Below are 230686 nucleotides of genomic sequence, written 5' to 3' on the forward strand. Positions count from 1 at the left end.
GCAAGGTCTTGGCCGATGCGCTCATCAAGACGGTCCATGATTTTATCAATCACGCGCCCCCGAAACCCGCGCGCCGACATCACCAACACCGGCCTGTTATCGCGCAGCTTGGCCAGCAGCCGCGGTTCATCCACGCGGCCATTTTGATCATTGTCCAGCCATTGCGCCGCAACCTGCGCAGCATGCGAAAGCTTGTCATCGGGCACGGATTTTGTGCCGCAAATTGTCAGCGCATCAAACACCACGGCAGATTTGACAAAAAAATCTGCCGGGCATTCAGGGCGTGGATTTTGTGCGGGCGAAAACTCTCCGGCCAGTGCTGGCAGGGCGAAAATGGCTCCGATGCAATAAAGCCGCAATACCGACGCAATACCGACATGTGATTTTCGCATTTTTTGACCTCGCAGCGGGGGGTGCAGCCGCGTGTTTGCGCTGCATTTTTGCTGTGCTATTTTGGGCAGCCCCTGATCAATTTATGCATAAAACAAGCCCGCTGTCACATAAAAACATGACATCCAGAAAAGGTTGAAACAGTCCAAAGTTTAGGGTGTTGCAGTGGATTTTTCCCAGTCCGGCTCAAAGCCCAAGACGATTGTTTCAGCCGAAAGGCCCCTATTAAACAATCGGTTATGGGCCATCGTGGCCTGATGTAGAGCGTTTTGCTGGGCCATCGGCATAACCGCGCATTCAAGATCAAACCGCTGCGCGTAGGCTTCAAACACCAACCGGCAGCTGCCCGCAGTTTGCAGCTGAGCAGCCCCGCCGGACCCGGGGGGAAATGTCGCCGTTAAAACATCCGAGAACTGACGGAACTTTTGGTAGTAGGTGGCGGAAAAAAACTGAATAGCCTGACTACGCGCCTGCGCCGGATCATTGGTTTTGCGCGCCATATGCAACATTTCTGGTGTTAGCGAATACGTCGGCAGTTTGTTCAAAATGGTAATCAAAGCCCCTAGAGAGGCATCCTGCCCTGCGAGGTGGACCTCAGGCATAATCGCTGCATCAGGTCGGCCCTGATTGTCCCGCATCATCATCTGCCTTGTATGACATTGCCATTTGATAAATTTGTCCTTCACTGGGTGATTTACATAGGTTTGGCCAAAAATTGATGCGACTGAACTCATGCTATACCCCGTTCTTTTACACTGGTAATCTTATAATTCCGATCATGGCTAAGGCTTGGAATTCGTCCGCGCGCCTCGGCCACTTCATCTAGATCTATGGTGGCAAAGACAACACCAGGTGTATCCCCGCCATCTGCAATGATCTCTCCCCATGGATTAATCACCAAGCTATGGCCATAGCTGGCGCCTCCACCGGCGATCTCACCGATTGCGCAGGCCGATATCATAAAGCATCCATTTTCAATCGCCCGTGCGCGGTTTAAAATATGCCAATGGGCTTCGCCCGTTTTCTTTGTAAAGGCTGCCGGTGTGCATAAAACTTCCGCACCAGCCTGCGCTAAATCTCTGTAAAGTTTAGGAAACCTTAGATCATAACAAATTGTATGACCAAGCTGGGCATAAGGGGTTTGAACCAAGCTCATCGCATTTCCAGCTGTCACGCGGGTGCTTTCGCGGTACACTTCGGTTGGCGAAATCTGCACATCAAAAAGGTGGATTTTATCATAGTGGCTGTGAATATTACCCTGCTGATCCAAGATATAGCCGCGGTTTAGGATTTTCCCATCATGGCCAGAAACCGCAATAGATCCGATCATAATCCAGACATTGTGTTGCGCAGCAAAATCTCGAAGCGCCGCTAGAAAGGGATGGTCTGCCTCTGTCGCATGTGGCGGGGTAAGTGCAGAGCCCTCACTTTTCAAACCGCCGCAATATTCCGGCAGAAATAAAAACTCCGCGCCCGCTCTAACCGCCTGCTCGGCAAGCGGCGTCGCTTCATCTATGGCCTGACCGATGGAGGGCATCGGCCGGGTTTGCAGGCAAGCGATTGAAAGCGGGCGCGGCATTTGCTTTAAAACTTCATATAAGCTTTTCTCAGATCCGATAATGGATGACGATCAGACATTTGAAATTTAATCAAAAGCTCACGCGCAATCATATCACGATCTTGTTGGTTATCAGGCAGTTCGATTGAATCGGGGATGCGAACCCAGCCATTGTTGTTGCGGTCAAAAACCGCTGGCGCGCCCTCTTCATAGCCCATGTGGACATCTTCGAGCCAGTTTAAATCATCCCATCCCATAACTTCCATGTATTTCGAAAGAAACGGCGTGACACGACCATAGTCAGGCACCAAGTTCACATCGTAACGATATCCGATATGTTGTCCAATTTCTTTCTCCCGCTCTGAGACAAGACCATCTGCGTCATTCAAAAACTGATTAACGTCGACGATCTCAGAGCCGCGGTACTGTGTTCCAGCCATAATTCAAGCCCTCCTTACAGGTGATGATAATCTTCGACGCCAACCGTATGGTTGGTACCGGCCAATGGAACACCAGCCATGGCCGAAGCTTCCATAGTGAGCGCTGCAAGATCTTCTGGCTCAAGGCTGTGAAGATGGGTCTTGCCACATGCCCGCGCAAAAAGCTGCGCTTCAATGGTTAATGTATGCAAGAAGTTATAGACACGCTCGGCAGCTTCATCCGGGTCTAGACGCGCGCGAAGAACTGGGTCTTGTGTTGCAACGCCCACCGGGCAGCGCCCTGTGTGACAGTTGTAGCAATACCCGGGCTCTGCGCCGACCTCTTCTGGATAGTTCGCTTCAGGAATATCCTTGTTGCAGTTCAACGCCATCATGGCCGAATGTCCGATCGCAATGGCGTCTGCGCCAAGCGCAATGGCTTTTGCCACATCCGCGCCGTTGCGAATACCGCCCGCATAGATCAATGTGATCTGACCCCTTTTGCCAAGATCATCAATCGCTTTGCGTGCTTGACGGATCGCCGCGATGCCCGGAATGCCGGTATCTTCTGTTGCAAGGTGGGGGCCGGCTCCTGTGCCGCCTTCCATACCGTCGATATAGATCGAGTCTGGATCACATTTCACCGCCATCCGCACATCGTCATAAACCCGCGCCGCGCCCAGCTTAAGCTGAATTGGAATTTGCCAGTCGGTCGCTTCCCGAATTTCCTGAATTTTAAGCGCCAGATCATCTGGACCCAGCCAATCAGGGTGACGGGCCGGTGAACGTTGGTCGATACCAGCGGGAAGTGAGCGCATTTCAGCAACCTGATCAGTTACTTTTTGGCCCATAAGGTGGCCGCCAAGACCAACTTTACAGCCCTGACCGATAAAGAACTCAACACCATCCGCCAAGACCAAGTGGTTTGGGTTAAACCCATAGCGTGATTGGATACACTGATAGAACCATTTCGAGCTATAGCGGCGCTCATCCGGGATCATACCACCTTCACCTGAACAGGTTGCTGTTCCAGCCATGGTTGCGCCCCGTGCGAGTGCTGTTTTGGCCTCGTAACTCAGAGCGCCAAAGCTCATGCCGGTGATATAAACCGGAATGTCCAGTTCAATCGGGCGTTTGGCACGCGGGCCGATGACCGTACGGGTTTCGCATTTTTCGCGATAGCCTTCGATCACAAAACGCGTCAGCGTTCCGGGCATAAATGTAAGATCATCCCAATGGGGGATTTTCTTAAACAATGAAAATCCACGCATCCGGTAGCGGCCAAGCTCGGATTTGATATGGATGTCATCCATAACGCGTGGTGGGAAGATAAAGCTGTCACCGATGCGGTTTACATCGCGATCAAGCTGTTTTTTGGTGGGCATGTCGCCGTCAGCCATGGGTCAGTTCCTTTCCGGTGACTTAAAGAATGAGTTTCTTTTCAGAGGGTTCAAGATTGTCGTAGTTCCACAGCTGTTTTCCAGCGACAACCTTTGTGAAGTGGTCAACACCGTTGTCTGGCATTAAACCGTATTGCTTTAACTTGCGGGTAAGCCAGGCTTTGTCCATATCTGTCAATTCGGCCTCAACCGCATCAACACCGCAGGACTTAATGTCGCCGCCCACATAGATGGTTCCATCATACATAGAGTCGCCAAGGTTTTTGCCTGCGTTACCACAGACAACCATGCGTCCCCGCTGCATCATGAACCCAGACAGCGCGCCAGTGTCACCACCAACAATAATTGTGCCACCTTTCATGTCGATGCCCGTACGCGAACCGACAGAGCCGCGACACACAAGATCGCCGCCACGAATAGCCGCGCCAAAGGTTGACCCTGCGTTCTTTTCTATCATCACGGTTCCGGACATCATGTTTTCACCACATGACCAGCCAACGCGGCCATTGATGCGAACATTGGGGCCATCGATTAGGCCCACACCAAAGTAGCCGGTAGAGCCTTCAATGATCAGGTTGAGTTTACTGAGTATTCCAACCCCAAGCGAGTGCTTGCCGCGGGGGTTTTGCAGCACAATGGTTCCGTATCCTTCCGCCATCAGCTCGCGGATACGTCCGTTGACTTCGGTCGTGGTCATATCCACAGTGTCAATTTCAGTGCGTTTGTTGAAATCCACTTCGGGCGCCCACGGGTATGTGAACCGCTCTTCTGCTTCGGGATCAAATTCGATATGCAGCGTCTTTCCTGTCAGCTGCTCGGTGCGCATTCCAAGCGCGGTAACGCGCTCTTCCTGGCTCATTTGCTTTAGCTCAGCATCGCTTAGGCTTGCCATACTCGAACCTCCTCATCATACGGGTCATAAGTGTCTATTTCTTGTGGAAGTATCGCGCGGATCGCCACCTCTTCTGAGGCCATCGCGATCAGATCGTCGCTTTCATACAGCACAAGCGGCTTGGCAGCCATTGTGTCTTTTGCCATTCCAAGTTGGTCTTTGGTGGCCACAAGATAGGTGAACACTCCGTCGATTTCTTCGATGGAATTGCGCAGCGACTGTTCTAATGTGATGCCATTGGCCAGGTTGTGCGCTGTATAAACCGCCAGCAACTCACTGTCGCAATTTGACATAAAGCGGTGGCCCTTGCGTTCCATTTCGCGGCGCATAATCCAGTAGTTTGTGATCTGGCCATTGTGAACAACACTCACATCATTATACGGAAACGCCCAATAAGGGTGCGCAGAGCGGATATCCACATCGGATTCTGTTGCCATGCGGGTGTGGCCGATGCTGTGCGTACCCTCAAAGTTTTCCAAACCGTAGAGTCCGGCTACGTCAGCGGCATCACCCAAGTCTTTAATCAACTCAAGCCCGTTGCCCATAGACAGAATTTCAACACCATCAGTTTCCTCGATGTGTTCTGCCATTGCCGCGGTATCACCTTCATGGCTGAGCACAAAGCGCAGCGCATATTCAGTGACACTTTCTTTGCTTTTCACAGCCGCGCCATGCTCTGCCAAAATCTCTTCCACAGCAGCAATGCGATCTACGATCACCTGATGGATGCCGCGGCCTTTGTGCATATCTTCAGCTTCGGCCACTTTGAGGCGCATAATATAATCGCCTTCGGTTGGCTTTCCATAGACCGCGTAGCCAGTCGAATCCGGGCCCCGGTGCTTTAGGGCCTGTAACATCGCGGTCATTTCCCCCCCGACGTTAGAGCTTTTGCCCTTGTGTATCAGTCCTGCGATTCCACACATTTTTAGAAACGCCTCCTTTTTATTGCGTGTTAATGGCGGCGGGCAAACCCGCCCGCCAGATGTGTTTTCAGGCGTGCTTTACGGTAAGCATTCCATGTAGGTATCGTTATCCCAGTCCGTGACTGTAGACATAAAGCGTGCGTATTCATCGTATTTATACTCGTGGAACAAGCGATACATTTCACCCGGCATACCGCGCTTTACAACTTCGCTATTTTCAAGATGCACAAGCGCTTCACCCAGCGACATAGGCAGCTTTTTAACTTGCTTGCCCTCTTTGATCGCCTCATAGATGTTGCGCTCTTCTGGTGCGCCCGGATCAAGCTTGTTGGTGATCCCATCATCCATTGCAGCCAAGAGGGTTGAGCCCATCAAATAAGGGTTCACCATCGAATCCACAGAGCGGTACTCAAACCGTCCGGGTGCAGAAACGCGCAGACCTGTTGTGCGGTTTTGGAAACCCCAATCCGCAAACACAGGGGCCCAAAAGCCGGTGTCCCAAAGCCGGCGATACGAGTTTACGGTCGAGCATCCGATAGCCGTCAGAGCCTGCAAGTGATGTACCACGCCGCCAATGGCTTCAAGACCCTCTTGTCCGGGCATCTGCGGATCATCATCATCCGGCATAAATGTGTTTTCACCGCCGCGGACGTACATATAGTTATCCGACATTCCTGGCAGCTCATCAGGGTTATTTCCAGTTCTAACAAACTCATCTTCGCCGCCGCGCCACAAGGACATATTGTGGTGACACCCAGAGGCCGACACCCCCATAAACGGTTTGGTCATAAAGCAGGCAAAGATGCCGTTTTCACGGGCCACCTGCGCACAAATTTGCCGATATGTTGTTAGACGGTCGGCATTGCGCAGCACGTCATCAAACATCCAGTTCAATTCCAATTGACCCGGCGCATCCTCGTGATCGCCCTGGATCATATCAAGGCCCATTTTGCGGGCGTAGCGGATCACCTGCATGGACACAGGCCGTAGGCTTTCGAACTGGTCAATGTGATAGCAGTAAGGCTTGGAGTAGCCATCTTTTGGCTTGCCGTTTTCATCAAACTTAAGCCACATCATTTCCGGCTCGGTGCCGATCCGCAAGCTCCGGCCATGCTTGGCTTTGAACTCTTCATGCATGCGGCGCAAATTTCCACGGCAATCTGATGTCAAAAACCCGCCCGGATTTTCCTTTTCCTCACGGTTGCGAAACAAGGTACAGTAAAACCGGCCAATTTGCGGTGCCCATGGCAATTGCATAAAAGTTTCTGGCTCAGGGATACCGACAAGTTCGGCGGCCTCAGGGCCATATCCAAGGTAATTTCCAGCACGGTCAGTAAACAGGTTTACCGTCGCACCATATACCAGCTGAAACCCTTTTTTGGCGACCGATTCCCAATGATCCGCGGGAATGCCCTTCCCCATAATCTTACCGGTTACCGAGACGAATTGAAGATAGAGATACTCAATCCCCATCCGATCAATCATTTCCCTGACTTGTTTGATTTTTTCATCACGCCCTGGCGCTTCGACAAACTTCTCAAGATCCGTTTCAGCCAATTTTCTTCTCCCTAGGTTATTGTTAATTTCCTTGGTTTCAACCAATTATTTATGGCGTTTTCTGCATCCTTTTAACTCCATGGATATGGACTGTTAGAAACCGGATGAAGGTTTCCTTTTTCAAAGCGGTCGAACCGGAAGGGTTCAAGCAAATCCTGCGCTTCACCCAACACTTCATCGGCAATCAGGTGGCCGACACCCAACATTTTCCAGCCGTGGTTGCTGTCGGCAATAAGCGTTGCATTATCGTGGAAATGATCAAACACCGGAAAACTATCGGCGGTAAAACACCCGATCCCGCCCGAAGCTTCGCGGTGATATTTGCCCATCATGCCCTCAAAGCGCTTGTGGCAATGCGCCAACGCCGACACCCACATATGGGCAAAGGTATCTGACGCGACAAATTCGGGCGATGATGGCCCGTAGGGATCAATTTTCACCTGATCAACGGCTGTTTCGACTTTATATGGCGAGGCGCCGCCCTGAATGCCGCCAAAATGCCAATCAGGTTTATAATAAATGCCCCACATTTCTTCGGTGATCAAAGAGCCATCCACACAAGACTTCAAAGGTGCATCGGTATCCACATGGATCACGGGCGGCACTTTACCGTCATTGGTTTGAAGCATTTCTGGCTCAACCTGAAGAACGCCCTCTTCCAGCTGCCAAAAACGCCACATGTCGATGCCCTTATGCACATTGCCTTGCAAGTCTTTAAGGGTGATCTGCTTGGGCATGCCCAGCATATCCCAAAAGTCCCGCGCCCAAGGGCCCGGTGCAATAATGACGCGTTCACAGGTGACAGTGCCCCGATTGGTTTCAATCGCTTGAATGCTTGATGAACCGCTTTCGCTGATCATGCCTTTCACTTCGACCCCAGTGATTATCCGCACGCCGCGATCTTCGACCTTTTTGGCAATCCCGTACATGGATTTAGTATTGTTGGAATAACCGCCGCGCTTTTCGTGTAGAACCGAGGTAATCCCCTGTGCCTGCCAGTCGCTGAACATATCTTTCATATAGGCATCTGACGCAGCCGCACCTTCGATGAACACGCTTTCATAGCCGATCTCTTGCTGCTGCTCGTAGATTGAGCGCACGTCATCGCGCATGGACTCGCTAGAGATTTGCAAATATCCGACCGGATGGTAGCTTAGCCCTTCGGGGTCGCTTTCCCAAACGCCAACAGAATGCGCCATCAACCGGCGCATCGCAGGTTGAAAATAATTGTTCCGCACGACACCGCAGGCAATGCCGGACGCACCTGCCGCAATACCTGATTTATCAAGGACAACTATTCTGCCTTCGACCTCTTCTCCACGCGCGCTCAAACGCTCCGCCAAACGCCATGCTGTCGATAGACCATGAACGCCAGCGCCGATAATCACAAAATCTGCGTGATTAGGAAATGCCATCTTTTGTAAACTCCCACTTGACCCAGCTTAAACCAGATATGGTCCGCTCGTTATTGTTGCGACCGAGTTTTCGCTTAGTTAAGCCAAAAGTCAACCTATTTTGATCCAATGCTTGCGCATTTATCCATTATATGCTTAAATTGGTATAGTATTGGATTGCCTTTGAAAGTGTCTACGGAATGAAACAAGGAAAACGAAAGCTTGGAGCAAGCGATATCGCTGGAATGATACGCCGCGAAATATCGAACGGAAACTTACAGTTACATGATCGCCTGCCCCCCGAGCGGCAATTGGCCGACGCCTATAGCGTCGCACGCGGCACTATCCGCGAAGCTTTGACGCAGTTGATGGACAGTGGATGGGTGAAAATCCGCGCAGGTAGTGGTACCTATGTGACCTATCAAGAGGATTTTTCAGAGGCGACGCCAATTCAATCTGCCAATCCGCTTGAACTCATGGATGCGCGATTCGCTCTTGAGCCACATATTTGTAGACTTGCCGTCTTGCACGGACGGCGGGCCGATTTCGATCTTTTGGACGGCTTGTGCAGCAAAATGGAGCAAAGCCTAAATGATCCTGTCAGTTTTGCAGATGCAGATACTGAATTTCATCGCGCCCTTGCAAATTGCACCCGCAACACATTGCTGATCTGGATTATTGGCCAAATTACATCAGTTCGCAGTCAGGATGACTGGACGCGGATGCGGCAAATTACTTTGAATCAGTCGATCATAACCCAATACAATGGCCAGCACCGGCAAATCCTAAACGCTTTGCGCACCCGCGAACCCGAACGGGCGGCAAAAATCATGAAAGAGCATCTGGAAACCGCGCGCCTGTCGCTCACGCGTGCGGTCGAAACCTAGACAATCAATAGCTCTAAGCTTTTGCAGATGTCTGAAGCCAATTCATATAAAGACGCTCGGCAAGCTGGTTAAATTCGCCCATGTGGCGGTCACAATCAGCCGCCAATCGATCGACCGCTCCTGGCCCCATCGCTTTTTCCAAGGCCTCGTTATAGGCTGGTATTTTGGCCCAGTTCGCAACTGTATCCGGTTCGATCTCGACGTGAAACTGAACAGAGTAGGCGCGCGGGCCCCAAGCCATGGCTTGGACTGCACAATCGGGTGATGTGGCCAAGACCTCAGCGCCTTGTGGAAGTTTTGTCACTTCCGCGCTGTGCCACTGCAAACAGGGAAACAGATCAGGCAAGTCATCCATAAAAATACCCGTTGCGCCCATTTCGGTCATTTGAACATCCATCACACCAATTTCTGGTGTGGCGGCCGGACCAACACTGCCGCCCAGCGCCTCAGCCAGTAATTGATGCCCAAGGCACAGCCCCAAGTAGGACATTCCCCGTTGCTCGACAGCTTCCTGAATAAAGGCCTTTTCCTCTATTAACCAAGGGTGTTCACCTTCTTGCCAAACATCCATTGGTCCGCCCAACACCCAGAGCGCATCATATCCATCAAGTGAGGGCAGCTGATCGCCTTCATCAAGTTCAACCGTATCCCAGCTGTGCCCGTCTTCTTCTAGAAAACGGCGGAAAATTCCTGGGTGTTCTACAGGTGCGTGTTGCAAGACAAGTATGTGCATTTGGGCCTCCTAATTTGCCTGAAACATAGGCAGCGTTCTCGGATTGTTGCAAGTATTCAGCGAAAACTAGAAGGGGTGCGGCCAAAATATTCTGAGAACAATCTTGAAAAATGTGACGAATTAGCAAACCCGGTCGCCAACGCCACTTCTGTCAAAGGCAAAGGTGAGTTTCTAAGCAAACTCAATGCCTTATCTAATCTCATATCACGATAATATCCCATTGTTGAACGCCCCAATCGTTGCTTGAAAAGACGATTTAACTGGCGCGGCGAAATGCCCACCATCGCCGAGAGCTGCGCCAAGGATATTGGGTCGGCCACATGGCTTTCCATTGCTTTTACGGCGTCTAGAATCAGCGCGTTATTTGATCCAACCCGGGCTGCAATCCCGCCTCTTTGCGGTCCGACTGACGGGCGAATTTCTGTATGCATAAACCAGTCACTGACAAGACTGGCAAAAAGGCTACCGTGGTGCTGGGTGATCAGGGCGAGCATTAAGTCCAAGGCAGCTGTGCCGCCGGCGCAGGTCAGACGGTCGCGGTCCATCACATAGAGCGTGCGCTCCAGCAAAAGATGGGGCGAAATTTCAGCCAAAGCTTCGGCATGTTCCCAATGGACAGTCATCCGCCGATCAGCCATAAGCCCGGCGCTGGCCAAAATCACTGGCCCGCCCGAAACACCCCCCAAGCGCGCCCCAAATCTAGACATCCGACCGAGCCAGTTGAAAACAGCCTTGTCGTCAAACTGCGCTGGGTTGCCGCCGGCCACCACGAACAGGTAATCGAGGTTTATCTGATCTTGAATGGACTGTTTGGGTGTGACGCTTGCAGCCCCAGAGCTTTGCACCGCATTGCCATCGAAACTGATGTTAATCACTTCGTACAAATTGCGCCGACTAAGGGTATTGGCCGCACGGAACGGCTCAACGGTTGACGCATAGGACATCAGCGCAAAGCCTTCGATTGGCAAAACACCAATACGGTAGGTTTCTAAAGATGAACCAAAACTTTCCATAACGGAACTATAAATGACTGTTTTAGAAAAGTATAGTTGTCCGAATCCAGAAACTTTAAAAGGGCAATGTTTAAAGGGCGCAGGTATGCGATATTCCGCATTTGAAATTCTTAAGCAAGGTTTAAGCGGCAATAAAGGCTGGAAACCGGTATGGCGGGAACCAGAGCCAAAAGCCGAATATGACGTTATTATTGTCGGCGCCGGCGGTCATGGCCTTTCTACCGCCTATTATCTTTCCAAGGTTTTTGGCATGACCAATATCGCGGTTTTGGAAAAAGGATGGCTTGGGTCTGGCAATATCGGCCGCAACACCACGATCATCCGATCAAACTATATGATGCCCGGCAACCAGCCTTTTTACGAGTTCTCACTGAAACTCTGGGAAGGGCTTGAGCAGGATTTTAACTACAATGCGATGGTCAGTCAAAGATCAATCCTGAACCTGTTTCATTCCGACCCACAGCGCGACGCTTTCGTGCGCCGCGCCAATGCGATGATTTTATCGGGCGCTGACGCCGAGCTTGCGGATGAGGCCCAACTGCGGCGCGAATTGCCATTTCTGGATTTCGACAATGCGCGCTTTCCAATCAAGGGCGGGCTCTACCAACGACGTGGAGGAACAGTCCGCCATGATGCGGTGGCTTGGGGCTATGCGCGCGGCGCAGACAGCCGAGGCGTCGACATTATTCAAAATTGCGAAGTGACCGGATTTGATATTGAAAACGGTGTCTGCACGGGCGTTCAATCTTCAAAAGGCAGCATTCGCGCGAAAAAGGTCGCGGTCTGCGTTGCCGGTTCTTCTAGCCGCGTGATGTCACTCGCCGGTATGCGCCTGCCTATTGAAAGCCATGTTCTGCAGGCTTTCGTCACCGAAGGCCTTAAACCAACACTTCCCGGCGTGATCACCTTCGGGGCGGGCCATTTTTATGTCAGCCAGTCTGACAAAGGCGGTTTGGTGTTCGGCGGTGATATCGACGGCTACAACACCTATGCCCAGCGCGGCAATCTGCCCGTGGTCGAAGATGTCGCCGAAGGCGGCATGGCAATCATGCCGATGATCGGCCGTGCGCGGCTGCTGCGCAGCTGGGGCGGCATCATGGATATGTCGATGGATGGATCACCCTTTATCGATAGAACCCATATTGACGGGCTCTATTTCAATGGCGGCTGGTGCTATGGCGGGTTCAAAGCAACCCCTGCCAGCGGCTATTGCTATGCCCATTTGCTTGCCAATGACACCCCGCACCCGGTGGCTACAGAAATGCGGCTTGATCGGTTTAAACGCGGTCACATTATTGACGAAAAAGGACAGGGCAATCAGCCCAACTTGCACTGACATGATGAGATATCAGCCCATAAACCCTAGCGATGAACCCGCCATCCAGCAGAATTTGGCCCGGCGGCTGCATCTGCTGCAGAGGATAGCCTGATGATTATAAATCACCCTCTTCTAGGCCCCAGAGATGCCGCTGAATTTGTGTATCTAGGCGACGCGGCTTTAATGGACCGACCTGATCCCGAGGCAGAAGACGCCGCAGAGCAGTTTTATGAATACGGCTATCTGCGCGACAATCCCGCAGGTGAGCACCAAGAGCTTTGGTATCACGAACAAGGCGATCGGTCTTGGCTCGTGGTCACCAGAGACACTCTTACCCATGAAATTACCAGTGTTAAACTGGCCCGCGATGAGGCCAAAAAGCGGGGACGCGACAAATGAGCCAGCAAACCCATCGGATCAGCGGCGGGCTGATCGACAGATCAAGCACAATCGGCTTTACTTTTAACGGCAAACCAATGCAGGGCCATCCCGGGGACACATTGGCATCGGCGCTGCTTGCCAATGGTCAACGCCTCGTCGGCCGCGGCTTTAAATACCACAGACCCCGGGGCATCTTTACCGCCGGATCAGAAGAGCCGAACGCCTTGGTTCAATTGCGCTCGGGCCCCCACCAAGAACCCAACACGCGGGCCACTGTGACCGAATTGTTTGACGGGCTCACAGCCACCAGTCAAAACCACCGCGGGCCGCTTGAATTTGATTTTATGGCCGTCACAGACCTGCTGTCCCCTTTCTTAAGTGCCGGTTTTTATTATAAAACCTTCATGTGGCCCAAGGCCTTTTGGGAAAAAATCTACGAACCTATTATTCGCAGTTCAGCCGGGCTAGGCAGTCTTTCCATGCAAGAAGATCCGGATACCTATGACAAGGGTTTCTTGCACTGTGATCTTTTGGTGATCGGTGCGGGGCCTGCTGGTCTTGCCGCAGCGCTGACCGCGGCCCGCAGCGGTGCGCAGGTCATTCTGGCTGATGAAGATTATCGCGCAGGCGGCCGCCTAAACGCCGAGACCTATGACATAGACGGCATTTCTGGCAGCGATTGGGCGGCGCAAACGCTGGCCGAATTAAGCGCGATGGATAATGTGCGTGTGATGGTCCGTACGACGGTTTACGGCGCCTATGATCATGGTGTCTATGGCGCGCTTGAGCGCTGCACCGATCATTTGGCAAGCTCGGATGGCAAGCCGCGGCAAATTTTGTGGCGGATTTACTCGAAACGCGCCCTGCTGACCGCGGGCGCAACCGAGCGGCCGATTGCCTTTGGCAATAATGACCGGCCGGGCATTATGCTGGCGGGCGCTGTGCGCACCTATGTCAACCGCTATGGGGTAACCCCCGGCAAACAGGTTGCAATCTTTACCAATAATGACGACGGATGGCGCACCGCGACAGATTTGGCAGCCAAGGGGGTTGATATCAGCGCAGTGATAGATGCGCGCGATATCGAGCCGCCTGCCTCAGTTGCCGGTGCGGCAGTCTATATGGGCAGCAGCGTTGTCGACACCGCAGGCCGCAAAGGGCTCAACTCAATCACTTTGGCCTCTGGCGAAAGGATTGAAAGCGATTGTCTGGCTGTATCGGGGGGCTGGAATCCAAATGTACATCTGACCTGTCACCAGCGCGGCAAACCGCAATGGCGCGATGAAATTAACGCCTTTGTTCCCGGCGGCACATTGCCAGCAGGTATGCGTGTGGCAGGCGCCGCCAATGGCGCCCTGTCCTTGGGCGCGGCACTGCGGGACGGCACCGATTGCGCCTTAAGCCTTCTGGCTGATGTGGGCATCAAAAGCAAAGCCTCCAAAGCGCCCACTGCCAGCGATGAAGCCCACCGCAGCAGCGCCTATTGGCATGTGCCCGAAAGCCGCGCGCGCGCGTGGCTGGATATGCAAAATGATGTCACCGTCAAGGATATCAAGCAGTCCTATAAAGAGGGTTTTCGCTCGGTTGAACATCTTAAGCGTTACACCACCTTGGGCATGGCCACAGATCAGGGCAAAACATCCAATATTCCAGCCCTGGCCATTATGGCCGAATGCACCGGCAAAACCATTCCCGAAACCGGAACGACAATCTTTCGCCCCCCCTATACGCCCATTCCAATGGGGGCTTTGGCAGGCCGCGCGCGCGGCATAGATTTTCGCCCTTACCGTCTAACCCCAAGCCATAAATGGGCAGAAAACAATGGGGCGACCTTTGTGGAAACCGGCAATTGGCTGCGTGCGCAATGGTTTGCGCGACCTGGCGAAAAAGGCTGGCGTGACAGCGTAGACCGTGAGGTCGAAATGACCCGCGCCTCGGTTGGCATTTGCGATGTGACCACGCTTGGAAAAATTGACATTCAGGGCAAGGACGCGGCTGAGTTTCTTAATCATGTCTATACCAACGCGTTTTTGAAATTGCCGGTTGGCAAAGTGCGCTATGGGTTGATGCTGCGTGAAGACGGCATTGCCTATGATGATGGGACCACCGCGCGGCTTGGTGAAAACCATTTTGTGATGACCACCACCACTGCGAATGCGGTGCTTGTGTTCCGCCGGCTTGAATTTGCCCGCCAATGCCTATGGCCGGGACTTGATGTGCATCTAATATCAACCACGGATGGATGGGCGCAGTTTGCCGTGGCCGGGCCCAATTCACGCAATCTTTTAAGCAAGGTTGTGGATGCGCCTTTTGACCTTTCTAGTGAAGCCTTTCCCTTTATGGCCTGTAGCGAGCTGACCATTTGCGGCGGCACCCCTGCGCGGCTCTTTCGGATATCGTTCTCAGGCGAGATGGCTTATGAGATTGCCGTGCCCGCGCGGTTTGGCAATGCCATGATGGGCGTTCTGATGGAGGCCGGCAAAGAATACAATGCCGTCCCCTATGGCACCGAGGCCTTGGGTGTAATGCGTATTGAAAAAGGGCATGCTGCCGGCAATGAGCTCAATGGCCAAACCACCGCCCTGAACTTGGGGCTTGGCGGGTTTGTCAGCAAGAAAAAGGACTGTATCGGCAAAACCCTGTCACAGCGCCCCGAGCTAAATCGCGATGACGCCATACGTCTTGTGGGCTTTAAGCCGGTGGATCGTAGCCAGCCTCTGCTTGCAGGATCACATTTCATCACCAAAGGCGAGACCGCAAATATGGCGAACGATCAAGGCTGGATGACATCGGTCGCCTATTCCCCCACATTCGGGCATTCCATCGGGCTTGGATTTATCAAGCGCGGCCATGAGCGCAAGGGCGAAATCATAAGAGTGGTCAATCCGGCACGCAGTATCGAGGTGGAAGCCGAAATTGTATCACCGCACTTCTATGATCCCGAAGGAGGGCTGCAACGTGGGTGACTATGTTTTAACAGCAGAGCCGTTCCTTGGGCGCTATGAGCGCAGCTATGAGGCCGTCAAACTGCGTGAAATTTATGATGTTGCTGTGGTTTCTGCGGCCATTCCATTGGGCAAAGAAACAGCATCCCAAAAATCTATCAAAACAGCCTTTGGGGTAACCATGCCCAAAGTAGGTAGGTCAGCACTTTCTAAAGATGAGAACATGCGACTGGTTCGGCTGGGCATTGATCAGCTATTCATCATGTTCCCACGCGCCCAGAAAGACGCAGGCGCTGAGCCCCATACCGCTAAGATTTTGGGCGGAGGTTTTTACACAACAGACCAAAGTGACGTCTGGGTGACGCTTGAGCTATCCGGGGCGGGTGCAAGACGCGCGCTGGAACGCATTTGTCCGCTTGATTTAATGCCCGAATCCTTTGGCATTGGCGCAGCGGCACGCACCACGATGGAGCATCTCGGCACAATCATAATTCGAAACGACGCAGACAGCTTTTTGCTTATGTCAGCCAGTTCCTCAGCACAGTCATTTTTACACGCGCTTGAAACGTCGATCATAAATACGGCCTGAGCCGGGCGCTTGGCTTTGGTTTTGCCATAAAGCGCCCCTAATTTGGAGAATGCAAAATGTATTTGGAAACGCTTGATCGCAGCTCTGATCTTGGCAATGAGCCTTTGAACGCAACCCGCAGTTTGACCACAGATTTTGTTTTTCTGACCCAAGCGGTTTCGAGCAGTTTCGTCACTGAAAACTGTATCGACGTGTTGCGAACAGCTAATCAGCTCATTGGCAAGGATAAATATAGCTGGTCCCATCACGTCGGAGTTCCATCAAAAGACACCAACTCACTTTGTGGTCCGCATCAGACATTTATACTTGTTGGCGGCACCCATGAACCCTGGCTTATGACACCCGACCAACTGAGCCGCATCAAACCCGCCATTCGGAGTGCGGCCCGTGTTGGCATTATAGGCGCTGGAGTGTTTGTATTGCTTTCAGCTGGCGTCTTGAAAACGCAGCGGGCGGCAATACACCCGCAATTTAAATTTAGTGCGCGCGAAAGTGGCTATCTGGCTGATTTTCATTCCGGAACAACCTGTCACCATAAAACGTTAAGCAGCGCGATTAGTTCAGTTGCCGCGATAAATATGCTTGTTGAGCTCATTGGAGCGCATGAGGGTGGATATACCGAAAATGCCCTACGTGAACACTTAGGGCTTACGGCGCCAGCGGAAAAAACCCAATCTAAGCAGCATTGGCGCTATAAGCGGCTTGCCGAAGGGAACAGGGCGGTCTGCGAAGCCTTAGATATCATGCTGGACCATCTAGAAGACACACTGACCGTCGGCCAAGTGGCCCATATCATGGGCGTATCCGCACGGCGGCTAGAGCGCAGTTTTGGTGATAAGCTGGGCCGCTCGCCACTCTATGTCTATCGTGATCTACGGCTTGAACGGGCCCATGCGTTGCTTGAACAAACAGCTCTGCCAATTTCGGAAATTTCGCTTGCCTGCGGCTTTTCCACCACCGCGCTTTTAGCAAAATGGTATCGCCAAAAATTTGGTGCGCTTCCAGCCGATACGCGTAAGGCTGCCTTTATTGGAAAATACGCAGCCTAGGATGATTTGGGCAGGGTTGCATCCCCCCTGCCCCTATCCAAGCTCTGGGCCTAATTCTGCAAATATACTTCTAAGGTATCATCCAATGCATCTTTCCACGGGGTATGATGTATCGGGGCCATTGTGCCAGTAATGACCGACTTATAGGCATTGTCTCGGAACGACATGATATTGACCGACTTGTGGTTTTTCCATTGATAGAAAGCCTCACAAGCGCCATCCACATCGAAATTAGGATAATCTGTTTCTGCGACCAACTCTTTGACGTAATCCCCCTGATACTTAATCGCGTATTTTGTATCGTCACTGGCTTCTTCACGGGTTTCACGCTCGGCCACATCAGCCATAAGCGCCGCCTTATCTGATGGAATTTCGATTTTGCCCATCATCACATCTCGCGCCCACCACGCTTGGGCATCAAACATATTAAAGGTAAACCATTGATCCTGCATGCCTAGGTAAAAGAGGTTAGGATTATGCACCCAAGCCATGCCCTTATAAAGATCTGCTGCTGCAAGACGGTTGACGGTTTTGAGACGAAGATCGTCAGGCAAAAACGGGAAATGATGCTTATATCCGGTGCATAGGATAATTGCATCGACCTCTTTTTGGGAACCGTCTTTGAAATGGGCCGTTTTTCCATCGACTTTCAGTAGCGCCGGTACTTCTTGCCAGTTGTCTGGCCAATCAAACCCCATCGGGGCAGTGCGATGCGCAACAGTGACCGACTTGCAACCGTATTTCCAGCACTGCGACCCGATATCCTCAGCTGAATAGCTGGTGCCAAGGATCAAGATATCTTTCTCAGCAAATTCGCGTGCATCCCGAAAATCATGGGCGTGCAATATGCGTCCGTTAAAGCTTTCAAAGCCCTCATAATGCGGCACATTCGGGGTGGAGAAGTGCCCGCTTGCCACCACTACGTGATCAAATTCTTCGCTGTAACAGCTGTCCGAGTTGTGATCATGTACCGTAACAGTAAATTGCGCAGTGTCAGGGTCGTAACTGACCCAGCGCACCACAGTTGAAAACCGGATCCATTTACGTACATCGGCTTTTGCAACGCGGCCTTCTATATAATCGAACAAAACTGCGCGCGGCGGATAGGAAGCGATCTGACGCCCGAAGTGTTCTTCAAAGGAATAATCGGCAAACTCAAGCCCCTCTTTGGGACCGTTTGACCAAAGGTACCGGTACATCGAGCCATGGCAGGGTTCGCCGTTTTCATCCACCCCAGTGCGCCAGTCATAATTCCACAAACCGCCCCAATCGGACTGTTTTTCAAAACAAACAATGTCCGGAATGTCTGCGCCTTTTGAGGCAGCAGATTGAAACGCTCTAAGCTGCGCCAGTCCTGACGGACCAGCACCAATAACAGCCACTCTTTTATCCATGAATTTCTCCCATTAAGCGGACATTTTGTTGTCCTTTTTCTTGTACTATTTGGAAGTGCTTTGTGAATTCAGTCAATCATTTAATACGCAAACTAAGCATTCTCGAAACCATAAAAACTTAAAGATTAATCTATGTGACCCAATTTTGTACCAATATATCCTTTAGGTGGTGTTATTTTTCTACAATATTCTTTTTGGAATATTTATCCCAATCTACAATTGGTTAGCATCAATTTCTTTACTAATTTAAACAAATTTGTTAAATTCAAAATTATTTTTATATACCAATTTAGATCCAATTATTCCTTTTTCTACATTTTCCTTTGCATGAAAAAATAAAACATGCTCTGCTGAGATCAGCACTAAATTGTGCCAACAACAAAAAATCAACTTGGAGGACTCACATAGTGGAAGAACAAATCGCAGAGCTGGCCGCTCAGGTGGCAGCGCTAGAGGCGAGCGCGGGTGTGACCAACACCATGTTTGCCGAAACCTATTATTACTTGACCATACCCCTGATGATCATCATACACGCCGGGTTTCTGGCCTATGAAATGGGCGCATCGCGGATGAAGAATGTATTGTCATCCGGCGTCAAAAATATTCTGGCTTTTGCCTTTATGATCCCAACCTTCTACTTCTTTGGCTGGTGGATCTATTGGGCCTTTCCCACAGGCATAACACTTTCGGCCGGTGCAGCTGGCATATCCGGCGCCGAATATGCATCAGCGATTGCATTTGGTTGGGGTGAAAGCGCTCAGTATATGGGGCCAAATATTGCAGATCAGGCTTCCGGTGTCTTCTTTGGCGCATTTGCCCTTTTCGCCTGTACAACGGCCTCGATTATGTCCGGTGCGGTCATTGAACGTATTCAAACTGTTGGTTTCACTATTTTGGCCATCGTTCTTGGCTCGTTCGCATGGGTTGTTGCAGCGGCCTGGGGCTGGCACGCAGATGGCTGGATGGTCACCATGTTTGGTCTTCACGATTTCGGAGCAGCAGGACTTGTCCACGCGGTCGCCGGCTTCTTTGCCCTTGGTATATTGGTCAATCTTGGACCACGGATCGGCAAATTCAATGCTGACGGTACTGCCAATCATATCGGCGGACATAATATGCCCCTGACCGTTACCGGTTTGATGCTGATTATCGTTGGCTTCTGGGGTTTCTTGATGGCTTGTGTGATTGTACCCGGCGAAGGCTTTTCATGGTATGAAGCCGCACCAGCAACGATTTACGGCACGCCGATCACCCTATCAGCGCTTGCCTTTAACATCTTGATGGGTATTTCAGGCGGTATCATTGGCGCTTGGATATACACAAAAGATCCGTTCTGGATGATGTCAGGTGCGCTTGCAGGGATCATCTCTGTGGCATCAGGTTTGGATATCTACTTCCCAGGCTTGGCCTTTATCATTGCCTTTGGTGCAGGTGTAATCCTTCAACCCTGTGCAGTCTGGCTTGAAAAACGCGGCATTGATGATGCGGTTGGCGCAGTAACAGTGCACGGCACTATCGGTCTTTATGGATTGATCGCGCTGGGCATTTTTGCATCGGGCTACCCTGCTCTTCAAGGCGAGGGCGCTCCGACCATCAGTCTGGTTGGCCAGATTGTTGGCGCGGTTGTCTTCTTCCTGCTCGGCTTTGTACCCGGCTATGTCGTGTCGTTCATCTTGAACATGTTGGGCATGCTGCGCACACCTGAAGCGGCTGAAAAAGCGGGGCTTGATCCAACCAAAGTACCTGCACAGGCCTATCCAGAGGGCATTTCAGCCTCACCTGCGGCAAGCAGTTAATCTAACCAAATAAAGGAGAACTGATATGGGATTTCCATATGATACCGCAGATTGGGCCGTTGTAGATGGCGCTATGTTCATGGGTTGGGGCGGCTCTGCCCCCGGCATTTACACCCTGATCGCAGCGATTATCTGCGTGGCAGTGCTTTGGGTGGGCAACAGCTCTGAAAAAGCAAAATATAAGGATGCTGAAAAGTAATCCATTTGCAAGGGGGGCTGGGCCAGATATGGCCCCGCCCCTGTCTCTTGCCCGGCCGAGACCCTTCTAAACAGAACGGGTCTTTTTTTTGCCCTCTGCCTTGGTTTAAATACGTTGACCGAACCATATAGATGGGCGGTTGGCGCGAAGACAATCGCGCCTTTACATCATAAGGCCCATGATTGGCCTAAGGATGGACATCAAAAATTCACTCTTGATACATAGTAGTATTTTTAATCTAAGGAAACTTTGTTTCGTATTAGTTGAATACCTGAAACGTTAGTGCTAGCCTTCGAATCGTTATAAATGCGAAAGGACGGGGCTTATGTGCGGTATTGTTGGGCTGTTTCTCAAAAACCCATCACTTGAACCCGAACTGGGCAGTATGCTCACCGAAATGCTGGTCACCATGAGCGACCGCGGCCCCGACAGCGCCGGCATCGCCATTTATGGTCAAGAGGCGCAAAACCGTGCCAAACTGACCCTGCAGTCAGAACAGCCCGCGCGGGACTTTGCGACTTTGGCCAAAGAGCTTGGCGCTGCGCTTGGTGGGGATGTCTCCCTAGTGGTCAATGACACCCATGCAGTTTTAGAGTTGGATGAAACATCTCTCGCAAAAGCTCGGGCAAAGCTGCCGCAGCTGCGCCCAGATGTGCGGATCATGAGCGCTGGCGACACGATAGAAATTTACAAAGAAGTTGGCCTTCCTGCAGAGGTCGCAGACCGTTTTGGGCTGCAAAATATGTCAGGTACACATGGCATTGGGCACACACGTATGGCCACGGAAAGCGCAGTGACCACCATGGGGGCGCACCCCTTCAATACCGGTCCAGACCAATGCCTTGTCCACAACGGCTCACTGTCCAATCACAATTCCCTGCGCCGCAAATTGCGCCGCGAAGGCATGGCGTTCGAAACTGACAATGATACCGAGGTTGGCGCCGCCTATCTCACTTGGAAAATGCAAACTGGCAGCACCTTGGGTGAAGCCCTGCAAAGCGGGCTTGACGATCTTGACGGGTTCTACACCTTTGTGGTGGGCACCAAAGACGGCTTTGGCGTGCTGCGCGATCCAATTGCCTGCAAACCGGCAGTGCTGGCCGAAACCGATGATTATGTGGCCTTTGGATCGGAATACCGCGCCTTGGTCAACCTGCCCAACATCGAAGCGGCCCAGGTCTGGGAACCCGAGCCTGCAACCGTTTATTTTTGGAACCACTGACGATGCAAACATTTGACTTAGAAGCTGATGGGCTACGCGCTTTGAACGCTGCGCTGCAAGCCCAAACCCAAGAAACCAATCAAACCTCTTGGCAGGTGCTGAACCCAAAGGGTGCTCATGCGGTTGCGGTGGGCCTTGATGCGCCAATTGACGTGCAGGTCAAAGGCTCAACCGGCTATTACTGCGGCGGCATGAATAAACAGGCCAGCATCCGCGTCAGCGGATCGGTCGGGCCCGGCGCTGCAGAAAACATGATGTCAGGCCGCATCATCGTCGAAGGCGATGCCAGCCAATATGCCGGCGCGACAGGACATGGCGGCCTGTTGGTTATCAAGGGCAATGCTGCATCGCGCTGCGGCATTTCCATGAAAGGCATTGATATCGTGGTGCATGGCAATATTGGCCATATGTCGGCCTTTATGGCGCAATCCGGCACACTGGTGGTCTGCGGTGATGCAGGCGATGCACTGGGCGATAGCCTCTATGAGGCACGGCTTTTCGTGCGAGGATCTGTCCAGTCACTTGGCGCTGACTGCGTGGAAAAAGAAATGCGGACGGAGCATATTGAACTGCTGCGCGAACTTTTAGAGGCTGGCGAGTGTGACGCCAAACCCGAAGAGTTCAAGCGCTACGGATCCGCGCGCAAGCTGTATAATTTTGATATCGACAACGCCGGCGATTATTAAGGAACCGCGACATGAGCAACGATAAATCACCAAACATTCCGCGCACCGAACCCATTATGTCCGCCACGTTCACTCCGGCAGTGAACGCTGAAATCCGCCGCGCTGCGGCCACCGGCATTTATGATATCCGTGGAGGCGGCGCGAAACGGCGGGTGCCGCATTTCGACGATCTTTTGTTTTTGGGCGCGTCAATGTCGCGCTATCCCTTAGAAGGCTACCGCGAGCGCTGCAATACCAGCGTGAGCCTTGGCACGCGCTATGCGCAAAATCCAATTGAGCTTGATATCCCGATCACAATTGCCGGCATGAGCTTTGGCGCATTGTCTGGCCCCGCCAAAGAGGCGCTTGGACGCGGCGCATCGGCTGCCGGCACCTCAACCACCACAGGTGATGGCGGTATGACGCCTGAAGAACGCGGCCAATCCAGCAAGCTGGTCTATCAATATCTGCCCTCACGCTATGGCATGAACCCCGATGATCTGCGCAAAGCCGACGCCATTGAAATGGTGGTGGGACAAGGCGCGAAACCCGGCGGCGGCGGGATGCTTTTGGGACAGAAAATCAGCGACCGCGTGGCCGAAATGCGCACTTTGCCCAAAGGTATTGATCAACGCTCGGCCTGCCGCCATCCGGACTGGACCGGCCCTGATGATCTTGAAATTAAAATCCTCGAGCTGCGTGAAATCACCGGCTGGAAAGTGCCGATTTATGTAAAAGTGGGCGCAACACGGCCCTATTTTGACACCACATTGGCGGTTAAAGCCGGCGCTGATGTGGTGGTGATCGACGGCATGCAGGGCGGCACAGCCGCCACGCAGGATGTCTTTATCGAACATGTAGGCTTGCCAACACTGGCCTGCATTCGCCCCGCGGTCAAAGCCCTGCAAGATTTGGGGATGCACCGCGAGGTACAACTGGTTGTGTCCGGCGGCATTCGCAACGGCGCTGATGTGGCCAAAGCCATGGCTTTGGGCGCGGATGCGGTGGCCATCGGCACCGCTGCGCTCATCGCTTTGGGTGATAACGACCCCAAATGGGAAGCAGACTATCAAAAGCTGGGCACCACGGCGGGGGCCTATGACGACTGGCACGAAGGCCAAGACCCGGCAGGGATTACCACCCAAGACCCCGATCTGATGGCCCGCTTTGATCCGGTTGAAGGTGGGCGAAGACTGCGCAATTATCTAAAGGTTATCACGCTTGAGGCACAAACCATTGCTCGTGCCTGCGGTAAAAATGACCTGCGCAACCTTGAGCCTGAGGATTTATGCGCATTAACCATTGAAGCGGCCGCCATGGCCGGAGTACCTTTGGCTGGAACAGCCTGGGTGCCCGGCGCTGCAGGAGAGATTACATAAGGCAAGAAACGCATTGCGACTTTGCCACATGACTGAACAGGGAAAGGAAACCGTCCATGACACAAGATTTAGCCGCCTTTGCCGCGGAAAACGGCGTTAAATACTTTATGATTTCATTCACCGACCTGTTTGGAGGGCAGCGCGCAAAACTAGTCCCAGCGCAAGCGATTGCCGACATGCAAGAGGACGGCGCTGGCTTTGCTGGTTTTGCCACATGGCTGGATATGACCCCGGCGCATCCTGATATGCTGGCGGTGCCGGACCCCTCATCCGTAATCCAACTGCCGTGGAAGCCCGAGGTCGCCTGGGTGGCGGCCAATTGCGTCATGGAAGGCGAAGATGTGGCGCAAGCCCCGCGCAATGTGCTGCGCCGCCTGATTGACGAAGCAGCCAGCGAAGGGCTGCACGTCAAAACCGGGGTTGAGGCAGAGTTTTTCCTCATGACCCCCGAGGGTAATAAAATCAGCGATGCCTATGATACGGCTGAAAAGCCCTGCTATGATCAACAGGCAGTGATGCGGCGCTATGATGTGATCCGCGAGATTTGCGATTATATGCTCGATCTGGGGTGGGGCCCTTACCAAAACGACCACGAAGACGCCAATGGCCAGTTTGAAATGAACTGGGAATTTGCCGATGTTCTGGTCACCGCAGACCGCCATAGCTTTTTCAAATTCATGACCAAATCAGTGGCCGAAAAGCACGGGCTGCGCGCCACCTTTATGCCCAAGCCGGTCGAAGGGCTAACCGGCAATGGCTGCCATGCGCATATCTCGGTTTGGGACGCCGCAGGTGAGGCCGCCTCAACCAATATCTTTGCCACCAGCAAAAGCGATGGCCCAACAGGAGAGCTTGGCCTCTCTGAGCAAGGAAAATACTTTCTGGGCGGCATTATGAAACACGCAAGTGCTTTGGCAGCCATCACCAACCCGACCGTCAACAGCTATAAGCGGATCAATGCACCGCGCACCATGTCGGGGGCCACATGGGCGCCAAATACAGTGACATGGACCGGTAATAACCGCACCCATATGGTGCGCGTTCCCGGCCCCGGGCGGTTTGAATTGCGCCTGCCAGATGGGGCGGCCAACCCCTATTTGCTGCAGGCGGTCATCATCGCTGCGGGACTGGACGGTATTAGAACCGAGGCTGATCCCGGAAAGCGCCATGACATAGATATGTATGCCGAAGGTCACAAAGTGCGCGGCGCACCGAAACTGCCATTGAATATGCTAGATGCGCTGCGCGCCTATAACCGTGATAAAGAGCTGAAAGCGATGATGGGCGATGAATTTTCCGAAGCTTTCTTGAAGCTAAAGCATCAAGAGTGGAATGCCTTCGTGTCGCATTTCTCCACATGGGAGCGGGAAAACACGCTGGATATCTAGGCGGTTACTCGTGCTATGCGCTAACAGATCGCAGCATTAGATTTGCGGCCATAAACCGGCAGCGAAGATAAGGCTTTGCTATTAATCTAGCGATTGCGGCCTGCTGAAAATCTGGGGCAGAGCGGATTGCCTTAACCAATAAACCGTCATGTAGTGCATTGCAAAGCTTGGCCTTACAGATGGGCATTAAAAGGCGGCGGCAGATCCAAAGCCCTAAGCTCAATGGCAAAACGGCGGTTTAAAAGGCCCCAATCCACATCGCAACGCTTAGCAAGATGCCAAGATAATATTCAGCAAGGGTTTCTATCACCGAGCCACAGTAATGCCAAACAAGCCAGCCAAACCCACCTAATACCAGAAATGGAATAAGCCAAATTGTTCCAACGGCTAATGGCGCTAATACGTGCGCTTGGGGGGAATGCGCGCTGCGATCAACAAGGTTTGCAGCAATGCGGCGCACAGGTAACGGCACCAAGGCTTGGGCCGCCAGCAAAGTTAAAACCCCGTGCAATGTCGTCGGCAGAGCCGTTGAAAAAACCATGGCATACAGCCACCAATAGGCATGCGGATCAGTGTAAATAACGCCAAACAGCGCCCCAAGATCCACAAACACCCCCCCGGAAATCTGGTTCAATCCGGCGATAACAACCGTCAGCGTCACACCGAGGCCCAGAAAAAGAACAAGCGCCACAATAATGTCACAGGCGCCATAGAGCATGGGTTGTTTTGCGCTTAAACCAAGGCGCATTAATGTAAGGGTGGCGGCGTAAGACAGAAAATCAAAGATTGCATTTAAAAGCGGCAGAACACCTAAAAACAAAAACAGGCCTCGGTTTTGTTGTGATATATCAGCAACCGGCACAAGGGTGAAAACTACAACCCACACCATGGGCAGCAGCAAAGTTAAAACAAGCCTGGCCAGACCTTGTCGTGATTTTTCGTCAAGCCTCTCAATTGCGACTGCGACTGCGAATGCGAATGCGACTGCGGCTAAGCCTGCGAATGCGGCTGCGCCTGCGAATGCGAATGCGAATGCGACTGCGAATGCGACTGCGGCTGCGCCTGCGAATGCGACTGCGGCTGCGAATGCGAATGCGACTGCGGCTGCGCCTCCGAATGCGACTGCGGCTGCGACTGCGGGTGCGGCTGCGGCTGCGGCTGCGCCTGCGACTGTGAATGCGAATGCGAATAATGGCAGCCAGCCCGAAACACTTCGCATGAACCGTTTCGGGCTGGCTGCTGCCCATTTCGACAAAGGCCATGATGCGAAAACAAATGCAATTGCAAATAGTGTCGCGGCACGGTCTGGCCAAAATGGGGCTGCGGGTAAAATAACCGACGTTCCCAGCCGGCCATCCTGTCCAAAGCCAACCCAGACAATCAGCAAGCACAGAATTGGGTATACCGTAGCAAGCAGCAAAGCCCGATCATACAGCTTCCAGCTTAGCGCCGCCCAAGCGGTTTCAAGGGTATTAGAGCGCTCTTTTAAAGGATCACAAAGGCGGGACCATAAATAATCAACAACCCTTTCAGTTGGATAGCTATAGATCTGAGTAAAAGCTTTTTCGCGCAGGGCGCCTTCAATATAGTCGCGTGGTTTTTGCTCTAAAGTTTTCACAAGCGCAATCAGCATTAGAACAACCCATAACGCTGCTATTGCAGTAATCCACCAGTGATCAAAAAGTCTCGCAACCGCCAACACCACAGCCGTGATTGCGCCTAAAATTGCTAAAGGTAACCCCCAATCTAACGTTTTGGATTTCAAATCACCCATAGAAATTCAAATCACACCTAAAAATAGATTGCCGTTTTCAAATACTCGCAAAGGTCATAATGCGTGAAGCAAAGTCTAATGTCTATGCTCGGCGCGCCTTTCTATCTGAAAGTCACCGGCGGCTTTCAACAGATGCGCTGCCTCTAGGTTTTTAGAACCTGCTGTGATCGGATTTTGATGCGCGCGCGCCTTGCCCTAAATTAAGTTCAGATGGTTTTACATCGTCAATTTTAGCGCTGTATTGCCATGCTGGATCGAAACGACATATTTTTTGAACATTGGCAAATCAAGCGCAGCCCTGATGAGGCAGCGGCTTTGGCCGATATTCAATTTGGCCACGTACTTTACCGGTATTACACCATCCCAATCGCGCGGCGCCCCCTGCCCGCAGTTGCGCAATATTATAGCCGGCTCGCGCGGCGCCCTGCCTATAAAGCCCATGTCATGGTGTCGTTTGACAAGCTGCAAGCCTAACTCTTTTGGCCCCTAAAGGAATGCGTAAAACTGGGCGCAAAGCCGCCAAATATCCCCAAATTCCAGCCATTTTCCACACCTGCGCAAAACTGCCGTAATACCGACGCGATACAGATGCCGCTTTGGCCGCCTTTAGCGGCCTTTCCACACCGGATCACGCTTTTCGGCAAAGGCGCGGGCGCCTTCGAGTTGATCCTCAGAATGATAAAGCACATCGATGGTTTCGAACTGCGATTGGGTGATTTTATTAAGGCAGTCCTGAAACTTCATATCCTCGGCCTCGCGCACCACTTCTTTGATCGCCGCATAGACAAGAGGGGGGCCAGAGGCCAGCAATTCTGCCATTTTTCGCGCCTCGGGCATGAGATCAGCAGAGGAATGTACCCTGTTAATCATCCCCCAGCGCGCGGCTTCTTCGGCATCCAGCCAGCGACCCGTTAGCAGCATTTCCATTGCAATATGATAAGGAATGCGCTTGGGCAGCTTGATGCTTGCCGCATCGGCAATGGTGCCACTGCGAATTTCGGGCAGCGCAAAACTGGCATGATCAGCCGCCAGAATAATGTCGCAGGACAGCGCAATTTCAAGTCCGCCACCACAGCAAATACCATTCACAGCGCAAATCACAGGTTTGTTTAAGCCGCGCAGTTCCTGCAATCCGCCAAAACCGCCAACTCCATAGTCGCCATCGACCGCATCACCATCAGCCGCCGCTTTCAAATCCCATCCCGGACAGAAGAATTTTTCATTCGTTGCGGTCAATATGGCCACCCTTAGCTCAGGATCATCGCGAAAATCGCGAAACACCTCGCCCATGATCCGGCTGGTGGTCAGATCAATTGCATTGGCCTTGGGACGGTCAATGGTCACCTCAAGAATATGGCCGCGCCGCTCGGTTTTAATCGGATCATCTGTCATCGCGCTCTCCTATTTTGATCAATGCATCCGCCGCCACTGCGCCCTTTTCAGTAACAATCAACGGGTTAATTTCAACTTCCTCTACTTGGTCACAATGCGCAATCACATAGTCTTGCACTGCCAGTATTGCATCAACAATTGCATCTCGGTTGGCCGCTGGCTTACCGCGATATCCAGCCAAGACGCGGGCGATTTTGAGCTGATCTAGGGCGCTGTGCAACGCGCCCTTTTCCACCGGCAAAATCAACGATACACGATCTTGCAAAACTTCGGTCAGAACCCCGCCCGCAGCAAGGGTCAGAACAAAGCCATGGGCGGGATCGCGCAGCACACCGACGAGCAATTCGGCAATCGCTCCTGTCACCATTTCTTCGATAAGCCATGTCTGGGCTTGCATATCTTGCACGGAAGCCGCGAGAGCGGCGGCATCTTCAATCCCGACTTTCACCGCGCCAGCTTCGGATTTATGCGCAAATCCCATGGCTTTTAAAACTACAGGATACCCGATTTTATCCACAGCAATCAGTATGTTATCAAGGCTGCTCACTTGCTGTCCGTTTGGCACCTTTAGACCAAAAGCGGACAGGTCTGATTTCGCCCTATGTTCGCTGAGCAATGCGCTTGTAACGGGTTGCTGCCCTTGTAAAATCGGTGGGCTCTGTGCGCCAATTTTACTGCCAATAAAGGCCGCGGCCTCAATGGCGCCGAGCGCCTCGGGCAGACCGCACAGCGGTAAAATCCCGTGCTCAAGCATCCTTAGGGCAATATCTTCCGGAATATTCTCTGGCACAGAGGCCACCAAAGCCAAGGGCTTGCCGCTAGAACGGGTCGCAAGAACGGCAGCCTCAAGCACACAATCCCAAGCGGCCTGCGAGCAGCGATCTGCACGGGGGAAATCCACGATGATACAGCCGATCGCAATATCGCCCTGCATCATAGCCGAAAACGCCGCCCCCATGCCGGGGCCATCGCCCCAAATATAGGTGTGATAATCAAGCGGGTTGGCCAAAGCCACCATTGGACCAAGCGCCGCGCGCAATCCCGCCTTTTGCGCGGGATTAAGCTCTGGAAAGACAATATCACGGGTCATGCCAGTATCGGCCATCAAGCTTGCCTCGCCGCCGGAACAGGACATAGACGCCACTTTATTGCTGCTCAGCGGACCGGTGAAATGCAGCAACTTTAAGGTTTCCAACAGCTCAGTTAAGCTTTCAAGCCGCGCAATACCTAGCCGGCGCAGCACCGCCTCGGCGCCCGCGTCACTGCCAGCGAGTGACGCAGTATGCGATAGGGTTGCGGTTTGGGCTTGGCTAGAGCGGCCCACCTTGATCGCGGCTATGCCTTTGCCTTGCGCCTTGGCTTCCGCGGCCAGCGCCTCAAAGGCAGCAATATCGCCGATCCCTTCAATGTGCAGGCCAAGCGCGGTAATGCGCGGATCACGCAGCAACGCAGCGCCAATCTCTGCAAGACCAATTTGCGCCTGATTTCCAGCCGTTACCATAAAAGCAATGGGCAGGCCGCGCTGCTGCATGCTGATGTTGATCGCCATGTTCGAGCTTTGGGTGATAATGGCAACGCCGCTTTCAACCACCTGCCCGCCGTGCTGATCGGGCCAGAGCGGTGAGCCATCCAGATAATTCACAAAGCCATAGCAATTGGGGCCTATGATCGGCATCGGCCCTGCTGCTTCAAGCAGCGCGTTTTGCAGGGATGCACCGTCATCTGCCTCGGCGTGCGCTTCTAAAAACCCCGAGGCAAAGCACACGGCCCCGCCGGCGCCCATGGCCGATAGGTTCGCGATCACATCGACGGTGGCATGCCGGTTGACCCCGACAAAACAGGCATCCGGCGGCTGCGGTAAATCCAGAACCGAAGCCGCGGCTTTAATGCCCGCCACATAGTCGGCCTTGGGATGCACTGCGTAAAGCGCGCCTTGGTAGTTCATTTTTTTGCACTGCTCAAGAACCGAGCGGCACCACACACCGCCGCCTACAACAGCGATGGATTTGGGTTTGAACAGCCTTGCAAGATCAAAGCGCATCTTCGGCTCCTTAGACCGTTACGCCCCCAGCGGGCGCAACAGATCGCGGCTAATGATATGGCGTTGGATTTCCGAGGTGCCGTCCCAAATGCGCTCCACCCGTGCATCGCGCCAGAACCGCTCGATCGGGAAGTCATCCATCAACCCCATGCCGCCGAAAATCTGCAAGGTCGTGTCAGTGACCCGCGCTAGCATTTCACTGGCATAAAGCTTAGCACTGGCAATTTCACGGTTGGCTGGCAGCCCTTGGTCAAGCCGCCAGGCCGAGGCAAGGGTAAGCCAATCGGCAGCATCAATTTCTGTAATCATATCAGCGATTTGAAAACTTACGCCTTGGTATTTTCCGATCTTTTGCCCAAATTGTTCGCGCTCTGATGCATAGTTCAGCGCATAGTCAAAGCAGCGCCGCGCGCGCCCGACCGACATGGTGGCTACCGTGATGCGGGTGGCATAAAGCCATTCATTCATCACAGCAAAACCGCCGTCAACGGCGCCAAGCACCTGATCATCGGACAGGCGGCAGTCATCAAATTCCAAGATCATATTTTTATAGCCCCGGTGGCTGACCGACTTATAGCCATCGCGGATGGTAAACCCTGGCGTGCCGCGATCCACCAGGAAAGTGGTGATGCGTTTCTTTGGCCCGCGCGGGGTGTCATCAACGCCGGTGGCCACAAAGACGATCACAAAATCTGCATGATCGGCGCCAGAAATAAAATGCTTGGTGCCATTGAGCACCCAGTCACCGCCCTTACGCTCGGCCGCGCAGGACATGCCGCGCACATCCGAGCCCGCACCCGGTTCGGTCATCGCCAAAGCGTCCATTTTTTCACCGCGCACAGCGGGCAGCAGATAGCGTTCTTTCTGATCGCCCTCGCAGGCCATGAGGATATTCTGCGGCCGCCCAAAGAAATGATTAAGCGCCATGCAGCCGCGGCCCAGTTCGCGCTCGACCAATGCAAATTCAAGATGGCTGAGCCCCGCACCGCCCACCTCTTGGGGAAAGTTACAGGCGTAAAACCCAAGATCGAGGGTTTTTTGTTTGATCTGCTCGGCAATATCGGGCGGCACAGTACCACTGCGCTCAACCGCATCTTCATGCGGGTAGATTTCGTTTTCCACAAAACTGCGGACCGTATCGACGATCATTTGTTGTTCATCGGTTAGGCCAAAATTCATGTGATGTCCTCCTTATGGGCAGCGGCAAGCGCGGTGATCTTGGCTTCTACGCCGGCGAGCGGTGGGCAGGATTTTCGGGTTGTAAGGCTTACGTGCAGCATGAACTGCTCACAGCTGGCCAAAAGCTGACCAGACGCGTCAAGCATCTGATGCGATAGTTTTACCTTCTTGCCATCGGCAAGAACCACGCGGCTATCAACGGTGATCTTTTGCCCTGCGTGGGTTTCTCTAAGGTATTTCACCGTTGTTTCGGCGGTAAAGAAACTATGTCCGGCAGCAATATAGTCGGCATCTGCCCCCACTGCGATCATGAAAGCATCTGCAGCATCGGAAAACACCTGACCATAACGGCTTTCATTCATATGGCCGTTATAGTCGGTCCAGTCTATGGGTACGGTGCGCTCCACGGTGCGCTCCACGGTGCGCATCGGGGCGGATGTATCTGGCGCTTGGCGCAGAGCGGCTTCATGATCGTTGATCAAACGGCCCGCAGCGCTGCCCTGCTGTTTCAGCGCCCGCATCATCGCAATCAGGTTGTTATCCCGCAACCGCTCTAATTCGCGAATGGATTTATGCCCGGACTGCGCATCAGATTGATCGGCGATTTTCTGGGTCAGTTCATCGGTCAGCTCGGGCACATCCATCAGCTTGGTCCATGGCCAGGCAAGGCAAGGGCCGAACTGGGCAATGAAATGCGCCATACCGGCTTCGCCGCCGGCGATGCGGTAGGTTTCGAAAAGCCCCATTTGTGCCCAGCGCAGGCCAAAGCCATAGCGGATGGCATTATCAATTTCTTCCGTAGTGGCGATACCGTCCTTGATGAGCCAAAGCCCTTCGCGCCATACCGCTTCTAAAAACCGATCCGCAATATGCGCATCTATTTCCTTGCGCACATGCAGCGGGTATAGCCCCACAGAGGTTAGAATTTCTTTCGCCTTTTCAACATGCTGCGCGCCTGTCTGATCACTTGGAACGACCTCGATCAGAGGCAGCAAATAAACCGGATTAAACGGGTGGGTGACCATTATTTGCTCTGGGCGCTGCGCATTTTGCTGCAGCTCCGATGGTTTAAAGCCAGAGGTTGAAGACCCGATGATCGCATCAGGGCGGCAATAGGTTTGAATTTCAGCAAAGACCTTATGCTTGATGTCGAGCCGCTCGGGTACGCTTTCCTGGATCCAGTCGGCATCGGCGACGGCCTCTTGGACGGTTTTACAAACCGTAAGCCGGCCTTCCTTTGGCAGCGCGGTTTCATAAAGCATCGGCAGCGCATGGCGTGCATTTTTCAAAACATCGCCGATCTTGCGTTCGGCTTCAGGATCGGGATCAAACAGCTTGATGTCCCAGCCGTTCAACAAAAACCGCGCCAGCCAGCCACCACCAATGACCCCGCCGCCAATAATGGCTGCTGTCTTATTCATTTTTCGTCCCTTCCAACATCATAAAGCTCACACCATCCGCTCGGTATGCCCGTCCACAGCCATGGCCTGACCGGTGATTTGCCGCGCCGCATCCGACGCCAGAAAAACCGCCATATCCGCAATATCTTCGGGGCTTACAAAACGGCGCAAAGACACACCTTGGCTGTATTGCGCTTCAATTTGCGCAGCCGGACGGCCGGTAAAGTCACTTTCCATGGCCAGCACCTGATCCATCCGCGCGCCCTCGACGGCGCCGGGGCAGATCGCATTGACCCGCACCCCTGCGGGGCCCAATTCCATGGCAAGGGTTTTGGCCAATCCCACCAATCCCCATTTCGCCGCCACATAGGGCGCACGGTTGGGAACGCCGTATAACCCCGAGGTTGAAGACATAAGCAAAATAAGACCGCTTTTCTGGGCGCGCATCAGCTCGGCGGCCCACCTACAGGCCAAAAATGCCCCATCAAGATTGACGCTAAGGCACCGGCGCCAATCCTCTAGCTTTAAAGTTTCAATGCTGCCAGCTGGCCCGCCAATACCCGCGTTTGAAACCAGCACATCAAGCCCGCCATAGGCGGCTTTCACCTGATTAAAAAAAGCCTGCATTTGACGTTCATCGGTCACATCGGCTTGTACACTCAGCGCCTCGGGCATCTGGGCTTGCACTGCCGCAATATGGCCTGCTGACGCGTCACAAATGGCCACCCGATCGCCCAGTGCTGCAAAGCGTTCTGCTATCGTCCGGCCAATGCCAGAAGCGCCGCCTGTGATGACAACTCGCCGCGCCATGGCTAGCCGCGCGGCATGCGTTTGGTCAGCCCCAGCTTATCGCGCACCGCTTGCGGGCCGATCACTTTGGCCCCCATGGCTTCGATAATCCCGCGGGCCTTTTCCACCAGCTGATAGTTTTCAGCCAAAACGCCCCGTTCCAGCATCAGATTGTCCTCAAGCCCCACGCGCACGTTGCCACCAGCCAAAACCGATGCCGCAACATAGGCCATCTGGTTTCGGCCCAAAGAAAACGCACTAAATGTCCAGTTATCAGGCACGTTATTGACCATCGCCATATAGGTATTGAGGTCATCCGGCGCGCCCCAAGGAACCCCCATGCAAAGCTGTACAAGTGCATTAGGCTCAAGAACGCCATCTTGGACCAGCTTTTTGGCAAACCAGAGGTGGCCGGTATCAAAGGCTTCTATTTCCGCTTTGACGCCCAAGTCGGTCATCATCTTGCCCATGGTTTCAAGCATATTGGGCGTATTGGTCATAACATAATCTGCTTCGGCAAAATTCATTGTACCGCAATCAAGCGTACATATTTCAGGCAGGCATTCCGCCACATGCGCCACCCGCTCGGTTGCGCCGGCCATATCGGTGCCTTCGGTAAGCGGCAGTGGCTGCTCGCTACCGCCGAAAACCATATCGCCGCCCATACCTGCGGTGAGGTTTAGAACAACATCCACATCCGAGGCCCTGATCAGATCGGTGAGTTCGCGAAAATACCCCAGATCCCGACTGGGCGCGCCGGTTTCGGGGTCCCTTACATGGCAATGCACAACCGCCGCACCGGCTTTGGCCGCTGCAATAGCACTGTCTGCGATTTGCTGAGGGCTGCGGGGAACATGGGGACTTTTGTCTTGGGTGCTTCCTGATCCAGTGACGGCGCAGGTGATAAATACCTCGCGGTTCATAGCAAGTGGCATCGTGACCTCCTGTCAAAATCGATTATTTGACCCAAGCATAAATCTGGCACTTCAGAGTTTAATGCAGTAAAAGACAATAATGATGCAAAAATGGACAATCCCTGCGGAAAGCTCAGTCAGCATATGTTTTTTGCTGTTCGACCGGTTTTCCAACATCTGTCTTGCCAATTGTCTTGAGCCGTTGCGCGCCGCAAATACGCTTGCCGGCAGGCAGGTTTATAACTGGCAGTTTCTGACACCAGATGGCCTAAGCGCAGCTTCTTCAAGCCGGCTACAAATTTTGCCAGATGCGGCGCTAAAAGATATGGCCCAATGTGATTATTTATGTGTCGTCGCAAGCTATGATTATCTAAAACATGACACCGCCACCCTACGGCAAGCTTTACGGCAGGCCGCGCGAAAATGTAGAACCCTGGTGGGATTGGACAGTGGTCCATGGCTTATGGCGTCAGCCGGCTTGCTGGACGGCAAACGCGCCACTGTGCATTGGGAAATGCTGGATCTTTTTTCCGAGCGGTTCCTGACCACCGACGCCACGCGCCAACGTGTGGTTTATGATGGAAACCGTGTCACCTGCGCCGGGGCAATGGCGGCATTTGATTTGACCCGACAAATGATCCAAAGCCATTTGGGCAATGCAATCGCTTTGGATGTGGATGCAATGTTGATGCACGACGAGGGGCTGGGCATGAAAGATGCACGCCGGCCAAACTCGGGCCATAATCCTGTACAGCGGGCGATTGCGGAAATGCACAAAAACATTGAACGCCCGCTGCCACTTTCAGACATTGCGCAGCTTGCCGCCTGCCCGCTTAAAACCCTGTCGCGGCGGTTTCAGGCCAGCCTCGGGACCAGCCCGGGGCAGGTCTATCGCCATATCCGTCTGACCGAAGCCCGTCAGTTGATCGAAAGCACCAGCTTAAGCATTTCTGAAATTGCACTGCGCTGCGGTTATGAAAGCCCCGCAGCGCTCAGCCGCGCCTTTCGGCTGCGCTTTGGGGTGGCACCCACAGCGCTTGGCCTGCATCAAGGCGCGCCGCGGTAGCCCATTGCGACAACAAATTTTTCCGAACTGTCCGCGCGGCTTGCAGGAGGCTTTACATTTGCCACTTTGGTAAATCTCTGTTTGAGAAGTTTCTGCAAATCGCCTTCTGCTCCGCCAGCCAGTACTTTGGCAACAAAGCTGCCGCCAATATCGAGCACATCAAAGGCAAAATAGGCCGCTGCCTCGCAAAGCGCGATGATCCGTAGATGATCTGTCTGCTTATGGCCAGAACTGGCCGCCGCCATATCGGACAGAACCACATCTGCAGGGCTGCCCAGCCAGCTGTGCACTTGGCTATCCGCACCCTCACTTAAAAAATCAAGTTGATACAATTCAGCGCCAGCAACAGGTTCGACCACTTGCAAATCCACCCCCAGAACTTTGCCAACGGCCTTGCCCTTTTTCTCACCAAGCGCATTCACCCGAGCCACCGCCACCTGACACCACCCACCAGGCGCTGACCCTAGGTCGACGACCCGTGCTCCGGGCTTTAAAAAGTGATATTTATCGTCAAGCTCGACCAATTTAAACGCCGCACGCCCGCGAAACCCTTCGTTTTTGGCCCGTTTAACATAGGGGTCATTGAGTTGGCGTTCCAGCCAACGGACTTGCGCTACGGACTTACCGCGCGCTTTCTTGACCCTGACTTTTAAGTCGCGTTGTCCTCGACCAGACGTATTTTTGCTATTTTCAGGCATTAAAAAGGCGCATCCTCTAATACTCCATCGGCGCTCATCTGAGCATAAAGAAGCCCCTCGCGCAAACCGCGATCCGCAACGGAAAGTCTATCTGTTGGCCAACTCCGCAATAGAGCCTGCAAAATTGCAGAGCCTGACATAATAAGTGCTTGTCGATCTTGACCTATTCTTGGATCCATTCTTCGGCCGGAGGGTCCCATTTCCAAATAAGAATTTATCACCCTATCTATTTGGTCAGAAGTCATCCTAAGCCCATCAACTTTTGTACGGTCATATCTTTTTAACCCTAGATGACTTGCCGCCACGGTGGTGACTGTTCCCGAAGTGCCTATAATTTGAAATCCTTCACGCGGCGGCTGGTCTTTATATGGCGCAAACTCAGCAAGGTTTTCCTCAAAATACCAACTCATTAGGGCATAACGGGCGGCATCATCCTCAACATCGCCAAAGTGATCCCTAAGGGTTGCCACACCAAGGGGAACACTGATCCAGTCAACAACTTTAGCCGCTGCAAAAGGGCTATCCACTGCATGAAAACCTGCATGTAATCGCATAATAGCACGAGGTCGCTCACGACTGGGCACCGATGACAATTCAATCCAAACCAATTCCGTTGATCCGCCGCCTATGTCAACCACTAGCAGTTGTTCAGATTTGGTGCTGACCAGCGGCGCGCAGGATATGACCGCCAAGCGCGCCTCTTCCTCAGGTTGGATAATTTCCAGATTTAAACCTGTTTCACGTTTGACCTGACGAATAAATTCATCGGCATTATTTGCGCGGCGACACGCTTCGGTGGCTACAAGACGCATCTGCCTTACTTTGTATCGCTTTAACTTTTGCTGACACACGCGCAGAGCTTGAAGTGTTCTTTGCATGGACTTGGCACTTAGTTTTCCGGTGCGTTCAAGACCAGCGCCCAATTGCACAGATTTTGAAAAACTATCAACGACATGAAATTGACTGCCTTTTGGTTGGGCAATCAACATTCTGCAACTGTTGGTCCCCAAGTCCAAAGCAGCATAGAGCTCCGTTGGACTAGGCGGTTTTGGCGCGGGGCTCTCAACCGGTTTTGGGAATGCGCCCGCACCTTTAGGACGCTTGGGCGCCATGATATTACGCCCTCCAATATTTCAAGTTGTTCCCACGATACGGCGCATACAGTTTTCCTGCAAGATCACATTTTGCTCTTTTGCACAAAGATTTGAGCGAACGTGCCATTACAAAGCACATCTACGTTACCTGCTCATAGTTATTATTCACATTTCGATACAAGCTCGGCCTATTGATTTTGGCAGTTTTGGTTTATTGTGAAATACGTCGCGGACAGCGCGACATCTGTCGAAATTCGACGCAGGGCATGCTGAAGACTATTCTAAAAGCAGTCCAGTGAAGACGAGGAATCATCTATGCCCGAGGTAACTATAGTTTATTGGCGCGATATACCCGCTCAGGTCATTGTTGGCAGAGGCCGCAAAGGCGCAAAGAGGCAATTGGCGGAACGTTTTGAACAAGCGATTGACCGTGCTGCAATGAAGAGCGGGCTGGCGGGAACTGACGATTATCTATCAGAATGGCGAAAAGTTCAAACGGCTACCATTGAAGGCGACCCGAATGCGATTGCAGATGCAGAAGCAGAACGCCTGGAAGCCGAATACGATCACAAACTGGTTAAAACACTGATTGCGAATAACGGGCGGGCGTAGTCCCGCAATGACATTTTTGGAGGTCATAGTGGCTTTATTCAAACTCAAAAACAACTCGGGTAACGCAAACTTTGTCGATCCTGAAATTGAAGGTTTTTTAGCGGATTACTCGATTGAAGTCATGCCTAGAACCGCAGAAAAAGTAGATGACTTTCGCGAATTATTACCGCAGGGAACACGGGTATATATCGCGCATATCGAAGGCACGCCAATCGAAGAAATGATCGCAACAGCCAAACGGGTTGCACGCGAAGGCTACCAAGTCATGCCCCATTTCCCAGCGAGAATTATTCGAGATTCTGCAACATTGTATGATTGGATTGCCCGCTATCAAGGCGAAGCCGGGGTTGATCAAGCGCTGCTTTTGGCCGGAGGCGTTACAACCCCACACGGCGATTTTGACAGCTCAATGCAATTGATGGAAACTGGTCTTTTTGACAAGGCAGGATTCAGCCGGTTGCACATTGCTGGCCATCCCGAAGGCAACAAAGATATTGACCCAGATGGCTCAACCCAAAATGTCGATGCGGCGCTGCAGTGGAAGCAAAAATTTTCTGAGCGTACCGACGCCAAATTGGCCATTGCTACACAGTTTGCTTTTGAAGCAAAACCAATCATTGAGTGGGCCAATTCGATCAAGGCGGCGGGCATTGATATCCCAATTCATATTGGCATCGCCGGACCTGCAAAACTTCAAACTTTGATTAAATTCGCCATCGCTTGCGGTGTTGGTCCCTCCCTTAAAGTTCTTCAAAAACGCGCGATGGACGTCACCAAATTGCTTTTGCCTTATGAGCCAAAAAATGTCTTGAGCGAGTTGGCAAAACACAAAGCCGCCACACCCGACTTCAACATCACAAATGTGCATTTCTTTCCACTTGGAGGGATCAAGACCAATGCAACATGGGCAATCAACCACGGTGGTCGATCTGCTGTTCCCTCCAATGCTTCATAAGGACTTACTATGACCCGCACGATTGTCGAATCGAAAACCAAGACTGCGATACTAGGCTTTGACGAACCGTTTTGCGTGATCGGCGAGCGTATTAATCCAACCGGCAGGAAAAAATTAGCGGCTCAATTAGAAGCAGGCGACTTTTCAACCGTTGAAAAGGATGCGATTGCCCAAGTGGCTGCTGGCGCCAATATCCTCGATATTAACGCGGGTGTGGTGTACAATTCAAACCCAAATCCGAACGAAACCGAACCTCCCTTGATGAAAAAAATCATTGAGCTGGTACAGGGTTTAACAGACATCCCACTTTGCATTGATAGTTCTGTTCCAGAAGCTTTGGAAACAGGATTGCAAATCGCAGAAGGCCGGCCCCTTCTTAACTCCGTTACTGGTGAAGAAGAGCGTTTAGAATTTGTCCTTCCACTGGTAAAAAAATACAATGTTCCCGTTGTCGCAATTTCAAACGATGACACAGGCATTTCAGAAGATCCCGACGTTCGGTTTGCTGTAGCGAAAAAAATCGTTGAGCGCGCAGCAGATTTTGGAATACCTGCGCATGATATTGTGGTCGATCCTCTTGTTATGCCAATCGGCGCGATGGCAACCGCCGGCAAACAAGTCTTTACCTTGGTTAGAAAACTGCGTGAAGAATTGGGAGTGAACACTACCTGCGGTGCTTCTAATGTTTCATTTGGTTTGCCAAACCGCCACGGGATTAACAATGCATTTTTGCCGATGGCAATGGGGGCTGGAATGACGTCGGCAATCATGAACCCCGTTGCCTTACCTGTGACACAAAAGAAAATTGCAGAAAAAAAGGCTGAAATAGAAGCCGCGGGCATTATCCTGCCCGCTGGAATGGAGGATGAAGCCTTTGTTTCGCTTTTCGGTCTTGGATCAACTCTTCCAAAACCGGGAAAAGAAATGGAGGCTATCCGAGCGGCTAACCTTTTGACAGACAACGACCCGCATGGTGGGGCTTGGATACATTTCAACAAACCAGCGGGATCAGGTGGAGAGGCTGGTGGCCGTGGAGGACGCCGCGGCGGGCGCAGGCGCACCGGTTGAATTTAAAAAGCAGGCAATATTAAGCTTGGCATATTAAAATGGAATAATGGCCTAAACCAACCCATCAAAAGGTTGGTACAGATAAGCCCTTATTTGACAGTTATACGCTAAATGTGGACCGCCCGATCGAACGCGTCCAACACGCTTTCATGCATCATTTCAGATAATGTTGGATGTGGAAACACCGTTTCCATTAAATCCTGCTCGGTAGTTTCAAGTTTCCGGCCTACAATATAGCCCTGAATAAGCTCAGTTACTTCTGCGCCCACCATATGAGCACCCAGCAATTCGCCGCTTTTTGCATCAAATATGGTTTTGACCATGCCCTCAGGTTCGCCCAATGCGATTGCTTTCCCATTTCCAATAAAGGGAAACCGTCCCACTTTAATGTCAAGACCGGCGTCTTTTGCCTGAGCTTCGGTCATGCCAACACTGGCAATTTGGGGATGGCAATAGGTGCATCCGGCAATGCTATTAGGATCGACTGCATGCGGGTTCTGCCCAGCAATCAGTTCTGCCACCATAGTGCCCTCATGGCTGGCTTTATGCGCCAACCAAGGCGCCCCTGCCAAGTCGCCAATGGCAAAAACGCCTTTGGCCGATGTTCGGCAGTATTCATCGGTCACAACATGGGTGCGGTCAACTTTCACACCTAAATTTTCCAAGCCTAAGTTTTCTACATTCCCAACAATCCCAACTGCGGAAATAACAGTGTCAAATTCGTGCTTTTCCACTTTCTTATCTTGTTCAATATGCGCAATAACTTTGCCAGACTTGCGCTCAAGTTTTTTCACCATGGCCTTTTCTCGGACAACCATGCCTTGCTTAAGGAATTGTTTTTTGGCGAAATCTGCTATTTCAGCATCTTCCACCGGCAAAATCCGATCTAGCACTTCTACAACCGTGGTTTCCGCCCCTAACGTGTTGTAAAAGCTTGCAAATTCAATTCCAATTGCACCAGATCCTACAACCAAGAGCTTTTTCGGCATTCTAGACGGGGTCAAAGCATGCTTGTAGGTCCACACCAGATCGCCGTCGGCCTCAAGCCCTGGTAATTCTCTTGCGCGTGCGCCAGTTGCTAAAACCACATTTTTTGCGGTTAACTTTCGGGTTTCATTGTCCGTTTTTACCGACACGGTTTTGGGATCGGTCAAAGTCGCGGTTCCCATGAAAACTTGCACCTTATTTTTCTTCATAAGGTAGCCTACGCCTTGGTTTAACTGTTTTGCGATACCACGCGAACGCGATACAACAGCGTTTAAATCAAAGCTAATTTTATCAGCTCCAAGCCCGAATTCTTTGGCACGATGCATCAAATGAAAAACTTCAGATGAGCGCAACATGGCCTTCGTCGGAATACATCCCCAATTCAGACAGATGCCGCCCATATGTTCACGCTCAACGATAGCGGTTTTCAGTCCGAGCTGTGCCGCCCGAATAGCAGCCACATACCCGCCTGGCCCGGCCCCAACGACGACGACATCAAAAGAATTAGATGACATAAAAGACTCCGCAATAAAAATTCAGTTTAACGTTAAACTATTTTTTAATTTGCTTCAATGCCTCTCTGAAATTCAGCTGGCCTGCGCCAATTCCGTTAGCGTTGCCCCATATCCCCCTTGATCAATAAATTCCTGCTCAGGATGGGTAAACCGGCGCTGAAGTGCCTCATTGCGATAGGGGAATCGCCCAAATGCCCTAATAATCTCTCGATGTGCTTGGGCATGCAAAAGATTGGAAGCCCCAGTTTTTTTCATACGCTCAGACATTAGTCTAACACAGCGATCCTGGTCACATAGATTTTCAGAATGCATCAAAGGCAAATAGAAAAACTGCCTGGCTGGTTCATCGATTCGCATATCCCAACATTGCTTGATGGAAGATTTTGCGGCAGAGACTGCGATTTTATCTGTTGCAAATGCCAACCCGGTTCCACGAAACATATTGCGTGGAAATTGATCCGCTAAAATAATGTAGGCTAATGCCCCTGTTGGGTAAGTCAGCCAAAGACTAAATGCACCAAGCTTTAACCGCTGCCAAGCGGGTTCAAATAAATTACGTACTTCCGCGTCTAACGTTTCAGAAGTGTCATACCAACCTTTAGGCCCAACTTCATCTACCCAAAACCGCAAAACGTGATCTGGATCCATGACGACGACTCCCTTATGCACAATCAACCTACAAGAATGTTACATTTCATTTTCAACCAAAAGAAAACACTTTTTTACTATATATGGCATAAAACTGACAAATTAGTCTGCATTTTGTATATTTTCATCTTCCTGAGCTGCTTCAATTGCAAATTCTTGCGCCAACTCAAGCGCAACGGGCGACGCTGTTGGCAACACAGGCGTATAAGAGTTGGCATCTTCTACCGAAGGCGCGGCACGACGTGTTGTCCTATATGCGGCATAAAGTGCTAGGGCTCCCAGCAAAAGGGCAATAATCAAGAAATATCCAAAAGGCCCATAGGACTGCATCACCCAACCCACAATAAGAGGCCCAGAAATCGCACCAACGCCATTAATGAACAGCAGCCCGCCTGAGGCGGCGGCCATATCATCAAACTCCAAATAATCGTTGGTATGCGCAATCAGAAGTGAATACAGCGGATTGGACATGCCACCAATAAGGAAAGCCGATATTAATAGCGCGATAAAGTTACTACCTGCAATGATCGCAAGTATCGCCCCTCCAGTGCCCATGACCGAGAGCCCCATAATCAATTGGCGACGATCCATGCGATCAGACATCCAACCGACCGGATATTGCACCAACATAGCTCCTATATAAAATGCTGCTGCAAAAGCAGATATCTCTGCAAGAGTTAATGATATTTCTGCACCAAAAACAGATGCCATGCCGAATTGCACTGAAAAAACTCCGCCAAGCAGAAACATTCCAACACATCCAAGTGGTGAGGTTACAATCAGTTGTTTTAGTTGCATCGGGTTGGTTGTTTCAAAAGCGGGGGTGGGTGTAATAGACAATAAAATTGGAGCAAACGACAGCGAAACTAGAATAGATATTACAATAAACAAAACAAAACCGCCTGGATCTGCTAGCATCAAGAGCCCTTGCCCGACCACCAAACCTAACATTTGGATAATCATATAGAGAGAAAGTGATTGTCCACGGTTTTCATTTGTGGCGGCATTATTGAGCCAACTTTCGGCAGTCACATAGACCCCACAAAAACAAAATCCTATAATGACCCGCCCTAAAGCCCAAACCCATGGATTAGCGATCAAAGGGAACAGAACCAGCACGGCTGAGATAAATGAGGCCAGGGCAGCAAAAACCCGAACGTGCCCAACGCGGCGGATCATGTCTGGCGCCATTCGGCTCGCCCCTAAAAATCCAACGAAATAAGCAGACATCACGATGGACATTTGAAAGGTCGAAAATTGTTCAATTTCTCCACGAACGCCTAAAAGCGTACCGTGAAGGCCATTGCCAATCATCAAAAGCATCATTCCAAAAAGCAAGGCCCAGGAATTGGTGAAAACAGAAAACAAAATTCCACTCCTATGCAATGAATATAAATTGCAAATGCGAATCTATGCTTTACCTAAAGAGGAATGAAATTTTTAATCTACTTTATTCGCCTCACTAGGGATCAAAAGCGACGCATCACCATAAGAAAAAAACCGATAATTTTTAGTGATAGCATGATCGTAAATTTCTTTTACCCTAATTTGCCCCATAAGAGCAGAAACCAGCATGAGCAGGGTGGATTTTGGCAAATGGAAATTGGTCATCAACCCACTTGCAATTTTGAACTTATAGCCGGGATAAATAAATATATCAGTTGCCCCAGACCAAGGCGCAATAACACCTTTTTTTTTCGCAGCCGTTTCAATTAATCGTAGTGCTGTCGTGCCAACGGGAATGACGCGCCGACCACTTTCCAAGGTTTGATTAATTTCTGCAGCTGCCTTGGGCGAAACATAGCCCGTTTCAGAGTGCATCTTATGATCTTTAATCAGGTCCGCTTTAACCGGCAAGAATGTGCCGGCACCAACGTGAAGAGTGACATATGTAAGCTCAATGCCTTTTTCAGCCAAAGCTGAAAGTATCTCAGCGTCAAAATGCAGCGAGGCCGTTGGCGCGGCAACTGAGCCTTGGGTGTGCGCAAAAACGGTTTGGTAATCCAATTTATCCTGATCATCAGCGGGTCTTTTGGCCGCGATATACGGCGGTAATGGCATTTTTCCTATCTTGGCCAATGCTGTATCAAAATCCTCACCCACAAGATTGAATGACAACACCGCTTGGCCGTCAAACTTGTCCACCAATATCGCAATTAATCCACTCCCAAATTCAATTCGTTCCCCAATTGAAACTTTTCGAAGTGGCCGCACCAAAGCGTTCCACTGCGCTTGAGGGGTAAAAGATAACAAGGTGACCTCAATTGCGGCTTTACCGCTTCCCCCAACAGCTTCAGGGCGGTGACGCGTGCCAAAAAGTCTAGCCGGTATGACTTTCGTTTCGTTCAGCACAAGGCGATCACCCGGACGCAAGATATCCACAAGATCAGAAACCTGTCGGTCAAATGTGTTTTCACCTTCACACCAAAGCAATCGTGCCGCGCTGCGCGGTGCTACCGGGCGCGTAGCAATCAAATTTTCAGGCAGATCAAAGTCAAAATCACTTAGGTGCATGTGTTCACTTTACTCTAACTTAGGAGGCGGTCTTCGGAAAAGATCACGAAGAATAGTTGGGGTAATCGCAGAAAGAGGATTGATAATGAACCTCGGTCTATCTGTGGTCCCCTCAAGATTGAAGCCAAAACCAAAAAAACCTTCGCCTTTTCGAGATAGAATAGACCCTATTCCATTCACTAGATACAAAGGAGAGAAAAACCCCTGCATGTCAAAGGTTTTGCTCTCGAGGTTGTAATATCCATCTAGGGTAATTCCCATCGACGGTCCTAAAGCAGATGCACTTTGAACAATGATTTGATCATCGGTTATACGAAAGACTGCATCAATTTCATTCATTATCACGCCAGGGCCAGTTAATTGATCCAAAAGACCAACAATACTCATCGCATTTAGCAGTTCTGCAAGCAGTGGCATTTTTTGCAGTTTTATATCTGTTACTCTCAAAACCCCATCCATTTCACCAGCAGTATCTCTTTGATCCAATGTCAAAAGTAACCGACCACCCTGCGCCCGCTCAAGAACGTCAAGCGCTATTAAAAATTGACCAGCGTCATTTGATCCGGCCTTAATTCTAATATTCCCATTATTCGGTCTTACTTCACCACCAAATGGCGCGCGCTCGTTAAGATTTGCCCTAAACTCTCCTGCTAATGTCGTGCCATTGGTGAACTTGCCTGTGAATTGATGCAATGCGTTATTTTTGCTTATTTTGATTGTATCTAGAGTAACTTCTAAGTCGAACTCAGTCTTGGGGTTGTTCAAGGTTTCAGATTCAGAGTCCAAAAACTCTGGCAAATTCAAAGTGCCACCTGAAATTTTGATATCCCCGTTTGCGTCCAGCATTCCAGAGACATTTAACTGATCCGAGATTGCAAATTTAGAGAAGGTTAAGGCCTTAAATTGATTTTGACCATCTATTTCAACTACTGCATCCATCACTAAACCAGCACCCCTCAAAGCAAAACGGTCTACCTTGATATTCTTGCTTAGGGTTCCTGTGAGTTCAAACTGCGCTTGGCTCTTTTTAGGCTTGCGCCAATTCAGCCTGTCAATTGAGAGGGTTGAACCGAACAAATCACTGGACACAAAAAATTCAGGATCAGCGTCTTTATTGAATTCAACCGTTAAATCCGCTGGGCTTGAGCCGCTCAAAAGACCTTTAGGCAGAGGAATAGAAAACGCTTCGATCAAATCCATTGAAAGTAAAATTTTCGAGTTCAAAATAGCTGGGATTTTTGCTGCATTTTCGCCCATTCCCATTCGAAATGCAGTATCAAATGAAATTCCACGTATTTCTGCCAGAGCGTCTATTTGCAAGGCGTCATTGTCTACCTGAACATTAACAACTTTTGCGGAAAGAGTTTGATTGGGAACAATTTGGTTGCTTATTGCATTATTTATGACGGCTGAAGCGGTGTACCGAATTTGCTCTGGCGGCGCACCGCGCATCACAGGAAATTCAATTCTTGCCTTGATCTCAGCTTGCCCACCGACAGAATCTGTTGCGAAATCTAGTCTATCTAGCGCTTTCATGGGAGGATAGTTCAATGTGGTTAAAGCAGAGGTCAACGACCCCTTAGCTCTGATCTCTGCCACCGCCGGAGCCGGTTTTATCCGCACATCTGGAATGACAAGATGTGAGCCGGATAGATCAACTGGCTCTCCGTTTTGAGGAACAAAAGTCGCAGTTGTAAGTTTTGTCACCAATCGGTTATTGGCCAACGAAAATTGTCCTGAGCCACTTTTAATGGATGGCAGTGTTTTCAGAATCCGAATTTCCGCATCGTGATAGCTATATCCCAAGTCGGTTCTGGGTGGTTCACCCTCTTTCAAACGCATTGAATATCGAATATCTTTTAAAACAGCAGTTTTGATATTTTGCTTCACCCAGTTTCGCGATTTTGGTTTAAAATTAGGCGGCCAATAGGCCAAAACATCATGAGACATTGCCCGCGGGGCTTCTGCATCGACCTTAGCGCTCCAGCCTTGCTCATCCGCGCGTAATGTCGCAGCGCCACGAACGGCGACATCGCGACCAGTATCTTCAGCAAAAAATTGTTTCACTTGCAATTCAAAAGGCTCTAGCAATAAGCGAAAATCCATAATGCCATGATCCAACGTCACGGGTGCGGCTAATTGCCCGTCTGGATTAACGCGAATGTCGGAAAATTCAAACTGACCAAATAAGCCGGTAGGCCAGTCATCGTTCGGCTCAAGAATGGCGTATCCCTGTGCTGACAGGCTTAGATCGCGACTTGAGATCACAACATCATCAAAGTTCAGCAGAGCCTTATCAGTATCATAGGTAAAATAGGCACTAGCGGCATCAAATAGAATTGCGCGCGATTCAGAACTTGGCTGAAGGGCTCCATTTGAAATTTGCACATTGGCATTTATCCGCCCTAAAGAGCCCGAGTTATTAAAGCCGCCGCGCAAAGCCCCCGAAATGGGTGCACGTAGGGCACCCAACCATGCTAAAGCCGGCAGTTGGCTTGAGATGGTTTCGGCCGGCATATCAATAAAACTCAGCTCAAAAAGACTTTCATTTTCGCCAATCACATGCTCAAAGCTTGTCTCCAAAGTGGCCACATCAGCGCCCCCAGTGAGCAATGCCATATCCGCGCGAGCGACTAATTTATCATCTGTTTTCTTAATGTTAAATCGAGCTCCATCCACAGCCCAACGGCGATTTGAGCGGCGATCAATATATTCAAGTGTTATGCCCCTCGCATCTAAAGAGTGAAAACTGGATAAAGCTTGTTGCAATAGGAAAGTATCAACCGTTGAGATAAGATCGGATGCAGTAGGAGTTTTTTCAAATTGTGAATCAAAATCGCCAAACTGCGCTGTAACCGCTCCAGACTGGTCACGAAAAAGCGTAACAAATACCCCATCGACCTGTACCGTTCTAATTCTAAAACTTCCTTCCAGAGCCCGCGCCAAAGATAGATTTATTGCCATTCGGTTCAGTAAAATTGGACCCGGCGCTTTACTGGAAGTGACTTTAATGTCTTTTAACCCCAAGCTGGGCTGCCAACTCTCATCCAAGGTTATAAATGCTCTTTCAAAACTCACACTTAAGTCAGAAAGCGACGCATCAATTTGGTTGCTAACAAATGTTTCCGCCCAAGCTGGAAGCTCAACCTCACGGTTGTGAAGTAAAATGATAAAAAGCACAGCAGTAAAAAAGCCCGATGTGAGTACTGCAACAAATATTGTGAGTATTCGTCGCAAAAACGGTGGAAGCACCGCAAGCCCCCTCCATAATCTGCTTGAATTTTTCACCATTTCGTTGGCCTTGGCACTTTTTTCAATTTACGGCGCTCTATCATACTGCGATAGTGCGTTACCGAGAGGAGAGCTCTATGTCAAACTTGCCCTACCCTGCCCCAGATGTACAGTTGCCACGCGATGGGGGAGCGACCATAAATTTGGCCGATTTTCAGCCATCAGCAGTGGTATTGTTTTTCTACCCGCGTGACAACACGAGTGGGTGCACAAAAGAAGCCCAAGCTTTTTCTGCCCTGAAAGCTGATTTTGAAAAAATTGGAGTACATGTGGTTGGCATATCCAAAGACAGCGTTAAAAGTCATGATAAGTTTGTTGAAAAACAGAATCTTACAATTCCCTTACTGTCAGATGAAAATGACAATGTGTCTGAGACATTTGGAGTCTGGAAAGAAAAATCAATGTATGGGAAAACCTATTTTGGTATTGAACGGTCAACGTTTTTGATCAATGGGCAAGGCAAGATTGTGCAAGAGTGGCGAAAAGTAAAGGTCACCGGTCATGCCGAGAACGTTTTAGAAGCAGCAAAATCACTTTAAACCTTCAGGGATAAAAATGAACACGAGCGACCTGTCTTTGGCTGAGATGGCCGTAGAGGTTTTGACCACGGCCGACGGCAAAGCCAAAACAGACCTTTCATTACGTCATGCTGAAACATGGCGGCAGGCTCGAGACGGCAAAAATTCGATTGCTATCGGAACCGCAGCCCCGCCGCTGCACCCGGCAAGGCCAGAGCACCCCCAACTTCTGTCTCCAAGGGATGTACCAAAACGCAAACCTGGATCTGTTGAGGGGCGCACAGCACTTCTTCATGCTGTTGCGCACATAGAGTTAAACGCCGTGGACCTCCATTGGGATATAATCGCGCGTTTCAGTCACGTGCCATTGCCACTTGGATTTTTTGACGACTGGGTAAAGGCGGCAGCAGAAGAAAGCAAACACTTCAAACTGGTCAGTTCCTGCCTTGAGGAAATGGACAGTTATTATGGCGCCTTGCCAGCACATGCAGGCATGTGGCGCGCAGCCGAAGATACAAAATCCGACCTTCTCGGGCGCTTGGCCGTGGTACCAATGGTATTAGAAGCCCGAGGGCTAGATGTGACGCCAAATATGATTGAAGTTTTCCGCAGAGCAAAAGCGGATAAGGCTGTCACTGCACTTGAGGTTATTTATAGCGAAGAGGTATCTCATGTCGCTTATGGCTCAAAGTGGTTTAATTTCATGTGTGGGCGCGATAACTTGGACCCAAAAGAAGTTTTCCACAATTTGGTCAGAAAATACTTCAAGGGTAACCTCAAGCCTCCTTTCAACGAAGAAAAGCGGGCTGATGCTGGCTTGCCGCCAGACTTTTATTGGCCTCTGGCCGAAGACTTAAAACCGGCTCATTTTTCATAATAATTTATGTAGTCGTTGCATGAGAACAATTTTGCCAACTTAGAGCCCACCCCAGAAAAGCGCTTGCACCCAAGATCAGTGATTGTTAGCTATTTTGTCTAAAGAAATCCAATGGGATGTATTGGGGAACAGGTCGTTGAACGTTCGGCTGTCAGAAAAATTAGACACCTTCTGGGAGCGCTTTTTCCCCGAGCGTAAAGTGTATCTGCGTTCAAGAAACAATACGCTCTTTTTCAGGTTGCGATCGACCACGCAAGCGATTTTATTTTTCTGCTTGGCCCTTATTTTAGCATGGACAATACTGGCAACTTCTATTTTTTTGATGGACTCGCTGGGCGCAGGAAGTTTTAGAGAACAGGCCATTCTAGATCAGCATAGCTATCAAAACCGGCTCAAAACAATTTCAAACGAAAGAGATTTGCGATCAGATGAAACCAAAACTGCCCATCGCAAATTTGATCTTGCCTTGCGCGAGGTTGCTGGGATGCAGTCTCAATTACTTGCATTGGAAGTGCGCCGGCGTGAATTAGCGGTCAGCATGGAAACAGTCCGAGGAAAACTGCAAAAATCGCTTAAAGCCCGCCGAACTGCCGAAGCTGAAATTCGCCGTCTCTCTGAAACCGGCGATGTCTCAAACACAACCGATGATATTTATCAAGACGACAATGTTGGCTCACAAACAATTGATTTTCTCAATACGGCATTGAAGGAAACCACCGCAGAGCGGGACTTGATGACGATGCAGGCAGATTTAGCCCAACAGCAAGTCGAAGAAATCGATCTTGAAATGCGATTAATGGAAGAGAGGAACGACCAAATTTTCCGTCAAATTGAAGAAGCAATGATTATTTCAGTGCAACCTTTGGAAAAAATGTTCCGATCAGCGGGGATGAACCCAAAAGCGATTTTAGAAGCCGTCCGGCGTGGCTACTCTGGGTACGGCGGCCCGTTTATGCAACCAAGCGAAAAAAATGCGCAGATGAGTTTTGAAGAGCAACGAGCTAGTAAAATTCTATCTGACTTGGGGACACTAAATATATATCGGATTGCTATTGAAAAAGTACCACTTGCACACCCTATTAAGGACAAACATAGATTCACGTCCGGGTTTGGGCCCCGGTGGGGCCGCATGCACAATGGATTAGATTTTGCCGCGCCGCACGGCACCCCCATTTATGCTTCTGCCGATGGCGTAGTGATTTTTGCAGGTCGGCAATCTGCCTATGGACGTTTGATAAAAATCAAGCATGACTTTGGCTACGAAACCCGCTATGCTCACCTTTCAAAAATCCGCGTGAAAAATGGCCAAAGGGTCTCGCGCGGCGAGAGGATTGGTGATATGGGAAATACTGGACGCTCAACAGGAACCCATTTACACTATGAAATCCGGTCAAATGGAAAAGCTGTTAACCCGATGAACTATATCAAGGCTGCAAAAGATGTTTTCTAAAAGTAAAATAAACGACCCCGCACAAACAGATACGGATGCTGCTACACCGGCATCTTCGCCCGAGACATCAAAGTCGTCAGATAGCGGCGAGTACAAAGCCAAGTCTCCAAAGGCTAAACCGCCGGCGTCAATTCTTTCTTCAGATTTGCACATCACAGGAAACTTGAAAACCACCGGTGATATTCAAGTTGAAGGTACTGTAGAAGGTGACATCCGAGCCCACCTTTTGACAATTGGTGAAAGTGCTACGATCAAAGGCGAAGTTATCGCGGATGATGTGGTTATAAACGGACGCATTGTTGGTCGCGTACGAGGATTGAAAGTGCGCTTAACGGCAACAGCGCGGGTTGAAGGCGATATCATTCATAAAACTATCGCAATTGAGTCTGGTGCTCATTTTGAGGGCTCAGTGCAACGGCAAGATGACCCGCTTACCAAAGGCGCACGCAGCAAGCCAGTGCCCGGGTCTGCGGCTGCGCCGAAAGCCTAATCAACCAACTCTTCGGGGTGTCTTTGACATTGGCATCAAGGCTTCGCTTTTTGCGGGATGGCATAAGTCATCGTGGCGCGCGCGACAGGCTCTGACGTACCTTCTGAATGAATTAAGACATCCCCGACAGCCAAACTTCGACCAAGCTTTAACAATGTGCAGCTAGCAATAATATCCCGACCGCCGACTGGCTTTCGCATGAAATCGAGCGAACACCCAGTTGTGACCGCTAGGGGTTCCGGACCAATCATTGCCATAATGGCCATGTAGACCGATACATCAGCAAGGCTGAACATGCTGGGGCCAGAAACTGTGCCCCCGGGGCGTAAATGTTTATCTTGAATATTGAGTTTTACCTTTAGGTGGCGCTCAGCCAACTCAAGAATAGTAAACTCACCTTTAATTTGGGGAAATACCTGCTCTAAGTACTCAATCAGAGTAGTTGACGTAAAATGTAACATCATCCTTTTCCTTATATTTTATTTACTCTAAGGTTTCACCTAAACAGGGTGGAGAGCAAGATGACTTTGTTGGAACGTCACGACACAAATGCAATAGCGCATCTAAAAATGAATGCGCCAGAAAAGTTGAACGCTTTGTCAGAGGAGATGCTCAGCGCGCTTCAAAGTCAATTCGATAGTTTGCAAAATGATCGCCATGTTCGGGCTGTAATCCTGTCAGGAGCCGGGAAAGCATTTTGCGCCGGTCATGATCTTAAAGAAATGACTGCGGGTCGGCAGGCAGAAGACGGCGGCAAAGCCTACTTCATAGAGCTCTTCCAAAAATGCGCCCGAATGATGACTTCAATCCAAAAGCTTCCTCAACCTGTGATCGCCCAAGTGCACGGCATTGCCACCGCTGCCGGATGCCAAATGGTGGCCAGTTGCGATATGGCTGTGGCGGCAGATAACACTCGCTTTGGTGTAAATGGCGTTAATATCGGTCTGTTCTGTTCCACACCTATGGTTGCACTTTCTCGTAATATTCCTCGAAAGCAAGCCTTTGAAATGCTGACCACAGGCCAATTTATTAATGCCGAACGTGCTCGCGAGTTGGGTTTGGTCAATCGCATTGCAAGTGAAGATGACCTGCAAGCTGCCACAGCTGAACTTGCAGAAACAGTGGCTAGCAAACTGGCCGTGGCCGTGAAAATCGGCAAAGAAGCCTTTTATAACCAGTTGCAGATGCCCATATCAGACGCCTATGACTACACTGGCAGCGTGATGGCTGAAAATATGCTGTTTCGTGATACTGAAGAGGGCATCAGCGCCTTTATTGAAAAGCGGGATCCAAACTGGGAGCAGTAAAAATATTGTTTGAGAAGTACTCTTAAGCTTTTAAGATCGCACCGGTTAAGAAGGCCACTTCAGCCCTATTCTGGGAGCCCTGCAAGTTTAATACCCTCAATTAAGTTTTCTTTTAGGAACTCATTCATTTCAGGCACGACTTTCCGGTAATCTTCTAGCGTTTTAATCTCTGGTCTCGCTTTTTGGTACTTGGCCAACCAGATCTTGCTTTCTTCGATTTGCCCATCCGAAGCCAAGACAGCAGCCTTGAACCCAAAAAGCCTATCAAGCGGTGCAGTTTCAATACATCTGTCAATGGATATAATGGCACTGGCCCAATCTTTTTTTCCGATATGGCAGAATACCAGCCAACTTTCTAATTCACCTCTTGAAACTGGATCAATTTCCATTGCTCTTTTGATAACTTCTATCGCTTGATCAAAGTCACCTTCACGCTGAAGCTGTATAGAATACATTTCAAGCGAACGCGGGTGGTTGGGGTTTGATTCAAGCGCTTTTTTGATGAATTCAACCATTCTTTCAGGGTCTTGTTTGAGATAAAAAGAAATTCCCTTCAAGCTGATGGCATCAGGATTATTTGGATCTAAGCTATAGCCTCTTTCACAATGTTCAAAGAATCTTTTCTCATTCTCAGAGCGCTCAGATGCCAATTGGGGAATGAAAATAAAATCAATCATACAGGATGCAATGACCAAATGTGGTTCGCTGAAACTTGCGTCTATTTCGATTGCCTTTTCACAATGAGAAACTGCCTTTCTCTTAAAATCAAATTGGCTTTCAAGCTCTTTAACTTCTTTGGATTTATTTAAAAATGCCAAACCTTGTAAGTATTGGTCCCAGGAGCTGAGATTGATATTTTTCCTATTATTAAGGCGTTTAAGCTCATTCGCTTTAAGTGCGGGGGAAATAAAAACAGCGACCTTTTGGGATACTTCGTCTTGTATTTCAAAAATATCTTCTAAAGACCTATCCCAATTTTGTGACCATATCTGGGTATCGTCTTCCACGTTGATTAACTTTGCATTTATCCGAACTTTATTGCCGCCTTTTCTGACGCTACCTACGACAAGATAACGGGCACCCAATTCATCGGCAATTTGCTTGGTCGGATCTTTTGATCCTTTATAAGCAGAAGTTGAATTACTTGAAATTACAGGAAATGTTTTCCACTGGGACAAATGAGAAATTATATCTTCTGTAATACCGTCTGCGAAATATTCCTGTTCTGGGTCATTGCTTAAATTGCTAAATGGAAGAACCGCGATCGTCGGCGGTTGATTGAGTTGCTCACTCGAGCGTTCAGCAACATCAAGCTGTCTTTCTTCAAGACCCAAATCTGCCATATCAAAGGCATGAAGAACGGTGTTTTTGACCTTTTGTTCGCCAAGATCGTTGAAGACCAGATCAACTTTTGTATTTACAAAATCAATGATGCTTTTTGAAAGGCAAACACCGCCAGGTTGACTTAAGGCTTCTAAACGGGCGGCTAAATTAACCCCTTCCCCATATAGATTATCACCCTCTACGATTACATCGCCCATGTTGATACCGATACGGAAAGTCATCTGTGCCTCAGGCAAAACATTTTGATTTCTTTCTTTGACCAGTTTTTGAAATTCCTTAGCGCAGATCACAGCAGACACCGCACTTTGGAACTCCGCCAGCACTGAATCGCCTGCAGTATTGAAAATACGTCCACCGTGCTCTTCAAATAGATTATTTAAAATTTCACGGCACGACCGAAAACTGCGCAGAGTTTCATCTTCGTTTTTTTCCATCAATTTACTAAAACTGACAGCGTCTGTCACAAATATGACGGCTATTTTTCGTTCGATATCATTCTGCATTTTCTTGCAACAACTTTTCTATAGTGAGTGCTCAAAAGTTAAAAAACGTTACTTTTTATATGGAAAGATATCAATCTGATTTATTTACGTTTCGTAAAAGTAGTGGGTGCAGGTTTCTATGATGCAATTTTGCGTCAAAGCATCTGCAAATTTTCGCATAAGGATCATAAAAAATTGGTGAAAATTTTAAAACTATGGAGCCTGAGTTCTGGCGCCCAAATTTGTTATTGCCGACTGTGTAATTTTCTAATCCTTGAAAACGCCCGGTTATAGCGTCACACTTAACCAATGAATTGTCGATATGGTGGTGGTTCCAAATGCAGCATAAAGTAAATTGACAGCCCTTGTCTGCTTGGTATCCGTGTTGGCAATGCTCAGCTTTGCGCTTTGGCCAGTTTTTTTGACAGAACTTGGCGTCATTTGGAAGCTAAATAATACTGAAATGGGGATAATCGGCGGTGCCTATTTTTTTGGCTATGTTATCGCGACTCCGTTTTTGGTTAGTTCGACAGACTTTTGGGATGCAAAAAAAGTATTTATCACGGGCAGCTTAATCAGTTTTGTGGGATGCTGTGCATTTTCCACTTTTGCAAACGGATTTTGGAGCGCCTTGATTATCTGGGGCATTATTGGGGCCGGGCTTGCTGGGACCTACATGCCAGGCCTGCAGATATTAAATGCGCGGCTTGAAAGCGACATGAGAGTTAAGGTGGTCCCTTGGTACACTTCGTGCTTTGGCATAGGCACGGGGCTGTCCTATTACTTCATGAGCTATAATTTGACGAATTTCGATGCGCAAACAGCCGCAGCATTGGCCGCATTAGGACCCTTATCAGCGGCCCTGCTTACTTTATTTTTTATTCCTTCGAAAAACATCGATACTGACCATTGCCCAAAGCGAAAATTGATCAACTTCCGGCCCGCTTTATCCAAACACAAAACGGTTGCCTATATTTTCTGTTACGGAGCACATAATTTTGAACTTTTTGCATTTCGATCATGGATCTTTGCATTATTGATTTTTCTACAATCGCAGAATAGCGGTCTTTTTTCGGTCAACAGCGCCGGGGCGCTGGTCACGATCATGACCCTTATTGGGGTTATCGTGTCCATCCTCGGTGCCAAGCTTTGCCTTCACTTTGACCGCAATCAAGTGATTGGAGTGATCGGTTTAGGTGCAACTTTTTTGGCCATTTTCTCTGCTCTGATCCTAAAAGGTCCGCTCTGGCCTGCGATCTTGCTGCTCTTGCTATACTACGTAGCGATTATGATGGATTCAGGTGCCCTTACAGCAGGCGTAGTCAAAGAAAGTGATGACCAAAACCGTGGATCTATTCTGGCAGCCTATTCCATGTTCGGTTTTGTCGGCTCGATCATTGGGCCACCGATGGTTGGATTTGTTTTGGATTGGAGTGGCGGTCTGGAAAGCTATACGGCTTGGAAGTGGGGTCTTGTTGCAATGGCGGCTGGATCTTTTGCCGTGTTCATTGTTCAAAACACGCTCTCCAAAACTAACCGTTAGCCTTTTTACAAGGCGCAATCTTAGCTTAGATTAAGAGGCAGCATCGTCGTTGATTTGATCTCTTCCATGCTGAGCAGAGCTGTCACATTATGCACTCTTACTTCTGAGATCAGCGCTTGATAAAATGTATCATAGGCGCGGGCGTTTCTGACGCGAACTTTCAAAATATAGTCAATATCACCGGCCAACCGATGGGCCTCTTGAACTTCGGGACGGTCCCGAAGTGCTTTCAGAAATTGCGACTGCCATGCAGCATCATGTTCGCTGGTACGAATTAAAACAAAAAAGCAGGCTTCGAACCCAAGCGTTTCGGCATCCAAAACAACAGTGCTTTGTCCAATAACGCCTGCTTCGCGAAGTTTACGAATCCTGTTCCAAACAGGGGTCTTGGACGAACTGACTTTCTTGGCAATTTCGTCCAATGATTGACTGGCATCACTTTGCAACTCGATGAGAATTTTCCGATCCGTTTCATCTATTCGAACTGACATTTCCAATTCCCCTTCGTGCTTGGAACAAATCTGCTTATTTCCACCTATTTTAGAATTTAATTCCTTATTTGGCGGTCATACTGGCTATTACAAGGGAATATTTCCTATATTAGAGGAAGAGTCAACTTGAACTGCGGGATGCCAATATGGACCATTTTCCGATCTTTCTTTCGCTAAAGCAAAACCGTGTTGTGCTTTCGGGGGGCGGCGAAGCCGCAAAAGCAAAATTGCGCCTATTGTTAAAGACTTCAGCAAATATTGAGGTCTTTGCAAAACAGCCAGACCCAGAGATCATAAAGTGGGCGCGCGCCAAACGGCTGCACTTAGTTGAAACACCACTTGCAGCAGAACTTATTGAAGGCGCAGCATTGTTTTATGCTGCTAATGAAGACGCCAGTAAAGATCATAAGGTCGCCGCTTTGGCCCGCTCAGTCGGGGTATTGGTCAATATCGTAGATAATCTTCAAGATAGCCAATTCATTACACCGGCCATCGTAGACCGCGACCCGGTCACGGTGGCAATTGGCACAGAAGGAACTGCGCCTGTTCTCGCCCGCGCGATCAAAGCCGATATTGAAACTCGCCTTCCCAGCACGGTTGGAATCCTGGCGCGTTTGGCAAATTCTTTTCGCTCAAAAGTAGAGATACTGCCGTTTGGGCGGAAAAGGCGTGAATTCTGGAGTGAATTTTTCTTTTCTGTCGGGCCGCGCGCGCTTGCAGACGGCGGCGAGGAACGGGTGAAAAGTGGTCTTGTTGATCTATTGGACAGCCATCAAAATAGTCGTAAGGCATCCGGTCATGTGGCCTTTGTTGGTTCTGGTCCGGGCGATCCAGAATTGCTGACACTCAAGGCGCGCAAGGCGCTGGATACCGCAGATGTTGTTATTTACGACCGTTTGGTGGGTGCCCCGATCTTAGAGCTGGCGCGCCGCGAAGCTATTTTAATTAACGCGGGCAAAGAAGGCTTTGGCGTTTCAACCTGTCAAAATGACATTAACACTAAGATTGTTGAACATGCCGCATCAGGGGCGCAGGTTCTACGCTTAAAGGGCGGGGACGCAACAGTATTTGGGCGCCTTGATGAAGAAATAGAAGCTTGCGAGGCGGCAGGTATCAGCTGGCATATCGTGCCGGGCATCACAGCGGCATCGGCTTCTGTTGCAGCCATTGGTCAATCCATGACCCGGCGAGGGCGAAATACATCAGTGCGGTATTTGACCGGCCATGATATGCGCGGCTTTGCAGATCACGACTGGGCCGCCCTAGCCAAAGAAGACACCGTTGCCGCGATTTATATGGGGAAAAAACCTGCGCGTTTTATCCAAGGACGCTTGCTCATGCACGGGGCAGAGCGCAGCACGCCCGTCACCATTGTAGAAAATGCATCAAGACCGGACCAACGCATTTTGGCAGCTACGTTAGATACGCTTCCACATATTTTGGAAACATCCAATGTTTCTGGCCCTGCTCTTACGCTTTATGGGCTTGCCCCACGCGCAACTGAGGCCGATCTAATCGCGACAACTTTGCAGGAGTTTGCTTAATGGCCCGCAGTTTTTCACCGAAAATCGTCACCGCAAACGCCCTAATCGAAGGGGATGTGATCTACCTTTGTGCCGATGATACGTGGACCCGCGATTTACAATCTGCAGATGTTATCACAGATGAAACGGACGCAGATGTTCGCTTGATCAGTGCAGCATCGCAAACTTCTGTCGCGGTCGGCGTTTATCTCGCAGATATTGAACTTCATCCTGATGGTTTGAAAACCAAACATTTTCGCGAAGAGTTTCGCAAATTGGGCCCCTCTAACTATTTCCACGGCAAACAGGCAGGCTAATCCATGTATAAATATAATGATTTTGATGCTGGCTTTGTGGCTGAACGCAACAAACAGTTCCGCGCTCAGGTCCAGCGCCGGATCAGCGGCGCGCTGAGCGAAGATGAATTTAAACCGCTGCGCTTGATGAACGGGCTTTATCTTCAGCTTCATGCCTATATGCTGCGCGTGGCGGTTCCCTACGGGACATTAAACAGCGGCCAGATGCACCAGTTGGCAAACATCGCCCAGCGCTGGGATAAAGGCTATGGGCATTTCACCACACGGCAAAATATCCAATTCAACTGGCCAAAGCTGCCAGATGTGCCTGATATTCTTGATGCGCTGGCCGAGCTTGAAATGCATGCCATTCAAACCAGCGGCAACACTGTGCGCAACGTCACGGCGGATCACCTATCAGGCGCAGCGGCGGATGAATTAGAAGACCCGCGCCCCTATGCCGAACTGATTAGGCAATGGTCTACAGATCACCCCGAATTTCAATTTCTACCGCGCAAATTCAAAATTGCTGTCAGCGGAAGCGCACAAGACAGGGCCGTGACCCGCGCCCATGATATCGGTTTGCGGTTGGTTGAAAAAAACGGTGAAACCGGATTTGAAGTTATTGTGGGCGGCGGTCTTGGGCGCACTCCGATGATTGGTAAAATACTGCGGGCTTTTTTACCCAAAGCAGATCTGCTGCCCTACATTGAGGCTACGATCAGTGTCTGGAACCTGTTGGGCCGGCGGGACAATAAATACAAGTCTCGGATCAAGATCACGGTTCACGAACATGGCATTGATGAAATTAGCAAACTTGTAGAAGCCCGCTTTAAAGAACTGCGGCCTAGTTTTAATGGCGCAGACCAGTCCTTATTCGATCACATCAAACCAGCATTTGCAGCCCCTGCTTATAAGCAGCATAGCACAGAGCTGTTCGAACAAAATTACTCCAACGACCCGGTTTTCCGCGCGTGGGTTGATACAAATGTGATGGCTCACCAAAATGTTGATTATGGAATTGCCACGATTAGCCTAAAGGCGCATGGACAAACGCCGGGGGATGCCTCGGCTGAGCAAATGCACCTAATCGCCGATCTAGCAGAACGCTATGGCCATGATGAAATCAGGATCAGCCATGAGCAGAATATTGTTTTGCCACATGTGCATAAATCCGACCTTCCAGCGGTCCATGCCAGCCTAAAGACTGCGCAACTGGCCACTGCAAATATTGGGTTGATCTCGGATATCATTGCCTGCCCGGGCATGGATTACTGTGCTTTGGCCACGGCGCGTTCGATACCCATCGCACAGCAAATCGCAACCCGTTTTGATGAGTTAAAACTAGAGCATGATATTGGCGAACTGAAACTTAAAATCTCAGGCTGCATCAATGCCTGTGGTCACCATCATGTGGGCCATATTGGCATTTTGGGCCTTGATCGGGCGGGGGTTGAAAACTACCAAATCACCCTTGGCGGAGATGCCACAGAAACCGCGGCCATTGGCCAGCGAACTGGTCCAGGTTTTTCAGCGGATGACCTACTGCCTGCGCTTGAACGCCTGATTACCGCCTATCTGGATCTCCGCAGCGAGCCAAAAGAGACGTTTTTGCAAACCTATCGCCGAGTTGGAGCCACCCCATTCAAAGCCGCGCTTTACCCCGAGCGCGCGGTGCGGGCCAATGCCGCATAAATCAATCGCAGCCGAGGTCGCTGCCCTGAATAAGAAATATCGCCACCACAGCGCGACTGAGGTCTTGCAGCTTGCTTTAAAAGAATTGGCGCCGCGCAAAATTGCGATGGTATCAAGCTTTGGGGCTGAGAGCGTCGCTCTGCTGCACCTTTTGGCCATCAGTGATAATACGGTCCCCGTCCTGTTTATCGACACAAGACTGCTGTTTGCCGAAACTTTGGTATACCAAGCAGATGTCAGCGAAAAGCTGGGCCTCAAAGATATTAGAATTTTGCAACCTTCACGGCAAAGTATCACGCGCGAAGATCCCTATGGTGCTTTACGATTTACAAACCCCGACCGGTGCTGTGATCTGCGCAAAACTCAGGTTTTGCAAGAAGCTCTGGATGGGTTTAGCGCTTGGATAACCGGCCGCAAAAGATTTCAAGGTGGACCCCGCAAAACGCTAGATTTTTTTGAATACGATGCGGATGAAAACAAAATAAAAATCAATCCACTGGCACATTGGTCTGCGGAAGATATCACCACCTATATGGAAGAAAATCGCTTGCCGCGCCATCCTTTGATTGATCGTGGCTATCCATCCATAGGATGTGCTCCTTGCACCAGCAAAGTTCAACCGGGCGAAGATCAGCGCGCTGGTCGCTGGCGCAATCACCCAAAAACGGAATGTGGTCTGCATGTAAAAAACCCAGTGCAGTCACCGGTAGGAGAAAGAGCATGACCGTAATTGTGACCGACGATGGGTTTGGCCCCAATAATTGGATCGAAAATGAGGTTATTGATCTCGGCCCTGAAACCGATCTCGAGACTTTGGAAATTGATGCAGCGATCGAAAAAATTCGGATCGATTTTCCCAATTTCGCAGATGGGCGCGGTTTTACTTTGGCGCGTCTGCTGCGTTTACGCGGCTATAGCGGAGAGCTTCGCGCCAAAGGACATGTAATTTGTGAACAATACGCGATGGCACGGCGGTCTGGATTTGATTCGGTGGAAATTGACCAAGCTTTGGCGGATCGGCAACCCGAAGCATTATGGCTTAGCCGGGCGAACTGGCAAAAACATGACTATCAAGAGCGTTTGCGCGCATCGCGCTAGTAACTCCTTTTGAAACCGTTTAAACCCCTGCAGAGAAAAAAACAAAATGACAGAGCAACTTCCAGTGTCCAAATCAACAGCAACAAAGGCCCCCACATTGCCCGACGCCCAAACCGTCACAGAGGTAAAACACTGGACGGATCGCTTGTTCTCATTTCGGGTCTCGCGGCCACAATCGCTGCGGTTCAGGTCAGGGGAATTTGTTATGATTGGCCTACTTAAAGACGACGGCAGACCGTTGCTTCGGGCTTATTCAATTGCCTCACCCGCATGGGATGAAGAGCTAGAATTTTATTCGATCAAAGTGCAGGATGGCCCGCTGACCAGCAGATTGCAGCATATCAAGCCCGGCGATCAGATTATTATGCGCCCAAAACCTGTGGGAACATTGGTCCATGATGCTTTGCTGCCCGGCAAGCGGCTTTGGTTTTTCTCTACCGGGACGGGTATAGCACCTTTTGCGTCTTTGATCCGCGAGCCGCAAACCTACGAAGACTATGAACAGATTATTCTCACACATACCTGCCGCGATGTGGCGGATTTGGAATATGGGCGTTTGTTAGTGCAAAGCCTAAAAGATGACCCGCTAATCGGTGAACTGGTCGGTGATAAGCTGACCTATTACCCAACAACTACCCGTGAACCCAGCGCGAAAACAGGCCGGATTACGGATCTTTTGACATCCAAAGACGTTTTCAACGATCTGGGAATTCAAGCCATGCATCCAGACAAGGATCGTGCAATGGTTTGTGGATCTTTGGGTCTTAATACCGACATGAAAGCAATCTTGGAAAGTTATGGCCTGCGTGAGGGCGCAAATTCTGATCCGGCGGAATATGTGGTTGAAAAAGCGTTTGTCGGTTAATCTAAATTTTGCGCACTTTTAAAAAACATGCAAATTTTTGGGGCATAAAACCCAAAGCGTTGTCTTTGTGGCAACATCCGCTGTCAAACTCACGACCGTTAGTGGGATTAGCACTTGAACAGCTTATGATAGACCGCTAGACCTCTTTGGTAATTTTACAACTACAAAAGGAAGACCATCATAGCCCGCAGACCTCACAACGCGCCCCCATCGCGCGAAACCGGCCCCCGCGTAAACGACCGGATCCGGTGTCCAGAAGTCCGTCTTATTGGTGCAGAAGGCGAAAATGTTGGTGTCGTCAGCCCAGAGCGCGCGATAGAATTGGCCGAAAACGCCGGTTTGGATTTGGTTGAAATTTCCCCAAATGCAGAACCGCCCGTGTGTAAAATCATGGATTTCGGAAAATATAAGTACGAACAGCAAAAACGCGAATCCGAAGCACGTAAAAAGCAGAAAATCATAGAGATTAAAGAAATCAAGTTTCGTCCAGGAACGGACACGCACGACTATGATGTGAAAATGCGTAATGTTTTCAAGTTTCTTGAAAATGGCGATAAGGTCAAAATTACCCTTCGCTTTAGGGGTCGTGAAATGGCACACCTCAACCTTGGCCGCGAGTTGCTAGAGCGGGTTGCCGAAGATGTCCAAGAAATGGGTAAAGTTGAAAATATGCCCAAGATGGAAGGTCGGCAAATGACCATGATGATTGGTCCTCTTACAAAGTAATTTTACCACCACCGCGCTCGGCATAAAAAAAGAGTGCGATATGGAAAAGCACAAGGCGCCGAATAGGCGCCTTTTTGCATTTTATACTCGGCCGACTGAATTGACCTGAATTACTTGGCAGAAATAGATTCCAATTGTCGCATGGCGTTTTACGGCTTCCAACAGCAAACTTCGCGCATGAATGACAAGCCAAAATCAGTAAGTTTGACCGAAGATCAGCGATCTGCACTTCAGACTATTTGCCGACAGCGTAAAGTCCCAGTTCTTGTCTGGAAGCGCGCCCGTGCATTCATTCTTTTGGATTCTGGCGTTGATGCGAAGACGATTTGCTTCATTCTTGATATTGGCCCTACGGTTCTCACCGAATGGAAATTCGCCTTTGCTTGTACTGGCTTGTCATTTTTCGGGTTGAAAGACTACAGCCAACGTCAGGGTCACCTGTCTGTTGCGCAAGAGAAGGCGCTAAAAGCGTATTTCAGTGACAATCCTGCTAGCAGCGCGGATGAGGTCTGCGCTTATATTCTGACGGAGTACGGGCAGAGCTATTGCACATCGGGAGCCGCAAAGTTGATGCAGCGCTTGGGCTTCGTGTATAAAAAGCCCCAGTCCCTGCCATCTCAGGCCGATGAGGCAAAGCAAGAAGCCTTTATTGCTCAATATGAGGCCCTTATGACGGGACTGGGGGTCGACGAGATGGTTGTATTCTCGGACGCAGTACATCTGACCCATCAAAGCCGCCCCGCACACGGCTGGTTCCCCAAAGACCAGAAGACCGCTCTTAAAACCAGCTCGAGGCGTGGTCGCCTCAATATCCAAGGCGCGATTGATCTTGAAACATTCCAGTTCACCTTTGTCGAAGCCGAAAAGATCAATGCACACACGACAAGGCAGATGTTGGAAAAGCTGGAACAGAACAATCGTACGATGGCAACGATTCATGTCTATCTGGACAACGCGCGCTATCATCACGCCAAGACACTTCAACCTTGGTTGAACAGCCCAGATCGCAAGGTTAAGCTGCACTTCTTGCCGTCATACGCCCCGCATCTGAACCCGATTGAACGCCTTTGGGGCGTTATGCACAAATGGGTGACGCACAATCGGCACTACGACACTTTCAACCAGTTCACAGAGGCCATACTGAGATTCTTCCGAAAGACGCTGCCCGATAATTGGAAAGCGTTTCGCGACACCGTCAGTGACAATTTTCGCTTGGTGTCCCTCAAGAAATACAGAGTTATTTAGCATAAGGCAGCCGACCCACTCAAGGTCAGCACTGCGGACTTTTCTGCCGCTCGCACGTTCGACGTCATCAAAGATGTTTGTCAAAGGATATGTATAAGACGCCGAGGATCGCGATGAGAAACGATGCTCCGGATGCGACCGTGCGCACTTGGTTCCAGAATTGCCATGTAGGTGAGTAGTCCTGCCATATCTGTCGAGCACTGGACAGGTCATCGGAAACGGTCACTGTTGCTAATGCTTCATTCATTGGAACATTTACAACCATAGTTAGGACAAGCCCACCGCAGAGGTAGACGAGTGCGCTGCCCACAAACAACGTCGCGCTTTTGCGAATGCCCTGTCGCCACAACACGATGCCCGTGACAGCCAATACAAGGGGGGTGCCAAAGAATGCTGGCGCAAAAACGCCGTTTCGAACCGAGGCATTCATTGCTTGCATGGCTTTAATTGCGATGCGCGGATCAGCTTTATCCAATCCCCACATTGTTGAGCACACCCAAGCATAAAAGAAGCCAAATATTGCCGCACTTAGCAACATTGAGGATAAGACCAGTATCACAGTGCTTGAGCGCATTGTTTTCTCCTTATAAGCGTACACATCATTGCGTATTTATTAATCCGTAATGATGTGTACGATAAATGGCAAGAACATTCAGGAGGTTGATATGCGTGATGAGAAGAAACAAATACGACACGAAGTAATCACAAATGCTGCCTATAACATGCTCGCAGCGAAGGGATACGATGGCGCTTCAATGTTGAGCATTGCCAAGGCCGCAAAAGCATCCAATGAGACGCTGTATCGCTGGTACGGTGACAAACGGGGGCTCTTTGAAGCGATGGTTTGTGACAACGCTGAGGACATTAAAATTATACTGGAAAAAGCTGTCGTGAGGGAAGACGAACCTTCGGAAACACTGAGGCATGTTGCGCCGCTCCTGTTGACAATGCTCTTGGGAGAACGTGCGATATTGCTCAACAGAGCGGCAGCGGCAGATCCATCGGGGGAATTGGGTGCGGCAATTGCTGCGGGAGGTCGTGATGTAATCCAGCCGCTCATTGCGAAACTGATCCGTACCGTGTGCGGGGATAATGGTGCTGATGTACGTGAACTAGCAGATCGGTTTCTGGGATTATTGATTGGAGACCTTCAGATCAGGCGCGTCATTGGCGTGCTAAATGCACCCACGAAAGCCGAAATCGAAGTGCGAAGCAAAAATGCACTTGATGTGTTTTTCAAGCTTATCCAACATCAGTGAATACCGTCGAATTGGGCTCACCGCTACCATTCGCCGCCTTGTAGCATCTCCGCAACCCGCGCAAAACTTAGGTCAATTCGGTCGTAGGAGTATGCATCCTTATTATCCCACCGCATTATCGCACCGCGAAATTTAAAACTGACGTGATACTGCCGATAAATGCGCTTGTTATTTTTTGGGGCGTCTGGGCTGGGGACGCGTGGGGATTTCTTTTAAAAGGCCGCCGATGGCCATCTGGGCAAAGCTGTTGTCATCCAGCGAAATCCCACAGGCCACTTGCGAAAGCACCCAATCCGCCCCGTTCAAGGCAGGAGACCGCACACAGCCGGGAAAACCGATCACCGGCCTGGATTGAATGTTCCCCAAAAACAGCAGGTTCCCGGGATCAACCGGAATGCCAAACCGCAGAACTTGGCCGCCAGCAGCGCGAACAGCGGCAGGCGCCGTATCATTAGGGTCGGATGTTGCAGAACTGGTCAAGATGAGCAAAAGCTCGCTGTTCAAAGAGCCAATGGCCTTTGCCATAGGATCTATTTCATGCTCCGTAGTGACGACTTTCTCAAGTGTGATGCCCAATGCATCAAGCCGTGTTTTTATCGCAGAAATACCTTTATCGTCATTGCGGTTTGCATTTTGACTTACCACCAGGCTGGCTGTTTTCAATTGCGGCGGCAATATTCTGATCGCGGCAGCGCCCAAGGCGCAAGCGGATCGTAACTTTTCGCCATCCACTGCATAGCTGATGATTTTCACTGTTCCAACAAGCCCGCCCTTTTGCATTTGCTGATAGTTTGGAACCGTTGCAAAGCTGATCATAGGATCGACCGAATTGAGCGCAATCAACCGGTCGGCCTGAAGATCCACAATACCTGGTCCAGTAGCCACCAGATTAACCCGCCCGGTAAAGGCAGCTGTGCACTCTAAACCTGCAGCCCTGACATCTGGCACCAAAGCTTTCGCCAATTCAGCAGCCGCTTGGTTTTCGTGCACATCATTTTCTTGCAACTGTGCGACGGTCACTTCGGTAATACCTGATACAGAGAGCTGCTCAATGTGAGCATCTTCTAACATCACCCCCTTTCGCAAACGGCGGCCAGAGCAGACAATCGAATGTGCCAAAATGCTGCCTTTGGCCTGCAGTGTTGGAACCGGGCCGAACTTCATCCGTCGCTTCGCAAAAAATGGATCATTTCAGCCATGATTGAGGTTGCGATTTCCGCCGGGGTCGCTGCACCAATATTCAATCCAACAGGCCCGTTTATGCGGTCGATCTGACCCTTGGAAAAACCCTTTTCCTGCAGCCTCACACAGCGCTTTTCATGCGTGCGTTTAGATCCCAACGCACCGATATAAAAAGCCTCGGACCGCAATGCCAATTCAAGAGCGGGATCATCCAGCTTTGGATCATGGGTGAGCAAAACCACTGCGGTTCTTGCATCAAGCCCATGGCTGCGTAAAGCCTCGTCTGGCCAATCATTTAATATGTCCACATCTGGGAATCGCTCTGGTGAGGCAAAGCTTTCGCGTGGATCAACCACCACCGGATCAAATCCGATAATCTTGGCCATGGGCAGCAAAGCCTGTGCAATGTGAACAGCGCCAACAACCACAAGCCGTAGCGGCGGCATGTGGATAGCCACAAAAGTTTGCCCATCTTCCTCAAATCCCGACCGGTCCATTTGCATCCGCTTGGAATGGCCCGAATACTCAAGCGTTCGGGTTTCTTTTTCAACATTGACGACATAGGCAACTGCACGTCGCTGTGCGCGGGCCTCAACCAATTCTTGCAGCATTGGCTCAGGCAATACGGAGCCAATCGGTTCTAGCAAAATACGAATTGTCCCACCGCAGGCCAAGCCCACGGCAAAGGCGTCCCCGTCACTAATCCCAAATTCTAAAACCTTACTGTTGCCATCCAAAAGGGCTTGCTGAGCCTCAAGCACTACAGCGCCCTCGACACAGCCGCCAGACACCGAGCCTTGCATACTGCCGTCTCCGCTGACCACAAGTTGAGCGCCAATACGGCGCGGCGCTGACCCCCAAGTCTGCACCACAGTTGCCAGAACCGCGCCACGACCCTTTTGATGCCAGTCAAGCGCCAGTTCCGGAATAGTATCAAAAGTGATGGCTTCAGGTAATTTCATACTAGGCAACGTCCTTTAAGGATTTGGTAGAATTACAATAATCGGCGTTTTTCACCGTAATCCTCTGGCTCTGAGATTACATTAGCAAGCTCTTGCAACGACGCAATAGAATGTGCAGACCGAAAGCTGTCTACATGCGGCAACATCGCCTTTATTCCACCTGCTTTGACCTCAAACTTTTCCCATCGAAGCAGCGGGTTCAACCAGATTAGGCGCCGAGCACTTAGCCTCAGCCGCTGCATTTCACGCGATAAATCCGAGCCCTGATCTGTTTCCAAACCATCCGTGATGAGTAAAACCAAAGCCCCCTGCCCCAGCACGCGCCGTGACCAGTCGCGATTAAATAAATGCAAACAGGCCGCAATCCGCGTGCCGCCATCCCAATCTTTCGCCTCGCTCCCGGCAGCCGCCAGCGCGGCATCAACATCTTTGGTCTGCAATTGGCGCGAGATATTTGTAAGACGAGTGCCAAAAGTAAAGCTGTGAACCTTTGCCCATCCTGCGCCTTTTTGATTGGCTACAGCATGCGCAAAATGTAGAACCATCCGGCTATATTGGCGCATTGAGCCGGAAATATCACATAAAATCACCAGGTCCGGCCAGCGAATACAGCTTTTGCGCATGTGTAAGTTTTTCAAATCTCCGCCATGGCGGATGGCCGAACGCAACGTGGCCGGCCGATCTACCCAGCGCCCAAGTGAAGCGGCAACGGTTCGCCGGCTGATCAGCGGTTTGACAGGCAATTTTAACTTTTTAAGCATGGACTTCGCTTGTACCATTTCCGCAGTGCTCATCTGTTCGAAATCCAACTGCCGCAAACGTTCGTTCGGCGACATGGTTTGAAACGCGTTGACCTCAATTTCAGTTTCATTTTCAGATTTTAAGGCTGCCGGCAGTGTGGGGGCTTGGTTATCAAGCAAGGCTTGCGCCGCCCGCTTTTCACCAGCTTGCGGCTGTCGATCTTCTTGCACCCCGTGCACTGCAGGCAACAAAAGACCCATCATATGCTCTAAAAACCTCGGATCGCGCCAGTAAAGGCGAAAAACCTGAGCAAAAATCGCACGGTGCTCAGGGCGGGTAACAAAACAGGCTTGAAGTGTCCAAAAAAAATCTTTTTTTTCAGTAAAGCCCGCAGCCTCTACCGCGCGCAGCGCATCACCAACGCGCCCTGGTCCGATCGGCAAACCGGCGCGCCGCAACGCGCGGGCAAAATGAGTGATGTTGTCAGAAAGCCGAGGCGTGTCAGGCAAGTCGAGCGGCGCAAATTCAACCATGCTTTGCCTCCAAAGTCGCCTCCGCGGCGCATTCATGAGTATTTAAGCAAAGAAAAAGTATCACGTCGGTTCCAATGCTGCACGCGCATCTTCTAGCAGGCGGCGTGCCTCTGAGTTTTGCAGCTTTGCAATATCATCTTGGTATTTCAGAATAGCACCCAATGTGTCGCAGATCACTTCAGGGCTTAACTCGATCATATCAAGCGCCAACAGGCACTTGGCCCAGTCAATTGTTTCGGCAACACCGGGTTTTTTAAACAGGTCCTCTTGCCGTAGGCGCTGCACGAAGGCGACCACCTCTTTACTAAGGTTTTGCGCAACATCTGGAAGCCGGGCATTTAAAATATCCATTTCACGGTTAAAATCAGGATAATCCAGCCAATGGTATAAACAACGGCGCTTGAGCGCATCGTGAACTTCTCGGGTCCGGTTCGATGTCACAATAACGATTGGCGGATGCGGAGCAGCGATGGTGCCCAGTTCGGGAATGGTGACTTGAAAATCGGACAGTGCTTCGAGCAAAAATGCCTCAAATGGGGCGTCAGTGCGGTCCAACTCGTCGATGAGTAAAATGGGTGGGCCCTTTTCATCAGGTTGCATGGCCTGCAGCAAAGGGCGTTTAATCAGGTAGTGATCGCTAAAAAGCTCAGCCTGCAACGCGTCGCGATCCGCGCCTCCTGCGGCTTCCGCAGTGCGAATTGCTACCATTTGCGCCGGAAAATTCCAATCGTAAACAGCCGTCGATGCATCCAGCCCTTCATAGCACTGCAGACGGATTAATGACCGGTCTAATGCCAAAGCCAAGGCTTTGGCTATTTCAGTTTTGCCAACGCCTGCCTCACCTTCCAAAAACAACGGTCGATTGAGCCGCAGAGATAAGAAAACCACCGTTGCCAAAGATCTATCAACAACATAATTTTGTGCAGCCAGCATATTTTGCAGAGCATCAATTGATTGAATTTGTGTCATTCTTTCACCTCTATGAGCTATAGCTGCATCTTGTGCTCTGCGGGTCAACCCCATGCAGTGCGCCAAATGTTGATTTTGATAGCACGGATACGCGAAAGTCGACCAAAACACAGACTGAGGCAGATCGGTTATGACGGCTTTTTGGCAGAGGGCAGCGCACCGCTAAATTGGAACATGGCACAAACCTCCCGTTAGGTTTTTGACACTGTTGTTCAAAACTCACCCAACACGAGCTTGCACATGGCCGCTTTACAATTTTATCTTTGGGCTATGTTCAAAGAAATTATGCGCAGAGGTTTCAAAAATCATGTGCTTTTGTGAGCTCTGCACTGGTACAACCGATCAGCTTTGTGTAATGCCTGCCGCATGAGTGATCTGCTAAAATTGACCCGCCCCGATGATTTGCACCTACACCTGCGGGATGGCGCTATGCTCAGGGCAGTGCTGCCTGCGAGCGCAGCGCATTTTGCCCGTGCTCTTATCATGCCAAATTTGGTGCCGCCCGTAGTCACCGCAGCGCAAGCGAGCGCCTATCGAGACGAGATCTTGAGCGCATTGCCAGATGATCTGCCTTTTGAGCCTTTGATGACACTTTATCTGACCGAGGACACTGACCCAAACGATTTAAGTGCAGCTTATCAAAGCGGTTTGATCCGTGCGGTAAAATTGTATCCTGCAGGCGCCACGACCAATTCAGCCTCAGGCGTGAGTAACTTTGAACGGATTCGGCCAGTGCTTGAGCGGATGGCCGATATCGGCTGCCCGCTTTGTGTGCACGGCGAAGTCACCGACGATGCAGTTGATATTTTTGATCGTGAAGCGGTTTTTATTGACCGCGTGCTTGATCCGCTACGCCGCGCCACACCGGAACTTCGGGTCGTGATGGAACACATCACGACCGCGCAAGGCGTTGATTATGTGCAGGCGAATGACGATGGTTTAGGAGCAACGATCACCACCCACCATCTGTTTTTAAACCGCAATCATATATTGGTTGGGGGTATAAAACCACATTACTACTGTTTGCCGGTGGCCAAACGCGAAGAACACCGGCTTGCCCTGCGCAAAGCCGCCACCAGCGGCGATGATCGGTTTTTCCTCGGCACAGACAGCGCGCCGCACCTTGATCATGACAAAGAAAGCCCCTGTGGCTGTGCCGGTTGCTTTACAGCGCTGAACACAATGCCGCTTTTGGCACATGTTTTTGAAGAAGAAGGCGCACTGGATAAGCTTGAAGCTTTCACCAGCCATAGCGGAGCGCAGTTCTACGGCCTGCCTCTAAGCCAAGGCTTTTTGACACTTAGAAAATCAGAGCAGCCTATGCAATTTGCTAAATCAGTGTCCTCTGATGAAGGGGATGTAACGGTTTTTGATCCAGGTGTTGAGATTTTTTGGCAGGTTGAAAATATATCACTATGACCGGAAATGACCGAGGCGGTATGAACCAAACATGACAAAAACAAACCGTAAAAGGAAAACGAGAAAATGATACCCAGCAGCTATCCTGAGCAATCCGAAATCGCCCGGTTAACCGCACGCATGCTGCTGGAAATTCAAGCGGTGGACTTTAACAGCAGCGACCCTTTTACGCTTGCGTCCGGTCTGCAGAGCCCAACCTATGTTGATTGCCGTAAGCTGATCAGCTATCCGCGCATTCGCAGCACTTTGATGGATTTCATGACCGTCACGGTCATGCGAACTGCAGGCTTTGAGGCATTTGACAATATTGCAGGTGGGGAAACTGCAGGCATACCCTTTGCGGCGCTTGTGGCCGAGCGGATGGGACTGCCAATGAGCTATGTCCGTAAAAAGCCCAAAGGCTATGGCCGCAATGCCCGTATCGAAGGCACGATGCAAGACGGCCAGCGCGTGCTTTTGGTTGAGGACTTGACCACTGACGGTGGCAGTAAACTTAGTTTTGTGGATGCCATTCGCGAAACCGGTGCGAGTTGCAACCATACTGCGGTCATTTTTTATTATGATATTTTTCCGCAAACTAAGAAAACTCTTGGCGACCACGGCGTCACTCTACATCATTTGTGCACTTGGTGGGATGTGCTTAAAGAGGCAAAAGCGCAACAGGCTTTTGATTCTGAAACCCTGTCAGAAGTTGAGAGCTTTCTGAACGCTCCAGTTGCGTGGCAGCAAGCACGCGAGAAGTAGGATCGGGTTAAAAGTCAATTATTTTGAGCCAGTTAGGGATCTAATCGGAAAATTTGCGCTATATTTTGTGGATTTGTGTACTTAAGCCACGAAATATGCTATTCCACAAGTTATCCACAGAAACATACAATTTGCCCCAAGATAGGCTTTGGCTTTATCACCTAGCGAAGATGATAACAGGACACCAATGAACAAGATCGCGGATATCAACACCCCGGCAGCCGACATACAATCACCCGACGTGATGCCGCATTCGATCGAAGCTGAACAACAGCTTTTAGGGGCTATCCTGACCAATAATGATATCTATGACCGGGTCGCAAGTATTATCAAACCTGAGCATTTTTTTGATCCCGTTCATGCGCGGATTTTTGAAGTTGCTGCGGCGCGGATCGCCAAGAACAATCTTGCCTCTCCTGTGACTCTAAACACATTTTTGCAAGATGACGAAGGACTGAGCGAATTGGGCGGAGCGGCCTATCTTGCGCGGCTTGCGGCCTCGGCCATCGCTGGTTTTGCGGTGCGTGACTACGCGCAGATGATTTATGATCTGGCGATCCGCCGTGAATTGATCCAACTGGGTCAGGATATCAGCAGCCGTGCGACAAAAGCAGATGTCGAACAAGAGCCAAAAGATCAGATTATCGAAGCCGAACAGGCGCTTTATAAGCTAGGTGAGGATGGTCAAAGCGACAGTGGCTTTCAGTCCTTTTTGCGTGCGGTCACTTCGGCGGTGGATGTGGCCAATAACGCCTATAAACGCGAGGGTGGTCTGGCCGGAGTGGCCACAAACTTGATCGATATGGATAAAAAGCTTGGCGGTTTGCATAAATCTGACTTGCTGATTTTAGCTGGCAGACCATCTATGGGCAAAACATCATTGGCCACAAATATCGCCTATAATATAGCCAAATCCTACAAGCGCGGAACATTATCTGACGGCACCGAAGGCACGGTTGATGGTGGCGTTGTCGGCTTTTACTCGCTGGAAATGAGCGCCGAGCAACTGGCTGCGCGCATCCTTTCAGAAGCCGCCGAAGTGCCCTCTGACCAAATTCGGCGCGGTGACATGACCGAAACCGAGTTTCGCCGTTTTGTCGAGGCGGCAAAATCACTGGAAAGCTGCCCACTTTTCATTGACGACACTGCCGCCCTGCCCATTTCGCAATTATCTGCCCGCGCGCGGCGCCTAAAGCGTACCCACGGACTTGATCTGTTGATTGTGGATTATTTGCAGCTGGTGCGTCCGGCATCGGCAAAAGACAGCCGAGTCAACGAGGTCTCTGAGATTACCCAAGGCCTAAAAGCCATTGCCAAAGAATTAAACATTCCAGTGATTGCTTTATCACAGCTCTCTCGCCAAGTGGAAAACCGTGATGACAAGCGCCCACAACTGTCAGATTTGCGCGAATCAGGATCGATTGAGCAGGACGCGGATGTGGTGATGTTCGTGTACCGTGAGGAATATTACAAAGAACGCGAAAAGCCCGGCGATCATGATCTTGAAAAAATGGCGCAATGGCAGGATGAAATGGAGCGCCTGCACGGCCGCGCCGAAGTGATCATCGGCAAACAGAGGCATGGGCCAATTGGCACTGTTGAGCTTAGCTTCGAGGGCCGCTTTACCCGCTTTGGCAATCTTGTCAAACCGTGGCAACAAGGCAGCGATACGCTTTAGTTTCTATTTTTGGTTGTAATTTGAAAAACTCAGTATATTCTGAGGATGTGCAACAGATCGCCCTTACATACTGGCTTTATTTTAGCAGCTAACTTGGCTGCCGTTGCATTACTTTCATGACCCGATGCTTTGTGCAGACCTTATTTTGGGTCATATTAGGATTTTCAGATGACGACAGATTTACATATTCGCAATGCTGTCCCCGCAGATATTGAGCTTATCGAGGATATGATTGCCGCGCTCTGCGTTTTTCACAATGACACTTATCAACGCAATCCCAATGCGATCATCCGCGATGTCTTTGGTCCGCAAGCCGGCGCCCGCGTGTTTTTTGGTGAACGGCAGGGCTCCGCCGTGGTTTTTGCACTCTGCTACAATGAATTTGGTCTGCATATTGGCCAAAGGCGTTTGCGCGTGCACCTGTTTTATGTGGATGAAGCGCACCGTAAAACCGGTGCAGGTCACCAAATGATGCAGCATCTTGAAAAGATTGCCGCCTCGGAGGGCGCCGCTGCATTGGTGCTTGGTGCAGATTTGCAAAATGAAGCCGCGCAGCAAGCCTATTTATCAATGGGCTTCAAGAGGCGAGAATACGGCGGAGCACATTTTATCAAAGTGCTTGAAACTGAGTAACCGTGTGGGCCGCCTATCGCTTTTGCACCCAAAGTCTAGGGGTTAGCGCCTCACTTTCAGCCGCAGCAAGTAGATACTCATGCTAAGATTTTATGTCTTTCTACTTGACCTTGACGTCTTGCCAGTCAAAAAAAGCTTATGAGCACAGCCACTTTGACAATAGATTTAATGTCGATCCGCGCCAACTGGCGGGCCCTAAGCGCGCTCAGCGCCGGTGTGACCGGCGCTGTGGTCAAGGCCAATGGCTATGGGCTTGATGCGGCAAGGGTTTCGCGCGCATTGGCGCAAGAAGGTGCGCGGCATTTTTTCGTTGCGGTGGCAGAAGAAGGCGCCGTGGTGCGCCGCGCTCTAGGCCCCGGACCCAAGATATATGTGTTTTCGGGGCATATGGAAAACGACACTTCATTGATCCGTGACCACCAGCTGACCCCGATGATCAACTCGGTGGATCAGCTTCTGCGCCATGTGGACGCGATGCCAGATGTTGAATTTGGCGTGCAGCTTGATAGCGGCATGAACCGGCTAGGTTTAGAACCTGCGGAATGGCAGGCTGTGCGCGATTTGGTTCTGCGCCTAAGACCAGAAATTTTAATGTCCCATCTGGCCTGTGCAGATGATCCGCAGCACACCATGAACAGTCAGCAATTGCGTGAATTTCGTGATATGACCGACGGGCTTAATGTGCCGCGTTCGCTGGCGGCAACAGGTGGAATATTGCTCGGAAATAGTTATCATTTTGAATTAACGCGCCCCGGCGTGGGGCTTTATGGCGGCGCCCCCTTTGAGACAGCGCAAGCCGTGGTCACTCTGGATGTTCCCGTGATCCAAGTGCGCGATGTTGATACCGGCGAAACGGTGGGCTATTCCAACACATGGACAGCCCCGACCCCGAGAAAGATTGCCACTGTTTCGGCCGGATATGCGGATGGGATAATGCGCAATCTTGGTCCGAACCTAAGTTTATATTCCGATCGCGTTGCCTGCCCTGTGGTGGGCCGTATTTCTATGGATCTTATCGGTGTTGATATTACTTTGCTGGCCGATACCCCAAGCAGCTTGCAACTTTTAAACAGCTTGCAAAGTATCGATGATTTGGCAACCGCTGCTGACACCATTGGTTATGAGGTCTTAACCTCGCTTGGTTCTCGCTATCAAAGACGCTATAAAGAGATATGATCCTTACTGCACCTCTGGAATTTATTGGCCGTAATACCCTAAGCTTTTTAGCTGCGATCGGGCGGGTTACTTTGTTCGCTCTTGATACACTGCGCCAATTGTTTTTGCCGCCCTTTTACATTCGTGAATTTGGCTTGTCGCTGTTGCAGATCGGCTGGCTATCGCTGCCGGTTGTCGGGCTAACAGCATTTTTTACCGGTGGGGCACTTGCTTTGCAGATTTACTCGGGCGGAGCCCGCTTTAACGCTGAAGCCGTGGTTCCTTCAATCGTTGCTATTGGCATGACACGTGAGTTGGGACCTGTGCTAGGAGGCTTGATGGTCGCCGCAAGGGTTGCAAGTTCCATCGCTGCGGAAATTGGTACAATGAAAGTAACCGAGCAAATTGATGCGCTGGTGACGCTGTCTACCAACCCTATGCGTTATTTGACGGTGCCGCGGGTTCTTGCGGCGACACTGGCAGTGCCTGTACTGGTTGCGGTTGGTGATGCAATTGGCATTATGGGCGGGTATTTCGTCGGAATTAATCGACTGGATTTCAACTCGGCCGCCTACCTTAAAAATACCGTCGATTTCCTCCAGTTCTGGGATATCGCCAGCGGCTTGGTCAAAGGCGCTGTGTTTGGGTTTATCGTTGCGCTCATGGGCTGTTATTATGGAATGCGCTCTGGGCGCGGAGCCCAAGGTGTTGGGCGCGCAACGAAATCGGCAGTGGTTGCATCAAGCGTTCTTATTCTAGCGTCTAACTATGTGTTAACAGAGGTTTTTTTTAACGCATGATTTGCTTGGAAAATATTCATAAATCATTTGAAAACAATGCTGTACTCAAAGGTGTGGACATAAAAGTTGCGGCCGGAAAGTCTATGGTTATCATCGGCGGCTCCGGCACTGGAAAATCGGTCATGCTTAAGTGCATACTCGGGCTTATCGCACCTGATCAAGGGCGTATATTAGTCGACGGCCAAGATGCTGCACGCGCCGAACGCGATGCTTTTCTTGCGCGATTTGGCATGTTGTTTCAAGGCGGTGCACTGTTTGATAGCCTGACTGTTTGGCAAAATGTGGCTTTTCGTCTGTTACGCGGCGCTCTAAAACGACCGACTGAAGAGGCCCGGGAAATAGCGATTGATAAGCTTAGGCGGGTGGGACTTGGCGCCGATGTGGCCGATAAATTCCCCGCCGAACTGTCGGGCGGCATGCAAAAGCGGGTTGGTCTGGCGCGCGCCATAGCTGCCGAGCCCGAGATCATCTTTTTTGACGAACCTACCACCGGTCTTGATCCAATTATGGCCGGTGTAATCAATGATTTGATCCGTGAGATTGTGGTTGAAATGGGCGCCACTGCCATGACCATTACCCATGATATGTCTTCGGTACGGGCAATTTCAGACGAGGTGGCAATGCTGCACGATGGGGTTATTAAATGGACCGGGCCAATTGCAGATATTGACCAATCTGGCGATCCCTATCTTGATCAATTTATCCATGGCCGAGCGGAAGGCCCCATTGAGGCCATTCGCTAATGGAGGCCTTCTTTAAACCACCACCGGAAGTGCTGGCGTTTATAGCATTCAAAAAATACATCTATCTTCAAACATTACTTTTACTGTCGGCATTTCGCTGTCTAATTGACTCCAGAAGCGAAGCACAGCTGGCTTTGGCATCGCTATTGCTCACTGCAATGGGTCTTTTTGCCCTCTTTGGGCTCGGCTTTTTTGAAATTTACAGCGGACCGCTTCGCCAGTTTTCTCTTTGGTGGAGCCGCTTTGCGGATGGGGCCGGCATGATGCTGGCTGCCTCATTACCTCTGGCACTATCAGCGATCCGTCTGCATCGGAGATATCGCTGGGTGGATGGGCTGCATGCAGTTTTGCTGATCATATTGATCGCACTTTGGGCAATGATTATGTAAAACGAATAGACTACTAAAGGCCTATCCGCCCATGCTGCGCTATCTCAATCTTGGTTTGTTGGTTCTATTCCCACTGTCTTGGTTTGCACCGCTGATGCACGCCGGACTTTTGCCTTTGTTTGGCCTGTCACAGATCAGTATAATCACCGGGGTCCAGAGCCTGTGGCAAACAGATATCATATTGGCCTGCCTGGTGATGTTTTTTGCTTTGATCGCCCCAATGCTTAAGACCGGCATACTTGCACTGATGCATTTTGGCGTTGTGCCGCCAAGCGGGTTTTCACTTTTGGCACTGCTGGGAAAACTGGCCATGGCGGATGTATTTTTAATCGCGCTTTATATTGTGATCTTTAAAGGCGTTGGTTTGGGCCATGTTGAAACCGCTTGGGGGCTATACTTTTTTAGCTTTTGCATTCTGGCGTCTGTGGCAGTGCAGGCGCTGAGCCAAAGAGAATTTCGCCAATCAACCTTGCCATAGGGTAAAAGACTTGGCACAAGCGCAGCATGGCTAAAACAAAGTCCTTTTCCTGCGCCAGCTGCGGAGCGGTCACCAGCAAATGGTCGGGCCGGTGCGAAGTATGCGGCGAATGGAATACAATTTCAGAAGACGCAGGCCTTTCTTCGGGACCTGCGAAAGCATCAATGGGCACCAAGCGTGGGGCGGCTGTGAAGCTCAGTGGGTTGAAAAGCACCGAGGCGCCGCCTGAACGCACCAAAAGCGGGATTGTCGAACTTGATCGGGCTTTGGGTGGGGGGCTCGTCCCGGCCTCAGCGCTTTTGGTTGGCGGTGATCCGGGAATTGGTAAATCAACACTGCTGCTGCAGGCCGCTGCACGATTTGCTCAAGCTGGCCTAAAAACTATTTATATTTCTGGCGAAGAAGCCAGCGAACAAGTGCGCATGCGCGCTGCGCGCCTTGGGCTGAGCGATACATCCGTGCAATTGGGCGCTGAAACCAACTTACGCAATATTCTGACCACGCTCGAAGAAGAAAAACCTCAGCTGGTCATAATTGACTCGATCCAAACCATGTGGGCCGATACCGTCGAAAGCGCTCCGGGCAGCGTTAGTCAGGTACGCACCACCGCGCATGAGCTGACGCGGTTTGCCAAGCGCCGCGGCCTGTCGGTGATTTTGGTTGGCCATGTCACCAAAGACGGCCAGATTGCCGGCCCGCGCGTGGTCGAACACATGGTTGACACAGTGCTTTATTTTGAAGGCGAACGCGGGCATCAGTTCCGTATCTTGCGCGCTGTGAAAAACCGCTTTGGCGCAGCTGATGAAATTGGTGTGTTTGAAATGACTGGTCAGGGCTTGTCCGAGGTGAGCAACCCCTCTGCTTTGTTTTTGGCCGACCGCGGCACACCAACCCCCGGATCAGTGGTCTTTGCCGGGGTCGAAGGAACACGGCCGGTTTTGGTGGAATTTCAGGCCTTGGTCGCCCCGACCCCACACAGCCAACCAAGACGATCGGTTGTTGGCTGGGACAGTGCGCGACTTGCGATGATACTTGCAGTTCTTGAAGCCCGATGCGGCATTCCTTTCAGCGGGCTTGATGTTTATCTAAATGTTGCCGGGGGTTTGAAAATTAGCGAACCGGCTGCCGACCTAGCGGTTGCATCAGCACTTCTTTCTGCACGCGAAGACATAAGTTTACCGGCCGATACAGTTGTTTATGGGGAAATAAGTCTCTCAGGAGCCCTTAGACCGGTGCCGCACGCAGAAAATAGGTTGAAAGAGGCGCAAAAACTTGGTTTCACAAAGGCACTAGCGCCGACCAACACAAAACAATCGGCTGTCACAGACATACAAGTGACCCAAATTGCGGATTTGGTGTCCTTTGTAGAGGAACAATTTTGTGCGGAAAAGCGGCTGCATGTAAGGGATGCATGATTGATGGAAAATCTTAACTTAATTGACGGCCTTGTGGTTTTGTTGGTGCTGATCTCAGCGCTGCTGGCTTACTCACGCGGATTGGTGCGTGAAATTATGGCCATCGCTGGGTGGGTGGCAGCAGCAGTTTTGGCATTTATTTTTGCACCACAATTGATGCCTTTGGTCAAAGAAATTCCGATGGTTGGTCCGATCCTTGCGGACAGTTGCGAGTTGGCAATCATAGCGTCATTTGCTACGGTGTTTGCGGTGGCTTTGGTCATATTATCCTTTTTCACACCACTCCTATCTGCCTTGATCGACAAAACCGCCGCCAGCCGTTTGGATCGCGGTTTTGGATTGCTTTTTGGAATATTACGCGGTCTGGCTTTGGTGGCAATTGCGTTTTTTGCCTATCAATCAGTTCTAAGCACCGAAACCTTTGCAGTGGTTGACCAAAGTCAATCGGCGCGGATTTTTAGCGATATTGCGCAAAACATAGAAGACCGAAGACCCGAACGCGCGCTTGGCTGGATCACAACCCAATATGAGCAATTAGTGGCAGTATGCGAAGCATAGGCGCGCATTTGTGCACAGAGACCTTTTTACACCAAAATCAACGATAAGATTATGGATAGGTTCGTGACACTTGGCGGCAAACAGACTAAGACGGTGATCACAAGCTGTGCTAGATTCGGAGTTGCCTGACGTGTCGCGCCAACAGATGCCCCCGGCCCACCCTTTTGATGATGATAAACTACGTGAAGAATGTGGTGTTTTCGGAGTTATTGGAACAGCTGAGGCAGCAAATTTTGTTGCTCTGGGGCTACATGCGCTTCAACACCGCGGGCAAGAGGCTGGCGGCATTGTTGCCCATGATCCGGAGGCCGGTTTTAATTCAGTCCGGCGATTTGGATATGTGCGGGATAATTTTACATCACAAAGCCTGATGCAAACTTTACCGGGGCCATTATCCATTGGCCATGTGCGCTACTCTACAGCGGGCACCAAAGGCTCAGTGATCCGTGACGTACAGCCCTTTTTCGGTGAGTTTGCCATGGGCGGCGCCGCAATTGCGCATAATGGTAATATTACCAACGCCAATGCGCTAAGGCGCGAATTGATCGAACGCGGTTCAATTTTTCAAAGCTCTTCAGACAGCGAATGCATCATTCATTTAATGGCCCGTTCACTGCAGCGTAATATCCCTGAAAGAATGGAAGATGCACTGCGCCGGGTAGAAGGCGCCTTTTCCATTGTTGCCATGACCCGCACGAAATTAATTGGCGTTCGCGACCCTTTAGGTGTTCGCCCGCTGGTGCTTGGCCGCGTTGGCGAGGGCTGGGCGCTGAGTTCTGAAACCTGCGCTTTGGATATTATCGGCGCTGATTTCGTGCGCGAAATAGAACCGGGTGAGATGGTCGTCATCACTTCAAAAGGGATCGAAAGCCATTTTCCATTTCGTCCGCGCAATTCACGCTTTTGCATTTTTGAGCATGTTTATTTCTCACGCCCTGATAGCATTATCGGTGGCAAGTCAGTGTATGAAACGCGCCGGCAGATTGGTGTTGAATTGGCCAAAGAAAGCCCGGTTGACGCCGATTTGGTCTGCCCAGTTCCCGACAGCGGAACCCCTGCAGCAATCGGGTATTCGCAGCAAGCGAACATTCCCTATGCGATGGGCATTATTCGCAACCAATACATGGGACGCACCTTTATTGAACCCACTGAGCAAATTCGCAATATGGGCGTGCGTCTCAAGCTAAATGTCAACCGTGCGCTCATAAAGGGCAAGCGGGTTATTTTAGTCGACGATTCCGTTGTGCGCGGCACCACATCGCGCAAGATCAAGGAAATGATTTTGGATGCCGGTGCGGCAGAAGTTCATTTCCGAATTGCAAGCCCCCCCACTGCTTGGCCCTGTTTTTATGGCGTGGACACCCCACAGCGGGAAAAACTGCTGGCTGCCACCATGACCGAAGAGGAAATGCGCAGCCATCTTGCCGTCGATAGTTTGAAATTTATTTCCTTGGATGGTCTTTATCGCGCAGTGGGCGAAACCAAAGGCCGTTCAGCAAAATGCCCTCAATACTGTGACGCCTGTTTTTCAGGCGAATATCCTGTAGCGCCGTCGGATATGATTACCAAAGGGTTTGAGCTTAAGGCTGCAGAATAAAAAAACGCGGGATCTATGCCCCAATTGAAAGCGGCAAATTTCCCTTGTTTGACGACCACGTCTTGACGGACCCGCGTAAATTGATCATCAGGCTGTATGAGCAAGAAAATAGCACTGATCACAGGGGCCTCACGTGGGCTGGGCGCAGCCCTAGCGTTGCATCTTGGCAAAAGCCATCATTTGGTTTTGGTCGCACGCACCACAGGGTCTTTGGAAGAGCTGGATGACCGTATTCAAGCCAGCGGCGGACAAGCGACTCTTGCCCCGATGGATATTACCAACCCGGATGCAATGGCACAGTTGTGCCGGTCTATTTATGATCGCTGGGGTCAGATTGACCTTTGGGCTCATACGGCCATTCACGCTGCACCACTGGCGCCAACAAGTACCTTGGATAGCAAAGATTGGGGAAAATCAGTTGCTGTGAATGTCACGGCCACCGGCGTTTTGATCCCTTATATAGCCCCACTTCTGGGGGCGGCGGGCAAAGCTGTCTTTTTCGATGATCCGCGGGCTGGTGCGAAATTCTTTGGTGCCTATGGAGCCAGTAAAACAGCCCAGATTTCTTTGGCGAAAAGCTGGGCTGCTGAAAGCCAAAAGACCGGCCCCAACGTGCATATTTTGGAACCTGAACCAATGCCAACGGCCACACGGGCGCGGTTCTTTCCAGGCGAAGATCGCGATCAACTTACCCACCCCGAAGCCGAAGCGCAGCGACTGATGGCCGAACTTGGCCTTTAACCAAACCTATGAGGGCTCTGATCTCTTGCCCAAAGCCTTTGTCTGAACTATGCAGGGGTCGAAAATACGGCAATACTGGGCGATATAATGCGCATTTTGGTTACCAATGACGATGGGATAAACGCCCCCGGGCTGGCTGTTTTGCAAGCAATTGCTCAGGAAGTTGCCGGTTCAGATGGTGAGGTTTGGACGGTTGCGCCGGCCCACGAGCAATCCGGTACAGCGCATTGCATCAGTTATACCAATCCAGCCATGATCGTTCAGCATAGTGAAAGGTGTTTTTCGGTCGAAGGCTATCCAGCCGATTGCGTTTTGGCAGGGATCCATCATGTCCTTAAAAGCGCACCGCCTGATTTGGTTCTATCAGGGGTTAATCGCGGTAATAACTCAGCTGAGAATGCGCTTTATTCCGGCACTCTTGGGGCGGCGCTAGAAGGCGCGCTACAAGGCGTGCGCTCGGTTGCCTTGTCGCAATACCTTGGCCCCAAAAATCGCGATTTGGAAAATCCCTTTGAGGCCAGCGCCGCGCATGGGGCAGACCTGATCGTAAAGCTTTGTCAGCAAACGGTTCCTTCTGGTGAAGATTATCCTCTTTTTTACAATGTGAATTTCCCACCACTTCCCGCTTTGGATGTGCGAGGGGTCAAAGTGACCCCGCAAGGCCGACGCCAGAACAGTAAATTTAGCGTATCCTCCTATACTTCAGCTTCAAAACGTCAATTTCTATTTGCACAGATCGGCGATCAGCAGGTGCCCACAGCCCCGGGCGCCGACGCGGCCGAAAATTTAGAAGGCTATATCACCGTGACACCGATGCGTGCAGATTTGACTGACTATAGTGCGCTTGATGCCTTAAGGATCATCGAATGAGTTCAGAAGCTGAACGCAAAATGCAGTTTCTGTTTGCGCTGCGTTCAAAAGGTGTGACCGATACCCGCGTATTATCCGCCATGGAAAAAATCGACCGTGGGCTTTTTGTACGCGGACTTTTTGCCGAGCGAGCCTACGAAGATATGCCCCTACCCATCGCCTGCGGTCAAACCATATCGCAACCCTCTGTGGTTGGCTTGATGACTCAAGCGCTTGATTTGAGTCCTCGCCATAAAGTTCTTGAAGTGGGCACAGGGTCTGGGTATCAGGCCGCCGTCCTTAGTCACCTGGCGCGGCGCGTCTATACTGTCGAGCGGCATAAAACACTTGTTAGTGAAGCGAAATCCCTCTTTGAGGCATTGGACTATAGCAATATTATTCCAATTTTATCCGATGGCAGCCGAGGCTTGCCAGACCAAGCGCCCTTTGACCGGATCATAGTAACTGCCGCAGCAGAAGATCCGCCAAGCCCGCTACTGGCACAATTAAAAGAGGGCGGGATAATGGTGGTTCCCGTGGGTCAATCAGATACTGTTCAAAACCTTATTCGTGTGACCCGCACCGAAGATGGATATCATTATGATGATTTAAGAGCGGTGCGTTTTGTACCGCTTGTTGAAGGTTTAGGTAAAGATAGTTAAGTTTTGTAAAAATGCTCGCACGATTGGGGCAAAAGCGATATAAAACTATATGCTTACTAAAGGAGTGTGAATATGTCCGTTGGTTATTTTAGGCGCACAGGTCTTATTCTAACCTCGGGCTGTTTTCTGGCGGCCTGCGATCCATCGCAACTTGATCTTGATCTTCGAAATAACGAATATAACACCTCTTCTGCGGCGCAAGAAATTGCAGCCAAGAGGCCAAAACCGGATAACAGAGGGATAATAACCTATCCAAACTATCAAGTGGCCATTGCCCGCTTTGGTGATACCATGACAAGCTTGGCAGAGCGGATCGGATTTGATCCCAAGGCTCTCGCACGGTTTAACGGCTTTAGAACTGGCGACCGCCTGCGCGCAGGTGAAGTGATTGCGTTGCCCACACCCGTGGCCAGCAGTGAACCATCCACAAGCGCTGATGGAAGTGAAATCGATGTTGCAGAGCTTGCCCAAAGCGCCCTTAATCAAGCAGATCAAGGCATAAAGCCTGTGACTAAGCCACGTGCCAAACCGCTGGCGGAACCAATCCGGCATAAAGTGCGCCGCGGCGAAACCGCTTTTACCATTTCACGGCTCTATAATGTATCGGTGCGATCCCTTGCAGATTGGAATGCGCTGGACAGTAATTTCACCATCCGTGAAGGCCAATATCTTTTGGTTCCAGCCACTTTGAACAATGTCGGTGCGCGGCCGGATCCGGTATCAGAACCCGGAGCTGTTAGCGCAACTCCTTCGCCGCCCAGCGCTGCAGAGCCAATGCCGGAAACAGAGGTAGAACCCCCAGAAACAACCCAAACCGAGCCGACGCAGACCGCAAGTGGCGGCCGCCTTGCCTATCCTGTCAAAGGCAAAATTATTCGCGAATATGTAAAGGGTAAAACCGATGGCATTGATTTAAGCGCCCCGGTTGGCAGCACCGTTGTAGCCGCTGAAAGTGGCACTGTTGCTGCCATTACAGCGGACGCCGATCAGGTGCCTATTTTAGTGCTGAAACATGCGGATAATCTGCTGACGGTTTACGCCAATATTGGCAATATATCGGTCGAAAAAGGCCAAGGGGTTGCGCGGGGTCAAGGCATTGGCAAAATTCGCAAAGGCAATCCCAGTTATCTACATTTCGAAGTGCGCAAAGGCTTTGAAAGTGTCGATCCGATGGATTATTTGAATTAGAGACTGCCCAAATTGCACCACTGCATTACAGCCGCGATACCGCCGTAATACCGACACCCGTTTTGTTGTAAGCTGGTTTAATTCACCTGCACGCCCGAGCGTCCGGCAAGATCAATGAAAAACTGCCATGCCACCCGGCCTGAGCGCGCACCGCGTGTTGCTTGCCATTCTATCGCTTCCGCCCGCATTTTCTCTGGCTCTGGGGTTAGCCCGTAAGCCGCGCAATAGCCGTTTATCATCTCTAGATATTCATCTTGGGAACAGGGATGAAACCCAAGCCACAATCCAAACCGATCCGACAGAGAAACCTTTTCCTCGACCGCTTCAGAGGGGTTGATGGCACTGGAGCGTTCATTTTCAATCATATCGCGCGGCATCAGGTGACGGCGATTTGACGTCGCATAAAATAAAACATTTTCCGGACGCCCTTCGATACCGCCATCCAGCACTGCCTTTAAGGATTTGTAATGCTGGTCATCATGGCTAAAACTAAGATCATCACAAAATAACAAAAACCGGTGTGGTGACGGGCGCAGGATATTCAGCAAGCGGCCAACACTGGGTAGGTCTTCGCGCTGCAGCTCAACTATTTTTAACGCCAGCCCCTTATTTAGAACAGCAGCATGAACCGCTTTGACCAATGACGATTTACCCATGCCCCTTGCGCCCCAGAGCAGTGCATTATTGGCGGCAAATCCTTGGGCGAATTGGAGCGTGTTTTGCAGCAGCGTATCGCGCGCGCGCTCAATGCCAACCAAGAGCGATAAGTCCACGCGAGAGACGTCAGAAACGGGATGCAGCGCGTCGGGCGCAACATGCCATACGTAGGCCGCAGAGGCTTCAAAATCCGGCGCTTGCAGCGGCGCAGGAGCGATACGCTCAAGTGCGTCGGCAATCCGCTCCATCGGATCAGCCATTTTTTTCATCTATTTGGCTGTCTAAATCGGCCTCATCCGCTGCGGCCTCGTCATCCTCGTCATCGTAATACCCTTCGGCGCGCAATTTTGCTTCACGCTTTTTTTCCACCCGGGACACTAGAAAGATGGAAACTTCGTAAAGGCCATAAACCACCACAAAAAGAATAACTTGTGTGATAACATCCGGAGGTGTCACCAGAGCAGCAAGAACCAGTATCGCCACAACTGCATATTTACGAACATTGCCCAGGCCTTCCGCGCTGACCAAACCGGCTTTGCCCATAAGGGTCAGCAGGACCGGCAATTGGAAACACATGCCAAAGGCAACAATGAATTTAATTGTAAGGCTTAGATATTCCTGCGCCGAGCCCTGAAATGCGATGCCCGCGGTCGCATTTTCGGACATCTCTTCGCTCAGGATACTTCCAGACTGTTGAAATCCTAGGAAAAAATCAAATGCCAACGGGGTGACCACGTAAAACGCAAAGGTGGCCCCAAGGAAAAACATAAAAGGCGACGCTAGCAAAAATGGCAAAAACGCCCCTTTTTCAGATCTATAAAGCCCGGGGGCAATAAAGCGCCACATCTGATAGCTGATCACAGGAAAGGACAGCATCAGCCCCCCCATAAGCGAAATTGAAATGGCAACAAAAAACCCTTCTTGCAGCTTGATCAGGATTAATCCGCAATCTTCATGCCCGCGGACAGCCATCGCGGAACAAAGCGGTTGGGTCAGAAAATCAAAAATCGGGTTCCACACGGTGAAACAAATGATCATGCCAACAATGAAGGCTAGAACAGAGTTGATCAACCGTTGTCGTAATTCCGCCAGATGCTCAATCAAAGGGGCTGAGCTATCCTCAATATCGTTATCTTCACTCATGCCTTATCCTTGGACGTGGGTTTTGAAGCCGATTTCTTACTGGCAGATTTTGTGTTAGATTTTTGAGCAGGCGCTTTAACCGTTGCTGGTTTGGCCGCAGCTTTTTTTGCAGCAGGTTTTTTGGCTGCTGTTTTCTTTGCCACTGCTTTTGGCTTTTTCTCGGTGGATTTTTGCTCTTTTGCCTTTGCCGCTTCTTGGCGTTCTTCTTGTTTTTTAGCAGCGGTCTTTTTGGCGACTTCAACTTTTTTCTGACGGTCAGCTGCTAATTTTCCGGTTTCACTTTCCGGGTCGTACTTTGTCAGATCGCTGGCGGCTTTTCGCACGCTGTCCAGTCCGGTTTGAACCGGTTGACTGGCCGCTTTAAGTGTCTTGCTTAGATCTTTTACACCTGTGCCGTCTGCGGCATCATTCATAGCACGCGTGAACTCTCTTGCCATGCCGCGTGCTTTGCCAACGAATTGCCCCACTTTTCGAAATAGCATCGGCAATTCTTTCGGACCAACCACAATAAGGGCCACTATCCCGATCAGAAGTAGCTCGGTCAAGCCAAGGTCAAACATCTATCAGACCTTGTCTTTGTCGGTTTCCGGTGTGACGTCCTTTGGCTCTGCCGCCATTTCATTTTCAAGTTCTTTAGAGCTGTCATCGACGCCTTTCTTAAATGCCGTGATGCCCTTGCCAACCTCGCCCATCAAAGAACTGATTTTGCCGCGACCGAACAAAACCAATACCACAACGGCGATCAATAAAAGACCCGGAAGGCCTATGTTATTTAGCATTCTCTTCTCCTGACACTAAAAGCTTTCGCTCAATTTTTGTGTTTATATAATCTATGTATGGCTTTCAGGCCCATGATTAAAGCATCAAATCGATTTCACCATCAAATTTTACCAGTTTTCGGGGCGAATGCTTGAAAGCTTGGAGCCTTTTGAAGTTCTTAAATTAAACAAACTTGCTTATAGCCCAGTACTTTTAATATTTATTGATCACAAAAGCAGACGAATTTTTCAAAACTGCGCAATGTCTTTTAAGAGGGAAAAACAAAACATCTATCGCGCGGAATTGTCAGCCAAAGCGGTTGCCCCGATTTGGGCAAAAATACATTGGGAACCGTTGCTTTTATCAACGAGCCGTCAAATTCCATACGAAACTCTACCAAGCTTTCATTGCCTAGAAACCGAGCTCTTTCAACAATCCCGAGTGCAGCAACCCCTTGGGAAGGTGTTGGATTAGGGCCTTTGCCTTTGCGGTCAAAATCAATCCGAACATGCTGCGGCCGAAAGACAATATCCACCCAAGTTCCATCCCCCAACCCGGGGGCCAAGAACTGCCCAAAAGGGGTATTGGCCAAAGCGCCGCTGACCTGACTTTTAATAATGTTGGCATCGGAAAAAAAGGCAAGAGCGGCTTGGTCGGATGGGGCGTTATAGATGTTGTAGGGTGCGCCACTTTGAACAATGCGTCCATCGCGCATTAATGCAATTTCATCCGCCATCCGCATGGCTTCCTCGGGCTCATGAGTCACCAGTAAAACTGCGGTTTGATCAGCTTTTAAAATCGCCAAGGTTTCATCTCGGATACCATCGCGTAGCCGGTTATCGAGCCCCGAGAATGGCTCATCCATTAACATTATTCTTGGCTTTGGCGCCATCGCGCGCGCCAGTGCAACCCGCTGCTGTTCGCCGCCAGAGAGCGCATGAGGGTATTGGTCGATGAAGCGGCTCAATCCCACCCGAACGAGCAATTCTTCCACCGCCACGCGCTTTTCGAGACGCGAACCAGTGAGAGCAAAGCCAACATTATCTGCCACGCTTAAGTGCGGAAAAAGGGCAAAATCTTGGAACATTAGCCCAACAGAGCGCTGCTCAGGAGGCAAATCAATATTGCTCCCACTGATCAATTTTCCATCTATATAAATTTCACCAGCATCTTGCCGGTCAACACCCGCAATCATCCGAAGGGTGGTTGATTTTCCACACCCGGAAGGCCCAAGCAAACAGGTTACCTGTCCAGGAACAATACGCAAAGAAACGTCATCAACAACCGTCTGTGGCCCGAAATGGCGACAGAGGTTCTTAATCTCAAGCCGTGCAACAGGATCAGATTCCAACAGTTACAGCTCCTTTGTCATGCTCGCGTATAGCTATAATCGACAATACCAGTCAGGTATCAGCCCATTGTCAAAGGCGCAACCATCGAAAACCAGACTTCAAAAGCCCGTAGCCGGTTATGTTTATACCGCCAAATCTCTCCTTTGCAGATACAGAATGACGTAGAAATCCGGCTATATGGTTGAGTTAAACGCACCGCCATCAAGCGAAATATTCTGCCCAATGATAAAGCAGGCTTGCTGTGAACATAAAAATGCACAGGCGGCCCCAAAATCGCTAGCCTCTCCATATATTCCGACAGGGATGGATGCGGCGCGCTCAGCAGCGGCCTCTTCAATGGTGATGTTTTTTGCGTCTGCCACAGCTTTATTTAATGCGGTAATCCGGTCAGTGGCGTGAATGCCCGGTAATAGGTTATTGATCGTCACGCCATTTCCAGCAACCTGACGGGCAGTTCCAGCTACATATCCTGTCAAACCAGCCCTTGCCGTATTGGAAAGGCCTAAAACAGCTATTGGCGATTTTACCGACTGTGAGGTGATATTTACTATGCGGCCCCAACCTCGATCTATCATTGAAGGCAACAATGTTTTCATTAGGGCGATTGGGGTCAGCATATTGGCATCAATCGCAGCAATGAAATCATCACGGTCCCAGTCAGACCATATACCCGGGGGCGGCCCACCTGCATTGTTAACCAAAATATCCGGCGTGCCGGCCACTGCCAAAACCTTTTCGCGGCCTTCTTCTATGGTGATATCACATGCAACTGTTTCGACATTTACATTATACCGGTTGCGAATATCTTCTGCTGTTTGTTCCAAAACATCTGCACCGCGCGCATTTAGAACCAAATCAACACCAGCCTCTGCCAAGGCGACAGCACAGCCGCGCCCCAAGCCTTTACTGGACGCACAGACCAAAGCTTTTTTTCCGGAAATTCCCAGATCCATTTCTATCTCCTGTTATGTTTCGGCTGACTATGGCAAATGAACCACAAAATTCAACAACAAATGAACTGTTTTAAGTAAGCCCGAAAAACGCCAATCCTTTGCTATGATTTTGCCACAGATTTTTGAAACTTACGTCGCAGTCAAAGTAAACGTGTTCGTAACACTAACTTATCTATGCTACACAGAAAGCTAATCAAGGCCATGATTTGTACCTAACCACATTTCCTCAACCAGAGCAAAATTCAAAAATGCAATTCCTTTCGGTCTATAATGCAGCTGATATTCACATTGTCGATGGCGTCAATCTTGGGGATACCTTGTCATTTGCGGACGATCTAATTTTGGATGATGCCTATATGTTGTCCCCACATGCTGCTCTGCATCAACTTTCCATCATATTGTCCGATGGTGGGTTGCAAATAAGCGAGCACGGCGAAACAGGGGTTGCCGCCAACCAGTTATTTGTAGACTGCTGTTTAACCCTCATGTCACAAACGGGCCAGACTGTTGAAGCAATAGTCTTGGTTGAGGTCAATTCTGAAGATTTGGCAGTTTCAATTTATCTGCTGCCGCTTGCTTCATTCCAACACAAGACCAAATATTCTCTTATAAAGATTGATCCTGAAACTGCTGAGATGAAACTAGCTCATTTGGCTTATGTTTCCTTTGCCAAAGGCACGCGGCTTACCTTGCCCACAGGTGAGATGAAACCCATCGAAAACCTAAAGGTGGGGGATCAATTGCTCACACGAGATGCAGGCATTCAAAAAATACGGTGGATCGGCCATAGCACAGTGCGCGCGACAGGCGCACAAGCCCCTATCCTAATCAAAGCTGGTGTGTTGCAAAACGAAAATGATTTGGTGCTTAGTTCAGATCATAGGCTTTATGTTTATCAACAGGATGATCTATTAAGCAATGAGCGAGCAGAGGCATTGGTGCGGGTGCGGCATTTGCTTGACGGAAAAAACGTCGTTTGGCTTGATATTGGGTATATTGATTACTACCAAATTTTGTTTGATGAGCACCAAATAATTTATGCCGAGGGCATTGCTGCCGAAAGCCTGTTATTTGATCGCCGCACGCAGCCATCGTTGCAAGTTGATGCCGTTGAAGGGTTAAGCTTGCAAAAGACAATCTACGGCACCGATATGGAAATTCCCGAACCAACCCAAGATGGTAATGGTGTTCTTAGCTCGCTACAAAAAGCGCTGCGCCGCAAATAGATCATTTTGTTCCACCCAAAATTTAATATTGAATTTTGCGCGGCCACCGTACTCCTGACGATGTCTTGCCAAGCCCGATCCCTCGCCCTATACGAGCAAATATGTTAGACAATTCTTCAAATCGCCCCGCACTGCCGCCTGAAATTGCCCGCCGCAGGACCTTTGCGATCATCTCGCATCCAGATGCGGGCAAAACGACTTTGACCGAAAAATTTCTTTTATTTGGCGGCGCAATTCAGATGGCTGGCCAAGTGCGCGCCAAAGGCGAATCCCGGCGCACCCGTTCAGATTTTATGCAAATGGAAAAAGACCGTGGGATTTCTGTTTCCGCATCGGCCATGTCCTTTGATTTCAAAGCCTACAGATTTAACCTGGTTGATACCCCTGGCCACAGTGATTTTTCCGAAGATACCTATCGCACACTGACCGCAGTGGATGCCGCCGTTATGGTGATAGACGGGGCCAAGGGTGTTGAAAGCCAAACCCAGAAACTATTTGAAGTTTGCCGTCTGCGTGATTTGCCAATCCTTACATTCTGTAACAAAATGGACCGCGAGAGCCGCGAAATTTTTGATATAATTGATGAAATCCAAGAAAACCTGGCCATTGACGTCACCCCAGCCAGTTGGCCAATCGGTGTTGGGCACGATTTCATGGGGTGTTATGACATGCTCAATGACCGGCTTGAGTTGATGGACCGCGCTGACCGGAACAAGGTTGCGGACAGCATTGAAATAAACGGGCTTGATGATCCCAAGCTTGCCGAACACATCCCTGCGCATCTTTTGGAAAAACTGATTGAAGAGGTGGAAATGGCCCGGGCATTGCTGCCCGAGCTTAATCCCCAAGCGCTTTTAGAGGGCACAATGACCCCGATCTGGTTTGGCTCTGCAATCAACTCTTTTGGCGTCAAAGAACTGATGGAAGGCATCGCAAGCTTTGGGCCGCAACCGCAAGTTCAAACCGCCAGCCCACGCGAAATACTGCCCGAAGAAACCAAAGTGTCCGGATTTGTTTTTAAAGTGCAGGCCAATATGGACCCCAAGCACCGCGACCGGGTGGCCTTTGTCCGGATGGCATCAGGACATTTTAAACGCGGCATGAAGCTAACCCATGTGCGTACAAAAAAACCAATGGCCATTTCCAACCCTGTGCTGTTTCTTGCCTCGGACCGCGAATTGGCGGAAGAGGCTTGGGCCGGCGATATCATCGGCATTCCCAACCATGGGCAATTGCGCATCGGCGATACCCTGACCGAAGGCGAAGCCCTGCGGGTTTCGGGCATCCCCTCTTTTGCACCTGAATTGCTTCAAAGCTGCCGTGCAGGGGATCCGATGAAAGCAAAGCATCTGGAAAAAGCCTTGATGCAATTTGCCGAGGAAGGTGCGGCAAAAGTTTTTAAGCCCAGCTTCGGCTCCGGATTTATTGTTGGGGTTGTGGGCGCACTGCAATTCGAAGTTTTGGCCAGCCGCATTGAGTTAGAATATGGTCTGCCAGTACGTTTTGAAACCAGCCAGTTTACCTCTGCTCGCTGGGTGAACGGTGAAAAACTTGCTGTTGATAAATTTTCCACGGCAAATAAGCAACATATCGCAACAGACCATGATGGCGATCCGGTTTACCTTACGCGCTTGCAGTGGGATATTGACCGCATAGAGCGTGATTTTCCGGATATTGAGCTCTCCGCAACCAAAGAGATGATGGTTTAAAGGCCCTTTATATCAACGGATCACCTCAGCTCTTCCGCTTTGGAACCTATTAGCAGGCTTTTCGGTTCCGCTTTTTACTTCAGAAAACAGCAAAATGGTGCAGGCAGGCGCATTCTTGGCTACTTTTTTGAAAATATACCTTTTGAAGCAGCCTGCAAACACCCCAGTTTGACCACTGGCATTGACCTGAAGCACTCTTTTCGAGTAGGAAGAGCGCGTTGTCTCTATCAGCAATCAATTGCGGGGCCATACGGGCCTGAGGCAACTAGGATGGAACGGGCCCGATGCGTCCGTTAGACACGGATACAGATGGCTAAATTTTCAGACCTGAACTTGAATGCAAAGATTCTAAAAGCAATTGACGAGGCCGGATATGAAACGCCGACCCCGATCCAAGATGGCGCAATACCAGCGGCGCTAGAAGGCAAAGACGTACTGGGCATTGCGCAGACCGGCACCGGAAAAACCGCAAGCTTTACGCTGCCGATGATCCATCTTTTGGCCCGAGGCCGCGCGCGAGCACGGATGCCACGCTCTTTGGTTTTATGCCCCACCCGCGAACTGGCCGCACAAGTGGCCGAGAATTTTGACACCTACAGCAAACACCTAAAGCTGACCAAAGCTTTGCTCATCGGCGGGGTTAGCTTTAAAGAGCAAGACATTCTCATCGACAAAGGTGTAGATGTTCTGATTGCAACGCCCGGACGGTTACTGGACCACTTTGAACGTGGAAAATTGCTGCTAACGGGCGTTCAGGTCATGGTGGTAGATGAAGCAGACCGGATGCTTGATATGGGTTTCATCCCAGATATCGAGCGTATTTTCGGACTGACCCCGTTTACCCGCCAAACGCTTTTCTTTAGCGCCACAATGGCGCCTGAAATCGAGCGTATCACAAATACCTTTCTGTCTGCGCCAACGCGGGTAGAAGTGGCGCGGCAAGCCACCGCCTCAGAAACCATCGAACAAGCGGTGGTGATGTTTAAAGCTTCGCGCCGCGAGCGTGAAGGCAGCGAAAAAAGGGCTGTTTTACGGGCCCTGATTGAGAGTGAAGGCCCCAAATGCACCAACGCGATTGTATTTTGCAATCGCAAAACAGATGTGGATATCTGCGCCAAATCGCTTAAAAAATACGGCTATGATGCAGAGCCAATCCATGGTGATCTTGATCAGAGCCAGCGCACTAGAACACTTGACGGCTTTCGCGAAGGCAATATACGAATTCTGGTTGCTTCAGATGTGGCTGCACGCGGTCTTGATGTGCCATCGGTGAGCCATGTGTTTAATTTTGATGTACCCAGTCACGCCGAGGACTATGTCCATAGGATCGGCCGAACGGGCCGGGCGGGGCGTGATGGTAAAGCCATGATGATCTGCGCGAAGCGCGACGAGAAAAACTTTGATGCTATCGAGAAGCTCATTCAAAAAGAAATACCGCGGATAGAAAACCCTAATGCTCAGCCTGATGGGGCGCAAACGCATTCCAAACCCCGCCGGTCTAAGGCAGACTCTGAGGCTGAAAAGCCAAAAAGAACGTCCGAAAAAGCAGTTCCGCAAAATGAGACCACCGAAAAGGCTCCAGTGGAGACAAAAGACCGCAACCGCAGCCGTAGAAACCAGTCCCATTCAGCCCTAGGAATGGGCGATCACATGCCAAGCTTTATCGCATTGAGCTTTGAAGAGCGGCGGACAAATTAATTTTATGCCACCGGCGCATTCCTTTAGGCCTAGTACATCAATAGCGTGTTCGCTTACATCAATCGACTGACGATCACTGTTACTTCGGGTTTTTTACCAATTTCCGCAAAACATGTTTGCCGCGCTATGCGCTTCATTTCTTTTTCCAACGCCTCATCATCTGCTTTGGTTTTTCTACCCGCACGGCCAAGATACTGACTAATGTCTTCTTCCAGTGCATCAACCAAAGGCGCTGCAGATACCCCTATTTCCGCCAGCCCACTGATCTCTGCCCATGGCTCTCCTAGCATTTCATAGTCTTCATCCAAGATAACATTGACCACAACATGACCGTTTAATGCCATTCGAATGCGATTTCGCACCACACCGTCAAGCGCGCCAACCTGAACCGAACCGTCCAAATAGGATCGTCCAGTTTCAATATACTCGGCAACCTTTGGGGCGTTGCCCGATAAATCAAGCATCATTCCATTGACGCAGATAACCGAACTGATGCCACTTTGCTTTGCGAGTTTACTGTGCTCGCGCAAATGGCGATGCTCTCCATGCATTGGAATAATCATCTGCGGCTGCACAAGAGAATGGATTTTCTGCAAATCTGGCCGGTTGGCATGACCTGAGACATGATAAAGACCGGAATCATCATCAACCACATCAACGCCCATTTCAGAAAACTGGTTGATTATCCGGATAACGCCGCGCTCGTTGCCGGGAATTGTTTTGGACGAAAAAAGGAAAAGATCGCCTTCTTTAAGCTTGATGCCCTGAAATTTTCCATTGGCAAGCTGGGCACTAGCCGCACGGCGTTCGCCCTGACTGCCGGTGACCAAAAGCATTAGGTCCTGGCGGGGGATCTGCTGTGCATCTTCACTGCTGACAACCGTTGGAAAATCCGTAAGAACCCCGGTTTCAAGGGCCGCTTCTATCATACGGCGCATGGCCCGCCCCATTAGGCAGATCGAGCGGCCAGCGCGCACGCCCGCGTCGGCAAGGGTTTTAACCCGCGCAACATTGCTGGCAAAGGTTGTCGCAACCACCATGTTTGGCGCGTTTGAGATCAGCTCTTCGATGTCTTGGGCCAGACTGGCCTCGGATCGGCCTTCATGGGTTGAGAATACATTTGTACTATCGCAAATAAGCGCTTTCACACCGCTCTTTGCAACCTCGCCCCACAGCTCTGCATCAAATGGCTCGCCCACCACAGGTGTTTCATCAAGCTTAAAATCCCCGCTGTGGATCAACCTGCCTTCGGGCGTGTCAATCACCAAAGCACTGCTTTCGGGGATCGAATGGGATATGGGCAAAAATCCCACCTCAAACGGTCCCGCTTGAATGGTGTCAGGCCATTTTGTTGCGGTCGTAATGGCTTTTTCGGAATGTCCAAACTCGTCCATTTTCCGCCGCGCTATATTGGCGGTAAACGCACGCGCATAGACCGGCGCACCCAGATCGTTCCAAAGATGACCGAGCGCCCCAACATGGTCTTCATGGGCATGGGTGATAAATATCGCTTCAATCTGGTTGCGGCGTTCTTTTAACCACGTAATATCGGGTAAAATCAAATCAACACCGGGGGTGCCATCCATATCTGGAAAGGTCACTCCGAGGTCAACGACAATAAGCCGCTCTTGGCCAGCAGGCCCATATCCGTAAACATAGGCATTCATGCCAATTTCGCCGGCTCCGCCAAGCGGCAGATAAATCAGACGATCACTGCTCATATATATATTTATCCTTTGTTATATTTGTGGATCACTGTCAGCCCATAGCTGGTCAGGTCATCCTCAATGAAATCAAACAAACCACTAACCTGTGCAAAAAGCGGTGCCAGCCCGCCCGTTCCAATCACAACCAATGGTTTTCCATATTCATCTCTGATACGGTTAACCAACCCTTGGATTAGGCCGGTGTAGCCCCAGAAAACACCCGACTGGATACAGGCGATGGTATTGGTACCGATCACTTTTTCAGGCTGGGTAATATCCACATGCGGCAAAGCAGCTGTGCCAAGATGCAATGCCTCAAGACTTAAGTTCACACCGGGGGCAATAATACCGCCTATATAAGCGCCATCTTCCGCCACCATATCAAAATTGGTCGCGGTGCCAAAATCGACAACCACACAATTTCCACCGTGGCGATCAAAGGCGCCAGCAACATTGGCCAAGCGATCCGGACCTATTTTTGTGCCCGGATCAACGCGCGGTGCCACTGGCAATTTGCACTCTGGCTTGCCCACCACCAAAGGTCTGCAATTAAAATAACGGTCGCATAGAACCCTTAGATTAAAAACGACTTTGGGAACCGATGAGGCCACAACCACTTCGGATATATCTGCGTCTAGGTTTTGAGCCTTCATCAACGTTGTTAGCCAGACAAAATATTGATCTGCAGTACGCTGATGCTCTGTGACAGTGCGCCAAGTGGCAATAAACTTATCCCCATCCCAGATTGAAAAAATGGTATTGGTGTTGCCGCAATCAATGGTCAGTAACATCTTTTTTCCCTTAAAAGAACACATCGGCTGCCGCAATGGCCTGTTTGCCCTCAGCGGTGTTTAGGATCAAATGCCCTGTATCGTCGATGGTGTCAAATATTCCGCTGACTTCGGCCTGACCGCTGCGGGCTGTAATCACCTCGCCCAAACGGGCAGCGCGGGCAAGCCATGCGCGGCGAATAGAATCAAAACCAAAGGTGGAAAACTGCTCTTCGCAGGCAGCGTATGACGCAGCTAGAAACTCTAAAAATTCTTCTGCTGTCACAGTGGTGCCTGTCGCGCCCTGCAGCGAGACGGGCGGCACAGAACCCGTGGCAAGCTCGGATAGAGGCGGCGCCTCGACAAGGTTGACCCCTATCCCGATCGCCAAGGCCGAACGGCCCGCGGAAAGTGGTACAGTTTCAAGCAATATACCGGCCAGCTTGGCGCCATTGAGCAGCACATCATTGGGCCACTTTAGTGAAAAGGCCTCGGCCCGGCCTGTGAGTGTGACCAAAGCGTCAAATAATGCGACAGCCGCTACAAATGAGCGTAAAACACGGGTTTGGAGCGGATCAGTTGGAAATAAAACAAGCGTCGCCGCAAAATTGCCCTGTGGGTCAGCCCATTGGCGGCCACCGCGGCCGCGGCCAGCGGTCTGTTTCAGTCCCAAAATCCACGTTGGTGATGATAAAGAGCCCGCAATGCGCGCAGCCTCTGCATTGGTGCTGTCTACCGTTTCCAGCACATGTTTGTTATATCCGTTTGGAAAACTAGCGGACAAGTGTTGCGGCTGCGGCTTCTGCAGCCCCTTCGATGCCAAACAAGTTTGCAATGCCGACCACCATGATCAAGGCAGATACAAATAAAACCGTTTGCAAAACCGGCGCTCTTGTCCGATCCAAATTATCATCCTGATCATCGCCAAAATACATATAAAAGACTATTCTAAGATAATAAAACGCCCCTATAACCGAGGCTATAACTCCGGCCAGCGCCAACCATGCAAGACCAGCATCATAAGCTGCTCTTAAAACATATAGCTTGCCGAAAAAGCCAACCATGGGTGGAACCCCGGCAAGGCTAAAGAGCAATACCAACATTGCAATGGCCCGCCCCGGATGTGCGCGTGACAACATATGCAGAGCGGAAATATTTGTCACCGGTTGGCCATCTTTTTCCATCAGCAAGATAAACGCAAAGGTTCCAATGCTCATGGTTACATAAATAGCCATATAAATAAGCAAGGCTTGAATGCCAAAAGCTGTACCTGCCGCCAGCCCCATCAAAGCATAGCCCATATGGGCAATGGATGAATAGGCCATCAGCCGCTTGATATTGGTTTGGCCAATCGCGGCGATAGAGCCCAGAAACATGGATAGCAAGGACAGCAACGCGATGATTTGTTGCCAATCAGCCGTGATGCCGCCAAAAGCATCATGCATAACCCGAGCGAAAAGCCCGACGGCCGCCACTTTTGGCGCTGTTGCAAAGAATGCGGTGATCGGCGTCGGCGCGCCCTCATAGACGTCCGGAGTCCACATGTGGAAAGGCACAGCCGACACTTTAAAGGCAAGCCCTGCACTAATCATAACCAAGCCGAGCAATAGACCAAGCGACGCATGATGATCCCCGGCCGCAGTAATAATACCAGAAAACAGGGTCGTGCCGGAATACCCATAGCACAGCGACGCACCATAAAGCAGCAACCCCGAAGACAGAGCCCCAAGAACAAAGTACTTAAGTCCGGCTTCAGTTGATTTCACGCTGTCACGGCGCAAGGATGCAATCACATAAAGCGATAGAGACTGCAGTTCTAGCCCCATATAAAGCGACATTAAATCACCCGCCGACACCATCATCATCATACCGACCACGGCAAGAGCGATCAGCAATGGGTATTCAAAGCGTAGCAGGTTACGTCGAAGCATATAATCTTGGCTCATGACCAAGACGACGGCTGCGGAAATCAGGATTATAATTTTGGAAAACCGTGCAAACCCGTCATCAACAAACATCCCACCAAAGGCGGTTTGGCTTGGCCCGGTTGAGCCTGCAATCCAAAAAGCCAAGAGCGCGAATAATCCGGCCGTCAGCCAGACGAGTAAGGGGGCAAGTTTGTCTTTTCCAGAATAAACCGCAGCAACCAGAGCCAGCATCGCATAGAGCGAAAGGATAACCTCTGGCAGGATGATATTCAGATCAGCTTGGATCATTTGCCTTGTTCTCCTAATTAATGCGAGGCGGCAATTTGGGTGCCGCGACCGGCATCCAGTAATGCGGTTTGATAGTTCGAGACCAGCGCTTCTACCGAAGGCCCGATCAGGTCTAAGACCAGAGCAGGGTAAACCCCAAGCAGTATCGTCATGACCACAAGCGGAGCAAAGACGACCCGTTCGCGGAAACTCATATCCGTGATACTGCGCAAGCTCTCTTTAATCAGATCACCCATCACAACGCGGCGATATAGCCACAGCGCATAGGCTGCTGATAAGATGACGCCGGATGTTGCAAAGAGGGCGACCCAGGTGTTGACCTTGAAAATCCCGACCAGCGTTAAAAACTCGCCGACAAAACCAGAGGTGCCAGGCAGTCCCACATTGGCCATGGTGAACAGCATAAAGATCGCTGCATAGGCGGGCATCCGATTGACAAGACCACCATAGGCATCAATTTCGCGCGTATGCATCCGGTCATAAATCACACCGACACATAAGAACAGCGCGCCCGAGATAAACCCGTGGCTCAGCATTTGGAAAATAGCGCCGTCAATGCCCTGTTGATTGGCGGCAAAAATACCCATTGTGACATATCCCATGTGCGCAACCGAGGAATAGGCGATGAGCTTTTTCATATCTTCCTGCACCAATGCCACCAAAGAGGTATAGACAATAGCAATAGCCGAAAGCACAAAAACAAAGTTTGTCATCACCTCAGAGCCCACAGGAAACATCGGCAAACTAAAGCGCAAAAACCCATATCCGCCCATTTTCAACAGGATCGCAGCCAGCACAACAGAGCCAGCGGTGGGCGCCTGAACGTGTGCATCAGGCAGCCATGTGTGCACCGGCCACATGGGCATTTTTACCGCAAAGCTGGCAAAAAATGCCAGGAACATCAGGGTTTGCATTCCGCCCACAACATGAATGCCGAGCACATTCATATCTGCAAAATCAAATTGATGGATCATTAAGGATGGAATGTCCGTCGTTCCAGCTTGGGCAAACATTGCGATCATCGCAATCAACATCAAAACTGATCCCAAGAAAGTATAAAGGAAAAACTTGAACGACGCATAAACACGCTCAGAACCACCCCAGATACCGATAATAAGAAACATCGGAATGAGGCCAGCTTCGAAGAATAGATAAAACAGCACCAAATCCAAGGCCATAAAGACGCCAAGCATCAGCGTTTCGAGCAGCAAGAAGGCGATCATGTATTCCTTGACGCGGGTTTTAACACCCCAAGACGCCGCAATTACCAACGGCATCATAAACGTGGTCAGCATGACGAATAAAATGCTAATCCCGTCCACACCCATTTTGTATTGCAGACCAAGCAGCCATTCGGCCTCTTCCACCATCTGAAAGCCGGGATCAGCGGGGTTAAACTGGGCCAAAATGAGCAATGAGATCAAAAAGGTTGCACCGGTGGCAAAAAGCGCAAAGCGTTTTGCAACAAGCGCGGCTGCTTCGTCTTCACCACGGGCAAAAATAAGCAATATTACAGCGGAAAGAGCGGGAGCAAATGTAACGATTGAGAGCAGTAGAGTATCCATATCAGCTCCCGCCTCCGATAAAGCTCATCCAGGTAACAAGTACAACAATGCCGATGACCATCGCAAAAGCGTAAGTAAAGATATATCCGGACTGTGCCCGCCCTGCGAGACGGGTGAAAAACGGCACGATGCCCAGTGCAATCCCGTTGATTGTACCGTCAATGACACCGCCATCACCCCGACGCCATAGAAACCGCCCCAAGGCTTTTGCAGGGCGTATAAAGATCGCATCATAAATTTCGTCAAAGTACCATTTGTTCAGCAAAAACAGATAGAGCGGTCGATTATTCTCTGCCAAACGTGCCGGCATTTTGGGATCCCAGATATAAAACCAGAACGCGGTTATAAATCCAATCAGCATGGCGACAAAGGGGCTGACCTTGACCCACGTGGGTGCATGGTGTGCTTCGTCCATGACATGGTTACCTGGGCCCATAAAGATCGCACCTTCGGGCGCTGCTGCATGCAAGCCATCTGCCTCATGCTCTTTGCCGTGATGTCCGTCATCTGCATGGGTGTCGGTATCATGTGCCTTATCCACATGGGCCGTGCCATGATCTTCGGATGATTTTCCGTGATCCGCACCATGGCCGTCGTCATGGCCAGCTTCCGCGTGATGATCCGGAATTCCAAAGAACTTATTGACTTGTGAATGATCGCCGAAAAAACTTCCGTACCAGATCATACCGGAAAAGATAGCGCCAAGCGCCAACACACCAAGCGGGATCAACATAACCTTTGGGCTTTCATGCGCATGATCATGGGTATGCGCGTCACCGCGCGGCGTTCCGTAAAATGTCATAAACATCAGCCGCCAGCTGTAAAATGATGTAAACAGCGCCGCGATCACCAAAAGCCAGAAGGCACCGCCACCAGCCGTACCAGCCCATGCACTTTCAATCACTGCATCTTTGGACAAAAAGCCTGCAAAACCGATATGGGTTAGTGGAATGCCCACACCGGTGATGGCCAAAGTTCCGATCATCATGGCGGCAAACGTATACGGGATTTTTTTGCGCAGCCCACCATAGTTACGCATGTCTTGTTCATGGTGCATGGCGTGAATGACCGATCCTGCGCCCAAAAAAAGCATGGCCTTGAAGAAGGCATGCGTGAAAAGATGGAACATAGCGACCGAATAAACCCCAACACCCGCCGCCACAAACATATAGCCAAGCTGAGAGCAGGTTGAATAGGCAATCACTCGTTTGATGTCGTTTTGAACAAGCCCCACGGTGGCGGCAAAAAATGCGGTAAAGGCACCGACGATTGTCACGAAGCCAAGCGCTGCAGGCGCGTATTCCATCAAAGGAGACATGCGGCAGACCAAAAAGACCCCTGCAGTCACCATGGTTGCCGCGTGGATCAAAGCCGAAACCGGCGTTGGACCCTCCATCGCATCGGGCAGCCATGTGTGCAAAAACAGCTGTGCTGATTTCCCCATAGCGCCGATAAACAAAAGAAAAGCTAAAAGATTAGCTGCGTTCCAGTCTGTCCAAAGAAAATGGATCTGAGTTTTTGCCAACTGCGGCGCAGCTGCAAAAACATCATCCAGCTTGATGCTGTCAGTCAGATAAAAGAGCCCGAAAATACCAAGCGCGAACCCAAAGTCACCCACACGGTTAACCACAAACGCTTTGATCGCTGCAGCGTTGGCGCTGGGTTTGCGGTAGTAGAAACCAATCAGCAGGTATGAGGCTACGCCCACGCCCTCCCAACCAAAAAACATCTGCAACAGATTGTCAGAGGTTACCAGCATCAACATTGCAAAGGTGAAAAACGAAAGGTACGCAAAGAACCTTGGCTTATAGCTTTCACCGTCTTTCCACTGGGGATCATGATCCATGTAGCCAAAGCTATAAAGATGCACGAGCGCGGACACTGTTGTAACCACAATCAACATAATGGCTGTCATGCGGTCTAAACGGATCGACCAATCGGTACTTAACGCACCACTTTCGATCCAACGCAAAATTTCAATATGCTGTGTACCGGCTTCCAAAGTTAGAAAAACAATCCAGCTTAAAAAACAGGATAGAAAAAGCAGCCCTGTGGTCACCACCTGCGCGCCGGTTTCGCCAATAAACCGCCATCCAAAGCCGCCAATAAGCGCCCCGATGAGCGGAGCAAAGAGAATAATCTGTTCCATCTTTGCTACCCTTTCATCACATTGACGTCTTCAACCGCAATGGTGCCGCGGTTGCGGAAAAAGCTCACCAGAATAGCTAGGCCAATGGCCGCCTCTGCTGCTGCCACAGTCAAAACAAAAAGCGTAAAGACCTGTCCGACCAAATCACCAAGAAAACTGGAAAAGGCGACCAGATTGATGTTCACAGCCAGCAGCATAAGCTCAATGGACATCAACAGGATGATGACATTCTTCCGATTGAGGAAGATCCCAAAGATACCAATGACAAATAGCGTAGCCGCCACTGTCAGGTAATGTTCTAAACCAATCATAATTCCCTCGGTCTTCCTTGTCCTATGCGGTGCAGGCCTAGAGCCCCTGCCCCGGTTTGACGTCTTTTAGTTCCATTGCTGTCGCCGGATCGCGATACATTTGGGCCAGCACATCTTGGCGTTTGACATGCTTGCGGTGCCGAAGCGTCAACACAATTGCACCTACCATCGCCACCAAAAGGATCAGGCCAGCGAGTTGAAACAGCAAAAAGTAGCGATCATAGATTAATAGCCCCAAAGCGGCGGTATTGTGGGTATCCGCAGGCGCTATGGCCGCGCGGGCTGCTTCGGCGCCCTCAAATGCGGTCCAGTTTCCAAATGCCATTCCCAGTTGCATCAGCAAAACCACACCAATCAAAAGCCCAAGCGGCAGATAGCGCGCCATTTCCGCTTTGAGCTGGGCGAAATCCACGTCCAACATCATCACAACAAACAAAAATAGCACCGCAACGGCGCCCACATAGACAATCACCAGAAGCATCGCGACAAACTCTGCGCCCAGCAGCACAAAAAGACCTGCTGACGATAGAAATGACAGGATCAACCAAAGCACCGAGTGTACCGGATTGCGGCTGATAACGGTAAAAAGGCCGCCAACAATGACGCAAATAGCAAACAGATAGAAGGTAAAGCTCAAAACGCTCATGATTGATTGTCCTCTTTGTTTCCGCTCGCCGGAAATGATCGCGCAAAAGACCAAGCGGCACTGGCAGGGTCTTTTGAGCGATTAAAGCCTGATGCATTGCGCCGGCTTTTACCATTAGGGCAGGAAATATCTATCATCGGTAGGGCGCATCCATTTCAAGATTGCGGGCGATTTCGGATTCCCAGCGGTCGCCATTTTCCAAAAGCTTTTCTTTGTTATAAAAAAGCTCTTCACGGGTTTCGGTGGAAAACTCGAAGTTCGGGCCTTCGACAATGGCATCTACCGGACAGGCTTCCTGACAAAATCCGCAGTAAATGCACTTTGTCATGTCGATGTCATAGCGGGTCGTGCGCCGGCTGCCGTCATCGCGCGGCTCGGCATCAATAGTAATCGCCTGCGCCGGGCACACCGCTTCACACAGTTTGCACGCAATGCAGCGCTCTTCGCCGTTTGGATAGCGCCGCAACGCATGTTCGCCGCGAAATCGGGGGCTGAGAGGGCCTTTTTCATGCGGGTAGTTCAATGTGGCTTTGGGAGCAAAGAAATATTTCATTCCCAAGGCAAACCCTTTGATAAAGTCAGCCAACAGAAAATACTTGGCCGCACGCGTGTAATCAATCTGGCTCATATTATCCTCCTATCGCCCAACGGGCATAGGCACCGCCAAAGGCTTCGAATTTTGCTAAAAAGGCAACGATCACAACCCATGCGAGAGACATTGGCAAGAACACCTTCCACCCAAGGCGCATCAGTTGGTCGTACCGATAGCGCGGGGTGATTGCTTTGACCATGGCAAAGATAAAGAAGAAAAATGCCATCTTGCCAATCATCCACACCGGACCATCCGGCAGACCCGGGATTGGGGAAAGCCAACCGCCGAAAAAGAGCAATGCCGTCAAGGCACACATCAGCCACACGGCAATCAATTCGCCTGCCATAAAGAGCAAAAACGGGGTTGAGCTGTATTCAACCTGAAATCCGGCAACCAGCTCAGACTCGGCTTCTGGCAAGTCAAACGGAGGCCGGTTGGTTTCAGCCAATGCCGAAATGAAGAACAAAAATACCATTGGGAAATGCGGCAACCAATACCAGCTAAAGATCCCGTAATCGCCATCCTGGGCGCGCACAATATCACCAAAGTTCATTGATCCGGTCGATAGGATCACACCAATGATAATCAAGCCAATCGATACTTCGTATGAGATCATCTGTGCCGCCGAGCGCAAAGACCCCAAGAAAGGATACTTTGAGTTCGAGGCCCATCCCCCCATGATAACGCCGTAAACTTCCAGTGAAGAGACCGCAAAAACGTATAAAATAGCCACATTGATATTCGACAGCGCCCAGCCTTCGTTCAAGGGGACCACCGCCCAAGCAGCGATTGCCAAAAAGAAAGAGGCTAATGGCGCAAGGAAAAATACCGCTTTGTCAGACCCGGCAGGAACAATAATTTCCTTGAAAACAAGTTTGAGCATATCTGCGCCGCTTTGCAAAATACCCCATGCCCCGACGACATTTGGTCCACGCCGCATTTGCACGGCTGCCCAGACCTTTCGATCTGCGTAGATCAGGAAATAGGCTGAAAGCAGCAAGAATATCGCCATCAAAAGGCCTTGCGCCACGATGATTAAGCCAATTCCGGCCGGTGTTGTTAAAAACTCTGCCATCGGTCCTCACACCATAGGTATATTGTTTTCCACGCAGTCGGCCGCTGCGGCCTTTGCGTCGATGGTTTTAAATCCTCTCGGCATATCGTCCGAGATTGTATAGACTGCGTCCGCCGTCCATGTATCTGCGCTGCGATCAACGGTTGTCCTAACATGGCGGGCAAACCCAAAGCCTCGAATGAGCGTATATTGCGCCGCGGCGCATTTTGCATAGTCCTGCACCGCTTTAGGGTCTGCGCTATTTGCCAGTTGCACCTTGAACTGGACAAGGTCTGTTTGCAAAAGACGCGTCACAATCCCTTTGTATACTGGCGCGCCTGTGGGCGTATCAGAGCTGGCCAAAGTAGACGCTTGGCAAGCGGCGAGAAGTGCCGTCAATGCCAAGGCCACAAAGGCCGGGGATATCGCTGCAAGCTGCTGCATCACTCAGCCGCAACCTTTGTTGTCTGACGGGCTTTTTCGTTTGCCGCCAGCTCTGCCATGATGCTAGAGGCGCGCGCAATCGGATTGCTAAGGTAAAAGCTGCCGGTCACATTTGAAAACTCCGCTGTGCCCAGCTTGCCAGCTGTCACGGCTTTCCATGGGTTATCGGCAACCTGATCCACCTCTGCCAAATGCGGCACCTCAGCAATGAGTGCCTGCCGCAGCTGCGCAAGGCTGTCATATCCCAATGTTGCGCCCAACTCAGCCGATAAGGCACGTAGGATTGCCCAGTTTTCCTTCGCCTCGCCTGGTGCAAAACCGGCCCGAAGGGCGAGTTGTGGGCGGCCTTCTGTATTGACGAAAAGACCGGCTTCTTCTGTATAGGCTGCCGCAGGCAAGATAATGTCTGCCCGATGCGCGCCGCGGTCACCGTGGCTACCTTGGTAAATCACAAAAGGTCCATCTTTGATCTCAATTTCATCTGCCCCGAGATTGAATATAACCTCTGCAGTCTTCAGGGTTTTGGTAATGCCACCTTCTGACACAGCACCGATATCCATCGCACCAACCCGCGCAGCAGCGGTTTGCAGCACCATGAATTTGCTGTTAGAATTTTCCGCCAGCTTCATTGCGTGGCCAAGCACGGCCTTGCCATCCGCACCGGTTAAGGCAGATGCGCCGATAATTACTAGTGTATTTTTACCCTTGGCGGCCCCAATTGATTTTGAAGACAGGCTTTCCAGTGCCGCACGCCCGGTTCCAACATGTGCATAGTCATAGGTAAGATCGACAGGCTCACCAACCAACCCAACCATCGCCCCATTAATCCAGGCTTTGCGAATACGCGCATTTAGCACAGGCGCATCCACACGCGGGTTACAGCCAACCAATTGGATCATATCGGCGGTGTCGATATCTTCTATGGTTGCGGTGCCAACATAGGCAGACCGATTACCAGCTGGAAGCTTTGCTCCATCCGTGCGGCATTCTACTTCGCCGCCCAAACCGGTGATCAGCTGCTTCATCGCAAAGGCGGCCTCAACCGGCACCAGATCGCCAACAAGACCAGCAACTTTTCTGTCTTTCATCGCAGCAGCCGCAGCACGAAGCGCTTCATCCCAGTTTGCGGGTCGCAATTTGCCATTTTCGCGAATATAGGGACGATCAAGCCGTTGCCGGCGCAGGCCATCCCATACAAATCGGGTTTTATCCGAAATCCACTCTTCGTTTACGCCATCATGGTTGCGCGGCATAATCCGCATCACTTCTCGGCCTTTGGCATCCACTCGGATGTTTGAGCCCAGAGCGTCCATCACATCTATCGTTTCTGTTTTAGTCAGTTCCCAAGGCCGCGCGGTAAAGGCATAGGGTTTTGAGGTCAGCGCGCCAACTGGGCACAGGTCAATGATGTTACCCTGCAAGTTGCTGTCCAAGGTTTCCCCTAGATAGCTGGTGATCTCAGCATCTTCGCCGCGGCCAGTTTGGCCCATTTGCGTGATCCCGGCAACTTCGGTTGTGAACCGCACACAGCGCGTGCAGCTAATGCAGCGGGTCATATGGGTTTCCACCAGCGGTCCTAGATCAAGGTCGGTACTGGCGCGCTTCACTTCGCGGTAGCGTGAAAAATCAACGCCATAGGCCATGGCCTGATCCTGCAGGTCACATTCGCCGCCCTGATCGCAAATAGGGCAATCCAGCGGATGGTTGATAAGTAAAAATTCCATCACCCCTTCGCGGGCCTTTTTGACCATCGGAGAGTTGGTTTTAACCACTGGCGGCTGGCCTTCGGGTCCCGGGCGCAAATCGCGCACCTGCATGGCGCAGGAGGCCGCAGGTTTTGGCGGGCCGCCGACCACTTCAACCAGACACATCCGGCAGTTACCGGCAATTGACAGGCGCTCATGGTAACAGAACCGTGGCACTTCCACATTGGCCAACTCACAGGCCTGAATAAGGGTCATGGCCCCGTCAACTTCGATTTCTTTATCGTCGATGATGATTTTTTTCAGATCTGTCATCGTTCTCACTTTGCTTTGGCGTCAGCACCCAAGGGGCGCCTTTTTGTTATATCCATGGATGCACTGCTTTTTTGCAAGCAGGCAGCCAAGACAGTCTCGGCAGATATGATTTGGGGCTTTGTCATGGGTTTACTCAGCCGCAACTGCACTGACGCGGCCGGTGCGTTTGTGTTTGATCCGATCTTCTATTTCATCGCGGAAATTTCTAATCAGACCTTGGATCGGCCAAGCAGCTGCATCGCCCAGCGCACAGATTGTGTGGCCTTCGACCTGTTTCGTGACATCAAGCAGCATATCAATTTCTTCGACCTCGGCCTCGCCGGTCACCAGACGGTCCATCACCCGCATCATCCAGCCCGTGCCCTCGCGGCACGGCGTGCACTGGCCGCAGCTTTCGTGTTTGTAGAACTTGGCAAGCCGCCAGATGGCCTTGATAATATCGGTTGACTGATCCATCACAATAACGGCTGCGGTGCCAAGACCCGAGCGCTGCTCGCGCAGATAATCAAAATCCATGATCGCTTCGCGCATGTGCTCGCCGCGAATACACGGCACCGAAGAACCGCCCGGAATCACCGCTTTGAGGTTATCCCAGCCACCGCGGATACCGCCGCAGTGACGGTCGATTAGTTCTTCAAAGGTAATGGACATCGCCTCTTCGACAACGCAGGGCGCATTCACGTGACCCGATATAGCAAAGATTTTTGTTCCGGCATTATTTTGCCGCCCAAAGCTAGAAAACCATTCTGGACCACGGCGAAGGATGGTTGGCACCACGGCAATGGACTCAACATTATTTACTGTTGTCGGACAGCCATAAAGTCCAGCGCCAGCAGGAAACGGAGGTTTCATGCGCGGCATACCTTTGCGCCCTTCAAGGCTTTCAAGTAAGGCCGTTTCTTCACCGCAAATATAGGCGCCCGCGCCATGGTGTAAGTAAAGATCGAAGTCCCAGCCAGACTTGGCCGCATTTTTACCAAGCAAGCCAGCATCATAGGCTTCGTCAATAGCAGCCTGCAGGGCTTCGCGTTCGCGGATGTATTCGCCGCGAATGTAAATATAGCAAGCATGAGCATTCATCGCGAAACTGGCAATCAGACAGCCTTCGATTAATGTATGCGGATCGTGGCGCATAATTTCGCGGTCTTTACAGGTGCCTGGCTCGGATTCATCTGCATTAACAACAAGATATGCCGGACGGCCGTCACTTTCCTTGGGCATGAAAGACCATTTCAAACCGGTGGGAAACCCAGCGCCGCCACGACCCCGAAGGCCCGATGCCTTCATCTGGTCAATAATCCAGTCTCGGCCCTTTTTGAGTATGGCTGCCGTACCATCCCAATGGCCACGCTGCTGCGCGCCTTTCAGGCTGCGGTCATGCATGCCGTAAAGATTGGTAAATATCCGATCTTCATCTTTAAGCATTCGCACTCATCCTTTGTCCTTCTGGCGTATGCGCCAGAGCCGTAAGCCGTTATAGAGCGCCATGACAAACGTTGCCATAACCACAAGATCTATCAATACGGCATATTCACCCGCCAGACCAATCCTTGGCCCTATCCATTGAGCAGCAAGCCAGAACAGCATTGTTCCGGCAATCACAATTGCCAGAAGACGCCCGCGTTGGGCTATCTTTTGGTCTGTGCTCTGCTCCATTCTTTACTCCTTAAACACCGCTTTCCATCGGTATTCGCTTTTTTCTTCATCCCTCGCCAATCAAGGCTTTGGCTTGATCAATCCATTTATCGCGGCTTGCGCGGCCGCTATAGCCTTTGAGGTTTTGATCAACCCACGCACATTCCTGATCGTTCCACTTGGCGATCTGGTCAAAGTGGTAAAATCCTGTTTCATTCAACAAAATTTCCAGTTTTGGACCAATGCCAGTGATTTTCTTTAAATCATCTGCACCGGATTTGCGTGCCGTCTTTAGCGTGCGCGGTTTTTTAACGCCGTCAGCCTTGGGTGCGGCCTGCTTGCGCTTAGCCTTAGAAGGTTTGCCTTGCCACGGGGTGATGAGCGGCACTTCGCTGCCATCAATCCGCTTGACCGTATCGCCAATTGACCGCGCTAATTCAACACTCGCGTTGGTTTCAACGCGGCCTTTGTTGTGGGATGTTAGGCTGGTAAGGCCTGTGCCCGGTTCACAAGCGTACCGGCCATTTTGCGGGCCAGCATTGGGCACTTCGCCGCGCTCCAATTGGTCGATCATTTCGCCAAATCGCTCGGCAGTAAGGTCTTCAAAATAGTCTTTGCCAATTTGGGCCATTGGCGCATTTGAACACGCGCCAAGGCATTCAACTTCTTCCCAGCTAAATTTTCCGTCTGCAGACAGCTCATGTGGCTTGGGTGCAATTTTCTCACGGCATACAGAAATCAAGTCTTCTGCACCGCAAATCATGCAAGACGTGGTTCCGCACACCTGAATATGCGCTATGCTGCCAACCGGCCGCAATTGGAACATGAAGTAAAATGAAGCAACTTCTAACGCTCTGATGTAGGCCATCCCCAACATTTCAGCGATAGTTTCAATCGCAGGACGGGTGAGCCAGCCTTCTTGCTCTTGCGCCCGCCAAAGCAGCGGAATAATCGCTGAGGCCTGACGGCCTTCTGGATATTTGGTGATCTGCGCTTCAGCCCAGGCAAGATTGGCAGGGGTAAAGGCAAAACTTTCGGGTTGATCGGGATAAAGGCGGCGAAGCATTAGCGGTCTATCTCCCCAAAGACGACGTCCATTGTGCCGATAATGGCGGCCACATCGGCCAATTGGTGCCCCGTGGCGATATAGTCCATTGCTTGCAAATGAAGATAGCCAGGCGCACGCAGTTTCGCGCGGTAGGGCTTATTGCTGCCATCGGCCACAAGATAAACGCCAAACTCGCCTTTCGGCGCTTCCACCGCTGCATAAACTTCACCCTCTGGCACGTGAAAGCCTTCGGTATAAAGTTTGAAATGGTGGATCAGCGCCTCCATTGAGGTTTTCATATCCGAGCGTGTGGGCGGGGCCAGCTTGCCGCGGGCAAGCACTTCACCTTTTTCGACGCGCAGCTTTGCAACAGCCTGACGGATGATGCTTAAAGACTGGCGCATTTCCTCCATCCGCACGAGGTAACGGTCAAAGCAATCGCCATTCTTACCCACCGGGATTTGAAAATCAAACTCGTCATAACATTCATAAGGTTGCGCACGGCGCAAATCCCAAGACAGGCCAGAGCCGCGCACCATGACGCCGGAAAATCCGTAGTTCAGTATATCTTCCTCGCTAACCACTCCAATGTCGACATTGCGCTGTTTGAAAATCCGGTTTTCGGTTAGCAAACCGTCAATATCAGCCATCACTTTGGGAAACTCTTGCGCCCATGTGTCAATGTCTTCGATCAACTGATCTGGCAAATCCTGATGCACACCTCCGGGGCGGAAATAGGCGGCGTGCAGCCGCGCGCCGCAGGCACGTTCATAGAATACCATTAGCTTTTCACGCTCTTCAAATCCCCAAAGCGGTGGGGTCAATGCCCCAACATCCAAGGCCTGTGTTGTGACATTCAGCAAATGGTTGAGGATACGCCCAATCTCAGAATACAGCACGCGGATCAGAGACGCACGACGCGGCACTTCCGTATTTGTCAATTTTTCAATAGCCAAACACCAAGCGTGTTCTTGGTTCATTGGCGCCACATAATCCAGCCGGTCAAAATATGGCAGGTTTTGCAGATAGGTACGGCTTTCCATCAATTTTTCCGTACCGCGATGCAGCAAGCCGATATGCGGATCACAGCGCTCGACAATTTCACCGTCAAGCTCAAGCACCAAGCGCAAAACACCGTGCGCAGCCGGGTGTTGCGGGCCGAAATTGATGTTGAAATTGCGAATTTTCTGTTCGCCAGTCAGGGCATCTTCAAACCCTTTGGAGCCATCCATCATTTACCGGCCTCCTTTTCGTCGCCAGGCAGAATGTAATCTGCACCTTCCCATGGGGACATAAAGTCAAACTGGCGGTACTCTTGCACCAAATTCACTGGCTCATAAACCACCCGCTTCTGGACTTCATCATAGCGCACCTCTGTATACCCTGTGGTCGGAAAATCCTTTCGCAGCGGATAGCCGCGGAACCCATAATCGGTCAGAATACGCCGTAAATCTGGATGACCCGTAAACAATATGCCAAACATATCAAAAACTTCACGCTCGAACCAATTGGCAGAGGGATGAATATCGGTCAGCGATGGCACCATCTCATCATCGCGAATTGATATCCGCAAGCGAACACGCTGGTTTTGATACATGCTCAGCAGATGGTAGACCACATCGAAACGCTTCGGGCGATTAGGATAGTCCACGGCCGTAATATCCACCAAGGTTGAAAACCGGCAGGTGGGATCCGTCTTTAGAAACTCAATGAAACCGATAATATTCGCCGGTGCGACATCAATGTTAAGCTCGTTAAAGCTCAGATCCCAAGCCAACACACAATCCGCGCGCTTGGCTTCTATATGGGCTCCAAGTTCCTTTAGTGCATCGCTCATCGTGTAATTGTCCCCGTACGGCGAATTTTGCGCTGAAGTGCCATAATGCCATAAAGCAGCGCTTCGGCAGTTGGCGGGCAACCCGGGACATAAACATCCACAGGAACAATCCGGTCACAGCCACGCACCACTGAGTAACTATAATGATAGTACCCGCCGCCATTGGCACAGGATCCCATCGAGATCACATAGCGTGGCTCGGGCATTTGGTCATAGACCTTGCGCAGCGCCGGCGCCATTTTATTGGTCAAGGTGCCGGCGACAATCATCAGGTCAGATTGCCGAGGCGAGGCCCGCGGCGCGGCGCCAAACCGTTCAAGGTCATAGCGCGGCATTGAGGTGTGGATCATTTCAACCGCGCAGCATGCCAGTCCAAACGTCATCCAGTGCAAACTTCCCGTCCGCGCCCAATTGATAATATCTTCGGTCGAGGTTAGCAAAAACCCTTTGTCTTGCAACTCTCGGTTCAGATCTGCAGTAGCGACATCTTTATCTGCTGCCGCCGTGTTGGCTCCGGCCATCACTCCCATTCTAGCGCCCCCTTTTTCCATTCATAGGCAAACCCGATGGTCAGGACTGCCAGAAAGACCATCATCGACCAGAATCCAAGGGTGCTCACGTCCTTAAACGCAACCGCCCATGGAAACAAAAAGGCGATTTCCAGATCAAAAATGATGAACAGGATCGATACTAGGTAGAACCGGACATCAAATTTCATCCTAGCATCATCAAACGCGTTGAACCCACATTCGTAGGCCGATACTTTTTCGGGATCAGGATTGCGCACCGCGATCACTGCGGCGGCCAATATCAACACAAGGCCCAGCCCAATGGCAATGGCCAGAAACACTAAAATCGGGAGGTATTCCCTTAGCATCTCACCCACAAGTGGCTCCTTTCTGCAAGCAGCTCAAAATGACTACTCTTCGATTTGGCTTGATGGGTGGTTTACTCTTGCCTTGATGCGGGGTCAACAAGGGTTCGCAACATTCCTGATGTAAAGTCAAATTTTGTAAAAACCTTAAAACTTTATTGTTCAAGCGTGGGTTTTAAGTGGACTTTTATCAGGTCTGTTCTAATTACAAAGCGCTTAAATAGTTTAAACGGCTCTTCTTCATGATATTTAACGCCGGCGAATTTTAACAGCGGCGACTCGCAAGCCCCTTAAGCGGACGATTAAACGGTTTTATCACTCACCATCGGCATCATCTGCGAGCCCAATCAACGGATCATCTGCCGCAACTTGAGCGCCACTTTTGACCAGAACATCTTTAATATGGCAATCGCGCGGCGCCACCAAAACATGCTCCATTTTCATCGCTTCAAGTACCAGCAAACGCGTGCCCTGGGCTACCTGCTGTCCAGGTTGAACCAGTATGTCCCGCACCAAGCCCGGCATCGGCGCATTGATCTGAACGGCCTGATCGAGAGTATTGGATGTCCGGTTGAGCGGGTCGAGCACGTCAAAGAGCAATCCGCCATTTACAAAGACCGTGATCTCAGGACCGTTTTGATAAAGCGGCGGCAAATGTTGATCTGTAAGTTGCCATTTTTGGCCATCATAATGAGCCTCAACCTTGTTGCAATCATAGTCTAGGAGACAGCGGTCCCCAAGAACTGTCGCCGTGACTTCATAAAGGTTGTCTTTGTGGCTGAGCCCCAATCGGCTTTGAAGGGGTGACCAAAGTGTAAATCCTGCCAGTGGATTGGGTTGAAATTGTAAATCAATAACGGCCAGCGCTGCAGCAATGATCGCATTCTGCGGAGCAGATTTTGGCGCAACCAATGCCTCAAAATCGCGTGCGATTAGATCGGTATCCACATCGCCGCTTCGAAAGGCTGAATTTTGGCTGAGAGCCGTTAAAAAGCCAAGGTTCGTCACAGCGCCCGCCACATGGGTGCATTGTAAAGCATGGGTCAGCTTGTCCATCGCCTTATCGCGGCTTTGCGCATGCACAATAAGCTTGGCAATCATTGGATCGTAGAACGGCGATATGTCATCACCAGAGCGAACCGCGCTGTCGGCTCTGCACCCTTCGGCAAAAGCAATATGCTCAAGGCGGCCAGCGGCCGGCAGAAAGCCTTTTTCGGCATCTTCGGCATAGAGCCTTGCCTCAATCGCATGGCCGTTTAGGTGCAGATCATTTTGCGCCTTTGGCAGCGGCTCGCCTGCTGCCACACGCAATTGCCATTCTACCAGATCAATGCCAGTCACCGCCTCGGTAACCGGGTGCTCGACCTGCAGGCGTGTGTTCATTTCCATAAACCAGAAACGATCGGGTCGCAGACCGTCACTTGCATCGGTGATAAATTCGATGGTGCCTGCGCCTTTATAATGGATGGCCTGCGCTGCGCGAACAGCTGCGTCGCCCATGGCGCTGCGCATATCTTCGCACATTCCGGGCGCGGGCGCTTCTTCGATGACTTTCTGATGGCGCCGCTGCAATGAGCAATCGCGCTCAAAAAGATGGATCACGTCGTGGCCATCGCCAAAAACCTGCACCTCGATATGGCGCGGACAGCTGATATATTTTTCGATAAGAACCGCGTCATTGCCAAAGGCGGTCTGGGCCTCCGCGCGGGCCGATTGCAGAGCGTTGGTGAACTCCTCTGCACTTTCCACCAAACGCATGCCTTTGCCGCCGCCGCCAGCGACCGCTTTGATCAGAACAGGATAGCCGATCTGCTCTGCTTGTTCGGCTAGATACGCATCGCTTTGATCAGCCCCGTGATAGCCAGGCACCACCGGCACGCCGGCCTTTTGCATCAACGCTTTGGCTGCATCTTTAAGTCCCATGGCACGGATGGACGAAGCCGATGGCCCGATAAACGTCAATCCAGCGGCTTCCACCGCTTCAACGAACTCAGGGTTTTCGGATAAAAATCCATACCCGGGGTGTATCGCTTGAGCGCCGCTATCAAGCGCAGCCTTAATGATGCGTGCGCTGTTTAGGTAGCTTTGCGCAGGCGATGCGGCGCCAATATGCACAGCTTCGTCCGCGCTGGCGACATGCAAGCTGTCCCGGTCCACATCAGAATAGACCGCCACCGTGGCAATGCCCATTTTTTGCGCTGTTCGCGCCACCCGAGCCGCAATTTCACCGCGGTTGGCAATCAGAATTTTTTCAAACATCTTAGGTCTCACTATTAGAAGCCTTTTGTTAGATCGGGCGTCACTTACATCCGGAAAACGCCAAATTGTGTGTCTTCTATTGGGGCATTAAGAGCCGCACGCAGCGACAGGAAAAGCACCTCGCGGGATTTCCGGGGATCAATAATGCCGTCATCCCAAAGCCGTGCGCTGGCATAGAGCGGATGGGATTGGCGTTCAAACATGTCAATGGTCGGGGCTTTGAAAGCCTCTTCTTCTTCGTTGCTCCAAGAGCCCCCCTTACGCTCAATGGCATCGCGCTTGACCGTTGCCAAAACGCCTGCGGCTTGCGCGCCGCCCATGACAGAGATGCGGCTCGCTGGCCAGCTCCACATGAAGCGCGGCTGATAAGCACGCCCGGACATGCCATAATTTCCGGCCCCAAAGCTGCCGCCGACCACCATGGTGACTTTCGGAACGGCAGTGGTCGCCACCGCAGTCACCATTTTGGCACCATGGCGCGCTATACCCTGGTTTTCGTATTTTTGCCCCACCATAAACCCAGTGATATTTTGCAAAAACACCAAAGGTATTTTGCGCTGGCTGCACAGTTCAACAAAATGCGCGCCTTTCTGCGCAGACTCGCTAAATAAAACACCATTATTGGCAATGATCCCCACAGGGCATCCCATAAGATGGGCAAAACCTGTCACCAAAGTTTCCCCAAAACGCGGTTTAAACTCATCAAAGCGCGATCCATCAATCACGCGCATCAAAAGCTCGCGGATATCATAGGGTTTGCGCAAGTCGGGCGGCACTATGCCAAGGATTTCCTCGGGATCATAGGCGGGATCTTCGGGGGACTGCAAAACGACCCCTGTCGGCTTTTGGCGGTTTAAATTGCCAACCGCGCGGCGCGCCAAGGCCAAAGCATGCGCATCATCTTCGGCAAGGTAATCGGCCACACCCGACATCCGGGTATGCACATCGCCGCCGCCGAGCGCTTCGGCGCTGACAACTTCGCCAGTTGCCGCCTTTACTAAAGGCGGTCCGGCCAAAAAGATCGTGCCTTGGTCTTTGACGATAATGGTCACATCAGACATTGCCGGCACATAGGCGCCGCCCGCCGTGCAAGACCCCATCACCACGGCGATTTGGGCAATGCCTTTGGCCGACATGCGGGCCTGATTGTAAAAAATTCGGCCGAAATGATCTCGGTCGGGAAAGACCTCATCCTGATTGGGCAAATTCGCCCCACCGCTATCAACCAGATAGATACAGGGCAGATGACATTCTTCGGCAATTTCTTGAGCTCTGAGGTGTTTTTTCACGCTCATAGGGAAATATGTGCCGCCTTTGACCGTTGCATCATTGCACACCACCATGCAGTCGATGCCATTCACCTGACCGACCCCTGCAATCACACCGGCAGATGGCGCTGCGCCCTCGTACATCCCATGCGCGGCGGTCACTCCGATTTCTAAAAACGGACTGCCCGGATCCAACAGGTTTGATACCCGATCCCGCGGCAACAGCTTGCCGCGCGACAGATGCCGTTCCCGCGCCGCCTCACCGCCGCCCAGCTCTGCCATTTGCACCGCTTCTTGCACCGCAGAAAGGGCGGCAAGCTGGGACTGCCGATTTGCGTTGAAGTCTTCGGAATTTGTGATCACTTTTGACTTAAGTTTCATGGCATCCTCTTTACACTAAGCTCTTGGAACAAGGTCGTTGGCAAGACTTCTTTTAAAGTGCAACAATTGCCCCCAATAGCCGGCAACATACCTGTAGGGTGCAGCATTTGCCGGCTGGCAAACGACCTCAATCCGCTCCCAAAAAGCGCGACCTGCGAGAGCATAACAATCTGTCAGTTGCGCAGACCGTCCCTCGGCACTTTCATTTTCAAGGTAAAGCGCGCTGTAGTGATCAATGATGTCAGTCTCGCTTAAGGTAGTGGTTTGCACCCCAAGGCGCAGCGCGATAAGTCCGACAACCGCTATAAACAGCGCCATAGCAATCCAAGCAAAAGAGAACGTTCCAATTTGCATCACGGTTGCCGCAGTGACCAAAGGAGCAATGCAGGATCCGCAGTCATTTTCAAATCACAGTTTGCACCGGCGTTCACATGCGGCTGGTTGGAGGTCTTTTCCCCGGTTTCTAAAAGTTTCAAAATATCCGCCAAAGCCCCCTGCCCCATAAGCCAGATTATCGCAATTGTGATCGCGAAAACCTGTTTCATCGCATGGCCGACATCAATTCGCGCCCTACGAGCATGCGCCTAATTTCCGAGGTCCCCGCCCCAATTTCCATCAGCTTTGCATCGCGGAAAATGCGCGCCACCGGTGCATCTGCCAAAAAGCCCGCACCGCCCAGCGCCTGTACTGCCTGATGCGCAACCTGCATCGCCTGTTCTGAGGCATAAAGCACGCAGGCCGCAGCATCTTGGCGGGTCACTGCGCCGCGATCACAGGCTTTGGCCACTTCATATACATAGGCCCGCGCTGAATTCATTGCGGTGTACATATCGGCTATTTTGCCCTGCATCAGTTGGAAATCGCCAATGCTTTGGCCGAATTGCTTGCGCTCGACCATGTAAGGCATCACCTCATCCAGACAGGCGGCCATAATCCCGCAGCCAATCCCCGAAAGCACAACCCGCTCATAATCCAGACCGGACATCAGCACCTGCACACCCTTACCCTCTTCGCCGAGCATATTTTCAAACGGCACTTCGACATCGTCAAAGATGAGTTCGGCGGTGTTCGAGCCCCGCATCCCCAATTTGTCAAAATGCGGCGAGGTGGAAAATCCGGTCATTTCCTTTTCGATCAAAAAAGCCGTGATGCCCTTTGAGCCGCCGCTCGGATCGGTTTTCGCATAAACCACAAGCGTATCTGCATCCGGCCCATTGGTGATCCAGTATTTATTGCCGTTGAGCCGATAATAGCCGTTTAGCTTTTCTGCCTTTAGCTTCATCGACACCACATCAGAGCCGGCGCTAGGCTCAGACATCGCCAAGGCACCCACATGCGCGCCCGAAATCAGCCGTGGAAGGTATTTTTCCTTTTGCGCCTGGGTGCCGTTGAGCTTGATCTGGTTAACACAGAGGTTGGAGTGCGCCCCATAGGACAAGCTGACAGAGGCGCTCGCGCGCGCAACCTCTTCCACTGCTACCGTATGGGCCAGATAGCTCATACCAGCGCCGCCAAATTCTTCATCAACCGTCAGCCCTAGAAGGCCTAAATCCCCCATTTCACGCCAAAGATGCGCGGGAAACTGATTGCTTTGATCAATCTCGGCGGCCAAGGGCGCAACCCGTTCTTGCGCCCAGCGGTGCACCTGCTCACGCAGAGCAGTCACATCTTCACCCAGATCAAATTCCATCGCAGCGTTAAACATCCGCAACCTCATTTATTGAACAACTGTTCATATTTAGCCGTGTGGGAGCTAATAGGTCAAGCAATATTCGCAGGTTTCACGCTTTTTATAGGATCATACTGGCAAATAAAGAGCGTGCCACTGGCCCCAATCAAGCCAGCAGAGCGCTTTGGCTGGGCCTTAGGCGGCTTGATAGACCGCGCTGACCTCTGCCCGGATTATTCTAGCAATAAGCGCGCAGTCTTCGAGCGAAAAGGTGAGCGGAATGCGCATATCAATCAAGCCAGCAAGAATGCGGTCACTTTTCGGCATCGGGGCGCTTTCAGCATATCGCCAGCTGTCATAGCGCGATGTAAAACCGCTTGGCTCGGCGCCGCCAAACCATTTTAGCTCAACGCCGCGACCTGCACAGCGCGTAAGCACATCCTGCACCGCATCTGGCGGCCAGTCGAGCAGCAAGAACTGAATAGAAGATCCGACATATTTTTCCGCAGCAGGTCGCGGCACCAAAGACAGCCCCGGCGTTTCCTGCAAGCCGGCCTCAACTGTTTGATAACGGCTATTCCAAGCCTCGCATTGGGCTTCAAGCCGCCGCAGTTGCGGACGCAAAATAGCCGCACGCAGATGATCCATGCGGCCCGAAATATTCGGCGTTTCATAGCGCAATGTCTCAAAAGCCGCTGGTGGCGGCGCGGCAAGATGCTTTTCATACAGCATATAGGATCCTGATAGCATAATCGCCCGCGCCATAACCTGTGCATCATCGGTGATTAGAAATCCGCCCTCACCCGAATTCATATGTTTATAAGTCTGGGTGGAATAGCAGCCCACGCGGCCAAAGCGACCAGACCATTGATCATCCCACTGTGCCCCCATCGTGTGCGCACAGTCTTCAATAACGGTAATTCCGGCCGCATCGCAAATCTCCATCAGGCGCTGCATATCACATATATGCCCGCGCATATGGCTTAGCATTAAAACCTTGGCCTGATCCGCCTTGGCTTCCAAATCCGCCAGATCGATCACCAGATCTTCGGTCACGCCAACAAACACCGGCCGCGCGCCCACCGCAGCGATAGAGCCGGGCACCGGTGCCAAAGTAAAGGCATTGGTTAGCACCGCATCGCCCGGCCCGACCTGCAAAGCCCGCAAAGCTGTGGCCAAAGCGTACCCGCCCGAGGCCACCGCCAAACAGTAGCGCGCTCCAACCGAGGCGGCAAACTCCTGCTCCAAAAGCGCCACTTCACCCAGCTCGCCCTCAGCCACGTTATAGCGGTGCAAACGACCAGTTTTTAGCACCGCAACAGCGGCGTCCACCGCATCCTCAGGGATCGGTTCTTGCTGTGTAAATTGACCAGAAAATCGTTCAATCATGCAGCATTGATGCGCTAGAGAAAGCGCGAGGTCAATGGCATTTGAGCGACATATGCACTGCAATCATGTCGCAAAGGCCGCAGAAAGCCATCGGCGTCAGGCAAACAATACCTTTAGCCCCGAAAGGAATGTTTTATGACGCCGCTCAAATTCATTCATGCTTTTGATATGCACGCCGCACCACCTGATTTGCGCGCGCGCATCAAACTCAATCTTCTCGATTTAATCGGCATTGCCGCCGCGGGCCGCCAAACCCGTCTAGCGCAGATTATAAACGATCACGCCACCGAGAACTTTGGCGGCACCCTGCCAATGCTGTTTGACGGCCGCCATGCCAGCGCCCAAGGCGCGGCGCTCGCAGCAGGTATGACCATAGACAGCCTTGATGGCCACGACGGGTTCAACCCGGCCAAGGGCCATATTGGATGCCCGATGATGCCCGCTGCACTGATGTTTGGCCATGAGGCCAACATCAGTGGACAAGATTTTTTAAACAGCCTGATTATGGGTTATGAGTTTGGCGCGCGGGCGGCGATGGCGCAGCATGGCACCGTGCCCGACTATCATACCTCGGGCAGTTGGGGTGCCACCGCTGCGACTGCCGCTGGCGCGCGCATTGCAAACCTGACCTCTGACCAAACACGACACGCGCTCGGGATTGCAGAATACCACGGCCCGCGCAGCCAGATGATGCGCTGCATTGACCACCCCACAATGCTCAAAGACGGTGCAGGCTGGGGCGCCATGACCGGGGTTGCGGCGGTAAAACTGGCGCTTAGCGGCTTTACCGGCGCCCCGGCGCTGACCATCGAGCAAGCGCCGGAATACTGGCAGGATCTTGGCGCAGATTGGTACCTGCGCAAGCAATATTTCAAACCCTATCCGGTGTGCCGCTGGGCCCAGCCACCGATTGAGGCAGCACTCAAGCTGCGCCAAGCCCATCACATCCAACCCGCGCAGATTGATAAGATCGAAATCATCACCTTCCATCAGTCTGTACGCCTGGCCACCTCAACGCCGCGCACCACGGAAGAGGCGCAATACTCAACCTCATTTCCGGTCGCCATAGCGCTGGCGCGCGGCACTGTTACACCTGCAGATATCGCAGACGACAATCTGACCGACCCAGAAATCCTGCGTCTGTCGCATGCTATAACCCTGCGCGAAGATGACACCGCCAATGCCGCCTTTCCGGCGCGGCGCCTGGCGCGGGTCGCCATCACGCTTTTGGATGGGCGCCACTATGAAAGCGACTGGAGCGAAGCGCGCTGGGATGCTGCCGCGCCGCCATCCGAGAAAGAGCTACGCGAAAAATATCACGCGCTTGCCGATCCGGTTTTGGGGCCGCACCGCGCCGGCGACATTGAAAGTGCCGTAGAGACCTTGGACAAAACTGCCCTCAGCACCCTATCCCAACACATCCTGTGCCCACTTTAAATCAGGTCAGATTAAATCAGTTCATATTTTTTCTTTGCATAAATACTCACTTAAGAACGGTAACAGCCCTCCAAAACGCTTGCTTTAAGGCCGCTGATGGAGCGTAGCAATTACCGCGCCTTGCCCCTAAGGGTTCCACCAAGTCTCTAAGACTTCTCTTGATACATAATATCTATTTTTAGGTTACTGGGGTCTAAAACAAAGGCAGCATAATACCGTGACCCGTGGTATTCAGGGTAATTCTTAGGGGCATTTATGATGTGATTTTTCCCAAATAGTCTCACAATAGATTTGTAGATGGCATCTACTTGTTCAGCGCTTGAAGCCTTTAGAGCTATATGATGGAAACCGGGTTGGTATATTTGATGCGCGTCACCTGAGCGTTTAGGATCAGATTTATAAAGCAGAAACTCACACTCATTATCTTTATCATAAACCAAAATAGCCTCATTTTGCTCAACAAGCTCGTAGCCCAAAGGCATTAAAACCGCATCGTAGAATTTTTGACTTTCTTCCAAACAAACAACTGAAAGTGCAAGGTGATGTAATATCATGGCAGTATCCTTAGTATAATTACCAGTGATACCTTTACTGCCATCCAATAGATACTGGCGCGCTAGAGTCCGCCGATAGGTTGCCCCAAAACCCGCTCCAAACAATCCTCAAAATCGTCATACGACTTTAGGATCGCATCGGGCTTTAGCAACGCCAGATCGCCTTCTCCAAACCCAAAATCGACAAGAATGGATGGCACTCCGGCCGCGCGGGCCGTTTTGTGATCAGTGACCGTATCGCCCACCATAACGGCTTCTTCAACCTGCCCCCCAAGCTGCCGCACCGTTTCAAAAAACGCCTCTGGATCAGGTTTTCGCACCGCAAGGCTACCGGCACCGACAAGGGCGGCAAAGGCCTCACGTACGCCAAGCCGGTCAAGCAGTAACTCGGCAAGCGCAACGGGTTTATTGGTGCAAATACCCACTTTGACACCGTTCGCGCGTAGCCGCCCAACCGCCTCCATTGCCCCGGGGAACAGCTTTGTGTGCACATCAATCTTATCTCGGTAAGCCTCTAGCAAAATTGGGTAATAGGCATCCACCACTGCCTCATCCATCTTTCCCAAACGCTCTAACCCGCAGGTGAGCATCGCCCGCCCCCGCGCATGCCTGTGGCCGCATCTGCTTTGGGGTGCAAAAGATCGTCATGCCCCATCTGCGCAAAACATTGATTTGCAGCAGCGATCAAATCGCCACTGGTGTCGGCCAATGTGCCATCAAGATCAAAGATTACCGTTGTCATAAATTCACCTGTGATTTGAGCCATCAATATAGTCGGTCGGCGAAACCCTGCCATGCTGTGTTACAATCTGCAATGCAAGTTGACGATCTCTATCTTGCACCAAAGCCAAAGACATATGATAAGGTGCTGGCAAAACATAAGGGATTTTATATATGCAAACCGCCGTTGTGATCTTGGCTGCCGGACAGGGCACAAGGATGAACTCTGATCTTCCCAAAGTGCTTCACCCTGTGGCCGGTGCAGCCCTTTTGCAACATGCTATGGCGTCGGCAGCGCCTTTAGAGCCAGAGCGCACGGTTATTGTCGCTGGTCATGGCGCGGATCAGGTTAGGACCTGCGCCCAAGACCATACACCAGAGGCAAAAATTGTCTTGCAACAGGAACAACTGGGCACAGCCCATGCGGTGTTGCAAGCCCGTCCTGAGCTGCAAAATTTTGATGGGAATCTGCTAGTACTCTATGGCGATACGCCCTTTATTGGCCCAGAAACTCTGGCGAAGATGACCGCCGCACGGGCAACGGCTGATCTGGTGGTATTGGGCTTTAACGCGGCTGATCCCGGGCGCTATGGCCGGTTGATCACCCAAGGTGATAGCCTTAAGCGGATAGTCGAGTTTAAAGATGCAAGCGCCGAAGAGCGCGCCATAACACTGTGCAACAGCGGCGTCATGCTGGCCAAAGCCAGCGGGCTTTTTGCCCTTCTGGATCAGGTCAGCAACGACAATGCTGCGGGTGAATACTACCTTACAGATTGTGTTGCTTTGGCGCAGCAGTCAGGCCAGAGCGCACAGGTGGTGATTTGCAACGAAGCCGAAACTCTGGGCGTCAATTCGCGCATTGATCTTGCCGCAGCCGAAGCAGCCTTTCAGGACCGCGCGCGCAATGACCTACTGGAAAACGGTGTCACTATGGCAGCGCCAGAAAGCGTTTATCTTAGCTACGATACGGTGATCGGACGCGATGCCACAATCGAACAGAACGTTGTTTTTGGCCCCGGAGTGACGATTGAAAGCGGCGCGCTGATCCGTGCATTTTCGCATTTAGAGGGGTGCCATGTGGCCAAAGGCGCCGTGGTTGGGCCCTATGCGCGGCTACGCCCGGGAACAGAGTTGGCCGAAGCAGCAAAGGTTGGTAATTTTGTCGAGATCAAAAACGCCGAAGTGGGCGAAGGTGCTAAAATCAACCACCTGAGCTATGTCGGTGATGCCACGGTTGGCGCCAAGGCAAATCTGGGCGCTGGCACCATCACCTGCAATTACGATGGGGTGATGAAACATCGCACAGATATTGGCGCTGGTGCGTTTATCGGATCAAACACTATGCTGGTGGCGCCAGTGCGCATTGGAGCGCAAGCCATGACTGGCAGCGGATCGGTCATCACCGATGATGTTGCAGAGGGTGATCTGGCACTGGCGCGGGCCAAACAGGTCAATAAAACCGGTCTGGCGATCAAATTATTTGATTTATTTAAAAAACGAAAAGCCAAAAGTGATTTGGAGAACAAGTAATGTGTGGAATTATTGGTGTTTTGGGCAACCACGAAGTGGCGCCTATTTTGGTCGATGCACTCAAACGGCTTGAATATCGCGGCTACGACAGTGCCGGCATTGCAACGGTTAATGGCGGCCGTCTCGCGCGGCGCCGTGCAGTTGGCAAGCTTGCCGAGCTGAGCGATCTTTTGGTGCATGAACCGCTGGTCGGCAAGTCTGGCATTGGCCATACCCGTTGGGCCACCCATGGGGCACCGAATGTGGAAAATGCCCACCCGCATCGCACCGGCGGGGTCTGCGTTGTGCACAACGGCATTATTGAAAATTTTCAAGAGCTACGTGAAGCGCTTGCCAGTGACGGGATTACCCCCACGACCGATACCGACACAGAAACCATCGCCATGCTGGCGCAGAGCTATCTTTTAAAAGGTCACAGCCCACAGGTCGCCGTGGAAAATACGCTCGCACGCCTGAAAGGCGCCTTTGCTTTGTGCTTTTTATTCGAAGGCGAAGAAGACCTGATGATTGCGGCGCGGCATGGATCACCACTTGCCATCGGTTATGGCGACGGAGAAATGTTTATTGGATCGGACGCCATCGCATTGGCCCCGATGACCAACCGCATCTGTTATCTTGAAGAGGGCGACTATGCCGTCATCACCCGCTCCGGCGCCGAGATATTTGGCAGCGATGGTGCTTTGGTCAACCGTGAAATTCGCGTTATTCGCGGCGATCAAAACCGGATCGACAAAGATGGGTATACCCACTTTATGGAAAAGGAAATCTATCAGCAGCCCAGCGTGCTTGGCGCGGCGCTAAGCCACTATATTCCCGATGGCGCCACAATTCACCTTGCTGGCGCCGAGATCGACTTTACCAAGATTGACCGGTTGACTTTGGTGGCCTGCGGCACCGCCTATTTTGCCTGTCTGACCGCCAAATACTGGTTTGAAAAGCTGGCCCGTATACCAGTTGAGATTGATGTCGCCTCTGAGTTCCGCTACCGCGAGCCGCCAGTGCCGCCGCGCACCATGGCGCTTTTCGTCAGCCAGTCCGGCGAAACCGCCGACACTTTGGCCGCGCTGCGGTATTGCCGCCATAAGGCCGATCATATCTGGTCAGTGACCAATGTGGCCGAAAGCTCGATCGCGCGGGAAAGCGATGTGTCGCTGCCAATCCATGCAGGGGTGGAAATAGGCGTTGCCTCGACCAAGGCCTTTACCTGCCAGTTGACAGTTTTGCTTATGATGGCGCTCAAAGCCGCAGAAGATCGCGGAGAGCTGGGCGCTGATCAACGGGCCGAATTGATTAGCCAAATCCGAAACCTTCCATCCTTGATCAATCTGGCGCTAGATCAATCGGACAGCTTTCGCAATGTGGCAGGCGGATTGGCCAAGGCCCGCGATATCCTGTTTTTAGGACGCGGCATCATGTATCCGCTAGCGCATGAAGGCGCTCTAAAGCTTAAAGAAATCAGCTATATCCATGCGGAAGCCTATGCTGCTGGCGAGCTAAAGCATGGCCCGATTGCACTTGTGGACGACAAGGTGCCCGTGGTGGTGATGGCCCCGCGCGATGCACTGTTTGATAAAACCATCTCGAACGTCCAAGAGGTTATGGCGCGCAAGGGCCGAGTCATCCTTTTATCTGACCAAGAAGGTGTGTCGCAGGCAGGAGAGGGCATATGGCAAGGCGTCAAAATGCCCGAATGCCATGATATCATTGCCCCAATAGTCTATGCCGTTCCGGCGCAAATGCTCGCATATTTCACCGCTGTCGCCAAAGGCACAGACGTGGATCAACCGCGAAACCTCGCGAAATCTGTGACAGTCGAGTAGGTTTGAGTGGTGAAAACTCAGAACCAAAATATGCAAATTTTCTTTGCTTTGTAGTCTCTGTTCAGACTAATAAACTGATTAGTCAAAGAGGTGGAATTGGTTATTCCAAGTCTCAAAAAGAAATCCATGACCTTATCAAATCACTTCATGAGAGCGGTCTTGGATATCGAAGAATTGCGCAACATCTCAACTCAAAGAACATCACCACTCTGACTGGGAAGGAGTGGAAGGGCAATCATGTCTTTGCAGTCCTGAAGCGATACAGACAAAGAGAAGAGAGATTATCTAGAAAAGAGGAAGTGTTTGAACCAGAGATTTCAAAGTTTGAGGTGAGGTGGGAAAAACTCTAACGATGTGATATGGATCAAGTAAAGGTTTGTGAGATACATCTCTAAATACTGAGGCAAAAGTATGAGACATTTTTTTTTAAGTGTTGTTTTTTATATTGGTTTTGTCTCGTCGGCGCTTGCTCTCGAATGCAAGCAAGATACGTTAACCGAAAATAGCGATGGTGAAATGCTTCAAACGCTCTCTGGGGACATTTTTGAATCGCTTGGAGGCGACAGCATAACTGCACTCCTCTGGTTGCCGATGAGTGATTTGTTGGTTTGTGGACCTAACCTTTTTGATTATACGGGCACAACTTATAAAATATATGAGATTACCAATATTGATGATGGCGAAAAAATTAGCGCTTTAGCGATTAAATCTTCTTCAATGCCAACTCAAACCTCAGGTGGTTGCTATAAGTCATCAATAGTGAAACCTACGCCATTTATGGGCAATAACGATGAAATTTTTGTGTTGTCAGACGGAAGCGTTTGGCAAATAAAATATGAGTACGAATACATGTATGAGTATTACCCAACCATTGTTGCTTGTCCCGATGCTGGTTACGTCATTGTCGACGGTAAAAAATTAAATGCCATTGTCTTAAAGTGATCAACCCTGCAGTCCCGCAACGATTTAACTATTGATATTTAATAATAAAAATAAAAACTAGGATTTATTAAAATGAAACTTCCCAGTTATCAAGATTATTACCCATATATTCTGATGTTTGCAGATAAACCGCAAACATCAGATGAGTATTTAACTCTTATATGTGAAGAAATGAATATTTCCGATGATGCCCAAAAAGTAAAAAATCCTTCTGGCGAACCAACGGTAAGGAACAGATTACGGTGGGGTATTCACTATCTTAGACACGCAAAGTTGATGGATAAACCAGCACGCGGTAAATACGTGATAACTGAGAGAGGAAAACAAATTAGAGGCGAGTTCGGGAAAAATATAACAAACAAGACTTTGGAAAAATTTGAAGAATATAGAGCATTCAAAGGAGCAAAATCTGAAAAAATACCAGTTTCTGAAGAACAGCAAGCAGATATGCTTACCCCAACTGAACAGATTGATGGCATTTTTGAAAATATAACAAATGAATTAAAGCAAGAGTTGCTGAATCAAGTTTATGATTCATCTCCATATTTCTTTGAACGCATTGTTGTAGATTTGCTTAAAAAGATGGGATACGGAAACTTTGATGGAACTACCGTTACAAGCAAAGGTGGGGATGGTGGGATTGACGGACTAGTTTATCAAGATGTTTTAGGGTTGGAGATAGTTTATGTGCAAGCGAAACGATATAAGGAGGGCAATAATGTTGGTCGTCCAGATTTACAAAAATTTGTTGGTTCATTAAGCGGTAGAAAAGCAACAAAGGGTGTATTTTTTACAACATCTGATTTTACCACAGATGCTCTCAGTTATCTTGAGACAGTTCGTGAGAAAATCGTCTGCGTAAATCGCGAGAGATTACTCAGTCTTCTTATTGAAAATAAAGTTGGTGTGGAGTTGCGTTCAACGCACCATACCTACAAAATAGACGAAGATTATTTTTCAGAATGAAATTACAGATATTCAGCGATCATCCAAGAAATCTAGCAAAAGCATTAACTGTGGAATAGTTTGGAGCAGTTTTTCATTTTTGCAAATGTTGATGCCTCTATTAATAGATTGAATTCGCATTATCTGTAAAATTTAAAGGAGAGGAGAGCGGGCATTATATTTACAAGAAAACATAAGATAAAATGAAAAATTTCCTTTCTAAAAATCAATAAGATATAGGATATTATTAAAACTACTATTTCGAGATTATTTAAATAATTAAAATAATTTTCAAATACTTCCCATCAATATTATATCAGAGTGATGGTTATTTACTTTCCAGCACCTACTTTACATTTATAACTCGATCTAGCGCCGACATAATGGATCGTCATCTCATTTTAAGGTTTCAAACTATGCACTATTTACTGTCTTTTTTCTCTATTTTCACCCTTTTAATTAATACCAACCTTGCTGCCGCTGGCACTATTCAAATTAATTTTACAGAGTATGACTCATACAGCATTGAAGTTGCACATATCGACATAGGAGACACTATAGAATGGTTGCCAAAAAGTAAGGGGCATAATGTAGAGTTTCTCGCAGGTCCAAAAATGGACGCGCTTCCAGCAAAGTCAGAAATAGACGCGTTTCACTCTGTTGTTTTTGAAGTTCCTGGAATTTATTTATATCAGTGTACCCCACATGGTAACATGGGAATGTTAGGGTTAGTGGTCGTAGGCAATGATTTTCACAATTTGGAAGATATTAAGAAAACCCAATTGTCTCGCGTAGCAACCTCAGTGATGAATAGATTGGTAAAAACGGCGAAATTAAATTAAATCCTTCTTCACAAACAATCAGTCAAGGCGGAGTAAGATGTTGTTTTTGTTTTTTTACCCCAATGGGCATCTATAATGCCTTTGGCCATCAACATGTCGGGCTGACCGCCTTTAGTCCTAATCGCTATGCCAAGAACTTAGGCCGGTGCGACCTAAGCCGGATCTTCACTCACTCATCGGCACCCGACTTACAAAATCCGCAAGCCGAGCACGCTCTTTGTCCCGGCTGTATTTTTTCGCCAGTGCGACACGCCCCGCCTCAAACTCTTTACTCTCTAAAAGACCTTTATCGACGGTTTTAATCGCGTCAGATATTGCTAGCGTAAAGGTTCGGAAATCACCATTTTGAACCAGGGCAAAATTGGGTTTCTTAAAATATTCCCGACCACCCTGCCCCGTATATCCAACCACCACCGCACCCGAGAGAGCCGCCTCCAACGGCGGCAAGCCTATGCCTTCTATGTCGCTGAAAGATAGAAAAATACTGGATTTGGCCATAATCGCGGCGGTCTCAGGGGCGCTCATTTTTTCAATCGGAACGAGTTTCCAATCCTCCGGCAGATACTCCTTAATGAAAAACGCCATACGCTTGCTGTGGGTCGGTAGTTTGCGCGGCATATAGGAAATAATTTTTTCCTTCCTGCCCGGTGCAAATTCGTCGCTGACATGCGGCAGTATGTTGATAATTTTTTTCTTATCAAGGCCGGGATAGATCATCGATACCATTGCAGATGTATCGCGTGAGATGGATAGAATAAGCTCAGCGTTTTCATAGACCTGCTTGACCTGTTCCGAGCTGTGACCCCATTTCAATGCAGCATCGAGATAATACGCGTTCTGCACATAGATCGCGTATTTAAAACCTTGGTTATAAAGCTCGTACCCAAAACGACCTGCCCAGACTTCCGGGATGACCATAAAGGTTGTATTCTTGTTCAAGCCATGATCCTTGCGAATGTTCGCATTATGTTCAAACCACTGACTACTGAACCCAAGGCTGTTAGGGCTGTAAACCGAGGTATAGAGCCCAAGCTCTGCGATCAATTCGGATTGTTTGTAAATGACTTTTACACCGCCAAGCACAAGGAGAGTAGCCAGGCAAAGAAAAACAATTTCCCGGTCAGTTTTTGTAGCTCTGGCAATTTTTTTTGTTCTGCCACTCATAACTAATTCCTAACTTTTGAAATAAAATTCTAAATATCCGTAGTATTAAAAGTGATAGGGTAAATGTTTCTGTAGGAATTGAACATATCTACCAATTACCAAAACTCATATAGTGAGTTGACGCCAATGGACGTTTAGTTTTTCAAACTGACAGCAACAGCGGTTGCAATTTCAATATTTTTTCTCCGTGCCGCAGAGCCTATCAAGAACAAATCTACGAAAGCCCAAATACCTAACCCACCCAAGGTAATTAACTTCAAGAAACCAAGAAGCACCTGACCTAAAAAAAATCTGTCCACTCCAAGTGAGCCCAAAAAAACACTTAGACCAAACAACACTACAGGATTATAGGCCCGCGTATTATACATTGTGATAAATGCAGTACGTTTTTCTTCTGGCAGATTAGATCCTATTGATACGAATTCGAAATGATACTCTCGATTATTCATTTTTAATTTCTCCAAAATATTCAATAATAAAAATTTTAACACTTACTAATTCTTATAGTTAATATGTATTTTCATCTAGAAATTTATATCGTTTCTGATTCAAGAAAATTTGCTGCTTTTGGGGATAATTAATTAATGTGTGAAGCATATTAAAAAAGTTTTACCCACCACCTATAAACTAAAATCAGACCAAACCTTTGGATATTTATTTTCTAACTTTTCATCTTTTCGCCTTTTCTTTTCACGATGGAATGAGCGTGATTACCTTTGAAATTCGTTCAGTCAAAAGTTAGTGTCCTTTATAATTTAACCACTCTGCAATTTGGTTAAAAGTTTTTCCTTTTTTCTTTGTTCTGTTGTTGTCTCAGAAAGAAATAATTGGCACTGCGAATGATTTGTAATTTTCATAGGTGGACGAAAATAGATTATAGTAAATTTGCATATCAGGTCTGCAGAAGAAACCCCCCGACTAAACAGCAACAACGATATAGTGGAACAAAGGGTCTATCAAGGATTTATTAAACCAAGGTTTGTTCTGCATATTCATCTTGAAAGTGTCGCTAACGCACTGACAATATAAAAATTCATGGAAAATGAAAGGTAAGAGACAGGCACACTTGTTTTAAAATTACTAAGGTGCTCTCGTGAGTTTTTAACCTAACAATGAAAAGAAAACTCTCTTTCACCACATTTTGCCCATGGACGATGGGGTGTTTATTTTTCTGGGAAATTATCAAAGCGATACGAAAAGGTATTTCCGTGAACACCTGCAAAAAACAAATGAGATTGGGCAGAAAAATCACAAAATAAAGGGGTTGAATTCTTTAAATCTGACGGCAGCCGAGAAAGGCGATGCATCAAGCTATGGCCTCTGATAGGTGGTAGCACCCTTGCCCAGTTTTAATTCGACTGGCCCAGAGAAAAACCAATTATATCGGGTGACAGGCATAGATTTTTAGAAAAATAGCTGTCGTTTTGTCTTTGAAATCTTCGGCGGCCTTGATCACCACGTAATCTGGCACAGTGATCAAATCGGCTTCTTTCACTCAGGGTATCGATTTGGATCACGCCACGCTGGCATGCTGGGTTGGTCAATACACAACTTTGCTGGAAACGCTGGCTGATGCGATTGGTCGGTATGTTCGCCAGGGGTAGGCAGTCTTTACTGACGGTACCCCGATCAAAATGCAGGCAAAAAAGAAATGCGCAAGAGCGCGGATCTGGACCTATGTGAGAAATAAGAGACCCTAAGCCAGCCGCGCACCTAGATTGTGTCGAATATTCTTAAGATAAACGTTTGGCTGCTTGGCAAGAACTTGTCCTAAAAAAGAGCGAAAGCATTAGTCGACAACGACACTGCAAATCAATGGGCCCCAATATCCCAATTAAGGCATTCAAAGAATAGGAAAATTAAAAATTACTGGTACAGAAAATTGGGCTAAACAGGAGAACGAGTTTCAAGCTAAAACATCTTGGCAATGCAGGTCACTCTATTCGGATTGAATTAATTTGCCCAACGTGGCTGTAATTCCCATGAGGCTGAAGCTCACGTCCAGGTTTCGACCGTCAAGCATCTGCAAACGAAGGACCGCGTCGCGTCCACCCTTCATTGCACTGACTGTCTGTGGTGATATTACTTTATGCGCCCAGCAGCCATCAATGCTGCAGTTGATCCAAGGAATCTTATCTTGCTTTTGCCCATCCACAATGAGTGTTGGCGGTGCTCCCAAAAACAAATCTACTACATATGGAAAATACAAAATACCATAGTCTTTGCCGTCCTCCGTCTTTGATAGAGAAAACCGGAAGAGGGATATTTGCGTATCCTCAACAATAATGTCAGCAATATAAAGGGCTTCGCAGGAGGAAATATCACCTTCGTCAGCGCATTGTAGAATCCATTCGCCTACCCCCTGGGAAACTTCAGTTTCCTGCGCATTTGCGGCCGGCAGAAGCATAAAGACAGTATAGAAACTGACTAGACCCCCGATTAATATACGGAATACCATCTTAAAAATTTACCCCCAACTTAAGATACCATCTTGTTCCATTAAGATCTTCACGTGCCATACCAAGCCGATCAGCTATTGCCGCTCGGTCAAAGGCTGCAATCAATCGTTCAGCCGAAAGGTCAACGGTGTAATTGTTCCAGCTGCCCTTTAGCCCTAAGGAAAGCCCTGTTGCTGTCGCATATTCGTAGTCAAATGAGCTTTCTATAAGGCCGTGATCAAAACCTATATTTGCACTGAGCCCTGATTTAAAACGAGAGCCACTGGCAAAATCAAGTTGGTTGAGGGGAAGTACAAGGTTATTTTGAACATAATAGCCTTTTGGGCCCGCTGCGTAGCTTTGGCGTGTTCCTCTTACAGAGTATTTGCCGCCAATCGCAAAACCCTGGGCAGATAGCAGATTATCGTCGCTTTGTTGACCAACGAAAGAGAGCGAGTAGATCAGGCTTTTCCCGCCGAGCGAAACAAGTCGGGAATAGCCAATATTGGCCTTCACAAGCTTATAGCGCGCCTCATAAACACCAAAAGATGGATGATCATCATCGCTGACCCCACTAGGAAAAATGGCCTGTCTGTAAGTAAGAGAAGATGAAAACCGACCCTTAGCAAGCAGTTTGCTATAATTCATACCAATGCTCAAGGCTGCCTGCGACCGGCTTTGTACTTCAATCGGAACACGTATGCCGTAAGTTACCAGAAAATTATTGCTTTCTGTTTTCGACAAGGCTGCATTAAATTTCAAAATCTGTGCCTGGTCGCGGAAAATAGTGTGTTCACCTTCAAGGTTAAAACTCTTGGTTTCGCCGCTGGTACCGTAAGGTGTTCCCGGATCGGGTATGTACCAGTTGTCATAGGAAAAGCGGCTCGCTGAAACACTGTAGAGTGTTTTGCCGTATGGAATGGAATAGAATAGGGAATAGGATTCTGATCTTTCAGGTTCATGATTAAAGTAAAACGCTTGCTCGCTTGTAAATCCGTAGGATAGCCGCAGCTGATCATAGCGACCAACTGGGTTGTCAAATGAGGCGCTGTAATTGGTACCGATTATGCCTGAGGACTTTGTACCTTCATTGTCAATTCCAATGGTAAAGCGTATTGGTTTTTCCGAGGAATCCTTGAGATTGACGATCGTATAGCCAGGCTGTGTACCGGCAACAAATTCAATTTTGGCCTGGCTTGAGGGCAACCTGTTAATAAATTCGATCCCCTGATCAACTGTGTACAAGTTTACCGGACTTTCGATAATTCCGGGGAATAACGAGCCAAGTCCTTTCTGATTGACTTCAAAGTCACCGTTAAAGGTTAAAGCTTCAACACGGCCTTCCTCAATTTGAAGTTCCAACTGACCATCAGCAATACTCTGCTGCGGAACATAAACCCGTGCCGCAATATAGCCCTTATCAAAATAGATCTTTGTGATGGCGCGCGTTAGATCATCAACCGATTTCAAACCCACGCACTTTTTGACATAGGGTTTAACGACAGCGGTACGCTCTACTGCGCTTAACAAGGTAACCCCACGCAGAATGATGTTCGAAAGGTTAATGCAATTTGCATCCGTCACATTATCAAGAGCAGGTTGCATTTCGGTGCTAGCAGAGGCTTCTGGCGACAAGAGCTCTTGCCGCGCAGCACGCTGCTGCGCGGCAAGATTCTGCCCAGTTTTGCGAATTTGCTCAGTGCTTGGCAGGTTGGTTTCTGGAATTATGTGCAGATCCTGAGAGAATACCTGCCCACCAGATAGGCCAAGAACAATTATACACAGAGCAGTGCATCCTCGCATAGACATAACAAAAAACCTTGTTTGGGGGTTAACGATTCAGCGTTGTCTTATTCGCTTTTAACGCTAGCCTGCTTTTCTGCAGCTGCCTTTTGCCGTTCCTCAGTCCAAGCAATAGCTGCTTTTTGAGAGGCCTTCACATCTTCTGGTGACAACTCGTTACTAAGCTTCATCATAGCTTCTTTAGAAGGTTCATGGCCGCGTGCAGATGCAAGATTGAAGTACATATGAGCGTTCTGAAGGTTCTTTTCGCCAAAGTTCCCTTTTTGCGCCGCAAGCGCCATATGATAAAGTCCCGCAACATTCCCAAGATCAGAGGCTGATTTTAGCAACTCGTGTGCCTTTTTTTCATCCTTTTCGATCGCAACACCTTTTGAATACATTCGGGCAAGTTCTACCAGTGCTGGTGAGAAGCTAAGGTCAATTGCTGTTTGATAATATTCGAGCGCTTTTTCAGTGTTCTGTTCCAGTCCACGCCCACTCTGATAAAGCTGAGCACAGTTAACCATGGCCTCCACGAGTCCGAGATCAGCAGATTTACAAAGCATTGTGTGCGCAGCTTCAAAATCTTGCAGCAATCCGCCTTCCCCCTGAAACTGTAGTAGACCCAGACGTTGTAAAGCAAGCGCATTATCCGCTTCAGCAGCTGCCTGATAAAGAACGACAGCTGTTGCTATGTTCTTTTCAGTACCAGTGCCTAGCTCAGCCATGCTACCTAGAAAGAAAGCCCCATCCGCATTACCCGCTTTATAGGCTGTCTCAAAAAACTGGGCTGCCTCAGGAAATTGCTTTTTTGCTAGGGCTTGCAAGCCAAGTTGCATATTACTGTCCTCTGCTCTTACTTGAGCCATCGTTGTTTGCAGCCCTGCAAGATAAATGGCGGACATAATTGTCGTGATCATTAAAAATTTTTTCATCTATTCAACCTTATATGTTAAAAGTTGGCCCGTTTGGGGCCAACTTTAGTTACAATGTTAAAGTCCCTGTTTTTTTGAATTTTTTATTTATCTTTAATCATCATCATCTTCCGTCAATAACTCGATCAGATTTACCCGTGCGTTATTAAGTTCGCGGATATCCGAAATTATTTTCATTGCGTTGATGCTGATGTTGCTTGTGATTTCCTGAGCAACCATAATGTTGGTGTTCAGTGCGTGCGGTAAATCAATCTCTTCTCCGTTTACTGTAATACTTGATGCGCCGCTTATTGTAGCATGGGTGGTTTGCCGAATGTCATAGAATTCAAAGCCTGCATCCCAACTTCCGCCCAGCACAGAAAAATGACTACCCAGTTGGGATGCCAGCGAAGTGCTGCTTCCGAACTGGGTTTCAAATTTGCCCGTATCAAAGAAAGCCCCAAATGAGGTATTGCTGCCGTATATATTACTGAAAGTAAATGAACCTGTCTCAAGAGTAAGCTGGTTCGATTCAGATTGTATCAAACCACCAATAAGGTTGGTATCGCCTTGGACTACGATATTGACTGATTCAGTTCCAATGATGCCTGACTGATCCTCAACCCAAGCTACACTTGCGACCTCTCCTTTAATACCAAAATCAAAGCTCACAGATGTCGGCATAAAATCAGCGTCTGTCCCAAGTCCAAGTCCAAGGTGAAAACCAAACATGTTTGATGCAACCGTTTCTTGAAGACTTTGAATGGTAAGGTCACCACCTACAGTTAGAGCTATATTATTGCCTCCCAAAACAGCTCCAATAATGTTAGTATCGCCGCCGCTGTTTGCAATCAGGTCCTCTGTTGCTGTGACACTTGAGTTCACATAGGTCGTGGTTGTTGCATAGCTGTGAGAAAACTTCATATCAAGGCTAAATCCGAATCCGGTGGGGTTCCAGCCATCCAAGGGTGCTGATACTCCAATACCTGCCCCAAATCCAATGCTGTTTGCGAAAGTCTGGTTCTCCGCCGCGATAAAAGAGATATCTTCGCCGGCGGTGAGGTAAATATTCTCTCCCTGGATTATTGAACCTATACCTGTAAGGCTACCACCCGCATTGATGGACACGTCATGGCCGGCATGGATGGTCGAAGCAACAGTCGTTGTCGAGCTGCTGGTGGAGTTGTCAACTTTGAAATTCGCATTTGCAAAAAACGACCCGATGGACCCCTGTAGAAGACCGTTAATGCTGGCTTCTAGGCCAATGTTGAAGGCGAACGAAGAGCTGGTTGTATCCGTATTGGTTGATTCTGTGCCGGGTTTTATAATTATATCTCCTTCGCTGGTAATCGTAATGTCTTCTCCGGCAAGCATGCCTGAGCCTATAAAGTTGAAATCAATTCCAGTTTCGATATATATGTTATCGCCCGCGATCAAGTTTGAACCTTGTGACGTAGTCGTCTCAGTGGTGGTAGTTGTGTTGTTATGCTCAACTCCAAAGCTTGCTTTGATTTTCAGGAGTATAAGCTCCTTCAGACCGTCCTCATCATGTTTTACAAAGGCCGCGTATTTTTCCAGCTCTTTTTGGAGTTTCTCGACAGAATCTTGGAATGCTAGAGTTGCATTAAAAACTTCTGCGATGGAAGCAGCACCGTGAATGGCGCTCAGAAGATCATCCGAGTCTTCCAAAGCAACCCCCGCATTTTGGACAGCAGTCTGAATTGCCATAAATTTCTTATAGGCGGCTGAAATTGCGTCTAATGCGGGACTATTAAGTCCAACTGTAAAGCCAACGAATGTGTAATCCTCATGGGTCGTCAGGGTCATTTGGTTGTGCACCGCGGCGATAGTTACATTGCCTTCGGCATCTATCTTGATGTCACCTGTCGCGGTGATCACCGAACCCTCAATCGTTGTATCCCCTCCATCTATAATCACGACGTTGCCCGGGTTTTCGGATGTTCCTGCCGTTACGATCGTTCCCGCGTGTGTGAGATTGACTAGACTTGAGCTGTCATTATCTACCGTTAGGCCAGCCGTTATTTTAAACGTAGACTCTTTTGGAAAGTCAGGCAGTCCAATACCTACCCCAAGGCTCCAGCTTGAGTTCGACATATTTACCCAGCTTTCAGATATAACTGTGGTTAAGGTTACATCGTCTCCCTCGAAAAAAATGTGTTGTCCAGCTGTAAATTGTGCCGCTTCTGAATAGATATCACCAGAAGCTTTGATCAAAATATTGCCGCCCGCAATCGCTTGTGTGGCGGAAACGTTTTCCATCCATTTTTCAACCGTATTTTTTTCATGTCCGAAGAGTGAGAACCAGCTTCCTTCGCTACCAACAGAAAGCCCTGTCTCGGATGTAGAATTTTCCGTATGGGTTACATTTATTGAGGCATGAAATAGGATAGACGCATCTTCCATAACAAGCTCGCCGTCAAAATCATAACCTGCCGTCAAAAGCATGTTTCCACCGGACTCTAGTATAACGGTGTCAAGAATAACGCCCGTCTCGCCAGAAATCACCAGTTGTCCGCCCGCAATCACGACAGTTGGAACCTCACTCTCTTGATAGTAAAAACTATATGTGGAACTTGAGTATAGGAAATCCGTCGTATTACTGCTTGAAATTAATTCAGATGAGCTGGTGATTGAGTCGAAATCAATATGTTCGCCTGCAATTAGGATATTACCCTGCTCAGAAAGTATATTTGCACCGGTGACCTGAATTTGCCCTTCTGGCGCAAGAATTTGAACCCCTTGATCCCCAGATATTTCGCCGGTTATGGCCGTAGTGATGGCCGATGCGTCGATATCAACGAGTGGGTCACCAAAAAAGAGCGTGGGATTGGGCGTAAATGTCTCACTTGAAGAAGAAATTGTATATGTTGCTGCTTCTATGGAAATGTCGCCATTTTCTGAATTTAAACTTATAAATTCTGTCGTCGTTATTACAGGTGCCAAACCATAAATATCACCTTTAGCTGAGATTACGATATTGCCTGTTCCTGCAGCGTCTCGGAAATTTATAATTCCTTGGTCGGTTTCCGCCTCGGTAATTTCATTGATAGCAGCAGCATCCAGTTCTATGCGGCTAGCATAGTCTTGGTCATGAGCAGTGATTGAGACCCCAGCTAAAGGAGCTATATTATGTTCGCGTTCCCAAACTTTCTTATATTGGCAGGCGTTAAGAGGTAAATTATCACAGCCGCCGTCCCAACGCCATTCTTCACGAGTCAGATCTATGCCGTCTCTATTCGCGTTCAAGTTAACTGAACCAGCATTTATAATGACACCACCACCAGCTATTATCTTTGAAGATACCAAATTAAACTCTGACTCTTCGCCCGAAGAAACGATTCCTATGTCATTGGTTGCTGTGAGGACTGAAATTAAATTGGTATGGGTGGTTTTCACTTCAGAACCCCCGATGGCATCAAAGTCATAGGGATATTCATTGGGATCTGTAGTATCCCAGTATTTTTCCTCATAGACTGAAGTATAATAAGACGATACGTGGATATCACCTCCAGCCTGAATAAATAGATCGCCTAATATACCAAGGTCAGCACTGCCTTCCGCATCAAGACTGGAATGCGAAACAGTGATCGAACCTGCTGTAAACAACGATATAGCTGCGGCAGAGATTTGGACTTTATTATTATCCTCACCTTCATCATTTCTTCCGATCTTAATTTCGCCGCCTTCTACATCTGTAGTTTTAATAAACAATCGGTCAGAAGCATCTATCCAACCTTTGACCGAAACACTGCTGTCTGCGATCAGTGCAATCTTTCCACCAGTTATTGTGCCTGTGGTGATTGTTCCACCTGTTATGATAGTATCAGCCGTGCCCGATATTATTTCTCCAGTGCCGCTTTCGATGATGTCGGCAGAAATACGTACATCTCCGTTTTCTCCATCAATTAAGCCACTGTTTGTGATGGAGTTAGATCGCAGTAACTGATCCTCGTCATCTATTCCTCTGCCAAGATAAATTTTCCCACCGGCACCCCTTACAAGGCCACTTTCAGATATATTTATGGTTTCAGCAAAAAGCGCAGTGCCTTCGCCGCCGCGCACTTCGCGGTTCACGTTGATCGCTGAATCTCCACTAACTCGTACAACCAGGTGTTTTAAGGATAACAGGCTACCCAAGTTCGAAATGCTACCAGCTTCAACTGCGATTGCGCCCTCTGTTGAATTAACTTCACCCAAAGAGTCGAAGCTGTCAGTAACGACAATTGCATTTCCTGTACTTGTGGTCAAAATCCCATTGCTACCAATGGAAACAGCAGTGCCCGCAACCGGTTTTTCTTCATCATTAATCTCGGCCGCTAAAACAATGTCATCAACAGCTGATACATTCGAATTAACTATTATCTCATCTGCCAGCAACAAAGCTACACCACCGGCTGTTACATTAGAGCCTTCGAGCAGTGTGAGCGAGTTTTCAAGCATTAGGTTTACATTACCATCAACTGCATCATAGCTCATACCCCCGGAAAGGTCTGTTCCGGCAATCAAAATATCTCCTCCAGACATAATTTGGCTATTAGTAGCCTCAATATTGTCGGCGAAAATTATAACATCGTCGAGATTACTCGATATAGCGCTACTATTAATTTCAATATTTGACGCTCGTGCGATTGTATTATCATCATTAACATCGGCACCAAAAGCGATCATTCCGTCAGCTGTTACATCGCCTGTTAAACGAATGTCATCGCCAAACACGCTAGCGGTGATACCAGCTATTATTGCACCATCCAATTGCGCAATTTCTGCGCCGCGAATATCAATATAGCCATCCTCTGCCGAGAGCTCACCTAATTGCACGTTCCCATCAGCAAATACCCTGATATTGCCAGTTTTAGATTTCGCATTGCTAGAGTTTTCAATCACATTGCCAAAGAAAACAATATCACCGTTTGTAGTGAATAGGTCAGTGCGAATGTTTATGCTGTCTGCCTGGATGGGTACACTGTCCCCATCCTCATCGGGAGACTGTTCAACACTAGCAGCGAAAAGAATACCGCTTCCAGCCGTTACCGAAGATGTCAAAATGGGGCTTCGCGAAGCCTTGATGACCGGAGAAAGGATAGTGACGAATTCGTTAGCTGTAACATCGCCAGTTAGGTTTACCCATCTAGAAGCGGTGACGTAAACATCACCACCTTGGGCGTCAAGCTTTCCAAGATTTCTAGCGATTACGGAGTCTATAAGGACAGAGCCATTTAGTGCTGTATAGCTTCCTCTGTTGTCAACAGTGTTACCGCCAATCACGACATTACCATTTTTCGCCAGAATGGCACCACTCGAGCGAACGGCTCTCGCGTTGATCAAATTGTTCTCACTGTCCGCACCGCCTGACAGAACAATATGGTTTTCAGCTGTTACGGCAAAGTTGCCTGTTTCTATAACACCGCCCAGTAAAGTAAGCTGATCACCAGAGGTTATATCCTGAGTTAAGGTTACACCTGTACTGGCATCAATATGCAGTGATCCGCCGGCGTTCAGTTCTCCCATATTGTTGATCGTATCTGCTTTGATGGCGATACCACCTGACGTGTTTGAAAGACTACCGTGGTTGAAAATTTCATCTGCAACTACAACCAATTCACCTGCACTACTTGAAATTTGAGCTGAACTTTTAAAGTAACTAGCACCGGTCAAGCGAGTTTCGTCATCAAGTGATCCACCAATAAAGACATCTTTTGCCACAGTCAGATCATTTTCTGCCAGATCAAGCTTATCGCTCAAAAGGACTAGCTGATCACCGGTTGTGATATCTCCGCTATTTGTGATTTGTTTTCCGGCTGACATCATGACAAATCCATTAGTGGCGTTAATCTCAGCCGAATTTGTGATCTCGTCAGTCATGGAGAATTGAATAGAGCCTTCGGAGGTGGTCACAGAGCCTGTATTTACCAGCACATCGCCAATTGCAAAAATATTTCCGCTTGTAGATGTCAAATCAGCCGAATTGTTAATCTGTGATGCGTCTGACACCGCTCCAGTATCATCCATTCCACCGGCAATCAGAATGCCGTCGATGCCAGTTTTCCAAGCATCGCCAGATGCATTAAGGATGTCACTTAATACAACAATACCACTATGAGCAGTGATGTCTCCACTAACAGTAAGTGTATCATCAGCTGTTAGGTAAACCGAATCTGCGATTACTGCTGCTAAATCCCCTATCGTCGAGTCAACATGAACTGTGCCTTGTTCTGCTTTGAGGTAATGGGAATCAACATTATCGCCAATAATCGAGGCAGAACCTTCAAGGCTCGTAATGTAGCGGTGGTTAAGCACGGATCCGGCACGGATCATATTACCATCCTCATCAAAACCACCTGCAATGACCACATTGTCAACCGCTTTGATTTGGTTAAAATGGGGCGCAATTTCAGAAGTTTGGAAATCATTTGTTACAATCTGAATAGCTTCGTGGGATAATATACGACCTGAAAGTAACATGGAGTCAGAGGCTTTAACAAAGGTCGTACCTCCTCCCATGAGAAGGTTATGGAATGAGGCCATGGAATAAATATTTCGGACAGAAAGTGTGTCACTATCTATAACCACATTCCCGCGACTGGATCTAACATCAAGAATATTGATGTCATCGCTTGTAAGGATCACATCACCATTTTTTGAATGGACCTTGGCGTTTTCAGATGAAATAGTTGCCCCGCGCAATAGCACTTCATCATCAATAAGACCCCCATGCATGACAATCGATCCGTCCGCAATCAGGTCGGCATCTTCTAGCTGCGAGATCGCAGCAGATTGCACGACAATTCGGCCATCAATCTCAACCTGATTATGGAACTTGACAGATTTTTCACCTGTCAGGCGCAGATCACCTGTCTCAATCTCAATATCCCCAATGAGTGAAATGGTCTCAGCATTAAGCCCGATTCCATCGATCCCGCCTTTAATAAGATATGGCGTTTCTATATTAACTGCAGAAATCGCTACTCCACCCAGTTGGCCAATGATATCGCCGTTAATATTTAGATTTTGAGTGTACTCTAAATTACCCTCCTGATCCACAGACCCGGCAATCAGAATATTATTCTCTGCGATCACATCCCCAAAACCATTATCTTTAGTGACAATTGAGTCCGGAGCAAGCAGCTGGATGTCACTACCAGTCACACCGCGCATAATTTTGAGACTTCCCTTACCAATAGCAAGACTCACAAGTCCTTCGGGCGCTTTAAAAGCTCCCTGCCAGGCATTCTTGTTAACAATTTCTCCTACGTTGAAATATATGTTTCCGTTATTGGCAGTAAAATCTGTTGATCTTGTATCTCCAAGTCGGTCAGCCACAACCACAATATTACCAAGCTCAGAGGTAATATTACCAGCTGCGGAGCAGCAATGTTGGCTTGCAAAAACGGTGGTAGCCTCAATCGAATCATCCTCACCCCTTTTGGCAACAATCACTGAACCAACCGCGTCTATAGTCCCGCCGCCTTTTTTAGCGTTAATAAAACCATTGTCGCTAAATATAAGCACATCACCATCTGATTTAAGCGTCCCACCACCCTCAAGCAAAGAGACGCTTTCAAGAACAATTGTTCCCGCAGCATCAAGTGTAGTGCTCTGGTTCATCAATAGCTTATTGGCCGACAAGACAATGTTGCCATTTTCGAAACCCTCATTCATAAAGGTTGAAATGGTAGTTTTCTTGATATTTATTTCTTCAGCTGCACTCGCGTAGAAGCCGGAAAAAGTGTAATTACTATTTCCCAGATCGATATTCAGCGCTTCAAGGTCAATTACGCCTCCCACTTCCACCACTGAAAGGTCGTCATTAGTTTGCTCCAAAAGTTTGTCGTTGCTGAAGTCAAGATCTCCATCTGACTTTATACGAAAGTGTCCAATTGTGTTAGTGGATCCGTATTGAACGTTACCTCCGGTGAAAATAGCTATATCGCGCCCGGCCCACGCAGAATCGTAACTAACTTCGCCATTCGCCGCAATCATAGTTGATCCGGATGTCAGAACATTGCCCAGAACAACCTGATCTTCTAGAAATGCCGTGCCGTTGTCCCGCGTTGAAATCTCAAGATCACTTCCTTCAACTAAAACTATCGACCCAGTTTCAGAGTATTCGATAAGATCCAAGCCAACTGAAGCTTCATTCAGCATGACTCTTTCTGCAATGATGTTGGCTGATTCTTGTGAAATGAGGTTTAGGACCGAAACAGAGCTGTTCCCCGCGTTTATGGAAGTGCCTTTGCCCGAAAAAATCTCATCTGAAGTCAATCCATCTGTGACGTTCACCGTTGTGTTGCCCGCCCAGGTTTGCAAAGTGCTAGCGACAAGAGTACCAGCGTCTATCAAAAGTTCCTCATTGGCCTTAATCGTGTTTACAATGATGGAGTCATCGCCAGTTAGGTCGAGGCTTCCTCCACTTACAATTTTAAGTGCTGCAATATTTGTGGCTTCAATGCTGATGTCATCATTGGCGGCAACGGCCACAGCACCAAATGATGTTTTGACAATCGCATCAACCGTTCCGTTCGCGGCAATCTGTTCAACGCTCAAACCACCTTTTTCAGCTCTTAAATCAATATCCCCCCCTGCAGCAAAGAGGCCGACATTGATGTTTGCGCCCTTTGCGTCACTTAAAATATCAACGTCACTCAAAACAGCTTCTGCAGAGATACCACCCAATCCATGCTTACCAAACGATACTAGCGCCACCGAACCTTCTCGGCTCTCAACAGTCTGTAAGTTTATTGCTTTATTGGTACTAAGTTTGATATTTCCCTCGGCCACAGTCCGATTAATGTTAATCCCGCGTCCAAGTGACCTAATAGAAATGGTATCACCAGAATACAGATTAACGCCCAGGTCTTTTTTAACCCGCTCTGCGTTGACCTCCTGCTTTGCCCAGATGTTGACCGCACCACCTGCAACAATCGTATCAAAAAGGACCGATCCCTTATTTGACTTAAGAACTACAGAACCTTGGGATGATGCCCTGCTTGATAAGGTAATGTGCGATCTGGCAGTGACACCTATATCGCCCTGCGCATTAATAGAATGTATCTTTACGCTGGATGATTTACTTTCTGCAGAAACATCAGCGTTCGAGTGAACAGGTTTGTTCAAAGTGATAGCGCCGTCAGCGGATAGAGCTAAACCTCCAACACCTGCCCCGATCACACCCCTAGTGTTTACCCCCAAACCCTTTTCTGTTGAAACAAGGCTAATCTGATCCGCATGCATCGCTTTATTCAACTGGATCGCGTAATCCGGCCTTCCTGAGGCCGCGCCTAAAGGCGTGTGTGTAATCGCGTCACCCTCAGCCGAAAAGCTGGTTATGTTACGACCAGCAAGAACGCGTAAAGTTTTACCGTAAACTGTCCAGTTTGAAGAGACGGAACGCGCAATTATGTCAAGAACTTCAACATTCCTGAAGTCATGTTTATATGTTTTAGAAAAATCAATCGATCCACCGGTAACTTTGAACCCATCAAGTTGGCCACCTGTGATAATTGCTTTACCAGTCGTCAACGTAGCGTGAGGCGTGTTAGAAAAACCGCATCTTTTACAAAGAATTCCATTAGGGTTTGCAACGACTACAGAAGCCTGTTGCCCGGCCACTTCTAAAATCCCATCCAGAGTAGATGAATTGCTGGATGTAACTTCGTTCAGAATGACACTCGCGATCCCATCATTTACAAGGTTCGGGTTGCCAGAAATCGTCCCGGCGACCCCTGTAATTGTAGCACCGGCTAAAGGAGCCGCGTTGTTTAGAACAGCACCTTCACGAGAAACTGAGAATTCAATAAACTTGTTATGAGACAACCCCTGACTGTTAGCAGCGGCGATGTTCACAATCACTGCACCATTCGACGATTCACCAAGAAAGGTCGAACCTTCCGCGACACTGATTCCCCCCCCGATGCGGCATTTGCTATGGTCGCAAAAGGTGGAAGAAAACCAATTACTAAACTTGATAAAATCGCAACAACTTTTTTTCTGAATTTTCTGCCAACACCTTTGTTTACTTGAATATGTCTTTTCACATTTTGAATTTTTTGGATATCAAACATGTCATCTCTTCCGGGTTGCTAAATCGTTTCAATCTACTGAAAAAACATATACTTTAGTACTAGTTCACAAATTCGTTACCGGTTTTGTTATATCACTATTAGTCTTTTTTCAACTTTTTATTTAAAAAACTTACTTTAGGTATTTTACATATTCTTTAGTATGTATTACTGAATTGTAATATTAGAAACATTCCTGTTATAGACCAAACAAAATTGTGCTATTTCGATACTAAAAATTAGCACTAGCCCTTCTAAAAGTTATCTCCGACCCAAACATTTGTTAGCTTGAGTTCTATACTTTTTTAAACCAGCACAAATTCTGTTAGGTATTCTCTAATTACATTGGCATCTGCCCTTTCAGAAGTGTCCAATGACCAGTGATCAACGCAAAATTCGTCGTAAGCTACGGGTTCTAAAGCCTACGGAAACGAACGGTTCTGTCGCCAAGAGGTGTAGATATTTCTGCATAAGTCGCGCCAGTTGTCTGTCTCATATCCACTCCTTGGTGGTTATGATGAGCCAGAAACCTTCTCTTAGCAATTCACGCTATTTGGACCCATAAGTGTCGATCTTTATTCATAAACATCTCCTTCTTCCCAATATTGGGAGCTTAAGGGAAATGTCCCACGAGTAACGGCATATCTACACGCGTTGAGCATCAGACATAAAGTTGTTTCCGCCACCACTACAGTCATTCAACAACAGTGGAATATACTTTTGACTATTTGCGCAGCGATATAAATCGCGTTTAAGGGTCTCTATCCTTTTTTTCCCGCTGAACATGGCGCATCAACGCATTGGCCTGTTGTTTCGACAGGCCAAACTCTTTGCGCAATTCTTCGAGCGAGCGCGTTTCGATCGCATCCACAACCCCGTCTTCCATCGCTTCGCGGATTTGATCTTCAAAAATCAGCTTCCGGCGGGCGATTTGATTGCTAAACGCGTTGGCAATAATACCAGTGAGCAAGGCCACAACCGACACGCCCATCAAAGCGGTAATCACCGATATTACCTTGCCGATCCACGTCACCGGGCTGACATCGCCGTAGCCCACGGTGGTCAATGTGATCAGCGACCAATACATCGCATCGGGTATCGAGGCAAACTCAACCGGCTGTGCGCGGTGCTCGGCAAAATAAATCAGGGAAGAGGTCAGCACAAAGGCAATAATCAGCAAGTAAAACGCAGCAATGAAGGATTTACGCTCTTCATAAATGGCGCTGAATAAATCTTCGATCGCAGTGTTATAATGCGACAGTTTAAAGATGCGCAGCAAGCGCAGGGTACGCAGAACCCTAAGATCAAGTCCCGGAAACAGCGCCTGAAGATAAAACGGCAGGATTGAGACCAGGTCAATCAGCCCGCTGAAGCTAAAAATATAACCCAACCGCGCACTGCCAAAAATTCGCCCGTGGCTGTCTTGTTTTGCGGCACTGGCCCAGACCCGCATCAGGTATTCCACCGAGAAAATAACCACACTAAATGATTCGACAATATAAAACTGGCGCGCGTAATTGACCGAAAAATCACTAACCGACTCAAGCGTAACAGCCAAAATATTCAAAACCACCAAGGCAGCTATAAAATAATCACAAAACTTGCTTGCCCAGTCACCCGAGCGCCCTGGTTCTAGGACCTCAAGCACCCGATTTTGAAATTGCGCATAGCCCATATTTTGAACCTTTTAACCGATAAAACTATTCCAACAGCACACAAAGATCGCTTCAAGCAAATTGGTCACAATTGGTTCACAAAAGATGTGAGCCCTCAATCCTTATTCATCACCAATCGGCCGTGACGATAACGTCAGTTTCCCAAACGCTTGCTGCTTATCTTCCGCTCTATATGACTAAAAATATCCCGCTGGGTCAATATAATCACTTTCGTTCTACGGCACGATGGGCATGCAACACGCTGATTTAACACTTTTTCCTATCTTCTTTTGAGATTGAAAAGGCATCCGGTTGAACAAGATGAAAGAAAATCAAGTCATCAAATTGGCCTTAAAACTCGGTATGCAAAATTTCTACGGCCAAGTGGATAATTCCATTTTACAAGTATCAAAAAAATTAAAGTGACTTTTGTTTCAGCTTAAAACAGCGTCAAATCTGCCTAATTTCTCATCACAAGGCTGAAAAATTTATGCTGGGCGCTCTGCATCACTGGTGTTTCATGACTCCCGAACGTAGCAGGGTAGCAAGTGTTGTTTCCTCCTAGAGATACACTGTTACTGCCGGGTCAATTGACCCGGCTTTTTTTTGACAATCCTGGACTGTCCTGATTGCACAAATAAACTTGATATCACTATTGCGCTTGAACGTGTCCCTAAATCTCTGTAGGCACGCTTAGAATGTGACGAATGAGGCCATACATGGCACTTGAGCTGTGCTCTTTATATAGCCCGACTTGGTTGGCAGATTTTCGCGTAAAAACATCAACTTCATTCCCGACCGCCACAGGCAGTTTACCAACTTTCCAAAGCACTGACGCCGCAGTTGGAAACACCAAGCTTAGCGTTCTGAGAGCCTATTTATGATGATGCAGCGCACCGGTTTTGTATTGCTGATTTTATGCCTAATGGCACCCCTGTTTGGTCCTTTTTCCGAGCTTTTTTCAGCAATCATTATTGCGATATTAATTGCCGTGGGGATAAAAGCAGGACATCATCGGCGCCCTTGGGACCCACTAAAGACACTCGGGGTAATTTTCATCGGATATTTTACCCTGCTTTTCGCCGCGGGCCTTATTAGTGACGCCAGTTTATGGCAAACTTTGGATGGCTTATCTCCAGCTTCGCCAGTTTTGATTTTGGGGTTGGCCGCTATATTTTCAGATCCAAAGTCGCTGCAGGTTGAGAGCCAAAAGATTGGCGATATCGCGGCCTTCTCAGTTATTGCCATGTATCTAGGGGCATTGATGCTTTGGCATTTTCAGATCGATTTTCAGGTGCTCGGAAAAAGTGTACTCCATCACGCATCTGTGAACGGTCGCTTGCGACTATTTGCCGGAAATCCTCTGCCGTTTGGGGCAATTATGATTACGCTTTGCGGGTTAAGTTTTCTTGGGTGGTGGCAAAAATCATCCTTTGGTAAAGTGGTTTCTTTAGCTGCATTTCTAATTGGGGTTACAATTGTAGCATTTTGGAGCGAAGCACGCGGGCCGTTGCTAACCTTAGGGCTGTTGCTTGCACCCATCGGCCTAGGGGCCTGGTTTTACATCCGCTCCAAGAAAATTTTTCGTCCAGCAAACTTGGTTTTTGCCGCTGTAATTGTGGGGGGCGGTATTTTGCTTTGGCCGATGGCGGCAAGCGCGTTAGAGCGCTTGATCAACGGATTGACCACGCTGCAAGAGGGACAAAATTATGATAACTCAACATATTTGCGCCTAGTTATGTATGGGGCGGCTTGGGAAGCCTTTTCCGGCAATTGGCTTTTTGGATTCGGCCCACATGCTCGGTTCACGGCCATAACAGCCCATTTTCCCACTGGTATCAACATAGACTATAGCCATGCACATAATGTCTTTCTCAACCATGCGGTGGCTGCCGGCATATTTGGCCTTTGTGCTGTTTCCAGCGTTTTGCTTACCCCAGTGGTTTTGGCGTGGAAATATGCAAAACAGCGCTTTGGATCAGAGCTTTATTTCGCCAGCATCCTGACGCTTTCCATGGTTGGCTGCGGGATGAGCAATGTGCTGCTCTTTCACGATTTGACGGCATATTTCTTTGCCACTCTGTCTGTTATCGCGGCAGCGGGGCTGTCGCATGACAGCAGCGAGCAGGGCCGCTCATAACAAAGAGCTACCTCAGGGTCCTCCAGCGCTCAAATGCTGACATTGACGACCATTCTTGGTTGATGACATCCGGGTCATAATGCGTCTCAATCCAACGCTCGAAACTCATACCTTTTTCATCATATTCACGCTCATATTTATGCAGCAAATAATCAAGAACCCCAGTTTTGGTGAGCTTTAAGTGCAAGAACCGAAAGGAAAGCATACGCTTGGCGGCAGCTATGCTTTCACCGGCTTGGGTCAGCATATACATTACGCTGGCCAGCCCAGCGCGATCTGAGCCAGATTTACAGTGCATTAAAAATGGTTTATCCAGTTGTTGAAAGAGCCTGATAAGCTCTTGCAGATGTTGTTTTTCAGGCGCGCGCCGTGCCTGCAAAGATATGTTGTGAAGCCTCAAGTCCAATACTTGACAGCGCTCTTTTTCAATCAGGTAATGGGCCGCCTCGCTTTTACCGCGTAAATTTACGACATCGTTTATACCTTGCGCTTTAAGTTTTTCTAACCGCTCGAATGTCGGCTGGTTCGACCGAAAAACACCCGGTGCGATTTGATCCAAGTTGGTCCATTTTTTGCGCAGCACCTCATGATCAAACCAAAGCATGTATATCGCGGCCTTGCGGCGGTTTTCGGGGGTATCCGGCGCAACATTATAGGTGGCCCTAAGGCGTTTTTCAGCCATCACCAACCTATTAAGAATTTTGACCATAAACGCTTTATCCGACTGTTTTTAGTTGCTCTGTTTGATTAGCTTTATCGGGGTGAAAGCACAATTGGTTTTATAGGGTTCACACAGCCACATAAAGTTATTGGCTTTTCCTCGGCGCTTTCCAGCGTCTATGGCTCCAAAGCCATTGATCCATATTCGCGCGCACTCTTGCCTCTAGGCTGTCGTTTAAAGCCTGGGTCATTGTCTCGGCGCTGCCCCGCGTTATCGGGGCCTCTAATACAATCCGAAATGGCGCTCCTGTTGACTGGCGGATTGCATAAAACGGCACCAGTTCTGCATCATTTTTAAGGGCCATCTGTGCGGCTGACAAAGCGGTATAGGCGGTCTGTCCGAAAAACTGCAAAGCCGCACCATCATCCATATGCTGATCAATCAGCATCGCCAAAGGGCGGCCGTTTTTAATATGCCGAACCATATCACCAAGACCGGGGCGGCCGCGTTCAAACATTGGTGTTCCGGTTGTGGTGATATTGTCGAAATAATAGCGGTGAAAGGCTTTGTTATTGAGCCGCCGATACAAAGCGCCCAGATGGAAACCCTGCGCAATCAAAGCAGCCCGCGCGACATCATAATTGCCAAAATGACCAGACACACAAATCACGCTGCGCCCCTCTTTTGCCGCTTGTTCAAGGGTCGCAAGCCCCGGGCCTTCGATTTTGGTTTTCTTGGCCAAGGCAACAACATCTTTGGGGGAAAACAACTCGATAATCGTTTTGCCAATATTGCGGCTGGTGGACTTTATCAATTTTTCTCGTTCGGCCGCGCCGATCTCTGGGCATGCAAGCTGTAAATTGCTGCGGATGCGCCGACGATACCCCAAAAGCGGCGCCACAAGGGTGGCGAATAGCCCGCCAAACAGCTGGCGGCGCAGACCAAAGGGCAGCAGCTTGAAAAGCTTGATAGTGCCGATCGCCAAAGCGCCGCTAAGCAGGTCTAGAAAAGATGATAAACTGACGCGCATGGTCCATACAGTTTGGTTGCTTTATTTTGCTTATAAAGTCTTGTTGCTGCGAAACAACCGCCTAGCGTGCAAAACACCGTTTTCTTTGGGATTTCTACCGCGGCCCACGGTCCAACAACTGAGTAATTTTTTCTATGGTCAGGTGGGTTGCCGCCCCACCTGTGCGCAGGCATGCCCGGGCGTTTTCGGCCAATTGGGCGCGCCGTTTCGGGTCTTTTAGCGCGATCAAGGCGGCAGCAATATCATCCGATGTCCCTGCGGCAATTGCCCCTTCTGCGGCTTGCAAACGGGCATAGATTTCCCGAAAATTATAATCAATCGGCCCATGGATAATCGGACAGTCCAGCAGCGCAGGTTCAAACGGGTTATGGCCGCCATGATCAGATAGGGATCCGGCAATAAAAGCGGCATCGGCAAGCCGGTACCATAGCCCCATTTCGCCAAGGGTATCGGCAATGTAGATATCAGCATCAGTGTTAAAACCGTCGTTCGCTGATCGCAGCGCAACTTTAAATCCCCGCGCACGCGCCAAAGCGGCAATCTCAGCCCCGCGCTCGGGATGACGCGGCGCAATCATCATCAAGGCCTCTTGTTGTTTAAATGCGTTTTTATGTGCCTCGATAAGGGCTGCATCCTCCCCCGGATGCGTCGAACTGGCCAGCCAAACAAATTTGTCACCTTTTGCAGCCTGCAGAGCGCCCAATTCGGCTGGATCAGCATTTGGCAGAGCGGCATCTTCTTTGGTTGACCCGCTAAGGGTCAATTTCTTGGACGCCACGCCCAAGTTGCCAATTTGCTTTAGGGTGGTTTCCGATTGCACCAGGATAGCATCAAATGCGCTAAGCAAATTATACATCGCCTTTGGCCAGTGCTGCCAACGCCGGCTGGTATTTTCCGAAATGCGGCAATTAATCAAGGCCATTGGAATTGCGCGGCGGCGGGTTTCGCAAATCAGTTGCGGCCAAAGCTCGCTTTCAACCCAAATCGCTATATCAGGGCGCCAGTGATCTAGAAACCGGCAGACCGGCCGATAGCAGTCATAGGGCGCAAACTGGTGCATCAATCGGTCGTGCGTGGAATGCTCTAGCAAATTGGCCGAAGACACCGTAACCGATGTAATCAACACATGGGTTTGCGTGTCCTGGGCCAAAAGTTGCTCGGCGATACCCAGAATTGACTGGGTTTCCCCTATGCTGGCCGCATGAAACCAAACCAGCCGGCCCTCTTTGGGCCGCACATGACGCGCCCTGCCCCATTGTTCGTTTTGCCGCAGCGGATCTTCTTTTCCCCGACGAAGCCGACGGTTTTGCGCCAACCGAAACAGCGGGCTCGAGACCCGCGCCAGCATCAAATAAAGAGCAATTACGAAAGAGCGGTTGCGCATTATATGCGCTCCTGTGCGCACAGTAAAAACACGTGCCTATTTGTTTGCTGTTCGGCCTCTACCGCGATGCAGCGCTGAGTTCTGATTGGGTTTTGCCACACGAGCTGTTTTGACCCTTGTTCTTGCGTCAATCGAAAAATGGATTAGCCACCCGTGTGGCTCATATGGCGCGACATCTGTCCGGCTATTTCCTGCCGTGAATAGTCAAAGTCATGGCCTTTGGGTTTGCGCCCGATGGCCTGCCTAATGGCGTTTTCAAGTGGTCTGTCATCATTTGGATGATCGCGTAAAGGCATCCGCAAATCGGCCTTACCCTCTTGCCCCAAGCACATATAAAGTTCGCCAGTACAGGTTAGTCGAACGCGGTTGCAGCTTTCGCAAAAGTTATGCGTCAGCGGCGTGATAAAGCCGATCTTTTGGCCGCTTTCTGCAAGCTTAACATAGCGCGCAGGTCCGCCGCTGCGCTCATCAAGATCTCTTAGCGTATACTGCTGCGCCAGCTTTGCACGTAATTCCGTGAGGGGCCAATATTGGCCAATCCGATCCTCACCTTCCAAATCCCCCATCGGCATAACCTCGATAAACGTAAGATCCATATCGCGGCTTGCGCACCATTCGGTCAGCGAAAACAGCTCATCTTCGTTAAAGCCCTTCAATGCGACCGTATTGATCTTGACCCTCAACCCGGCATTTTGCGCAGCATCAATGCCCCTCAATACCTGTAGCAGACGGCCCCAGCGGGTCACTTTAGCAAATTTTTCTTCATCAAGTGTATCAAGCGAAATATTGATCCGCCGCACACCGGCAGCGAACAGCTGATCGGCAAAGCGGTGCAACTGCGAGCCATTTGTGGTTAGCGTTAGCTCTTTCAATTCACCGCTTTCAAGGTGCCGCGACATGGATTGAAAAAAGCTCATGATATCACGCCGCACCAAAGGCTCGCCGCCGGTGATACGCAGCTTTTCAACCCCAAGCCGGACAAAGGTTGAACACATACGGTCCAGTTCTTCGAGCGTCAGAAGCTTTTTCTTGGGTAAAAACTGCATCGCTTCAGACATGCAATAGACACAGCGAAAGTCACAGCGATCTGTGACTGAAATCCGCAAATAATTAATCGCGCGGTGAAAGGGGTCTATCAAAGGTGTGTTCATCGCTGCTATGCTATGCTTATGTCAGGCCAAGGGCAAGTATCGGTTCAATATTTTAGTACCGATCAAGAATAAGAGGGATGGATGCGACATAAATACCTTAGCATCATTGGATTTGGAATTTTGATTGGGTGTTCAGCGGTCAAAGCACCGGCCCCGCCTGCACCAGCCGCCGCAAAACAGTCCGCAGCGGTGACCCCCGAAATTTTGGGGACAGGCACGCCAACCCCGGCCAATCAACTGGATGTGGCCACTGATAGCGAACGCGCCGCCGCGGCCGACACCGCCCAAAATAGTGCCAGCACCCTGCTTGGGGTCACCGTTGCGGCACTGGGCAATCCGGCCCAAACCGGTTTCTGGCTCAAAACCGCATTGGTTGATGTAGAAACCAAGGGTAGAATTAGCAGTGCTGCGACAGGCACTACAGTCAACTTAACACTGATACCACTTGAGGCAGCCAGCGGCAGCCAACTGTCATTATCAGCCATGCGGATGCTGGATGTCCCATTAACCGCTTTGGTCGAGGTCAGGGTTTATAAACTGGCCAATGAGTGAGTTGTTTTAAAACTTATGCCGATTGCAAATGGCGGATTGTTTTGCCATCAGACCAGGCGCGCACCGCCTGACCAAAGGCTGCAAACAAAGGCCGAGATACCGGATCATTAGCCGCGTCCCATTCCGGATGCCACTGCACGGAAAGCGTAAAGCCCGGCACATCTTTGACATAGATCGCTTCAATGGTGCCGTCATCGGCCCAACCGTCAACGACGATGCGATCGCTCACGTCTTTAATGCCCTGTCCATGCAGCGTATTTGTCATCACTTCTGTGGCCCCAAACAGCTTATGAAACGGACCGCCTTGGTTGAGCTTCACCGCATGCCGCAGTTCAAATTTTTCTGCCAGAGTGCCATCTGGCGGCATCCGGTGATTCATCCGATCCGGCAAATCGCGGATTTCGGGGTGCAAAGAACATCCCATCGCCACAGCCACCTCTTGAAAACCGCGACAGATTCCCAAAACCGGCTGACCAATTTCTACACAGCTGCGGATCAAAGCCAAAGCCAATGCATCGCGGTCGCGATCAAATTCGCCATGCGCTTCGGTTGCCGCTTCGCCGTATTCTTCGGGATGGACATTCGGCCGCCCCCCAGTGAATACAAAACCATCGCAGGTTGCCATCAATTCTTCGATTGTCACCTGCGCAGGGTCCGTTGGAATAATCAGAGGGATACAATCGGAGACATGCGCAACAGCATCCCCGTTCATTGTGCCCGAGGCATGGACCGGATATTGCTCATTGAGCAAATAGTGATTTGAAATAATTCCAACAACTGGACGCAAAACAAAAACCTCAATCAAGGATATGCGCTAAACATACCCAAACAAAAGAAAAACTCAATATCTAGTCTTCTCGGAAAAGCCGCCGGCTGAATTTCACGCGAAATTATGCCAACAAGCGTGTTTTAGAAATTACGGGAAATAGTAATCCGGCATTCAGAAACCTTATAGTCATAAAAAACTATATTTGATCGGTTGATTTGATGCGAACAGGACAGGCTGGGCATAAATCCGGAAAATTCGATACGAGTATGTTGCAAGGTGGCATTTAACCGGCGAAAATCATCCGCTCTCGGAGTATACGTGAGCGGGTAATTGCCAATAAAATCACGCTGCCCAAGCTCTAGTCCGAAACCAGTTTGTAACCCACCCTGCCAGTCTTGCTTCAAACCAAATGACAGTTTGGAGCCGACATAGCGAAGATGTTTGGACTGGGGGCTGCTACGGTCGCCGCCAATGCCAAGTTGAAGCGACCGAGACGGGTTCAACTGGCGGCTAAAATTCAGCGACACACTGGCAAACGGGCCATCAAGATGAGGTTGGCTGGAATAGATGCGCCGTTCGCGCACCAAGCTCACATCCAGTTGGTCTCGAAGAGTAAGCCGGCTGCCCACTCCCAGGCGTAGCCCCCGATGCTGCTGGGATGCATTTTCGGCGCGCCATATTTTGCGATAGTAGGGGCTTATGAACCATCGTCCCGTGCGAATTGTGCGCTCATAAACAAGCGTTAAATTGCCATCCAGATTGTTAAGGTTTTCCGTTTCATAGCGGGTAGTGGATAAACCCCAATTTAAAGCCATCCGCTCGGTCTTACTCAATGAATGGCGCGCATAGCCTGATAACCCCACCACAAGCCCATAGCCAGACTTTGCTTGAGAGCTTTCATCAATCAACATCTCACCTATTGTGGTCTGAAAAAACGTTTCGGTTGTGCCCCGATTAACGTTCGTCGAGGGTAGCATGGAAAAATAACCACTTACCCCAACAGGTTTATCGCGCCGGATCATCGCGAGGAACCGGCGATATCCATCCCGCATATTTGGGTTTTCATCAATCCGCAGCAACTGGTTAAAATGAAACTCTGCCGGCCCAAAGTTGCGGTTGAGCAATAGTGTATGCGCCAGCTCACGCCGGGCATTCATGCGATTTGGCTCGAGTTGCAAAACCTGCCGAAAGAGCGCGATGGCAGCCGTAAACTTGGCTTGTGATTTGAGCAGGCGCGCGTCAAAAAATAGCCTGTCTGCCGGCGATGGATCACTGGCTTCAAGCAATTCGCGGGCGGCATCAACTTGCCCAAAGGTCAGCAACCGCGAAATATCATTGTCGCGCAGATTCTCGGCCAATCCGAGCGATGCGGTCGAAAATCCAACTATAAGACCTAAAATTAGCCCAAAACGATGCCAAACCTGTAATAAAAAAATCAATTTACCCTTTTGCAAATGCGAAGCAGAAATCAATTTCTACGCAAAACAGAAGCCCGTTTGAAATAATGACAGATCTAAAGCGAGCCTTTTATGATTGCCGCCCTAAATCCCTGACCTGTTAGAAAAAGACCCAGCTTCCTGTTATCCGTATTAAAATGACCGCAGCAAAGAAAACCCAAATAAAAACTGATAAACCAACCCCCACACTGTGCTGAAATTTAGCATGGGTTTCAACCTTTAGTTTAGCGCAAATAAAAAACTAGGGTGCAGCCGTGTTTGCAAATCACATACGCGCTGTTTAAAGCGATCTCGACACGGCTAAAGAGAAGCGGATTTAAGCGCAAGGCGGCGGGCATGTAGCACCGGCTCGGTATAACCCGAGGGCTGTATCCGACCTTTGAATACCAAATCGCAAGCCGCTTGAAAGGCTTGACCTTCAAACCCGGGGGCCATCGGGCGATAGGCAGCATCACCCGCATTTTGCGCATCCACCACGGCGGCCATCTTGCGCAGCGCGGCCATGACCTGCGCCTCAGTGACCACCCCGTGGTGCAGCCAATTGGACAAAGCCTGACTTGAGATGCGGCAGGTGGCCCGATCTTCCATCAGGGCAACATCATGTATGTCGGGCACTTTCGAGCAGCCAACCCCCTGATCCACCCAGCGCACCACATAGCCTAATATGCCTTGGGCATTATTTTCGATTTCGCTTTGCACTTGCGCTGCGGACAGGTTTTGGCCGGACATCACCGGAATGGTCAGCAAATCCTTTAGCGTACCGCGCGGTCCAGCCGCTTGAATACGCTGTTGCTCGGCGCTGACATCAACTTGGTGATAATGGGTTGCGTGCAGGGTTGCGGCGGTGGGCGATGGCACCCAAGCGCAGCTTGCGCCCGCCATCGGGTGGCCGATCTTGGCCTTTAGCATATCGGCCATTTGATCCGGCATTGCCCACATGCCCTTGCCAATCTGGGCCTTGCCCTGCAATCCGCAGGCCAGACCGATATCGACATTGCGATCCTCATAAGAGTTGATCCATGCGGTGGATTTCATATCTGCTTTTGGCAGAAAGGCACCCATTTCCATACTGGTGTGTATTTCATCCCCCGTGCGGTCTAAAAATCCGGTGTTGATAAAGGCCACTCGCGATTTTGCCGCCCGGATGCATTCTTTTAGGTTCACCGAGGTGCGCCGCTCTTCATCCATTATCCCCAGCTTCACGGTATTTTGCGGCAGGCCCAAAATTGCCTCGACCTGCGTGAACAGCTGATCGGCAAAGGCAACCTCATCGGGGCCATGCATTTTCGGTTTAACCACATAAATTGACCCACACTGCGAATTGCCACCATCGCGCTTAAGATCATGTATCGCAATCAACGTGGTGATTAGCGCATCCAGCAGGCCTTCGCCTATTTCGCGGCCTTCACTGTCCAGAACTGCTGGATTGGTCATTAAATGGCCGACATTGCGCACCAGCATCAGGCTGCGGCCTTTGAGCGTGGCGTTTGTGCCATCCGCGGCCACATAAGCGATGTCATCGTTCAGGCGGCGTGTAAACTGGCGGCCCGGTTTTACAATCTGCTCGTTCAGATCGCCTTTCATCAGCCCCAGCCAGTTCCGATAGGCAATGACTTTGTCGGCCGCATCCACAGCAGCTACGCTATCTTCGCAATCCATAATGGTCGAAACCGCGGATTCGAGCCGTATATCCGCAATCCCTGCAGCGTCAGCACTTCCGATCGGGCTGCTGCGATCAATATCAATGATAAGATGCAACTGATTATTTTTCAAAATCACCGAGGACGGCGCAGAGGCATCCCCGATATGCCCCACGAACCCCTCTGGGGATTTTAGACCTGCCGTATCTGCAAGTAACTGGCCCTGCACAACCGAAAGCGCGGCAATATCGGCCCAGCTGCCAGAGCCCAGCGGGATGGTTTTGTCCAAGAAGTTGCGCCCCCATGCGATCACACGCGCACCGCGCGCCACATTATATCCGCCCGAGGGCGGCAGATCGCCCAGCGCATCAGTGCCATACAGCGCGTCATAAAGACTGCCCCAACGGGCATTGGCCGCGTTGAGCGCGAACCGCGCATTCATAATCGGCACCACCAGTTGCGGACCCGATATCTGTGCAATCTCAGGGTCAACATTGGCGGTCTCGATGGCAAAATCCGGCCCTTCGGCGACCAGATAGCCGATATCACGCAGAAACGTCTCATAGGCTGCCGCGTCATGCGGCTGCCCCCGCTGCGCGATGTGCCAGGCGTCGATCCGTCCTTGCATCGCGCTGCGCGCATCAAGCAAAGCGCGGTTTTGCGGCCCATAGGTCTGCACCAAGTCGGCAAGCCCTGCCCAAAACGCATCAGCAGTGATATCCAAGCCCGGCAGGGCTTCTTTTTCTATAAACTCGACCAATTCAACCGCGATCTTCAAATCTACCTTTTGCGCTCTGGCCGTCATTTTTTAGTCCTTTATCAATAGTCTTGAATGAGGCCTATTTAGGGAAAAAGTTTCCTATAGGCAACAAGTTCGGTAATATTTATTTACCAAAACCACATAAACAGTTTCAAAAATAGATGATAAATCTTCTGGTCAATCAGTTGTCTTCGACCTTTTTGAGCGGCATTTTTGACTGCAATACTGAACTTCATGCCACACCTTTTCCCATTTTTTACGCCAGGAAAAAGGCCGCCCACATGTTCGGCAAAGCTTGGTTTCTAGGTCAGCTTTTCGTCGCATTTTCGCCATTACAGATTAAGGCTCAATTGCTTTGCATCGGGTTTTTTACTGCTCACGCTGCGGCGGGGCTTTGTCGGTTTACGGCTGGCATGGCGCGTTACAATTGATCCAGCCTTTTCCGCAAAACCTGCTTTTTTCCGGATGCTCCAGACCCGCTCGCGTGCGCTGCGCGTTGCGCTTGCCAAATCTACAACCGGCTTTGGATATAATGCTCCAACAACACGGCCCTCTCCGTCCCAGCGCCAAGGCTCTTGCAAGAATTCATCGGGCACCTGTGAAAGCTCTGGCACCCAGCGGCGGGTGAATGTGCCTTTTGGATCTTGCTCAAGCCCCTGTTTGACGGGGTTATAGATACGAATTGTATTGATCCCAGTAGTTCCAGATTGCATTTGCATCTGCGGCCAATGAATGCCGGGCTCATAATCTGTGAACAAGCGCGCCAAATGCTGGCCGGTTACGCGCCAGTCAAGCCAAAGCTGGTAGGAGGCAAATGACACCAACATCGCCCGCATGCGAAAATTCAGCCAGCCGGTTTCTGTTAGATAACGCATACAGGCATCAACAAATGGCACCCCGGTTTGACCGCGTTTCCAAGCTGACAGCAAAACAGGATCAACAGTCTCGGAGCGCAAGCCTTCATAGGCGCTGTGCAAGCATCGGGTTTCGATATCCGGCTGGTCTTCCAGTTTTTGAATAAAATGATCGCGCCACGCCAGACGCGACTGAAATGATGCAAGACTGCCAAGCCAGCCATCCCGACTGCCTTTCAAGGCCATCTGCCGCCTGCGGGTTATCTGCACCGCTTCGCGCACTGTGATCACCCCATAGCTTAAATAGGGGGACAGGCGCGAACAGGCGTTCTCGGCTGAAACCGGAGAAGACATAGCGCGCCGATAGGTTTGGCCGCGGTGAAGTAAAAAATCATCAAGCACAGCCTCGGCATTATGTCGGCCACCGGTTTGAGGCGAGGCCGGAAAATCATTACGCAGCTTCAATTGCGCCGCGCTTGGCAGCAGATCAGACTGCGCATGGGTTAGGTTTAACACCCGTGGCTGCTGCGCCACCGGTGCAGCCACAAACTGATCGCGGCGCTTTGCCCAGCCAGTGGCGCGTGCGCGGCCGCGTGTTACAGCGGACTGCGGTACTTCGCTCCAATTTACCCCATGCACACGGGCCCAGTCCGCCACTTTTTTATCGCGCTCAAAACTCCAGAGATTGCCAATTTCGCAATGGCTTACCATGCGCTGCACATCACATTGCTGCCGAAGTTTCTCTAGGGCAGGAACGGCTTCATCTACGCGAATGGTTAAAGGACCTCCCAAGCTTTTGAGATGGATATCAAGGTCACTCAAGCATTCAACAATAAAGGCCCAATGCCGCCCTGATAGGTCTGGTTGCCGCCAATAGTCAGGCTCGACAATATAAACCGGCAAAACAGCGCCGGGCAATTCTGCCGCCAGTTCCAAGGCCGCATGATCGCTCACCCGCAAATCACGTTTAAACCATAGCAAGGTAACGCCATCAGGTTCCAAACAAGGCTGCGCATCCTTTCGCATTGCGGATTTCAACTTTCGATATATATGTGTCACAGGAACATGGGCCATTAAGCCCGAATGCATAGGTCGAACTAGGCCTCTATTTGCCAAAGGCAATTCCGAAAGCTTGGAGAGCAAAATGAAAGATGCGGCATCGCAAACCATTTACCTAGAAGATTATAAACCCCCTGCCTTTCTGGTTGACGATGTGCATTTAACTTTTCAACTGGACCCGCGCAAAACACGGGTCATCAGCCGCATTTCTTTTCGCCCAAACCCTCAAAGCGATGAGCGTAAATTTACCCTGCACGGCGAAGCCCTAACTTTGATTAGCGCCAAAATTGATAGCAAGGATTGCAATGTCTCGGTTGAGAATGGCATTTTAACCGCTGCGGCCCCGAACAAACCGTTTGTATGGGAAGCCGAAGTTGAGATTAGCCCGCAAACCAACACCGCGCTGGAAGGTCTTTATATGTCAAACGGCATGTATAGCACCCAATGCGAAGCTGAAGGGTTTCGCAAAATCACCTATTACCCTGATCGCCCGGATGTAATGAGCCGTTTTCACGTTCGTATTGAAGACAGCAGTGGAAACGTGCCGGTGTTGCTGTCCAACGGCAATCCGGTAGCATCGGGCGACGGCTGGGCAGAATGGCATGATCCCTGGCCAAAACCAGCCTATCTTTTTGCACTTGTGGCCGGTGATCTGGTCAATCACCCCGGGCAGTTTACCACTGCATCCGGCCGTGATGTGACGCTGAACATCTGGGTCCGCCCGGGCGACGAAGACAAATGCAGTTTTGCAATGCAGGCGCTTATTGCTTCAATGCGCTGGGATGAAGAGGTCTACGGACGCGAATATGATCTTGATCTGTTCAACATAGTTGCCGTGGATGACTTTAACATGGGCGCAATGGAAAATAAGGGGCTTAATATTTTCAACAGCTCCTGCGTTCTGGCCAATCCAGCCACCAGCACAGATGCCGATTTTGAAAACATCGAAGCGATTATTGCGCATGAATATTTTCACAACTGGACCGGCAACAGGATCACCTGCCGTGACTGGTTTCAGCTCTGCCTCAAAGAAGGGCTAACGGTGTTTCGCGATGCGCAATTTACTTCGGATATGCGCAGCGCACCGGTGAAACGCATCAAGGATGCCAACGGGCTTCGCAATTACCAATTTCCCGAAGATAACGGCCCATTGGCGCATCCGGTAAGGCCCGACAGCTTTGTTGAGATCAATAATTTTTATACGGCCACGGTGTATGAAAAAGGCGCCGAGGTGATCGGCATGCTCAAACGGCTGGTGGGGGATGCAGCCTATTCCAAAGCGCTCGACCTTTATTTTGAACGCCACGACGGCGATGCCGCAACCATCGAAGATTGGCTCAAGGTTTTCAAAGACAGCACAGGCCGCGACCTAAGCCAGTTCAAACGCTGGTATGAGCAGGCTGGCACACCGCGCGTGAAAGTCACCGATAGCTACGCTGATGGCACCTATCAGCTTCACTTTAGCCAAAGCACGCCGCCCACACCGGGACAGCCAAATAAAGCGCCACAGGTGATCCCTATTGCGGTTGGCCTTTTGAATGCGAACGGCGATGAAATTCACCCCACCACAGTGCTTGAGCTTAACGAAGCCGAACAAAGCTTTGAATTTGAGGGGCTGGCCAGTAAACCCATTGCCTCGGTGCTGCGGGAATTTTCCGCGCCGGTCTATTTGGAACAAAATACCGATGAGGCACAAAGAACGTTTCTGCTGGCCCATGACACCGACCCGTTTAACCGCTGGGAAGCCGGCAATGCGCTGATGCAAAGCTGTTTGCAGCGCATGGCACAGGACAGCACCCCGCCGGACACCAGTTTGCTTGATGGCTTGCTTGCAGTGTTTCGGGATGAGACTCTGGATCCGGCGTTTCGCGCCCTGACCCTAAAGGTGCCGCAAGAGGAAGAAATTGCCCGCGCCATTCATGCGGCTGGCGCACATCCTGACCCCAATGCAATTTACCGCGCACGCGAGACATTTTTGCAAGCCCTATCGCAGCATTTCCAAGATGTGCTGCCGCGCATATATGCCCAGCATCAGGTGAGCAGCGCCTACCGGCCCGATGCGGCGCAATCGGGCGCGCGGGCGCTGAGCAATGCCGCCCTGAGCCTGCTGTGCCGATTAGACGGCGGCAAAGCTGCGGCGGCGCAGTTCACTACAGCAGATAACATGACCCAGCAAATCGCAGCGCTGGGCAGTCTTTTGCGCAGTGGGCACGGCGAAAACGCGCTTGAGGAATTTTACCAGCAATGGAAAAGTGAACGGCTGGTGGTTGATAAATGGTTTGCGATACAAATCGCCTGCGCCGCCCCAGAAGCAGCCGTCAGCTTGGCGGAGCAGCTGACCACGCATCCCGATTTTACCATTAAAAATCCCAACCGGTTCCGGTCGGTGTTTAGACCTTTGGCGGGCAATTTTGCCGCCTTTCACCAAATCTCTGGTGAGGGCTATCAGATGATGACAGACTGGATCATCAAGCTTGACCAGATTAATCCACAATTGGCGGCGCGCTTCTGCACTGTGTTCGAGACCCTCGGACAATTTGACCCACAAAGACAATCCTTGATCCGCAACAACCTTCAAAGGCTTTTGGACAGTAAAGGGCTCAGCCGGGACAGCACTGAAATGGCCAACCGGATGTTAGATCGATAAGACATGCCATAATGAAAACCTGGGTCGCTTGCATTAAATATGTAGGTGAGTGATTTCATCATTTTGATATTGTTTATGTGAATTTATGCGAAAGATTCCTCTTTAAATCTGGAATAAAAAAACAAGAATTCCTTCAATTCACCACAATCGCAGTTTAAATTTGCTCAATCGCTCTTGGGAAGAAAAGCACAGCAAACATTGATAGAACCAGAAAAAACCTATTTTTATAGAGCAAAAAATATTTTAAATCATTAAGTTAAGGTGAAAACCTAATGTGATGTCTAAAGGGTTAGGCGGGGTTGCGAAAAAATTTCTTTTTGATATTTGTGCGCTCAAGAAATAAAAATTTCGGCTTTGCCTTTTTTCGGTCAAAAACTGCTGGCAATACTAAAAAATAGTTTCCGAAGCGAAAGGCAAGTGTAGATCGCATGACTCAAGCAAAACATCTTTTCCGGAAGCTTCAGCACGCCTTTGGCCAAGATACGCTTTCAGCAGATCGGGCGTTGATTTCGGCCATTCAAACGCAACCACGAACAGCACTCACAACCGCTGAACTCTGCGATCTCACGGAACAACTCGGCCTGCCAGTTATTGACAAAACCGAAGAGCAAATGGAGCGCGACTGGTATCTGTATCGCGGCCAGAAACTGATCCGTCAGGAAAGCTGGACAGAGCTAAGTGTTGAAATTCAACAATTCGATGAAATGCGGGCCATGACAAGCGGTGGCACTCCGATCAGCGAATTGCTCACCCGGGGGGCGCGTGGTGACATTGTCCAACCGATCCGCCAATCGCTTGAGGATCAAGATACCTCGCCCAATACCGATGGGCTTTCTGCCTATCAGGCCATCGCAGATGCCAATCCGAAAGATTACGGCATTGCCATGATTGTGGCCTACACGCATTTGGATGCGGCTTGGGTTTGGCGGCACTACAGCCCACAGCCTGAAGCCAAAGTTAGCCGTAATGCCCAGCACCACCATTTCAAAATCGCGCGTGCGTTGCTCGATCCGTTTGACCCCAAACGGCTCAATGCGCCCGCCCTTGCCGCTGCAAAATGTGCAGCTCTTTCCACGCAGGAAAGCCCCAAAACGTCTAACACCAAACTCTATGAGACTTTGGTCAGCTTGGACCCAAAGACGGCGCAGTATTTACGCAACTTTGGTGCAAATTTACTGCCCAGACGCTTTGGCAGCTACGAGATGCTGAATACGTGGGCGCTTAAAGCAGTTGAGCATACCCGCACGCTGTGGGGCACAGGGGCTTATGCGTGGGTGTATATGGATGCTCTGCGCCAAGATGCCGGCGCGTTCGGCGTGCTCGATCTTAATTTATTTATGGAGGCGGTGATTGATATTCTTGAGCGCTGTAGTGACCAGCACACCGCAAACCTTTTTGCCGCCTTTACCGCAGTAACTCTGGTGCAACCAGCCCCGGGGCGTGAAAGCTTTTCAGGGCGGCGCAGACGGCTTCAACTGAATGAAGCTGCTGACTGGATCATTGAAACCCAGCTACGCGAAATTCATCCTTTGGTCTGGGCCGATTCGCTGCCGCGGGGTTTGGGTATCCCTGGTGATCTTGGCACCGAGGCGCGCAAAGAACTTGGCGAAGAAACCGCAGTGCGCATTCTTGCCCACCGGCAGAGTAAAAGTCGCGGTTAGGCAATTCGCCCAGCCCAATTTGAAAAGCGCAGCTCACGCCATGCAAAGGTGATTGAAACCCAGCGCTGGTTTGGCTAAACCACCCATAACAGTAAACATCAGGTGACCAAAATGCTCGATCTGACCTCTGAGGCCCCAAAACCAAAAACCATCGCCGGTGCGCAGCACGACTGGGAATTGGTCATCGGCATGGAGGTTCACGCCCAGATCGCCTCAAACGCCAAACTGTTTTCCGGCGCCTCGACCGAATTTGGCAATGAGCCCAATTCCAACGTGGCTTTCGTGGATGCCGCAATGCCCGGCATGTTGCCGGTTATCAATGAGTATTGCATTGAGCAAGCCGTGCGCACAGGTCTTGGGCTAAAGGCCGAGATAAACCTGCATTCGGCCTTTGACCGGAAAAACTATTTTTATCCCGACCTGCCGCAGGGCTATCAGATATCCCAGCTCTACCACCCCATCGTGGGCGAAGGCGAGGTGATCGTTGATATGTCCCCCGGCGTTGCCCGTCGGGTGCGCATCGAGCGTATTCATATGGAGCAGGATGCAGGCAAATCCGTGCATGACATGGACCCTAATATGTCGTTTGTCGACCTAAACCGCACCGGCGTGGCGCTGATGGAAATTGTTAGCCGACCGGATATTCGCGGCCCCGAAGAGGCTGCAGCCTATGTTGTTAAACTACGCCAGATTCTGCGCTATCTGGGCACTTGTGATGGCAATATGCAAAACGGCAATCTGCGCGCTGATGTAAACGTGTCGATCTGCCGGCCCGGGCAATACGAAAAATATATGGAAAGCGGCGATTTTTCCCATCTCGGCACCCGCTGCGAAATTAAAAATATGAACTCGATGCGCTTTATACAAGCCGCGATCGAGGTCGAAGCCCGCCGCCAAATTAAAATTGTAGAAGCCGGCGGCTCAGTGGATCAGGAAACCCGGCTTTATGATCCAGACAAGGGTGAAACCCGTTCGATGCGCTCAAAAGAAGAAGCGCATGATTACCGCTATTTCCCCGACCCTGATTTATTGCCTTTGGAAATTGAACAGGCTTGGGTTGATGAAATTGCAGCCAATCTTCCCGAGCTTCCCGATCAGAAAAAGGCGCGGTTCATGGGCGATTTTAGCCTGTCGGAATATGATGCCAACGTGCTAACGGCGGAATTGGATGCCGCAGGGTATTTTGAAGCCGTGGCCGCAGGGCGCGATGGCAAAATGGCGGCAAACTGGGTGATTAATGAATTGTTCGGCCGTCTGAAAAAAGATGACCGTGAAATTACCGATAGCCCGGTCAGCCCCGATCAATTGGGCGGTATCATTGATCTGATAGCCAAAGGCGATATCAGCGGTAAAATCGCCAAAGACCTGTTTGAGATCGTCTATAGCGACGGCGGCGATCCGGCCGAGATCGTCGAAGCGCGCGGCATGAAACAGGTCACCGATACCGGCGCGATCGAAGCCGCAGTGGATCAGGTCATCGCCGACAATCCCGCACAGGTGGAAAAAGCCAAGGCCAATCCGAAACTGGCCGGATGGTTCGTCGGTCAGGTGATGAAAGCCACGGGCGGTAAGGCCAATCCAAAGGCGGTAAACGAGCTGGTCAGCGCCAAATTGGGGCTTTAAGCGCGTCTTTCATCCGAACATGACGGATTGATTTAGGAGCATTTGTAGTGTTTTGGCGGCCCCAAAACGGACCTCTGCAATACAGACGCGATACCGACGCAATAAAGCTGTACGGAATTTACGTGTTTTCGGGCAAATCCAGCTCAAGCGCCAAGGCGTGAATAGCTGTCATCAGGTCACGGCCAAGCGCCGCATGCACCGCGCGGTGGCGGGCAATCCGGCTTTGTCCAGCAAAACTGGCAGCGCGCAAACGTACCCGAAAATGGCTTTCGCCGCCCTCTTGAAACCCTGCATGGCCACGGTGCTGTTCGCTTTCGTCGATGACCTCTAGGAACTGCGGCGCAAAGCTCGCCTTAAGCCTATTTTTTATTTCCTCAGCTCTCGACATTTTTTTTCGCCACCCCCTTCAAATTATCCACAGAAACTCTATGATGTTCTCCTTGAGTCGAAAAGGTGTGAAAATGACAAAATCCGATCCTTTTGGTTTTGACATGTCGGTTTCTTCTGCGAAGAAGAAAAATCCGCGCAGCCGGCGCAGCATGTCCGGTGCCTCGGATACATCGGTGCGGCCCTGTGCACACGAAGGATGCGCCGAAGCTGGCAAGTTTCGCGCACCCAAAGCGCCCGATGTTTTGGACGACTTTTACTGGTTCTGCAAAGACCATGTGCGCGAGTACAATCTAAAATGGAACTTTTTCAACGGCACCACAGAAGCCGAGTTGAACGCCCAAATGTCCAAGGACAAAGTATGGGAGCGTGAAACCCGCGACTTTCGCGACCCCGAAGCGCGCGCATGGGCCCGGCTGGGCATTGAAGACCCGCATCAGGTTTTGGGTGAAAACGCCACCAAGAACCCCGGCAAAGCCACCACCGGCAGCCGCCGCCTGCCGCCCACCGAGCGCCGCGCAGTGGAAATTCTAGAAGCGCAGGACAACTGGTCCAAAGCCGATGTGCGCAAAGCATATAAAGCGCTGATCAAAGTGCTGCACCCAGATATGAACGGCGGCGACCGCAGCCAAGAAGAGCAGCTGCAAGAAGTGGTCTGGGCCTGGGATCAAATCAAAGACAGCCGCAACTTTAAGTAGCGCTTTACACACCTCGCTTTCGCTCCTAACCTGTTTATTGGTGGTTAATAGGAGCGGCGCTATGGGTTTATGTCTTTATGTGGGAAATCGGAATTATTCCAGCTGGTCAATGCGCGCGGGTGTGCTGCTGCGCGCTTATGATATCCCGTTTGAGGAAAAGCTGATCCGGTTTGACAGCTTTGCGCCGGACAGCCAATTCAAACAAACTGCCCTTGCCCTATCGCCAACTGGAAATGTGCCAATCTTAATAGACAGCGATGTGCAAAACAGGCGCGGCGAACCGCTGGTGATCAATGATACCCTGTCGATTTTTGAATATATCGCAGAAAAATACCCCGCTCTTTCGCTATGGCCAAGCGATCTTGCCCTGCGCACACAGGCACGCAACCTGTGCGCCGAAATGCATAGTGGTTTCAATGCATTGCGTAATCACTGCGGTATGAACATCGGCGCTGATCTTAGCCATGCAGGGGCGATTATCTGGCGCGATCAGCCGCACGTGCGCGCCGATGTGGCGCGGATCGAAGCGGCTTGGGCGGATTGCATGGATCTATCAGGCGGTCCGTTTTTATGTGGCGGGTTTAGCGCAGTAGACGCCTATTTTGCGCCGGTTGTGATGCGGCTAAAGTATTTTGCCTTGCCGACTTTGCTTGAAACCACCCAAAGCTATATGAGCGCTGTTTGCGACCACCCTGCGGTCAGCGCATGGGTGGATCAGGCGATTGCCACGGCTGAGTTGCTACCAATCGAAGAACCCTACCGGCTGGCCACTGATGCCAAGCCGGCAAAGAAATAAAATCTTGGCCTTAGGCCGCTTTGAACACCAGCGACACCCCGTTGATACAGTGCCGCATTCCGGTGGGCGCAGGTCCGTCATCAAAAACATGCCCTAGATGGCTGCCGCAGCGCCGGCAATGGCATTCGGTGCGGGTCATGAAAAACTTGCGGTCAATGCGGGTTTCAACCGCGTTCGCTTGTGCCTGCCAGAAACTCGGCCAGCCAGTGCCGCTGTCAAATTTATGCTCAGAGCTATAAAGCCCCAGATCGCAGCCGCGGCAATGATACATTCCAGCGGCATAGTTTTTATCCAGTGGTGAGGTGAACGCCCGCTCGGTGCCCTCTTTGCGCATGACTTTATATTCAAGCGGGCTCAGCATCGCTTTCCATTCGTCGTCGCTACGCATCACCTCGAATGTTTCCTCTTCATTTGCCCAAGCGGCGCGGCCCATAAGCCCGGCCATGGCGGTTGTAGCTAAAAAATCACGTCGAGTCATTGGAATACCTCCTAGCCTATGATGTGGGTTTTTACGTTCATTTCTCAAGTCACATCGGGCCACAATTGCGTGAGCTAAAAAACCCAACGGCATTGTTGCATTTTTTAAAAGAATTATTTGCCCTTCCCCTTGCCCTTATCCGCGTTATGTTGCACCACATCACTGATTATTTTTCCCAGAAGGAAGTTTGGGCATGGCAGATGGCATGAGCGATATGACTGCAAAGCCAACCGAAGATGTTTCGGTCCGCGAAGTCTTTGGAATTGATAGCGATATGGTGGTTAAGGGGTTTGCCTCAAAAGGCGAGCGGGTTCCCGAAGTTGATCCCACCTATAAATTTGATCCAGATACCACGCTGGCAATTTTGGCAGGGTTTTCACACAATCGCCGCGTGATGATCCAAGGCTATCACGGCACTGGAAAATCAACCCATATTGAACAAGTTGCAGCGCGGCTAAACTGGCCTGCGGTGCGGGTAAACCTTGACAGCCACATCAGCCGTATCGATTTGATCGGTAAGGATGCGATCAAGCTTAAAGACGGCCTGCAGGTGACCGAGTTTCACGAAGGCATCCTGCCTTGGGCGCTGCGCAATCCGGTGGCCATTGTGTTTGATGAATATGACGCCGGCCGCGCCGACGTGATGTTTGTGATCCAGCGGGTGCTTGAACATGATGGCAAGCTGACCTTGATGGATCAGAACGAAATTATCACGCCGCATCCGCAGTTTCGTTTGTTTGCCACAGCCAACACCGTTGGCCTGGGCGATACCACTGGGCTTTATCACGGCACCCAGCAGATTAACCAAGCCCAAATGGACCGCTGGTCTTTGGTGGCCACATTGAACTATCTTTCCATTGAGGCGGAAACCGCGATTGTTCTGGCCAAAGCGCCGCATTACAACACCGAAGCCGGACGTAAAACGGTCAAGCAGATGGTCACCGTTGCCGATCTAACCCGTACCGCGTTTATGAACGGTGATCTGTCCACAGTGATGAGCCCGCGCACCGTGATCAACTGGGCTCAAAACGCCGAAATTTTCCGCAACAGCCTTGGCTATGCCTTTCGGCTTTCGTTTCTCAACAAATGCGACGAATTGGAACGCCAGACCGTGGCAGAATTTTATCAGCGCTGTTTTGACGAAGAGCTGCCGGAAAGCGCAGCCAGCGTCAGTCTGGGCTAAGCATTGGTGATCCGCGCCTTCGGGCGCGGGCGCATGGCACAAGGCTTTTAAATAAACTGCGCTTTGGGCTTGTAATTTTTTTCGAGTGAGCGAGACTTGGCCAATGGCACAGCACTCAGACAACCCAGCCGATCCCTTTAAAAAGGCCCTTGCCGAGGCCACCAAAGTGATGGCCAATGATCCCGAGCTGTCGGTCACCTATTCGGTCGATCCTTCGGGTTTGTCGGGCGATACCATGCGGTTGCCGCAGGTCAGCCGCCGGATGAGCCGTGATGAGGTTCTCGTGGCGCGCGGAACCGCCGATGCGCTGGCGCTGCACCGAAAATACCACAATGATGCGACACACAGTAAATACTGCCCACAAGGAAATATTGCCCAAGAGCTTTATGAAGCAATGGAGGTTGCCCGCTGCGAAGCCATGGGCGCCCGCGATATGCCGGGAACAGCCGGCAATATAGACGCAAAAATTGGCGCGGAAGCCATGCAGAAAGGCTTTGCACAAATCACTGATCGCGCGGATGCCCCGCTTGCGACCGCCACCGGATATTTGATCCGCCATCTGGCAACCGGCCGTGATCTGCCTGCCGGGGCGCAAAACGTGATGGAGCTATGGCGCGATTTTATCGAAGGCCAGGCCAGCGAACAGTTGAACAATCTAAACGATATTCTGTCCGATCAGGCCGATTTTGCCCGTTTTGCGCGGCAGATTATTTCGGATCTTGGATATGGCGATCAACTGGGCGATGATCCCGATGAGCTGGACGATGAAGCGCAGGACGACGCCGACCAAACCGAAGAAGATGATCAAGACCCCGACAGCACCGGGCAAGACGAAAGCTCAGAAGATGAGGCCGATGCCAACCCAGAGCAAAGTCAGGATGAACAACAGGACCCTACAGCTGCGCAAATTAGCCTAGATGACAGCGCGGATGACGAAATAGACGATGATGCGGATATGCCCGAAGGCGATGCCCCGCAAGAACCACCTGCGCCGCTGCCGGTGTCCGAAGCCGATCCGGATTATAAGGTTTACGCACAGAACTTTGATGAAGAAATCAAAGCCGAGGATTTGGCCGAACCGGTCGAGCTTGAACGGCTGCGCGCCTACTTGGACCAACAGCTTGAGCCGCTCAAAGGCGCGGTGGCGCGTCTGGCCAACAAACTGCAGCGCCGGCTTCAAGCGCAGCAAAACCGCAGTTGGCTGTTTGATCTTGAAGAGGGTATTCTAGATGCGGGGCGTTTGGCCCGCGTGGTCAGCACACCGACCACACCGCTCAGCTTTAAGATGGAAAAGGACACAGAGTTTCGCGATACTGTAGTGACACTTTTGCTGGATAACTCTGGCTCGATGCGCGGGCGTCCGATTTCCATTGCGGCCATCTGCGCCGATGTTCTGGCGCGCACACTGGAACGCTGCAACGTCAAGGTCGAGATTTTGGGCTTTACCACCCGTGCGTGGAAAGGCGGGCAAAGCCGCGAGCAATGGCTCAATGAGGGCCGGCCGCAGCAACCCGGTCGTTTGAATGATCTGCGCCATATTATCTATAAAGGCGCCGATGCGCCGTGGCGGCGCGTGCGCTCAAACCTCGGGCTTATGATGAAAGAGGGCCTGCTAAAGGAAAATATCGACGGCGAGGCACTGGAATGGGCTCACCGCCGCATGGCCAATCGCCCCGAAGCGCGCAAAATCCTGATGGTCATTTCGGATGGCGCGCCAGTGGACGATAGTACTTTGTCGGTCAATGCTGCGAATTATCTTGAAAAGCACCTGCGAGATGTTATCGCGATGGTGGAACGACGCAAAGCCGTGGAATTGCTGGCCATTGGTATCGGCCATGATGTGACGCGCTATTATGAGCGAGCGGTCACCATCACCGATGTGGAACAACTGGCCGGCGCAATGACCGAACAGCTTGCCGCGCTGTTCGACACTGATCCACGCGCCCGCGCCCGCGCGATGGGTTTGCGCAAGACCGGATAGAATATGACAGAAGCGCTGTATCAGAGTTTTGATAATCAATCCGACCCCGATCAAGGGCCAGAGCGCCTGAACAAATTACGTAACGAGATGGCCGCGCGCGGTCTTTCGGGCTACCTAGTGCCGCGCGCCGATGTCCATCAGGGCGAATATGTTGCGGCGCGCGATGAACGGCTTGCATGGCTCACTGGGTTCACTGGCTCAGCTGGTTTCTGCGCGGTTCTGCCAAATTGTGCAGGGGTTTTTGTCGATGGGCGCTACCGGGTACAGGTTAAAAACCAAATTCGGGATGTTTTTACACCGGTTAACTGGCCCGAGGTTAAAGTGCCCGACTGGCTTCGCAGCAACTTGACCAAGGGCACCATTGGCTTTGACCCTTGGCTGCATACACTGAGCGAAATTGAAAGCTATGCCAAAGCCTTGGATGGCAGCGATATTACGCTCAGCCCCTGCGAAAATTTAATCGACCTTATCTGGACGGATCAACCACACGCGCCCATGGCAAAGGCTTTTGCCTATGACGAAAAATACGCCGGCAAAAGCCATTCCCAAAAACGCAAAGAGCTTGCGGACGTACTTAAGGACGCAGGCCAAGACGCGGTGGTGATCACCCTGCCCGACAGTCTGGCATGGCTGCTAAATATTCGCGGCGGGGATGTAAGCCATGTGCCAATCGCTCATGGCTTTGTTGTTTTGCACAGTAATGCCAGTGCAGATTTATTTATGGCCGCAGATAAGCTCTCGCAAATTGGCGAACATCTTGGGCCTGATATCCGCGTACACGCACCGGATAGCTTTGACAAATATCTTGCCAATCTGACAGGTACCGTGGGCATCGACCCCGATAATGTGCCCATGGCTGTGGCCAGTATTTTGACCACCGCAGGCATTGCAACCCAGCGGGCGCAAGACCCGGCCATCCTGCCAAAAGCCTGCAAAAACTCTGTCGAGCTGACGCAGGCGCGCGGCGCGCATTTGCGCGATGCCGCTGCCATGTGCGAATTCTTGTGCTGGCTGGATGCCCAAGCGATCGGAACATTAAGCGAAATAGATGTCGCCGTAGCGCTGGAAGGTTTTCGCCGTGCAGATCCAGCACTGACTGACATTAGCTTTGATACCATTTCCGCCAGTGGCCCCAATGCAGCATTGCCACATTACAGCGTGACACAGGACAGCAACCGCCAACTCAAAGAGGGCGAAGTGATGCTGATCGACAGCGGCGGTCAGTATTTGGACGGCACCACAGATATCACCCGCACCATTGCCGTCGGAGTGCAGCCGGATGCGGTCAAACGCGCATTCACCCGGGTTTTGCAGGGTATGATCGCCATTTCGAGGCTGCGGTTTCCCGCCGGTATCGCCGGACGCGATCTTGATGCCTTTGCCCGCGCTGCGCTTTGGGCGGCCGGTCAGGACTTTAACCACGGAACCGGCCACGGCGTCGGCCAGTTTCTAAGTGTGCACGAAGGCCCACAGCGGCTTTCACGTCAATCCACAATTGCCTTTGACGAGGGGATGATCCTCTCCAATGAGCCAGGGTTTTACCAAGAAGGCAAGTTTGGCATTCGCACTGAAAACCTATTGGTGGTGCAGCGTGCAGAGATCCCAGAAGAGGGCAACATCAAGACCCTATACGAGTTTGAAACACTGACTTTTGTGCCAATCGATTTGCGCATGGTTTTAGGTGAATTGCTGACTGAGCCAGAAAAAATGTGGCTTAATTCATATCATCAAAGCTGCCGTGAAAAAATCGGTCATCGCCTTAGCGACAATTCTAGGTTATGGTTGGAACAGGCCACACGGCCAGTTTAAGATAATTTTTTACACAGTTTGCAGAAATTTGCTGCTTGAAAAGGGGCTTTATGACCTCACCCGTACGAATATCAAAAGCCGGGGGAACCTGGACAGTGCGCGCCGGCGGCGCGATTATTGGCGAAAGCAATGCAGCGCTAGAATTGGTTGAAAACGGCCGTGATTCGGTGATTTATTTTCCCCGAAATGATGTGGCAATGGTGTTTTTAGACCGCAGCGCTCGGTCCAGCCAATGCAAAATAAAAGGCAAAGCCAGCTATTTTTCAATCGTGACCAAAAACACCACGTTGGAAAATGCCAGTTGGAGCTATGAAACCCCAAATCCGGCAGCCGCCGCCATAGCTGGGCATCTTGCCTTTTTTACAAACGATGATGTGACCGTCGGTTGATCGGGCACTGCGTTATTCTTTGTAGCCCGTAGCGCGGTGCCTGCGAACCAATTAAATCAATGCAAGTAGCTCAAATAAGAGCGTCTCTGCGGCAGAAGTTAGTGTTCGTGCTTTTTGGTCATAACGTCTCACTCCAGCCTTTGGCGCATGTTAGATAGGCTTTCGGGTCTTTTTATTGGCTTAATTCGGGGTTACCTTTGGGCAAAAGCCACTTAGGAACCCGCGATGACAAACGCCGCTGCCCTCAATGCCCTTGAGCAATTGCTGCAAAAGCGGCTTAGTCGTTCTGCGCCAGACCGCGATCTTCATGGCCGCTCGGAAAGCCATTTCCCCCCCATGCCGCCAGATGCAGTTGCCTATGTTGAAAGCACCGAAGAGGTTCAACAAGTGATGCGTATTTGTGCAAAGCATGATTGCCCAGTGATCGGATGGGGCACCGGCACATCGCTTGAGGGGCATACATCAGCGCCGCGCGGCGGTGTAACGGTTGATTTTTCTCGCATGAGCCAAGTTTTGCAAATCAACCCCGATGACATGGACGCCTTGGTTCAACCCGGCCTGACGCGCGAAGCGCTGGACCTTGAGCTGCGCCATAGCGGGCTATTTTTCTCGGTAGATCCTGGCGCCAATGCCTCAATCGGCGGGATGGCGGCGACACGGGCCAGTGGAACAACCACCCTGCGGTATGGCACTATGCGCGACAATGTCATTGGCCTTCAGGTGGTGCTTGCGGATGGCCGGGTGATTAGAACCGGAACCCGCGCTCGTAAAACAGCCGCCGGTTATGATTTAACCGCCCTTTTTGTTGGCTCCGAGGGCACCTTGGGGCTGATCACAGAAATTGGCTTGCGGCTGCACCCCCGGCCCGAAGCCATCAGCGCCGGCATCGTCGCTTTTGAACGAATGGACCAAGCCGTGCGCGCTGTGGTGGATACGATCCAGCTGAGCCTACCGATGGCACGGCTTGAATTTGTTGATGCCGCCACTGCAGCGGCGTTTAATCTTTATGCCAGCGCTGAGATGGCAGAAAAACCGCATCTTTTGTTCGAATTGCACGGCTCTGAGCAAAGCGTCGCCGAGCACGCACATAGTTTTGGCGAGATTTGCTCAGCCGTGGGCGGCGAAGCCTTTCAATGGTCTTCACAGACCGAAGAGCGCACTGCGCTGTGGACCCTGCGCCACAATGCCTATTATGCCATTTTGGCCTCCCGCCCCGGCGCGCGCGCCATCGTGACCGACATCTGCGTGCCTATCTCTCAACTGGCCGAAGCGGTCGAAGAGACCCGCGCCGATATTGCGGCTAGCCCAATCACAGGCCCGATTTTAGGCCATGTGGGGGATGGTAATTTTCACGCGATCCTGCTGATTGATCCAGACAATGCAGCCGAGCACAGCGCCGCTCTGCGCCTGTCTGATCGTATGGTGGACAGGGCCTTGCACCTTGGCGGCACCGCCACGGGCGAGCATGGCGTGGGCATGGGAAAGCTTAAGTTTATGGATCAGGAACATGGCCCTGCCTGGGGCCTGATGGGCGATCTCAAACGCCAGCTTGATCCACAAAACATTCTCAATCCCGGCAAACTTGTGCAGCAGAACTAGGCGTGTTTTTTCTTTGCTAAAATACTCCCGCCGGAGGCACCTCTCCATGCGGCATGCTTAGCTCATTTTATGGCCCTTTTAACAAAGCTTTTGCCGCCGCCTTCGCCTCTGCGGTGACCTGAGTGCCGGAAATCATCCGGGCGATTTCATCGACCCGCTCATCTGTGTCAAGCGCGCGCACCACAGAGCGGGTTTGATCTGCGGCTTGTTCTTTGATAACCTGAAAATGTGCTTGACCGCAGGCGGCCACCTGCGGCGAATGGGTCACAACCAATATCTGCCCCTCAGCCGCCAGACGGGAAAGCCGACGCCCCACGGCATCAGCGGTCGCTCCGCCAACCCCACGGTCAATTTCGTCAAACATCATGGTGGCCTGAGAGCGGTCATCGCTAAGACACATTTTCAGCGCTAGCATAAAACGGCTTAGCTCACCGCCCGATGCAATCTTGGCCAGCGGGCCAGACGGCGCGCCAGGATTTGTTGCCACACAGAACGCAACCTGATCGGCCCCTGCGGGTCCCTCGGGGCCGGGGCTTACTTGTGTTTCAAACAGAGCACGCTCTAACTTTAGGGGTGGCAATTCGGCGGCCATCGCCGCATCAAGTTTGTTGGCCGCAATCTGCCGTACTTGGCTCAACTCTGTGCTGGCTGTTTGATATCCGCTTTGGGCTGCAGCCAAATCCGCACGCAGTTGATCAAGGGTTTGGCTGCTGTTGTCCAATGCCGCCAACCGGGCGCTGAGCGTGGTGCAAAACGCGCCCAGTTCCTCAATCGGCACTTGATGTTTGCGCGCCAGTCCACGCATGGCAAACAATCGCTCTTCGGTGATCTCAAGTTCTTCGGGATTGAAATCCAAGGCCTGCAAGCACGCTTCGATCCCGTTTTGAGCGTCCTGCAATTCGACCATTACCCGTTCAAGGGCCGCAATCGGAGCCTGCAAATGCGGCCCAGCCGTTTCCAGCGCTCCGTCAAGCCAGCGGGATGCGTCACCTACCAAGCCTTCTGCCCCCTCACGTGCCAGTGCCGTTTGGGCTTTTGCCACATCTTCGCGAATACGCGCCGACGATTGCATCATTCTGCGCCTTGCATCCAGTTCAGCCTCTTCACCCGGGCGCGGATCAAGCGCCGAAAGCTCGGCCACCGCATGGCGCAAAAAGTCCTCTTCCGCCTGCAAGGCGTCAAGCTCTGCCTCAGTTTTTGCGACCAATTTTTGCACTGCGCTTAGGCTCGCCCAAGCTTTAGCAGTTTGGTCCAATTGCAGGCTGTATGCGCCAAAGGCATCCAGTAAAGGCCGATGACCTTTGGCATCCAAAAGACCGCGATCATCATGCTGACCATGCAATTCAACCAAATGCTGCGAAAGCGACCGCAATACCTCGCCGGACACGCGGCGGTCATTGACCCATGCGGTTTTGCGGCCCTCATTGCTGTTAACCCGGCGTAGGATCAACTCGTCCGACACCGGCAACCCGGCTTCGTCTAGAATAAGGCGCGCCGGATGATCTTTGGACAGATCAAACCAGGCAACCACCTCGCCCTGATCTGCACCCTTGCGCACCAGTTCTGCGCGCCCGCGCCAGCCAAGCACAAATCCCAGACAATCAAGTAAAATGGATTTACCCGCGCCGGTCTCACCGGTCAAAACATTCAAACCGGCTTCAAACTGAAGCTCGAGATGATCAATGATCAACATATCGCGGATCGTTAAACCCTTGAGCATCTTTCCGTTTCGACCTTTTTAAGTACTACTGGTGAAGATCTCACAGCCATTGTCCCTTAAGCACTTGACGGTAAACTTGGCTCAACCAACCCGAACCGGAAGCGCCGGGTGATAGCCCCGCGTTGCCTAGCAAAGCATAGCTGTCTTTGTACCAGCTGCTGTCAGGGTAATTATGCCCCAAAATTGCGGCGGCAGTTTGAGCCTCTTGGGCAAGTCCCAGCGATAGATAGCCTTCGACCAGACGATGAAGCGCCTCAGCGGTATGTGCTGTGGTTTGGAATTTCTCAACTACAGTGCGAAAGCGATTAATTGCCGCAGCATAATTTTTGGATTTGAGATAATAGCGCCCAATTTCCATTTCTTTGGCCGCCAATTGATCAAACGCAAGATCAAATTTTAACTTTGCAGGTTCGGCATAATCGCTATTGGGATATTGCTCGAATACCACTCGTAGAGCTTGCAGCGCCGCAATGGTTGCGCCTTGGTCGCGGCCGACATCCGCAATCTGGTCATAATATGTCAAGGCCAGCAAATACGCCGCATAGGCGGCATCCTTATCCGCAGGGTAAAAATCAATAAAACGCTGCGCAGCGGCGCGGCTTTCTTCATAAACAGGTTCAAGATGCAGGGCATAGGCCTGCATGATCAACGCCCGCTTGGCCCATTCAGAATAGGGATACAGCCGTTCTATTTCAGAAAAGAATACTGATCCCTCCTTATACCTTTTTCGGCTTAACTCATATTCGCCTTTTTGGAAAATCTGTTCTGCGGTTAGGTCTTCTACATCTGAACTCAGATTGAAAGTACTCGAGTCGCTGCACGCCGTCATGGTCAGCAAACAGACCATTGCCAAAATCCGAACACCACGAAGATTGCCGAAAGACATGCCCATTTCCCTTTGCGTTTGATTTAAACTCTCGAATTGCGCGATCGATGATCCCATGTAGCACAGAAATTTTGCCGGCAAAATGCCTGATCCGCAAGAGGCCTAGATAATCACGCCACCTTCACGCATTCTTCTAATGTGGCGCCAACGCCTGGAAGTATTTCAGCCAGATTATCATCGCACACCACCAATTCAACCGCGCCAGGAGAGGTGAACAGTTTATGCAGCAAGCCATTGGTGATGGCATGCCCTGCCCGATGTCCGATGTAATGCCCCAAGATCGGTGCGCCCGCCAAAGTCAGATCGCCCAGAGCATCAAGCATCTTGTGGCGCACGGCTTCATCAGAATGGCGCAAACCGCCCGGCGTTAAAACATCGGAGCCATCGACCACCACCGCGTTTTCCAGCGAACCGCCAAGCGCCAAACCGTTGGCGCGCATAGCGTCAACATCACTGTTGCGGCAGAACGTGCGGCTGTTACATAACTCGCGCACGAAAGATCCGTTCGACATATTCAGTGTTTTATCCTGAATACCGATTGCCGCAGCATCAAAATTGATATGAAAACTCATCATCGGAACATCCGAAGGAACCAATTTGGCCCAGCCCTGATCTGTTCCGAACTTAACCTCCCGCAGCACACGAAGCGCCGTCAGAGGAGTGTCAAAATACTCAAGCCCCTGCTCTAAAATGCTCAGCACAAATGGGATCGCACTGCCGTCCAAAATCGGAACTTCTGGGCCGTTGATTTCAATCCGGGCATTGTGTACGCCGCAGCCAGAGAGCGCGGCCAGCACGTGTTCCACTGTGGATACGGAAATTCCGGCCTCATTGGTCAGCTTGGTGCACAAAGAGGATTGCTCGACCCTGTCCCACCGCGCCGGAATTGCATTATCGCCAATCTGCATATCGGTGCGAATAAACCAAATTCCATGGTTTTCCGGTGCAGGGCAAATCCGCAACTGGGCAGGTTTGCCCGAATGCAAACCAATTCCGTCAAAGATATGCGGTTGTGATAGTGTAGTTTGCAAAGCTGCCCCAACAGGTTTTGTCTATGTTGATCGGGTGATCAACTGACACGTTAGTAAGGTTTTCCCGACTAAATCTCAACTCAAACTTTGTAACGCTTTGAAACATCCGCCACCCCAGAAGGCGAAAACCCGCCGAGACACTGCCAACTTTGGCAGCACTGCACAGGAGATTTCGAATCTTGGATCAAAATAGCGCGTCAAACAGAGATCAATTGGCCTGACGGCGTAAAAACGCCGGCACTTCAATTCGATCTTGATCCGGGGACGAAGGATCACCTTGTGGATCGCTTGCCTCTTGGGCTTTATCGCTTTGCACTTGCGGCTGTCGGCGTGTGGAAGCTGTATCGCGGTTTGTTTCTGCTCCGGACATGCGGTTGATCAGGGAACCAATACCAAACCTTGGCCGCTCGGATTCCGCGGGCTCTTCTTCGATTGGCTGAGAGGCTTGAGAAGAAGGCGTGTGTTGCACTGCGCTGCGCAGCCGCGCCAAAGCCTCTTGTGAGGGTGTTGCAGGTGTCTCTTCGCTCACTGGATCGTTTCGGCGAGCGGCCTCATCCAAGCTCTGTTGCTCTTGCGCAGTTTGATAGGCTGGTGGCGGCAGATCATCGTCACTGCTTGCCCCAAAACGCTGGGATGACCAATCATCGCTGCTATCCTGCTGCTCGGATGGTTCGGGCTGCGGATGAAACAAATCTGGCTCTACAGCTGCCTCTGGCCGCTCCGCTTCAGGGGCGGTATTTTCAATGGTTTCAACGGGGGTTTGGCTTAAAGGTTCGGACAAACGCCGCCGCGGCAAAGGCATTTCGGTTTCCGACTGAGACACGTCAATACCGGTGGCAACCACCGAAACGCGCATCACACCCTGCATATCGGGATCCAGTGTCGAGCCAACAATAATATTGGCATCCGCATCCACCTCTTCGCGCACCCTATTGGCCGCTTCATCCAACTCAAACAGGGTCAGATCCTGACCGCCAGTGATATTAATCAGCACACCGCGCGCACCGCGAAGACTGATTTCATCCAGCAATGGGTTGGCAATGGCTTTTTCGGCCGCTTGGATTGCGCGCTCTTCGCCTTCGGCTTCGCCGGTGCCCATCATGGCTTTGCCCATTTCATCCATCACCGCGCGAACATCGGCAAAGTCCAGATTGATCAATCCCGGGCGAACCATCAAATCGGTGACCCCTTTGACGCCCTGATACAGCACATCATCAGCCATGCTGAAGGCATCGGTAAAGGTGGTTTTTTCATTCGCAAGCCGGAACAGGTTCTGGTTTGGAATGATGATCAGTGTATCAACCATCTTTTGCAGCGCTTCGACACCATCTTCGGCCTGCCGCATTCGCTTGGCGCCTTCAAATTGAAACGGTTTAGTGACAACGCCAACGGTCAAAACACCAAGCTCGCGCGCGGCCTGAGCAATAATTGGCGCAGCCCCGGTTCCGGTGCCGCCGCCCATTCCGGCGGTGATAAAACACATATGCGATCCGGCAAGATGATCCACGATTTGCTCGATGCTTTCTTCTGCCGCTGCGGCGCCAACCTTTGGGCGCGCTCCGGCGCCAAGGCCTTCGGTGACTTTGGCGCCAAGCTGCACGCGAACCTTTGACTGGCTCTGCTGCAAGGCTTGCGCATCGGTGTTTGCGACTACAAAGTCTACACCGTCTAATTCCTTTTGGATCATGTTATCAACGGCATTGCCGCCAGCCCCACCCACACCAAAAACGGTTATGCGTGGCTTTAAATCATCATGCTCGGGCACTGAAAGGTTTAATGTCATAGATCTGTCCGCCTGTAACTCGCCCCATGCCGTTGAGGCCTTTATTTGGGATTTTATTAAATTGATAGTAGCCGCACAAAGGCGATCCGTCACGCAAAAAACACATTTTTGGCGCTAAATATAGGCCAAAAACCGCCAATTATCCATCATATCTGCATTCTAGCTACATTTTGTGGCTACCAATTTTCTTTAAACCAACGCACAGCACGTTTTAGCGTGCGAGTCGGATATCGCTGGGTTGGCATTTCGAAATCCCACCATTCATCTTGTGGATGGGCCGCAAAGAGGCTGAGCCCAACCAAGCCGGCACAGCTTGGCCCTGAGTTAGCTTGGGGAAGTCGGTGAATGCGCAGCGGCCGGCCGAGCCGGACCTGTTGACCTAAAATGCGGCTTGCCAAAACGTCCAAACCGGGTATTTGACTGCTGCCGCCGGTTAGCACAATCTGCTGACTGGGCAGATGATCAAAGCCGCTCACATCCAGGCGCGCCCGCACGTCTTCAAGAATTTCCTCAACGCGCGGCCGCATGATGCCGATCAATTCGCTGCGGCTGACCACCCGGCGGTCGCGTTCCCAATCGCCTGTATCACTGCGCGCTTCGATCATTTCACGGTCGTCCATGCCGGTGGCAATCAAGCCACCGCTGCGGGTTTTGATCCGCTCGGCTACAGCCATCGGTACCTGCAGCCCCATAGAAATATCGCGGGTGATATGTTCGCCGCCTAGGCGAACTGTATCGGCATAGATCATGTGCTTTTTCAAAAAGATCGACACACCAGCAGAGCCACCACCAATATCAATGCAGGCCGCCCCAAGTTCCAATTCGTCTTCCACCAGAGCGGAAATACCAGCAGCATAGGCCGATGAGGCCACACCAGCCAGCTCAAGATCACAGCGTTTCACGCAATAGGCCAAATCGCGAATGGCCTTTTCTTCGACCGTCAGCATGTGAATATCTGTGCCCAGCACCTGACCAATCTGACCTCTTGGGTCCGACAGCCCAGAGCGGTGATCCAGAGCAAAATTCACCGGCTGCGCATGCAGCACTTCACGGCCTTCGCCAAAATCGGGAATATCACATTCCGCCATCACCTGGGCGATTTCCTGCTCTGAAATAATTTGGTTTTCAACCGTCACCTGACCCGTAACCCCATAGGACCGAGGCGCCCCACCGGAAAAACATGCAATGACGTGATCAACCCGGACATTGGCAAGTTTCTGCGCCGATTGCAGGGCCGTGCGGATCGCCCGTTCTGCCTGTGGCATGGACACGATCTCACCAAACTCGATGCCGCGCGAGCGTGTGGTGGCAGAGCCGATCACGCGAAATCCCGACTGGCCAGCCAGAGCGCCCACGCCTTCGCCTTCTTCGCCCCGCTCAAGCCCGTCAAAGCGTAATATAAGACAGCCGATTTTGGTACTGCCTACATCTAAAATCGCAATCACCCCACGTTGCAGCGCCGCTTTGCGCATCGCCCGCATGGTGCGCTGAGATTCATAGAGCCCGTTCATCTACTGGTCTCCCAATTTTAAAAAGGTAATATTTCGAAAATCCATCATGGCACGGTCCACAAGCCGCAGGGTCGGCCGATCTACCAGCCGGAAATCCACCACAGTGAGATCGCGCGACAAAAGGTTTTCAGCCTGATCAAGCGCAATAATACGCTCTAAGGTTTCAACCGGTTGCCGCTCGGGCAGCATCAGACGTTGGTTGTTGTCCAAAACCACATCCCAACGGCGTGCGCCCATATAAACCAGCCCACGGATACGTTTGGCCAGTGGTTGACCGGCCTCCATCAGCTCTAAGGCCTGTTGAACCCGCGTATCCGCATCTATTCCAGCAATCAAAGGCAGGTTTTTGTAATCCTGACGCGACGAGGCAGTGCGCACATAGGCACCGGTTTCATCCAGCAGCTCAAGCCCGCCGCGATGCCGCCATATAGCCGCAGGCACACGCTCTGTCACCTCAATTTGCAAAATTCCCGCACCCATAGACAATTGCAAAACCGCGTCTTTGACTGGATCAAGACCAATAATGATTTCTCGCATCTGCGGTAGGTCAAGATCAAAATAGCTGATCGGAAAATCAACTGGCAGCACTTCTCGGATATCTTGATCGACAAGATCACTGGCCCCTTCGATCGCCATTAGAGTGACCATTACTTCAGGGTGCTGGGTGATCAAAAGGCGGGCTTCGCTGTAAAGCATCCGCATCTTATCACGGTTATCTTGCTCGGAAAAATAAAGCCCGATACCGGCAGCAAGCCCAAAGGCAGGGATGCCGAAAAAGACCAAACGCCGCAGAAACGGCGTCAGCATCAAGCGCAGCAGCCGATAGGACCACCGTGATGGTGCAGGATCATGTCCACTACCGCGATATTCGTTCATCGCTGACATGAGGCGTCCTCCACGATCCAGCGGCAAAAAGTGCCAAAGCTGATGCCTTGCACCTGCGCCTGTTCGGGGCTGAGCGAGGTTGGGGTCATCCCCGGCTGGGTATTGGTTTCGAGCAGGAACAGCCCATCAAGCCCCTGATTGTCATCCCAGCGAAAATCGGTGCGGCTCACACCGCGGCAGCCCAGCACATCATGCGCCCTGAGGGCGTAGTCGAGACAGGCTTCGGTGATCTCGTCCGGCAGCGCGGCAGGCACTTCATGGCGCGATCCGCCAGCGCTGTATTTCGCATCATAATCATACCAGCCATTGGTGATGATCTCGGTTACGCCAAGCGCCCGATCCCCCATCACAGTGGTGGTCAGCTCGCGCCCTTTGACATATTGCTCGACCATCACGTCAGGCGGCAAATCATCGCCAAGCTGCGGCGGGCCATTTGCCGCTTCATGGACAAAATAAATCCCGCAGGACGAGCCTTCATTGTTGGGTTTCACCACATAGGGTGCGGGCATTACATGATCGGCCATCACATCGGATTTCGCTGCAATCATGCTGTCGACGACCGGCAGGCCAGCCGTGCGATAAGCGGATTTGCTTTTTTGTTTGTCCATTGCAAGAGCCGACGCAAGCACGCCGGAATGGGTGTAAGCAAGGCCCATCCATTCCAAAATCCCCTGCACGCAGCCGTCTTCGCCCCAGCGCCCGTGCAACGCGTTAAAGACAACATCAGGGGAAAGATCGCTGAGGCGCTGGGCGACATCTGCTCCAGCGTCTAATTCAATCACTTCAAAACCTTCGCCCCGCAAAGCTGCCGCGCATTCACGCCCGGACGATAGGGATACCTCACGCTCAAACGAGGGCCCGCCCATCAAAACAACAACCTTGGGGTTTGTCCTGCTCGACATTCCCACTTCGCCTCAATTCGGCCAATTTGGCCTTATCAATTTTGCGCGCCTGTTTATCAGACGTCGCCTACGGCTGGTTCACCCACCCGCATAATTTCCCACTGTAACTCTATTCCACTGTTTTTGAAAACCCTTTTTCGGACTAATTCGCCCAAACCTTCAAGGTCAGCAGCCGTTGCACCGCCGGCATTGATCATAAAATTGGAATGTTTCTCGCTCATTTGCGCACCGCCCAAGCGTGCGCCGCGCAGTCCAGCGTCCTCAATCACCTTCCAAGCCTTTAAATCATGCACATCGTCGGCGCGTCCGGTGCTGGAAAAACCTGCCGGATTGCGAAACGTGCTGCCGGCGCTGAGCTCTTTGGTCGGCTGGGTGTCGTCCCGCTTAGCAAGCTGGGTGGCCATTCGCTCGGCGAGGGCTGCGGGATCGCTGGTTTCTGCCTCAAAAAGTGCCTCGGTGATGATCCATTCCGGGGGCAACGCGCTTTGGCGGTAAGCAAAACCCATATCATCTGCCCCCAAGGTGATGCGCTCGCCTTGCCGAGTCACCACGCTGGCCTCAATAAAATGGTCTTTCACATAGGATCCATAACAGCCTGCGTTCATCCGCACCGCGCCGCCGATACTGCCCGGAATGGTGCGCAAAAAGGTCAAGTCAAGTCCCGCCTCGGCGCTTTTGCGCGCCACATGCGCGTCCAGTGCCGCCGCCCCGACCCGCACGTGGCGACCGTCAATGGCTATCTGGTTAAAGCCGCGCCCGAGCCGAACCACAACCGCCCGAAGCCCGCCATCACGCACAATAAGATTGCTGCCGACACCCATGGGAAAAACGGCAATATCAGAAGGTAAGTCGCGCATGAACTGACAGAGATCATCCTCATCAGCGGGTTGAAAGAAATAGTCAGCAACCCCACCGACGCGCAGCCAGGTCAGGCTTGAAAGATCCCGGTCTTGGGTTAGCTTTCCCCGCGGGGACGGTATATCAGGCACGCTTAAACCTCATTTTTGTGTCCACCTGCCGCAAATAAGCAACGAATTGCAAGTAACTTTTCCTAGGCGCTTTTCTGCAAACGCGCCGGTAGATTATTAGCCCATGCGCTGATCGTGCCTGCCCCCAGACAGACAACAATATCGCCCGACTTTGCCTCCGCGCGCACAAGGCGTTCCAGATCATCTTCCTTATGCAAAGCACAGGCATGGCGATGGCCATGCCGAATAAGTCCGGCCACCAGATCATCGCGTGACGCGCCTTCAATTGGATCTTCGCCGGCCGAAAACACTTCTGAAATCCCAACCACATCCGCTTCGTGAAAACAGCTGCTAAAGTCTTCAAAAAGGTCATGCAACCGGCTATAGCGGTGCGGTTGATGCACGGCAATCACCCGACCTTCACAGGCCTGCCGCGCCGCTTTCAGCACCGCGGCGATCTCCACCGGATGATGGCCGTAATCATCAATGATGGTCACGCCGCCCACTTCGCCCACCTTGGTAAAACGCCGGTTCACACCTTTAAAGGCGGATAAAGCCGCGCGTATTTCATCGCCCTTCACCCCCAAATGCCGCGCCACTGCAACCGCTGCCAGCGCGTTTGAGACATTGTGATCGCCCGGCATCGGCAGGACGCAATCTTTTAGCACCTGATCCTCTGTGCGCAGCTCCACATCGAAGTGGGCCGATCCTTGCCGGTAGGTCAAATTGACTGCGCGCACATCGGCTTGGGCATTAAACCCATAGGTCACCACACGGCGATCAGTTATTTTTCCCACAAGGTTTTGTACCTCGGGATGATCCGTGCAGCAGACCGCAAGACCGTAAAACGGGATGTTAGACACAAACTCGGCAAAACCGCGCCGCAGGCTGTCAAAATCGCCCCAATGCTCCATATGTTCGGGATCAATATTGGTGATCACCGCCACTGTGGCCGGCAAGCGGTTAAAAGTGCCATCGCTTTCATCGGCTTCAACCACCATCCATTCGCCCTGCCCCAGCCGTGCATTTGATCCATAGGCGTGGATAATGCCGCCGTTGATCACCGTGGGATCAAGCCCACCCCCATCAAGCAAAGCAGAAACCATTGTCGTGGTGGTGGTTTTTCCATGGGTACCCGCGACGGCCACATTTGACCTAAGCCGCATCAATTCAGCGAGCATTTCTGCCCGGCGCACCACCGGAAGGCCCTGCAGACGCGCGGCGTCCAATTCGGGATTGCCCGGCTTGATGGCAGAAGACACTACAACAACCGCAGCATTTTCTAGATTTTTAGCCTGCTGGCCAATAAACACCTTTGCGCCCATCTGCTCTAAGCGGTCTATGATTTTGCTCGCCTTAAGATCAGAGCCCTGCACCACATAGCCAAGATTTATCAGCACCTCAGCAATGCCCGACATTCCAATGCCCCCGATGCCAACGAAATGGATGGCACCAACATCGGTGGGAAGTTTGGTTGCAGCATTCATCTTTATGTCTTTCGTTCGGCCAGATTTGCGACCAAATCGCTCAACCGCTCGGTCGCATCTACAATCCCACACCCGGCCGCTGATACGGCCATAGTTTGCAGGGTTTCGGGGCTTTGCATAAGCTCAGTCAGCTGTGCGCACAAGGCATCAACTTCAAAATCGGGTTCGGTGATCATAATTGCGCCGCCAGCATCGACCAAAGCGCGGGCATTTTCACTTTGCTCATCGCGGATTGCAGCCGCAAGCGGCACCAGAATTGAAGGCCGGCCGATCACGGATATATCCGCCACAGACGACGCGCCTGCGCGGCTAATCACCAGTTGCGCTTCGCTCATGCGGTTCGGCAGGTCATCAAAAAACGGCGCCACATCCGCGTTGATGCCGTTATCAGCGTAAAATTTCTGAACCCGCGGCAAATCTTCGTCACGGGCCTGATGGCTGACCCGCAAATGTTTGGTAATCTCAAGCGGCATATCAGCCAACGCGGGGGGCACAACATCCGATAGGATGCGCGCACCTTGACTGCCGCCGAACACCAGAACCGAAATAGGATAGTCACCCGGCGCAATATATCCCGATTTGGCTTTTTTCATCACCGCCGACCGCACCGGATTTCCGGTGTGAATGCCGCTAAGCTCATCCGGCATTTTGGTCGGCCATGTGCCGCAGGCAATACGGTCTACATGTTTGGCAAAAAGCTGGTTGACCCGGCCCAAAACCCCGTTTTGTTCATGGATCATGCGCGGCAGCTCTAAAACCCAAGCGGCGGCCAGAGCCGGAATACTGGGATAGCCACCAAAGCCGACCACAACAGTAGGGCGGTCCCGGCGCATTTTCCACCAGGCAGACAGGAACCCGATGCCGATCTGCAGCGGCACAAGCGCTTTGGCCAGCAACCCGCCACGTGCAAAGGTTGCAGAAGTGTTCACTTCGATTTCAACGGCCTCGGGAAACCCGCCGGTATAACGCGCACCGCGCAAATCAGTTGAAAGCTTGACCCGCCAGCCGCGCGCTAGCATTTCTTCGGCCAGCGCCTGCGCAGGAAACATATGCCCGCCCGTGCCACCAGCTGCCAAGACCAATAGCGGCGCCGAGCTCATCCGCGCCGCCCTACAAAGGCATCGGTGATGTCTTTTTGCGGTCTGCTGCGCGTAAAGGCCAAGAGCATGCCCATGGCAATGCCGCCCGCTATTAACGACGAGCCGCCGCAGCTGACAAAGGGCAATGTCATGCCTTTGGCTGGCAGCAACCGCACCGCCACCCCGATATTAATCACCGCCTGCACTGTAAACATGCACACAAGACCAGCGCCGGCCAGCCGCACAAAACTGTCACGCTCACGCATCAAACGCAGCAGCGAGCAAACAACAATGCCAGCATAAATTGCGATAATCAAACTGACCAAGACAAAGCCGTATTCTTCGGCGGCCACCGCAATGATGAAATCCGTATGGGCATCCGGCAGCGACCACTTTACCTGTCCTTCGCCAACACCAACCCCGAAAAATCCGCCCTCTTGGATTGCATTAGTGGCATATCCCAATTGGGTATTGGGATCTAAGTCCGGCGATAAAAACCCATCAATCCTTCGCGCAAAATGCTCAGAAGCCGTGTAAATTCCCGCACCCGCAGCGACCATTAAGCCCGCCATACCCACCAGCAAAATCATCGGAGCCCCGGCGATAAAATAGACCACGCCCCAACCAAAAAGAATTAAACAGGCCTGCCCGAAATCAGGTTGCAACATCAAAAGAACAGCCACAGTTATCGCCAGCAAAAAAGACCAAAGCCGCCCCGGCGGGCCATGAATTTCCTCTGACGCTGCCATCAGCCAGGCGCTCACAACGATAAACCCCGGCTTTAAAAATTCTGACGGTTGCAGGCTGGCAAAGCCAAGCGCATACCAGCGCACGGATCCTTTGCCAAAATCCGTGCCGAAATACGGCAAAAGCGCAACCGCCACAAACGCCGCGCCAAACCCCAAAATCCCAAGCCGGCGGATCAGCCGGATCGGAAGCATCGAGCCGATCACCATAGCGGTTAGGCCTATGGCGCCATAAATCATCTGCCGTTCGACATAGTGAAAAGGAGCAAATCCATTTTTCTCAGCCAACGGCGGCGAGGCCGCAAAGCCAAGCAATATTCCGATACTGAAGAGTAAAAATACCGACGACAAGGTCCATTTATCGACCGTTCGCCACCATTTCGATACCACCGGCTCGCCGCGCGACACGGGAACCGAACCATACACCATCTCTGTCATGGGCTATGCCTAAACTGCCTCATCTCAATGTCCTGCTCATGTCCCGTTTTCGGGATCTTGCAGCTAAACTACGCAATCTAAGCGCTGAATGCCAGAAAAAAGCTTTGCTCTTGTAAAATCGGCCAAAAACCGTCATCCGGCGGTCATGCAATATGAAACCATTATTCTTGGCGCCGGTGCAGCCGGATTGATGTGCGCCGCCGAGGCGGGACCATCCACGTTGGTCCTTGATCATGCACGCGCGCCGGGCGAAAAAATCCGCATCTCGGGGGGTGGGCGGTGTAACTTCACCAATCTGCATAGTGCACCCGATCGGTTTTTATCGCAAAATCCGCATTTTCACAAAAGCGCGCTCAGCCGCTATACCCAATGGGATTTTATTGATCTGATGCAGCGGCACGGCATCGCCTATCATGAAAAAACCCTTGGCCAGCTATTTTGTGACGGCTCATCCAAAGAGGTGGTGGCGATGCTGCGGGCCGAAGTGATGCGAGCGGGCGCGGCGCTCTGGCTTCAGACATCGCTCAAAGAGCTGCGCAAAACCGACGGTGGATTTGCCTTGCGTGTTGAAAAAGAGGGCGTAGATATTTCCCTTCACTGCCACCATTTGGTGGTGGCCACGGGCGGAAAATCCATCCCCAAAATGGGCGCCACCGGGCTGGCTTATGACATCGCAGATCAATTCGGCATCCCTTGCATTGAAACCCGCCCAGCGCTGGTGCCTTTGACGTTTTCAGATCAGCGCTTCAAACCGATCACCGGCCTATCGGCGTCCGCCCGCGTTTCCACCGAAACCGCATATTTTGACGAGGCCTTGCTGTTTACTCATCGTGGTCTGTCCGGCCCTGCCATTTTGCAAATTTCATCTTACTGGCGCGAAGGCAAAAGCTTGACCATCGACCTTTTGCCAGACAGGGCACTCAGCGCCGAATTAAGTGCCGAGCGGGCACAGAATGGCCGCCGCCAATTAAGCACAGTGCTGGCCCAATTCCTGCCCGCACGTCTGGTGAGCCATCTGGCGTCCGAGCTGTCCATAACCGGTAAACTGGCCGATCAATCCGACCAGAAAATCGCCGCGCTAGAGCATGCATTGAAAAACTGGCAGGTGATCCCCAGCGGCTCAGAAGGCTACCGTACCGCCGAGGTCACCTTGGGCGGCATCAACACCGCTGCGCTGTCGTCCAAAACGATGATGGCAAAATCTGTAAAAGGGCTCTACTTCATTGGTGAGGCGGTGGATGTAACCGGCTGGCTGGGCGGCTATAACTTCCAATGGGCCTGGTCATCGGGCTGGGCCGCAGCCCAAGCCATCAATTCGGCGCCGGCCTAAGGCTGACGATAAGTTCGGGCGCCTCATCACCAATCGCACGGCGGTTCCAATCCCCATAGGCGCTTTCAAGCGCCAAACCTGCGGCTGCTGCCAAACCGGTGATCTCTTCCAGTGTGGTAAACCTAAGCCGGCTGTGCGACACCAGACGCTCATCTTGGCCTGCCCCCCGAACCTCAAAGGTATAATGCTCTTCAAAACTGACAAATCCTGCGGATACATCCAGCACATTATGCCAAACCCGGACACGGTCGCCACCGGGCAACACAAGCTGCCGCTCCGAACGCTCAGGCACCCAATTAAGCCATGCGCGCCGCGCCGGATTGCGGGTGTCAAACACGAACCGGCCCTCGGGCGTCAACAGCCGCCGCACCGCCTCAAAATGCGCCAAAATCTCGGCGTCACTGCCCAGCTCCTGAAAGGCATGGCCAGTCATGTATAGAAGCGCAAATTTCAGCTCTGGCGCAAAGCCTTCTAAAATGCCCTGCTGCCAGATCACCCGATCGCCGCCCGCGCGGCGGCGCGCCACATCCAGCATGGCGGACGAGGGATCAAGCCCATAAACCAAAGGGCCGCACAGCGCCGCCTCAACCGTCAACGCGCCGGTGCCGCAACCCACATCTAAAATCGGCCCTGCCGCCTCGGCCACCAGATCAAGATAATACTCCCAATCTGCCCCCCGCGCGTTCAAAAGTTCATAAAGTGCAACCAGCCTTGGGTTCTCATAACACTCTTTTTCCAATCATCCGCTCCTTCCAAAAAAACCGCGCCCCTGCCAAGCCTAAAACAATCCAAACCGCAGATTTTTTCTTCGCAAAAATACTCCCTAAAATACCCCAGGCATCCACAGAGCCACCGTTAATTTAACCACTGACTCACAACAGCCCCTAGGCATAAGCGGGTATTTCTACTGGCAATTACACCTATAAAGATAGAAGATGCATAGCACCTGCGCCCCGCCTTATCCAGCGTCCATTTCCGCACGTAAAAAGGGCTCTGGGCTGTCATACTCTTGCAGTTTTCCACGCTCTATCCACCAGAACCGCGTACCGATATTGCGCAGAAAACTCCGGTCATGGGTGACAATTAGGCAGGACAGCTGATGGCCAATTAATTCTTCCTCCAAAGCTTCTTGGCCGCCGATATCAAGATGGTTGGTGGGCTCATCCAAAAGATAGAAATTGGGGGTCTTTAGCCGCAACAGCAACAGTGCCAAACGTGCTTTTTGGCCGCCAGATAACGTACTTATTTTGCGGTTTTGCTGCGCCACGGATAACCCTGCCGCCGCCAGTAAACCACGTGCACGCTGATCTGAAATTTCAAAATGCTGCGTTGTGCTTTCCATAGCGCTCTGATCCATATTAATTTGACTTAAGCTTTGATCAGAATAGCCTGCAATAACAGATGATGCGCATTTAACCTCACTGCCCTGCCGCGCAAAGGCGCTGTGTATCATTTTTATCAATTGCGTTTTACCAGCTCCGTTGGCACCGAGTAAAATGACCCTGTCGCCTTTGCAGATCCACTTTTGACCAGTTTTGTAAAGCAGCCTGCCAGAGGGCGTTTGAACGCAAATATCGTCCAGAGTGATCAGCGCTTTCGCATGCGTGCCCCGATTGGTCAGCTTGATGGCACCCGCATTGTTTTCTTTATGCGCAGCCGCTGCGCTGCCCTCAATCTGGCTTGCCCGCGCGCTGAGCTGCTTGGTTTTTGTCAGCAGCAAATCCGATCCCGAATTGATGCCAATATTCTTTAACTTTGCCGCCTGCCTTCTCAGCTGCCGGGCTTTGCTCATCTCATTGGCAAAGCGGCGTTCATCTACCACGTCCTCGGCTGCAAGCGCATCGCGTGCTTGGCCAAAGGGCTTTTGAAAAAGCCGCGATCCTTGCGGCCTTAGAAACAGGGTTTGCTCTGTGGTCGCATCAAGGAACGCCCGATCATGTGATGTGATGATCACAGGCACGTCTTTGGGCAGTTTTGCCAGCCAAGCCTGCAAAAGGCTGATACGGCCCAAATCAAGGTGGTTGGTCGGCTCATCGAGCAATAAAATATCCGGCTCCTGCACCCAAACCGCCGCCAGCATCGCGGTGCGCTGCCACCCGCCGCTCAGCTCGTTAAGAGGTTTTCGCACCAAATCAAGTGGCACCTTTAGATCCCCAAGCACGACGTCAACGCGCCAGCTTTCATAATCGGCCTGCTCTTTTGCTAGCGCGCCCAAAACCCAGTCATAAAATGAAAATGACAAGGCCCTTTGGGGCAGGTTTTGTTTTACAGTGCCCACACGCAGCCCCCGCGCGCGGGTAATTTGACCCTCTGTGGGGTCCAGTTCACCGGCCAAGCAGGCCATAAGCGAGGACTTGCCCCGACCGTTGGCCGCAACAAGCCCGATACGGTCGCCTTTAGAAATGGTCAGGTTTAGATCGGAAAATAGCCTATGCCCACGGGTCACGCCGAGGGACGAGATATTGATTAAGGTCATTGAGGTCTCGCATCAAAGAAACAAGGGCCGCAGCGCGGCTTTGGGCAGACCTGTTATGCGAGCGCTCTTTAGGGTATAAGAAGACGCCTCTGACCTGCCCTGCAAACGGATTTACAGGGCTTGGCGCGGACCATGCTGAAGTCGGCGGATGATACGCATGTTCAGCACTTTCCCTCCTATTGTTGATGCCGTTTGATCTTTACACCTATAGGCTGTATTTTATTCGGTCAATATATTTCGGCCCAAAGGGTATAAAACGCCGACAGCGCCTTTGATGCGGCCGCTTAAGATACAGCTGATCCAAACCTCGCCGCCGGGGCAACAGCCGATCTATGCAGGAACATCAAAACCCCACTCTGATGTTAGCTTTAAGAGCCGCTCGCTTTCAGAATAGAAAAGCAAGATTTTCAGGGCAGAAGCCGGCCCAAAATCGCACCTGCGCGAAACTGCCGCGTTACCGACGCAATACCGATGATGTCTTTTGGCCTATTTTGCAGCCAAATGCCCGAGGTGTAGGACAGACGGGCCATTCGTGACTTTGTACTTAAGTTCTGGTTTGAGTTAGGTGAAACATTGACTGTCTGCCCCAAAAAAGCCAATGGTGTGTTTGCTGAAACACTCAAAAAGTAAGGTGTATTGTGGTGTTTATTACCAATTTTCAAAAGGTTCTGGAGGCCATAGCGCTGTTCTTGGCTATGGACACTGGCCAGGCCGACGAACTCAACATTCCTGCCCTCCGAATGTCCGAGCTATTTTTTGAAAGATGCGTGCCATCAATATTGGATGAGCAGAGTATAAACGGAGACGGTTTAGACCTGTTACCCAGAGAAACCGCCCTCAGCATCGGAGCAAATACAGGACGCGCATGGATGCCATTCGATGCGCACGTATCACTGTCTGACTTACATAGCTCTGAGGGGAGATTTTATGGATGCCAAGTTCGTTGGCATACCCTCGCCGCCGAAGGTCTTAGTGTCACCATGAGCTATGGTCAAGTAATAGATGCCTTCAACGCATGGGCAGACGATGAGGTCTCACAAGGAACACTGGCCGCAATAAAACAGTGTGGTGATCTAAACACAAAATATCTGCGGGTCGTTGAAAGCAGAACTGAACGCAGTCAACCCGTCCGTTTTGTGCTCGCATATGACAGTAATATTGATTTTATCTTCTTGATGGCGGGTGAAACTGACGTCGTGGGTGAACCAGAAACATGCTGAAGCGGACATTTATGATCAGCGCAGCATCGGTCAATATGGGCTCAAAGAAGACATTAGAAGTTCGCCCACTTTAGAGGTCCTGACCCTAGATTGTTCAAAAGTACGTTTGATGTCAGTCGCGTTCAATACTACGTAATCATGCTTCAAGAATTTACAAATCTTGAGGGTCAGCATAGAGATTTTTGTAATACAGAAACTACGCTTTTTCACTTTAAAACTGTAATCTTTAAGACTTGCAAAATTAGATTTTTGGGGCAGATGTCGGCCCAAAATCGCACCTGCGCGAAACTGCCGTGATACCGACCCAATACCGACAGTGTTTTTTTGCCTATTGAGCCGCCAAATGGCGCTGTACTTCGGCGATAAAATCATCGCCGCGCTGCTCGAAATTATCGTATTGATCAAAGCTGGCAGCGGCCGGCGCAAGCAATATTGTCTCGCCCGCTTCTGCCTCATCTATCGCTTGCGCAACGGCCGCCTGCATGGTCGTGCACACGGCGCTTGGGCAGGTCAGCTGACGGGCAAAATTCGCCGCCTCGCGGCCTATTACATAGGCTTTGATCACCGGCGACAGGGCCGCATTAAGCGCCTCAAGCCCGCCGTCTTTTTGCAAGCCCCCACATATCCAGCGCACGTTCTCAAATGCCGCCAACGCATTGACCGCGCTGGCCAAATTGGTGGCCTTGCTATCATTGATAAAGCGCAGACCGCCATCCTCGGCGACCAGTTGCGAACGGTGTGCGAGCCCTTGAAAACTGGCCAGAGCCTCGGCAATCGCCTTGGGGCTGATCCCAACACCGCGGCAGGCGGCATAAGCAGCGCAAGCATTTTGATGGTTGTGCACGCCCGCAAGCCCGGGCAAGCCCCGCAAATCCACCGAAGCAATCTGTCGCCCTTTGCGCATTTCGGATAAAAACCCTTTGCGGGCATAGACTTGCCACCCCGGTCCGGTCAGTTTCTGGCCCGATGAAATACGGATCACCCGATCATCACTGGCACTTTCAGACAGCTGGCCGGCCAAAAACAGCCCCTCCGGTTCATCGACACCGATTACTGCCCGATCCGGGCCGCCTTCCGCAAAGAGTCGCCGTTTGGCAGCAAAATAACCGCCCTCACCGCCGTGCCGGTCCAGATGATCAGGGCTTAGGTTGGTAAACACCCCCACATCCGGGGTCAACGCGCGTGCCAGCTCGGTCTGGTAGCTTGACAGCTCAAGCACCACCACTTCACCGTCAATCGCTGGTTCGAGATCTAGCACGCCGCGACCAATGTTGCCCGCCAGCTGGCTGGGCCGTCCGGTCTGGGTCAGGATGTGATGGATCAAGGCGCTGGTGGTGGATTTACCGTTCGAACCAGTCACTGCAATAATCTTTGGAGGGCTTTGAAAATTATCCCAGGTCGGACTGGAAAAGGACCTAAAAAACAATCCGATATCATTGTCCACTGGCACGCCAGCGGCCTGTGCGGCCGCAATCACAGGGTGCGGTTTGGGATAAAGATGCGCAATCCCGGGACTAACAATGCAAACCGCAACCTCTGACCAGTCGCGCAATCGCCCAAGATCACTTAGATCAACACCCGCATCTCGCGCTGCATCCCGCGCCTGCGTACCATCATCCCAAGCCAGAACTTCCGCCCCACCGGCCCGCAAAGACAGCGCAGCCGAAAGACCGCTGCGGCCCAGCCCCAGAACGGCCACTTTCAACCCTGAAACGCCTTGCGCTATGATCATCTTTCCACCCGCTTGCGGTCTCTATTCCAAAGCCTTGGCTAACCCATTTTAGGGGATTTGACCAGTTATCTTACCGCCAACAACCGAACCCGTGAATACTCACAAAACCTTAGCGGACTTTCAGTGTCGCGAGCCCGATCATCGCTAGAATTAAAGCAATAATCCAAAATCGGATCACAATGGTTGGCTCTGCCCAGCCCTTTTTTTCATAGTGGTGATGAATGGGCGCCATTAGAAAAATACGCTTTCTGGTTAACTTGAAATACCCTACTTGGATAATCACAGATAGCGCTTCGACAACGAATAAGCCGCCGATGATGGCCCAGACAATTTCATGTTTGGTTGAGACGGCAACCGAGCCCAGTGCACCCCCCAAAGCCAATGAGCCTGTGTCGCCCATAAAGACAGCTGCTGGGGGTGCATTATACCACAAAAAACCCATTCCGCCGCCAATCAAACCTGCACAAAATATTAATATTTCGCCAGTGCCGGGCACATAGTGAACATCAAGGTACTCGGTAAAGTCGACACGGCCCACTGCATATGCAATTACGCCAAGTGCACCGGCTGCAATCATGACCGGCATAATAGCAAGCCCATCCAGACCATCGGTTAAATTGACCGCGTTGGCTGAGCCGACAATCACCAACATCGCAAATGGTAAAAAGACATAGCCCATGTTCAAAAGCAGATCTTTGAACACTGGCAAAGCCATTTTATTCTGTAGAGCCTCAGGATGATGTGCGCTGGCCCAATAGGCTGCGATCCCTGCAATAACAAAGCCGAGCAACAACCTAAGCCACCCGGGAACCCCCTTTGCGCTCTGTTTGCTAACCTTGGCATAATCGTCTGCAAAGCCGATCAAGCCGAATGAAAATGTCACAAACAAAACAATCCAAACAAAGGCGTTATCAAGCCGCGCCCAAAGTAAGCTTGAGCTTAAAACAGCAAGTAAAATCAACAGACCGCCCATGGTAGGAGTACCAGCCTTGGCAAAGTGTCCCTCTGGGCCATCAGCGCGTATGGGTTGGCCTTTGCCTTGGGTGCGGCGTAACACATTGATCAATGGGCGGCCAAAGATAAATCCAAAAACCAACGCTGTGAAAAAGGCGCCACCTGCGCGAAAAGTGATATAGCGAAAAAGGTTGAACGCATCACCGCCATCCGACAGGGCTGTCAGCCAATATAGCATTATCGATCTCCTTGCGGTTACCTGTTATCCGCGTTTGGTTCCGAGTGGCCTAATTTTCGCAATACGTCAACCACTTGCTGCAGTCCCATGCTAAGCGAGGCCTTCACCAAAACACAGTCTTTTGGCTTTATCAAATCTTGGCAGGCTTTGGCCATCTCATCGCTGCTGGTAAAGTGCACCCCACGCATTTCTCGGGGCAGTGCAGTATGAAGCGCCCGCATCAAGGGGCCAACTGTGTGGATTTGGTCTAGCGCGCCGAGCGCTGGCCACTGCGCAAGTGCTCGGTGCTGGTGAACCTCATTAGCCCCAAGCTCTTTCATATCGCCCAAAAAAGCAATCCGGCGGGGCGCGCTCGATACCGAAATCATATCCAGCGCAGCCCGCATTGATGCTGGGTTGGCGTTATAAGCGTCGTCGATTAAATCGACGGTCCCACCACCGAACCTAACTTCTTCACGGGCCCCGCGCCCCAGGCCTGGCTGCCAAGTTTCCAGTGCTTTAATGGCTTTGCCTAGGTCCGCCCCGATGGACCGCACCGCCATAAGAGCCGCCAGAGCGTTTATCGCGAAATGGCGTCCAATGGTATTTAGATGCAGTGTGTGTTTCTGCCCTGAGATCGCAACTTCTGCCAAGGTTGTATTGCCGGTTTGCTCGAATTTTAGCACTTGCGCATCCGAGCTTGCAGTTCCAAACCAAACAGCCTCGCACCCATATTTTGCCGCCTCATGCCGCAGCACGCCTGCTGTTTCAATCTCGGCATTGAGAACCGCAATGCCATCTGGTTGCAGCCCACTCATTAACGCCGCTTTTTCACCCGCGATTTCTGAAACATTACTAAAGGCCTCAAGATGGGCTTCTGCAACCGTTGTTACCACTGCAACATCCGGGCGTGCCAGCTGCGCAAGAGGCGCAATTTCGCCAGGGTGGTTCATGCCGATCTCGATCACTGCAAAATCGACGTCGCGCGCCATTCGGGCCAGTGTTAGTGGCACGCCCCAATGGTTGTTATAGCTGGCAACAGAGGCATGCGTTATCCCCTGCGGCGCGAGCATTTCTCGCAGCATTTCTTTGGTGGATGTTTTTCCTGCCGAGCCGGTGATGGCCACAATTTTTGCAGATGTGCGGGCGCGCGCGGCGCGGCCCAAATCTTCTAAGCCTTGCTGAACATCCACGACGGTCAGCAGTGGCGCATCAACGGAAACCCCCGGCGGCCTCCGTGATACCAAAGCAGCACAAGCGCCCTTGGCCAGTGCATCAGCGACAAATTCATGCCCATCACGGGCCGCATTCAATGCAATAAATAAATCACCCTGTTGCAAACTTCGGCTATCTATCGATACGCCCGAAGCAGTCCAATCCGTGTTGGTTGTACCACCAGTTGCCCGCGCGGCCTCGGCTGCAGTCCAAAGCGTCATGAGATTAACCCATCCAAGGCAGCAACAGCAACACTTGCCTGTTCGGCATCATTAAATGGCAAAACATCTTGCCCAATAATCTGACCGGTTTCGTGGCCTTTGCCAGTGATTAAAAGACCATCTCCCGGGCCGAGCATATCGACAGCGCGCAGTATTGCCTCGGCGCGGTCGCCGACTTCGCTGACATGATCGGCGTTTTCAATGCCCGCCAAAACCATATTGCGTATGTCTGCAGGATCTTCGCTGCGCGGATTATCATCTGTGACAATGAGATAGTCCGAAGCTTCGGCTGCCAAGGCACCCATCTGCGGTCGTTTTCCAGGATCCCGGTCACCGCCGGCACCAATGATTGCAATCAAACGGCCCATGACATGCGGTCGAAACGCTTCAATTGCGGTTTTAACCGCATCCGGTGTATGCGCATAATCAACAAAAACTGATGCCCCATTGAGCCGCTCGGCGGCGAAATCCATACGTCCGCGCACAGTCACCAGATGTGGCAGTGTTTCAAACACACCATGAGGATCATGGCCCGATGCAATCACCAACCCTGCGGCCATGAGAACATTTTCTGCCTGAAATCCGCCGATCAGCGGCAAAGTGGACTGAAAAGACCTACCTTGCCATTGATAGCGGATATCTTGTCCTCTTGGGGAAAACCGCTGCGCCATCAACCGCAGGTCTGCTGTCTCATTTTGCCCTATCGTGATAACCCGTTGATCACGCTGTTTCAAACGGTCCGCAAGCGCTAGCCCTTTTTGCGTATCACTATTAATGACCGCAGGGCAATCTTGCGGCAAAACGCGATCAAAAAGACCTGCTTTTGCCTCAAAATATTTCTCGAAATTATCGTGGTAATCCAAATGATCTTGGGAAATATTGGTAAATCCAGCAGCGGTGAGGCGCACCCCCTCAAGTCGGCGCTGATCCAGACCATGACTTGATGCTTCCATCGCTGCATGGGTCACCCCCGCCTCTGCGGCTGCGGATAGAATACTGTGTAAAGTAAGCGGGTCTGGCGTGGTGTGCGCCAAGGGTGCTGTCCAGGCACCTTCCACTCCTGTAGTGCCAATATTTACCGAAGAGTAGCCGAGTTCAGCCCAGATCTGTTGACAAAAACTGGCGACCGAGGTTTTGCCATTGGTGCCAGTGACGGCCACAACTGTTTCGGGCTGGCGCGCGAACCATAATGCCGCGGCCGAGGCTAGAGCGGCGCGCGGATCTTGCGCCACCACCACGGCCGCATCGAAGGATGAAATTTCACTGCGAGCCATCTCGTAACCGGCGCGGTCGGTCAATATTGTTTGCGCCCCGTTTTTCAGCGCTTGGGTAATGAACCGACCCCCATGAACCTGCGTGCCCGGCAAGGCTGCAAAAAGGCTGCCTTTAACAACCGTTCGACTATCGGATGACAGGCTGTGAACAGGTCTATCCTTGCCTCGCAGTGGAGCCAATCCAAGATCACTAAGGTATTTTTCTGTGCTGCCCATTTACGTCACTGCTCACAACAGTTTACGGGCAGTGTTAGACCATCTGCCCAAGCTGATTAGTTGGTTGATGTCAGCGTTATATCAGCACGCATTTGTTTTTCAATCAATGGACGCATCCCAAGCAAAGGTGCAATCCGTCCAATGATTTCGGCAGCCACAGGAACTGCCGTCCACCCCGCAGTGCGGCGCGGTTCACTTCCAGTGCGATCTTCTGGTTCATCTAAAGACACCACAAGGACGTATTTGGGATCATTCGCTGGAAAAATTGAAGCAAATGTCGAGATCACCTTTTCTTCATGATAGGCGCCTTGTGGATTGGGTTTATCCGCCGTACCAGTTTTACCAGCCACGGCATAGCCGGCCACCTCTCCAAACGAGGCTGTGCCATCAGTGACAACGCTGCGCAACATCTCAACTGCCTGTTTTGAAACAGTTTGTGACATCACACGCTCGCCTTTTTCTACCCTTGGATTAGGAACTAATGTTGGAGAGACTTTGTATCCTCCATTGGCAATGGCGGCATATCCCACGGCCAAATGAAGCGGCGTTGCGGACAGCCCATGGCCATAGGATATGGTCATTGTCGACAACTCGGTCCATTTGCTGGGCAAAAGCGGCCGTCCTCCGCTTGCTTCCGGCATTTCGATCTGGATCGGAGCGAGAAAGCCAAGCGAAGCTAGAAATCGCTTCTGTTCTTCGGCGCCAATCATTTGTGCAATTCTTGCCGCGCCAATATTGCTTGACTTAGTAATCACTTCAAAGACCGGCAATTTAGACCCGTAGTTATGATAATCCTTGATCCGGAATTTACCCCACCTGATTGGCCCACGGATATCAATGACGGTTTCGGGTGTGACCATCCCCATTTGCAGTGCTTGGGACACGGCAAATATTTTAAAGGTCGAACCCAGTTCATAAACACCTTGCAAAGCCCGATTGAAAAGCGGGCTATCCGCCGCCTTTAGTTTTGCGGGCAAACTTGGTCGATTGTTTGGATCAAAATCTGGCAGCGATGCGAGGGACAAAACTTCGCCGGTATGCACATCCATCAAAATGGCTGCAGCACCTTTGGCATTCAACAGCTGCATGCCTCCGTATAGCACTTGCTCAACGGCAGCCTGTACCGATAAATCAATAGAAAGCTGCAAAGGTGCGCCGGATTGGGCCGGATCGCGAAGTCTTTCATCGAAACTTTTTTCCACACCGGCAACCCCGACAACTTCGGCGGCATGAACACCTTCGCGACCAAAGCTTGCGCCACCCAAAACATGTGCCGCCAGATTACCATTGGGATACAGCCGCATTTCACGCGGACCAAAGCGTAATCCCGGATCCCCAATATCATGCGCAGCTTGCATTTGCTCGGGGCTAAGCTTTTTCTTGATCCACAAAAACTTGCGCTGGCTGGTGAAGGCCTTGAAAAGCCGATCGGCATCCAAATCAGGAAAAATCTGAGCCAAGGCCTGGGCGGTGCTCTGGGCGTCTACCAAATGTGCTGTTTCAACATAGAGCGAGTGGGTTTCCATGTTGGTTGCGAGGATACGGCCCCGGCGATCAACAATATCGGCACGTTGCGCAATAATCGAAGCACCTGCCTTTTGTGATCTTGGTTCGATGGGTTCAGAGGCAGAAAGCAACCCAATGCGCACAGTGATCACCGCAAAAATACAAACGAACATAATGCCTAAAACCAATAACCTGCCCTGAGCGCGCGCGCGGCTAGGATCACGTTGGGTTTCATGGCGAAGTTCGATGTTTTTTCGCTCGATGATATCGGGGTTTTCACCGCGCTCACGCGCTGGCAGTATTTGGCTGAGCGGCCGCAGAGGCGCACGCAGGGGCATATCGCTCATTGGTCAATCCTCCTGCTTGCTGCATCCAGCGGTCTTAAATCTTCTTGATCAAGGAGGGGAAATTCGGGGTATCCCACTTGCTCAACACGGCCAAAGTGATCTGCGCTCAGCGGCAAAAGCTTTAAACCGTCATAATTTAAATCCGCCAGATCCTGCAACCGTTCAGGGCGGTTTTGATAGGCCCATTCCGCACGCAGTATTTTAAGCCGGGCCCGCGCATGTCCAATATCATCTTGCAACTCTTCTGCATGCGTCAGAACTGCCTGTGTTTTGATATTTTCTTGATAGGCCCAATAAGCCAAGCCAATCACCAAAGAGACCGTTATTGCATAAAGAAAGCCGCGCATTATCGTTATCCTTTCAGTACCGGCATTCCAAGCTCACGCGCTTCAAGGCGGCCCCCTGGGGCGGCTGACGTACGCTTGGCGATCCGCAACTTGGCAGATCTTGCCCGCGGGTTTTCGGCAAGTTCATCGGCATCAGCTACGATTGCCTTGCGGCTAATCAGGTCAAATTGAGGCTCTTCCCTCTGGAGATCCGGCGCGAAGCGATTGGATCGACCTTTGCGCCCCGCACGGGTTTGCAAGAAGCGTTTTACCATTCGGTCTTCTACAGAGTGAAAGGTAACCACAACCAGCAGACCATCCTTTTTGAGCGCACGCTCTGCAGCGATCAAGCCTTCAAACAGCTCGCCATACTCATTATTGACGGCAATCCGCAGAGCCTGAAAACTACGCGTGGCAGGATGAGACTGATTTGGTTTGGCGCGGGGCAAACAGCTTTCAACCACTTTGGCCAAATCAAGCGTGCTGTTAAATGGCTCTGTATTGCGCCGGGCGACTATTGCACGGGCGATACGGCGGCTGGCGCGCTCTTCGCCAAAACGAAACAACAGGTCCGCCAAATCATCTTCATTCATATTATTGACTAGATCTGCTGCAGATGGGCCGTTTTGGCTCATCCGCATATCCAGTGGGCCATCGCGCAAAAACGAAAAGCCGCGATCAGCCTGATCCAACTGCATAGATGAGACCCCAAGATCAAGCACCACTCCGTCCAAGTCTTTGGCATGGTCATCTAAGTTAGAAAAAACATCTTCAACCAATCGAAGGCGGCCATCATAATCTGTCACCCACTCAGCAGCCATTTTATGAACCGCCGGATCGCGGTCTAAAGCTATGACCGTGTTCGCGCCAGCATCAAGCAATCCTCTGGCATATCCGCCCGCTCCAAATGTGCCATCCAGCCAATCCCCCGAGATCGGTGCTGCAGCATCTAAAATTGAGCGCAATAAAACGGGGATATGAGGATCAGCCTGGGTGGTAAGAGCCGCCGGCGTCATACTCAAGCCCCTCCATCCTCATCAAGAAAGCTTAATGGATCAAAATCTTCGGGTTGCTCATGAAGCCATTGCTCGATCTTAGTCTGGTCAGCTTCATAGGTTTCCGGGTTCCAAATTTGGAATGTATCGCCTGCCGCAATAAAATAGGCTTCTTTTTCAATATTAATTTTTTGGCGCAACCGGCCAGGCAAAACAAGCCGGCCGGTATCATCAATCGAGGTTGGAAAGCTTTGTCCGTGAAAAAGGCGCTCAAGTGTTTTTCGGCCAAGTGATCCACGCGCAAGCTGATCAATTTTACGGTCGACTTCTTGGATCGCCTCGATCGTATAACACTCAAGAAAATTTCGGCGGCTATCGCCATAAACAATAACCAGCTCCGGGGGTAACCCATCGCACCAGTTTGGATCACAGGCCTGAATGACACGGCGAAAAAGGGCCGGAATAGATACCCGTCCCTTTGCGTCCACCTTTTGTAGACCTTCACCTCTAAACCTGCGTGCCACGTCTCTGTTTGCCCTCGTATAATCCCAAATCCCCCTAAAATGAAAAAACGGATTGAGCTGCTGCCACTGCCCAATCCGCCGTCATCGTCCCGCTGTGCGGGGATGTCCGACTGCACGCGCACCTGGGGGGGGTACATTTTCGCTCGCGCGCCGGATCATTTTATTTGATGAAAGCGGGGCCTGTATGAAACCTGCTCTGGGATTTTGGATCTTAACGTCCTTTTCAAAATTCCCGTCCTCATCATGGGTATTGATGCCACGAGACACCTCATGATGCAAGAATAATTTGGGATTTCATGGTATTTTTTGGGAAATGCCTTAGAAAGATAATCTCGATCTGATAGAGAGTGGAATATTGATACAACATATAGATATATATTAAATAATTTATCAATATATAGATTTCTCAAGCAGCGAGGTTTTCCCAAAGTCCAAATTGATTTTTGTATAGATTAGTGAGTTTCTTAAATACTTCGCAGCTTTTAGAGAATAATCTTGATAATTTCTTTAGACGAATCGGTATTTTTACGCATTCACCCACGATTTCCCAAAGCAATGCCTTGACCCAAACGAACCAGGCTCTGCCGGCAAACAACAGGCTTTATTTTGGTTAAAACACCTTAGGTTGATTAGGCCATACCGCCTTGGATAAGGCCCTTTGCAAGCTGCGCATAGGCTTTGGCAACAGCCCCTTCACCTAGGGCCACCGGGCGGCCATCATCGCCGGCAAGCCGTGTGGCAAGGTCTAGCGGTAAAGCTCCAAGAAACGGCAGGCCCCGATCTTTTGCTTCGGTCTCAACACCACCATGACCGAATATATCGCTAGTTTCACCACAATGAGGACATTGAAAGACCGACATATTTTCCACCAAACCCAAAATCGGTGTATTTAAAGTGTTGAACATATCCATCGCCTTGCGGGCATCCAGCAAGGCTACATCCTGCGGCGTAGACACAACAATTGCGCCTGTAAGCTGAGTTTTTTGACATAGGGTCAATTGCACATCCCCAGTGCCGGGTGGAAGATCCACCAATAAAATATCAAGCTCACCCCAGGCAACCTGTGATATCATCTGCTGCAGAGCTCCCATGAGCATAGGACCGCGCCAAACAACAGCCTTGTTTTCTTCAAGCATAAATCCAATCGACATCAACGTAACGCCATGGGCGTGCAGCGGAAGAATTGTTTTTCCATCAGGGCTCGCTGGACGTTTGTTTATACCCATCATCCGTGGCTGCGAAGGACCGTAAATATCTGCGTCCAAAAGCCCAACACGTCGGCCTTCGGCGGCTAGTGCTACAGCTAAATTGGAAGAGACAGTGGATTTTCCAACCCCTCCTTTGCCAGATGCAATCGCAATGATCCGGTCGACACCAGGCGGCTTCATCGGGCCAGACTGGGGCTTTGGATGCCCCCCTACCTTCAAAGAGGGCGGCGCTTTTGCGGGTTGGGCGGATGTGTGAGCCGTCAATACAATTGACACTCTTTCAACCCCATCCAAATTGGTCAATGCGGACTGAATTTGGGGCTGCAAAGGCTCAATAGCTTTGGCAAGTTCATTGTTTGGTACTTCAATAACAAATTGCACATGGCCGTTTTCAGTTTGCAGAGCGCGTATCATATCACGGGAAACGAGTGTGCCGCCGTCGGGAAGGTTAATCTGATTAAGCGTATTCATAATTCTGTCGCGCATTGCCACTTCCTTCCCAAATTAACCCGCCTTGAAATGAGAGATTTGCTCTGCATTTGCAATTCAAAAGTTGGCAATGCTGATAAAGCCTTAAACCATATTTTATCAGTCGGGTTCTGCCCAATTCGATACCCTATGAGACATTTAGACTTTAATAGTATTATTTTAAAGACCAAGCTTTAAGTCATTTCAAATAGTCTGGCAAAAAATTACACCTTTTCTCAATAAGCTAGCCAGAAAAAAATCGCAAAGAACCATGGAGCTATTTCCTTCAATTATCGGGATGCCCATGCAATTGCTGCATAGCGGCATTGCAAACATGATTATTGTGCATCTGCAGAAAAAGCATATCTTAGTGTTATCAGAGAGAGCGACAAATGCTCTCTTAGAAAAGGAAAATTAAAATGGCTTATGCATCACATTCCAACGCATTGTCTTCGGGTCTAGTCGCAAGATCTGCAGCTCTTATGTCAGCTGCATCAGACTATATGGATCGCCGTCGGGCCTATCGCTCGACCATTCGCGAACTGTCCCGCCTTAGCAACCACGAACTTGCAGATCTCGGTCTGAGCCGCTCAATGATCCGTTCGGTTGCATTGGAAGCAGCACAAAAAGGTTAAACGAGATTCGAAAGGCCCCTTCCTCCTCCCTGGGCTGGACGAAAATAGCAGCGGTGAAGGATCCTCCCCCTTCCCGCTGCTAATTTATTATGGGGTCTGCAAAAGCTCTAAAAGGGGATGTCATCGGCGCCCGTTACAAACCGAGACACAACTTTCTTTATACCTGCCTTTTCAAAGCTGATCTCAAGCTTATCGCCTTCAATACCGATCACTGTTCCATAGCCGAATTTTTGGTGAAAAACACGGTCGCCCTCTGTGTGCACTGAAATTGCAGTTGCGTTTATCGTGATCTGGTTTTGCTCTTTAGGCTGGCCAATCGGCCGCTGTGATGTGCGGGACTGCAACCGTTTCCATCCGGGCGAATTATATCCACTGGTCTCGGCTGCAGTTTTTTCTATGTCTGACTGCATTCCGGTTGCACCATATCCGCCACCATAAAGCCCCGGAGGCGTCAAAACCTCTATATGTTGCTCGGGCAATTCATCAATAAACCTTGATGGCATTGACGATTGCCACTGGCCAAACACCCGCCGGTTGCCTGCAAAAGATATGGTGCAGATTTGCTCAGAGCGGGTGATGCCAACATAGGCAAGCCGGCGCTCTTCTTCGAGACCTTTAAGACCGCTTTCATCCATACTGCGCTGCGACGGGAAAAGCCCATCTTCCCAGCCCGGCAAAAATACAACTGGAAATTCAAGCCCTTTGGCCGCATGCAATGTCATGATTGACACTTTTTCGCCGCCCTCTTCACTGTCATTGTCCATCACAAGGCTCACGTGCTCTAAAAATCCTTGAATATTTTCAAATTCCTCAAGCGCTTTGACCAGTTCCTTTAGGTTTTCAAGACGGCCCGGTGCTTCGGGGGTTTTATTGGCTTGCCACATTTCCGTGTAACCGGATTCATCAAGAATAACTTCCGCCAGCTCAACATGGTTCATAGCGGCATCACCAGTAAGCCGGGCCCAGCGCGCAATGCCATCCAAAAGCTGTGAAAGCTCTTTTGCACCCTTTCCGCTGATCTGCTGACTTTCAAGCAGCAGCCGCGCGCCTTCAATTAATGGAACCCCATTGCTGCGCGCCATGATTTGCATTTTTTGCTGGGCTTTATCCCCCAAACCCCGTTTGGGGGTATTGACGATGCGCTCAAAAGCAAGATCATCTTCTGGGCTGGTGACCACCCGGAAATAAGCCATCGCATCCCGAATTTCCATACGCTCGTAAAACCGCGGCCCACCGATCACCCGATAAGGCAGGCCGATGGTTAAAAAGCGATCTTCAAAAGCCCGCATCTGGTGGCTTGCACGCACCAAAATAGCCATGTCATCAAGCCCGAAACCCTTTAATCCGCGGGTGCCCCGCTGGGTTGCTTCAACCTCTTCGCCAATCCAGCGGGCTTCTTCTTCGCCATCCCAATGCCCGATCAGGCGCACCTTTTCGCCGTCTGGTAAATCTGTCCAAAGCTCTTTGCCAAGCCGGCCTTGATTGCCGGATATGACCCCGCTTGCAGCGGCCAGGATATGCGGTGTCGAGCGATAGTTTTGCTCAAGTCGGACAACTTTTGCGCCGGGAAAGTCCTTTTCAAAACGCAGGATATTACCAACCTCTGCACCGCGCCAGCCATAGATGGACTGGTCATCATCCCCAACGCAGCAGATATTTTTATGCCCGCCAGCAAGCAGTCTTAGCCACATGTACTGCGCCACATTGGTGTCTTGGTATTCGTCAACCAGAATATATTTGAACCAGCGCTGATATTGCGCAAGAACATCCGAGTGGTTTTGAAAAATAGTGACCATCAACAAAAGCAGATCGCCAAAATCTACAGCATTCAGGTCCCGAAGGCGGTTTTGATACTGTGCATAAATTTCAGTGCCACGATTGTTATAAGCACCGGCTTCTGCGCTTGGCACTTTCTCTGGCATCCAGGCACGGTTTTTCCAATTATCAATAATTCCAGCAAGCTGCCGCGCCGGCCAGCGCTTTTCATCAATGTTTGCCGCAGAAACCAGCTGTTTTAATAGCCGTAATTGATCATCTGTGTCCAAAATTGTGAAATTGCTTTTCAGACCAACCAGTTCTGCATGGCGGCGCAACAGTTTGACACAAATCGAATGAAAGGTTCCCATCCAAGGCAGACCCTCAACCGCCTGCCCCAACAAATCCCCAACCCTCGTTTTCATCTCGCGCGCGGCTTTGTTGGTAAAGGTTACGGATAGGATTTCATTGGGCCGCGCCTTGCCGGTATTAAGCAGGTGGACAACGCGGCACGTCAGCGCCTTGGTTTTTCCAGTTCCTGCGCCGGCCAGCATTAGAACGGGACCCTCTAAGGTTTCGACCGCCTCACGTTGGGCTGGATTTAGCTGATCCAGATAGGGTTGAGGGCGCGCAGCCATCGCACGCGCCGACAGGGATGCGCCTTCAAATGCGTCCATTTCATCAAAACTGCTCATGAGGGCAAACTAGCGCGGAGAATAATGAATGAAAAGAGATGTTCAGCATATGTTCTAATTTTTTTATCCTGTTGCCTCGCTAAAAAAAGACGATTGCGGTGAATTCAGCTGTTGCTGTTGGTGATTTAAAGCTGATGGTCAGATAAAAGTTCCTGCCCTGCTAACTGTCTAAAGCTCTGGACAAATATCAATGAACTGGGGCAAATGTTCACATGACACTCGAGTACAGATATCCGGCTGTTGAATTTTTAAAACCCAAGGCACGTCGGCGCCTTCCGCATTTCGTTTGGGAATATCTGGACAGTGGAACCGGCGCTGAGGTTACGCACAAACGCAATAGGACGATCTTTGAAGACATCAAAATGATGCCTTCAATCCTGCATGGCCCAATTGAGTCAGATACACGCAAAACCCTGTTGGGCAAGACCTATGATCTACCTTTTGGGGTGGCGCCTGTTGGGATGTCCGGGCTGGTTTGGCCCAACGCCGAAAGTTTACTGGCAAAAAATGCTCATGAGGCCAACATACCCTATTGCCTATCAACAGTGGCCTGCCAGACGCCCGAGCAGGTTGGACCAAAAGCCAAGGGCAATGGGTGGTTTCAACTTTATCCGCCGCGCGATCCAGACATTCGCCGTGATATGCTCCGCCGCGTGAAACAAGCAGGTTTTGAAACTTTGGTTTTGACCGTCGACTTGCCAGAAGCCAGCCGACGCGAGCGTCAAGCCAGAGGCGGCATCACGCATCCGCCGGTTTTGACGGCAAGGTTACTGGCGCAAATTGCCCGTCGCCCGGCTTGGGCCATGGCAACTGCCCTTCATGGGCGGCCAGAAATGCCTTTTGTCAGCCAATATGGCGATGCAAGTCGCGGGCTGCCGATCACCGAACATATCGGCTATCAGCTGCGCACCTCCCCGGATATGGAATATGTGAACTGGCTTCGTGATCATTGGCAGGGGCCATTGGTTCTCAAAGGGATCATGAACCACAAAGATGTACAGCGCCTTGAGGCCAGCGGCGTTGATGCTCTTTGGGTGTCAAACCATGCGGGCCGCCAATTTGATGGTGCTCTGACCAGTTTGGAAGTGCTGCCGGACATTCGCCGTGCAACTAAATTGCCGATCATTTTCGACAGCGGTGTCGAGCGCGGAATGGACATATTACGAGCGCTTGCTTTGGGGGCAGATTTTGTCATGCTTGGGTCAGCATGGCACTTCGCGCTAGGCGCTTTAGGGCGCCAAGGCCCCGCACACCTGACCTCCATTCTTCAAAAAGACCTGATTGCAAATATGGGCCAACTTGGTCTGGTTGATCTTGACGATTGCGCTCGTTGCCTGTGTTCAAAAATTACTTAAATCGGCCCTGTTCCGCACATTGATTCCAGAACTGTTCTAAATGTTCATTTTTTTAACATTTTGAGCACTAATTTTGTTACAATTCACATTGACACCTTAATTTCTGCAATGCAGCATCCCAGCGGGGCTAGGGCATCTGACCTAGTGCAGCGAAAATCAAGCTAAAAAGGACTAAAGGATGCCCGAATTTCAGAAAATTCTGATTGCCAACCGTGGAGAAATTGCCATTCGCGTCATGCGTGCCGCAAATGAAATGGGAAAGAAAACCGTCGCGGTCTTTGCTGAAGAAGACAAGCTCAGCCTGCATCGGTTCAAAGCAGATGAAGCTTACCGCATTGGCAAAGGCATGGGTCCAGTGGCCGCCTATCTGTCGATTGATGAAATTATCCGCGTGGCGCGGGAATGCGGCGCCGATGCCATCCACCCTGGCTATGGGCTTTTGTCCGAAAATCCAGATTTTGTAGAAGCCTGCGCAGCCCATGATATCACTTTTATCGGCCCCAAAGCCGAAACCATGCGGGCACTTGGTGATAAAGCTTCTGCCCGACAGGTTGCAATAGCAGCGGGGGTCCCTGTGATCCCGGCCACCGATGTGCTTGGCGATGATATGGACCTCATCCGAAAACAGGCCGCGGATGTTGGATACCCGCTGATGCTAAAGGCGTCTTGGGGCGGTGGTGGCCGCGGGATGCGGCCAATCCTTGGACCGGATGAGCTTAAAGAAAAAGTTCTTGAAGGGCGCCGCGAGGCAGAAGCCGCTTTTGGCAATGGGGAAGGCTATCTTGAAAAGATGATCACCCGTGCCCGCCATGTCGAGGTTCAGATATTGGGCGATAAACACGGTGATATCTATCATTTATGGGAGCGCGACTGCTCGGTTCAGCGGCGTAACCAAAAAGTTGTCGAACGTGCGCCTGCCCCTTATCTAAGCGAGGCACAACGCGCCGAGCTTTGTGAACTGGGCCGCAAAATCTGCGCTCATGTCAATTATGAATGTGCCGGCACTGTTGAATTCCTGATGGATTTGGACAGTGAGGAATTTTACTTCATTGAAGTGAACCCGCGAGTGCAGGTGGAGCATACGGTAACTGAAGAAGTCACTGGAATTGATATTGTTCAGTCGCAAATTCTAATCGCAGAAGGCAAACCCTTGGCCGAGGCAACCGGCAAAGCGGCCCAGAGTGAAATCAAGCTGAACGGCCATGCGCTGCAAACCCGTATCACCACTGAAGATCCTCAAAATAATTTTATCCCAGATTACGGCCGCATCACGGCTTACCGCAGCGCCACCGGCATGGGCATAAGATTGGATGGCGGCACAGCCTATTCAGGCGGTGTGATCACCCGCTATTACGACTCGCTGTTGGTAAAAGTCACCGCTTGGGCCCCCACCCCCGAAAAAGCCATCGCCCGTATGGACCGCGCCCTGCGTGAGTTTCGTATCCGCGGGGTCAGTACCAATATTGCCTTTGTCGAAAACCTGCTGAAACATCCGACTTTTCTAAGCAATCAGTACACCACCAAATTTATCGACGATACAAGCGACCTGTTTAAATTTAAAAAACGCCGGGATCGCGGCACCAAAGTTCTTACCTATATTGCGGATATTTCGGTCAATAAGCATCCCGAAACCACCGGCCGGCCAGCGCCAGATGCTGACCTTAAAGCGTCAGTGCCCCCTCAGCAATCACCAGATGTTCCTGACGGTGTGCGTCAGTTGCTTGAAGCCAAAGGCGCTCAAGGCGTAGCAGACTGGATGCTTGAGCAAAAGAAATTGCTGATCACCGACACCACAATGCGCGATGGGCATCAGTCCCTTCTTGCCACGCGGATGCGGTCGATTGACATGATCAATGCAGCGCCAGCCTATGCGGCCAATTTGCCGGATTTATTCAGCGTCGAATGCTGGGGCGGTGCGACATTTGATGTTGCCTATCGGTTTTTACAAGAGTGCCCATGGCAACGCTTGCGCGATATACGAACCCATATGCCCAACCTGATGACCCAGATGCTGCTGCGTGCCAGCAACGGGGTTGGCTATACAAACTATCCTGACAATGTGGTGCAAAGCTTTGTAGCCGAGGCGGCAAAGGGCATTGATGTGTTCCGCGTCTTTGACAGCCTCAACTGGGTTGAAAATATGCGCATTGCGATGGACGCGGTCATTGAGTCCGGAAAGATATGCGAGGCAAGCATTTGCTACACTGGCGATATCCTGAACCCTGCTCGGTCAAAATATGATCTGCAATACTATGTTACCATGGCCCAAGAGCTTAAAGCTGCAGGCGCACATGTTCTTGGGTTAAAAGATATGGCAGGCCTGCTCAAACCAGCGGCTGCTCGGGTTTTGGTAAAAGCTTTGAAAGAAGAAGTGGGCCTTCCCGTCCACTTCCACACGCATGACACATCAGGTCTTGCCGGCGCGACTATCTTGGCGGCAAGCGACGCGGGGGTTGATGCGGTTGATGTGGCGATGGACGCTTTTTCCGGCGGCACCTCGCAACCCTGCTTGGGATCTGTGGTTGAGGCGCTGCGCAACACTGACCGCGACACAGGTTTAAATATCGCATCCCTGCGCGAAATGAGCGATTATTGGGAGCAGGTGCGCGCACAATATGTGGCTTTTGAAAGCGGATTAGCAGCCCCTGCATCCGAGGTCTATCTGCATGAAATGCCGGGCGGTCAGTTTACCAATTTAAAAGCCCAAGCAAGGTCACTGGGGCTTGAGGATAAATGGCCCGAGGTGGCGCGGACCTATGCCGATGTCAACCAGATGTTCGGCGATATTGTCAAAGTAACACCCTCGTCAAAAGTGGTCGGAGACATGGCTCTAATGATGGTATCACAAGGGTTAAGCCGCGATCAGGTCGAATCCCCCGACACCGATGTGGCCTTTCCCGATAGCGTTGTAGACATGATGCGCGGAAACCTAGGTCAGCCTCCGGGTGGATTTCCGGCAAAAATCATCGACAAAGTTCTAAAGGGTGAACAGCCCTCTGTCGAACGGCCAGGGGCGCATTTGCCGCCCATTGATCTTGCGCAAACTAAGGCGGATCTAGAAAAAGAGCTTGAGGGCAAGATTGTCGATAGTGAAGATTTGAACAGCTATCTGATGTATCCTAAGGTCTTTTTGGACTATATGGGGCGCCACCGCACCTATGGCCCGGTGCGCGCTCTGCCCACAAAGACCTTCTTTTACGGCATGCAACCGGGCGAGGAAATCACAGCCGAAATTGATCCCGGAAAAATTCTTGAGATTCGCCTGCAGGCTATTGGGAAAACCGATGAAAACGGCGAGGTCAAAGTTTTCTTTGAACTCAATGGTCAGCCGCGCGTCATCCGCGTTCCCGATCGTTTGATCAAATCCCAAACCGCCGCGCGGCCAAAAGCCGAATTGGGTAATCCAAATCATATTGGTGCCCCGATGCCCGGAGTGGTCGCTTCGGTTGCGGTTTCTGTTGGCCAAAAAGTCAACGAGGGCGATCTGCTGCTCACCATAGAAGCGATGAAAATGGAAACCGGCATTCACGCCGAGCGCAGCGCAACGATCAAATCGGTGCATGCGCAGTCTGGCGGGCAAATCGATGCCAAGGACCTTTTGATCGAGTTGGAATAAGCCAAAATCAACGAATTCAATGCCCAATCCGACGCTTTGTTCATCTTGGGCAATTCCTTCTGTAGGCGAGGCATTGAAAAAAATAGCAATTCGGCGTTTTTCCTCTTGCAGGTTGCGCCGGTTGTTTATATCTCTCGCTCACCCAAGGACGCGGGCGTAGCTCAGGGGTAGAGCGTTACCTTGCCAAGGTAAATGTCGTGAGTTCGAATCTCATCGCCCGCTCCAAATTTTCTGTAAATATCAATAACTTGCAGAAACGCTTCCTAATGCATTGGTGCATCAAACTAAATGTTTCCTCAATGTTTCCTGAGCCGAGTCGCAAAAATCAAAATGTTTCCTGAAATGTTTCCTGAGAAATTTCTAAGCTGTTGATATGAATGAAAATTCACTTTTTAAGCATATTATGCGCCTGCTCACGCGTTTCTTGATTGCGGCGCGTCCAGCCTTTGCAACTCAACTACAGGCTCTGCATTACCTTCATATGCGTATAATTTCTAATTTCTATGTCATATAACTCAAGCAAGCTCTCTAAAATCGGCAGAAAATGACTGGCTTCCTTCCAATGATGATTAAGGCCCTCTTCAGTTTCATAAATTTCAAAGAGGTGAAAAATTGTTCTGCCAGTCGGCCGTGGCCTTTTGCCATCAACGATTTCAGCAATTCCCTCCCCCTCCCACTCGGGACTGCTAGAAATGGAATAGTGCAGCAGTTTTCGAGGGCCATCTGTTTCACGTTTAGCCTTCATAAATTCCATATGACCTTCAAAAAACTCGGTTAATGCAGCAACTGCAGCGGCATCTCTCGCAATATATAGAACACTTACTGAAGCCGTTCCGTCCAATTCACTGACCATCGCCGTTTCGACCTTATCCACTGTTAGCCTAACAATAACGAACCGCGATTATAACACAACTACCCAATAAGCCCCTTCGCCTGCTCACGCATCTCTTGATTGCGGCGCGTCCAGCCTTTGCCGAATGTCTTAAAGTGTGACAGCCCCTCATAAAACTTCTGGCGGCTGTCGTGCAACTTATCAACCAGCTCACCAGGTTCATGATTCATAACAGCTTGCAGGCACATTTACCTTTCTCATTTGCGCATCAGGTAAATCGGGTAATTTTGTCCGGTTTCCTGATGTTTCCTGAGCTATAGTCAAATATGAATATGGTAGATGTCATCAAGGGTTAAAAGGTTTCCTAAAACCGCATATAACCCTTTGTTTTATTGGTTAAACATGTACCTGATACATATTTGACTAAATGTCAGATATGATTAACAAGAGAATTGCCAAGGTAAATGTCGTGAGTTCGAACTTCATCGCCCGCTCCAAAAATCGCCATATAAGCTTTAGAGAATAGTGAAGGTCGTAATACCGTCCTCCTTCGAGGCTACTATTGTCACCACCAAGGGCTTAGCCAAAGCTGGGAATATAGATTTCGAAACTTGATGTGTTTCAGCTGATTGCCTAGTTTTAAACTTAGTAACTTGTAAATCAGAGTATTCTTTATGCGTAACATTTTCATAACTGCAGTGTTTCTAGCCTTTGCTGTTCCTATCTCAGCACAGGATTTTAATAGGGGCGTTGATGCTTATAGGTCAGGTGATTATGTCACCGCCATGAACGAGTGGCGGCCTTTAGCCGAGCAAGGCAACATGATTGCCCAATACGCTCTGGGTGTGATGTATGATTTGGGTGAAGGTGTCGCTAAAGACTCTAAGGAAGCCATTAAATGGTACAGCCTAGCTGCCGAACAAGGGTATGCTTTGGCGCAATACAATCTGGGTATTATATACGAAATAGGCGAAGGTGTTTCGCAAGATTCCAAGGAAGCTATTAAATGGTACAGGCAAGCTGCTGCACAAGATTATGCTTTAGCCCAGTACGCTTTGGGTGTGATGTACGATTTGGGTGAAGGCATTACTCAAAACTCCAAAGAGGCTGTTAACTGGTACAGGCGATCCGCTGATCAAGGGTATGCTTTAGCCCAATACGCACTGGGTGTGATCTATGAAAAAGGCGAAGGCATCACTCAAGACTATAAGCAAGCCGTTCAGTGGTACAGGCAAGCTGCTGAACAGAGGTATGCTATAGCCCAATACGCCCTTGGGGTGATGTACGAGAATGGCGTAGGCGTTCTACAAGACAACGTGACAGCTCATATGTGGTACAATCTAAGCGCTGCTAATGGGAATGACTTGGGCGGCAAAAATAGAAATGAAGTCGCTAAAAAGATGAGCTCAGAAGATATCTTTAAAGCCAAAGCCATGGCTAGGAAATGTATGAGTAGCGATTACAAAAACTGTGGGGAGTGAATTGAAATTGCGCCATATTTTACCAAATGAATCTTATTTCTGGTTCCCTTACGTAAGCGAGGTAGAAACGGCCAAAGCCGTTGTAGCTGGCCAGAAAATCTTGGCGAAATATATCTTTGTTTAAAGCCAAAAAAACCAGCTTAATAAACTTATTTTAGGTATATCTTTTTGCTAAGTATAGTGTAATTCTAAAACCCGATGCAAAAAATGTATGGTTTCACGAAAGAAGGTGAGAACAAGTAATGCGGCTGACAGGTTTTTCTGATCTATCATTCAGGGTTCTATTGTTCACGGCGACCAAACAAGACAAATTGGTAACGATAGATGAAATGAACGAATTCTACTCTGTCTCACGTGGCCATTTGATGAAAGTCGTGAATGCACTAACCAGGTCTGGATATCTTGAATCAATTCGGGGCAGATCGGGCGGCTTGCGTTTGGCTCGGCCTCCTGAAGATATCAATCTTGCAGCCGTGCTTAGAGAAACCGAGGCAGATTTCAGTCTGGTTGAATGCATGCGGGCTGGAAACACCTGTAAACTGTCGCCGATGTGCCGACTAAAGTCTCCATTAAATGAAGCGATGACCGCGTTTATGGAAACCTTAGGCAAATATACATTGGAGGATATTATCCTTCAAGAGTATGCTTTTGCACCTTAAATGAAACATTTTTTTGCCGATCGGATTGAGTTAGAGCGGATCATGTACTTGGCATCGGAAATCAAGATTTCAGCGATCGAAACAACACACAAAGCTCAGCCGTAAAGCAGTTTACTTTATAAAAATCCTATAAAGTGAAATAAAATTAACGCCCGAGCCGCTAAAAGTTGCTCTCGCCCACTGGCTTGAGACCATGCAAAGCACATAGAATCCATGGAGCATCGACATGGCTGAGCTGACCAATGTTCGGAAGATCTCAAGATGGGGAAGCGAAAATTTGATATGCTTAGTCAGGCAAGAAAAGCTTCGCAAAGAAAACCACCGCCAGCCAAATATGCCAATATCCGCTGGCCGGCACAGACGTCCCTTATCCCTAAGAGCCTCGCCTCATAGCAACTTGATAGCACCTAAAACCTGACCCATCTTCGCTCCTGTCATCGAGCCAAAGTTGACATAAAGCTCAAGGCTGCCCATTACATATATTTTATTTATATCTTTTTAAAAAATATGTGATATATATCCATTTTATAGCCAAGGAATCGGAGAACTCAATTATGTCAAAAGGAATAGAAAAGGGATTAGACCGTCGTGATTTTCTAAAGGCCGGCACCCTAGCATCTTCAGCGGCTGCATTTGGCGCTTTTGCAACGGCAGGCAATCAAGCTGTCGCAGGAAGTACATTTGCGTCCGGAGAGGCAAAGCTAATCAACGCGCAACTTAGCGAAGCAGAAATTGCGGCACTTCCGCGCGTTAAGCAGGAACTAGTAGCGCCGCCACAGGCACCGAAATTTGATCAGATCGACCTGGGTGGCCCAAAGGTTGTTGAAGTTACAATGACAATAAAAGAATTACGCTGGGAGGTTGATGATACCGGTGCTGAAACCTGGGCTTTGACCTTTGATGGGTCAGTGCCAGGCCCTCTGATCGTCTGTCACGAAGGCGACTATGTCGAACTGACACTGATCAATCCAGAAGAAAATTTTATGGAACACAACATCGACTTTCATGCATCCACAGGCGCATTGGGCGGCGCTGGACTTACTCATGTTCTGCCAGGTGAGCAGACAACGCTGCGATGGAAAGCAGTAAAATCGGGTGTTTTTGTGTATCACTGCGCTCCTGGTGGCCAGATGATCCCATATCATGTGGTTCATGGCATGAACGGCGCGGTTATGGTTCTGCCACGCGAGGGCTTAACCGATAAAGACGGCAATCAGCTTCCATTTGATGATATATTCTACGTCGGCGAGCAGGACTTCTACATACCAAAAGACGAAAATGGAGACTGGAAAGTTTACGACAGCCCCGGCGAGAACTTTGGTGATGTTCTCCCACTTATGCGAACACTGACGCCAACCCATGTGGTGTTCAACGGCAAGGTGGGCGCAATCACTGGCGAAAGCGCTCTGAAGTCAGAGGTTGGGCGAACAGCACTTTTCATACATGCTCAATCAAACCGGGATTCGCGCCCCCATTTAATTGGTGGCCACGGAGATTATGTCTGGGAAACCGGATCATTTGCGGACGACCCGGCAACAGGTCTTGAAACCTGGTTTATCCGCGGCGGATCTGCCGGTGCGGCACTTTACACCTTTAGACAGCCCGGTGTGTACGTCTACCTAAATCACAATTTGATCGAGGCCGTTGAATTAGGAGCAGCAAGTCATGTTGTTGTTAAAGGCGAATGGGATGACGATCTGATGATACAATTGGATAAGCCCGGACCGATCAAAGTTTAATCTGGTTCGCTCGGGGTAAAGAGATTGAGATTATTAGTATTCATGGCATGCAGCAGCATCACAGCTGTTGTCACTTTCGCGGCAGGCCAGATTTTATCATATCTGCCTGTTCCCCCGAGCAACGCTCTCACGTCCGCTGGTGACAGTGCAATGAGTGCCCTTTCAATTGACGAAGTTACGGTTGAGATCCCAGATTACACCGGTGGTCGCAAGAAAATTGTTGTGGCCAAACATGAGGTCACATTTGCCGAATGGCAGAAATGTGTCGATACCGGTGTCTGCAGGCATCATCCAAAACGCCGCAAGTATGTCGACGACACTCACCCCGTCACTGGAGTCAGCTGGCGCGATGTGCAACATTATATTGATTGGATATCAAGTAAAACTGGCAAAACATACCGGTTGCCGCTGGAAAATGAATGGCGGGAGCTGGCTGTTAATGTGCTTGATAAGGAGGTCGAAAAGCTCTTTGATGATCCTCGTTTGTCGTGGGCAACCGACTACGCGAATTTTGGAAAACGCACCGTTAGAAAGACACGTCCGGTTGGTCATTTTGGCATAGAAGACAACGGCATTGCGGATATTGCCGGAAATGTATGGGAATGGACCGATAGTTGCTGGCGCACTTCCACGGCTGCGGGAAAAGGCGAAACCAGTAAGAATTGCGGGGGCGTGCGCGTTCTGGCAGGGGTGCATATGACTTACCAGTCCGAACTGATCCGCTTTGTGCCAACAGGCGGATGTTCAATTGGTTTTCCGCCAGCGAATATCGGTTTTCGTCTGGTCCGCGATATCGAACCTTCTCTCTAAGCCGTTAAACCGCAAAGCTCAGATAATTTTAGGTCGCCCGGATAAAAAAAGAACAAGAAACTCAATTTACATTCATAGGATTTAAAATGAAACAAATACTCATGACAGCAATCACAATTCTTGCAATCAGCACCACTGTTTATGCAGATGAAAATCTCAAAAAAGGGGAAAGATTTTTCAAGAAATGCAAAGCTTGTCATTCAATCGAAGAAGGCAAAAAGAAGCTAGGACCTTCTCTGTTTGGCATTTTCGGTCGGGAAGCAGGAGCAGTGGAGGGATTTAGGTACTCCAAGCCGATGGCAGCAGCAGATTTTGTATGGAATGAAGAAACCCTGAACAATTTTTTGAAAAATCCGAAGAAGTACATGAAGGGTACGAAAATGTCGTTTCCTGGCATCAAGAAAGAAGCCGATATGGCCAACTTGTTGGCCTATCTCAAGACCTTGTAGAAAAGGTGCTTTTCATGGCGTGGCCAGCACCCCAAACACGCATAAATACAAGGACCGTTATACTGTGCCTGACTGTGATTGCAGCCCTTGGGTTTGCTGTCGGATGGCTCACAACCAACCGAACCACACTTGCTCCTCAGCACATATCCTCTTTAGGCATTAGTGTTGATACCGAAAAGCTCAAACAGGTTGTTTTGCAATCACATCTGGGGCGAGATACCACTTGGGGCAGTTTCTCTGGCAGTCCCAAAGTTGTGTTTTTTGGCTACACTTTTTGTCCGGATATCTGCCCAATGGGTCTTTCGAATGTCACCGATGCTGTTGATATTCTTGAGCAGCAGGGTTTAAAGCTCAACCCGATCTTTATAACAGTTGATCCAAAGCGTGACACGCCTGATGTCCTAAAAGATTATGTCACTTCTTTTGATGGCCGTATAGTGGGTCTGACCGGCAAAGAAGACATGATAAAGGCACTGGCATCAGCCTTTATGGCTTTCTATGAGGTCAACACAGATACCAAGGATGACGAGTATTACCTAATTGATCACACCAGCTTTATATATCTGGTTGGGAGCAACGGTGAAGTTCTGGGGTATTATCCAGAAACTAAAAGTCCACAAGATCTAGCGAACGCCATACTCGCTGACTTTCGATAACACCAACAGAATTGGATGTGATCGCTCCATATATTTCGGACTATTAAATACTACATCAGTAAAGGCAAAATTTAGAAGTCGGGCGATTTCAGATTATAACCCATAATCCTTCAAGGCTTTTGACATCATTTCATTCACCGCAGCATCCCGATACGGAAAGGCCTTGAGGAAGTGTTCTTTTCGCGCATCTGGCCGTTTATGTTTTGTGGTGGCAGCCCAGTAGCGTGCTTTTTTATGATTGCCATTGAGCGCGTGGGCGATCACCGCAATCATGGTGATCAAAAAATGTGCATTAGGCGATTGCGCGCCCTTTTCACCCCAAAATGCGGCGGTTTCATAGTCTTTTGCATTAATGTAATGCAGCGCTCGGCACGCCAGCATGGCGTAGCCGAGTGGATCGAACGGGCTTAGCCGCAGGGCAATATCAACATTTTCAAAGCTCGTTTTTGACGGCACTAGAAAAATTTCACCCAAACTTTTTAAATAATGTCCTTGTGACGTGTTTGGATTGAGCGCAATAGTGCGGCCGAGCCAGTCTAAACTTTGCTCAACATTGCCTTCAAGCCAGTATGTTCGCCCCATCACCAGATTGGCAAACGGATCCATTGCGTCCAATTCAAGACTGCGCTCAGCAGATTTACGGGCTCTTTCAGCAGCTCCTGTGACATCATCACTATGGCCTAGAAGGGCCTCTTGAAAACTGGTGAACGACAAACCTGCATGGGCGCGTGCAAACCGCGTATCTTGGGCTATTGCCTGCTCAAAATAATCTTGGGCCTTTGCATTATCGTATTTGGTAAACCGGTACATATGCTGCAATCCAAGATGATACAGCGACCAAGCGTCCATATTTTCAGACAGATTAACGCTGGCAATTTGGGCCTCGTTTAGGGGGATATGCACTTCTAGGGATGAAACCACTTGCGAAATAATCTGCTCGCGTAACTCGTGCAGAGTATCAAGTTTAACAACAAAGCGGTCGCTCCAGATCACCGCGTGACTTTGCTTATCAGACAGCTCGACCGTGATGATCAAGGACTGGCCATTTAACTCAACCGTGCCAAACAACAAATATCGAACACCCAGCACATTGCCGATCTGACTTAGATCCGATGTGGGTCCACGAAACCGAAAAGTCGACCCACGCGCAATCACCAACAGCCACCGCAACCGCGATAAGGCCTGTATTAAATCATGCGGCAAAGCTTCTGCCAGTATTGCTGTCTGGTCTTCTGCTCCCAAGGCGCGAAATGGCAAAACGGCCACTGAAGGTCGCTGCCCAAGGCCGCCACCTGTCAGATTTTTGCCAGCCTTTGATGGTATTTTCTGCGCCGCTCGAGGCACGGCTTTGGGCGGCTCTAATGGCTCTACTGACGGCTGAATTTGCACATCAGCTACAAACCGAAACCCGCGCCCATGCACCGTGCGCAGAAATTGCTGCTTCTGCCCGTCGTCGCCGAGCGCGCGCCGAACGGATTTGACCGCGGTTGAAAGCACTGCGTCTGAAACCGCCCTACCCTCCCAAATATGGGTAATAATTTCATCCCGCGATAGCATACGGTGTTGATTTTCAAGCAAAAAGCAAAGCAATTTATAGGCCTTTGGCTCAATTGAAATTTCGCTCTTATCCGACCGTAATACGCCACTTTCTATATCTAAATTAAACCCGTCAAACGTGTATATCATAGCTCATTAATAACGAAAATTCACAAATACTCCAGAAAATCCTCACACTTCTTTCAAGCTTGGGTAGAATTTTAACGGTATGAAAAATCAGGCACCAAAGCCGCCGCCATAGTCAATCTCAATTTATTTTTCTCAGCTATGGCGTGAATTTAAATGGAGTATTGATATGACACCGTGGTCTGCGAAAATTGATGAATATCTTTCCTGCAATTGCGCCTATGGTTGCCCCTGCCAGTTTAGCGCACCGCCCACCTACGGAAGCTGTGAAGCGGTTGCCGGATTTCTTATCACCGAAGGCCATTATGGCAAAACAGACCTCGCTGGCGTGAAAATGGCCGCGGTCTTTCAATGGCCAGGCGCTATTCATGAAGGTGGCGGATCCATCGAAGCCATTGTCGATGAAACGGCAACTGACGTCCAACGCGACGCCGTACTTAAAATCATGACCGGTCAGGACACCGAACCGATGGCAACGATGTTTGCTGTCTATACCGCGATGAGCACAACGATCCATGAGCCGCATTTTGCACCGATTGATTTTGCCATCAATGTAGAAGAAAGAACCGCCCGCTTAAATGTTCCGGGCCTGATCGAAAGCCACGGCGAGCCGATCCGCAATGTGGTGACAGGCGAGCCGCATCGCGCGCGCATTGATCTGCCTGCAGGCTTTGAATACGAACTTGCGGAAATGGGGTCAGGCACCAGCCGATCATTTGGCGCCATCAAGCTCGACCTGAAAGACAGTCACGGCCATATGGCCAAGTTGCATCTGAGCAATGCGGGCCCCGTACGCCATGCCAGCTAACCAGAAATAAGGAACTTTTTATGTTTATCGAAGCGATCCGCCACGATCGAATTCTGGTGGCCTTTGCCCTAATAGGAGTGGCGGCAGTTTCCTGGCTGTATCTGCTCGCCGGCGCGGGCATGGATATGCAGCCCATGCAGCACTGCGCAATGACCATGCATCCCCAAATCCCCGATTGGAACATCAGTTATATGTTGGTCATGTTTGCCATGTGGTGGGTGATGATGATTGCCATGATGCTGCCGAGCGCTGCGCCGATGATTTTGGTTTTTGCAGCTGCCAATACGAAAGCCGCGACGTCCCGATCTGCCGCAGTCCCAACATCTATCTTTGCGGCAGGTTACCTTTTGGTCTGGGGCGGCTTTTCCATGCTGGCTACTTTACTGCAATGGGGACTAAGCAGCGCGCGTTTGCTTGACCCAATGATGCAAACAAACAGTAATCTTTTGGCTGCAGGTCTTTTGATTTCCGCCGGCGCCTATCAGTTTAGCCCCTTGAAATCTGCCTGCCTGCGCCATTGCCGCGGACCAGTGCAGTTTATCAGCCAGTATTGGCAATCCGGACGGATCGGAGCCCTTAAAATGGGGTTTTTACACGGAACCTTCTGTCTTGGGTGCTGTTGGTTTTTGATGGCATTGCTGTTTTACGGCGGGGTGATGAACCTGCTCTGGATTGGCGGTCTTGCGCTTTATGTTTTGGTCGAAAAGCTGGCCCCACGCGGCGATATCCTTGGCAAAATAACCGGAGCTGGCCTTTTTATCTGGGGTCTTTCACTGCTCTGGCCGCTCATAAGTAATGCTATTTAAAATCTAAAAAAGGAAAGGAGGTTTTTCGATTTCCGAATGTCGAGACATCAATAAAAAAGGGTATAACCTTGAAAATTTTTCAATCATCTAAACTAAAATGGAGATATTTTTATGAAACTCATTCAGATACTTAGCGTAGCAGTCGCTTTGGGGGTTTGTGCTGTAACTGGCGCCGGCGCAGATGCACACAAGCCGGAACATCCCATCCTAACCCCACTCGAGCCAGAAGCGATGGAGGGAAAGTATACGGAGCTGTTAGCTTATGAAGACCAGTTTCAAAAGAACACTGGATTTGACATGAAAACCTATCAGTTGATCAGCCTTGCAGCGGCAGCCGGCATGAAATGCGAATACTGTATCCTGTATCATACTGCGGTTGCCAAAAAGGCAGGTGCCACTGATGAAGAAATCAAATCCGTGGCCATGATGTCGGGTTTGATCGCGATCAACAGCACCATGTTATATGCCAATCAATTCGATATTGAGCTGTTAAGAAAAGCGATGTCCCAATAAGCGGTGCGCAACTGAGGCGCAGCAGGCTGTTATGCCTCAGACCAGACCACAATTAAACAAATTGAGAAAACTGTTTATCAGAAGCCTTTGCCCAAACCGTTAAGCGTGTTTTTCAAACGGGGTGAAACCGGCGTTTGATACCCCGTTTCCCAGTTTTTGGGTTTGGTGTTGGTTTTGATATAGGGCATGGCAAAATAAAACCCTGCAGCAAAGCCTGCAATGATAACAATCGCTATTATACCCTGCTTCATTTACATGTAACCGATCACTGAGTTGCATCAGGCGATAACCTCAATTTAACCTGTTGCAAAGCCAAAAGCCAAGTGGCGTTTTGTCATCGTCGGGTTAGCCGCTATTTAATCAACATAGCGCTGCGTCCAATCCAACCCAGCCAAAGTTGTGGTCAAGTGCTGCCTTTACATCCTACCCAGCCCCTTTATCCCAATTTATCAAAAAAATCCAAAGCCGCGCGGACATTGGCTGAGAACCGCAGCAAGAAAGACCTTTTGGAAAACAAAGCTGCGCAGCTTTCACCGCGCAGCTTTTACTCATAGAAATGCGTTATCCCCAACGCGATTACATTTGGCAATCTTTGGCATAAGGATCGCCATGATCATCAAGAACTTTGGCGATGATTTTATTTGTGAATATATCGCCTTCCTGAACCACTTCGCGGATATACACGTCATGGATCGGATGATTGTTAGAACCAAACTTGAAATCACCCCGTACCGACGTAAAGTCGGCCGCTTTTAGCGCCGCACGGAATGCATCCATATCGCTTATGCTGGCGCTGTCCATTGCGCTCAGCAACAGGTTGGCCGTGTCAAAGCCTTGGCTAGCATAGAGAGAAGGCAATCTGCCATACTCAGCTTCAAAACTGCTGACAAATGCCTGATTTGTCGGGGTATCGATGTCTTTGTTCCATTGGGATGTGTTGCGGACGCCCAGCGCAGCAGCGCCCACCGCTTGCAAGATACCCTGATCAAAACTAAACGCCGGCCCGATAAGCGGTATATCAACGCCGCTGCCCGAATATTGTTTCAAGAATGAAATTCCCATGCCGCCGGGCAAGAAGAAATAAACTGCATCTGCGCCACTGGCACGAATTTGAGCAATCTCAGCCGCGTAATCGGTTTGTCCAAGCTTGGTATAAATCTCGGCCGCCACATCGCCCTCAAAAAGGGCTTTGAACCCATTTAAAGCATCCGTACCAGCGGGATAATTCGGCGCCATTATGAATACATTTTTATACCCTGCTGAGGTTGCATAGGCCCCGCCCCCATTGTGAAGGCTGTCATTTTGCCACGCCACATTAAAGTAATTGGGATGGCACCCGCGCCCCGCCAGCGGCGATGGTCCCGCATTGGGAGAAAGATAGATTTTTCCCTGCGCTGTGGCCGCAGGCACAACAGCCATCGCCAAGTTGGACCAAATGATGCCGGTCATCACATCGACCTTTTCAGACTGGATCATTTTATCGGCCAACTGCACTGCAATATCAGGTTTTCTCTGGTCATCCTCAATAACGACTTCAATATTGTCAGCACCAGATTGTTTAATCGCCAGCATAAAGCCGTCACGCACATCAATCCCAAGCCCAGCTCCACCACCCGACAATGTTGTGATCATGCCAACTTTTAGACCATCTCCATGGCTTCCCGCCACAGCCGGATTGACCGCAAGCGCCAGCGCCGCAAGGCTTGCACCGGTTGCGGCCCATTTTAATACATTCATGTCTCTCTCCCTGATTTACTTTTATTTTTGTAACTTTGAAATCGTAGAGGCGAATTGTACAAGTGCAAGCCCCAAATCGCCCAGGGGACGATTGAAGGCTTCATTAAGACCGTTAAAGGGCCTACTAGGCATTAAAATGCTTTGAATGTCAGGGTTGTTAAAGACCGTTCAATATCTGGGATATCCAAGAGGTTATCATTAACAAACTTGCCCACGTCGTTATCTTCATCCACATAAAGCTTTAGCAGCAGATCATAATTTCCGCTGGTTGAATACAGCTCAGAGTGTAATTCGCGCAACACTATTTCATTGGCCACCTCATATGTAGTGCCAGGCTTGCAACGCAATTGTATAAAGACGCAGGTGCTCATTAGATCCTCAGCTTTCATCCATATCATGCCTGTTATGCCCTGCCAAATCACGCCTGACAAGCGGCCTGCGCACGCGGGGACTTGGCGAGCGCAGTTTGGCGCTCTATAAGGGCGGCGAAACACAGCGATGGATGACACAGATGCGCACAGCCCAGCTCGACCGCAGCACCTCGGAAACCAAAATCAGTGTGACGCTGAATTTGGATGGAACCGGCGTTTATGACAACCAGACCGGCATCGGTTTTTTTGATCATATGCTTGACCAACTGTCACGCCACTCGCTGATTGATATGACCATTCGCGCAGAAGGCGACACACATATTGATGATCACCACACCGTTGAAGATACCGGCATTGCAATCGGCAAGGCACTCGTTGCGGCTTTGGGCGATAAAAAAGGCATCACACGGTACGGCAGCTGCAATTTGCCGATGGATGATGCCCAAATCGCCTGCGCGCTAGATTTGTCTGCGCGCCCATATCTGATATGGAATGTTGACTTTCCCAGCGCGAAAATTGGCGGTTTTGACAGTGAATTGGTGCGTGAGTTTTTTCAGGCTCTCAGTACCCATGGCGGCATAACGCTACATATTGATCAAGTTCACGGGATCAACAGCCACCACATTGCGGAAGCAACATTTAAAGCCGTCGCACGGGCCTTACGGATGGCGGTTGCACCCGATGCGCGTTTGGACGGGGCCCTGCCCTCGACCAAAGGCGCGCTTTAGCCCGTCATGCAAACAGCCATTATCGATTACGAAAGCGGTAATCTGCATTCCGCTCGCAAAGCGTTTGAGCGGATCGCCGCAGAAACCAATACAGGTTCGGTGACTGTCACAAGCGACCCTGATGTGGTGGCGCGCGCAGACCGTATTGTTTTGCCCGGCGACGGGGCTTTTCCGGCCTGCCGCGATGCCTTGCTGGCCTCTGATGTCTATGCGGCAATGAACGAAGCGGTTGTGGTGCGCGGTCGGCCCTTTTTAGGGATTTGCGTCGGTATGCAGCTTATGGCGCAGGACGGCGCGGAGTACCGCACTACCCCAGGTCTGGGATGGGTGCACGGATCGGTCCAGCGCATCGCGCCAAAGGACGCAACTTTCAAAATCCCACATATGGGGTGGAATAATCTAGTAATTGAGGCCCCTCACCCACTGCTTGACGGGGTCAAAACCGGTGATCACGCCTATTTCGTACATTCCTACCAGATGGAAATGGCAACGCCAGACCAGCGGCTTGCGCATGTTGATTATGGCGGTGAGATCACTGCAATTGTCGGGCATGGCACCATGGTTGGCACCCAGTTCCACCCCGAAAAAAGCGCAGCGACTGGTCTAAAAATAATTGCCAATTTCCTGCGTTGGCACCCCTAGGAACCGTTTATTTTACCCGGGTCCAAGTGCCGCCATCGCGGCATACAATAAAGACGCAGCCCGAGACTTTTAGCTCATCCCCAACCAGCTCTAATTTAGAGGCATAGGTTTTATCGGTGTCCGGTGACCAGATTTTGCCGCCGCCATATTTGCCATCGCCTTTAGATTTCATATTCCAGATAATACGTTTGCCAATGTTGTCGCTTTCAATTGATTTTCCAGCCGTATCAAAAGATTTCATCAAAACCCCACAGATTGTGCCGTCACAATCCTGAACCTCGATATGACCAAAATTCCCATTGTCATCCGGGATCGTTTGCCAAAGCCCATAAATGGGGTCTGCGGCCACCACAGATGCTGCAAAAATCAATCCAAAAACGGCACAGATCAAACGTTTCATATCATATCCTCCATATGATAGCCTGATGATGCTTATATTTTCACCATCTTGACAAGGCTCTCGTTGCGTTACGTTGCATTTCGGCTCTGGCCGTGCCAAATGGCCCCTGAGTTTGCTTTTGCACAATACCAAGAAAGACCCAAGATGATCCTTTATCCAGCGATTGACCTAAAAGATGGCAATGCAGTGCGGCTTTTACGTGGTGATATGGATAAATCAACGGTATTTAATACGGATCCTGCGGCCCAAGCCATGGAATTTGTCACCCAAGGATGTAAATGGCTTCATCTCGTCGATCTTAATGGCGCTTTTGAAGGTGAACCAGTCAATGCGTCCCCAGTCGAGGCCATTTTGGCACAGACCAAAGTGCCCACGCAGCTTGGCGGCGGCATTCGGGATATGGCAACCATTGAGCGCTGGATCAGCAAAGGCCTTGCCCGGGTCATTTTGGGCACTGCCGCCGTGGAAAACCCTGATCTTGTGCGCACAGCAGCGAAAGCCTTTCCCGGGCAAATTGCAGTGGGCATTGATGCACGTGATGGGCGCGTTGCCACCAAAGGCTGGGCCGAGGAAACTAATGTACTTGTGACCGATCTTGCACGCTCTTTTGAAGACGCGGGTGTGGCGGCCATCATCTATACCGACATTAACCGTGATGGCGCGATGCAGGGGCCAAACATAGAGGCCACCGCCGCACTGGCTAGGGCTGTCTCAATCCCCGTGATTGCATCCGGCGGTGTGTCCTCGCTTGCGGATTTGATCGCGCTGCGGGATTGCGGTGCAGCGCTCAACGGGGCGATATCTGGCCGCGCGCTTTATGATGGCGCGCTCGATCTTGGCCAAGCCTTAGAGGCGCTCAATGCTTAAAACCCGCATCATTCCCTGCCTTGATGTGGCAGACGGCCGGGTGGTCAAAGGGGTGAACTTTGTTGGCCTGCGCGATGCTGGTGATCCGGTCGATGCAGCAAGGGCCTATGATGCGGCGGGCGCAGATGAGCTTTGCTTTCTAGATATAAATGCCACCCATGAAAATCGCGGAACCATGTTTGATATGGTGCAGCGCACGGCAGAGCAGTGCTATATACCGCTCACGGTGGGCGGCGGCGTGCGCAGCGCACAAGACGTCCGTGCGCTTTTGCTGGCCGGTGCGGATAAAGTAAGCTTTAATTCCGCTGCTGTGGCCAATCCGGATGTGGTGGCTAAAGCCGCAGATCAGTTTGGCAGCCAGTGCATCGTTTGCGCTATTGACGCCAAAACCGTTGCCCCGGGCAAATGGGAGCTTTTCACCCATGGCGGCCGCAAACCCACCGGTATCGACGCTGTTGAATTTGCCACAAAGATTGCAGCCAAAGGCGCAGGTGAGATTTTGCTCACATCTATGGATCGTGATGGCACCAAAGCGGGATTTAACCTGCCCATGACCCGCGCGATTTCAGATGCAGTGAGCATACCAGTGATCGCTTCTGGGGGTGTAGGCACGCTTGATCATCTCGTCGAAGGGGTCACAAAAGGCGGCGCATCAGCTGTGCTGGCCGCTTCCATCTTTCATTTTGGCGAATTTACCATTGCCGAGGCCAAAGCGCATATGGCCGCGGCCGGCATCCCGATGAGGCTAGAGACATGACGCTTGAAGACCTTTTTGACATTATAGAAACCCGCGCACAGGCTGATCCATCAGAAAGCTGGACCGCCAAACTCTTGTCCCAAGGTCCAGAGAAATGCGCAAAGAAATTCGGTGAAGAAGCCGCCGAGGCCATCATCGAAACGGTCAAAGGCGACCGCGCTGGTTTAACTGCGGAAGCCGCTGATGTGCTTTATCACTTGCTGGTCATGCTCAAATCACGCGATGTCGCGCTTACCGATGTGATGGATGAATTGGACCGGCGTCAGGCCCAATCAGGTCTGGCTGAAAAGGCTGCACGCAAAACATGATCCGGCATATCGTTTTTTTCAGTGCCAAAAACCAAGAATACATTGATAAAATTGGCGCTGGTTTGCGAATTTTACAGGATAACCCACATGCTCAAATACTTGAGGTTGAACGCAATTTTGCGACCGACCCAATTGAACAAGACCCTGTGGATTGGGTGGTTTACGGCGAATTTAGAGATGCCAACGCCCTAGCGGCCTTTAAGCAGCATCCAACATACCAGCGCGCTATAGAAATTGTGCGCCCTCTGCGCGAGCTGCGTTTGGCCGCCGATTTTCAAACCACGCTATAAAACATAGGCTGCATAGCGCGCGCATCACAGGAAAAACGACGCGATAATTGTTGCAGTGAGCTGCATTTTTTGATTGCAAAAGCATAAATTCTAGCGATGGTATTGCTGTTTACAACGGCTTGGAAAAACAGGGTATCGCATGACCACAATCGTCAACAGTTGGAATGAATGGGATCCATTGAAACATGTGATTGTCGGCCGCGCCGATGATTGCCACATCCCGCCAGAAGAGCCCGCGCTTGATGCCAAGGTTCCCGAAGATAGCGATATGCGCGGCCAATGGGGGCGCCGGCCGCAAGAAACCATCGACCGCGCCAATGAGCTGCTCGATAACTTTGCAAATATGTTGGGAAAACGGGGGGTTACAGTAGATCGGCCAACGCCGATTGATTTTTCCAAACCCGCCACAACACCCGATTTTCATACCGATAGCCAGTTTGGCTGCATGCCGCCGCGCGATGTTTTGCTGACCGTTGGCTCCGAAATTCTTGAGGCAAC

At 50.6% G+C, this 230686-nt stretch carries 207 protein-coding genes, 1 tRNA gene and 1 pseudogene (2 of these 209 running past the window's edge); 92 read left to right on the forward strand and 117 right to left on the reverse strand.

The window, feature by feature from the left end:
- The 9 genes from GN278_11580 to GN278_11620 form a co-directional block, all read right to left on the reverse strand.
- Positions 1-359 carry the 5' portion of a hypothetical protein gene (locus GN278_11580; GenBank protein XAT62645.1) on the reverse strand. It extends 427 nt beyond the left edge of the window, so only the first 359 of its 786 coding nucleotides appear in the window; its start codon is at positions 357-359; its stop codon lies beyond the left edge, outside the window.
- 183 nt (positions 360-542) lie between these two features.
- On the reverse strand, positions 543-1124 hold the full coding sequence (locus tag GN278_11585; protein ID XAT61328.1) for a hypothetical protein: 582 nt from the start codon (positions 1122-1124) through the stop codon (positions 543-545).
- Entirely contained in the window at positions 1121-1969 is an 849-nt protein-coding gene (locus GN278_11590) for a carbon-nitrogen hydrolase family protein (protein XAT61329.1), read from the reverse strand. Before GN278_11590 ends, GN278_11585 begins: the two co-directional genes overlap by 4 nt.
- Before the next feature lie 5 nt (positions 1970-1974).
- Positions 1975-2388 carry a hypothetical protein gene (locus GN278_11595; GenBank protein ID XAT61330.1) on the reverse strand — a complete coding sequence of 138 codons (414 nt, stop codon included), beginning with the start codon at positions 2386-2388 and terminating at the stop codon, positions 1975-1977.
- A gap of 14 nt (positions 2389-2402) precedes the next feature.
- On the reverse strand, positions 2403-3767 hold the full coding sequence (locus GN278_11600) for an FMN-binding glutamate synthase family protein (GenBank protein ID XAT61331.1): 1365 nt from the start codon (positions 3765-3767) through the stop codon (positions 2403-2405).
- Positions 3768-3789: 22 nt separating this feature from the next.
- Entirely contained in the window at positions 3790-4659 is an 870-nt protein-coding gene (locus GN278_11605; protein ID XAT61332.1) for a GXGXG motif-containing protein, read from the reverse strand.
- Entirely contained in the window at positions 4647-5582 is a 936-nt protein-coding gene (locus GN278_11610; GenBank protein XAT61333.1) for a glutamine amidotransferase, read from the reverse strand. Before GN278_11610 ends, GN278_11605 begins: the two co-directional genes overlap by 13 nt.
- Positions 5583-5660: 78 nt before the next feature.
- A complete protein-coding gene (locus tag GN278_11615) occupies positions 5661-7139 on the reverse strand; it encodes a glutamine synthetase (GenBank protein XAT61334.1) in 1479 nt (492 codons plus the stop codon).
- 71 nt (positions 7140-7210) lie between these two features.
- Positions 7211-8554: an FAD-dependent oxidoreductase gene (locus tag GN278_11620; GenBank protein ID XAT61335.1), complete on the reverse strand. Its 1344-nt coding sequence runs from the start codon at positions 8552-8554 to the stop codon at positions 7211-7213.
- Between the two features lie 179 nt (positions 8555-8733).
- Here GN278_11620 and GN278_11625 point away from each other — a divergent pair, with 179 nt between their 5' ends.
- Entirely contained in the window at positions 8734-9420 is a 687-nt protein-coding gene (locus GN278_11625; GenBank protein ID XAT61336.1) for an FCD domain-containing protein, read from the forward strand.
- Positions 9421-9433: 13 nt separating this feature from the next.
- Here the strand turns inward: GN278_11625 and GN278_11630 are convergent, their stop codons facing one another.
- Entirely contained in the window at positions 9434-10153 is a 720-nt protein-coding gene (locus tag GN278_11630; GenBank protein XAT61337.1) for a type 1 glutamine amidotransferase, read from the reverse strand.
- Between the two features lie 56 nt (positions 10154-10209).
- A complete protein-coding gene (locus GN278_11635; protein ID XAT61338.1) occupies positions 10210-11166 on the reverse strand; it encodes a helix-turn-helix domain-containing protein in 957 nt (318 codons plus the stop codon).
- Positions 11167-11251: 85 nt separating this feature from the next.
- Here GN278_11635 and GN278_11640 point away from each other — a divergent pair, with 85 nt between their 5' ends.
- The 5 genes from GN278_11640 to GN278_11660 all read left to right on the forward strand — a co-directional run bounded on the left by GN278_11640 (position 11252) and on the right by GN278_11660 (position 17448).
- Positions 11252-12502 carry a sarcosine oxidase subunit beta family protein gene (locus GN278_11640; GenBank protein XAT61339.1) on the forward strand — a complete coding sequence of 417 codons (1251 nt, stop codon included), beginning with the start codon at positions 11252-11254 and terminating at the stop codon, positions 12500-12502.
- A gap of 93 nt (positions 12503-12595) precedes the next feature.
- Positions 12596-12883, forward strand: a complete 288-nt coding sequence (locus GN278_11645; protein XAT61340.1) for a sarcosine oxidase subunit delta — start codon at positions 12596-12598, stop codon at positions 12881-12883.
- Entirely contained in the window at positions 12880-15831 is a 2952-nt protein-coding gene (locus tag GN278_11650; protein ID XAT61341.1) for a sarcosine oxidase subunit alpha family protein, read from the forward strand. Before GN278_11645 ends, GN278_11650 begins: the two co-directional genes overlap by 4 nt.
- Positions 15800-16399, forward strand: coding sequence for a sarcosine oxidase subunit gamma (locus GN278_11655; protein ID XAT62646.1), 600 nt, complete (start codon positions 15800-15802; stop codon positions 16397-16399). The genes GN278_11650 and GN278_11655 overlap by 32 nt, the downstream gene beginning before the upstream one ends.
- Before the next feature lie 56 nt (positions 16400-16455).
- On the forward strand, positions 16456-17448 hold the full coding sequence (locus GN278_11660) for a helix-turn-helix domain-containing protein (protein ID XAT61342.1): 993 nt from the start codon (positions 16456-16458) through the stop codon (positions 17446-17448).
- Between the two features lie 50 nt (positions 17449-17498).
- On the opposite strand, the gene GN278_11665 is transcribed toward GN278_11660, so the two are convergent.
- The gene (locus GN278_11665) at positions 17499-18842 is read right to left on the reverse strand and encodes a SidA/IucD/PvdA family monooxygenase (GenBank protein XAT61343.1); all 1344 of its coding nucleotides are present in this window, start codon (positions 18840-18842) and stop codon (positions 17499-17501) included.
- Between the two features lie 407 nt (positions 18843-19249).
- Between GN278_11665 and GN278_11670 the strand changes: the two genes are divergently transcribed.
- From GN278_11670 to glnT, 5 genes are all read left to right on the forward strand, one after another.
- The gene (locus GN278_11670) at positions 19250-20638 is read left to right on the forward strand and encodes an ammonium transporter (GenBank protein ID XAT61344.1); all 1389 of its coding nucleotides are present in this window, start codon (positions 19250-19252) and stop codon (positions 20636-20638) included.
- Positions 20639-21162: 524 nt separating this feature from the next.
- Complete coding sequence (locus GN278_11675; protein XAT61345.1) at positions 21163-22059, forward strand: glutamine amidotransferase; 897 nt, start codon at positions 21163-21165, stop codon at positions 22057-22059.
- A gap of 2 nt (positions 22060-22061) precedes the next feature.
- A complete protein-coding gene (locus GN278_11680) occupies positions 22062-22745 on the forward strand; it encodes a protein GlxC (protein ID XAT61346.1) in 684 nt (227 codons plus the stop codon).
- Between the two features lie 11 nt (positions 22746-22756).
- Positions 22757-24103 carry an FMN-binding glutamate synthase family protein gene (locus tag GN278_11685; GenBank protein XAT61347.1) on the forward strand — a complete coding sequence of 449 codons (1347 nt, stop codon included), beginning with the start codon at positions 22757-22759 and terminating at the stop codon, positions 24101-24103.
- A 56-nt stretch (positions 24104-24159) separates the two neighbouring features.
- Complete coding sequence (glnT, locus tag GN278_11690; GenBank protein XAT61348.1) at positions 24160-25491, forward strand: type III glutamate--ammonia ligase; 1332 nt, start codon at positions 24160-24162, stop codon at positions 25489-25491.
- 238 nt (positions 25492-25729) lie between these two features.
- Here glnT and GN278_11695 read toward each other — a convergent pair whose 3' ends face one another.
- The gene (locus GN278_11695) at positions 25730-27265 is read right to left on the reverse strand and encodes a hypothetical protein (GenBank protein XAT61349.1); all 1536 of its coding nucleotides are present in this window, start codon (positions 27263-27265) and stop codon (positions 25730-25732) included.
- A gap of 246 nt (positions 27266-27511) precedes the next feature.
- Here GN278_11695 and GN278_11700 point away from each other — a divergent pair, with 246 nt between their 5' ends.
- Entirely contained in the window at positions 27512-27739 is a 228-nt protein-coding gene (locus GN278_11700; protein XAT61350.1) for a hypothetical protein, read from the forward strand.
- Here GN278_11700 and GN278_11705 read toward each other — a convergent pair.
- From GN278_11705 to GN278_11735, 7 genes are read right to left on the reverse strand one after another with little or no spacing between them, the layout of a single operon-like run.
- Positions 27708-27887, reverse strand: coding sequence for a hypothetical protein (locus GN278_11705; GenBank protein ID XAT61351.1), 180 nt, complete (start codon positions 27885-27887; stop codon positions 27708-27710). The genes GN278_11700 and GN278_11705 overlap by 32 nt on opposite strands.
- The gene (caiD, locus tag GN278_11710; GenBank protein XAT61352.1) at positions 27872-28657 is read right to left on the reverse strand and encodes a crotonobetainyl-CoA hydratase; all 786 of its coding nucleotides are present in this window, start codon (positions 28655-28657) and stop codon (positions 27872-27874) included. Before caiD ends, GN278_11705 begins: the two co-directional genes overlap by 16 nt.
- Positions 28647-30698, reverse strand: coding sequence for a CoA-binding protein (locus GN278_11715; protein ID XAT61353.1), 2052 nt, complete (start codon positions 30696-30698; stop codon positions 28647-28649). Before GN278_11715 ends, caiD begins: the two co-directional genes overlap by 11 nt.
- An 18-nt stretch (positions 30699-30716) precedes the next feature.
- Positions 30717-31877 (reverse strand): acyl-CoA dehydrogenase, encoded by a 1161-nt coding sequence (locus tag GN278_11720; protein XAT61354.1) that lies wholly within the window; start codon positions 31875-31877, stop codon positions 30717-30719.
- Positions 31874-33298 (reverse strand): carnitine 3-dehydrogenase, encoded by a 1425-nt coding sequence (locus GN278_11725; GenBank protein XAT61355.1) that lies wholly within the window; start codon positions 33296-33298, stop codon positions 31874-31876. The genes GN278_11720 and GN278_11725 overlap by 4 nt, the downstream gene beginning before the upstream one ends.
- 27 nt (positions 33299-33325) lie before the next feature.
- Positions 33326-34087: an SDR family oxidoreductase gene (locus GN278_11730; protein XAT61356.1), complete on the reverse strand. Its 762-nt coding sequence runs from the start codon at positions 34085-34087 to the stop codon at positions 33326-33328.
- A 2-nt stretch (positions 34088-34089) separates the two neighbouring features.
- Positions 34090-35001 (reverse strand): 3-keto-5-aminohexanoate cleavage protein, encoded by a 912-nt coding sequence (locus GN278_11735; protein XAT61357.1) that lies wholly within the window; start codon positions 34999-35001, stop codon positions 34090-34092.
- 82 nt (positions 35002-35083) lie between these two features.
- On the opposite strand from GN278_11735, the gene GN278_11740 reads away from it, so the two are divergent.
- Entirely contained in the window at positions 35084-36046 is a 963-nt protein-coding gene (locus GN278_11740; GenBank protein XAT61358.1) for a helix-turn-helix domain-containing protein, read from the forward strand.
- On the opposite strand, the gene GN278_11745 is transcribed toward GN278_11740, so the two are convergent.
- Together GN278_11745 and GN278_11750 are read right to left on the reverse strand one after the other, a co-directional pair.
- Positions 36028-36744, reverse strand: a complete 717-nt coding sequence (locus GN278_11745) for a 23S rRNA methyltransferase (GenBank protein XAT61359.1) — start codon at positions 36742-36744, stop codon at positions 36028-36030. The genes GN278_11740 and GN278_11745 overlap by 19 nt on opposite strands.
- A complete protein-coding gene (locus GN278_11750; GenBank protein ID XAT61360.1) occupies positions 36744-37856 on the reverse strand; it encodes a Ppx/GppA family phosphatase in 1113 nt (370 codons plus the stop codon). The genes GN278_11745 and GN278_11750 overlap by 1 nt, the downstream gene beginning before the upstream one ends.
- Positions 37857-38153: 297 nt before the next feature.
- On the opposite strand from GN278_11750, the gene GN278_11755 reads away from it, so the two are divergent.
- Genes GN278_11755 through GN278_11765 form a run of 3 tightly spaced genes read left to right on the forward strand, consistent with a single transcriptional unit; the run spans position 38154 to position 40473 of the window.
- Positions 38154-38450, forward strand: coding sequence for a hypothetical protein (locus tag GN278_11755; protein ID XAT61361.1), 297 nt, complete (start codon positions 38154-38156; stop codon positions 38448-38450).
- Positions 38451-38475: 25 nt separating this feature from the next.
- Positions 38476-39405 (forward strand): methylenetetrahydrofolate reductase, encoded by a 930-nt coding sequence (locus GN278_11760; protein XAT62647.1) that lies wholly within the window; start codon positions 38476-38478, stop codon positions 39403-39405.
- A 9-nt stretch (positions 39406-39414) separates the two neighbouring features.
- Positions 39415-40473, forward strand: a complete 1059-nt coding sequence (locus GN278_11765; GenBank protein XAT61362.1) for a methyltetrahydrofolate cobalamin methyltransferase — start codon at positions 39415-39417, stop codon at positions 40471-40473.
- Positions 40474-40580: 107 nt separating this feature from the next.
- On the opposite strand, the gene lpdA is transcribed toward GN278_11765, so the two are convergent.
- The 5 genes from lpdA to GN278_11790 all read right to left on the reverse strand — a co-directional run bounded on the left by lpdA (position 40581) and on the right by GN278_11790 (position 48428).
- Positions 40581-41975, reverse strand: coding sequence for a dihydrolipoyl dehydrogenase (gene lpdA, locus GN278_11770; GenBank protein XAT61363.1), 1395 nt, complete (start codon positions 41973-41975; stop codon positions 40581-40583).
- A gap of 72 nt (positions 41976-42047) precedes the next feature.
- On the reverse strand, positions 42048-42623 hold the full coding sequence (locus GN278_11775) for a DUF924 family protein (protein XAT61364.1): 576 nt from the start codon (positions 42621-42623) through the stop codon (positions 42048-42050).
- Between the two features lie 102 nt (positions 42624-42725).
- The gene (locus GN278_11780; protein ID XAT61365.1) at positions 42726-43991 is read right to left on the reverse strand and encodes an MFS transporter; all 1266 of its coding nucleotides are present in this window, start codon (positions 43989-43991) and stop codon (positions 42726-42728) included.
- A 72-nt stretch (positions 43992-44063) separates the two neighbouring features.
- The gene (gene queA, locus GN278_11785; protein ID XAT61366.1) at positions 44064-45137 is read right to left on the reverse strand and encodes a tRNA preQ1(34) S-adenosylmethionine ribosyltransferase-isomerase QueA; all 1074 of its coding nucleotides are present in this window, start codon (positions 45135-45137) and stop codon (positions 44064-44066) included.
- Between the two features lie 9 nt (positions 45138-45146).
- Complete coding sequence (locus GN278_11790) at positions 45147-48428, reverse strand: hypothetical protein (protein ID XAT61367.1); 3282 nt, start codon at positions 48426-48428, stop codon at positions 45147-45149.
- A gap of 77 nt (positions 48429-48505) precedes the next feature.
- Between GN278_11790 and GN278_11795 the strand changes: the two genes are divergently transcribed.
- From GN278_11795 to GN278_11810, 4 genes are all read left to right on the forward strand, one after another.
- A complete protein-coding gene (locus GN278_11795) occupies positions 48506-48967 on the forward strand; it encodes a thioredoxin-dependent thiol peroxidase (protein XAT61368.1) in 462 nt (153 codons plus the stop codon).
- Positions 48968-48983: 16 nt separating this feature from the next.
- The gene (locus tag GN278_11800; GenBank protein XAT61369.1) at positions 48984-49823 is read left to right on the forward strand and encodes a DUF455 family protein; all 840 of its coding nucleotides are present in this window, start codon (positions 48984-48986) and stop codon (positions 49821-49823) included.
- 136 nt (positions 49824-49959) lie between these two features.
- A complete protein-coding gene (locus tag GN278_11805; protein ID XAT61370.1) occupies positions 49960-51273 on the forward strand; it encodes a peptidoglycan DD-metalloendopeptidase family protein in 1314 nt (437 codons plus the stop codon).
- Entirely contained in the window at positions 51263-51763 is a 501-nt protein-coding gene (locus tag GN278_11810) for a polymer-forming cytoskeletal protein (protein XAT61371.1), read from the forward strand. Before GN278_11805 ends, GN278_11810 begins: the two co-directional genes overlap by 11 nt.
- Positions 51764-51798: 35 nt before the next feature.
- On the opposite strand, the gene GN278_11815 is transcribed toward GN278_11810, so the two are convergent.
- Positions 51799-52227 carry a hotdog fold thioesterase gene (locus GN278_11815; protein XAT61372.1) on the reverse strand — a complete coding sequence of 143 codons (429 nt, stop codon included), beginning with the start codon at positions 52225-52227 and terminating at the stop codon, positions 51799-51801.
- 57 nt (positions 52228-52284) lie between these two features.
- Between GN278_11815 and GN278_11820 the strand changes: the two genes are divergently transcribed.
- Positions 52285-53070 (forward strand): enoyl-CoA hydratase, encoded by a 786-nt coding sequence (locus GN278_11820; protein ID XAT61373.1) that lies wholly within the window; start codon positions 52285-52287, stop codon positions 53068-53070.
- A 65-nt stretch (positions 53071-53135) separates the two neighbouring features.
- On the opposite strand, the gene GN278_11825 is transcribed toward GN278_11820, so the two are convergent.
- Complete coding sequence (locus GN278_11825) at positions 53136-54917, reverse strand: adenylate/guanylate cyclase domain-containing protein (GenBank protein ID XAT61374.1); 1782 nt, start codon at positions 54915-54917, stop codon at positions 53136-53138.
- Between the two features lie 334 nt (positions 54918-55251).
- Here GN278_11825 and GN278_11830 point away from each other — a divergent pair, with 334 nt between their 5' ends.
- Positions 55252-56439 (forward strand): MFS transporter, encoded by a 1188-nt coding sequence (locus tag GN278_11830; protein ID XAT61375.1) that lies wholly within the window; start codon positions 55252-55254, stop codon positions 56437-56439.
- Positions 56440-56459: 20 nt separating this feature from the next.
- On the opposite strand, the gene GN278_11835 is transcribed toward GN278_11830, so the two are convergent.
- Positions 56460-56930, reverse strand: a complete 471-nt coding sequence (locus GN278_11835; protein XAT61376.1) for a winged helix-turn-helix transcriptional regulator — start codon at positions 56928-56930, stop codon at positions 56460-56462.
- Between the two features lie 146 nt (positions 56931-57076).
- Between GN278_11835 and cobA the strand changes: the two genes are divergently transcribed.
- From cobA to GN278_11875, 8 genes are all read left to right on the forward strand, one after another.
- Entirely contained in the window at positions 57077-58474 is a 1398-nt protein-coding gene (gene cobA / locus GN278_11840) for a uroporphyrinogen-III C-methyltransferase (protein XAT61377.1), read from the forward strand.
- Entirely contained in the window at positions 58474-58770 is a 297-nt protein-coding gene (locus tag GN278_11845; protein XAT61378.1) for a DUF2849 domain-containing protein, read from the forward strand. Before cobA ends, GN278_11845 begins: the two co-directional genes overlap by 1 nt.
- A 3-nt stretch (positions 58771-58773) precedes the next feature.
- Complete coding sequence (locus GN278_11850) at positions 58774-60444, forward strand: nitrite/sulfite reductase (protein XAT61379.1); 1671 nt, start codon at positions 58774-58776, stop codon at positions 60442-60444.
- A complete protein-coding gene (locus GN278_11855; protein ID XAT61380.1) occupies positions 60434-61168 on the forward strand; it encodes a phosphoadenylyl-sulfate reductase in 735 nt (244 codons plus the stop codon). The genes GN278_11850 and GN278_11855 overlap by 11 nt, the downstream gene beginning before the upstream one ends.
- Positions 61165-61542 (forward strand): DUF934 domain-containing protein, encoded by a 378-nt coding sequence (locus tag GN278_11860; protein XAT61381.1) that lies wholly within the window; start codon positions 61165-61167, stop codon positions 61540-61542. The genes GN278_11855 and GN278_11860 overlap by 4 nt, the downstream gene beginning before the upstream one ends.
- Before the next feature lie 46 nt (positions 61543-61588).
- A complete protein-coding gene (locus tag GN278_11865) occupies positions 61589-62407 on the forward strand; it encodes a ferredoxin--NADP reductase (GenBank protein XAT61382.1) in 819 nt (272 codons plus the stop codon).
- A gap of 180 nt (positions 62408-62587) precedes the next feature.
- Positions 62588-63133 carry a translation initiation factor IF-3 gene (locus tag GN278_11870; GenBank protein ID XAT61383.1) on the forward strand — a complete coding sequence of 182 codons (546 nt, stop codon included), beginning with the start codon at positions 62588-62590 and terminating at the stop codon, positions 63131-63133.
- Positions 63134-63310: 177 nt separating this feature from the next.
- Positions 63311-64378 (forward strand): IS630 family transposase, encoded by a 1068-nt coding sequence (locus tag GN278_11875; GenBank protein XAT61384.1) that lies wholly within the window; start codon positions 63311-63313, stop codon positions 64376-64378.
- 67 nt (positions 64379-64445) lie between these two features.
- On the opposite strand, the gene GN278_11880 is transcribed toward GN278_11875, so the two are convergent.
- Entirely contained in the window at positions 64446-64952 is a 507-nt protein-coding gene (locus GN278_11880; GenBank protein ID XAT61385.1) for a DUF1772 domain-containing protein, read from the reverse strand.
- Between the two features lie 91 nt (positions 64953-65043).
- Here GN278_11880 and GN278_11885 point away from each other — a divergent pair, with 91 nt between their 5' ends.
- Positions 65044-65637, forward strand: a complete 594-nt coding sequence (locus GN278_11885) for a TetR family transcriptional regulator (GenBank protein ID XAT61386.1) — start codon at positions 65044-65046, stop codon at positions 65635-65637.
- A gap of 168 nt (positions 65638-65805) precedes the next feature.
- On the opposite strand, the gene GN278_11890 is transcribed toward GN278_11885, so the two are convergent.
- Genes GN278_11890 through GN278_11905 form a run of 4 tightly spaced genes read right to left on the reverse strand, consistent with a single transcriptional unit; the run spans position 65806 to position 70024 of the window.
- Complete coding sequence (locus GN278_11890) at positions 65806-66801, reverse strand: molybdopterin biosynthesis protein (protein ID XAT61387.1); 996 nt, start codon at positions 66799-66801, stop codon at positions 65806-65808.
- On the reverse strand, positions 66798-67781 hold the full coding sequence (locus GN278_11895) for an XdhC/CoxI family protein (protein ID XAT61388.1): 984 nt from the start codon (positions 67779-67781) through the stop codon (positions 66798-66800). Before GN278_11895 ends, GN278_11890 begins: the two co-directional genes overlap by 4 nt.
- 32 nt (positions 67782-67813) lie before the next feature.
- Positions 67814-69055 carry a VWA domain-containing protein gene (locus tag GN278_11900; protein XAT61389.1) on the reverse strand — a complete coding sequence of 414 codons (1242 nt, stop codon included), beginning with the start codon at positions 69053-69055 and terminating at the stop codon, positions 67814-67816.
- Between the two features lie 60 nt (positions 69056-69115).
- Positions 69116-70024: an AAA domain-containing protein gene (locus GN278_11905; GenBank protein ID XAT61390.1), complete on the reverse strand. Its 909-nt coding sequence runs from the start codon at positions 70022-70024 to the stop codon at positions 69116-69118.
- 366 nt (positions 70025-70390) lie between these two features.
- On the opposite strand from GN278_11905, the gene pyrC reads away from it, so the two are divergent.
- From pyrC to GN278_11985, 16 genes are all read left to right on the forward strand, one after another.
- Positions 70391-71443 carry a dihydroorotase gene (gene pyrC / locus GN278_11910; GenBank protein ID XAT61391.1) on the forward strand — a complete coding sequence of 351 codons (1053 nt, stop codon included), beginning with the start codon at positions 70391-70393 and terminating at the stop codon, positions 71441-71443.
- A 66-nt stretch (positions 71444-71509) separates the two neighbouring features.
- Complete coding sequence (locus GN278_11915) at positions 71510-72187, forward strand: orotate phosphoribosyltransferase (protein XAT61392.1); 678 nt, start codon at positions 71510-71512, stop codon at positions 72185-72187.
- A gap of 187 nt (positions 72188-72374) precedes the next feature.
- Positions 72375-73865: a replicative DNA helicase gene (locus GN278_11920; GenBank protein XAT61393.1), complete on the forward strand. Its 1491-nt coding sequence runs from the start codon at positions 72375-72377 to the stop codon at positions 73863-73865.
- A gap of 168 nt (positions 73866-74033) precedes the next feature.
- Entirely contained in the window at positions 74034-74498 is a 465-nt protein-coding gene (locus GN278_11925; protein ID XAT61394.1) for a GNAT family N-acetyltransferase, read from the forward strand.
- A gap of 138 nt (positions 74499-74636) precedes the next feature.
- Complete coding sequence (gene alr / locus GN278_11930; GenBank protein ID XAT61395.1) at positions 74637-75674, forward strand: alanine racemase; 1038 nt, start codon at positions 74637-74639, stop codon at positions 75672-75674.
- Entirely contained in the window at positions 75671-76453 is a 783-nt protein-coding gene (locus GN278_11935) for an MlaE family lipid ABC transporter permease subunit (protein ID XAT61396.1), read from the forward strand. Before alr ends, GN278_11935 begins: the two co-directional genes overlap by 4 nt.
- Positions 76450-77196: an ATP-binding cassette domain-containing protein gene (locus GN278_11940; protein ID XAT61397.1), complete on the forward strand. Its 747-nt coding sequence runs from the start codon at positions 76450-76452 to the stop codon at positions 77194-77196. The genes GN278_11935 and GN278_11940 overlap by 4 nt, the downstream gene beginning before the upstream one ends.
- The gene (locus GN278_11945) at positions 77196-77585 is read left to right on the forward strand and encodes a hypothetical protein (protein XAT61398.1); all 390 of its coding nucleotides are present in this window, start codon (positions 77196-77198) and stop codon (positions 77583-77585) included. The genes GN278_11940 and GN278_11945 overlap by 1 nt, the downstream gene beginning before the upstream one ends.
- A 31-nt stretch (positions 77586-77616) precedes the next feature.
- Positions 77617-78063, forward strand: a complete 447-nt coding sequence (locus tag GN278_11950) for a paraquat-inducible membrane protein A (GenBank protein XAT61399.1) — start codon at positions 77617-77619, stop codon at positions 78061-78063.
- Between the two features lie 26 nt (positions 78064-78089).
- Positions 78090-79478, forward strand: a complete 1389-nt coding sequence (radA, locus tag GN278_11955) for a DNA repair protein RadA (GenBank protein XAT61400.1) — start codon at positions 78090-78092, stop codon at positions 79476-79478.
- Positions 79479-79481: 3 nt separating this feature from the next.
- Positions 79482-80036 carry a CvpA family protein gene (locus GN278_11960; GenBank protein XAT61401.1) on the forward strand — a complete coding sequence of 185 codons (555 nt, stop codon included), beginning with the start codon at positions 79482-79484 and terminating at the stop codon, positions 80034-80036.
- A 145-nt stretch (positions 80037-80181) separates the two neighbouring features.
- Complete coding sequence (locus tag GN278_11965) at positions 80182-81633, forward strand: amidophosphoribosyltransferase (protein XAT62648.1); 1452 nt, start codon at positions 80182-80184, stop codon at positions 81631-81633.
- Positions 81634-81729: 96 nt separating this feature from the next.
- Positions 81730-82374, forward strand: coding sequence for an SDR family NAD(P)-dependent oxidoreductase (locus tag GN278_11970; GenBank protein ID XAT61402.1), 645 nt, complete (start codon positions 81730-81732; stop codon positions 82372-82374).
- Positions 82375-82461: 87 nt separating this feature from the next.
- Positions 82462-83244, forward strand: coding sequence for a 5'/3'-nucleotidase SurE (gene surE, locus GN278_11975; protein ID XAT61403.1), 783 nt, complete (start codon positions 82462-82464; stop codon positions 83242-83244).
- Positions 83241-83885: a protein-L-isoaspartate(D-aspartate) O-methyltransferase gene (locus tag GN278_11980; protein ID XAT61404.1), complete on the forward strand. Its 645-nt coding sequence runs from the start codon at positions 83241-83243 to the stop codon at positions 83883-83885. Before surE ends, GN278_11980 begins: the two co-directional genes overlap by 4 nt.
- A gap of 72 nt (positions 83886-83957) precedes the next feature.
- A complete protein-coding gene (locus GN278_11985) occupies positions 83958-85073 on the forward strand; it encodes a peptidoglycan DD-metalloendopeptidase family protein (protein ID XAT61405.1) in 1116 nt (371 codons plus the stop codon).
- Positions 85074-85150: 77 nt separating this feature from the next.
- Here GN278_11985 and GN278_11990 read toward each other — a convergent pair whose 3' ends face one another.
- From GN278_11990 to GN278_12015, 6 genes are all read right to left on the reverse strand, one after another.
- Positions 85151-85990, reverse strand: coding sequence for a DUF815 domain-containing protein (locus GN278_11990; GenBank protein ID XAT61406.1), 840 nt, complete (start codon positions 85988-85990; stop codon positions 85151-85153).
- On the reverse strand, positions 85983-86873 hold the full coding sequence (gene tatC, locus GN278_11995) for a twin-arginine translocase subunit TatC (GenBank protein XAT61407.1): 891 nt from the start codon (positions 86871-86873) through the stop codon (positions 85983-85985). The genes GN278_11990 and tatC overlap by 8 nt, the downstream gene beginning before the upstream one ends.
- Entirely contained in the window at positions 86870-87433 is a 564-nt protein-coding gene (gene tatB / locus GN278_12000; GenBank protein XAT61408.1) for a twin-arginine translocase subunit TatB, read from the reverse strand. Before tatB ends, tatC begins: the two co-directional genes overlap by 4 nt.
- A 3-nt stretch (positions 87434-87436) precedes the next feature.
- Entirely contained in the window at positions 87437-87652 is a 216-nt protein-coding gene (locus GN278_12005) for a Sec-independent protein translocase TatA (protein XAT61409.1), read from the reverse strand.
- Between the two features lie 248 nt (positions 87653-87900).
- Complete coding sequence (locus tag GN278_12010; protein XAT61410.1) at positions 87901-88986, reverse strand: ATP-binding cassette domain-containing protein; 1086 nt, start codon at positions 88984-88986, stop codon at positions 87901-87903.
- 171 nt (positions 88987-89157) lie between these two features.
- Positions 89158-89937 (reverse strand): SDR family oxidoreductase, encoded by a 780-nt coding sequence (locus tag GN278_12015; protein ID XAT61411.1) that lies wholly within the window; start codon positions 89935-89937, stop codon positions 89158-89160.
- A gap of 248 nt (positions 89938-90185) precedes the next feature.
- Between GN278_12015 and GN278_12020 the strand changes: the two genes are divergently transcribed.
- The 3 genes from GN278_12020 (at position 90186) to GN278_12030 (ending at position 94570) form a co-directional block, all read left to right on the forward strand.
- Positions 90186-91163 carry a hypothetical protein gene (locus GN278_12020; protein ID XAT61412.1) on the forward strand — a complete coding sequence of 326 codons (978 nt, stop codon included), beginning with the start codon at positions 90186-90188 and terminating at the stop codon, positions 91161-91163.
- 101 nt (positions 91164-91264) lie between these two features.
- On the forward strand, positions 91265-92872 hold the full coding sequence (locus GN278_12025; protein ID XAT61413.1) for a peptide chain release factor 3: 1608 nt from the start codon (positions 91265-91267) through the stop codon (positions 92870-92872).
- 309 nt (positions 92873-93181) lie between these two features.
- Positions 93182-94570, forward strand: coding sequence for a DEAD/DEAH box helicase (locus GN278_12030; protein XAT61414.1), 1389 nt, complete (start codon positions 93182-93184; stop codon positions 94568-94570).
- Positions 94571-94623: 53 nt separating this feature from the next.
- Here the strand turns inward: GN278_12030 and GN278_12035 are convergent, their stop codons facing one another.
- The 25 genes from GN278_12035 to GN278_12155 all read right to left on the reverse strand — a co-directional run bounded on the left by GN278_12035 (position 94624) and on the right by GN278_12155 (position 120401).
- Positions 94624-96291 (reverse strand): MBL fold metallo-hydrolase, encoded by a 1668-nt coding sequence (locus tag GN278_12035; protein ID XAT61415.1) that lies wholly within the window; start codon positions 96289-96291, stop codon positions 94624-94626.
- A gap of 8 nt (positions 96292-96299) precedes the next feature.
- Positions 96300-97067: a type III pantothenate kinase gene (locus tag GN278_12040; GenBank protein ID XAT61416.1), complete on the reverse strand. Its 768-nt coding sequence runs from the start codon at positions 97065-97067 to the stop codon at positions 96300-96302.
- 10 nt (positions 97068-97077) lie between these two features.
- Positions 97078-97794 (reverse strand): biotin--[acetyl-CoA-carboxylase] ligase, encoded by a 717-nt coding sequence (locus GN278_12045; protein ID XAT62649.1) that lies wholly within the window; start codon positions 97792-97794, stop codon positions 97078-97080.
- Positions 97795-97819: 25 nt separating this feature from the next.
- Positions 97820-99262 carry an NADH-quinone oxidoreductase subunit NuoN gene (gene nuoN, locus GN278_12050; protein ID XAT61417.1) on the reverse strand — a complete coding sequence of 481 codons (1443 nt, stop codon included), beginning with the start codon at positions 99260-99262 and terminating at the stop codon, positions 97820-97822.
- 17 nt (positions 99263-99279) lie between these two features.
- Positions 99280-100827 (reverse strand): NADH-quinone oxidoreductase subunit M, encoded by a 1548-nt coding sequence (locus GN278_12055; GenBank protein XAT61418.1) that lies wholly within the window; start codon positions 100825-100827, stop codon positions 99280-99282.
- Between the two features lies 1 nt (position 100828).
- On the reverse strand, positions 100829-102976 hold the full coding sequence (nuoL, locus tag GN278_12060) for an NADH-quinone oxidoreductase subunit L (protein ID XAT61419.1): 2148 nt from the start codon (positions 102974-102976) through the stop codon (positions 100829-100831).
- Positions 102977-102981: 5 nt separating this feature from the next.
- Positions 102982-103287 (reverse strand): NADH-quinone oxidoreductase subunit NuoK, encoded by a 306-nt coding sequence (gene nuoK, locus GN278_12065; protein ID XAT61420.1) that lies wholly within the window; start codon positions 103285-103287, stop codon positions 102982-102984.
- 37 nt (positions 103288-103324) lie between these two features.
- On the reverse strand, positions 103325-103933 hold the full coding sequence (locus GN278_12070; GenBank protein ID XAT61421.1) for an NADH-quinone oxidoreductase subunit J: 609 nt from the start codon (positions 103931-103933) through the stop codon (positions 103325-103327).
- A 133-nt stretch (positions 103934-104066) separates the two neighbouring features.
- Entirely contained in the window at positions 104067-104561 is a 495-nt protein-coding gene (gene nuoI / locus GN278_12075) for an NADH-quinone oxidoreductase subunit NuoI (protein XAT61422.1), read from the reverse strand.
- 1 nt (position 104562) lies between these two features.
- A complete protein-coding gene (nuoH, locus tag GN278_12080) occupies positions 104563-105600 on the reverse strand; it encodes an NADH-quinone oxidoreductase subunit NuoH (protein XAT61423.1) in 1038 nt (345 codons plus the stop codon).
- A gap of 6 nt (positions 105601-105606) precedes the next feature.
- Positions 105607-106023 (reverse strand): hypothetical protein, encoded by a 417-nt coding sequence (locus GN278_12085; GenBank protein ID XAT62650.1) that lies wholly within the window; start codon positions 106021-106023, stop codon positions 105607-105609.
- Positions 106023-108041, reverse strand: coding sequence for an NADH-quinone oxidoreductase subunit G (locus GN278_12090; GenBank protein ID XAT61424.1), 2019 nt, complete (start codon positions 108039-108041; stop codon positions 106023-106025). Before GN278_12090 ends, GN278_12085 begins: the two co-directional genes overlap by 1 nt.
- A 129-nt stretch (positions 108042-108170) precedes the next feature.
- Positions 108171-109466 carry an NADH-quinone oxidoreductase subunit NuoF gene (nuoF, locus tag GN278_12095; protein ID XAT61425.1) on the reverse strand — a complete coding sequence of 432 codons (1296 nt, stop codon included), beginning with the start codon at positions 109464-109466 and terminating at the stop codon, positions 108171-108173.
- Between the two features lie 6 nt (positions 109467-109472).
- Entirely contained in the window at positions 109473-109697 is a 225-nt protein-coding gene (locus tag GN278_12100) for a hypothetical protein (GenBank protein XAT61426.1), read from the reverse strand.
- A 46-nt stretch (positions 109698-109743) separates the two neighbouring features.
- Positions 109744-110742 carry an NADH-quinone oxidoreductase subunit NuoE gene (gene nuoE, locus GN278_12105; GenBank protein XAT61427.1) on the reverse strand — a complete coding sequence of 333 codons (999 nt, stop codon included), beginning with the start codon at positions 110740-110742 and terminating at the stop codon, positions 109744-109746.
- Positions 110742-111956 carry an NADH-quinone oxidoreductase subunit D gene (locus GN278_12110; protein XAT62651.1) on the reverse strand — a complete coding sequence of 405 codons (1215 nt, stop codon included), beginning with the start codon at positions 111954-111956 and terminating at the stop codon, positions 110742-110744. The genes nuoE and GN278_12110 overlap by 1 nt, the downstream gene beginning before the upstream one ends.
- A complete protein-coding gene (locus tag GN278_12115) occupies positions 111956-112561 on the reverse strand; it encodes an NADH-quinone oxidoreductase subunit C (protein XAT61428.1) in 606 nt (201 codons plus the stop codon). The genes GN278_12110 and GN278_12115 overlap by 1 nt, the downstream gene beginning before the upstream one ends.
- On the reverse strand, positions 112558-113091 hold the full coding sequence (locus GN278_12120; protein XAT61429.1) for an NADH-quinone oxidoreductase subunit B: 534 nt from the start codon (positions 113089-113091) through the stop codon (positions 112558-112560). The genes GN278_12115 and GN278_12120 overlap by 4 nt, the downstream gene beginning before the upstream one ends.
- Entirely contained in the window at positions 113082-113447 is a 366-nt protein-coding gene (locus tag GN278_12125) for an NADH-quinone oxidoreductase subunit A (GenBank protein XAT61430.1), read from the reverse strand. The genes GN278_12120 and GN278_12125 overlap by 10 nt, the downstream gene beginning before the upstream one ends.
- A 303-nt stretch (positions 113448-113750) precedes the next feature.
- Positions 113751-115694: an acetyl-CoA carboxylase biotin carboxylase subunit gene (locus GN278_12130; protein ID XAT61431.1), complete on the reverse strand. Its 1944-nt coding sequence runs from the start codon at positions 115692-115694 to the stop codon at positions 113751-113753.
- A gap of 44 nt (positions 115695-115738) precedes the next feature.
- Positions 115739-117343 carry a methylcrotonoyl-CoA carboxylase gene (locus GN278_12135; GenBank protein XAT61432.1) on the reverse strand — a complete coding sequence of 535 codons (1605 nt, stop codon included), beginning with the start codon at positions 117341-117343 and terminating at the stop codon, positions 115739-115741.
- A 15-nt stretch (positions 117344-117358) separates the two neighbouring features.
- Entirely contained in the window at positions 117359-117697 is a 339-nt protein-coding gene (locus GN278_12140; GenBank protein ID XAT61433.1) for a hypothetical protein, read from the reverse strand.
- The gene (locus GN278_12145; GenBank protein XAT61434.1) at positions 117697-117888 is read right to left on the reverse strand and encodes a hypothetical protein; all 192 of its coding nucleotides are present in this window, start codon (positions 117886-117888) and stop codon (positions 117697-117699) included. Before GN278_12145 ends, GN278_12140 begins: the two co-directional genes overlap by 1 nt.
- Positions 117885-119048 (reverse strand): isovaleryl-CoA dehydrogenase, encoded by a 1164-nt coding sequence (locus GN278_12150; GenBank protein XAT61435.1) that lies wholly within the window; start codon positions 119046-119048, stop codon positions 117885-117887. The genes GN278_12145 and GN278_12150 overlap by 4 nt, the downstream gene beginning before the upstream one ends.
- A gap of 159 nt (positions 119049-119207) precedes the next feature.
- Positions 119208-120401 (reverse strand): aminotransferase, encoded by a 1194-nt coding sequence (locus GN278_12155; protein XAT61436.1) that lies wholly within the window; start codon positions 120399-120401, stop codon positions 119208-119210.
- Positions 120402-120536: 135 nt separating this feature from the next.
- Here GN278_12155 and GN278_12160 point away from each other — a divergent pair, with 135 nt between their 5' ends.
- Positions 120537-121838: an MmgE/PrpD family protein gene (locus GN278_12160; GenBank protein ID XAT61437.1), complete on the forward strand. Its 1302-nt coding sequence runs from the start codon at positions 120537-120539 to the stop codon at positions 121836-121838.
- A 146-nt stretch (positions 121839-121984) separates the two neighbouring features.
- On the opposite strand, the gene GN278_12165 is transcribed toward GN278_12160, so the two are convergent.
- Together GN278_12165 and GN278_12170 are read right to left on the reverse strand one after the other, a co-directional pair.
- Positions 121985-122392 carry a hypothetical protein gene (locus GN278_12165; protein XAT61438.1) on the reverse strand — a complete coding sequence of 136 codons (408 nt, stop codon included), beginning with the start codon at positions 122390-122392 and terminating at the stop codon, positions 121985-121987.
- 62 nt (positions 122393-122454) lie between these two features.
- Positions 122455-123134 (reverse strand): annotated as a pseudogene (locus GN278_12170) (HAD-IA family hydrolase).
- Positions 123135-123286: 152 nt separating this feature from the next.
- On the opposite strand from GN278_12170, the gene glmU reads away from it, so the two are divergent.
- From glmU to GN278_12200, 6 genes are all read left to right on the forward strand, one after another.
- On the forward strand, positions 123287-124642 hold the full coding sequence (gene glmU / locus GN278_12175) for a bifunctional UDP-N-acetylglucosamine diphosphorylase/glucosamine-1-phosphate N-acetyltransferase GlmU (GenBank protein ID XAT61439.1): 1356 nt from the start codon (positions 123287-123289) through the stop codon (positions 124640-124642).
- A complete protein-coding gene (glmS, locus tag GN278_12180) occupies positions 124642-126462 on the forward strand; it encodes a glutamine--fructose-6-phosphate transaminase (isomerizing) (protein XAT61440.1) in 1821 nt (606 codons plus the stop codon). Before glmU ends, glmS begins: the two co-directional genes overlap by 1 nt.
- Positions 126387-126812, forward strand: a complete 426-nt coding sequence (locus GN278_12185; GenBank protein XAT61441.1) for a hypothetical protein — start codon at positions 126387-126389, stop codon at positions 126810-126812. Before glmS ends, GN278_12185 begins: the two co-directional genes overlap by 76 nt.
- A gap of 61 nt (positions 126813-126873) precedes the next feature.
- On the forward strand, positions 126874-127404 hold the full coding sequence (locus tag GN278_12190; protein XAT61442.1) for a hypothetical protein: 531 nt from the start codon (positions 126874-126876) through the stop codon (positions 127402-127404).
- A 72-nt stretch (positions 127405-127476) separates the two neighbouring features.
- Positions 127477-128370, forward strand: a complete 894-nt coding sequence (locus GN278_12195; GenBank protein ID XAT61443.1) for a restriction endonuclease — start codon at positions 127477-127479, stop codon at positions 128368-128370.
- Positions 128371-128765: 395 nt separating this feature from the next.
- Positions 128766-129191 carry a pseudoazurin gene (locus tag GN278_12200; GenBank protein XAT61444.1) on the forward strand — a complete coding sequence of 142 codons (426 nt, stop codon included), beginning with the start codon at positions 128766-128768 and terminating at the stop codon, positions 129189-129191.
- A gap of 165 nt (positions 129192-129356) precedes the next feature.
- Here the strand turns inward: GN278_12200 and GN278_12205 are convergent, their stop codons facing one another.
- From GN278_12205 to GN278_12240, 8 genes are all read right to left on the reverse strand, one after another.
- Positions 129357-130235 carry a hypothetical protein gene (locus GN278_12205; GenBank protein XAT61445.1) on the reverse strand — a complete coding sequence of 293 codons (879 nt, stop codon included), beginning with the start codon at positions 130233-130235 and terminating at the stop codon, positions 129357-129359.
- A 254-nt stretch (positions 130236-130489) separates the two neighbouring features.
- Positions 130490-130804 carry an NINE protein gene (locus GN278_12210; protein ID XAT62652.1) on the reverse strand — a complete coding sequence of 105 codons (315 nt, stop codon included), beginning with the start codon at positions 130802-130804 and terminating at the stop codon, positions 130490-130492.
- 1490 nt (positions 130805-132294) lie between these two features.
- Positions 132295-132813 carry a hypothetical protein gene (locus tag GN278_12215; protein ID XAT61446.1) on the reverse strand — a complete coding sequence of 173 codons (519 nt, stop codon included), beginning with the start codon at positions 132811-132813 and terminating at the stop codon, positions 132295-132297.
- Between the two features lies 1 nt (position 132814).
- Entirely contained in the window at positions 132815-134602 is a 1788-nt protein-coding gene (locus GN278_12220; GenBank protein XAT61447.1) for a hypothetical protein, read from the reverse strand.
- A 41-nt stretch (positions 134603-134643) separates the two neighbouring features.
- The gene (locus GN278_12225; protein XAT61448.1) at positions 134644-135510 is read right to left on the reverse strand and encodes a hypothetical protein; all 867 of its coding nucleotides are present in this window, start codon (positions 135508-135510) and stop codon (positions 134644-134646) included.
- 93 nt (positions 135511-135603) lie between these two features.
- A complete protein-coding gene (locus tag GN278_12230) occupies positions 135604-145353 on the reverse strand; it encodes a filamentous hemagglutinin N-terminal domain-containing protein (GenBank protein XAT61449.1) in 9750 nt (3249 codons plus the stop codon).
- A 2-nt stretch (positions 145354-145355) separates the two neighbouring features.
- Complete coding sequence (locus GN278_12235) at positions 145356-145571, reverse strand: hypothetical protein (protein XAT61450.1); 216 nt, start codon at positions 145569-145571, stop codon at positions 145356-145358.
- A 748-nt stretch (positions 145572-146319) separates the two neighbouring features.
- Positions 146320-147243 carry an ion transporter gene (locus GN278_12240; protein XAT61451.1) on the reverse strand — a complete coding sequence of 308 codons (924 nt, stop codon included), beginning with the start codon at positions 147241-147243 and terminating at the stop codon, positions 146320-146322.
- An 860-nt stretch (positions 147244-148103) separates the two neighbouring features.
- On the opposite strand from GN278_12240, the gene GN278_12245 reads away from it, so the two are divergent.
- Positions 148104-149363 (forward strand): hypothetical protein, encoded by a 1260-nt coding sequence (locus tag GN278_12245; GenBank protein XAT61452.1) that lies wholly within the window; start codon positions 148104-148106, stop codon positions 149361-149363.
- 7 nt (positions 149364-149370) lie between these two features.
- Here GN278_12245 and GN278_12250 read toward each other — a convergent pair whose 3' ends face one another.
- The 4 genes from GN278_12250 to moaA form a co-directional block, all read right to left on the reverse strand.
- The gene (locus GN278_12250; GenBank protein XAT61453.1) at positions 149371-150072 is read right to left on the reverse strand and encodes a protein tyrosine phosphatase; all 702 of its coding nucleotides are present in this window, start codon (positions 150070-150072) and stop codon (positions 149371-149373) included.
- 97 nt (positions 150073-150169) lie between these two features.
- Complete coding sequence (locus tag GN278_12255; protein XAT61454.1) at positions 150170-151054, reverse strand: lauroyl acyltransferase; 885 nt, start codon at positions 151052-151054, stop codon at positions 150170-150172.
- Between the two features lie 94 nt (positions 151055-151148).
- Complete coding sequence (locus GN278_12260; GenBank protein XAT61455.1) at positions 151149-152438, reverse strand: 3-deoxy-D-manno-octulosonic acid transferase; 1290 nt, start codon at positions 152436-152438, stop codon at positions 151149-151151.
- A gap of 143 nt (positions 152439-152581) precedes the next feature.
- Entirely contained in the window at positions 152582-153589 is a 1008-nt protein-coding gene (gene moaA / locus GN278_12265; GenBank protein ID XAT61456.1) for a GTP 3',8-cyclase MoaA, read from the reverse strand.
- Positions 153590-153670: 81 nt separating this feature from the next.
- Here moaA and GN278_12270 point away from each other — a divergent pair, with 81 nt between their 5' ends.
- The gene (locus GN278_12270) at positions 153671-154141 is read left to right on the forward strand and encodes a hypothetical protein (protein XAT61457.1); all 471 of its coding nucleotides are present in this window, start codon (positions 153671-153673) and stop codon (positions 154139-154141) included.
- Positions 154142-154154: 13 nt separating this feature from the next.
- On the opposite strand, the gene GN278_12275 is transcribed toward GN278_12270, so the two are convergent.
- From GN278_12275 to GN278_12295, 5 genes are all read right to left on the reverse strand, one after another.
- Positions 154155-154943 (reverse strand): gamma-glutamyl-gamma-aminobutyrate hydrolase family protein, encoded by a 789-nt coding sequence (locus GN278_12275; protein ID XAT62653.1) that lies wholly within the window; start codon positions 154941-154943, stop codon positions 154155-154157.
- A gap of 107 nt (positions 154944-155050) precedes the next feature.
- A complete protein-coding gene (locus tag GN278_12280; protein ID XAT61458.1) occupies positions 155051-156382 on the reverse strand; it encodes a DUF560 domain-containing protein in 1332 nt (443 codons plus the stop codon).
- A gap of 285 nt (positions 156383-156667) precedes the next feature.
- A complete protein-coding gene (locus GN278_12285; GenBank protein XAT61459.1) occupies positions 156668-158812 on the reverse strand; it encodes a malate synthase G in 2145 nt (714 codons plus the stop codon).
- Between the two features lie 132 nt (positions 158813-158944).
- Positions 158945-159100: a DUF2256 domain-containing protein gene (locus GN278_12290; GenBank protein ID XAT61460.1), complete on the reverse strand. Its 156-nt coding sequence runs from the start codon at positions 159098-159100 to the stop codon at positions 158945-158947.
- Positions 159100-160647, reverse strand: a complete 1548-nt coding sequence (locus GN278_12295; GenBank protein XAT61461.1) for a deoxyribodipyrimidine photolyase — start codon at positions 160645-160647, stop codon at positions 159100-159102. Before GN278_12295 ends, GN278_12290 begins: the two co-directional genes overlap by 1 nt.
- A gap of 118 nt (positions 160648-160765) precedes the next feature.
- On the opposite strand from GN278_12295, the gene pepN reads away from it, so the two are divergent.
- The 3 genes from pepN (at position 160766) to gatB (ending at position 166611) form a co-directional block, all read left to right on the forward strand.
- Positions 160766-163327, forward strand: coding sequence for an aminopeptidase N (pepN, locus tag GN278_12300; protein XAT61462.1), 2562 nt, complete (start codon positions 160766-160768; stop codon positions 163325-163327).
- Positions 163328-163755: 428 nt separating this feature from the next.
- On the forward strand, positions 163756-164988 hold the full coding sequence (locus tag GN278_12305; GenBank protein ID XAT61463.1) for a hypothetical protein: 1233 nt from the start codon (positions 163756-163758) through the stop codon (positions 164986-164988).
- 111 nt (positions 164989-165099) lie between these two features.
- Positions 165100-166611 carry an Asp-tRNA(Asn)/Glu-tRNA(Gln) amidotransferase subunit GatB gene (gene gatB / locus GN278_12310; GenBank protein ID XAT61464.1) on the forward strand — a complete coding sequence of 504 codons (1512 nt, stop codon included), beginning with the start codon at positions 165100-165102 and terminating at the stop codon, positions 166609-166611.
- A gap of 118 nt (positions 166612-166729) precedes the next feature.
- On the opposite strand, the gene GN278_12315 is transcribed toward gatB, so the two are convergent.
- Positions 166730-166999, reverse strand: a complete 270-nt coding sequence (locus tag GN278_12315; protein XAT61465.1) for a BolA/IbaG family iron-sulfur metabolism protein — start codon at positions 166997-166999, stop codon at positions 166730-166732.
- A 73-nt stretch (positions 167000-167072) separates the two neighbouring features.
- Here GN278_12315 and GN278_12320 point away from each other — a divergent pair, with 73 nt between their 5' ends.
- Both GN278_12320 and GN278_12325 read left to right on the forward strand, forming a co-directional pair.
- The gene (locus tag GN278_12320; GenBank protein ID XAT61466.1) at positions 167073-167696 is read left to right on the forward strand and encodes a DnaJ domain-containing protein; all 624 of its coding nucleotides are present in this window, start codon (positions 167073-167075) and stop codon (positions 167694-167696) included.
- Positions 167697-167757: 61 nt separating this feature from the next.
- Entirely contained in the window at positions 167758-168492 is a 735-nt protein-coding gene (locus tag GN278_12325; protein ID XAT61467.1) for a glutathione S-transferase, read from the forward strand.
- Between the two features lie 10 nt (positions 168493-168502).
- Here GN278_12325 and msrB read toward each other — a convergent pair whose 3' ends face one another.
- Complete coding sequence (gene msrB / locus GN278_12330; protein ID XAT61468.1) at positions 168503-168970, reverse strand: peptide-methionine (R)-S-oxide reductase MsrB; 468 nt, start codon at positions 168968-168970, stop codon at positions 168503-168505.
- 65 nt (positions 168971-169035) lie between these two features.
- Here msrB and GN278_12335 point away from each other — a divergent pair, with 65 nt between their 5' ends.
- The 6 genes from GN278_12335 (at position 169036) to GN278_12360 (ending at position 175931) form a co-directional block, all read left to right on the forward strand.
- Entirely contained in the window at positions 169036-169179 is a 144-nt protein-coding gene (locus GN278_12335) for a hypothetical protein (protein XAT61469.1), read from the forward strand.
- Positions 169164-170153 (forward strand): cobaltochelatase subunit CobS, encoded by a 990-nt coding sequence (cobS, locus tag GN278_12340; protein XAT61470.1) that lies wholly within the window; start codon positions 169164-169166, stop codon positions 170151-170153. Before GN278_12335 ends, cobS begins: the two co-directional genes overlap by 16 nt.
- Before the next feature lie 103 nt (positions 170154-170256).
- Positions 170257-172134, forward strand: coding sequence for a cobaltochelatase subunit CobT (gene cobT, locus GN278_12345; GenBank protein XAT61471.1), 1878 nt, complete (start codon positions 170257-170259; stop codon positions 172132-172134).
- A gap of 15 nt (positions 172135-172149) precedes the next feature.
- Entirely contained in the window at positions 172150-173943 is a 1794-nt protein-coding gene (locus tag GN278_12350; protein XAT62654.1) for a M24 family metallopeptidase, read from the forward strand.
- 50 nt (positions 173944-173993) lie between these two features.
- Positions 173994-174332 (forward strand): DUF427 domain-containing protein, encoded by a 339-nt coding sequence (locus GN278_12355; protein ID XAT61472.1) that lies wholly within the window; start codon positions 173994-173996, stop codon positions 174330-174332.
- Between the two features lie 225 nt (positions 174333-174557).
- A complete protein-coding gene (locus tag GN278_12360) occupies positions 174558-175931 on the forward strand; it encodes an FAD-binding protein (protein XAT61473.1) in 1374 nt (457 codons plus the stop codon).
- A 67-nt stretch (positions 175932-175998) separates the two neighbouring features.
- Here the strand turns inward: GN278_12360 and recN are convergent, their stop codons facing one another.
- The 11 genes from recN to GN278_12415 all read right to left on the reverse strand — a co-directional run bounded on the left by recN (position 175999) and on the right by GN278_12415 (position 189367).
- Positions 175999-177651 (reverse strand): DNA repair protein RecN, encoded by a 1653-nt coding sequence (recN, locus tag GN278_12365; protein XAT61474.1) that lies wholly within the window; start codon positions 177649-177651, stop codon positions 175999-176001.
- Between the two features lie 40 nt (positions 177652-177691).
- On the reverse strand, positions 177692-178537 hold the full coding sequence (bamD, locus tag GN278_12370; protein ID XAT61475.1) for an outer membrane protein assembly factor BamD: 846 nt from the start codon (positions 178535-178537) through the stop codon (positions 177692-177694).
- A gap of 110 nt (positions 178538-178647) precedes the next feature.
- Positions 178648-179568, reverse strand: a complete 921-nt coding sequence (locus GN278_12375; protein ID XAT61476.1) for a UDP-3-O-acyl-N-acetylglucosamine deacetylase — start codon at positions 179566-179568, stop codon at positions 178648-178650.
- 208 nt (positions 179569-179776) lie between these two features.
- A complete protein-coding gene (gene ftsZ, locus GN278_12380; protein ID XAT61477.1) occupies positions 179777-181351 on the reverse strand; it encodes a cell division protein FtsZ in 1575 nt (524 codons plus the stop codon).
- 176 nt (positions 181352-181527) lie between these two features.
- Entirely contained in the window at positions 181528-182862 is a 1335-nt protein-coding gene (gene ftsA, locus GN278_12385; GenBank protein XAT61478.1) for a cell division protein FtsA, read from the reverse strand.
- On the reverse strand, positions 182863-183747 hold the full coding sequence (locus tag GN278_12390; GenBank protein ID XAT61479.1) for a cell division protein FtsQ: 885 nt from the start codon (positions 183745-183747) through the stop codon (positions 182863-182865).
- Positions 183735-184649, reverse strand: a complete 915-nt coding sequence (locus GN278_12395) for a D-alanine--D-alanine ligase (protein XAT61480.1) — start codon at positions 184647-184649, stop codon at positions 183735-183737. The genes GN278_12390 and GN278_12395 overlap by 13 nt, the downstream gene beginning before the upstream one ends.
- Before the next feature lie 56 nt (positions 184650-184705).
- Entirely contained in the window at positions 184706-185638 is a 933-nt protein-coding gene (gene murB / locus GN278_12400; protein ID XAT61481.1) for a UDP-N-acetylmuramate dehydrogenase, read from the reverse strand.
- Positions 185639-185700: 62 nt separating this feature from the next.
- The gene (locus GN278_12405; GenBank protein XAT61482.1) at positions 185701-187104 is read right to left on the reverse strand and encodes a UDP-N-acetylmuramate--L-alanine ligase; all 1404 of its coding nucleotides are present in this window, start codon (positions 187102-187104) and stop codon (positions 185701-185703) included.
- Positions 187105-187106: 2 nt separating this feature from the next.
- Positions 187107-188204: a UDP-N-acetylglucosamine--N-acetylmuramyl-(pentapeptide) pyrophosphoryl-undecaprenol N-acetylglucosamine transferase gene (locus tag GN278_12410; GenBank protein ID XAT61483.1), complete on the reverse strand. Its 1098-nt coding sequence runs from the start codon at positions 188202-188204 to the stop codon at positions 187107-187109.
- The gene (locus GN278_12415; protein ID XAT61484.1) at positions 188201-189367 is read right to left on the reverse strand and encodes a cell division protein FtsW; all 1167 of its coding nucleotides are present in this window, start codon (positions 189365-189367) and stop codon (positions 188201-188203) included. The genes GN278_12410 and GN278_12415 overlap by 4 nt, the downstream gene beginning before the upstream one ends.
- Before the next feature lie 145 nt (positions 189368-189512).
- Between GN278_12415 and GN278_12420 the strand changes: the two genes are divergently transcribed.
- Positions 189513-190697, forward strand: coding sequence for an aminoacetone oxidase family FAD-binding enzyme (locus GN278_12420; protein XAT62655.1), 1185 nt, complete (start codon positions 189513-189515; stop codon positions 190695-190697).
- Here GN278_12420 and GN278_12425 read toward each other — a convergent pair.
- Complete coding sequence (locus tag GN278_12425) at positions 190678-191436, reverse strand: methyltransferase domain-containing protein (protein ID XAT61485.1); 759 nt, start codon at positions 191434-191436, stop codon at positions 190678-190680. The two genes, GN278_12420 and GN278_12425, sit on opposite strands and share 20 nt — an antisense overlap.
- Positions 191437-191655: 219 nt before the next feature.
- Positions 191656-193173 (reverse strand): ATP-binding cassette domain-containing protein, encoded by a 1518-nt coding sequence (locus GN278_12430; GenBank protein ID XAT61486.1) that lies wholly within the window; start codon positions 193171-193173, stop codon positions 191656-191658.
- A gap of 641 nt (positions 193174-193814) precedes the next feature.
- Here GN278_12430 and GN278_12435 point away from each other — a divergent pair.
- A complete protein-coding gene (locus tag GN278_12435; protein XAT61487.1) occupies positions 193815-194393 on the forward strand; it encodes a hypothetical protein in 579 nt (192 codons plus the stop codon).
- 328 nt (positions 194394-194721) lie between these two features.
- Here GN278_12435 and GN278_12440 read toward each other — a convergent pair whose 3' ends face one another.
- The 9 genes from GN278_12440 to GN278_12480 form a co-directional block, all read right to left on the reverse strand.
- Positions 194722-196125, reverse strand: a complete 1404-nt coding sequence (locus tag GN278_12440; GenBank protein XAT61488.1) for a UDP-N-acetylmuramoyl-L-alanine--D-glutamate ligase — start codon at positions 196123-196125, stop codon at positions 194722-194724.
- A gap of 109 nt (positions 196126-196234) precedes the next feature.
- Entirely contained in the window at positions 196235-197317 is a 1083-nt protein-coding gene (locus tag GN278_12445; protein ID XAT61489.1) for a phospho-N-acetylmuramoyl-pentapeptide-transferase, read from the reverse strand.
- A 17-nt stretch (positions 197318-197334) separates the two neighbouring features.
- Complete coding sequence (gene murF, locus GN278_12450; GenBank protein XAT61490.1) at positions 197335-198732, reverse strand: UDP-N-acetylmuramoyl-tripeptide--D-alanyl-D-alanine ligase; 1398 nt, start codon at positions 198730-198732, stop codon at positions 197335-197337.
- The gene (locus tag GN278_12455; GenBank protein ID XAT61491.1) at positions 198729-200222 is read right to left on the reverse strand and encodes a UDP-N-acetylmuramoyl-L-alanyl-D-glutamate--2,6-diaminopimelate ligase; all 1494 of its coding nucleotides are present in this window, start codon (positions 200220-200222) and stop codon (positions 198729-198731) included. The genes murF and GN278_12455 overlap by 4 nt, the downstream gene beginning before the upstream one ends.
- Before the next feature lie 56 nt (positions 200223-200278).
- On the reverse strand, positions 200279-202075 hold the full coding sequence (locus GN278_12460) for a penicillin-binding protein 2 (protein XAT61492.1): 1797 nt from the start codon (positions 202073-202075) through the stop codon (positions 200279-200281).
- Entirely contained in the window at positions 202072-202422 is a 351-nt protein-coding gene (locus GN278_12465; protein XAT61493.1) for a cell division protein FtsL, read from the reverse strand. Before GN278_12465 ends, GN278_12460 begins: the two co-directional genes overlap by 4 nt.
- A 5-nt stretch (positions 202423-202427) precedes the next feature.
- On the reverse strand, positions 202428-203417 hold the full coding sequence (rsmH, locus tag GN278_12470; GenBank protein ID XAT61494.1) for a 16S rRNA (cytosine(1402)-N(4))-methyltransferase RsmH: 990 nt from the start codon (positions 203415-203417) through the stop codon (positions 202428-202430).
- A 2-nt stretch (positions 203418-203419) separates the two neighbouring features.
- A complete protein-coding gene (gene mraZ, locus GN278_12475; GenBank protein ID XAT61495.1) occupies positions 203420-203920 on the reverse strand; it encodes a division/cell wall cluster transcriptional repressor MraZ in 501 nt (166 codons plus the stop codon).
- A 629-nt stretch (positions 203921-204549) separates the two neighbouring features.
- Positions 204550-205614 carry a P-loop NTPase gene (locus GN278_12480; GenBank protein ID XAT61496.1) on the reverse strand — a complete coding sequence of 355 codons (1065 nt, stop codon included), beginning with the start codon at positions 205612-205614 and terminating at the stop codon, positions 204550-204552.
- Positions 205615-206015: 401 nt separating this feature from the next.
- Here GN278_12480 and GN278_12485 point away from each other — a divergent pair, with 401 nt between their 5' ends.
- Positions 206016-206231, forward strand: coding sequence for a DUF1127 domain-containing protein (locus GN278_12485; GenBank protein ID XAT61497.1), 216 nt, complete (start codon positions 206016-206018; stop codon positions 206229-206231).
- Positions 206232-206338: 107 nt separating this feature from the next.
- Here the strand turns inward: GN278_12485 and GN278_12490 are convergent, their stop codons facing one another.
- A complete protein-coding gene (locus tag GN278_12490; GenBank protein XAT61498.1) occupies positions 206339-208681 on the reverse strand; it encodes an AAA family ATPase in 2343 nt (780 codons plus the stop codon).
- A 212-nt stretch (positions 208682-208893) separates the two neighbouring features.
- Between GN278_12490 and GN278_12495 the strand changes: the two genes are divergently transcribed.
- From GN278_12495 to GN278_12505, 3 genes are all read left to right on the forward strand, one after another.
- Positions 208894-210036, forward strand: a complete 1143-nt coding sequence (locus tag GN278_12495; protein XAT61499.1) for an alpha-hydroxy-acid oxidizing protein — start codon at positions 208894-208896, stop codon at positions 210034-210036.
- Between the two features lie 178 nt (positions 210037-210214).
- Positions 210215-213652 (forward strand): pyruvate carboxylase, encoded by a 3438-nt coding sequence (locus tag GN278_12500; GenBank protein XAT61500.1) that lies wholly within the window; start codon positions 210215-210217, stop codon positions 213650-213652.
- Between the two features lie 150 nt (positions 213653-213802).
- Positions 213803-213877 (forward strand) — tRNA-Gly (locus tag GN278_12505).
- Positions 213878-214109: 232 nt separating this feature from the next.
- Here GN278_12505 and GN278_12510 read toward each other — a convergent pair.
- Together GN278_12510 and GN278_12515 are read right to left on the reverse strand one after the other, a co-directional pair.
- The gene (locus GN278_12510) at positions 214110-214526 is read right to left on the reverse strand and encodes a hypothetical protein (protein ID XAT61501.1); all 417 of its coding nucleotides are present in this window, start codon (positions 214524-214526) and stop codon (positions 214110-214112) included.
- 38 nt (positions 214527-214564) lie between these two features.
- Positions 214565-214732 carry a hypothetical protein gene (locus GN278_12515; protein ID XAT61502.1) on the reverse strand — a complete coding sequence of 56 codons (168 nt, stop codon included), beginning with the start codon at positions 214730-214732 and terminating at the stop codon, positions 214565-214567.
- 426 nt (positions 214733-215158) lie between these two features.
- Here GN278_12515 and GN278_12520 point away from each other — a divergent pair, with 426 nt between their 5' ends.
- From GN278_12520 to GN278_12545, 6 genes are all read left to right on the forward strand, one after another.
- The gene (locus GN278_12520; protein ID XAT61503.1) at positions 215159-215965 is read left to right on the forward strand and encodes a sel1 repeat family protein; all 807 of its coding nucleotides are present in this window, start codon (positions 215159-215161) and stop codon (positions 215963-215965) included.
- A gap of 242 nt (positions 215966-216207) precedes the next feature.
- Positions 216208-216624 carry an Rrf2 family transcriptional regulator gene (locus GN278_12525; protein XAT61504.1) on the forward strand — a complete coding sequence of 139 codons (417 nt, stop codon included), beginning with the start codon at positions 216208-216210 and terminating at the stop codon, positions 216622-216624.
- Positions 216625-217178: 554 nt separating this feature from the next.
- The gene (nirK, locus tag GN278_12530) at positions 217179-218363 is read left to right on the forward strand and encodes a nitrite reductase, copper-containing (protein XAT61505.1); all 1185 of its coding nucleotides are present in this window, start codon (positions 217179-217181) and stop codon (positions 218361-218363) included.
- Positions 218364-218387: 24 nt separating this feature from the next.
- Positions 218388-219173: an SUMF1/EgtB/PvdO family nonheme iron enzyme gene (locus tag GN278_12535; protein ID XAT61506.1), complete on the forward strand. Its 786-nt coding sequence runs from the start codon at positions 218388-218390 to the stop codon at positions 219171-219173.
- Between the two features lie 86 nt (positions 219174-219259).
- Positions 219260-219622: a c-type cytochrome gene (locus GN278_12540; protein XAT61507.1), complete on the forward strand. Its 363-nt coding sequence runs from the start codon at positions 219260-219262 to the stop codon at positions 219620-219622.
- A 14-nt stretch (positions 219623-219636) separates the two neighbouring features.
- Entirely contained in the window at positions 219637-220278 is a 642-nt protein-coding gene (locus tag GN278_12545) for a hypothetical protein (GenBank protein XAT61508.1), read from the forward strand.
- 93 nt (positions 220279-220371) lie between these two features.
- Here the strand turns inward: GN278_12545 and GN278_12550 are convergent, their stop codons facing one another.
- A complete protein-coding gene (locus GN278_12550; protein ID XAT61509.1) occupies positions 220372-221964 on the reverse strand; it encodes a transcriptional regulator in 1593 nt (530 codons plus the stop codon).
- A gap of 166 nt (positions 221965-222130) precedes the next feature.
- Between GN278_12550 and GN278_12555 the strand changes: the two genes are divergently transcribed.
- The 3 genes from GN278_12555 (at position 222131) to GN278_12565 (ending at position 224088) form a co-directional block, all read left to right on the forward strand.
- Positions 222131-222769, forward strand: coding sequence for a DUF1326 domain-containing protein (locus GN278_12555; GenBank protein XAT61510.1), 639 nt, complete (start codon positions 222131-222133; stop codon positions 222767-222769).
- Positions 222770-222789: 20 nt separating this feature from the next.
- Positions 222790-223575, forward strand: a complete 786-nt coding sequence (locus tag GN278_12560) for a DUF2182 domain-containing protein (protein XAT61511.1) — start codon at positions 222790-222792, stop codon at positions 223573-223575.
- Between the two features lie 111 nt (positions 223576-223686).
- Entirely contained in the window at positions 223687-224088 is a 402-nt protein-coding gene (locus tag GN278_12565) for a hypothetical protein (GenBank protein ID XAT61512.1), read from the forward strand.
- Positions 224089-224165: 77 nt separating this feature from the next.
- Here the strand turns inward: GN278_12565 and GN278_12570 are convergent, their stop codons facing one another.
- The 3 genes from GN278_12570 to GN278_12580 form a co-directional block, all read right to left on the reverse strand.
- On the reverse strand, positions 224166-224339 hold the full coding sequence (locus GN278_12570; GenBank protein ID XAT61513.1) for a hypothetical protein: 174 nt from the start codon (positions 224337-224339) through the stop codon (positions 224166-224168).
- A gap of 325 nt (positions 224340-224664) precedes the next feature.
- Positions 224665-225825: an ABC transporter substrate-binding protein gene (locus GN278_12575; GenBank protein ID XAT61514.1), complete on the reverse strand. Its 1161-nt coding sequence runs from the start codon at positions 225823-225825 to the stop codon at positions 224665-224667.
- 131 nt (positions 225826-225956) lie between these two features.
- Positions 225957-226196, reverse strand: coding sequence for an Lrp/AsnC family transcriptional regulator (locus GN278_12580; protein ID XAT62656.1), 240 nt, complete (start codon positions 226194-226196; stop codon positions 225957-225959).
- Positions 226197-226336: 140 nt separating this feature from the next.
- On the opposite strand from GN278_12580, the gene hisB reads away from it, so the two are divergent.
- Positions 226337-226924 carry an imidazoleglycerol-phosphate dehydratase HisB gene (gene hisB / locus GN278_12585; GenBank protein ID XAT62657.1) on the forward strand — a complete coding sequence of 196 codons (588 nt, stop codon included), beginning with the start codon at positions 226337-226339 and terminating at the stop codon, positions 226922-226924.
- A 6-nt stretch (positions 226925-226930) separates the two neighbouring features.
- Positions 226931-227566 carry an imidazole glycerol phosphate synthase subunit HisH gene (hisH, locus tag GN278_12590; GenBank protein XAT61515.1) on the forward strand — a complete coding sequence of 212 codons (636 nt, stop codon included), beginning with the start codon at positions 226931-226933 and terminating at the stop codon, positions 227564-227566.
- A gap of 7 nt (positions 227567-227573) precedes the next feature.
- Here hisH and GN278_12595 read toward each other — a convergent pair whose 3' ends face one another.
- The gene (locus tag GN278_12595) at positions 227574-227966 is read right to left on the reverse strand and encodes a DUF2147 domain-containing protein (GenBank protein XAT61516.1); all 393 of its coding nucleotides are present in this window, start codon (positions 227964-227966) and stop codon (positions 227574-227576) included.
- A gap of 144 nt (positions 227967-228110) precedes the next feature.
- Here GN278_12595 and hisA point away from each other — a divergent pair, with 144 nt between their 5' ends.
- The 5 genes from hisA to GN278_12620 all read left to right on the forward strand — a co-directional run.
- Positions 228111-228833 carry a 1-(5-phosphoribosyl)-5-[(5-phosphoribosylamino)methylideneamino]imidazole-4-carboxamide isomerase gene (gene hisA, locus GN278_12600; GenBank protein XAT62658.1) on the forward strand — a complete coding sequence of 241 codons (723 nt, stop codon included), beginning with the start codon at positions 228111-228113 and terminating at the stop codon, positions 228831-228833.
- Entirely contained in the window at positions 228826-229590 is a 765-nt protein-coding gene (hisF, locus tag GN278_12605; GenBank protein ID XAT61517.1) for an imidazole glycerol phosphate synthase subunit HisF, read from the forward strand. Before hisA ends, hisF begins: the two co-directional genes overlap by 8 nt.
- A complete protein-coding gene (locus GN278_12610) occupies positions 229587-229898 on the forward strand; it encodes a phosphoribosyl-ATP diphosphatase (protein ID XAT61518.1) in 312 nt (103 codons plus the stop codon). Before hisF ends, GN278_12610 begins: the two co-directional genes overlap by 4 nt.
- Positions 229895-230188: a Dabb family protein gene (locus tag GN278_12615; GenBank protein ID XAT61519.1), complete on the forward strand. Its 294-nt coding sequence runs from the start codon at positions 229895-229897 to the stop codon at positions 230186-230188. Before GN278_12610 ends, GN278_12615 begins: the two co-directional genes overlap by 4 nt.
- 139 nt (positions 230189-230327) lie before the next feature.
- Positions 230328-230686, forward strand: partial view of a serine/threonine protein kinase gene (locus GN278_12620; GenBank protein ID XAT61520.1) — the 5' portion only. It continues 748 nt past the right edge of the window; the window shows 359 of its 1107 coding nt (coding positions 1-359); it begins with the start codon at positions 230328-230330; its stop codon lies off the right edge, out of view.

This window comes from Rhodobacteraceae bacterium Araon29, from assembly GCA_039640505.1.
Taxonomy (GTDB): Bacteria; Pseudomonadota; Alphaproteobacteria; order Rhodobacterales; family Rhodobacteraceae; genus CABZJG01.

What these genes read in the sequence shown, in the direction of transcription:
- GN278_11585 (XAT61328.1), bottom strand. Translation starts at nt 1,124, where the DNA reads ATGAGTTCAGTCGCATCAATTTTTGGCCAAACCTATGTAAATCACCCA.
- GN278_11590 (XAT61329.1), bottom strand. Translation starts at nt 1,969, where the DNA reads ATGCCGCGCCCGCTTTCAATCGCTTGCCTGCAAACCCGGCCGATGCCC.
- GN278_11595 (XAT61330.1), bottom strand. Translation starts at nt 2,388, where the DNA reads ATGGCTGGAACACAGTACCGCGGCTCTGAGATCGTCGACGTTAATCAG.
- GN278_11600 (XAT61331.1), bottom strand. Translation starts at nt 3,767, where the DNA reads ATGGCTGACGGCGACATGCCCACCAAAAAACAGCTTGATCGCGATGTA.
- GN278_11605 (XAT61332.1), bottom strand. Translation starts at nt 4,659, where the DNA reads ATGGCAAGCCTAAGCGATGCTGAGCTAAAGCAAATGAGCCAGGAAGAG.
- GN278_11610 (XAT61333.1), bottom strand. Translation starts at nt 5,582, where the DNA reads ATGTGTGGAATCGCAGGACTGATACACAAGGGCAAAAGCTCTAACGTC.
- GN278_11620 (XAT61335.1), bottom strand. Translation starts at nt 8,554, where the DNA reads ATGGCATTTCCTAATCACGCAGATTTTGTGATTATCGGCGCTGGCGTT.
- GN278_11625 (XAT61336.1), top strand. Translation starts at nt 8,734, where the DNA reads ATGAAACAAGGAAAACGAAAGCTTGGAGCAAGCGATATCGCTGGAATG.
- GN278_11630 (XAT61337.1), bottom strand. Translation starts at nt 10,153, where the DNA reads ATGCACATACTTGTCTTGCAACACGCACCTGTAGAACACCCAGGAATT.
- GN278_11635 (XAT61338.1), bottom strand. Translation starts at nt 11,166, where the DNA reads ATGGAAAGTTTTGGTTCATCTTTAGAAACCTACCGTATTGGTGTTTTG.
- GN278_11640 (XAT61339.1), top strand. Translation starts at nt 11,252, where the DNA reads ATGCGATATTCCGCATTTGAAATTCTTAAGCAAGGTTTAAGCGGCAAT.
- GN278_11645 (XAT61340.1), top strand. Translation starts at nt 12,596, where the DNA reads ATGATTATAAATCACCCTCTTCTAGGCCCCAGAGATGCCGCTGAATTT.
- GN278_11650 (XAT61341.1), top strand. Translation starts at nt 12,880, where the DNA reads ATGAGCCAGCAAACCCATCGGATCAGCGGCGGGCTGATCGACAGATCA.
- GN278_11655 (XAT62646.1), top strand. Translation starts at nt 15,800, where the DNA reads ATGATCCCGAAGGAGGGCTGCAACGTGGGTGACTATGTTTTAACAGCA.
- GN278_11660 (XAT61342.1), top strand. Translation starts at nt 16,456, where the DNA reads ATGTATTTGGAAACGCTTGATCGCAGCTCTGATCTTGGCAATGAGCCT.
- GN278_11665 (XAT61343.1), bottom strand. Translation starts at nt 18,842, where the DNA reads ATGGATAAAAGAGTGGCTGTTATTGGTGCTGGTCCGTCAGGACTGGCG.
- GN278_11675 (XAT61345.1), top strand. Translation starts at nt 21,163, where the DNA reads ATGTGCGGTATTGTTGGGCTGTTTCTCAAAAACCCATCACTTGAACCC.
- GN278_11680 (XAT61346.1), top strand. Translation starts at nt 22,062, where the DNA reads ATGCAAACATTTGACTTAGAAGCTGATGGGCTACGCGCTTTGAACGCT.
- GN278_11685 (XAT61347.1), top strand. Translation starts at nt 22,757, where the DNA reads ATGAGCAACGATAAATCACCAAACATTCCGCGCACCGAACCCATTATG.
- glnT (XAT61348.1), top strand. Translation starts at nt 24,160, where the DNA reads ATGACACAAGATTTAGCCGCCTTTGCCGCGGAAAACGGCGTTAAATAC.
- GN278_11695 (XAT61349.1), bottom strand. Translation starts at nt 27,265, where the DNA reads ATGGGTGATTTGAAATCCAAAACGTTAGATTGGGGGTTACCTTTAGCA.
- GN278_11700 (XAT61350.1), top strand. Translation starts at nt 27,512, where the DNA reads ATGCTGGATCGAAACGACATATTTTTTGAACATTGGCAAATCAAGCGC.
- caiD (XAT61352.1), bottom strand. Translation starts at nt 28,657, where the DNA reads ATGACAGATGATCCGATTAAAACCGAGCGGCGCGGCCATATTCTTGAG.
- GN278_11715 (XAT61353.1), bottom strand. Translation starts at nt 30,698, where the DNA reads ATGCGCTTTGATCTTGCAAGGCTGTTCAAACCCAAATCCATCGCTGTT.
- GN278_11720 (XAT61354.1), bottom strand. Translation starts at nt 31,877, where the DNA reads ATGAATTTTGGCCTAACCGATGAACAACAAATGATCGTCGATACGGTC.
- GN278_11725 (XAT61355.1), bottom strand. Translation starts at nt 33,298, where the DNA reads ATGAATAAGACAGCAGCCATTATTGGCGGCGGGGTCATTGGTGGTGGC.
- GN278_11730 (XAT61356.1), bottom strand. Translation starts at nt 34,087, where the DNA reads ATGGCGCGGCGAGTTGTCATCACAGGCGGCGCTTCTGGCATTGGCCGG.
- GN278_11735 (XAT61357.1), bottom strand. Translation starts at nt 35,001, where the DNA reads ATGCCACTTGCTATGAACCGCGAGGTATTTATCACCTGCGCCGTCACT.
- GN278_11740 (XAT61358.1), top strand. Translation starts at nt 35,084, where the DNA reads ATGCAAAAATGGACAATCCCTGCGGAAAGCTCAGTCAGCATATGTTTT.
- GN278_11745 (XAT61359.1), bottom strand. Translation starts at nt 36,744, where the DNA reads ATGCCTGAAAATAGCAAAAATACGTCTGGTCGAGGACAACGCGACTTA.
- GN278_11750 (XAT61360.1), bottom strand. Translation starts at nt 37,856, where the DNA reads ATGGCGCCCAAGCGTCCTAAAGGTGCGGGCGCATTCCCAAAACCGGTT.
- GN278_11755 (XAT61361.1), top strand. Translation starts at nt 38,154, where the DNA reads ATGCCCGAGGTAACTATAGTTTATTGGCGCGATATACCCGCTCAGGTC.
- GN278_11765 (XAT61362.1), top strand. Translation starts at nt 39,415, where the DNA reads ATGACCCGCACGATTGTCGAATCGAAAACCAAGACTGCGATACTAGGC.
- lpdA (XAT61363.1), bottom strand. Translation starts at nt 41,975, where the DNA reads ATGTCATCTAATTCTTTTGATGTCGTCGTCGTTGGGGCCGGGCCAGGC.
- GN278_11775 (XAT61364.1), bottom strand. Translation starts at nt 42,623, where the DNA reads ATGGATCCAGATCACGTTTTGCGGTTTTGGGTAGATGAAGTTGGGCCT.
- queA (XAT61366.1), bottom strand. Translation starts at nt 45,137, where the DNA reads ATGCACCTAAGTGATTTTGACTTTGATCTGCCTGAAAATTTGATTGCT.
- GN278_11790 (XAT61367.1), bottom strand. Translation starts at nt 48,428, where the DNA reads ATGGTGAAAAATTCAAGCAGATTATGGAGGGGGCTTGCGGTGCTTCCA.
- GN278_11795 (XAT61368.1), top strand. Translation starts at nt 48,506, where the DNA reads ATGTCAAACTTGCCCTACCCTGCCCCAGATGTACAGTTGCCACGCGAT.
- GN278_11800 (XAT61369.1), top strand. Translation starts at nt 48,984, where the DNA reads ATGAACACGAGCGACCTGTCTTTGGCTGAGATGGCCGTAGAGGTTTTG.
- GN278_11810 (XAT61371.1), top strand. Translation starts at nt 51,263, where the DNA reads ATGTTTTCTAAAAGTAAAATAAACGACCCCGCACAAACAGATACGGAT.
- GN278_11815 (XAT61372.1), bottom strand. Translation starts at nt 52,227, where the DNA reads ATGATGTTACATTTTACGTCAACTACTCTGATTGAGTACTTAGAGCAG.
- GN278_11820 (XAT61373.1), top strand. Translation starts at nt 52,285, where the DNA reads ATGACTTTGTTGGAACGTCACGACACAAATGCAATAGCGCATCTAAAA.
- GN278_11825 (XAT61374.1), bottom strand. Translation starts at nt 54,917, where the DNA reads ATGCAGAATGATATCGAACGAAAAATAGCCGTCATATTTGTGACAGAC.
- GN278_11835 (XAT61376.1), bottom strand. Translation starts at nt 56,930, where the DNA reads ATGTCAGTTCGAATAGATGAAACGGATCGGAAAATTCTCATCGAGTTG.
- cobA (XAT61377.1), top strand. Translation starts at nt 57,077, where the DNA reads ATGGACCATTTTCCGATCTTTCTTTCGCTAAAGCAAAACCGTGTTGTG.
- GN278_11845 (XAT61378.1), top strand. Translation starts at nt 58,474, where the DNA reads ATGGCCCGCAGTTTTTCACCGAAAATCGTCACCGCAAACGCCCTAATC.
- GN278_11850 (XAT61379.1), top strand. Translation starts at nt 58,774, where the DNA reads ATGTATAAATATAATGATTTTGATGCTGGCTTTGTGGCTGAACGCAAC.
- GN278_11855 (XAT61380.1), top strand. Translation starts at nt 60,434, where the DNA reads ATGCCGCATAAATCAATCGCAGCCGAGGTCGCTGCCCTGAATAAGAAA.
- GN278_11860 (XAT61381.1), top strand. Translation starts at nt 61,165, where the DNA reads ATGACCGTAATTGTGACCGACGATGGGTTTGGCCCCAATAATTGGATC.
- GN278_11865 (XAT61382.1), top strand. Translation starts at nt 61,589, where the DNA reads ATGACAGAGCAACTTCCAGTGTCCAAATCAACAGCAACAAAGGCCCCC.
- GN278_11875 (XAT61384.1), top strand. Translation starts at nt 63,311, where the DNA reads ATGAATGACAAGCCAAAATCAGTAAGTTTGACCGAAGATCAGCGATCT.
- GN278_11880 (XAT61385.1), bottom strand. Translation starts at nt 64,952, where the DNA reads ATGCGCTCAAGCACTGTGATACTGGTCTTATCCTCAATGTTGCTAAGT.
- GN278_11885 (XAT61386.1), top strand. Translation starts at nt 65,044, where the DNA reads ATGCGTGATGAGAAGAAACAAATACGACACGAAGTAATCACAAATGCT.
- GN278_11890 (XAT61387.1), bottom strand. Translation starts at nt 66,801, where the DNA reads ATGAAGTTCGGCCCGGTTCCAACACTGCAGGCCAAAGGCAGCATTTTG.
- GN278_11895 (XAT61388.1), bottom strand. Translation starts at nt 67,781, where the DNA reads ATGAAATTACCTGAAGCCATCACTTTTGATACTATTCCGGAACTGGCG.
- GN278_11900 (XAT61389.1), bottom strand. Translation starts at nt 69,055, where the DNA reads ATGGTTGAATTTGCGCCGCTCGACTTGCCTGACACGCCTCGGCTTTCT.
- GN278_11905 (XAT61390.1), bottom strand. Translation starts at nt 70,024, where the DNA reads ATGACACAAATTCAATCAATTGATGCTCTGCAAAATATGCTGGCTGCA.
- pyrC (XAT61391.1), top strand. Translation starts at nt 70,391, where the DNA reads ATGAGTGATCTGCTAAAATTGACCCGCCCCGATGATTTGCACCTACAC.
- GN278_11915 (XAT61392.1), top strand. Translation starts at nt 71,510, where the DNA reads ATGATACCCAGCAGCTATCCTGAGCAATCCGAAATCGCCCGGTTAACC.
- GN278_11920 (XAT61393.1), top strand. Translation starts at nt 72,375, where the DNA reads ATGAACAAGATCGCGGATATCAACACCCCGGCAGCCGACATACAATCA.
- GN278_11925 (XAT61394.1), top strand. Translation starts at nt 74,034, where the DNA reads ATGACGACAGATTTACATATTCGCAATGCTGTCCCCGCAGATATTGAG.
- alr (XAT61395.1), top strand. Translation starts at nt 74,637, where the DNA reads ATGAGCACAGCCACTTTGACAATAGATTTAATGTCGATCCGCGCCAAC.
- GN278_11935 (XAT61396.1), top strand. Translation starts at nt 75,671, where the DNA reads ATGATCCTTACTGCACCTCTGGAATTTATTGGCCGTAATACCCTAAGC.
- GN278_11940 (XAT61397.1), top strand. Translation starts at nt 76,450, where the DNA reads ATGATTTGCTTGGAAAATATTCATAAATCATTTGAAAACAATGCTGTA.
- GN278_11945 (XAT61398.1), top strand. Translation starts at nt 77,196, where the DNA reads ATGGAGGCCTTCTTTAAACCACCACCGGAAGTGCTGGCGTTTATAGCA.
- GN278_11950 (XAT61399.1), top strand. Translation starts at nt 77,617, where the DNA reads ATGCTGCGCTATCTCAATCTTGGTTTGTTGGTTCTATTCCCACTGTCT.
- radA (XAT61400.1), top strand. Translation starts at nt 78,090, where the DNA reads ATGGCTAAAACAAAGTCCTTTTCCTGCGCCAGCTGCGGAGCGGTCACC.
- GN278_11960 (XAT61401.1), top strand. Translation starts at nt 79,482, where the DNA reads ATGGAAAATCTTAACTTAATTGACGGCCTTGTGGTTTTGTTGGTGCTG.
- GN278_11965 (XAT62648.1), top strand. Translation starts at nt 80,182, where the DNA reads ATGCCCCCGGCCCACCCTTTTGATGATGATAAACTACGTGAAGAATGT.
- GN278_11970 (XAT61402.1), top strand. Translation starts at nt 81,730, where the DNA reads ATGAGCAAGAAAATAGCACTGATCACAGGGGCCTCACGTGGGCTGGGC.
- surE (XAT61403.1), top strand. Translation starts at nt 82,462, where the DNA reads ATGCGCATTTTGGTTACCAATGACGATGGGATAAACGCCCCCGGGCTG.
- GN278_11980 (XAT61404.1), top strand. Translation starts at nt 83,241, where the DNA reads ATGAGTTCAGAAGCTGAACGCAAAATGCAGTTTCTGTTTGCGCTGCGT.
- GN278_11985 (XAT61405.1), top strand. Translation starts at nt 83,958, where the DNA reads ATGTCCGTTGGTTATTTTAGGCGCACAGGTCTTATTCTAACCTCGGGC.
- GN278_11990 (XAT61406.1), bottom strand. Translation starts at nt 85,990, where the DNA reads ATGGCTGATCCGATGGAGCGGATTGCCGACGCACTTGAGCGTATCGCT.
- tatC (XAT61407.1), bottom strand. Translation starts at nt 86,873, where the DNA reads ATGAGTGAAGATAACGATATTGAGGATAGCTCAGCCCCTTTGATTGAG.
- tatB (XAT61408.1), bottom strand. Translation starts at nt 87,433, where the DNA reads ATGTTTGACCTTGGCTTGACCGAGCTACTTCTGATCGGGATAGTGGCC.
- GN278_12005 (XAT61409.1), bottom strand. Translation starts at nt 87,652, where the DNA reads ATGCTAAATAACATAGGCCTTCCGGGTCTTTTATTGATCGCCGTTGTG.
- GN278_12015 (XAT61411.1), bottom strand. Translation starts at nt 89,937, where the DNA reads ATGGATCTGGGAATTTCCGGAAAAAAAGCTTTGGTCTGTGCGTCCAGT.
- GN278_12020 (XAT61412.1), top strand. Translation starts at nt 90,186, where the DNA reads ATGCAATTCCTTTCGGTCTATAATGCAGCTGATATTCACATTGTCGAT.
- GN278_12025 (XAT61413.1), top strand. Translation starts at nt 91,265, where the DNA reads ATGTTAGACAATTCTTCAAATCGCCCCGCACTGCCGCCTGAAATTGCC.
- GN278_12030 (XAT61414.1), top strand. Translation starts at nt 93,182, where the DNA reads ATGGCTAAATTTTCAGACCTGAACTTGAATGCAAAGATTCTAAAAGCA.
- GN278_12035 (XAT61415.1), bottom strand. Translation starts at nt 96,291, where the DNA reads ATGAGCAGTGATCGTCTGATTTATCTGCCGCTTGGCGGAGCCGGCGAA.
- GN278_12040 (XAT61416.1), bottom strand. Translation starts at nt 97,067, where the DNA reads ATGTTACTGACCATTGATTGCGGCAACACCAATACCATTTTTTCAATC.
- nuoN (XAT61417.1), bottom strand. Translation starts at nt 99,262, where the DNA reads ATGATCCAAGCTGATCTGAATATCATCCTGCCAGAGGTTATCCTTTCG.
- GN278_12055 (XAT61418.1), bottom strand. Translation starts at nt 100,827, where the DNA reads ATGGATACTCTACTGCTCTCAATCGTTACATTTGCTCCCGCTCTTTCC.
- nuoL (XAT61419.1), bottom strand. Translation starts at nt 102,976, where the DNA reads ATGGAACAGATTATTCTCTTTGCTCCGCTCATCGGGGCGCTTATTGGC.
- nuoK (XAT61420.1), bottom strand. Translation starts at nt 103,287, where the DNA reads ATGATTGGTTTAGAACATTACCTGACAGTGGCGGCTACGCTATTTGTC.
- GN278_12070 (XAT61421.1), bottom strand. Translation starts at nt 103,933, where the DNA reads ATGAGCGTTTTGAGCTTTACCTTCTATCTGTTTGCTATTTGCGTCATT.
- nuoI (XAT61422.1), bottom strand. Translation starts at nt 104,561, where the DNA reads ATGAGCCAGATTGATTACACGCGTGCGGCCAAGTATTTTCTGTTGGCT.
- nuoH (XAT61423.1), bottom strand. Translation starts at nt 105,600, where the DNA reads ATGGCAGAGTTTTTAACAACACCGGCCGGAATTGGCTTAATCATCGTG.
- GN278_12085 (XAT62650.1), bottom strand. Translation starts at nt 106,023, where the DNA reads ATGCAGCAGCTTGCAGCGATATCCCCGGCCTTTGTGGCCTTGGCATTG.
- GN278_12090 (XAT61424.1), bottom strand. Translation starts at nt 108,041, where the DNA reads ATGACAGATCTGAAAAAAATCATCATCGACGATAAAGAAATCGAAGTT.
- nuoF (XAT61425.1), bottom strand. Translation starts at nt 109,466, where the DNA reads ATGCTTAAAGATGAAGATCGGATATTTACCAATCTTTACGGCATGCAT.
- GN278_12100 (XAT61426.1), bottom strand. Translation starts at nt 109,697, where the DNA reads ATGGAGCAGAGCACAGACCAAAAGATAGCCCAACGCGGGCGTCTTCTG.
- nuoE (XAT61427.1), bottom strand. Translation starts at nt 110,742, where the DNA reads ATGCTTCGCCGCCTTTATCCCGATCAACCCGAAAGTTTTGCCTTTACC.
- GN278_12110 (XAT62651.1), bottom strand. Translation starts at nt 111,956, where the DNA reads ATGGATGGCTCCAAAGGGTTTGAAGATGCCCTGACTGGCGAACAGAAA.
- GN278_12115 (XAT61428.1), bottom strand. Translation starts at nt 112,561, where the DNA reads ATGAGCGATGCACTAAAGGAACTTGGAGCCCATATAGAAGCCAAGCGC.
- GN278_12120 (XAT61429.1), bottom strand. Translation starts at nt 113,091, where the DNA reads ATGGGAGTGATGGCCGGAGCCAACACGGCGGCAGCAGATAAAGATGTC.
- GN278_12130 (XAT61431.1), bottom strand. Translation starts at nt 115,694, where the DNA reads ATGTTTGAAAAAATTCTGATTGCCAACCGCGGTGAAATTGCGGCTCGG.
- GN278_12135 (XAT61432.1), bottom strand. Translation starts at nt 117,343, where the DNA reads ATGAAACTTAAGTCAAAAGTGATCACAAATTCCGAAGACTTCAACGCA.
- GN278_12140 (XAT61433.1), bottom strand. Translation starts at nt 117,697, where the DNA reads ATGCAAATTGGAACGTTCTCTTTTGCTTGGATTGCTATGGCGCTGTTT.
- GN278_12145 (XAT61434.1), bottom strand. Translation starts at nt 117,888, where the DNA reads ATGAAACAGGTTTTCGCGATCACAATTGCGATAATCTGGCTTATGGGG.
- GN278_12150 (XAT61435.1), bottom strand. Translation starts at nt 119,048, where the DNA reads ATGTTTAACGCTGCGATGGAATTTGATCTGGGTGAAGATGTGACTGCT.
- GN278_12155 (XAT61436.1), bottom strand. Translation starts at nt 120,401, where the DNA reads ATGATTGAACGATTTTCTGGTCAATTTACACAGCAAGAACCGATCCCT.
- GN278_12160 (XAT61437.1), top strand. Translation starts at nt 120,537, where the DNA reads ATGACGCCGCTCAAATTCATTCATGCTTTTGATATGCACGCCGCACCA.
- GN278_12165 (XAT61438.1), bottom strand. Translation starts at nt 122,392, where the DNA reads ATGATATTACATCACCTTGCACTTTCAGTTGTTTGTTTGGAAGAAAGT.
- glmU (XAT61439.1), top strand. Translation starts at nt 123,287, where the DNA reads ATGCAAACCGCCGTTGTGATCTTGGCTGCCGGACAGGGCACAAGGATG.
- glmS (XAT61440.1), top strand. Translation starts at nt 124,642, where the DNA reads ATGTGTGGAATTATTGGTGTTTTGGGCAACCACGAAGTGGCGCCTATT.
- GN278_12190 (XAT61442.1), top strand. Translation starts at nt 126,874, where the DNA reads ATGAGACATTTTTTTTTAAGTGTTGTTTTTTATATTGGTTTTGTCTCG.
- GN278_12195 (XAT61443.1), top strand. Translation starts at nt 127,477, where the DNA reads ATGAAACTTCCCAGTTATCAAGATTATTACCCATATATTCTGATGTTT.
- GN278_12200 (XAT61444.1), top strand. Translation starts at nt 128,766, where the DNA reads ATGCACTATTTACTGTCTTTTTTCTCTATTTTCACCCTTTTAATTAAT.
- GN278_12210 (XAT62652.1), bottom strand. Translation starts at nt 130,804, where the DNA reads ATGAATAATCGAGAGTATCATTTCGAATTCGTATCAATAGGATCTAAT.
- GN278_12215 (XAT61446.1), bottom strand. Translation starts at nt 132,813, where the DNA reads ATGGTATTCCGTATATTAATCGGGGGTCTAGTCAGTTTCTATACTGTC.
- GN278_12220 (XAT61447.1), bottom strand. Translation starts at nt 134,602, where the DNA reads ATGTCTATGCGAGGATGCACTGCTCTGTGTATAATTGTTCTTGGCCTA.
- GN278_12225 (XAT61448.1), bottom strand. Translation starts at nt 135,510, where the DNA reads ATGAAAAAATTTTTAATGATCACGACAATTATGTCCGCCATTTATCTT.
- GN278_12235 (XAT61450.1), bottom strand. Translation starts at nt 145,571, where the DNA reads ATGTTTGATATCCAAAAAATTCAAAATGTGAAAAGACATATTCAAGTA.
- GN278_12240 (XAT61451.1), bottom strand. Translation starts at nt 147,243, where the DNA reads ATGGGCTATGCGCAATTTCAAAATCGGGTGCTTGAGGTCCTAGAACCA.
- GN278_12245 (XAT61452.1), top strand. Translation starts at nt 148,104, where the DNA reads ATGATGATGCAGCGCACCGGTTTTGTATTGCTGATTTTATGCCTAATG.
- GN278_12250 (XAT61453.1), bottom strand. Translation starts at nt 150,072, where the DNA reads ATGGTCAAAATTCTTAATAGGTTGGTGATGGCTGAAAAACGCCTTAGG.
- GN278_12255 (XAT61454.1), bottom strand. Translation starts at nt 151,054, where the DNA reads ATGCGCGTCAGTTTATCATCTTTTCTAGACCTGCTTAGCGGCGCTTTG.
- GN278_12260 (XAT61455.1), bottom strand. Translation starts at nt 152,438, where the DNA reads ATGCGCAACCGCTCTTTCGTAATTGCTCTTTATTTGATGCTGGCGCGG.
- moaA (XAT61456.1), bottom strand. Translation starts at nt 153,589, where the DNA reads ATGAACACACCTTTGATAGACCCCTTTCACCGCGCGATTAATTATTTG.
- GN278_12270 (XAT61457.1), top strand. Translation starts at nt 153,671, where the DNA reads ATGCGACATAAATACCTTAGCATCATTGGATTTGGAATTTTGATTGGG.
- GN278_12285 (XAT61459.1), bottom strand. Translation starts at nt 158,812, where the DNA reads ATGACGGCCAGAGCGCAAAAGGTAGATTTGAAGATCGCGGTTGAATTG.
- GN278_12290 (XAT61460.1), bottom strand. Translation starts at nt 159,100, where the DNA reads ATGGCGAAAATGCGACGAAAAGCTGACCTAGAAACCAAGCTTTGCCGA.
- GN278_12295 (XAT61461.1), bottom strand. Translation starts at nt 160,647, where the DNA reads ATGCGAAAGGATGCGCAGCCTTGTTTGGAACCTGATGGCGTTACCTTG.
- pepN (XAT61462.1), top strand. Translation starts at nt 160,766, where the DNA reads ATGAAAGATGCGGCATCGCAAACCATTTACCTAGAAGATTATAAACCC.
- GN278_12305 (XAT61463.1), top strand. Translation starts at nt 163,756, where the DNA reads ATGACTCAAGCAAAACATCTTTTCCGGAAGCTTCAGCACGCCTTTGGC.
- gatB (XAT61464.1), top strand. Translation starts at nt 165,100, where the DNA reads ATGCTCGATCTGACCTCTGAGGCCCCAAAACCAAAAACCATCGCCGGT.
- GN278_12315 (XAT61465.1), bottom strand. Translation starts at nt 166,999, where the DNA reads ATGTCGAGAGCTGAGGAAATAAAAAATAGGCTTAAGGCGAGCTTTGCG.
- GN278_12320 (XAT61466.1), top strand. Translation starts at nt 167,073, where the DNA reads ATGACAAAATCCGATCCTTTTGGTTTTGACATGTCGGTTTCTTCTGCG.
- GN278_12325 (XAT61467.1), top strand. Translation starts at nt 167,758, where the DNA reads ATGGGTTTATGTCTTTATGTGGGAAATCGGAATTATTCCAGCTGGTCA.
- msrB (XAT61468.1), bottom strand. Translation starts at nt 168,970, where the DNA reads ATGACTCGACGTGATTTTTTAGCTACAACCGCCATGGCCGGGCTTATG.
- cobS (XAT61470.1), top strand. Translation starts at nt 169,164, where the DNA reads ATGGCAGATGGCATGAGCGATATGACTGCAAAGCCAACCGAAGATGTT.
- cobT (XAT61471.1), top strand. Translation starts at nt 170,257, where the DNA reads ATGGCACAGCACTCAGACAACCCAGCCGATCCCTTTAAAAAGGCCCTT.
- GN278_12355 (XAT61472.1), top strand. Translation starts at nt 173,994, where the DNA reads ATGACCTCACCCGTACGAATATCAAAAGCCGGGGGAACCTGGACAGTG.
- GN278_12360 (XAT61473.1), top strand. Translation starts at nt 174,558, where the DNA reads ATGACAAACGCCGCTGCCCTCAATGCCCTTGAGCAATTGCTGCAAAAG.
- recN (XAT61474.1), bottom strand. Translation starts at nt 177,651, where the DNA reads ATGCTCAAGGGTTTAACGATCCGCGATATGTTGATCATTGATCATCTC.
- bamD (XAT61475.1), bottom strand. Translation starts at nt 178,537, where the DNA reads ATGTCTTTCGGCAATCTTCGTGGTGTTCGGATTTTGGCAATGGTCTGT.
- ftsZ (XAT61477.1), bottom strand. Translation starts at nt 181,351, where the DNA reads ATGACATTAAACCTTTCAGTGCCCGAGCATGATGATTTAAAGCCACGC.
- ftsA (XAT61478.1), bottom strand. Translation starts at nt 182,862, where the DNA reads ATGAACGGGCTCTATGAATCTCAGCGCACCATGCGGGCGATGCGCAAA.
- GN278_12390 (XAT61479.1), bottom strand. Translation starts at nt 183,747, where the DNA reads ATGTCAGCGATGAACGAATATCGCGGTAGTGGACATGATCCTGCACCA.
- GN278_12395 (XAT61480.1), bottom strand. Translation starts at nt 184,649, where the DNA reads ATGTCGAGCAGGACAAACCCCAAGGTTGTTGTTTTGATGGGCGGGCCC.
- GN278_12405 (XAT61482.1), bottom strand. Translation starts at nt 187,104, where the DNA reads ATGAATGCTGCAACCAAACTTCCCACCGATGTTGGTGCCATCCATTTC.
- GN278_12410 (XAT61483.1), bottom strand. Translation starts at nt 188,204, where the DNA reads ATGAGCTCGGCGCCGCTATTGGTCTTGGCAGCTGGTGGCACGGGCGGG.
- GN278_12415 (XAT61484.1), bottom strand. Translation starts at nt 189,367, where the DNA reads ATGACAGAGATGGTGTATGGTTCGGTTCCCGTGTCGCGCGGCGAGCCG.
- GN278_12420 (XAT62655.1), top strand. Translation starts at nt 189,513, where the DNA reads ATGCAATATGAAACCATTATTCTTGGCGCCGGTGCAGCCGGATTGATG.
- GN278_12430 (XAT61486.1), bottom strand. Translation starts at nt 193,173, where the DNA reads ATGACCTTAATCAATATCTCGTCCCTCGGCGTGACCCGTGGGCATAGG.
- GN278_12440 (XAT61488.1), bottom strand. Translation starts at nt 196,125, where the DNA reads ATGATCATAGCGCAAGGCGTTTCAGGGTTGAAAGTGGCCGTTCTGGGG.
- GN278_12445 (XAT61489.1), bottom strand. Translation starts at nt 197,317, where the DNA reads ATGCTATATTGGCTGACAGCCCTGTCGGATGGCGGTGATGCGTTCAAC.
- murF (XAT61490.1), bottom strand. Translation starts at nt 198,732, where the DNA reads ATGACGCTTTGGACTGCAGCCGAGGCCGCGCGGGCAACTGGTGGTACA.
- GN278_12455 (XAT61491.1), bottom strand. Translation starts at nt 200,222, where the DNA reads ATGGGCAGCACAGAAAAATACCTTAGTGATCTTGGATTGGCTCCACTG.
- GN278_12460 (XAT61492.1), bottom strand. Translation starts at nt 202,075, where the DNA reads ATGAGCGATATGCCCCTGCGTGCGCCTCTGCGGCCGCTCAGCCAAATA.
- GN278_12465 (XAT61493.1), bottom strand. Translation starts at nt 202,422, where the DNA reads ATGCGCGGCTTTCTTTATGCAATAACGGTCTCTTTGGTGATTGGCTTG.
- rsmH (XAT61494.1), bottom strand. Translation starts at nt 203,417, where the DNA reads ATGACGCCGGCGGCTCTTACCACCCAGGCTGATCCTCATATCCCCGTT.
- GN278_12480 (XAT61496.1), bottom strand. Translation starts at nt 205,614, where the DNA reads ATGCGCGACAGAATTATGAATACGCTTAATCAGATTAACCTTCCCGAC.
- GN278_12485 (XAT61497.1), top strand. Translation starts at nt 206,016, where the DNA reads ATGGCTTATGCATCACATTCCAACGCATTGTCTTCGGGTCTAGTCGCA.
- GN278_12490 (XAT61498.1), bottom strand. Translation starts at nt 208,681, where the DNA reads ATGAGCAGTTTTGATGAAATGGACGCATTTGAAGGCGCATCCCTGTCG.
- GN278_12495 (XAT61499.1), top strand. Translation starts at nt 208,894, where the DNA reads ATGACACTCGAGTACAGATATCCGGCTGTTGAATTTTTAAAACCCAAG.
- GN278_12500 (XAT61500.1), top strand. Translation starts at nt 210,215, where the DNA reads ATGCCCGAATTTCAGAAAATTCTGATTGCCAACCGTGGAGAAATTGCC.
- GN278_12515 (XAT61502.1), bottom strand. Translation starts at nt 214,732, where the DNA reads ATGTGCCTGCAAGCTGTTATGAATCATGAACCTGGTGAGCTGGTTGAT.
- GN278_12520 (XAT61503.1), top strand. Translation starts at nt 215,159, where the DNA reads ATGCGTAACATTTTCATAACTGCAGTGTTTCTAGCCTTTGCTGTTCCT.
- GN278_12525 (XAT61504.1), top strand. Translation starts at nt 216,208, where the DNA reads ATGCGGCTGACAGGTTTTTCTGATCTATCATTCAGGGTTCTATTGTTC.
- nirK (XAT61505.1), top strand. Translation starts at nt 217,179, where the DNA reads ATGTCAAAAGGAATAGAAAAGGGATTAGACCGTCGTGATTTTCTAAAG.
- GN278_12540 (XAT61507.1), top strand. Translation starts at nt 219,260, where the DNA reads ATGAAACAAATACTCATGACAGCAATCACAATTCTTGCAATCAGCACC.
- GN278_12545 (XAT61508.1), top strand. Translation starts at nt 219,637, where the DNA reads ATGGCGTGGCCAGCACCCCAAACACGCATAAATACAAGGACCGTTATA.
- GN278_12550 (XAT61509.1), bottom strand. Translation starts at nt 221,964, where the DNA reads ATGATATACACGTTTGACGGGTTTAATTTAGATATAGAAAGTGGCGTA.
- GN278_12555 (XAT61510.1), top strand. Translation starts at nt 222,131, where the DNA reads ATGACACCGTGGTCTGCGAAAATTGATGAATATCTTTCCTGCAATTGC.
- GN278_12560 (XAT61511.1), top strand. Translation starts at nt 222,790, where the DNA reads ATGTTTATCGAAGCGATCCGCCACGATCGAATTCTGGTGGCCTTTGCC.
- GN278_12565 (XAT61512.1), top strand. Translation starts at nt 223,687, where the DNA reads ATGAAACTCATTCAGATACTTAGCGTAGCAGTCGCTTTGGGGGTTTGT.
- GN278_12570 (XAT61513.1), bottom strand. Translation starts at nt 224,339, where the DNA reads ATGAAGCAGGGTATAATAGCGATTGTTATCATTGCAGGCTTTGCTGCA.
- GN278_12575 (XAT61514.1), bottom strand. Translation starts at nt 225,825, where the DNA reads ATGAATGTATTAAAATGGGCCGCAACCGGTGCAAGCCTTGCGGCGCTG.
- GN278_12580 (XAT62656.1), bottom strand. Translation starts at nt 226,196, where the DNA reads ATGAGCACCTGCGTCTTTATACAATTGCGTTGCAAGCCTGGCACTACA.
- hisB (XAT62657.1), top strand. Translation starts at nt 226,337, where the DNA reads ATGCGCACAGCCCAGCTCGACCGCAGCACCTCGGAAACCAAAATCAGT.
- hisH (XAT61515.1), top strand. Translation starts at nt 226,931, where the DNA reads ATGCAAACAGCCATTATCGATTACGAAAGCGGTAATCTGCATTCCGCT.
- GN278_12595 (XAT61516.1), bottom strand. Translation starts at nt 227,966, where the DNA reads ATGAAACGTTTGATCTGTGCCGTTTTTGGATTGATTTTTGCAGCATCT.
- hisA (XAT62658.1), top strand. Translation starts at nt 228,111, where the DNA reads ATGATCCTTTATCCAGCGATTGACCTAAAAGATGGCAATGCAGTGCGG.
- hisF (XAT61517.1), top strand. Translation starts at nt 228,826, where the DNA reads ATGCTTAAAACCCGCATCATTCCCTGCCTTGATGTGGCAGACGGCCGG.
- GN278_12610 (XAT61518.1), top strand. Translation starts at nt 229,587, where the DNA reads ATGACGCTTGAAGACCTTTTTGACATTATAGAAACCCGCGCACAGGCT.
- GN278_12615 (XAT61519.1), top strand. Translation starts at nt 229,895, where the DNA reads ATGATCCGGCATATCGTTTTTTTCAGTGCCAAAAACCAAGAATACATT.